The organism is Streptomyces sp. NPDC042336 (assembly GCF_055581985.1).
The window spans coordinates 1-163,044 of record NZ_JBVJEA010000017.1; the positions used below are offsets into that span (position 1 = coordinate 1).

Here is a 163,044-nt window from a genome sequence, read left to right on the forward strand (position 1 = left end):
CGGTTACATTTCGAACCCGGAAGCTAAGCCTTACAGCGCCGATGGTACTGCAGGGGGGACCCTGTGGGAGAGTAGGACGCCGCCGAACAATTATTGAAAGGGCTGGTCCCGGAACTTCGGTTCCCGGACCAGCCCTTTTTTGTTTTCCTTTACTTCGAGTTCACGTTGCGCCCCGACCATCCCACATATGGGTACTGCAGCAATGCTCAGGGCCGCCGGCGTGGGCGTCGGCGACGAGGTCGTCGTACCTGCCTTCGGGAACGTCGAGGTCGCCGAGGCCGTGTCCTTGGTGGGCGCGTTGCCGGTCTTCGCCGACATAGATCCGGCGACGTACTGTCTCGACGCCTCTCTGGTGGAGGCCGCGCTGACGCCCCGGACCGCCGCCATCGTCGTCGTGCACCGCTTCGGGCGGCCGGCGGACATGGGCGCGCTGCACCGGATCGGGCAGCGGCACGGGCTGCTCGTGCTGGAGCGAGCCGAGTCCGAGGCGCCGTACGACGAGATAGCGCGGCGCAGGCAGCGGGCGGCCTACCTCGACGGGAAGTTGAGGGGCGTGCGGACCCCCGACGGAGGTGACGGGCACACCTATCAGCAGTACGTCGTGCGGGTGCCGGGGAACGGGCGGCCGGATCGCGACGCGTTCGCCCGCGCGGTGCGGGGGAGGGGCGTCGAGTGCCGGGTGCCGGTGAAGACGCCCGTGCACCGGATGCCTGGATTCAGGCGGTGTGTGTCCCTGCCGGAGACGGAGCGGGCCGTCGACGAGACGCTCGCGCTGCCGGTCGAAGCCGCGCTGACCAAGCGGGACATGCAGCGGATCGTGTCCGCCTGCAATGCGCTCGGTGGGCTGCTGCAACCCGCGCTCTGAGGGGAAGTCCGTGGTTGGGAGCACCGGCTTGTTCGGGGTATGATCTATTCCGTTGCCGCGAGGGAAACCTCGAAAAGCGACAGGCCCCTATAGCTCAGTCGGTAGAGCGTCTCCATGGTAAGGAGAAGGTCAACGGTTCGATTCCGTTTGGGGGCTCCAGCACGAAGGCCCCGCCCGATTGGGCGGGGCCTTTCGCATGCCCTGGGCCGGACACCGGGCCAAGTCCCGGGGCCCGCGGGCTAGTCCGCGTGGGGCTCCGGGACACGCATCGCGAGAATCGCCATGTCGTCGGACGGGGCGTCGGAGGCGAAGCGCTCCACCGCCCGCATGATGCGGGCGGCCACCGCACCCGCCGTCAGGCCCGTGCAGCTGGTGAGGACGTCGGCGAGACCGTCGTCGCCCAGCATGCGCGTCCCTTCGCGGCGTTCGGTGACGCCGTCGGTGACACACAGCAGGACGTCGCCCGGGTCGAGGGTGACCGTCTGCTCGTACAGCTCCAGGTCCTCGATGACGCCGAGCAGGGGCTGCGGTTCGGCGGCGGGCTCGACCGTGCCGTCCTGGCGCAGGCGGAGCGGGAGCGGATGGCCGGCGCAGACCACCTTCAGCTCCGCGCTGCCGTCCTCCTGCGGGCGCATCTCGCCGTACAGCAGCGTGAGGAAGCGGCTGCGGGCGCCCTCGTCGAGGATGGCGGAGTTGAGGCGCTGCAGGACCTCCGGGCCACTGAGGCCCTCGCGGGCCAGCAGGCGCAGGGCGTGCCGGGCCAGGCCCGTGACGGCCGCCGCGTTGGGGCCCGTACCGCAGACGTCGCCGATGGCGAAACCGTAGGCGTCGTCGCTGATGGGGAAGAGGTCGTAGAAGTCGCCGCCGACCTCGTTGCCCTCGCCGGCCGCGCGGTAGATGACGTCGACCTCGACGCCTTCCACGACGGGCAGTTCCGGGGGCAGGAGGCTGCGCTGGAGGGACTGGCTGATGGCCGTGCGCTCCGAGTACAGGCGGGCGTTGTCCAGGGCCAGGGCGGCCCGGCGGGACAGGTCCTCGGCGAGTTCGAGGATCTCCTGGCGGAAGTGGTCGTCGGTGGGCTTGCCGAGCGTGAGCATGCCGATGACGCGGTTGCGGGCGACCAGCGGCAGGACGACGGTCTCGCCGCCGACCGCGGAGGCCGTGGCGAGGGTCGGGCCGATGCTCAGCGACTGTGTCGCGCCGCCGCTGAGGCCGAGGTCGCGCATGGAGGTGCGCAGCGCCGCCTGGTGGGCCATCTCGGCGGGGGCCGTCCACACGCGGGCACCCGGGGTGGGGACCGGGTCGGGCGGGGCGATCTTCGACAGCAGGGACTTGATGCCGTCGATCAGCTCCTCGTCCTCGTGCAGGACGTAGGAGAGGTACGGGTCCGAGGCCTGGTCGGCGATGGTGTAGACGGCGCACCAGGTGGCCAGCGTGGGGACCGTCATCTGAGCCATCAGGGCCAGCGTCTGGTCGCGGTCGAGGGTGCCGGCCAGGAGGTCCGAGGCTTCGACGAGGAAGCTGAGCGACCCGCGGCGCAGTCGCTCCAGCTCGCCCAGGCGCGCCGACTCGACGGCCAGTGCGATGCGGTCGGCCGCGAACTGGAGGCGCAGCGCCTCCTCGTTGGAGTACCGGCCGGGGGCCTCGGTGGCGACGCCGAGCGAGCCGGTGAGGCGGCCCTCGACCTTGAGGGGGACGGTGACGACCGAGCGCATGCCGGTGCTGTTGAGGAGCGGGACGGCGCCGGGGACGGACTCGAGGTCGTCGTGGACGGCGGGCATGCGCGCCGAGCCGTAGCGTCCGGGGCCGGCCTCGACGGGGACCCGGGCGAAACGCTGGCGGGCGGAAGGCAGGCCGGTGGAGGCGCGGACCTCCAACTCCGTTTCGTCGTCGGTCGCCAGGAGCAGGAAGGCGGCGTCGGCGTCGAGCATGTCGCGGGCGCGTTCGACCGTGCGCTGGAGGAGTCCGTCGAGGTCGTCCGGGGCGGGGGAGCCGATGAACACCTCGAAGGGGTCCGCGCTCTGGCCCTCGGAGGACGGGGAGTCGGAGGCCGGCACGCGCAACGGGGTCTGCAGTACCGCGCGTTCGTGGTCGCGGACGAGGAGGCAGACCGTGGAGGGCTCGCCGTCGGCGTCGCGGACGCGCAGATGGGAGGCGTAGACCGGGGTGACGCGGCCGTCGGCGCCCCTTATGCCGTAACTGCCCTCCCAGCGGGAGAGCTGGAGGGCCTCGGCGATGCCGGTGCTGGTGCCGGGGGTGTGCGGCCAGGCGGCGAGGTCGGTCAGCGGCTTGCCGGTGACCTGGTCGGCGGGGTAGCCGAACAGCTCCTCCGCGTCCTCGTTCCAGGACGTGACCGCGCCGGTGCGGTCGATCTGGACGACGGCGACGCGGACCCGGCCGTCGGCGAGCGGCAGCAGGGCGGCCGGGAGGGAGGGGCCGGCCGCGCGGGTGCCGACCGCACGCTCCGGCAGATGGAGGTGGAACCAGACGTTCTTCAGCGTGGGTGTGTACTCCACGCCCCAGCGATCGGCCAGGGCCGCGCACAGCTGGAGGCCGCGCCCGCCCTCGCGGTCGGGGCTGCCCATGGTGGCGGGGGAGCCCTGGAGCGGCACCTCGCGCTCCGGATAGTGGTCCGCGACCTCGATCCGTACGCCGTCGTCGCTGCGCAGGCACACGACGTCGGCGGTGGTGCCGGCGTGGACCACGGCATTGGTCACCAGCTCGCTGGTGAGCACCACGGCGTCGTCGACGATGTCGGCATGGCCCCACCCCTGGAGCGTGTCGCGGACGAAGGACCGGGCGCTCGCCACGGACCGTCCGACGGGCTCGAAGCTGGCGGCCGCGCGCGCGGTGATCACAGAACTCCTCGACCCTCTCTCCCCGTGCACGGCCTCATGGCCGACCGGCTCGCGCCGCTGCTGCGGCAGTCCACCCGTCGGCCCGGGATCCGGGGGCTGCTCCCCCGGGATCAGTCCGGTGGTCATTCCGGCCGCCCCTCCGATGCCCGCTCGTCTCCGTGCCACCGCCCAGACCGGACGGACCGGTTTGGCTGGACAGCCGTATGCAAGGTTACTTACCTCTGCCGTCCATCCGGATGCCGGTCTGCAGTGTTTCCGCCCAGAGGGTGTGCGGACGATGTGCGAAGCTGCCGAACTGTTATGGCCTGGTTCGGCCGGGGTGAAACACTGGGCAAGCTGCTTGTGAAGGTCCGGGCAGGTGAATGCGCGCCGAGTCGGGTGGGCAGCAGCCCTGGAAGCGGTCCGGCGCGCCGGACCGGATCGCCCGGCAGCACGGGAAACAAGCGGCAGAAACCGGTCCGCCGAGCATGGGCGGCCGGGCACAGCGGTATCGGTCGACCCCTGCGGGAGGGACACAGTGGAGTCTGGCGCAGCGACGCGGGCCACGAAGACGCGCGCGAAAGGCGGACAGTCCCTGAGTAACCAGGGCAAATCGCGGGGTGGCGGCGCGCGGAGCGGCAGTACGACGGTGGACACGGCCGCGCTTAACCGGCTGCTCGCGGCGCTGGTGTCCATGCGCGAGGGGAACTTCCGCCGGCGCCTCACGGTGTCCGGCGACGGCGTGATGTCGGAGATCGCGGCGGTCTTCAACGAGGTGGCCGACCGCAATCTCCACCTCACGGGTGAGCTGGCGCGGGTGCGGCGCGTGGTCGGGCGTGAGGGAAAGCTCACGGAACGGCTGGAGACCGGCGCCTGCGGGGGGTCCTGGGCGGCCGCGATCGACCACTCGAACGCGCTGGTGGACGACCTCGTACGGCCCGTCTCCGAGGTCAGCCGGGTGCTGTCGGCGGTGGCGGACGGTGATCTGTCGCCCCGTATGGAGCTGCGGACGCAGAACGACGAGGGCGCAGGGCAGCCGCTGCGCGGTGAGTTCCTGAAGGTCGGCCGGACCGTGAACAACCTGGTCGACCAGTTGTCGACGTTCACGGACGAGGTCACGCGGGTGGCCAGCGAGGTCGGCACCGAGGGCAAGCTGGGCGGTCAGGCCCGGGTGCGCGGAATGTCCGGTTCGTGGAAGGACCTGACGGACTCCGTCAACACGATGGCGTACCGGCTCACCGCGCAGGTGCGGGACATCGCGCTGGTGACGACGGCGGTGGCCAAGGGTGACCTGTCGCGGAAGGTCACGGTGCACGTGGCCGGCGAGATGCTGGAGCTGAAGAACACCGTCAACACGATGGTGGACCAGCTCTCCGCGTTCTCGTCCGAGGTGACGCGCGTCGCCCGTGAGGTGGGCACCGAGGGCGCCCTGGGCGGTCAGGCGCAGGTGCCGGGCGTGGCCGGGGTGTGGAAGGAGCTGACCGACTCCGTCAACACCATGGCCGGGAACCTGACGGCCCAGGTGCGGGAGATCTCGCACGTGACGACGGCGGTCGCCAACGGCGACCTGTCGAAGAAGGTGACGGTGCCGGCCCGCGGTGAGGTCGCGCAGCTCGCCGAGACGATCAACCAGATGACCGAGACGCTGCGGATCTTCGCGGACGAGGTCACGCGCGTGGCCAACGAGACCGGTGGCGAGGGGCAGCTCGGCGGCCAGGCGAACGTGCCGGGCGCGGCCGGCATCTGGAAGGACCTGACGGACTCGGTCAACACCGTCTTCCGGAACCTGACCACCCAGGTGCGGGACATCGCCGCGGTGACGACCGCCGTGGCCAGCGGTGACCTGTCGCAGAAGGTCACGGTGGACGTGGCCGGGGAGATGCTTGAGCTGAAGAACACCGTCAACACGATGGTGGACCAGCTGTCCGCCTTCGGTGCCGAGGTCACGCGGGTGGCCCGCGAGGTCGGTGTCGAGGGTGAGCTGGGCGGGCAGGCCCAGGTACCCGGGGCGGCGGGGACGTGGAAGGACCTGACGGACTCCGTCAACACCGCGTTCCGCAACCTCACCGGTCAGGTGCGGAACATCGCCCAGGTGACGACGGCGGTGGCCAACGGCGACCTGTCGCAGAAGGTCACCGTGGACGTCTCCGGTGAGATGCTCCAGCTGAAGAACACCGTGAACACGATGGTGGACCAGCTCTCCAGCTTCGCCGACCAGGTCACGCGGATGGCCCGGGACGTGGGCACGGAGGGGCGCCTCGGCGGTCAGGCCCGGGTCGACGGCGTCTCGGGGACCTGGAAGGAGCTGACCGACTCCGTCAACTCCATGGCCGGCAATCTGACCTCCCAGGTGCGCAACATCGCGCAGGTGACGACGGCGGTGGCGCGCGGTGACCTGTCGCAGAAGATCGACGTCGACGCGCGCGGCGAGATCCTGGAGCTGAAGAACACCATCAACACGATGGTCGACCAGCTCTCCAGCTTCGCCGAGCAGGTCACCCGGGTCGCCCGCGAGGTGGGCACGGAGGGCCGCCTCGGAGGTCAGGCGCAGGTGCCCGGCGTCGCCGGTGTGTGGCGGGACCTGACCGACTCGGTGAACGGCATGGCCGGCAACCTCACCGCGCAGGTGCGCAACATCGCGCAGGTCGCGACGGCGGTGGCGCGTGGTGACCTGTCCCAGAAGATCACCGTGGACGCGCGCGGGGAGATCCTGGAGCTGAAGAACACGCTGAACACGATGGTGGACCAGCTGTCGTCGTTCGCCCAGGAGGTCACGCGCGTCGCGCGCGAGGTGGGCACCGAGGGCATCCTCGGCGGCCAGGCCGAGGTGCAGGGCGTCTCCGGCACCTGGAAGGACCTCACGCAGTCCGTGAACGGCATGGCCAACAACCTGACCATGCAGGTGCGCAACATCGCCGAGGTGACGACCGCGGTCGCCAAGGGCGATCTGTCGAAGAAGATCACCGTCGACGCCAAGGGGGAGATCCTCGAACTCGTCACCACCGTCAACACGATGGTCGACCAGCTCTCCTCCTTCGCCGAGCAGGTCACGCGCGTGGCCCGTGAGGTGGGCACCGAGGGCATCCTGGGCGGCCAGGCGAGCGTGCCCGGCGTGGTGGGCATCTGGAAGGACCTCAACGACAACGTCAACCTGATGGCCAAGAACCTCACGGTCCAGGTGCGCAACATCTCCCAGGTGGCCGCGGCCGTCGCCAACGGTGACCTGACACGGACGGTGACGATCGAGGCGCGCGGCGAGGTCGCGCAGCTCGCCGACACCTTCAACACCATGGTGCGGACGCTGCGGTCCTTCGCCGACCAGGTGACCAAGGTGGCCCGCGAGGTGGGCACCGACGGCATCCTCGGCGGCCAGGCGCAGGTGCCGGGGGTGGCCGGCACCTGGAAGGACCTCACCGAGTCGGTGAACCAGATGGCGTCCAACCTGACCGGTCAGGTGCGCAACATCGCCATGGTCACCACGGCGATCGCCAAGGGCGACCTGACCAAGAAGATCGACATCGACGCGCGCGGCGAGATCCTGGAGCTGAAGACGACCATCAACACGATGGTCGACCAGCTCTCCTCCTTCGCCGAGGAGGTCACGCGCGTGGCCCGCGAGGTGGGCACCGAGGGCCAGCTCGGCGGTCAGGCACGCGTGCGGGACGTCGACGGCACCTGGCGCGACCTGACCGAGTCCGTGAACGAGATGGCCGGGAATCTCACCCGGCAGGTGCGCGCCATCGCGCGCGTGGCGACCGCGGTGACGCGCGGCGACCTGAACCTGAAGATCGATGTGGACGCCTCCGGCGAGATCTCGGAGTTGCAGGACTACATCAACAAGATGATCGCCAACCTGCGCGACACCACGATCGCCAACAAGGAGCAGGACTGGCTCAAGGGCAATCTGGCCCGGATCTCCGGACTCATGCAGGGCCGCCGCGACCTCCAGGACGTGGCCTCCCTGATCATGAGCGAGCTGACGCCCGTGGTCTCCGCGCAGCACGGGGCGTTCTTCCTCGCGATGCCCCTGGTCGACGGCCAGGAGCAGGCGGGTGCCGAGGGTGACGCGTACGAGCTGCGCATGCTCGGGTCGTACGGCTACTCGATGGGCTCCATGCCCACCTCGTTCCGGCCGGGTGAGGCGCTGGTCGGCACGGCCGCGCAGGAGAAGCGCACGATCCTCGTGGAGAACGCGCCGAGCGGCTACCTGAAGATCTCCTCCGGGCTCGGCGAGGCCCCGCCCGCGCAGGTGATCGTGCTGCCGGTGCTGTTCGAGGGGCAGGTGCTGGGCGTCATCGAGCTGGCGTCCTTCACCCCGTTCACGCAGATCCAGAAGGACTTCCTCAACCAGATCGCCGAGATGATCGCGACGAGCGTCAACACCATCTCCGTCAACACCAAGACGGAGGTGCTGCTGAGCCAGTCGCAGGAGCTGACCGAGCAACTGCGGGAGCGGTCGGAGGAGTTGGAGCAGCGGCAGAAGGCGCTCCAGTCGTCCAACGCCGAACTGGAGGAGAAGGCCGAGCTGCTGGCGCAGCAGAACCGGGACATCGAGGTGAAGAACACCGAGATCGAGGAGGCCCGGCAGGTCCTGGAGGAGCGCGCCGAGCAGCTCGCGGTCTCGATGCGCTACAAGAGCGAGTTCCTGGCCAACATGTCGCACGAGCTGCGTACGCCGCTCAACTCGCTGCTGATCCTGGCCAAGTTGCTCGCCGACAACGCAGACGCCAACCTCACCCCGAAGCAGGTCGAGTTCGCCGAGACGATCCACGGGGCAGGCTCCGACCTGCTCCAGCTGATCAACGACATCCTCGACCTGTCGAAGGTCGACGCGGGGAAGATGGACGTCTCCCCGACGCGCATCGCACTCGTCCAGCTCGTGGACTACGTGGAGGCCACCTTCCGGCCGCTGAGCGCGGAGAAGGGCCTGGACCTGTCGGTGCGGGTGTCGCCGGGGCTGCCCGCCACCATGCACACCGACGAGCAGCGGCTGCTCCAGGTGCTGCGCAACCTGCTGTCCAACGCGGTGAAGTTCACCGACTCGGGCTCCGTCGAGCTGGTCATCCGGCCTGCCCGCGAAGAGGTTCCGCGGGCCATCCGGGAGCAGTTGCTGGAGGCCGGGTCGGTGAGCGACCCGGACGCCGAGCTGATCGCGTTCTCCGTGAGCGACACCGGCATCGGGATCGCGGCCAGCAAGATGCAGGTGATCTTCGAGGCGTTCAAGCAGGCCGACGGCACCACCAGCCGCAAGTACGGCGGTACGGGCCTCGGGCTGTCGATCTCGCGGGAGATCGCGCAGCTGCTCGGGGGTGAGATCCACGCGCAGAGCGAGCCGGGCCGCGGGTCGACGTTCACGCTCTACCTGCCGCTGCACCCGAGCGAGCTGCCCCCGCACGGCTACCAGCAGCCGCTGCCCTCCGCGGAGGCCGGTGAGCTGCCGGCGTCCACGGGTGCCGCGGGCGAGCTGCCGGACGCGGAGTCCGAGGCGTCGGCCGAGGTGAAGCCGTACCAGGACGCGCGGAACGGCGCGGCGGCGCTGTTCCGGCGCCGGCGCAAGTCGGCCGCGGACACCGAGGACCGGCACGAGCAGCAGGCGGGCGCCGGGCAGGAGTCGGCACCGCACACGAACCGGGCGATCCGGTTCGGCGGGCAGAAGGTGCTGATCGTCGACGACGACATCCGCAACGTCTTCGCCCTCACCAGCGTCCTGGAGCAGCACGGCCTGTCCGTGCTGTACGCCGAGAACGGGCGCGAGGGCATCGAGGTCCTGGAGCAGCACGAGGACGTGGCGGTCGTCCTGATGGACATCATGATGCCGGAGATGGACGGGTACGCGACGACCACGGCGATCCGCCGGATGCCCCAGTTCGCCGGTCTGCCGATCATCGCGCTGACCGCGAAGGCGATGAAGGGCGACCGGGAGAAGGCGATCGAGTCCGGCGCGTCCGACTACGTGACGAAGCCGGTCGACCCGGACCACCTGCTGACGGTGATGCAGCAGTGGATGCGCGAGGAGTGAGCACGAGGAGCCGGGTCCGGCGGGAAGGACCGGTACGTTCGGCCCTCGGGCCCGTAGTACGTTCGGGCACGGTGTCCTCGTACGTACGGGCACCTTCCGTGCGGTCCGCTCGGACGGTGTGCGAACGTGGGGTGTGTGTGAACGGCGGGAAGCTCCGGAGTCCCGCGTCGAGTCGCTGACTCGGCGTGCCCGAAGCCGTGTACCGGTACGGGATTCGGGGAACCTTCTGGTCTCCCGCCGCGTTTCTGCTACGAGCACAGTGACATCACGGTGACAGGGTGTGGCGACAGGCGGGGTGCGGCTACGATGACCGGCACGAGGACGGACGGCGCAAGGGAGTCGTCCCCCGGGGCGGCACCCGCCGGTGCCGTGCCAAGTCCTGTGGACAGGGGAGGCCCCACGCCGGGGCGAGGAGGGCGGGCCATGGTGCAGAAGGCCAAGATCCTCCTGGTCGATGACCGGCCGGAGAATCTGCTTGCGCTGGAGGCGATCCTCTCGGCGCTCGATCAGACGCTGGTGCGGGCATCGTCCGGGGAGGAAGCGCTCAAAGCACTGCTCACGGACGACTTCGCGGTCATTCTGCTGGACGTCCAGATGCCGGGCATGGACGGTTTCGAGACCGCGGCGCACATCAAGCGACGGGAGCGGACCCGGGACATCCCGATCATCTTCCTCACCGCGATCAACCACGGGCCGCACCACACCTTCCGCGGGTACGCGGCGGGCGCGGTCGACTACATCTCCAAGCCGTTCGACCCCTGGGTGCTGCGCGCCAAGGTCTCGGTCTTCGTCGAGCTGTACATGAAGAACTGCCAGCTGCGCGAGCAGGCGGCGTTGCTGCGGCTCCAGTTGGAGGGCAACGGCAAGGCCGAGGCCGGCGAGGTCAAGGAGCCGGCGGGACTGCTCGCCGAGCTGTCGGCGCGGCTGGCGGCCGTGGAGGAGCAGGCGGAGGCGCTGTCCAAGCAGCTCGGCGACGAGTCGACGGACGCGGCCGCGGTGGCGACGGCCGCCCACCTGGAGCGCAAGCTCACCGGACTGCGGCGGGCGCTGGACGCCCTGGAGCCGGGCTCGTCCGGAGGCCAGGCCGCCGTCAACTGACGCCGTGCGCGCCCCTCGCCGCCCGCGTGGCTCGTCGCGGCGGCCGCGCACGCCCATGTCCGCGAAGGTGCTGCGGGACGGTCTGTGAGGACTTGTCAGAGGCTGTAGCGGAAGCGTCAGTTCCGCCCCCGCGCACGGACGACACGAACGGGTGAAGCGGTAGGCACACGTGTCGACCGCCGTCTCCCCCGGTAACCTCACACCCATGGCCTCACGTCCCTCCGCAGCCAAGAAGCAGCCCGCGAAGAAGGCGGCCGCTCCCGCGAAGGGTCCCGCCAAGAAGGCCGCCGCGAAGAAGGCGCCCGCGAAAAAGGCGCCCGCCAAGAAGGCCGCGGCGAAGAAGCCCGCGCCCAAACCGGCTCCGAACCCCACCGGAGGCGTCTACCGACTGGTGCGCGCGCTCTGGCTGGGCCTCGCGCACGCGGTGGGCGCCGTCTTCCGCGGCATAGGGCAGGGCGCCAAGAACCTCGACCCGGCTCACCGCAAGGACGGCGTCGCCCTGCTGCTGCTCGGCGTCGCGCTGATCGTCGCCGCGGGCACCTGGGCCGACCTCAAGGGCCCCGTCGGCGACCTCGTCGAGATCCTGGTGACCGGCGCCTTCGGCCGCCTCGACCTGCTCGTGCCGATCCTGCTCGGCGCCATCGCCGTACGCCTGATCCGGCACCCCGAGAAGCCCGAGGCCAACGGGCGGATCGTGATCGGCCTGTCCGCGCTCGTCATCGGCGTGCTCGGCCAGGTGCACATCGCCTGCGGCTCACCGGCCCGCAGCGAGGGCATGCAGGCCATAAGGGACGCCGGCGGCCTCATCGGCTGGGGCGCGGCGACCCCGCTGTCGTACACGATGACCGACGTGCTCGCCGTGCCGCTGCTCGTGCTGCTCACCGTCTTCGGGCTGCTCGTCGTCACGGCCACCCCGGTCAACGCGATCCCCCAGCGGCTGCGGCAGCTCGGGGTGCGGCTCGGCGTGGTCGGCGACCCGGAGGCGGACGCGTTCGCGGACGACGACGAGCGCTACGACGAGCAGTGGCGCGAGGCGCTGCCCGCCCGGACCCGCAAGCGCGGAGCACCGGCCGCCGCCGAACCCTACGACCCCGACGCGGCCGAGCAGGAGGCGCTCACCCGGCGCCGCGGCAGGCCCCGGCGGTCCGCCGTCCCGCAGCCCGACATGAACCGTCCGATGGACGCCGTGGACGTCGCCGCGGCGGCCGCCGCCGCGCTCGACGGCGCCGTCCTGCACGGGATGCCGCCCTCGCCGCTGGTCGCCGACCTCACCCAGGGCGTGAGCACGGGGGACCGCGAGTCCACCACCCCGACGCCCACGCCGGTGCCGGCCGCGCGGCCGCAGCCGGGGAAGCTCAGGAAGGACCCCGCCAAGGAGCCCGCTCGGGAACCGGCGGGCGGTGCGGTCCCCGACCTCACCAAGACGCCGCTGCCCAAGGAACGGGACCTGCCGCCGCGCGCCGAGCAGCTCCAGCTCTCCGGCGACATCACCTACGCGCTGCCCGCCCTCGACCTCCTCACGCGCGGCGGCCCCGGCAAGTCGCGCAGCGCCGCCAACGACGCCATAGTGGCCTCCCTGACCACCGTCTTCACCGAGTTCAAGGTCGACGCCGCCGTCACCGGCTTCACCCGCGGCCCGACGGTCACGCGGTACGAGGTCGAGCTGGGTCCCGCCGTGAAGGTCGAGCGGATCACCGCGCTGACCAAGAACATCGCGTACGCCGTCGCCAGCCCCGACGTGCGGATCATCAGCCCGATCCCGGGCAAGTCCGCGGTCGGCATCGAGATCCCCAACACCGACCGGGAGATGGTCAACCTCGGCGACGTGCTGCGCCTCGCCGAGTCCGCCGAGGACGACGACCCGATGCTGGTCGCCTTCGGCAAGGACGTCGAGGGCGGCTACGTCATGCACTCGCTGGCGAAGATGCCGCACATGCTGGTCGCCGGTGCCACCGGTTCCGGCAAGTCGTCCTGCATCAACTGCCTGATCACCTCGATCATGATGCGGGCGACCCCGGAGGACGTCCGGATGATCCTGGTCGACCCCAAGCGCGTCGAGCTGACCGCGTACGAGGGCATCCCGCACCTGATCACGCCGATCATCACCAACCCGAAGCGGGCCGCCGAGGCGCTCCAGTGGGTGGTGCGCGAGATGGACCTGCGCTACGACGACCTCGCCGCCTACGGCTACCGGCACATCGACGACTTCAACCGCGCGGTGCGCGAGGGCAAGGTCAAGCCGCCCGAGGGCAGTGAGCGCGAACTCCAGCCGTACCCGTACCTGCTGGTGATCGTGGACGAGCTGGCCGACCTGATGATGGTCGCGCCGCGCGACGTCGAGGACGCGATCGTGCGCATCACGCAGCTCGCGCGCGCGGCCGGCATCCACCTGGTGCTCGCCACCCAGCGGCCGTCCGTGGACGTCGTCACCGGCCTGATCAAGGCCAACGTGCCCTCGCGCCTCGCCTTCGCCACCTCCTCGCTCGCCGACTCCCGGGTCATCCTCGACCAGCCCGGCGCCGAGAAGCTGATCGGCAAGGGCGACGGCCTCTTCCTGCCGATGGGCGCGAACAAGCCGACCCGTATGCAGGGCGCGTTCGTGACCGAGGAGGAGGTCGCGGTCGTCGTCCAGCACTGCAAGGATCAGATGGCGCCGGTCTTCCGGGACGACGTCACGGTGGGCACCAAGCAGAAGAAGGAGATCGACGAGGACATCGGCGACGACCTCGACCTGCTGTGCCAGGCGGCCGAGCTGGTCGTCTCCACGCAGTTCGGGTCCACGTCGATGCTCCAGCGCAAGCTGCGCGTCGGCTTCGCGAAGGCCGGGCGGCTGATGGACCTCATGGAGTCGCGGAGCATCGTCGGGCCGAGCGAAGGCTCGAAGGCTCGTGACGTTCTTGTGAAGCCTGACGAGCTGGACGGCGTGCTCGCGCTGATCCGGGGGGAGTCTGAAGGGTAGGGATGGGTAAGCGGGGTGTTACGCCGACGGAGGGTCAGGACGGCCGGGCGGCCGATCGTGACTCACCCGTTAGGGATCATTGAGCAACCGTTTCCCCAGGCCCTACGTCAAGTTGAGGGAAGTGACAAAGAGGTAGTCCACCATCGGGGTGCCGGGCCATTCCGATGGCGTAAAGGTCGTACCGCCCGGTTGCCCCACCGGTTTGCACCACCCCTAGACTGAACGCCCAGCACAGGCGGCTAAACGCTCGAAAGGCGCCCCCGTGTCCAACGGCAACTCCCCCGAAGACGAGCGTCCGATCGAAGACGTGTCCCACGACGTCCCCGCGGGTGCTTCCGCGGAAGCCCGCCCCTCCGTGGGCCGCGCCCTGCAGCAGGCCCGGATCGCCGCCGGGCTGACCGTCGACGACATCACCACCGCCACCCGGGTCCGCATCGCCATCGTGCACGCCATCGAGGCGGACGACTTCGCGCCCTGCGGCGGCGACGTCTACGCGCGCGGTCACATCCGCACCCTGGCCAAGGCCGTCGGGCTGGACCCGGCCGAACTGCTCGCGCAGTTCGACGCCGAGCACGGGGGGCGCCCGGCGCCGACCCCCGCCGCGCCTCTCTTCGAGGCGGAACGCATCCGTCCCGAGCGGCGCGGACCCAACTGGACCGCCGCCATGGTCGCCGCGATCGTCGCGGTGATCGGTTTCGTGGGCTTCACCTTCGTCAAGGGCGGCGACGACGGCGGCAACGAGGCGAGCGTCGCCGAGGGAGCCCAGCCGTCGTCCGGCCAGTCCGCCTCGTCCGGCGCCAAGCCCGACAAGCCCGCCGACCCCAAGCCGGAACCGAGCGACAGCGCCATCGCCGCCGCGCCCGCGGACAAGGTGACCGTCAAGGTCAGCGCCACCGAGGGCCGCAGCTGGATCTCCGCCCAGGACCACAGCGGCCGACTGCTCTTCGACGGACTGCTCAAGCAGGGCGACTCCAAGACCTTCCAGGACGACGAGAAGGTCAAGCTCGTCCTCGGCGACGCCGGAGCCATCCAGCTCTACGTCAACGGCAAGAAGATCGAGGACGACTTCCAGCCCGGCGCCGTCGAGCGCCTCACGTACACGAAGGGCGACCCGCAGGTCGGATAGGGGACGCCGGGGACGAGTCGGGACGGGGTTGGCCGGGATCGGCCAACCCCTTCGACATGGGCTGTCGGCGGGACGAAGTAGTCTTGAGCCCATGCCTGAAAGCCGTACCGTCGCACTCGTCACCCTTGGCTGCGCCCGTAACGAGGTGGACTCGGAGGAGCTCGCAGGCCGTCTGGAGGCGGACGGCTGGAAGCTCGTCGACGACGCCGAGGAAGCGGACGTCGCCGTCGTGAACACGTGCGGCTTCGTCGAGGCCGCCAAGAAGGACTCCGTGGATGCCCTCCTGGAGGCCAACGACCTCAAGGGCCACGGAAGAACGCAGGCCGTCGTGGCGGTGGGCTGCATGGCCGAGCGGTACGGCAAGGAGCTGGCCGACGCCCTCCCGGAGGCCGACGGCGTCCTGGGCTTCGACGACTACGCCGACATCTCCGACCGCCTGCAGACCATCCTGAACGGCGGCATCCACGCCGCCCACACCCCGCGCGACCGGCGCAAGCTGCTGCCGATCAGCCCCGCCGAGCGGCAGGAGGCCAAGGCCGCCGTCGCCCTGCCCGGACACGGCCCGACCGACCTCCCCGAGGGCGTCGCCCCCGCCTCCGGGCCCCGCGCGCCCCTGCGCCGCCGCCTGGACGGCTCCCCGGTCGCCTCGGTGAAGCTCGCCTCCGGCTGCGACCGGCGCTGCTCCTTCTGCGCCATCCCGTCCTTCCGAGGCTCCTTCGTCTCGCGCCGCCCGAGCGACGTGCTGAACGAGACGCGGTGGCTGGCCGAGCAGGGCGTCAAGGAGATCATGCTGGTCTCCGAGAACAACACCTCCTACGGCAAGGACCTCGGCGACATCCGGCTCCTCGAGTCGCTGCTGCCGAACCTGGCCGACGTCGACGGCATCGAGCGGGTGCGGGTCAGCTACCTCCAGCCGGCCGAGATGCGCCCCGGTCTGATCGACGTGCTGACCTCCACCGAGAAGGTCGTGCCCTACTTCGACCTCTCCTTCCAGCACTCCGCGCCGAACGTGCTGCGCGCGATGCGCCGCTTCGGCGACACCGACCGCTTCCTGGAGCTCCTGGACACCATCCGGAGCAAGGCGCCCGAGGCGGGTGTGCGCTCCAACTTCATCGTCGGCTTCCCGGGCGAGTCCGAGGCCGACCTCGCCGAGCTGGAGCGGTTCCTGAACCACGCCCGGCTGGACGCCATCGGCGTCTTCGGATACTCCGACGAGGAGGGCACCGAGGCGGCGACCTACGGCGACAAGCTGGACGAGGACGTCGTCGCCGAGCGGCTGGCACGTGTCTCCCGCCTGGCCGAGGAACTGGTCTCGCAGCGAGCCGACGAGCGCGTCGGCGCGACCGTGCGGGTACTCGTCGAGTCCGTCGACCCCGCCGGCGAGGGCGACGGCGTCCGCGGCCGCGCGGAGCACCAGGCGCCGGAGACGGACGGCCAGGTGCTGCTCACGAGCGGCGAAGGCCTGAGTGTCGGTCGTATGGTCGACGCGAAGGTGGTCGGTACGGAGGGTGTCGACCTGGTGGCCGAACCGCTGCTGGGGTCGCCCGAGTGGAGTGAGGAGGCCGGCAGATGACCGGAGTCCCGGCGTCCGCGGCGGGCGGCTCCTCCAGTGCGCGCAGGGCCGGCCCGCGCGGCGCCTCGGGCGCGGCACAGGAGCCGGGCGAGTGTACGGGCCCGGGGGGCGCCGTGGACCGGGGCACGGCGGAGCGGGGCGCGACCGAGGGCGGTGCCGCCGGGCGCGGTGGCAAGATCACGGCCGCGGCCGTCAACCAGGCGAGTGTCTGGAACGTGGCCAATCTGCTGACGATGCTCCGGCTGCTCCTCGTGCCGGCCTTCGTCGCGCTGATGCTCGGCAACGGCGGGTACGACCCGGCCTGGCGCTCCTTCGCCTGGGCCGCCTTCGCCGTCGCCATGATCACCGACCTCTTCGACGGGCACCTGGCGCGCGCCTACGACCTCGTCACCGACTTCGGGAAGATCGCCGACCCCATCGCCGACAAGGCGATCATGGGCGCGGCGCTCATCTGTCTGTCCGCGCTGGGTGACCTGCCGTGGTGGGTGACGGCCGTCATCCTCGGCCGGGAACTCGGGATCACCGTCCTGCGTTTCGTGGTCATCCGGTACGGCGTCATCCCCGCGAGCCGGGGCGGCAAGCTCAAGACGCTCACCCAGGGCATCGCCGTCGGCATGTACGTCCTGGCGCTGACGGGGCCCCTGGCCACCCTGAGGTTCTGGGTGATGGCCGCGGCGGTCGTCCTGACCGTGGCGACCGGTCTGGACTATGTGAAGCAGGCCATTGTGCTGCGGCGCCGGGGAATCGCCGAGCGCAGAGCGGCGTTGGAGGAGAGGGAAGGTTGAGTTCCACGGCCGCCGACGTGGTGGGACTACTCACGGTCAAGGGCGAGACCCTCGCGGTCGCCGAGTCACTGACCGGTGGAATGGTCGCTGCGGCGCTCACGGCGGTCCCGGGAGCGTCCAAGGCCTTCCGGGGCTCCGTGACCGCCTACGCGACGCAACTGAAGCAGGAGCTGCTCGGCGTCGACGGGGAGCTGCTCGCGGCGCGCGGAGCCGTGGATCCGCAGGTCGCCGCCCAGATGGCGGCAGGCGTGCGCACGTCGCTGGGCGCCGACTGGGGCATCGCGACGACGGGCGTCGCCGGTCCGGATCCGCAGGACGGGCAGCCCGTGGGGACCGTCTTCGTGGCCGTGGCAGGGCCTTCCGGGGCCGGGCGGGGTTGCGCCGATGGCGGAAAAGTGGAGGCGCTGCGGTTGAACGGCGACCGCGCGGAAATTCGTATGGAGAGTGTACGGAGCGTACTCGCGCTTCTTCTGAGGGAGCTTGCGAGCGAACAGACCGGGAATGAGCGGGCACAGGATACGGAACGGAACGGGGGGTTTTGATGTTTGCAGCCCTGAGTGAACACGACATCGCTCCCCGCACGGCCGCGGCGCGAGGCGGTACGGTGGGGCGTGAAGGATGCGGTTACACGGTCCGAGGAGGGAGCCACCGATGATTCTGCTCCGTCGCCTGCTGGGTGACGTGCTGCGTCGGCAGCGCCAACGCCAGGGCCGTACTCTGCGCGAAGTCTCCTCGTCCGCCCGAGTCTCACTCGGCTATCTCTCCGAGGTGGAGCGGGGGCAGAAGGAGGCTTCTTCCGAGCTGCTCTCCGCCATCTGCGACGCGCTGGACGTACGGATGTCCGAGCTCATGCGGGAAGTGAGCGACGAACTCGCCCTCGCCGAGCTGGCCCAGTCCGCTGCGGCGACGCCCAGCGAGACCGTACCGGCACCGGTGCGCCCGATGCTGGGTTCCGTCTCGGTGACCGGCGTACCACCGGAACGGGTGACCATCAAGGCGCCCGCCGAGGCAGTGGACGTCGTCGCCGCCTGAGCGCCCGAGAACGTGTGCGTGTGAGACCCCGGCCGGGGTCGCTCCGGAGTACCGGAGGGACGACGCCGGGGTTTTCGCATGCCCGGGTGCGCCCCGGGTGGGTGGGGCGCGGGTGCCGTCGGCGGTGCGGCCGCCCGGTTTGCCGGTCCGTGGGGGTGCGGTCATCGTGGAGGGAGATGGCCGGGGGGCGAACCGACGGAGGCGTGGATGTACGTCGTGAAGAGCCCGTTGTCCGACGCGGACCTGAAGACCGTCTCGGAGGCGTTGCAGGGCGCCCTCGTCGACCTGGTCGACCTGGCACTGGTGGCGAAGCAGATCCACTGGAACGTGGTGGGCCCGCGCTTCCGCTCCGTACATCTCCAACTGGACGAACTGGTCGGCACCGCCCGCACCCACTCGGACACCGTGGCGGAACGTGCCTCGGCGCTCGGCGTCTCCCCGGACGGACGGGCCGCGACGGTCGCCGTCGGCAGCGGCATCGACGTGACCCCCGAGGGCTGGGTCGACGACACGACCGCCGTACAGACCATGGTGGACGCGCTGGGCGCGGTGATCGGGCGGATGCGCGAGCGGATCGCGGCGAGCGGTGATCCCGATCCCGTGAGCCAGGACATCTTCATCCAGATCACGGCCGATCTCGAGAAGCAGCATTGGATGTTCCAGGCCGAAAACGGATGACGCGGGATGGTCTCGGCGCGGACGGCTCGCCGGGCTGCCGCGCTGAGCCTCGGCGTGCTGTGGTGGTGGGCCGTGCTGCGTCTGGCGCTGGAGCCCGGCGCCGGGGTGTTCGAAGGGGCGGTCGCGGTCGGTGGCTGGGGGCTGAGTGTGCTGCCGGTGCACTGTGTGCCGGCCCGCCGGGCCGCGGGGGCGCTGAGCGCGGGGCGGTGGCGGCGTGCCCTGCGCGGGGCGGAGCGAGAACCGGCGCCGGCCCGCCCGGACGGGCACTGACCTCGGACGGGGACTGACCTTTGCCGCGGGGCACTGGCCTCGGACGGGGACTGACCTTTGCCGCGGGGTGCCCCGCGACACCCGAACGCACCGACCCACGGAAGGACAGAGCCGATGAGTGTCACCAGCCTGGACAAGGACCTCGACACCCTCACCCTCACCCTGGTCGCCGACTTCGCCGCCCCCGCGGAGCGGGTGTGGCGGCTGTGGTCCGACCCCCGGCAGCTGGAGCGCTGGTGGGGTCCGCCGGCCTACCCGGCGACGGTGGAGGAGCACGACCTGACCCCGGGCGGGGACGTCACGTACTTCATGACCGGCCCGGAAGGCGAGAAGTTCCGCGGCTGGTGGCGGGTGGCCACGGTCGACGCCCCACGGTCGCTGGAGTTCACCGACGGGTTCGCCGACGAGGACGGGGTGCCGAACGCCGCGATGCCGACGACCGCGAACCGGGTCACTCTCACCGAGCGCGACGGCGGCACCCGGATGGAGCTGCGCGCGGTCTTCGACACCAGGGAGCAGATGGACCAGCTCATGACGATGGGCATGGAGGATGGCCTGCGCGAGGCGGCCGGCCAGATGGACGCGCTGCTCGCCGCCGGCTGAGCCGCACCCGCGGCTTCCCGGCCTTCCTCAGCGCCGTGCTCGGGCACCGGCGACGCCGCCCGGGCGCGGGGCGGGCCCGCTCTGGCAGGCGGGGCACCAGTAGGTGGGGCGCTCGCGGGAGCCGTCGCCCTGGTCGGCCACCCGGACCGACGTGCCGCAGCGCATGCAGGGGCGGGACGCCCGGCCGTACACGAACAGGTCCTGGCCGCGCAGGCCCGTGGTGCGGCGGACCGGGCGGTCACGGTTGGCCTCCAGGAGCTTCTTCGCGAGCGTCGGCAGCAACGCGGCCCGGTCGGCGGGCAGCGCACCGACCGGCAGCCAGGGCGTGACGCCCAGCAGGAAGCACAGCTCGCTCTTGTAGACATTGCCGATACCGGCGAGATTGCGCTGGTCCAGCAGGGCCTCGCCGAGCGGGCGGGCGGGGTCCGCGCACAGGTTGTCCAGGGCCCGCGCCGGGTCCCAGTCGGGGCCGAGCAGGTCGGGGCCGAGATGGCCGACGGCGCGCTGCTCGTCACCGGTGCGCAGGATGTCCAGCACCGGGAGACGGTAGCCGACGGCCGTGCGGTCGGCGGTGCCGAGGACCACCCTGATCTGGTGCGCGGGGCCGCCGCTCCAGCGCCGGCCGGGCGCGAAGACCTTCCAGGAACCGTCCATCCGCAGGTGCGAGTGCACCGTCAGGCCGCCCTCGACACGGGTGAGCAGATGCTTGCCGCGCGGGGTGACGTCCAGGACGGCGCGGCCGGTGAGGTCGACCGTGGCGTACCGGGGCACGCGGAAGTCGCTGCGGGTCAGCACCTGCCCCGCGAGGGCGTCGTGCAGCCTTCGCGCCGCCTGCCAGACCGTGTCTCCTTCGGGCATGGCTCAAGGGTGACAGGGTCAGGCCCTGATGCGCAGACCGCGCGGGGTGGCGATGAACCCCGCTCCCTCCAGGAGGGGGCCGAAGGGCGAGGTCAGGGCCGCCGTGCCGTTGACGCGCTCCACCGTGACCGTGCCGAGGGAACCGGCGCGGGCAGCCTCCGCCAGGGCCTCGGCGGCGGCTCGCAGACGCGGGTCCTCCGTGGGCAGCCGGTCGGCGTCGGAGGGCCACAGCAGGAGCGTCTTGCCCCCGCGCTCCATGTAGAGCGCCGGTTCGCCCTCGACGAGCACCACCAGGGAGCCCGCCTTGCGGCCGGGCTTGTGCGTGGCGCCGGCCGGCGGCTCGGGCCAGCCGAGGGCCGCACCGTACGCGTTCGCCGGGTCGGCGGCGGCCAGGACGACGGCCCGCGGACCGTCAGCGCCGCGGGAGCGACGGCCGGGGAATCCGGCGTCGTACCGGCCACGCGGGCCTTCGAAGCCTCCGTGGGCGCCACCCCCGCGCGGGCCGCCGGCGCCCGGCTCGGCATGGTCGCGAGGGGAGATGTAGTCGCCCCGGGAGGGGGAACGACCCAGTCGGTCGGGGTCGGCGAAGACGTCGTCGAAGGGTGCCGGGCCTCCAGGGCCTTCCTGGCTTCCACGGCTCCCACGGCCTCCCGGGCCGCCGGGGGCGGCGAAGTCGGGGAAGTCGGTGTAGGGGGGCGGGGCGGCGGCGGGGTTCTTGGGGCTGCTGCTGGACGCGGGGTCGCCGAAGGGGTCCAGGGGGCCGAGCGGGCCGAAGGGGTCGAGGGAGGAGTCGCCGGTTCCTTCGGTGGAGCCGCCGGGTGCGGGCCGGTTCGCGAAGCCGCCGCGCGTGGCTTCCTCCGGCCCTGCCGGGCCGTCACCGCGCTCGCGCGCGTTCGCCACGGCACGCAGCCGGTCCACGGCGCCCTCCATGGCGAACTGCGCCGCCCCCAGCCCCTCCACCACGTAACCGCGCCGGGCCTGGCCGCTCTCCTCGAACGCGGCCAGGATCCGGTACACCGCCGAGAAGCCGCCCTCGACGCCCTCCGCGGCGACGGCGCCCCGGGTCACCACGCCGTGCCGGTCGAGCAGCGTGCGGGCCAGCGCGTGGGCCCGCACCGTGCCGTCGGCCTCGCGGGCCGGGAGCAGCGACCAGCGGCCCGCGACCGTCGGCGGGCCGGTGCGGGACGCCGGGCGGGCGGCGGCCGTCAGCGAGCCGTACCGCCCGCGGGGCACCGCGCGCTTGGCACGGTGGGCCGTGGAGCCCGCGGTGCGCCCGGAGCCCAGCAGGGAGCGCAGGGGCGCGAGCGTGTCGTTCGTCAGCCGTCCGGACCAGGCGAGGTCCCACAGGGCGTCGGCCAGCTGCGGATCGGTGGCCTCCGGGTGGGTGGTGGCGCGGACCTGGTCGGCGATCTGGCGGAAGAACAGGCCGTACCCGCCCGAGAGCGTGCTCAGCACGGATTCGTGCAGGGCGGTCGTCTCCAGGGGGTGCGGGGGCGGCAGGAGCAGCGGGGCCGCGTCCGCGAGGTAGAGGGAGACCCAGCCGTCCTTGCCGGGCAGCGAACCCGCTCCGGCCCACACCACCTCACCCGCTGCCGTCAGCTCGTCCAGCATCGCCGGGTTGTAGTGCGCCACGCGGGAGGGGAGGACCAGCTTCTCCAGGGCGGAGGCGGGCACGGAGGCCCCCTGCAACTGCTCGACGGCGCGCACCAGCCCGTCGATGCCGCGCAGCGTGTGTCCCTTGCCGACGTGCTGCCACTGCGGGAGGAACTGGCCGAGCGCGGCCGGCGCCACCGGCTCCAGCTCGTGCCGGAGCGCGGCCAGGGAACGGCGGCGCAGCCTGCGCAGGACGGTCGCGTCGCACCACTCCTGGCCGATGCCGGCCGGATGGAACTCGCCCTGCACGACCCGCCCCGTCCCCGCGAGCCGCTGCAGGGCGCCCTCGGTGACCGCCACGCCCAGACCGAAACGGGCCGCAGCGGTGACCGACGTGAAGGGGCCGTGGGTGCGGGCGTGGCGGGCGAGGAGGTCGCCGAGCGGGTCCTTGACCGGCTCCATGAAGGCCTCCGGCACACCGACGGGCAGCGCCGTGCCCAGGGCGTCGCGCAGTCGGCCCGCGTCCTCGATCGCCGCCCAGTGGTCGGCGCCGGCGATCCGCACCCTGATCGCGCGGCGGGCCGCGGCCAGCTCGGGCGCCCACTGCGGCTCGGCGCCCCGCTCGGCCAGCTCCGCGTCGGTCAGCGGACCGAGCACCCGCAGCAGGTCGGCGACGCCCTCGGGGTCCTTGACGCGGCGGTCCTCGGTGAGCCACTGCAGCTCGCGCTCAAGCTCGGTGAGCACCTCGGCGTCGAGCAGCTCGCGCAGTTCCGCCTGGCCGAGCAGCTCCGCCAGCAGCCGCGAGTCCAGGGACAGGGCGGCGGCCCGGCGCTCGGCGAGCGGCGAGTCGCCCTCGTACAGGAACTGGGCGACGTAGCCGAAGAGCAGGGAGCGGGCGAACGGGGACGGCTCGGGGGTGGTGACCTCGACCAGACGGACCTTGCGGGCCTCCAGGTCGCCCATCAGCTCGACCAGGCCGGGCACGTCGAAGACGTCCTGGAGGCACTCGCGGACGGCTTCCAGGACGATCGGGAACGAGCCGTACTCGCTCGCCACCTCCAGCAGCTGCGCGGCGCGCTGGCGCTGCTGCCACAACGGGGTGCGCTTGCCGGGGCTGCGGCGCGGCAGCAGCAGCGCGCGGGCGGCGCACTCGCGGAACCGGGAGGCGAACAGCGCCGAGCCGCCCACCTGGTCGGTGACGACCCGGTCGACCTCGCCCTTGTCGAAGACGACGTCGGCGGCGCCGACGGGAGCCTTCTCGGCGTCGTACTCGAGGCCCGGCTTCGCGGGGTCCTGGTCGAGGAAGTCCAGGCCCATCAGGTCGGCGTCCGGCAGGCGCAGCACGATGCCGTCGTCGGCGTGCATGACCTGCGCGTCCATGCCGTAGCGCTCGGAGAGGCGGGCGCCGAGGGCGAGCGCCCAGGGGGCGTGCACCTGGGCACCGAAGGGGGAGTGGACCACGACCCGCCAGTCGCCCAGCTCGTCGCGGAAACGCTCGACGACGATGGTGCGGTCGTCGGGGACGTGGCCGCAGGCCTCGCGCTGCTCGTCGAGATACGACAGCACGTTGTCCGCGGCCCAGGCGTCCAGGCCCGCGGTGACCAGGCGCAGCCGGGCGTCCTCCTTGGACAGGGAGCCGACCTCGCGCAGGAACGCGCCCAGCGCGCGGCCCAGCTCCAGGGGGCGGCCCAGCTGGTCGCCCTTCCAGAACGGCAGCCTGCCCGGCACGCCCGGCGCCGGGGAGACCAGGACCCGGTCGCGCGTGATGTCCTCGATCCGCCAGGAGCTGGTGCCGAGCGTGAAGACGTCCCCCACGCGGGACTCGTACACCATCTCCTCGTCCAGCTCGCCGACCCGGCCGCCGCCCTTCTTCGGGTCGGCACCGGCCAGGAACACCCCGAAGAGTCCGCGGTCGGGGATCGTGCCCCCGGACGTCACGGCGAGCCGCTGGGCCCCCGGGCGGCCGGTGACCGTGCCGGCGATGCGGTCCCACACCACGCGCGGGCGCAGCTCGGCGAAGGCGTCGGAGGGATAGCGGCCCGCCAGCATGTCCAGGACGGCGGTGAAGGCCGACTCCGGCAGTGAGGCGAAGGGCGCGGCGCGGCGGACGGTGGCCAGGAGGTCGTCGACCTGCCAGGTGTCCAGCGCGGTCATCGCCACCACCTGCTGGGCCAGCACGTCCAGCGGGTTGGCGGGGATCCGCAGGGCCTCGATGGCGCCGCTGCGCATCCGCTCGGTGACCACGGCCGACTGCACCAGGTCGCCGCGGTACTTCGGGAAGACCACGCCCGTGGAGACCGCGCCGACCTGGTGTCCGGCGCGGCCGACGCGCTGGAGGCCGGAGGCGACGGAGGGCGGCGACTCGACCTGGATCACGAGGTCGACGGCGCCCATGTCGATGCCCAGCTCCAGGCTGGAGGTGGCGACAACGGCGGGCAGACGGCCCGCCTTGAGGTCCTCCTCGACCAAGGCGCGCTGCTCCTTGGAGACCGAGCCGTGGTGGGCGCGGGCGATCACGGGCGGGGCGCCCTGGGCGGCGCCCGAGCCGCCCATCAGCTCCGCGGGGGAGTGGTGCTCGTCCAGGGGCTCGCCGGTCGCCCGTTCGTACGCGATCTCGTTGAGCCGGTTGCACAGGCGCTCGGCCAGCCGCCGGGAATTGGCGAAGACGATCGTGGAGCGGTGCGACTGGACCAGGTCGGTGATCCGCTCCTCGACGTGCGGCCAGATCGACGGGCGCTCCGCGCCTTCGTTGCCGTCCGCGACCGGGGAGCCGCCCAGCTCGCCGAGGTCCTCCACCGGGACGACGACGGACAGGTCGAACTCCTTGCCCGACTCCGGCTGGACGATCTCGACCCTGCCGCGCGGGGCGAGGAACCGGGCGACCTCGTCCACCGGGCGGACCGTCGCCGACAGACCGATGCGGCGGGCCGGCTTCGGCAGCAGCTCGTCCAGCCGCTCCAGGGTGAGCGCGAGATGCGCGCCGCGCTTGGTGCCCGCGACCGCGTGCACCTCGTCCAGGATCACCGTCTCGATGCCGGTCAGCGCGTCGCGCGTGGCCGACGTCAGCATCAGGAACAGGGACTCCGGGGTGGTGATCAGGATGTCCGGCGGCCGGGTGGACAGGGCCCGGCGCTCGGCGGCCGGGGTGTCGCCCGAGCGGATGCCGACCTTGACCTCGGGCTCGGGCAGACCGAGGCGCACGGACTCCTGCCGGATGCCGGTCAGCGGGCTGCGGAGGTTGCGCTCGACGTCGACGGCCAGGGCCTTGAGCGGGGAGACGTACAGGACGCGGCAGCGCTTCTTGGGGTCGGCGGGCGGGGGAGTCGAGGTCAACTGGTCCAGCGCGGCGAGGAAGGCGGCCAGCGTCTTGCCGGAGCCGGTGGGAGCGACCACCAGCACGTCCGAACCCTGCGAGATGGCCTGCCACGCGCCCGCCTGCGCGGAGGTGGGCGCGGAGAAGGCCCCCGTGAACCAGCCGCGGGTCGCGGGTGAGAAGCCGTCCAGGGCTCGGTGTGCGGAGCTGACCATGGATCCATCGTGCACCCGACCACTGACAATCGGCCCGAGCCGGACGTACGGACCGCCCCTCGGCGCTGCCGTGCGTCCGCCCGGCCGGACCGCCGGGACCGCAGGTACGAGCGGGCGTCGGGGGGGTGTGCGGGCCGAGGCCGGAGTCGGCGGCCGAGGCCGGGGCGGCACGTAGCGGGGAGTCATCCGTGTCGCCGGGGGCGGGGGCGTGTGCCTCCCGTGCTCCTCAGGCCCCTGTGGGTGCGGGGGCGGGCGGGCGTGCCGCGTCGGCCGTGCGCTGGCGTGCGGGCCGGGGCCGGGTGGCAGGTGATCCCGGGGGTCGGGGAGTCATCCGTGTCGCCGGGGGCGGGCTGTGGCTGTCCGGGCAGGGGGCGGGGGCGTGTGCCTCCCGTGCTCCTCAGGCCGCGTGAGCGCGGGGGGCGGGTGGCGTGCCGCGTCGGGGTGTGGTCGGGAGTCCCGAGCCCGTCGCCGGGACGGTGGCCGGAGCCGGGCACCGCCCCGGGCGTCGGTCGCTCCGGGCGTCCGGGGTGGCCGGCCCGTCGGCAGTCCGAGTCGGTCGTCGGGCCTGCCCCCGTCGACGGTCGTCCCGGCCGTCGGCGGGGGCGAGGGTGGCGGAGAATGGGGGCATGGCGGGATCGGGCGAGCGGGCGCGGCACTGGCGGTACGCGGAGCTGCCCGGCGTCGACCTGCTCCACGCCCAGTACATACGGAAGACCTTCGTGCGCCACACGCACGAGCACTTCGTCATCGCCGCCATCGCCGAGGGGGCGGAGGTCTTCCACCACGGTGGGAGCGACCAGTACGCCGGGGCCGGCTCGCTGGCCCTGGTCAACCCGGACACCCCGCACACCGGGCGGGCCGGGGTGCCGGAGGGATGGCGGTACGGGGCCGTCTACCCGGCGCCCGAACTGGTGGCGGGGATCGCGGCAGAGACGACGACGCTGCGCGGGACGCCGGGGTTCGTGCGGCCGGTGCTCGACGACCCGTACACCGTCGAGCTGGTGCACCGCGTGCTGCGGGCGGCCGACGACGGGAACGCGCTCGCCGCCGACACCCTGCTGCGGGTGGCCGTGACCCGGCTGCTGCGGCTGAACGGCGGCCCGCTGCCCCGGCGCCAGATACGTACGGCCGGGGCCACGACGGCCGCACGCGCGCGTGCCGTGCTGGAGGAGCGGATGGCCGACCCGCCGAGCCTGGAGCGGCTCGCCGGGGAGCTCGGGAGCAGCCCGTTCGCGTTGCTGCGGGCCTTCCGGGACGCCTACGGCATGCCGCCCCACACCTGGCTGACGGACGCCCGGGTGCGTCGGGCGCGGCGGCTGCTGGACACCGGGACCTCCCCGGCCGAGGCCGCCGTCGCCGTCGGATTCACCGACCAGCCGCACCTGAACCGGCACTTCGCGCGGATCGTCGGCGTGCCGCCCGGTGCCTACCAGCGCGAGCGCAAGAACGTACAAGACGCGCGGGGAGCGCCCCTCCTACCGTTCCAGGCGTGACAGAACAGACAGCCCTTCCCGGCACCCCCGGCACGGAGGTCGCCGGTGCCAAGCCGGACGCCGCCGTCGTACGGGACGCCCTCGGGGTCGGAGTCGCCGTCGGACTGTCCGGGTTCGCCTTCGGGGTGACCTCGGCCGGCAGCGGACTCACCCTGGCCCAGACCTGCGCCCTCAGCCTCCTGGTGTTCACCGGGGCGTCCCAGTTCGCGCTCGTCGGCGCCCTCGCGGCCGGCGGCAATCCGCTCACCGCGGCGGCCGGGGCCTTCTTCCTGGGCGTGCGCAACGCCTTCTACGGCCTGCGCCTGTCGCAGTTGCTGGCCCTCCCGCGCGCGGTGCGGCCGTTCGCCGCGCAGTGGGTCATCGACGAGACGACGGCCGTGGCGCTCGCCCAGCCCACGCGCCGCTCCGTCCGGATCGGCTTCACCGTCACCGGACTCACCCTGTACGTCCTGTGGAACCTCACCACACTGCTCGGCGCGCTGGGCGCGGAGGCCATCGGGGACACCGACGCATGGGGTCTCGACGCGGCCGGTCCTGCGGTCTTCCTCGCGCTGCTCGCGCCGATGCTGAAGAACACCACCGAGCGCGCGGTCGCCGCCCTGGCCGTCCTCCTGGGGCTCGGCCTGCTGCCCGTGCTGCCCGCGGGCGTGCCCGTCCTGGTGGCCGCGCTGGCGGCGCCGCTCGTCCTGTGGGCGCGCGGACGCCGCGCGGACGGTGCCGAGGAGAGCGCGGTCCGTGGGGCCGCCGAGGGGGAGGGCGAGCGATGAGCGTGTGGATCGCGATCGGCGTGACCGCGGTGGGCTGCTACGCGGCCAAGCTCCTCGGCCTGCTGGTGCCCGCGGGCGCCTTGGAGCGGCCCCTGGTCCGGCGGCTCGCCGCGCTGCTGCCCGTCGCCCTCCTCGCGGCGCTCACCGCCCAGCAGACCTTCGCCGACGGACAGCACCTCGTGCTGGACGCGCGGGCCGCCGGAGTCGCCGCGGCCGCCGTCGCGCTGCTGCTGCGCGCGCCGTTCCTGCTCGTCGTCGCGGCCGCCGTGGTGGTCACCGCGGGCGTACGGGCCCTGGGCGGCTGAGGCGGCGGGGCGGCCGACCGGCCGGTCAGCCGAGGGGACGGCCGTACGCCCCCAGGGTGCGCAGGGCCTCGAGCGTCACCCGGGCGCGGACCTCCAGGGTCGGGACGGGCGCCCACCGGCGCCGGCGCACCGGCCAGCCGCCGTCGTCCGCCTGCTCGGCCGCGAGGAAGTCGAGGGAGCGGGCCATCTCGTCGTCCGTGAACCACGCGCGGGCGAGCGAACGCGGATCCCGCGCGTAGTCGTGCGGGAAGTGGTGCTCCCCCGGGGCGTGGCCGGGAGGGACCGGATACGCGTCGAGGTCGCCCGGGTCCAGCACGGCGAGGCGCCGTTCGCGTACCAGACGACCCAGCCGGTCGGCGGCGGCCCGCGCGCGCGGCCGGTCCGGAGCGGCGTCCAGGAAGGCCACCGCGGCCGCGACCTCGTACGGCTGCGGGGACACCAGCGACTCGGCCGCCTGCCAGCAGAAATCCGTGGCCCGGAACAGCCAGGCGTGCCAGACCCCGTTGCGGTGCAGCAGCCCGACCACCGGACCGGTGACGAGCAGCTCACCGGGAGGGTCGGCCACGACCGGCACGAAGGGCGCGGCCGGATACCCGTCCCGGCTCGCCCGGGTCACCGGCAGAGCACCGTCGGGCGTGGACACGGAGGTCAGATAGCGGCAGACCCGCTCGGCCCGCTGCCCGCCGCAGCGGCCGACGGCGTCCAGGACGCGCAGGGCACACGCGGTGTGCAGCGGCTGGCTGACCGGGCCGCGCAGATCGGGCTCCAACGCGTGTCCGTACCCGCCGTCCTCGTTGCGGTAGGCCTCCAGCGCGGTCTCCACCGGGTCGGGGTCCCCGCCGCGGAAGTGGTAGGCGAACAGCCGCTGCTCCAGTACGCGCGCGGTGAGCCAGACGAAGTGCTCCGCGCGCGCGAGGGCTGAACGCGAGTCCGGGGTGCGCGGAGTCGCGGGCGGTGGGATCGCGGGGAGTGGGGACGCTCCGGTTTCGGCCATGGGACAGACCGTAGGCCGGAAAGCGGTTCCGGCAGGTGGTCCCGGCTCAGGGCCCACTCTCAGGGGCGGGATACTGGAGGCATGCGGTTGACGGTCTTCTGGGAGCGGATGACGGATCACTTCGGTCCGGGGTACGCCGACACCTTCGCGCGCGATCACGTGATGGCGGAGCTGGGCGGGCGCACGGTGCACGAGGCGCTGGACGCCGGCTGGGACGCCAAGGACGTGTGGCGGGTGGTGTGCACCGTCATGAACGTGCCGCGGGAACAGCGGTGACGGTGCGGGAAGATCGCCGGACGGGGTTCCGCTGTCCGTGGCGTGGGCGAGACTTGCTCCGTGGCATCCACTGACGAGACCGGGCAGGCCGCCCGGCACGCATCCCAGGCCGGCTCCACGCCGCCCTCCGGCCCCCCGTCCGACGGGACCGTCGCCGGGCCGGGCGCCCGCATGCCGCGCTGGCTGCCGCGGGCCATGGTGCTGGCCCTCGCGCTCATCGCCGGCTTCCAGCTGGGCAGCTGGGCCTTCCACCAGCTCACCGGGCTGCTGATCAACGTCCTCATCGCCTTCTTCCTGGCCCTGGCCATCGAACCGGCGGTGAGCTGGATGGCCGGGCGCGGCATGCGCCGGGGGTTCGCCACCTTCCTCGTCTTCCTCGCCGTGCTGATCGCCGCCGCGGGGTTCGTCACGCTGCTCGGCTCCATGCTCGCCGGGCAGATCGTCAAGATGGTCGAGGACTTCCCGGACTACCTCGACTCCGTCATCAACTGGGTCAACGGCCACTTCCACACCGAACTGCGACGGGTCGACATCCAGGAGGGCCTGCTCCGCTCCGACTGGCTGCGCAACTACGTGCAGAACAGCGCGACGGGCGTCCTGGACGTGTCGGCCCAGGTCCTCGGCGGCCTCTTCCAGCTGCTGACGATCGTGCTGTTCTCGTTCTACTTCGCCGCCGACGGCCCCCGGCTGCGGCGCGGACTCTGCTCCGTCCTGCCGCCCGCCCGCCAGGCCGAGGTCCTGCGCGCGTGGGAGATCGCCGTCGACAAGACCGGCGGCTACCTGTACTCACGCGGGTTGATGGCGCTGATCTCCGGCATCGCGCACTACATCCTCCTGGAGATCCTCGCGGTGCCCTACGCGCCCGCGCTCGCGGTGTGGGTGGGCCTGGTGTCGCAGTTCATCCCGACCATCGGCACCTATCTCGCGGGTGCCCTGCCGATGCTGATCGCGTTCACGGTCAATCCCTGGTACGCGCTGTGGGTGCTGGTCTTCGTGGTGATCTACCAGCAGTTCGAGAACTACGTGCTGCAGCCCAAGCTGACGTCCAAGACCGTGGACATCCACCCCGCGGTCGCCTTCGGCTCCGTCATCGCGGGCACCGCCCTGCTCGGCGCCGTCGGCGCGCTGATCGCCATCCCGGCAGTCGCCACGCTGCAGGCGTTCCTCGGGGCGTACGTCAAGCGCTACGACGTCACGGACGATCCGCGCGTCCAGGGACACCGGGTCCGCCGGGCGGTGTCCGGATCGTCCACGCGCCTGCGCAAACTGTGGGCCCGGCGCCCGCAACAGGGACGTCCGGGGCCGGAGGACACGGAGGGCACCGGGGACGGCGGCTCCTCGTGAGGCGCGGCGGGCCCTCCTGGCCCTGCGGCTCCTGGGGCTTGGCGTCGATCTCCCGCAGGCCGCGGTCCTTGGACCCGGTGCGGGTCTCGGTGCGGTGACCGCGGGCGATGTAGTCCCGCACCACCGCCTCGACGGCGTCCTGGGGTGAGCCGACACCGGCCAGGACCATCACTTCCACCACCAGTTCGGCGTCGAGACCGATGCTCACCTTGGCCACGCCGTCCCCCTCTCGTCCCCGCTCCCGGTGTCGCATCCGCATCCAACCACCTGGTTCGCCGACCCGGGGTCGTACGCTCGGGAGTGCCGCGTGGTGCGCTTGACACGAAAATCGAACATCCATTCTTATGGAGGCTCCGGCGGGGCTCGTGACTGGTGATTCGAGTGGGTTCGGGGGGAGATGCACCCGAGTTATCCACAGGCCGGACCCTCATCGGGGCCCATTGTCAGTGGCAGGCATTAGCGTCTTTGACGTGAAGCGATCGAATCAAGCAAACCGGGTGGAACCCATGGCAGGAACCGACCGCGAGAAGGCCCTGGACGCCGCGCTCGCACAGATTGAACGGCAGTTCGGCAAGGGCGCGGTCATGCGCATGGGCGAGCGGCCGAACGAGCCCATCGAGGTCATCCCGACCGGGTCGACCGCGCTCGACGTGGCCCTCGGCGTCGGCGGCCTCCCGCGCGGCCGAGTCGTGGAGGTCTACGGCCCCGAGTCCTCGGGCAAGACGACCCTGACTCTGCACGCGGTGGCGAACGCCCAGAAGGCCGGCGGCCAGGTCGCGTTCGTGGACGCCGAGCACGCCCTCGACCCCGAATACGCCAAGAAGCTCGGCGTCGACATCGACAACCTGATCCTCTCCCAGCCGGACAACGGCGAGCAGGCCCTGGAGATCGTGGACATGCTGGTCCGCTCCGGCGCCCTCGACCTCATCGTCATCGACTCCGTCGCCGCGCTCGTGCCGCGCGCGGAGATCGAGGGCGAGATGGGCGACAGCCACGTCGGTCTGCAGGCCCGGCTGATGAGCCAGGCCCTGCGGAAGATCACCAGTGCGCTCAACCAGTCCAAGACCACCGCGATCTTCATCAACCAGCTCCGCGAGAAGATCGGCGTGATGTTCGGCTCCCCGGAGACCACGACCGGTGGCCGGGCGCTGAAGTTCTACGCCTCCGTGCGCATCGACATCCGCCGCATCGAGACACTGAAGGACGGCACGGACGCGGTCGGCAACCGCACCCGCTGCAAGGTCGTCAAGAACAAGGTCGCGCCGCCCTTCAAGCAGGCCGAGTTCGACATCCTGTACGGCCACGGCATCAGCCGCGAGGGTGGTCTGATCGACATGGGCGTGGAGCACGGCTTCGTCCGCAAGGCCGGAGCCTGGTACACGTACGAGGGCGACCAGCTCGGCCAGGGCAAGGAGAACGCGCGCAACTTCCTGAAGGACAACCCCGACCTGGCCAACGAGATCGAGAAGAAGATCAAGGAGAAGCTGGGCGTCGGCGTGCGTCCCGAGGAACCGGTCACCGAGCCCGGCGCGGACGCCGCCTCCGCCGCCGTCACGGCCGACGCCGCCCCCGCGGTGCCCGCGCCGACGACCGCCAAGGCCACCAAGTCCAAGGCCGCGGCAGCCAAGAGCTGACCCGTGACCCGACGAACCGACTGGGCCGGGTACACGAGCGGCCCCGCTGGGCAGGGCGACGCCGCGTACGGGGCGGCTGCGGCCCCGTACGAGACGGACCCCTCCGCCGTGGGTCCCCGCGAGGACGGCGTGGCGCGTCACGGTGACGGCGAGGCGCGCCACGGCGGCGGGCGGGGCCGCGGGACGGGCGGCGCGCGCGGGCGGCGCAGACGCGAACGTGCGGAGCCGTCCGCCGGAGACGGAGGTGCCACTTCCTCGTCGAGGGCCGAGAAGGGGGAGCCTCCGCGGGACCCGGTCGAGCAGGCACGGGCGATCTGCCTGCGCCTGCTCACCGGGACCCCGCGCACCCGCAGTCAACTGGCCGACGCGCTGCGCGAGCGGGAGATCCCGGACGAGGCCGCGGAAGAGGTGCTGTCCAGGTTCGAGGAGGTCGGCCTGATCAACGACGGCGCCTTCGCGGAGGCCTGGGTGGAGTCACGGCATCACGGCCGCGGTCTGGCCAGGCGCGCCCTCGCCAGAGAGCTGCGCACCAAGGGCGTCGACGCCACGCTCATCGACGCGGCGGTGTCCCAACTGGACAGCGAGCAGGAGGAGGAGACCGCGCGCGACCTGGTCGCCCGCAAGCTGCGCGCCACCCGGGGCCTCGACCGCGACAAGAGGCTGCGCCGCCTCGCGGGCATGCTGGCCCGCAAGGGCTATCCCGAGGGCATGGCCCTGCGGGTGGTCCGCCAGGCGCTGGAGGAGGAGGGCGAGGACACGGAGTACCTCGGCGACGAGGGATTCTGAGCCGGCGTCCGACCCGGGCGCACTCGCGGCAGGCCCGGCAGGCGGGCCGGCGAAGACCGCACAGGGGACCCGCGCGGCCAGCCTCCAAAAGCACCCCGAAAACGGGCCGGGCCCCGCCGTGCGCGGGCCCACCCCCGATCCGGACCCCGCGGACGAAGAAGAGCGGCCCCACCCCGGTCCGCCGGGTCACCGAGGAGCGAGGCAGACACGGCACCCCCGTACTGCCCCGCCGACTACTGGGACGGTGCGGCGGCCACCGGCAGGCCTGCCGCGCGCCAGGCCTGGAAGCCGCCGATCAGATCGGTGGCCCGGTGCAGCCCCAGACGGTGCAGGGACTCCGCCGCCAGAGTGGAGGCGTAACCCTCGTCGCACACCACGACCACCCGCACGTCGTGGTCCGTGGCCTCGGGAAGCCGATGGCTGCCCTGCGGGTCCAGACGCCATTCCAGTTCGTTGCGCTCGACCACCAGGGCGCCGGGGATGAGGCCGTCCCGCTCGCGCAGAGCGGCGTACCGGATGTCGACCAGCAGCGCCGTGCCGGCCTCGGCGGCGTCGTACGCCTCATCCGGTGCGATCCGCAGGTATCCGGCCCGTACGCGCTCCAGCAGGGCGTCGATGCCCGTGGGCCCGCTCACTGCCAGTCCTGCGGGCGCTCGACCTGCTCCAGGCGCAGGATCTGCCCGCTGCGGCTGTAGCGGCGGATCTGCGGCAGGGGCGGATAGTAGGCGTGCACGGACACCGCGTGGTGGTCGGTCGACTCGTTGAGGACCTCGTGCACGTGGTGCCGGCCGAAGGCGCGCCCCTTGCCGACGGTCAGCCGGCGTTGCCGGTCCACACCTTCGCTGAGTTCGAGGGTCTTCCAGCCGTCGGTGGGCAGCCGGGCGGCGAGCGCGTTCTCCTTCAGCTCGCCCGCGGCCGTGACGAAGGCGCCCACGGAGTCGGCGTGGTCGTGCCAGCCGGTGCCCGTGCCGGGCGGCCAGCCGATCAGCCAGGCCTCGCTGCCGCTCGGCCCGGCCAGCCGCACCCAGGTGCGGCCCTCGGGGTCGAGCGGCAGGGAGGCGATCAGTTCGGCGTCGGCTGCGGCACGCCGTACGAAGTCGAGGAGCTCGGCCTGGGTCGGCGCGGCCGTGGGAGCCGGGTCGGTGGAGACGGGAGAAGAGGAGGGGAGGGACACGGGTACCGTCCTGGGAGTTCGCGAGGGAGCGCGCGGCGGCACGTCCGAGCGGCGGCGCGCGCGAAGAAGGGGGAAGGCGAATTCAGCAGGACGGACGACACACGCAGCCCGCATAGCGGACGAGGTCCATATGGACCCTCCGCCACAGGCGCACACAGGTGTCAGTCACGATCCGGAGTAGACCATGACGGTGCGAACCGGTCAACTCAGCGTCACCATGCGGACAGTGCACGCACCGCCGGTGACCGGAGGCAGGAGGCAGAAGGCCGGGGACCGACGGCGGTCGGCCGGGGAGAGGGGGCGGGCGCCCCGCTCAACGCGACCCGGCCGCCGCTCCCGCGCCCTCCTCGGCCTCCTCCGTCGCGGCCCCCGCCGTCGCCCCGCCCAGCGCGCTCTCCGCGGCCGCGTAGAGGTCGGCGGGACGTACCCCGTTCAGCGCCGTGACCAGGTGGCCGTCGGGTCGCACCAGCAGCACCGTGTGCGCCGCGGCACCGGGATAGCTCTCGGTGACCAGCAACTCGGCACGGTGGGGCAGCGCCGTCACCGCCGCCGCCAGCCGGGGCATGATCCCGGCCGTCACCCAGTGCTTGCGCTCCCACACCCCGGTCCCCGGCGCGATCAGCACCACCAGCAGCGCCCCGCGCCCCAGCCGGTCCCGCAGCCGTACGAAGGTGCCGTCCTCCGCCGTGACCCGCACATCGGTGACGGGCGTCCCGGGCGGCGTGCCCACGGACACCTCACCGGCGAGGTTCTCGGGCGCGAGGGGCGAGTCGGCGTAGGTCCCCGGCGCGCCCAGTGTCCCGCGCCCGAGGTGACCGTCCGTCAGCAGCACGTCGTTGCCGCGGGCCGCGCCGGGGACGTAGGAACGCAGTCCGCCGCCGCCGCGCAGCAGCGGGAGCAGCTGGTCGGCGGCGCGCAGCCGCGCGGAGATCGCCGCCCGCCGCTCCTCCTGGTAGCTGTCGAGCAGCGCCTCGCGCGGCCCGTGGTGCCAGGCCAGGGCCAGCTTCCAGGCGAGGTTGTCGGCGTCCAGCAGTCCCTCCTCCAGGCCCTGCGTGCCCAGCGCGCCCAGCAGGTGTGCCGCGTCCCCGGCGAGCAGCACGCGGCCCACCCGCCAGCGGCGGGCGAGGCGGTGGTGGACCGTGTGGACGCCGGTGTCGAGGAGTTCGTATGCCGGGGTCGAACCGTCGGCCGCCCATCCGGTGAGGGTCTCGCGGACCCGGTTCACCAGCAGTTCGGGGGTGACCAGGTCCTTGCCGGGCGGCAGCAGCCAGTCCAGGCGCCACACGCCGTCCGGCAGCGGGCGGCCGACCACCTCACCGGCCCACGGCCCGGTCGTCCGCCACGGCGGCATGCGGTGGAGCAGTGCCTCGTCGGTCCACGGGAGTTCGGTGCGCAGTGCGGCGACGGCGTATCGTTCCACCGCCGTACGGCCGGGGAAGCGGATGTCCTGGAGCTTGCGGACGGTGGAGCGGGGGCCGTCGCAGCCGACCAGGTAGCTGCCGCGCCACCAGGTGCCGGCGGGGCCGCGGGTGTGGGCCGTGACACCGGACTTCTCCTGCTCGATGCCGTCCAGTCGGCTGTCCACGGCGACCTTGACCAGACGCTCGTGGGCGAGGGCCGTGCGCAGGACTCCGGTCAGCTCGTGCTGGGCGATGTGCAGGGGCGCCGGTTCGGCGTCGCCGAAGACGACCTCACGCGTCACCTGCTTGCGCCGCATCGACCGCCATCCGGCCCAACGCGAACCCAGCCCCGTCAGCGGTGCGCCGGTCAGCCGCTCGACGAGTGCGACCGCCTCCTCGCGCAGGACGACGGTGCGCGCGGGGCGTGGTTCGTCCTTGCCCGGGCCCTCGTCGAGGACGACACAGGGCACCTCCTGCCGCGCCAGCGCCAGGGCGAGCGTGAGCCCGACGGGCCCCGCTCCGGTGATGATCACCGGGTCCACGGTGCGGCGCCCCCTGCCCGTGGCGGTGTCCCGGGGGACGTGGGTGAACAGGACATTGGAGCAGGGTGCACGGTCACAGAACGTATGCAACCTATTGCCGGTGCTTGCGTCAAGCGCGACGGAGGCCGTGGCGATCATGCCACGGCCTCCGTCGTTGGCCGGTCGTCGGTCATACGAGATGACCGGGTGTCAGCTGTGTCAGATCTTGCCGACCGTTCCGGCGTCGGCTGTCTCCACGTCGTCCGCGCTCAGTACCGCACCGGTCGACTTCTTCGCCCGCCGCAGCCGGCGCTCCAGCCAGCTCGCGAAGGTGGTGAGGGCGAAGTTGAGCGCGATGTAGATCACGGCGACCACGGTGTAGCTGGCGATCACGTTGGCGCCGTAGAAGCCGCTCATCGTGTTGGCCGACGCGAGCAGTTCGGGGAAGGTGAGGATGGCGCCGCCGAGCGCGGTGTCCTTGAGGATCACGACGAGCTGGCTGACGATGGCCGGCAGCATCGCCGTGACCGCCTGCGGCAGCAGGATCAGCCGCATGACCTGACCCTTGCGGAGTCCGATCGCCATCGCGCCCTCGCCCTGCCCCTTGGGGAGGGCCAGGATGCCGGACCGGACGATCTCGGCGAGGACCGAGGCGTTGTACAGCACCAGGCCGGTGACGACGGCGTACAGCGGGCGGTCGTCCGAGCTGACGTTCGTGTACTCGGCGAACAGCGCGAGGCCGAAGATCATCAGGACCAGCACGGGGATGGACCGGAAGAACTCGACCACGACCGCGGCCGGAACCCGGACCCAGGCATGGTCGGAGAGGCGGGCGATGCCCAGTGCCGCGCCGAGCGGCAGGGCGATGACCACCGCGAGGACCGCGGCCTTCAGGGTGTTCTGCAGACCCGGCCAGATGTACGTCGACCACGCCTCGGTGCTGGTGAAGAACGGCTTCCACAGGGCCCACTCCAGCTGGCCCTTGTCGTTGAGGGTGCTGAACACCCACCACAGCAGGGCGGCGAAGGCGACCAGGAAGACGACCGTGAAGAGGACGTTGCGACGCTTGGCACGGGGGCCCTGGGCGTCATAGAGGACCGAGCTCATCGCTTCACCGCCACCTTCTTGCCCACCCAGCCGAGGATCAGGCCGGTCGGCAGCGTCAACACCACGAATACGAGTGCGATGACCGCGGAGATGAGCAGCAGCTGCGCCTCGTTCTCGATCATCTCCTTCATCAGCAGCGCCGTCTCCGCCACACCGATGGCGGCGGCGACCGTGGTGTTCTTGATCAGCGCGATCAGCACGTTCGCCAGCGGAACGACGGACGAGCGGAACGCCTGTGGCAGAACAACCAGCCGGAGCACCTGGCCGAAGCTCAGGCCGAGGGCCCGGGCCGCCTCCGCCTGGCCGACCGGCACCGTGTTGATGCCGGAACGCAGCGCCTCGCACACGAACGACGACGTGTAGAGGATCAGGCCCAGGACCGCGAGCCGGAAGTTGATCGTCTCGAAGTCATTTCCTCCGCCGAGGGTGACCCCCAGCGTCTGGTTCAGTCCCAGCGACGCGAACAGAATGATCACCGTCAACGGGATGTTCCGCACGATGTTCACGTACGCGGTTCCGAAAGCGCGCATCAACGGAACCGGGCCGACCCGCATGGCGGCCAGCAAGGTGCCCCAGATCAGGGAGCCGATGGCCGAGAGCACAGCGAGCTGCACTGTCGTCCAGACGGCTCCCGCCAGGTCGTAATCCTGAAGAAAGTCGAACACGATCTCCCGCGCTTCCGCGTGTAGGGATGCCCGCCCCGGTGCGCCGCCCCTGTCGTGGGGCGGCGCACCTTGTCAGGCCCGGCCTCAGCTCTTGATGTCGCCGATCTTCGGCGCCGGCTCGTTCTTGTAGTTGGCCGGGCCGAAGTTGTCCTTGACGGCCTTGTCCCAGGCACCGTCGGCGACCATGGCCTCGAGCGCGTCGTTGATCTTGTTCTTGAGGTCGCTGCCCTTCTTGACGCCGATGCCGTAGTTCTCGTTCGTCAGCTTGAAGCCGCCGAGCTTGAACTTGCCCTTGAACTGCGACTGGGAGGCGTAACCCGCGAGGATCGAGTCGTCCGTGGTCAGCGCGTCGATGGCACCGTTCTGCAGGCCGGGCAGACAGGCCGAGTACGTCGGGTAGGGCTGGAGCTGGGCCTTGGGGGCCAGCTTGTCCTTGATGTTCTGCGCCGAGGTCGAACCGGTGACCGAGCAGAGCTTCGCCTTGTTCAGGTCCTCCGGCGACTTGATCTTGTCGTCGTCGGCGCGGAGCAGCACGTCCTGGTGGGCGAGCAGGTAGGGACCGGCGAAGTCGACCTTCTCCGAGCGCTCGGGGGTGATCGAGTACGTGGCGGCGATGAAGTCGACGTCACCGCGCTGCAGCATGGTCTCGCGGTCGGCGCTCTTCGACTCCTTCCACTCGATCTGGTCCTCGGTGTAGCCGAGCTTCTTGGCGACGTACGTGGCGACGTCCACGTCGAAGCCCGCGTAGCCGTCCGGGGTCTTCTGGCCGAGGCCCGGCTGGTCGAACTTGATACCGATGGTGATCTTCTTGCCGTCACCGCCGGAGGAACCGCTGTCCTTGTCGTCGCCGCCGCACGCGGTGGCGGTCAGAGCGAGGGCGAGCACGGCGGCCGAGGCGGCGGAGACCTTGCGAAGCTTCATGGTGAACATCCTTTGGCTGTGATCGAGCTGCGATCGGACGATCAGAGGATCAGGCGATCAGACGCGGCCGTCGACGGCGGGTCGCCACGGTGGGCGACGTGGGACGCCGGAGCCGCCCCGGGAAATCAGTGGTGCAGGATCTTCGACAGGAAGTCCTTGGCACGGTCGCTGCGCGGATTGCTGAAGAACTGGTCCGGCGTGGCCTCTTCGACGATGCGGCCGTCCGCCATGAACACGACGCGGTTGGCCGCCGAGCGGGCGAAGCCCATCTCGTGCGTGACCACGATCATGGTCATCCCGTCCTCGGCGAGCTGCTTCATGACCTCCAGGACCTCGTTGATCATCTCGGGGTCGAGAGCCGACGTCGGCTCGTCGAAGAGCATGACCTTCGGGTCCATGGCCAGCGCGCGCGCGATGGCCACGCGCTGCTGCTGACCGCCGGAGAGCTGCGCGGGGTACTTGTCCGCCTGGGCGCCCACGCCGACCCGGTCGAGCAGGGCGCGGGCCTTCTCCTCGGCCTTCTTGGCGTCGACCTTGCGGACCTTGACCTGGCCCAGGGTCACGTTCTCGAGCACCGTCTTGTGCGCGAAGAGGTTGAAGGACTGGAAGACCATGCCGACGTCGGCCCGCAGCCTCGCCAGCTCCTTGCCCTCGGCGGGCAGCGGCTTGCCGTCGATCGTGATCGAACCGTCGTCGATGGTCTCCAGACGGTTGATGGTGCGGCACAGGGTGGACTTACCGGACCCCGAGGGTCCGATGACCACGACGACCTCGCCGCGGTGGATCGTCAGGTCGATGTCCTGGAGCACGTGCAACGCGCCGAAGTGCTTGTTGACATTCTTCAGGACGACCAGTTCGCCGGTCGCAGCCTTGTCTTCCTTGGCCACCGATACTTCGGTCATCGCTCTCGGGCTCCGTCCTCCTGGGTTTCGCAGGACAGTAGTGACCCGGGACACGTCGCGTCTCTACATCTGAGCGAGATCTGAGCATCACGATCCGATAGCAATCGGACACGAGTCGTAGCACTTGTGAGCTGGGCGCATTTCAGCCGGATAACTTCGAGCGGCCGCGACCGGAAGACTCTTGACTCCGTCCCCCTCCATCGGCGTCACTGCACAGGACGCACGCGCGCGTGCCCGTCCCGACCCGTCCGATTTCTACCCGCCCCGAGCGTACGGCCGATGAACCGAAGGGAGCCCGGATGAGACTGCTGCTCGTCGAGGACGACAACCACGTGGCCGCCGCCCTGTCCGCGATCCTGGCACGGCACGGCTTCGACGTCACCCACGCGCGCAGCGGCGAGGAGGCGCTCCAGGCGCTCGTCCCCGAGGTCGACGGCTTCGGTGTCGTCCTGCTCGACCTGGGCCTGCCCGACCAGGACGGCTACGAGGTCTGCGGCAAGATCCGCAAGCGCACCAGCACCCCGGTCATCATGGTCACCGCGCGATCCGACGTGCGCTCCCGCATCCACGGCCTCAACCTCGGCGCCGACGACTACGTGGTCAAGCCGTACGACACCGGGGAACTGCTGGCCCGGATCCACGCCGTCAGCCGGCGGACCGTGCACGAGGAGGCAACCGGGAGCACCGAGACGGTCGTCCGCCTCGGCGCGGTCCGTATCGAGCTGCCGACACGCCAGGTGAGCGTGGACGGTTCGGTTGTCCAGCTCACGCGCAAGGAGTTCGATCTGCTCGCCCTGCTCGCCCAGCGCCCCGGTGTGGTCTTCCGCCGCGAGCAGATCATCAGCGAGGTCTGGCGCACCAGCTGGGAGGGGACCGGGCGCACCCTGGAGGTGCACGTCGCCTCCCTGCGCTCGAAGCTGCACATGCCGGCGCTGATCGAGACCGTCCGCGGCGTCGGCTACCGCCTCGTCGCCCCCACCGCCTAGCGGGCCCGGGTGAGCACACGCCTGCTCCCGCTGCTCATCGTCCTGATGGCGGCCGTACTGCTCGCGCTCGGCGTACCGCTCGGCGTCAGCGTCGCCCGCGCCGAGCAGCAGAAGGTCGTCATCGACCGCATAGACGACACGGCGCGCTTCGCCGCGCTCGCCCAGTTCGTCACCGAGGACGGGACGGGGGGCTCACGCCAGACGGACACGGACGAGCGCCTGGAGACCCTGCAGACCGAGCTGACCAGCTACAACGAGGTCTACGGCATCAAGGCGGGCGTCTTCTACCGCAACCACATCCCGATGGCCAACGCGCCCACGACGTGGTTCCTGCCGCAGACCGGAGAGGTCCGCGACTCCTTCGACGAGGCACTGCTCAGCCGCCGCAGCCACGACCCCGAGCAGGTGTGGCCGTGGCAGGACGGCAGGCTCGTGGTGGCCTCGCCGGTGATCCGGGACGGCGACGTGGTCGCGGTCGTCGTCACCGAGTCGCCGACCGACTCCATGCGCTCGGGGACCCTGCGCGGCTGGCTGGTCATCGGCGCCGGGGAGTTCGCCGCGATGCTGCTCGCCGTCGGCGCCGCGCTGCGGCTGACCGGCTGGGTGCTCCGGCCGGTGCGGGTGCTCGACGCCACCACCCACGACATCGCCACCGGCCGGCTCAAGTCCCGCGTCGCGCCGTCCGGGGGGCCGCCCGAGCTAAGACGCCTGGCCCGGTCGTTCAACGAGATGGCCGACCACGTGGAGGACGTGCTGGAGCAGCAGCGCGCCTTCGTCGCCGACGCCTCGCACCAACTGCGCAACCCGCTCGCCGCCCTCCTGCTGCGCATCGAGCTGCTCGCCCTGGAACTGCCCGAGGGCAACGAGGAGATCGCCTCCGTCCAGACCGAGGGCAAACGCCTCGCCCGGGTCCTGGACGACCTGCTCGACCTGGCGCTGGCCGAGCACAGCCAGGCCGACCTGAAGGTCACCGACATCGGCGCGCTGGCCGCCGAGCGGGTGGCCGCCTGGGCGCCGACCGCCGAGGCCAAGGGCGTACGCCTGGTCGGCGACTGCCCGCCGACCACGGGCTGGGCCGACCCGGTGAGCCTGTCGAGCGCCCTGGACGCGGTCATCGACAACGCCGTGAAGTTCACCCCGCGCGACGAGACCGTCCGGGTCCGGGTCTCCTCCACGGGGGACGCGGCCTCCGTCGTCGTCACCGACAACGGTCCCGGACTCACCGACGAGGAGCTCGCGCGCGTGGGCGACCGTTTCTGGCGCAGCGGCCGGCACCAGAACATCAAGGGCTCCGGCCTGGGCCTGTCCATCTGCCGGGCGCTGCTCGCGGCGGGCGACGGCTCGATTTCCTTCGGCCACCACCAGCCGCACGGGCTGGAGGTCACGGTCACGGTGCCCAGGACCGGCACGGCGGCCGCACAGCCCCGGCAACCGCGTAACTAGGGTTTGACCGACCGGTAGTAGCGCCGGGCGCCCTCGTGCAGCTCCAGGGGGTCGGTGTAGATCGCGGTGCGCAGGTCCACCAGCTGTGCGGAGTGCACGTGCGCGCCGATGCCGTCGCGGCTGTCGAGCACGGTCCGGGTCAGCCACTCGGTGAGCCGGGGATCGACGTCCGCGCGGGTCATCAACAGGTTGGACACCGCCATCGTCGGCACCACCGCGCCGTTCTGGACGGTGGGGTAGGCGGACTCCGGCATGTTGGTGGTGCGGTAGTAGCGGGTCGCGCCGCCCGACTCGTGCAGCTTGGCGACCAGGTCGTCGTCGATCGGTACGAACCGGAAGGCGGAGCTCTCCGCTATCTGCCTGAGGCCGTCGGTCGGCACCCCGCCGGACCAGAAGAACGCGTCCAGCTCGTCGCCGAGCCGCCCGGGGCCGGTGTCGATCCCGTCCGCCCGGGGCGTGATGTCCGTCTCCGGGTCGATGCCCACGGCCTTCAGCAGCCGGGTGGCGATCAGCCTCACCCCCGAGTTGGGCAGCCCGATGGCCACCCGCTTGCCACGCAGGTCGGACACCGACTGGATGTCCGAGTCGACCGGCACGACGAGCTGCACGTAGTCGTCGTAGAGCCGGGTGACCCCGCGCAGCTTCTCGGCTCCCGGACTGCCGGCCAGCTTGTACGTCTCGACGGCGTCGGCGGCGGCGATGGTGAAGTCGGCCTCCCCGGTCGCCACCCGCTCGACGTTCTCCTGCGAGCCCGCGCTGGTCGTCAGCCGTACGTCCAGGCCCGGCATGTCCTTGCGCAGCTCGGTGCGCAGCAGCTCGCCGTACTTCTGGTAGACGCCCGCGCGGGTGCCCGTGCTGAACGTGATCGTCCCGCTCGGCGGCTTCTCGCCCAGCGGCAGCAGCCACCACAGCAGCAGCCCGAGCACGACGGCACCGGCGACCGCGCCCTGGACGGCCCGGCGCCTGCCGATACGGGAGAGCAGCGTGGACATGGGGGCGATCCTGCCAGGCGGCACCCCCACTGACCAGGGCCGGGCTCACACCCGGCGCCGCGGCCCCGGCGCCACGGCCCCCGGGGCGCGGACGCGGGGGCCGGGCCGCGCTCCGCCGAGGGCTCCGTCCTTGCCAGGCCAGGCCACGCCCGGTCCCGGCCCGGTCCCCGTGCGCGACGACCCCGGCACCTGCGCGCCGGGGTCGTGCCGTGGCCGTGGCCGGGACGGGGGTCAGTCGCCGACCGACGCCTCCGCCTCCGTCGCCCGGGGCGCCTCCTGGGCGGGGGTGCCGGGCCGGTCGGGGTTGTCGCGGCGCTGGAAGAGGCGCATCGCCAGCGGCTCGGTGAAGCGCGCGGTGAGGGGGCCGAGGACGACCAGGATGAGGACGTACGCCGTGGCCAGCGGGCCCAGCGACGGCTCGATGCCGGCCGAGACCGCGAGGCCCGCGATGACGATGGAGAACTCGCCGCGGGCCACCAGCGCGCCGCCCGTCCGCCAGCGGCCCTTGACGGAGATTCCGGCCCGCCGCGCCGCCCAGTACCCGGTGGCGATCTTCGTCACGGCGGTCAGCAGCGCCAGCGCCAGCGCGGGCAGCAGGACCGGCGGAATGCTGGCCGGGTCCGTGTGCAGGCCGAAGAAGACGAAGAAGACCGCCGCGAACAGATCCCGCAGCGGGCTCAGCAGCGTGTGCGCGCCCTCCGCGACCTCCCCGGACAGCGCGATGCCCACCAGGAAGGCGCCCACCGCGGCCGAGACCTGGAGCTGCTGCGCGACACCGGCGACGAGGATGGTCAGACCCAGCACCACCAGGAGGAGCTTCTCGGGGTCGTCGCTGGACACGAAACGGGAGATGAGCCGGCCGTAGCGCACCGCCACGAACAGCACCAGGCCCGCCGCGGCGAGCGCGACCGCCAGCGTGATGCTCCCGGTCATCAGACCCGCACCGGCGACCAGGGCGGTGACGATCGGCAGGTAGACCGCCATCGCCAGGTCCTCCAGGACCAGCACGCTCAGGATCACCGGCGTCTCGCGGTTGCCGACCCGGCCCAGGTCGCCGAGGACCTTGGCGATCACCCCGGACGACGAGATCCACGTCACGCCGGCCAGGACCACGGCGGCCACCGGACCCCAGCCCATCAGCAGGGCGGCCACCGCGCCCGGCACGGCGTTGAGCGCGCAGTCGACGAGGCCGGCCGGATAGTGGGACTTGAGGTTGGTGACCAGGTCGCTGGCCGTGTACTCCAGGCCCAGCATCAGCAGCAGGAGGATGACACCGATCTCGGCACCGGTCGCGACGAACTCCTCGCTCGCGCCGAGCGGGAGCAGGCCGCCCTCGCCGAAGGCCAGACCGGCCAGCAGGTACAGCGGGATGGGGGAGAGGCGGTAACGGCCGGCGAACCGGCCGAGGAGCCCGAGCCCCAGGATGATGGAACCGAACTCGATCAGCAGAACCGCGGAGTGCACCGGCTCACTCCTGCCCGAGTATCGCCGCGGCGGCGTCGACGCCCTCACGGGTGCCGATGACGATCAAGGTGTCACCACCCACGAGCCGGAAGTCCGGTGCCGGCGAGGGGATCGCCTCGGCCCGCCGCAGCACCGCCACGATCGAGGCCCCCGTGTCGGTCCGCATCCGGGTGTCGCCCAGCAGCCGCCCGTTCCAGCGGGAGGTGGCGGCCACCTCGACCCGCTCGGCGACCAGCCCGAGATCGGTGGTGTAGAGCAGGCTCGCGCTGTGGTGGGAGGGCTTCAGCGCGTCGATCAGCGCGCCCGCCTCGGGGCCGGACAGCCGCAGCGAGTGGGCACAGGAATCGGGGTCGTCGGACCGGTACACGTTCACCGTGCGGGCGCCGTCGCGGTGGGCCACCACCGACAGGTGGCGGTGCTCGCGGGTCACCAGGTCGTACTGGACCCCGATACCCGGGAGCGGCGTCGCCCTCAGGCGTGGAGCTGACACGTGCTTTCCCCTCATTCGTCCTGCGTTGCCTGCCGCGACTGTTCGCTGCGTTTGCGCACGTGGGTGACGTGCTCGCGACCTCGCCATGCTGCCATCCGCACGTACGGTGGCGATATGGGTGTCGTGACGGATATACGCAGCCGGTCGCGGTCGGCGAAGCTGACCGAGGGGGCGTCGTGCGAGCAGGCCGGGAGGAGCGGGAAGAGGAACGTGTCGCTGTTCTGGCGGATCTTCTCGCTCAACGCCGCCGGTCTGGTCGTCGCCACCGCACTGCTGCTGGGACCGGTCACCGTGTCGACGCCCGTGCTGGCCGGGGAGGCCCTCGTCCTGCTGGCGGGCCTCGCGGCACTGCTGGCCGGCAACGCGGTCGTCCTGCGTATCGGACTCACCCCGCTGCACCGGCTGGGCCGGGCCATGTCCACCGCCGACCTGTTGGTGCCCGGGACCCGGCCCGAGGTCTCCGGACCGGCCGAGGCGGCACAGCTCATCGCGACGTACAACACGATGCTGGACCGCCTCCAGGCCGAACGCGCCGCCGGCGCCGGACGGGCGCTCCAGGCCCAGGAACGCGAACGGCACCGCATCGCCCGCGAGCTCCACGACGAGGTCGGACAGACCCTCACCGCCGTCCTCCTCCAGCTCAAGCGCGTCGCCGACCGCGTCCCCGGGGAACTGCGCGACGAGGTGACCCTGGCTCAGGAGGCCACCCGGGCCGGGCTCGACGAGATCCGCCGCATCGCGCGCCGTCTGCGCCCCGGCGTCCTGGAGGAACTCGGCCTGGCCAGCGCCCTGCGCTCGCTCGCCGCCGAGTTCACGCACCACGGGCTGACCGTCCAGCACCAGATCCCCGGCGACCTGCCCCCGCTCGCCCCGGAGGCCGAGCTCGTGCTCTACCGGGTCGCCCAGGAAGGTCTCACCAACACCGCCCGCCACGCCTCCGCCGCCCGAGCCGCGCTCACGCTGCGCCCGCTGCCGCCGTCCGAGGGCGGCGGTGTCGAACTGCTCGTCCGCGACGACGGCACCGGCCTCGGCACGGGCGTCGAGGGCGCCGGTATCCGCGGGATGCGGGAGCGGGCCCTGCTGATAGGAGCCGAGATCCACTTCGAACCCGCCCCCGGAGGGGGCACCGACGTACGCCTGCGCGTCCCCGCGCCGCCCGGGGACCGTTCCGCAGACCGAACCGGAGACAGCCCCTGATGTCCGCACGGCCCCCGATCCGCGTCCTGCTCGCCGACGACCACACCCTCGTACGCCGCGGAGTCCGCCTCATCCTGGACGGCGAACCCGATCTGACGGTGGTCGCCGAGGCCGGTGACGGTGCCGAAGCGGTCGCGGCCGCGCGGGCCACCGAGGTCGACCTGGCCGTCCTGGACGTCGCCATGCCCCGCATGACCGGCCTCCAGGCGGCCCGCGAACTCTCCCGCCGCATGCCCGAGCTGCGCATCCTGATCCTGACCATGTACGACAACGAGCAGTACTTCTTCGAGGCGCTCAAGGCGGGCGCCTGCGGATACGTCCTCAAGTCCGTCGCCGACCGCGACCTGGTCGAGGCGTGCCGGGCCGCCGTACGCGACGAGCCCTTCATCTACCCCGGTGCCGAGCGGGCCCTCGTCCGCTCCTACCTGGACCGCGTGCAGGGCGGCGGCGGCCTGCCCGAGCGGCCGATCACCGAGCGCGAGGAGGAGATCCTCAAGCTCGTCGCCGAGGGCCACACCTCCAAGGAGATCGGCGAGCTGCTGTTCATCAGCGCCAAGACCGTCGAACGCCACCGGGCCAACCTCCTCCAGAAGCTGGGCGTGCGCGACCGCCTGGAACTCACCCGGTACGCGATCCGCGCGGGGCTCATCGAGCCCTGAGCCGCGGCTCCGCGCAGGGCTGTGTCCCGTCGCGGCGCCCGCGCGGCTCTCGGGCCCTCGGCGCCGTTCCGCCACACCGCCGCACCGCCCGATGGGGCGAGCGGTGCGGCGCAGCCGGCCGAGCGGCGGGCCGCCGGCGTGCCCGGAGCGGTGGGCCCGCGGGCGGCCCGGGCCGGCGTCGACGCCGGCGGTCAGCAGCCGATCGGCGCGGAGCCCACGGCCACGTCGTCGAACCAGAGGGTGTCGTCGCCCGTCGCGTAGCTCTCCCAGCCCAGCCGCAGTGCAGTCGGCCGGGGTGCGGTACCGCGGGCGAGCCACTGCTGGTCGACGTCCTGCGTCGGCACCCCGTCGGCGTGCAGGCCGGGGACCTGCTCCTCGCCGAGCCAGGTGTCCAGGTGGCCGGCCGAGGTGTCGACCGCGTACCGCAGGCACTGCCAGCCGTCCGTCGGCAGCGGCCTGCTCAGCGCGACCCCGGCCGGGCTCTGCGCGGGCAAGGTGGCGTCGTCGCTCTCCCGGTTCCATTGCAGCGCGCCGTTCTGGCCGCCCACGCGGAGCGTCCGGCCGCTCTGCGCCGAGTCCGGCATCGACACGAAGGTGACGTGCGAGGTGGGCAGCGCGGTGGTGTGCCGGACCCACATGCGGGCGTACAGCACGGGGCCGACCGACGACAGATCCGCGGCATGGGCGACGAAGGCGTGGTTGCAGTAGCCGGCCCGGCCGTCCACCCGCAGCGACCTGCCGCCCCCGTGTGCCACCGCCGAGTCGACGGCGACCGTGCCCTGGCAGTCGGGGGCGGTGAACCGCCAGTCGCCGGCCGGCTCGGGGCCGGTCTGGTCCTCGAAGCCCGAGCAGATCACGGCGTCACCGCACTCGGCGGAGGGCGGCGGAGTGGTGGCGGGAGGCGTGGTCGGCGGCGTCGTGGGCGGGGTGCCGCCGTCACCGCCGCAGGAGGAGCCGTTGAGCGCGAAGTCGTCCGGCACGGGGTCGGCGGACCGCCAGATCCCCTGCACGCCGAACTCGGCGGTGCCGCCGGTGGACAGCGCGCCGTTCCAGCCCGCGTCGACGGCGACGACGGACGCGCCGCTCTGGGTGACGGTCGCGTTCCACGCCGACGTCACCTGCTGGTCGCCGGTGTAGGTCCAGGTCAGACGCCAGTCGTTCACCGCGGGACCCAGGTTGGTGACCCGCACCCGGGCGGTGTGGCCGCCCGCCCACGCGTCGACGGTGTAGTCGACCCGGCAGGCGGCCGCCGCCGCACCGCTCGCGGGCATGGCCACCAGGACCGACACCACCAGCGCCACGGCTGCCACCGCGGCGGTCCAGGGTCGGCGCAGTAATCGGAGAAGTCGGGTGCGCACAGGTGCCTCCAGTGCGGGAGAAGGGATGCGTGAGCGCCGTTGCATTGTGGGAGCGCTCCCATGACAGAACAACGGGCCTGACGGTGTACTGTCAATATGTGCGCGGCATCGAGCCCGATCGTGACCGCCTACCCTTGTTGCCATGAGCAGCATCGACCGGAGCCAGTCAGTGGGCGGCACGCGCACCTACGAAGTACGCACCTATGGGTGCCAGATGAACGTCCACGACTCCGAGCGATTGTCCGGTCTGCTGGAAGACGCGGGCTATGTCCGCGCCCCCGACGGTGCCGACGGCGACGCCGACGTCGTCGTCTTCAACACCTGCGCCGTACGGGAGAACGCCGACAACAAGCTGTACGGCAACCTCGGCCACCTCGCCCCGAAGAAGGCGAGCCGCCCCGGCATGCAGATCGCGGTCGGCGGCTGCCTGGCGCAGAAGGACCGCGACACCATCGTGAAGCGGGCCCCCTGGGTGGACGTCGTCTTCGGCACCCACAACATCGGCAAGCTCCCCGTGCTGCTGGAGCGCGCCCGTGTGCAGGAGGAGGCGCAGGTCGAGATCGCCGAGTCCCTGGAGGCGTTCCCGTCCACGCTGCCCACCCGGCGCGAGAGCGCGTACGCGGCTTGGGTCTCCATCTCCGTCGGCTGCAACAACACCTGCACCTTCTGCATCGTCCCCGCGCTGCGCGGCAAGGAGAAGGACCGCCGCCCCGGCGACATCCTCGCCGAGGTCGAGGCCCTGGTCGCCGAGGGCGTCAGCGAGATCACCCTGCTCGGGCAGAACGTCAACGCCTACGGCTCCGACATCGGCGACCGCGAGGCGTTCAGCAAGCTGCTGCGCGCCTGCGGGAACATCGACGGTCTGGAGCGCGTCCGCTTCACCTCCCCGCACCCGCGCGACTTCACCGACGACGTCATCGCCGCCATGGCCGAGACGCCCAACGCGATGCCCCAGCTGCACATGCCGCTCCAGTCCGGCTCCGACCCGGTACTCAAGGCGATGCGCCGCTCCTACCGCCAGGAGCGCTACCTCGGCATCATCGAGAAGGTGCGCGCCGCCATCCCGCACGCGGCGATCACCACCGACATCATCGTGGGCTTCCCCGGCGAGACCGAGGAGGACTTCCAGCAGACCCTGCACGTGGTGCGCGAGGCCCGTTTCGCCCAGGCCTTCACCTTCCAGTACTCCAAGCGGCCCGGGACACCGGCCGCCGAGATGGAGGGCCAGATCCCCAAGGCGGTCGTCCAGGAGCGCTACGAGCGCCTGGTCGCCCTCCAGGAGGAGATCTCCTGGGAGGAGAACAAGAAGCAGGTCGGCCGCACCCTGGAGCTGATGGTCGCCGAGGGCGAGGGCCGCAAGGACGGCACCACCCACCGCCTCTCCGGCCGCGCCCCCGACAACCGCCTGGTCCACTTCACCAAGCCCGACCAGGAGGTCCGCCCCGGTGACGTGGTGACGGTCGAGGTCACCTACGCCGCCCCGCACCACCTCCTCGCCGAGGGCGCGGTGCTCGACGTGCGCTGCACGCGCGCGGGCGACGCCTGGGAGAAGCGCAACACCGCGGAGCAGGCCAAGCCGGCCGGTGTGCTGCTGGGCCTGCCGAAGATCGGTGTTCCCGAGCCCCAGCCGGCCGTGGCGAGCGGCTGCGGCTGCGACTGACCGCCGGGGGTGCCGCAGGGGGCGGCGGCACGGCGATACGCTGCCGATCATGCTTGTCGCCGCCGCCGTCTGCCCCTGCCCACCGCTCCTCGTACCGGAGGTCGCCGCGGGTGCCGCACCCGAGCTGGACACCGCGCGCGCCGCGTGCACGGACGCGCTGGGGGTGCTCGCCGCGTCCCGGCCGGACCGGCTCGTGGTGGTCGGACCCGCGGACTCCGCCGGGCCCGAGGTCTACCCGCAGGGTGCGCGGGGCTCCTTCCGCGGCTTCGGCGTCGACTTGGACGTGTACCTGGGCGCCGACATCGGCGACGCGGACGGCCCCCAGCTGCCCTACGGGCTGGCCGTGGGCGCCTGGCTGCTCGGGCGGACCGGCTGGACCGGTGTCCCCGTCGAAGGCATCGGTGTGGGGGACGCGCTGTCCGCCGAGCGCTGCGCCGCCCTCGGCCGGGACATCGCCGGACGGGCCGGGCGGACGGCGCTGCTGGTGCTGGGCGACGCAAGCGCCTGCCGCACACTGAAGGCGCCGGGCTACCTCGACGAGCGGGCGGCGCCCTTCGACGCGGAGGCGGGCCGTGCCCTGGGTGCGGCGGACGCGGCCGCACTCGCCGCGCTGGACGTCGTACTGGCCCGCGAACTCAAGGTCTCCGGCCGGGCACCGTGGCAGGTCCTCGCGGGCGCGTCCCGCGGCACGGACCTCGCCGGCGCACTGCTGTACGAGGACGCGCCCTACGGGGTCGGGTACGTCACGGCCACCTGGTCGTAGCACCCAGGCGGCAACGCGCCCTCGGACGACCGCGGCCGACCCCGTCCCGCGGGCAACCGGAGTCGATCCACCGGTCCCGCTCCACGGACGGCGCGCTGGTCCACCGGCGCCGCTCGGCGGGCGGTGCGGCCTGATCCGTCGTCCGGATTTCGCGGACGGGACGGTGCCGGGTCCGCCGGTGCTGTTTCGCGGGGGGGCCCGGAGTCGGACCACCCTTCGGGTTTGCACGGACGGCCCGGGGGCCGGAAGACCGTTCCGGTCCCGGGCCGTCCGACGGTGTACCGAGGTCAGGACGCCGGGGGCGGTCCCGCCGGAGGGGGGCCGCCGTCCGCGTCCCTGCCCTTGTCGTCCTTGTGAGCGAGGCGGTCCATGGCGTCCTTGGCCTTGCCCGTGCCCGTCTGGATCCGGTCGCTGTACTTGCCCTTGGTCCGCTCGTCGACGGTCCGCGCCATCTTGTCGAGACCGCGGTCGATCTTGTCGCCGTGCTGCTGCGCGAGGTCGGAGACCTTGCCCTTCGCCGGTTCGAGTCTGGCCTTCAAGTTGTCCAGGAGACCCATGGTTCGCCTTCCCTCACGGGGCAGTCAGGTGCGGGCGCCCTTGTCGGCCTCGTTGTCGACGGCCTCCCCGGCGGACTGCTGCTTGGGGATGCCCACGCCCTCCGAGTCGTCGGCCTCGGCGGCGGCCCCGCCGGCCTCCGCCGTGTTGCGGGGGCCGGCGTCGGCCGTCTCCGCGGCCTCGGTCGCCTTCACCTCCGCCGCGCCCTCGCTGCCCGGGGTGTCGGCCCGCGCCTGCTCGCCCGACGCCTCCTCGGTGCTCTGCGACCTCCGAAAAAGCCGTGCAAAAACGCCCATATCAACTCCATACGTTACTCGTGCGGGCGAAATCCCGCGGCATCCGGTGCGTCCGTTTGCGTGGCCGGGGCCATGACCCGGTGGTCCGGGGAGCGGGAACCTCGCAACGGGCAACGACCCCGGACGCGGACCGTCACGTAACTCGTTCGAGGGTGAGGTGAGAGGTTTGCGAGACTGGTGCGGTGAGCAGCGCACCCCCCGCCCCCCGCGTCATCGCCGTAGTCGGACCCACCGCGGCCGGAAAGTCCGATCTGGGCGTCTTCCTGGCCGAGCGGCTCGGCGGCGAGGTCGTCAACGCCGACTCCATGCAGCTCTACCGTGGGATGGACATCGGCACCGCCAAGCTGACGCCCGAGGAACGCGGCGGCGTCCCCCACCATCTGCTGGACATCTGGGACGTGACGGTCACCGCGTCCGTCGCCGAGTACCAGCGTCTCGCCCGGGAGCGGATCGACGCGCTGCTCGGCCAGGGGCGCTGGCCGGTCCTGGTCGGCGGTTCCGGACTCTACGTCCGCGGGGCCGTCGACAACCTGGAGTTCCCCGGCACCGACCCCGAGATCAGGGCCCGCCTGGAGGAGGAGCTCGAACTGCGCGGCTCGGGCGCGCTGCACGCCCGCCTGGCCGTCGCCGACCCGGAGGCGGGGCGGGCCATCCTGCCCAGCAACGGGCGCCGGATCGTGCGCGCCCTGGAGGTGATCGAGATCACCGGCAGGCCCTTCACCGCCAACCTCCCCGGTCACGACTCCGTCTACGACACCGTGCAGATCGGCGTCGACGTGGCCCGCCCCGAGCTGGACGAGCGCATCGCCCTGCGCGTCGACCGGATGTGGGAGGCCGGTCTGGTCGACGAGGTCCGGGCACTGGAGGCGCAGGGGTTGCGCGAGGGGCGTACGGCGTCGCGCGCGCTCGGCTACCAGCAGGTCCTCGCGGCGCTCGCCGGCGAGTGCACGCTCGACGAGGCGCGTGCCGAGACCGTCCGTGCCACCAAGCGCTTCGCGCGCCGTCAGGATTCGTGGTTCAGGCGCGACCCGCGGGTGCATTGGCTGAGTGGGGGTGTGGCGGATCGCACGGAACTTCCGCAGCTCGCCCTGTCGTTGGTCGAACGACCGGTTACAGCCTGATCACGTGATGGCATCGGGACGCCCCGGCCGTCATCCGGGCCTCCGGCGGCGTGCCATCATCGAGCTTCGATCGACCGAGTGAGTCCTAGTTGGGAGGGCGCGTGGCGATGGAGGCCGGCCCTCGCGACACCGCACCGAGTACCGAGCACGGCACCGCCGACCCCGGCGGACCGGAGCCGGACGGCGGCGCCCTGAGCCCCGACGGCCCCGACGAGACGCCGGAGGGCGTCGCCGCCGACGGTCCCGCGCCCGACGAGATGTACGGGGACGAGGTCGAGGTCGAGCTGCGTCCCCAGCGCCGTCTGCGGATCTGGCAGCTCGCGCCCATCGTGTGCCTGGCCGCGCTCGGCTCGCTGATGTTCGCCTTCCCGCTCGCCTTCGACTTCGGCGACAGCGGCGCCGTGATCGCGATGCTGGGCCTGCTGATCTGCTCCTGCGCGGCCGGCTGGGGCATGATGGCCGCCCGCCGCGTCGGATACACCTGGCCGGGCCTGCCCCAGCGCGGGTCGGGCCGCCGCGCCGACTGGCGGACGATCCTCGTGTACGCCCTGGCGGTCGCCGCGGTCGTCGTCCTGGCCGTGTGGCGGGTCGCCCGCCTGCGGGGCTGACGAAGCCCGAGCGCCCTGGGCCGTCCTCCGCCCCTCGTCGTCGTGCCCCGCTCACCCCGTACGATCGAGGAATGAGCACGCGGATCGTCTTCCTCAAGGGTCACGGCACCGAGAACGACTTCGTGATCGTTCCCGACCCGGAGAACGCCGTCGACCTGCCTCCCGCCGCCGTCGCCGCCCTGTGCGACCGCCGCGCGGGGCTCGGCGGGGACGGACTGCTGCACGTGGTGCGGTCCGCGGCGCACCCCGAGGCCCGGGGCATGGCCGCGGAGGCGGAGTGGTTCATGGACTACCGCAACGGCGACGGCTCCGTCGCGGAGATGTGCGGCAATGGCGTGCGGGTCTTCGCGCGCTACCTCCAGCGTGCCGGGCACGCCGCCGAGGGCGACCTCGCCATCGCGACGCGCGGGGGAGTGAAGCGCGTGCACATCGCCAAGTCCGCCTCCGACGGCGGCGACGCCGCGGGCGACGTCACCGTCGGCATGGGCCGCGCGGTGCTGCCCGAGGGGGACGTCGAGGTGAGCGTGGGCGAGCGCAGCTGGCCCGCGCGGAACGTGAACATGGGCAACCCGCACGCGGTCGCCTTCGTCGCCGACCTCGCCCACGCCGGCGACCTGTACGCCCCGCCGTCCCACGCGCCCGCCGGCGCCTACCCCGACGGGGTCAACGTCGAGTTCGTGGTCGACCGGGGCCCCGGCCACGTCGCGATGCGCGTCCACGAGCGCGGCTCCGGTGAGACCCGTTCCTGCGGCACCGGCGCGTGTGCCGTCGCCGTCGCCGCCGCGCGCCGGGACGGTGCCGATCCGGCGGTCACCGGTGTCCCGGCGACGTACACCGTCGACGTGCCCGGCGGCACCCTGGTGATCACCGAGCGTCCGGACGGCGAGATCGAGATGACCGGGCCCGCCGTGATCGTCGCGGAGGGCGAGTTCGACTCCGCCTGGCTGGAGGGGGTACGCGCCTGAAAGAGGACCCGGTGTCCCCGGCCGAGGTGAACCACAGCCCGGTCCATGACACTCAGTGCGAAAACGTAAACCCTCGGACCATCGCTCGAATGGGTGATCCGTTTCACGCTCGGCGAGAGGCGGTCGGCCGCACGTGATGGGCTCGATAGCATCAAGCACCGGCCCGGACGGGGGACCGACAGCATCCCCTGAGCCGTGTCCGCCCTGGGATCACCCGTCCGCCGGTCCGCGCAGCCGGAGGTGCCCATGAACGCGGAGGCCGTGAATCCAGCGAGCCCGGGCCCCGTGCCGCCCGCGGCCACCGGTGCCGCCGCGCCGGCGCCCCGCAGAAAGGCCCGCCCCCGGATCGACCTGCGCCGGCTGGGCCGCGCCGCACTGCTCGGCTCCGCCACCCGCAGCCGGGGCCTCCCCGATGCCATCGGCCACGTCGTCGAGGCCCACCGCGCCCACCACCCCGACGCCGACCTCGACCCGCTGCGCCGCGCCTATGTCCTGGCCGAGTCCTCGCACCGCGGCCAGATGCGCAAGAGCGGCGAGCCGTACATCACCCACCCCCTCGCCGTCACCCTGATCCTCGCCGAACTCGGCGCGGAGACCACCACCCTGACCGCCTCGCTCCTGCACGACACCGTCGAGGACACCGAGGTGACGCTCGACCAGGTCGGCGAGGAGTTCGGCGCCGAGGTCCGCTACCTCGTCGACGGCGTCACCAAGCTGGAGAAGGTCGACTACGGCGCCGCCGCCGAACCCGAGACCTTCCGCAAGATGCTCGTCGCCACCGGCAACGACGTCCGCGTGATGTCGATCAAACTCGCCGACCGGCTGCACAACATGCGCACCCTCGGCGTCATGCGCCGCGAGAAGCAGGAACGCATCGCCAAGGTCACCCGCGACGTCCTCATCCCGCTCGCCGAACGGCTCGGCGTCCAGGCGCTCAAGTCCGAGCTGGAGGACCTCGTCTTCGCGGTCATGCACCCGGAGGAGTACGCGCACACGCGGGAGCTGGTCCAGGAGAACGCCGCGCGCGCGGACGACCCGCTCGCCGCCGTCGCCGACGAGGTGCGGGGAGTGCTGCGCGAGGCCGACATCCAGGCCGAAGTACTCATCCGCCCGCGTCACTTCGTCTCCGTGCACCGGGTCTCCCGCAAGCGCGGCACGCTCCGCGGCGCGGACTTCGGCCGCCTCCTGGTGCTGGTCCAGGAGGACGCCGACTGCTACGCCGTCCTCGGTGAACTGCACACCTGCATGACGCCCGTCGTCTCGGAGTTCAAGGACTTCATCGCCGTCCCCAAGTTCAACCTCTACCAGTCGCTGCACACGGCGGTGGCCCGCGCGGAGGACGGTCAGGTCGTCGAAGTCCTCATCCGCACCCACCAGATGCACAAGGTCGCCGAGGCCGGAGTGGTCGCGCTCGGCAACCCGTACGCCCCTCCGTCGGAGGAGCAGAGCGCGGGCGACGGCGAGCGCGCCGACCCGACCCGGCCCGGCTGGCTGTCCCGGCTGCTCGACTGGCAGCGCGGCGCCCCCGACCCCGACACCTTCTGGTCCACCCTCCGCGCGGACCTCGCCCAGGACCGCGAGATCACCGTGTTCCGCCCCGACGGCGGCACCCTCGGCCTCCCCGAGGGCGCGACCTGCGTCGACGCCGCCTACGCCCAGTACGGCGAGGACGCCCACGCGACCATCGGCGCCCGGGTCAACGGCCGCCTGGCCACCATGAGCACGGTGCTGCGGGACGGCGACACCGTGCAGCTCCTGATGGGGCAGGACCCCGCCTCCGAGCCGTCCAGGGAGTGGCTGGAGCACGCTCACACCCCCGCCGCGCGGATCGCCATCCAGCGCCGGCTCGCCGCCCACCCGGAGCCGGCGCCCGAGGCCGAGGAAGCGGCCCGCGGCCCCGTCGCACCCGAGGCCCACGCCCACCCCGACGCCCCGCGCCCGGCCGCGGGCGCCGCATCCACCCGCCCCGCCTCCGCCGACGTCCTCGTCGACCCGCCGGGCGCCACCGTGCGGCTGGCGGGCTGCTGCACCCCCGTACCGCCCGACGAGATCACCGGCTTCGCCGTGCGCGGGGGAGTGGTGACCGTGCACCGCGCCCAGTGCCCGGTGGTGGCGCGCATGAAGAGCGCCGGGCGCGCGGAGGTCGGGGTGCGCTGGGGCGAGAGCACCGGATGCCGGGTGACGCTCCTCGCCGAATCGTTCGGCCGCCCGCACCTCCTGGCCGACCTCACCGAGGCCATGGCCCTCGAAGGCGCCGAGATCGTCTCCGCGACCGTCGAGCCCCCCGACCAGCAGCGGGTCCGGCACAGCTACACCGTGGTGCTCCCGGACGCCGCCCGGCTGCCCGCCCTCATGCGGGCCATGCGCGACGTGGCCGGCGTGTACGACGTCAGCCGGGCCCAGCCGCAGCCGACCGGCGCCTGACCTCCGGCGCCTGCCTCCGGCCTCTGAAGCGGCACACCGCGCGGCCCGCCTGAGCCGGCACGCCGCGCGGCCCGCCTGAACCGGCACGCCGCGCGGGTACCCGTTCGGGTGCCCCGGGCGCGCGCCGTCGCCGCGGGGCGGGCGCGCGCTGATAGCCGTGAGGGATGCTGCACACCCCTCACCCCCCGACTCCGCGACCCCGCGCACGCTCCCGGCGCCGGCTCAGGGCCGCGGCGCTGCTCGCCTCCGCCGTCTCCGTCTGCCTGGTCGCCGCGAGCGCCCCGCCGACCCCGCTGGGTGTCGGCGACCGCCTCTTCCCGCAGCTGGGCAACCCCGGTTACGACGTGACGGCGTACGACCTCTCCTTCACCTACTCCGGCGACAACAGCAAGCCCCTGAAGGCCGTCACCACCATCGACGCCCGGACCACCGCCGACCTGGACCGGCTCAACCTGGACTTCGCCCACGGGAAGGTCGACTCCGTCGAGGTCGACGGCGAGCCGGCCGCCTTCGCCACCGCCGGTGAGGACCTCGTCGTGACGCCCGAGGACGCGCTCGACGAGGGCGACCGGACACGGATCACCGTGCGGCACAGCAGCGACCCCGTGTATCGCGAGGACCGCCAGGGCGGCTGGGTGCGCACCGCCGACGGCCTGGCGATGGCCAACCAGGCGGACGTCGCCCACCTGGTGTTCCCCTGCAACGACCACCCCTCCGACAAGGCGCTGTTCACGTTCCGCGTCACCGCCCCCGACGGGCTCACGGCCGTCGCGAACGGACTGCCGGCCCGCGTGGACCGCACCGGCGGCACGACCACCTGGACCTACCGCAGCGGGCACCCGATGGCCACCGAGCTGGCCCAGGTGTCCATCGGCCGCTCCACGGTGCTGCACCGCGCCGGTCCGCACGGACTGCCCGTCCGGGACGTCGTGCCCACCAAGCACCGCGCGGCGCTCGAACCCTGGCTGGAGAAGACCCCCGGCCAGATCGAATGGATGGAGCAGAAGGTCGGGCGCTACCCCTTCGAGACGTACGGCCTGCTCATGGCCGACGCCACCACCGGCTACGAACTCGAGACCCAGACGCTCTCCCTCTTCGAGCGGGAGCTGTTCACCGAGCCCGCCTACCCCAAGTGGTACGTCGAGTCGATCATGGTGCACGAGCTGGCCCACCAGTGGTTCGGCAACAGCGTCAGCCCGGGCACCTGGTCCGACCTGTGGCTCAACGAGGGGCACGCCACCTGGTACGAGGCGCTCTACGCGGAGGAGACCGCGGACAAGACCGTCGCGGCGCGCATGAAGGCCGCCTACGGGGCCTCCGACCGCTGGCGCACCGCGGGCGGGCCGCCCGCCGCCCCCAGGCCGCCGAAGAACGGCAGCAAGACCGGGATCTTCCGCTCCAACGTGTACGACGGCGCCGCGCTGGTGCTCTACGCCCTGCGCCAGGAGATCGGCCGCACCGCCTTCGAAGGACTCGAGCGCGCCTGGGTCGCCCGCAACCAGGACGGCACGGCGACGACCGCCGACTTCGTCCGGCTCGCCTCCGAGATCTCCGGCCGCGACCTGGGCGGCTTCTTCCAGGCCTGGCTGTACGGAGAGAAGACCCCACCGATGCCCGGGCACCCGGACTGGAAGCAGGCCCCGGCCGAGAAGGCGCCCGCCGAGGCTTCGCAGAAGGCACACGGGGAATAAGCCGGTGACGAGACGGCCCGTGCCGTGCGACCATCTTCCGGACGGCGCGGTACGGGCCCCGGGAATCTCCCCGGCGGCTCGCACGTTGTACAGAGTGCTGCGGGGCCTGCCGCGCCCACTCTCTTCCGAGCTACGTAAGGATCCAATGACCTCCTCTTCTTCCCCCTCCCAGGACACCAAGCGTCTCGCGCAGACCTATCCCGAGGGCCTCCGGGCCGATGCCCTGATGGAAGAGGACGTCGCCTGGAACCACGAAACCGACTCGCGGTGGGACGGCGAGCAGTTCGACCGCTCCGACCGCGCGGCCCTGCGCCGGGTGGCGGGCCTGTCCACCGAGCTCGAGGACGTCACCGAGGTCGAGTACCGCCAGCTGCGGCTGGAGCGGGTCGTCCTCGTCGGCGTCTGGACCTCGGGCACCGTGCAGGACGCGGAGAACTCCCTGGCCGAACTGGCCGCCCTGGCGGAGACGGCGGGCGCGCTCGTGCTCGACGGCGTCGTCCAGCGCCGCGACAAGCCCGACGCCGCCACCTACATCGGCTCCGGCAAGGCCGAGGAACTGCGCGACGTCGTCCTCGACACGGGCGCGGACACCGTCATCTGCGACGGTGAGCTGAGCCCGGGGCAGCTGATCCACCTCGAGGACGTCGTCAAGGTCAAGGTCATCGACCGCACGGCCCTGATCCTGGACATCTTCGCCCAGCACGCCAAGTCCCGAGAGGGCAAGGCGCAGGTCGCGCTCGCGCAGATGCAGTACATGCTGCCGAGGCTGCGCGGCTGGGGCCAGTCGCTGTCCCGGCAGATGGGCGGCGGCAAGGGCGGCGGCCTCGCCACCCGCGGCCCCGGTGAGACCAAGATCGAGACCGACCGGCGCCGGATCCGCGAGAAGATGGCGAAGATGCGCCGGGAGATCGCGGAGATGAAGACCGGCCGCGAGATCAAGCGCCAGGAGCGCAAGCGCCACAAGGTGCCCTCCGTCGCCATCGCGGGCTACACCAACGCCGGCAAGTCCTCGCTGCTCAACCGCCTCACGGGCGCGGGCGTGCTGGTGGAGAACGCGCTGTTCGCCACCCTCGACCCGACGGTGCGCCGCGCGGAGACGCCCAGCGGCCGTCTGTACACCCTGGCCGACACCGTCGGCTTCGTCCGGCACCTGCCGCACCACCTGGTCGAGGCGTTCCGCTCCACGATGGAGGAGGTCGGCGACTCCGACCTGATCCTGCACGTGGTCGACGGCTCGCACCCCGTCCCGGAGGAGCAGCTGGCCGCCGTGCGCGAGGTGATCAGGGACGTCGGCGCCACCGGCGTACCCGAGATCGTCGTGATCAACAAGGCCGACATGGCCGACCCGCTGGTGCTCCAGCGGCTGCTGCGGGTCGAGAAGCGGTCCATCGCGGTCTCGGCGCGCACCGGGCAGAACATCGACCAGCTGCTCGCGCTGATCGACAACGAGTTGCCGCGTCCCTCGGTCGAGATCGAGGCGCTCGTGCCGTACACCCACGGCAAGCTGGTGGCTCGCGCCCACGACGAGGGCGAGGTGATCTCCGAGGAGCACACCCCGGAGGGCACCCTGCTCAAGGTGCGGGTGCACGAGGAGCTGGCGGCGGAGTTCACGCCGTACGTTCCGGCGCCGCTCGCCTGAGACCCGCGCGGCCGTACGACAGGCCGACGACCGAGGGCCCGTCCCCTGCCTCGGCAGGGGACGGGCCCTCGTCACATCGTCACAGGCGGCTCACCGACCGCCGTACGTCTTGCTCATGCTCTGGTACATCGCCTCGGCCGCCCGGCCCAGCTGCGGACCCGCCAGCCAGGTGTTCTCCAGCGGGCCGATCGAGGTGTTGGAGACCAGCTTGGTCTCCCCGTCCACCACCCGGAACCAGCCGCCGCCCGACGAACCGCCGGTCATGGTGCAGCCGATGCGGTACATCGTCGGCAGCGCCGGGCTCAGCGACAGCCGGCCGGGCCGGTCGACGCACCTGAACATCTCCAGGCCGTTGTACGGCGGCGCCGCCGGGTAGCCCCAGGCGCCCATGCTGGACACCTCCGTCGCCGACGGGGCCGAGAAGTCCACCTCCAGCGCCGCGCCGACGGTCTCCTCCAGCGACTTGCTGCCCTGCTCCGGCTTCACGTGCAGCACCGAGTAGTCGTACGCGGCCCCGTCGCCACCGCTCTCCGAGCCACCCTTGATCCACTGGTCCGAGGTCGACGCCCAGTCGGCCCACCAGGGGCCGTACGGCGCCATCTCGGTGGTCGTCGCGTTCGCCAGCTCCGCCTCGGACTTGCCGTAGTCGTTGTACGACGGGACGAAGGCGATGTTGCGGTACCAGCCGCCGCTGCCGCCGGCGTGCGCACAGTGGCCCGCCGTCCACACCAGGTTGGACTTGCCCGGGTGGTTCACGTCCTTGACGACCGTGCCGGAGCAGACCATCGAGCCCTCGGGGGAGTCGAAGAAGACCTTGCCGACCGGGGCCGCGTTCTCGTGGTACGGCTTCTTCTCGGCCACGGCCTCGACGGGCGCGGGCTCCGGGTCAGTGGCGCCCTGGTCGGCGGACGCGTCCTTGGTCGTGACGGTCTTGTCGGCCTCCTTCGCGGACTTCATCCGGTCCGGCTTCCACAGGCCCTCGATCACCGGGTTGACGAAGTCCTTGGCCTCACTGAGCCACTTGTCCTTGTCCCAGTTCTTCCATCCGCCGTCCTTCCACCGGTCGACGTCGATGCCGTGCTCCTTGAGCCGGTCCGCGAGGCCGGCCGGCAGACCGCTCTCACCGCCTCCGGTGTCGTCGGTGCCGGCGGCCTGGGAGCTGCCACCACCGGGCTTGGCGTCGGCCTTGTCCTGCTCCGCCCCGCAGGCGGTGGCGGTGAGCGTGAGCGCGGCGACCAGACCGGCCGCGGCGAGTGCGGTGCGCCGTCCGCGCCGTGGCGCGGCGGACGCAGGTGTGGAACGCATGGTGCGAGAACCCCCGTTGAAACGTGTGAATGTCCGATGAGGCGCGTGAACGCCCGAATATGTCTGAATGTCTGCTGCTGCCTGCTGCCTGCTGCCTGCTGCCTGCTGCCCGCTGCCCGCTCAGTGCGGCGCGCGGCGCGTGATCACTGGCCGGTGAACTTCCCGCTCACCGCGTCGAACACGCCCTTGGCCTCCTTGCCCAGGCGCGGACCGGCCAGCCAGCCGGCCGTCACCGGGCCGATCGAGGTGTTGGAGACCAGCGCGGGCTTGCCGTCGGAACCGGCGGCGACCCAGCCGCCGCCGGACGAGCCGCCGGTCATGGTGCAGCCGATGCGGTACATCGTCGGGTCGGAGGCGTTGATCGACAGCCGTCCGGGCTTGTCCTGGCACTGGTACAGCTTCTGGCCGTCGTACGGCGGCGCTGCCGGGTAGCCGATCGCCTTCATGCTCTCGATGTCCGGCACGGCCGGGGCGTCGAAGTCCACCGGCAGCGCGGCGCCGACCGTCTCCTCCAGCGACTTGCCGCCGCTGCCCTTCTCCGGCGTCACATGGATCACGGCGAAGTCGTACGAGGCGCCGTCACCGCCGGTCGAACCGCCCTGCTCGATCCACTGGTCCGAGGTCTGCGCCCAGTCGCCCCACCAGACACCGTAGGGAGCGATCTCCTCCTTGGTGGCGGTCTGCAGTTCCTCGGCCGACATGTCCGCGTCGTTGTAGGACGGGACGAAGGCGATGTTGCGGTACCAGCCGCCGCTCTTGCCGGCGTGCACGCAGTGGCCGGCCGTCCACACCATGTCGGACTTGCCGGGGTGGGCCGGGTCCTTCACGACCGTGGCCGAGCACACCATCGAACCCTTGGGGGAGTCGAAGAGGAGCTTGCCGGCCGTGGCGGCGTTGTCGTGGTACTTGGCCGGTACGGCCTCCGCCTCGACGGGGGCGGGCTCCGGGTCGGTGACACCCTGGTCACCGGAGATGTCGTTCTCGTCGACCTCCTGGTCCGGCTCCTCGGCGTCCCGCATCCGGTCCGGGTCCCACAGGCCCTCGATGATCGGGTTGACGAAGTCCTGCGCCTCGCGCAGCCAGTCGTCCTTGTTCCAGTTCTTCCAGGCGCCGTTCTTCCAGTCGCCGACGTCGATCCCGTGTTCCTTGAGCTTGTCCTTGATGTGGTCCGGGATCCGGATCCCGCCGTTGCCGTCGTCCGCGGCGGACGCGGAGGCCGAGGCGTCGCCGGCCGCCTCGGGGTCGCCGTCCTCGCACGCGGTGGCGGTGAGCGCGAGCGCCGACACGAGCGCCACGGCGGCGGCCGCGGAGGAGGTTCCGCGCCGCCCGCGCCTGTGTCCGCGCACGGTGAACGACGGCCGTATGGATCGCATGGTGTTGACTCCCCCTGCTGTGAACGAACGTGGTGCCGCGGTCGAACCGCCGAGCGACGGCGACCGGGAACGGCACCACACACTATGCGGTGGCTGTGGGGGAGTTCCGACGGAACGGCAACGGTTCGGATACAGCCGCCTGACCAGGCACGCGCCGCCCACCGGTAGGCGAGGCCGGGCCGCGCGGCCGGAGCACACCGCGAAGACCCCACCCTCGCAACGATCTTCGGGCAGACCGTAACCCCGTGAACGGTCCTCGGTTGTAGCGGTGGGGGGCCCGCTGTCCGGACGGGGTCCCCCATGCCGGGAGCGCCCGGCACGTCGCATCGTGTCCGGCGGCGGGAGGTCGACAAGCCGTGGCGGGATCCCCGTACGGGAGCTGTGCGTCCGGAGGCGGGAAGGCCGGGCCGGTGGTGACGCGGGAGCCCGCGGGCGGGGCGTCCACGCGGGCGCACGCCGGACACGAGGGGGTCGGCCGCGGGAGCACTGCGGTACGGAGCGGCGCTTCGGGGCGCCGGCAGGCGCGTGAACCCGCCGCGCGTACCTACGCGCGCGCCCTCCCGGTCGTACCCGTCCGGGCCCGGGGACTCACCATCGAGGCCGCCGACGGCCGCCGTTACCTGGACTGCGTCTCCGGTGCGGGCACCCTGGCCCTCGGCCACAACCACCCGGTCGTCCTCGCGGCGATCCGCACGGTCCTCGAATCGGGCGCCCCCTTGCACGTCATGGACCTCACCACCCCCGTCGAGGACGCCTTCGTCACCGAACTGCTGCGCACGCTGCCGCCGGGACTCGCCGACCGCGCGCGGGTGCGGTTCTGCGGCCCGACCGGCACGGACCCGGTCGCCACCGCCGCCGCGCTGGTCCGCGCCGCCACCGGACGGACCCGGGTGGTCACCTTTGCCGACGGCCACGAGCCGGTTCTCGACGCCCTCGAGCCGGGGCAGGCGCCACCCGCCGGGCTCCTCCTGGAACCGGTCCGGAGCGAGGCCGGGGTGCACCCGACGCCGGACTCCCTGGTACGGCACGTGCGCGCCCGCGCCGCCGAACGGGCCGTCCCGCTCATCGTCGACGAGACCGGGACGGGCGTCGGCCGGACCGGTGCCTACTGGGCCTTCGAGCACAGCGGAGTCACACCCGACGTGCTGATCCTCGCCAAGGCGATCGGCGGCAGCCTGCCGCTGGCCGTGGTGGTCCACCGCGACGACCTGGGGGGCCCGGACCGGCACGATGGAGCCGGTGCGGGCGCCTTCCGCGGCAACCAACTCGCCCTGGCCGCGGGCGCCGCCACCCTCGCCCACGTCCGCGAACAGCGGCTCGCCGAACACGCCGCCGCGCTGGGCGGCCGGATGCTGATGCGACTGCGCGCCCTGGCCGCGGAGTTCGGGTGCGTGGGCGACGTGCGCGGGCGGGGCCTGATGGCCGGGATCGAGCTGGTGGCGCCGGACGGTGCGCCCGACAGCCCCGCCCACGGTGCCCGCCCCGGCGCCTCCGCCGAACTCGCCACCGCCGTCCGTCAGGAGTGCCTGCGCCGCGGGCTGATCGTGGACGTCACGGGCCCGCGCGCGAACGTCGTACGGCTGCTGCCGCCGCTCATCGTCACCGAGGGGCAGATGTCGGCCGTCCTGGACCGACTCGCCGACGCCGTACGGGCGGTGGACCGCCACCACCCCGGCGACCCTGCCCCGTTACGCGGGGAGCGCACCCCGAGATGAGACCCACCCCCAGGACACGGCCCGCCAGGAGGACCCGCGTTGCACACCGACTCCGCCCCCGAACCGGTCCCGGCGGCCGCCTCCGCACCCGGCGCCCCGGCCGCTCCCGGGTCTGCTGAACCTGCGCAGGGAGCCTTTCCCGGCCCGCGTTCCGCACCGCTCGCCCGCCACGGCACGGCCGACCCCTCGGCCCACCTCGAACCGTACGCCGTCGCGCAGGCCGCGGGCACGGAGAACCTGATCCGCTGCTGGGCCCGCGAGGCCGACGTGTCCGCCCCCGACGACGGCGTCCTCCGCGTGCCGCTCCCGGCCTCCGGTACGGCCCTCGTCGTTCCCGTGCACTACTGGTCCCCGACCGGCCGGCACCGCTTCGGCCCCCCGCGGCTGACCGGCGCCCCCGACGCGGCGCCGCCCGTGGACGCGGTCACGCTCGCCGCGCTGCTCGCGCGCGAGACGGCCGGTGCCCCGGGGCCCGACGGTCCCGACCTCGTCGCGCGCGTCGCCGACTCCGTCCGCCGCACCGCCGTATTCCTCCGGGACCGTGCGGAAGGAGCCGCTCCCGAAGGTCACCGCGACGGTCCGGGAGACCGCAGCGGACCCGACCGCTTCCTCGCCGCCGAGCAGGCGCTTCTCCTCGGACACCCGCTGCATCCCACCCCGAAGAGCCGTGAGGGCCTCACCGAGGCCGAGGCCCACCGGTACTCACCGGAACTGCGCGGGTCCTTCCCCCTGCACTGGCTGGCCGTCGCCCCCTCCGTGCTCGCCACCGACTCGGCCTGGACCGAACGCGGGCGCCCGGTCACCGCTCCCGCGCTCACCGCACGCCTCGCCGCTGACGGGCCGGCGTCGGCGGACGGTCCGGTGCCGCCGGACGGGTTCGCCCTCCTGCCCCTGCACCCCTGGCAGTTCCGCGCGGTGCTGCACCAGCCGGACCTCGCCGGTCTGCTGGACGCCGGTCTGGTCAGGGACCTCGGCGCCGGAGGCGCGGCATGGCACCCCACGTCCTCCGTGCGCACCGTCCACCGCAGCGGTGCCCCCGCCATGCTCAAGCTCTCGCTGGCCGTGCACATCACCAACTCCCGGCGGGAGAACCTCCGCAAGGAGTTGCACCGCGGCGTCGAGGTCCACCGGCTGCTGCGCCGCGGCCTGTCCCGGCAGTGGAGGGCGGCCCACCCGGACTTCGACATCGTCCGCGACCCGGCCTGGCTCGCCGTCGACGGACCGGACGGCACGCCCGTGCGGGGCCTCGACGTCGTGGTCCGGCACAACCCCTTCCGGCCCTCGGACGACGTCTGCTGCGTGGCCTCTCTCGTCGGGCCGAGGCCGCACACCCGCGCGGAGGACGAGGCCCCGGGGCACCGCGGAACCGGGAACGGCGGGTCCGGCACCGCCGCGCGCACCCGGCTGGCCGAGGTCGTCACGCGGCTCGCCGGACGGACCGGCCGCCCGCGCGAAGCCGTCGCCGTGGAGTGGTTCCTGCGCTACCTCCACCGCGTCGTACGTCCCGTCCTGTGGCTGGACGCCCGCGCGGGCATCGCCCTGGAGGCGCACCAGCAGAACACGCTCGTCCTGCTGGACGCCGACGGCTGGCCCGCGGGCGGCCGCTACCGCGACAACCAGGGCTACTACTTCCGCGAGTCCCGGCGCACGGAACTCGACGCCCGGCTGCCCGGGATCGGAGCGCGCAGCGACACGTTCGTGGCCGACGAGGTCACCGACGAGCGCTTCGCCTACTACCTCGCCGTCAACAACGTGTTCGGTCTCATCGGCGCCTTCGGTTCCGAGCGTCTCGCCGGGGAGGGAACGCTGCTGGCCGCCTTCCGCCGCTTCCTCGGCGAGCTGGCCTCGGGGCCCTCACCGCTGGGCGGCCCGCTCCCGGCGTACCTCCTCGACTCGCCGGTCCTGCGCTGCAAGGCGAACCTGCTGACCCGGCTGCACGGCCTCGACGAACTCGTCGGCCCGGTGGACACCCAGTCCGTCTACGTCACCATCGCCAACCCCCTGTACGCCTGAGCGGGCCGCCCTCCCGAAGGAGCGACACTGTGAATCCGACCGACGCGAGCGCCGAGGACACCCTGGACCTGCACCTGCCCGAGGAGTTCGTCGCCCTCTTCCGCACCGCGGGGAGCGACACCGCAGGGAACAGCCGGGTGGAGACGGAAGCGGCGACGGAAGCGGCGACCGCACGCGCGCGTGAGGACCTCCTGGACGGCCTCGCCGACTGGGGACCGAGCGACACCGCCGCGGGCGTCTTCCACCTGGTCCCCGTCGACGTCGACCGGGACGTGGCGCTCATCGCTCGCTGGATGAACGACCCCGCCGTCGCCGCGTACTGGGAGCTGACCGGACCGCGGAGCGTGACCGCCGACCACCTACGGGCCCAGCTGGCCGGGGACGGACGCAGCGTCCCGTGCCTCGGCATGCTGGACGGGGTGCCGATGAGCTACTGGGAGATCTACCGGGCCGACCTCGATCCGCTGGCCCGGTACTGCCCCCTCCGGCCGCACGACACCGGCGTCCACGTGCTGATCGGCGAGGACGCCGACCGCGGGCGGGGACTCGGGACCGAGCTGATCAGGGCCGTCGCCGACCTCGTCCTCGCGGGGCGCCCCGCCTGCACACGCGTGCTGGCCGAACCGGACGTGCGCAACCGGTCGTCCGTCGCGGCGTTCCTCGGCGCCGGGTTCCGGCTGGCGGCCGAGGTGGACCTGCCCGCCAAGCGCGCCGCCCTCGTGATCCGCGAACGGGCGGCGCGGGAGTCTCCGTGACCCGCCGAGTCCTTTCGCGCCTTGCCTCTGCGGTGCCGCCGGCCGCCTCTGCGGTCCCGTCTGCCGCCACTGCCGCCCCGCCACCGCCTCTGCCGCCCCAGCAGCCGCCCCGTTCAGCCGGGCACCCGCCCCAGGAGCCTCCCTTGCCCCGCCTGTCCCCACCGTCGCTCCCGCCCCACGCACCCGCCTTGCCGACCCGTTTGTCAGTCCCGGGCCGTAGGGTGGTCGCGCTATGACGAAGCCCTCACTCCCCGAACTCCTGCACGCCGCCGTCACCGCCGTCGGCGGTACGGAGCGTCCCGGCCAGGTGGCCATGGCCGAAGCCGTCGAGGAAGCCATCGACGGCGGCTCGCATCTGCTGGTCCAGGCCGGCACCGGCACCGGTAAGTCGTTGGGCTACCTGGTGCCCGCCCTGGCGCACGGGGAGCGGGTGGTCGTGGCCACGGCGACCCTGGCCCTGCAGCGCCAGCTGGTCGAGCGGGACCTGCCCCGCACGGTGGATGCGCTCCACCCGCAGCTGCGCCGCCGCCCGGAGTTCGCGATGCTCAAGGGCCGGTCGAACTACCTGTGCCTGCACCGGCTGCACGAGGGCGTCCCGCAGGACGAGGAGGACGGCCTCTTCGACCAGTTCGAGGCCGCCGCCCCCACCAGCAAGCTGGGCCAGGACCTGCTGCGGATGCGCGACTGGGCGGACGAGACGGAGACGGGCGACCGCGACGACCTGACGCCCGGCGTCTCCGACCGCGCCTGGGCGCAGGTGTCGGTGTCCTCCCGGGAGTGCCTGGGCGCCTCGAAGTGCGCCTACGGCGCCGAGTGCTTCGCCGAGACGGCCCGTGAGCGGGCCAAGCTCTCGGACGTCGTCGTGACCAACCACGCGCTGCTCGCGATCGACGCCATCGAGGGCGCGCCCGTCCTGCCGCAGCACGAGGTGCTGATCGTCGACGAGGCGCACGAGCTGGTCTCCCGGGTCACCGGGGTCGCCACCGGCGAGCTGACCCCCGGCCAGGTCAACCGCGCGGTCCGCCGCGCCGCCAAGCTGGTCAACGAGAAGGCCGCCGACCAGCTCCAGACCGCCGCCGAGGGCTTCGAGCGGCTGATGGAGCTGGCGCTGCCGGGCCGCCTGGAGGAGATCCCGGAGGACCTGGGCTACGCGCTGATGGCTCTGCGGGACGCCTGCCGTACGGTCATCTCGGCGATCGGCACCACCCGTGACAAGTCCGTGCAGGACGAGGACGCGGTCCGCAAGCAGGCGCTGGCCTCCGTGGAGTCCGTGCACGACGTCGCCGAGCGGATCACGAACGGTTCCGAGTGGGACGTCGTCTGGTACGAACGCCACGACCGGTTCGGCGCCTCGCTGCGGGTCGCTCCGATGTCCGTCTCCGGACTGCTGCGCGAGAAGCTCTTCACCGACCGCTCGGTGGTCCTGACCTCCGCGACCCTGAAGCTGGGCGGCGACTTCAACGGCATCGGGGCGTCGCTCGGCCTCGCTCCCGAGGGCACCGAGGGCGACGACGTGCCCCAGTGGAAGGGCGTCGACGTGGGCTCGCCCTTCGACTACCGCAAGCAGGGCATCCTCTACGTCGCCAAACACCTGGCCCGCCCCGCCCGGGACGGCGACCGCGGCGACATGCTCGACGAGCTCACCGAGCTGATCCAGGCGGCGGGCGGCCGCACCCTGGGCCTGTTCTCCTCGATGCGCGCGGCCCAGCTGGCCGCCGAGGAGCTGCGCTCGCGGATCCCCGAGTACCCGATCCTCCTCCAGGGCGAGGAGACCCTCGGCGAGCTGATCAAGAACTTCGCCGCCGACCCGCGGACCTGCCTCTTCGGCACGCTGTCACTGTGGCAGGGCGTCGACGTGCCAGGGCCGAGCTGCCAACTGGTCGTCATGGACAAGATCCCGTTCCCGCGTCCGGACGACCCCCTGATGAGCGCCCGCCAGAAGGCGGTGGAGGAGGCCGGGGGCAACGGCTTCATGGCGGTCGCCGCCACGCACGCCGCACTGCTCATGGCCCAGGGCGCGGGCCGGCTGGTCCGCGCGTCGGGCGACCGCGGGGTGGTCGCCGTACTGGACCAGCGGCTGGCGACGGCCCGGTACGGCAGCTATCTGAAGGCGTCGCTGCCCGACTTCTGGTTCACCACGGATCGCCACCAGGTCCGCAAGTCGCTGGCCGCGATCGACGCGAAGGCCAGGCAGACCGAGGACGCCGAGCAGGCCGAGGACGACTGAGCGCGGCCCACGCTCCGGGCAGCCGTCCCCCTCCGGGACCGTCCGACTCCGGACAGCGCTGGGCCCCGGGACCGGCGCAGAGGTCCCGGGGCCCGGTCGGATCGGCGGGGCGCTCTCGCGCGTACCCGCCCGCCGTGGCGCTCAGACGCGACGCAGTACGGCCACCACCTTGCCGAGGATGGTCGCGTCGTCACCGGGGATCGGCTCGTACGCCGAGTTGTGCGGGAGGAGCCAGACGTGGCCGTCCTCGCGCTTGAAGCGCTTGACGGTGGCCTCGCCGTCGAGCATGGCCGCCACGATGTCGCCGTTCTCGGCGACCGGCTGGCGGCGGACGGTGACCCAGTCGCCGTCGCAGATCGCGGCCTCGATCATCGAGTCGCCGACGACCTTCAGGACGAACAGCTCGCCGTCACCGACCAGCTGCCGGGGGAGCGGGAAGACGTCCTCGACGGACTCCTCGGCCAGGATCGGACCACCGGCGGCGATACGGCCGACCAGCGGGACGTACGAGGCGGCCGGCTTGCCGGCGGTGTCCGTGGGCTGCACCGAGGCGGCCTGGTCGGAACCGCGCACCTCGTAGGCGCGCGGGCGGTGCGGGTCCCGGCGCAGGAAGCCCTTGCGCTCCAGTGCCATCAGCTGGTGCGCCACCGACGAGGTGCTGGAAAGGCCGACGGCCTGGCCGATCTCCCGCATCGACGGCGGGTACCCGCGGCGCTGCACGGAGTCGCGGATGACCTCGATCACCCGGCGCTGGCGGTCGGTGAGTCCCGAGCTGTCCGCCCGGATGCCGGGAGGTCGCCCCGGCAGGGAGCGCTTGTGCCCCTCGGGATTCGCGGCGTCGCTCATCGCGTGCACCGGCTCAGGTCGGCCCTGGGGGCGTTCCTGGGCAGTGATGGTGGCACTGTCGGCGGTGGTGGTCACGTCGGCCCCTCTCGATGGTCTCCCTGCTGCACAACGGTAGTAGCTTTCGAAAGGTTGCGCCAAACACACGTTCGAGTGAAAAAACGCGAATCGCTCGCTCGTCTTGCATGTCTGGGTGTATGGCTACCGTGGCGCCTGGCGGACAAAAGGGCTCATTGCTGTACTCTTCACCGCCGTGGTGACAACCTCCGGGATGTCGCTCCAGTCTGCCATCCGGCATCCCGTTCGACGGCGCGGGTCTCCCATCTGTTGCGGTAGCCCCACGTCCCCTCCCCGCGGTGCCCACGGTATCTCCGCATGCCTCCGGGCGATACGGCCGCGACACGGCCGTGCGAGGCGTGGAGCGGCCAGGGTGGCCGCGCACGCACAGGCGCGACACGCGTGCAGGGCGTGTATGTATGGGCCAATCCCCACATCTAGTGGTTGGATAGCGAGAGCAGCCCACAAGTTGTGGTCCCCCGGGTCTTCGAGCCCGCCGCGATCGCCTATGCTGGGGGCTGCTTCGAGGGGCCTGAAGGGCCTTTCGAGGCTGTTGAGTCTGCTGTGAGGAGGGTTCGGAGTCCATGCACTGCCCCTTCTGCAGGCACCCCGACAGCCGTGTCGTCGACAGCCGTACGACCGACGACGGCACGTCGATCCGCAGGCGCCGCCAGTGCCCTGACTGCTCCCGTCGGTTCACGACCGTGGAGACGTGCTCGCTCATGGTGGTGAAGCGGTCCGGGGTCACCGAACCGTTCAGCCGGACCAAGGTGATCAACGGTGTGCGCAAGGCCTGCCAGGGCCGGCCCGTCACCGAGGACGCGCTCGCCCAGCTCGGCCAGCGGGTCGAGGAGGCGGTGCGGGCCACCGGAAGCGCCGAGCTGACCACCCACGACGTGGGGCTGGCCATCCTCGGACCGTTGCAGGAGCTCGACCTCGTCGCCTATCTGCGATTCGCCTCCGTCTATCGGGCGTTCGACTCGCTCGAGGACTTCGAGGCCGCGATCGCGGAACTGAGGGAGACGACGGGGCACCCCGGCGAAGACGACGACGCCGGCGCGGGGAGCCAGGAGAACGACCGCGGGTCCACGGGGGCAGGACAGGTCCCCGAGCCCGCAGGCGCCGCCGACTGATCGGCGGGCCGGACCCGGACTTCGGCGCCCGGGCCCGGCCGGACGGCGGCGAGTGAACAAGACCTGTTGCGGGCGGCGCGAGAGATGCCCGCAACACCAGACAGAACACCGTGCCCACGGGAACAATCGGGGCACTTCAGGGCGTTTTCGCCCGTACAGGGAGGCGGCATGACAGAGACGGCGAGCGGTCCGGCACGGAGTTCCCGCGCCAAGGGCACCAAGGCGGGCAAGGGACTCCGCGTCGAGCGCGTCCACACCACTCCCGGCGTCCACCCCTACGACGAGGTGGCCTGGGAACGCCGTGACGTCGTCATGACCAACTGGCGCGACGGCTCGGTCAACTTCGAGCAGCGTGGCGTCGAGTTCCCCGAGTTCTGGTCGGTGAACGCGGTCAACATCGTCACCAGCAAGTACTTCCGGGGCGCCGTCGGCACCCCGCAGCGCGAGGTGAGCCTGCGGCAGCTCATCGACCGCATCGTGAAGACGTACCGGAAGGCCGGTGAGGACAACAAGTACTTCGCCTCGCCCGCCGACGCCGAGATCTTCGAGCACGAGCTGGCCTACGCCCTCCTGCACCAGATCTTCAGCTTCAACAGCCCGGTGTGGTTCAACGTCGGCACGCCCCAGCCGCAGCAGGTCTCCGCCTGCTTCATCCTGTCCGTCGACGACTCCATGGAGTCGATCCTCGACTGGTACAAGGAAGAGGGCATGATCTTCAAGGGCGGCTCGGGCGCCGGCCTGAACCTCTCCCGGATCCGCAGCTCCAAGGAGCTGCTCTCCTCCGGCGGCAACGCCTCGGGACCGGTCTCCTTCATGCGCGGCGCCGACGCCTCCGCCGGCACCATCAAGTCCGGCGGCGCCACCCGCCGCGCGGCCAAGATGGTCATCCTCGACGTCGACCACCCCGACATCGAGGACTTCATCCAGACCAAGGTGAAGGAAGAGGAGAAGATCCGCGCCCTGCGCGACGCGGGCTTCGACATGGACCTGGGCGGCGACGACATCACGTCCGTCCAGTACCAGAACGCCAACAACTCGGTCCGGGTGAACGACACGTTCATGAAGGCCGTGCAGGACGGCGGCAAGTTCGGTCTGACGTCCCGCATGACGGGCGAGGTCATCGAGGAGGTCGACGCCAAGGCGCTCTTCCGCAAGATGGCCGAGGCCGCCTGGGCCTGTGCCGACCCCGGCATCCAGTACGACGACACCATCAACGCCTGGCACACCTGCCCGGAGTCCGGCCGCATCAACGGCTCGAACCCGTGCAGCGAGTACATGCACCTGGACAACACGTCCTGCAACCTCGCCTCGCTGAACCTGATGAAGTTCCTGAAGGACGACGGCAAGGGCAACCAGTCCTTCGACGCCGAGCGCTTCTCCAAGGTCGTCGAGCTCGTCATCACCGCGATGGACATCTCCATCTGCTTCGCGGACTTCCCGACCCAGAAGATCGGCGAGAACACCCGCGCCTTCCGCCAGCTCGGCATCGGCTACGCCAACCTCGGCGCCCTGCTGATGGCGACCGGCCACGCCTACGACTCCGACGGCGGCCGCGCCCTGGCCGGCGCCATCACCTCCCTGATGACCGGCACGTCGTACCGCCGCTCCGCCGAACTCGCCGCGATCGTCGGCCCGTACGACGGCTACGCCCGCAACGCCAAGCCGCACCTGCGGGTCATGAAGCAGCACTCCGACGAGAACGCCAAGGCCGTCCGCATGGACGACCTCGACACGCCGATCTGGGCCGCCGCCACCGAGGCCTGGCAGGACGTGCTGCGCCTCGGCGAGAAGAACGGCTTCCGCAACTCCCAGGCGTCCGTCATCGCCCCGACCGGCACCATCGGTCTCGCGATGTCCTGCGACACCACCGGCCTCGAGCCCGACCTCGCGCTGGTCAAGTTCAAGAAGCTGGTCGGCGGCGGCTCGATGCAGATCGTCAACGGCACCGTCCCGCAGGCCCTGCGCCGCCTGGGCTACCAGGAGGAGCAGATCGAGGCGATCGTCGCCCACATCGCCGAGCACGGCAACGTGATCGACGCCCCCGGTCTGGCGCACGAGCACTACGAGGTGTTCGACTGCGCGATGGGCGAGCGCTCCATCTCCGCGATGGGCCACGTCCGCATGATGGCCGCCATCCAGCCCTGGATCTCCGGCGCCCTCTCCAAGACGGTCAACCTGCCGGAGTCGGCGACCGTCGAGGACGTCGAGGAGGTCTACTTCGAGGCGTGGAAGATGGGCGTCAAGGCGCTCGCCATCTACCGCGACAACTGCAAGGTGGGCCAGCCCCTCTCCGCCAAGACCAAGACGGTCAAGGACACGGAGAAGGCGGAGATCACCGAGAAGACCGAGGCGGCGATCCGCGAGACGGTCGAGAAGGTCGTCGAGTACCGCCCGGTCCGCAAGCGCCTCCCGAAGGGACGCCCCGGCATCACCACGTCCTTCACCGTCGGCGGCGCCGAGGGCTACATGACCGCCAACTCCTACCCGGACGACGGTCTCGGCGAGGTCTTCCTCAAGATGTCCAAGCAGGGCTCGACCCTCGCGGGCATGATGGACGCCTTCTCCATCGCGGTCTCCGTCGGCCTCCAGTACGGCGTGCCGCTGGAGACGTACGTCTCGAAGTTCACCAACATGCGCTTCGAGCCGGCCGGCATGACGGACGACCCGGACGTGCGGATGGCGCAGTCGATCGTCGACTACATCTTCCGTCGCCTGGCGCTGGACTTCCTGCCCTTCGAGACGCGCTCCGCGCTCGGCATCCACTCCGCCGAGGAGCGTCAGCGCCACCTGGAGACCGGTTCGTACGAGCCGTCCGACGACGAGATGGACGTCGAGGGCCTTGCCCAGTCGGCGCCGCGGGCCCAGGAACTGAAGGCCGTCGCCACGCCGAAGGCCGAGGTCGAGGCCGCCAAGCCCGCTCCGCAGCAGGCGCACACCAGCGCCGAACTGGTGGAGATGCAGCTGGGCATCCAGGCCGACGCCCCGCTCTGCTTCTCCTGCGGCACGAAGATGCAGCGCGCCGGCTCCTGCTACATCTGCGAGGGCTGCGGCTCGACCAGCGGTTGCAGCTGATCTGTGGGTTGACCTGCGGGTGACCTGCGCGTGATCCGCGGGTCCAGAAGGGGGCCGGCCATCGGCCGGTCCCCTTCTGCGTGTGCCGGGGATCCGACCACACTCACCTCCGGCACACGGTTCACCCGTGAGCGATGACTTCGGGCGCCGGATCGGGTCTGCACTGTGACACACCCGACCCACGACACCTTCCGGGGTTCCGATGGCAACAGTCAGCGTCAATGAGATCGCCTTGGGCATCGAGTCGTTCGGTGACGACGACGCGCCACTCGTCCTGCTCGTCGGCGGGACGACGATGCTCTCGTGGCCCGACGCGCTCTGCGAGCGCCTCGCCGCCGGCGGGCGCCGCGTCGTCCGCTACGACCTGCGCGACAGCGGAGAGTCGACCACGGCGGACCCGGAGGCGCCCACCTACACCCTGCGCGACCTCGCCGCCGACGCGGCCGCCCTACCCGACGCGCTCGGCTCCGGGCCCGCGCACCTGGCCGGCATCGGCGTCGGAGGAATGGTCGCGCAGGTGGCCGCGCTCGACCACCCGGGCGCGTTCACGGCGCTCACGCTGGCCGGCACCCGCCCCGTCGCGCCCGGCCCGCCGGACGACGACCTTCCCGACCACGACCGGGCGACGATGAGGCGTCTGTTCGCGCGGCCGAAGCCCGACTGGACCCACCGCGAGGCGGTGGCCGAGTTCGCCGCCACCGGCGCCGAGGTCCTCGGCAACGACCCCGCCGCCGCGCGCGCGACCGCCGCGCGCGTCTGGGACCGCACGCCCGGCACCGCCGTCCCGGTCCAGACGGCCAACCAGCTGGGCATGGTGTTCTCCAGGCTCGACTGCGCACCCCGCTGGCGTGAGCGCCTGCCCGAGATCGAGATCCCCACGCTCGTCGTCCACGGTCGCCGCGACCCGTTCTTCCCCGTCGGCAACGGCGAGGCGATCGCGCGCGAGATTCCCCGGGCCCGGCTGCTCGTGCTGGAGGAGGCCGCCACCGCGATCCCCGAGGCGGCGGTCGGCGAGGTCGCCGAGGCGATGCTTGCGCTCGGCCGCGGGACGGGCGGAACGTGACGGGACGCCATCCCGGCGCACATGGGCTTGCACGAACGCGCGAGCGCATGTGTAAGGGGCGCTCGCCCTGGCGAGGCGCCCCTTACCTACGTCCGTGCGCCGTCACGGCCGGCGCGCCGTTCCCATCACCCTGGTGAACGTCGCCGGGTCTCCCTCGAAGCCGTGCACGCCGGCCCGGAACTCCCACGCCCCCGACTCGTCCCGGACGAACTCCGCGACCGTCGCCGCGGTGGCGCCCGGGACGCCGGCGAAGTCCTCCGCGGCCAGGTCGGTGTAACCCTCACGGATACGCAGGCCCGGGTTGACCACGTCGCCGAAGGACCGGTCCTCGGTGTGCTGCTGTATGGCGACGCCCACCACCACGCGCGAGTACCGGGCGTCCAGCCGCTCCAGCTCCAGTGTCATGACCTCGTCGAAACCGAAGCCCTTGCCGTCCTTGCTGTCCCGGTTGAGATAGATCGTGCCGTCCGGCGAGCGGCTGTCGAAGTGCACCACGTAGGCGGGGGCGCCGTGCGGATCGTCGGCCGGATAGGTCGCGGCGACGAGATCCAGGTCGGTGGGCGGCTGTCCCGCCGGACTCGGGTCCCACCGCAGCGCGACCTCGACCTTGCCCATGCCCTTGCTGAGGCCGTTCACAGACTTCCCCTTCCCAGGTCCCCCGCCCTGCCCGGCCTCCTGAACTGCCGGACGATGACGGCCGGTTGTCCATCCTGCCACGCACCGGGACGAGGGCGCGGGCAAGCGGTCCTCCGGAGAGCGACCGGCGCCGGGTTCCTGGCCTTACCATGGCGCGGTGCTGGTCAAGTGGATTCGCTGCACCGTGGTGGACCGCCGCGGTTTCGAGCGGGGGCAGCGGAAGTGGGCGGGGCTTCCGGGGGAGCCGGGTTTTCGGGGGCAGGGGGGTGGCTGGAGCCGGGGGCGGCCGGACGTGGCGCACGTCTTCGCCTTCTGGGAGAGCCGTGCCTTCTACGACTCCTTCATGGCCCGCTCCCACGACAGGCTGGCCTCCGCGCAGGCGGGCACCTTCAAGGACGCCCAGGTCAGGCTCTTCGACTACCGGTTCGACGTGAAGACCGGGTTCGAGCCGCGCTTCACCGACGCCGACCTGCTGCGGGTGGCGCTGTGCCGGGTCCACGAGGAAAGGGCCGAGCACTACGTCCTCATGCAGGAGAAGGTCTGGAACCCGGCGATGGCCGGCTCGCCCGGCATGATCCGCGGCCTGTTCGGCGAGGCACCGGGCAACGGGTACAACGAGTACCTCGTGCTGTCCATGTGGCTGTCGGCCGCCGAACACGGGAAATACCGCACCGAGCGGGTGGAGCGGCTCGCCCTGCGCGCCCAGACGGAGGCCGACATCTCGGCGCTGACGGGCGACATCGTGCAACTGGAACCCTCCTGGACCGTTTGAGACCCGGACCCGCCCCGACTCGCCCAGGTGTGGAAACTGTGTGACGTACGCCGTACGGGGCCCGTACGAGTGCTTGGTTCCGGCGGTCTCGATCTAGGGTTCTGGCATGGCACGACCACGGCGCATCGTTCTTGTCCGGCACGGCGAGTCGACCGGCAACGTCGATGACACCGTGTACGAGCGCGAACCCGACCACGCGCTCGCCCTCACCGACCGGGGCCGGGCGCAGGCCGAGGAGACCGGGAAGCGCCTGCGCGAGGTGTTCGGCCGCGACCGGATCAGCGTGTACGTCTCCCCGTACCGCCGCACCCACGAGACCCTCCGCGCCTTCCGCCTCGACCCGGATCTCATACGGATACGCGAGGAGCCCCGGCTGCGCGAGCAGGACTGGGGCAACTGGCAGGACCGCGACGACGTGCGCCTGCAGAAGGCCTACCGCGACGCCTACGGGCACTTCTTCTACCGCTTCGCCCAGGGAGAGTCCGGCGCCGACGTGTACGACCGGGTCGGCGGCTTCCTGGAGAGCCTGTTCCGCAGCTTCGAGGACCCCGACCACCCGCCGAACGTGCTGCTGGTGACGCACGGGCTCGCCATGCGGCTGTTCTGCATGAGGTGGTTCCACTGGACGGTCGCGGAGTTCGAGTCGCTGGCCAACCCGGGGAACGCCGAGATGCGGATGCTCGTTCTCGGTGAGGACGGCAGGTACACCCTTGACCGGCCCTTCGAACGCTGGCGAGATCCGGAACCGTACGGGATCACCGGATAGAGTGGCAGGGCGATGACCGCTCATTCTTCTCCTGACGGGCGCCTGGACCGGGCCCTGGCCAGCCTGCGCGGACTGTCGGTGGGGGACGCGCTGGGCTCGCAGTTCTTCGTTCCCGCGAACTATCCGCTGCTCATGCGCCGCGAGCTGCCGCCCGGCACCTGGCAGTGGACGGACGACACCGAAATGGCGTGTTCCGTGGTGTCCGTCCTGGCCGCCCACCACCGCATCGACCAGGACGCCCTGGCGCTCTCCTTCGCCCGGCACCACGACTTCGACCGGGGGTACGGTCCCGCGGTCAACCGGTTGCTCCGGCTGGTCCGGGAAGGCGGCGACTGGCGCGAGCTCGCCGCGGCGCTGTTCAACGGGCAGGGCTCCTGGGGCAACGGCGCCGCCATGCGCGTCGCGCCGCTCGGTGCCTGGTACGCGGACGATCCGGAGCAGGCGACGCACCAGGCGGAGATCTCGGCCTACCCGACCCACCAGCACCGTGAGGCGGTGGTCGGCGCCATGGCCGTCGCGGCGGCCGCGGCGCTGGCCGCCGATGCGGCCGGTCCGCCCTCCGCGCACGCGCTCCTCGACGGTGTGATCGCGTTGGTGCCGAAGAGCGCGGTGGGCGCCGGACTGCGCCGCGCCCGGGACATGCTCGACTACGGCGACGCGACGACCGTGGCGGCGGTCCTGGGCTGTGGCCGGCGTACGACCGCGCATGACACGGTCCCCTTCGCCCTCTGGTCCGCGGCCCGCGCCCTCGGGGACTACGAGACCGCGTTCTGGACGACCGCCCAGGTCGGCGGGGACGTGGACACGACCTGCGCCATCGTGGGCGGAGTGATCGCGGCCGGCAAGGCGGGGGCGCCCCCGGCCGAGTGGGCGGGGCGCGTCGAGGCGTGGCCCGCCTGGATGACGGCGTCGGCCTGACACGCCCCGCCAGGAAACTCTCCGTATGCGAAGGGAACTCTGCGTGACCGCTCGCGCGTTGTCGTGACAACCGCTGTGCGGGGCACGGGCCCCGGGCAGGTCCGGAAGGTCCGGTGGCCGTGGGGGTGGGTGGGACGTGGAAACGCTTTCGGTGTTCCTCGCGGTGCTGTCCGGCGCACTGCTGCGCCTCGTGCCGCCCCTGGCTCCGCACGCCCGGCTGACCGGCCGGGTGCCGCCGGACCGGCGGCGTGGACCCCGGCGGGCGTGTGGGACGCCCACCGGTGGCCCCACACGCCCGGCCCGGTGCCCCGAGGGGTCAGCCCATGCCCGGGCCGGCCGTGCCGGACAGGGCGTCCAGGTCGCTCTTGCGTACGCGTATCACCAGCCACGCCGTGGCCAGGGCGAGTACGGCCATGGCGGCGGCCGGGATGAAGGCGGCCGAGATGCCCTGTGCCAGCACGTCGTGCGACCAGGGCGCGGGCAGCTGATGGGTCTGGGCGAACTCCGCCTTCTGCTCCGGCGAACCCGTGGCGAGGAAGTCCGGCACCTGCTTCTCCGCCTCGTCCCTGCTGGCCGTGCCGAAGACCGTCGTCAGGATGGCGAGACCGATCGATCCGCCCACCTGCTGCATGGCGTTGAGCAGGCCCGACGCCGCACCCGCCTCGTGCTGGGCGACCCCGGAGACCGCGGTCAGCGTCAGCGTCACGAAGTTCAGCCCCATGCCGAAGCCGAAGATCAGCATCGGTCCGAGGATCCCGCCGACATAGGAGCTGTCGGAGCTGATGAGGGCCTGCCAGCCGAGCCCGAGCGCGGCGAGCGCCGAGCCTGCGATCATGAACGGCTTGGGGCCGAAGACGGGCAGGAAGCGCTGCGACAGACCCGCACCGAGCGCGATCACGACCGTGACCGGCAGGAAGGCCAGCCCGGCCTCGATGGGGGTGTAGCCGAGCACGTTCTGCACGAACAGCACGATGTAGAAGAACATGCCGAACATCGCCGCGGCCAGGCTCAGCATGATCACGTACGTGCCGGAGCGGTTGCGGTCGGCGAACATCTTGAGCGGCGTGATCGGTTCCTTGGCACGCTGCTCGACGAGGACGAAGCCCAGCAGCAGGACCGCGGCGGCCGCGAAGGAGCCGATGGTCAGGCTGTCCCGCCAGCCCTCGTCGGCGGCGCGGATGAAGCCGTAGACGAGAGACGCCATACCCGCCGTCGAGGTCACCGCACCGGCGATGTCGAAGCGGCCGGAGTGCCGTTCGGACTCGTTGATGTAGAGCGGCGCCAGCACGGCGATCAGCACACCGATCGGCACGTTGACGAAGAGCACCCAGCGCCAGTCGAGCCACTCGGTGAGCATGCCGCCCGCCAGCAGGCCGATGGCCCCGCCACCCGCGGAGACGGCGGCGAAGACGCCGAAGGCCCGGTTGCGCTCCGGCCCCTCCGGGAAGGTGGTGGTGATAAGGGCCAGCGACGTGGGCGACGCGATCGCGCCCCCCATGCCCTGCAGGACGCGCGCCGCGAGAAGCTGCCAGGGTTCCTGGGCGAAGCCGCCGAGCAGCGACGCGAAGGTGAAGAGCAGGATGCCGGTCATGAAGACCCGGCGCCTGCCGAGGATGTCACCGGCTCGGCCGCCGAGCAGGAGCAGGCCGCCGAAGGTGAGCGTGTAGGCGCTGACGACCCAGGTGAGGTCGGTGGTGCTGAAGTTGAGCGCGTTCTGGATGTGCGGAAGCGCGATGTTCACAATCGTCGCGTCGAGTACGACCATGAGTTGGCAGGCCGCGATGACGGCGAGTGCGATGCCGGGATGCCCCTCCCGGCGGGCTGCTCCCGGCTTCTGGTCTTTGAGCAGAGAAGAGGTTGTCACTATGTGTCCCCCACGAACGACTTAGTGAACGCTTGCGTTCACTGTTGCTTCAACGTTAGTGACACGGAGACAGTGAACGCAACCGTTCACTTGTCGTGTCGTCGCGCGTCCGGTCCCCCGTCGCGGTCGTGCGATGTACGCCTTGTCCCCGAATACCCGTTTTCATCGCTTTCTGGAGACCTCCGACATGGTTGCTTCGCACTGGGTGGCCGCCTCCGCCCAGACACCCTCCCGCCGGCGTGGCGCGGTCCTGGAGCGCGCCATCCTCGAAGCCGCGCTGGATCAGCTCGGCACCGTGGGCTGGAACGGCCTGACGATGGAGGGGGTGGCCGCGGGCGCGCAGACCGGCAAGGCGGCCGTCTACCGGCGCTGGCCGTCCAAGGAAGATCTCGTCGCGGACGCGCTGCGCTCCGGACTGCCGGACTTCGACACGGTCCCCGACCTCGGAAGCGTGCGCGAGGATCTGCTGGAACTCTGCCGCAGGGCGCGCGACGCGATGTACAGCCGCCCCGGGTTCGCCCTGCGTTCCGTGATTCACGAATGCGACACCATGCAGGCCGAGCGCTTCCATGCGGTGATCATCAAAGGCGTGGTCGAGCCGACCCTCAAGATGCTGTGCGAGGTCATCAAGCGCGGAATGGAGCGGGGAGAGGTCCGGCAGGACGCGGCCAACGGATACGTCTTCGACGCCATCCCGGCGATGATGATGTATCGCTCGAAGATTTGTGGAAGTGAATGGACGGACCGCGAGCTGGAGGAAATGATCGACCAGCTGATGGTCCCGCTGCTGCGGCCGGACGGCCCCTGAGCCCGGCCGGCGAGGAGCCCCGTTCCGTTCGGGCAACCGGGGTGTCGCCCGGGGATCGCGGCGGCGTAGGCTAGACGCGCCATGCCGTACGAACCACCTACTCACACCGTCGAGCGCTCTCTTCGCGCCACGACCGGAGCGAAGGTCATTGCCGGTGTCGACGAGGTGGGGCGCGGCGCGTGGGCCGGCCCGGTCACCGTCTGTGCGGCGATCACCGGACTGCGCCGACCCCCGGCCGGACTGACCGACTCCAAGCTGCTCACCATCAAGCGGCGCACCGAACTTGCCGTCGAGTTGCGGACGTGGGTCACGTCCTACGCCCTGGGACACGCCTCCCCGGAGGAGATCGACGCGCTGGGCATGACCGCCGCGCTGCGCCTGGCGGCGGTGCGTGCCCTGGAGACCCTGCCGGTCCGTCCCGACGCCGTCATCCTCGACGGCAAGCACGACTACCTCGGCGCCCCTTGGCGGGTCCGTACGGTGATCAAGGGCGATCAGTCCTGCGTCGCCGTCGCGGCGGCCTCGGTGCTCGCCAAGGTCCAGCGCGACAAAATGATGGCCGAACTGGGCGTCGACCATGCAGACTTCGGTTTTGCGGACAACGCCGGGTATCCGTCGCCCGTGCACAAGGCCGCACTGGCGGAGCGGGGCCCCACCCCGCACCACCGGTTGTCGTGGGCGTATCTTGATGTGCTGCCCCAGTGGCGGCACCTCAAGAAGGTCCGCAGTTGGGTGGACGGAAGCGTTCCGGAAATCGAGGGTCAGCTCGGATTCGATTTCTGACGGTTCCGCTCGCAGGTATGTGCCACCCGCCGACGCGAGCCGCACCAACGTTTGATAAATATCAGCTCATGCCTCTCATTCCCGAGGAGCCTCAGATTCACGAGAAGGCCCAGGGTCCCCGCGCCACTCCGGCCAGCGGCCGCACCGCGCCGACCCCCCGCCCCGTACCCGGCCCCCGTCCCGCGGCTCCGCCGCGCCCCGGCCGTCCCGGCCCGGTGCGGCCGGCACCGCCGGTGCAACGCGCGTCGCGCGACACGGCCGCGGCCCAACCCGGACCCTCGGGTCCGGCCACCCCGGCAGCCACCTCGGCCGCCCCGCAGATCCAGTTGATCCCGGCCACGCCCGACGGTGCGCTCGACGCCGCCGAAGAGGCCGTGGACCTGCTGCTGGACTCGGGTCGTACCCCCGGTGACGTGCTGGTGATCACCACCGGCGACCCCCACCCGTGGGCGGCCCACGAACTGTCCTTCGGCGATGCCGCCTACTGGGCGCAGCACGACGCGGGCGACGACGTCTTCTATGCCGACGCCGCCGTCGCGGACCGTGCCACCTCGCGGGCCGTGGTCGTGGTCGCGCTCAACGGCGGCCCCGAGGCCGCCGCTGTCACCGCCCTGACCGCGGCCCACTCGCGGGCCGGCGCCCTGCTGATCGTCTGCGGCGACCCGCAGCGGATCAACTCGGTGCTGGGCGCGGGCGTCTGAGTCCGTTCCGACGGTTGCGGCGCACGCCGGTACGACCCCGGGGCGTCTGTCCGGAGCCCCCGCCGCACGGAGGCGGCTTCGGCGTGCCCGGGTACGCCGACAACGTCGTGCCGTAGCGGATCGGGCCCGAAGGAGGGGCCGGTGGGTGCTCCGACCATAAGGACTCGGGCGAGGTGCGGCGGTACACGCGTCGCCGGATCCGGCGGGCCGGACCGGAAGGCCGGACCGGGGGGCCGGACCGGTGGCGCGCGCCGGTCGGGTCGCACCGAGTCGTCTCACCGTCCGGGTCACGGACGAGTCGGCACGCCGCGCGGGCGGGCCCGCCGTGGCCCAGTGCCGGGACCGGGATCACCGCTCGGGCAGGTCCGTCATGGCCGCCGAGCCGGGACCTCCGCGGTGCTCAGCGGGCCGCGGCGCGGCGCAGCACGTCCGAGGCGACCCCGCCGGTGCGTGGCGGCGGGGGCGGCGACTCCGCCGTGGCGAAGGGCTCCGGCTCGGACGCCGCGTTGGGCCGACGCCCGCCGCGGCCCTCGCCGAGGACCTGCCAGCCGTCCCGGGTCAGCGTGATGTACGCACCGCAGCGCAGTCCGTGCAGTGTGCAGGCGTCCCGCAGCCCCCACATCCACGCGCCGTCCTCCTGCGTCCAACGGGCGTCGCCCTCACGGCAGTAGAGCAGCACGGCGGTGCGCACCGGAGTGCGGCGTCGCAGATCGTGCGGGATGACCCGGCGCAGCTGGGAGAGCAGCGCGTTGCGGAACATCCATCCGTCGGCGGGGGAGCGACGGCTGGTGAACGAGGCGCTGGCGCGCAGTCGTTCGTCCGGGTCGAGCACGGCCACGACCGCCGTCGCCGGTTCGGGGCGGTGCCGCGAGTGCAGTCCGGTGACGACCTCGCGAGGATTGCGCAGCAGCGGTATCCCGGCGGCGGCCCACTCCGCCGGTTCGAGCATGCGAGTGGCGGAAACGGCGGACGACGAAAGCGAGGCCGCCGAGGACGGAGCGAATCCGAAGGTCACGTTCCTCCCTTCGGCTACGCGCCCACACTGCGGGCAGGGTCGGATTCGGGGAGCGCGCACCACAGCGAAGCCCTGCCGGGTCACGGAGGGGCCGTGCGGGGAGCGGACTTCAATTCTTCCTGTCGAACTGGGATGCGGCAACGAGCAATTGAGACCCGGGACCCATATCGGCTGATGTGCGCTCTATATCCCTACCCGGAGTGTCACCGGGCGACGCATGGGGCACGGCACGCGTCACGGTCCGTTCCGGATTCGCCGATTGTCAGTGGCATCGGGTTGCATGGGGGTATGGACCACGTGGAACTCCGGACCGAAGCCGACGCCGTCCTCGCCGAGCTCGTCGGTGATCGTGCCGGCTCGGCACGGCTGCGGGAGGATCAGTGGCAGGCGGTCGCGGCCCTGGTGGAGGAGCACCGGCGTGCTCTGGTGGTGCAGCGCACCGGCTGGGGCAAGTCGGCCGTGTACTTCGTCGCCACCGCCCTGCTGCGTCGGCGTGGCGCGGGGCCCACGGTGATCATCTCGCCCCTGCTGGCGCTGATGCGCAACCAGGTCGAGGCGGCCGCGCGGGCGGGGATCCGGGCGCGCACGATCAACTCGGCGAACCCGGAGGACTGGGAAGCGATCTACGGCGAGGTCGAGCGGGGTGAGACCGACGTCCTCCTGGTGAGTCCGGAGCGCCTCAATTCCGTGGACTTCCGCGATCAGGTACTGCCGAAGCTCGCGTCCACCACCGGCCTGCTCGTCGTCGACGAGGCGCACTGCATCTCCGACTGGGGCCACGACTTCCGCCCCGACTACCGCCGGCTGCGCACCATGCTGGCCGAGCTGCCGGCCGGAGTGCCGGTGCTGGCCACCACCGCGACCGCCAACGCGCGGGTCACGGCCGACGTGGCGGAGCAGGTGGGCACGGGGGGCGGGGACGCTCTGGTGCTGCGGGGGCCGCTCGACCGGGAGAGCCTGCGACTGGGGGTGCTGGAGCTCCCGGACGCGGCGCACCGGCTGGCGTGGCTGGGGGAGCGGCTGGGGGACCTGCCCGGTTCCGGGATCATCTACACGCTGACGGTCGCGGCGGCCGAGGAGGTCGCGGCGTTCCTGCGGCAGCGCGGATATCCGGTGGCCTCCTACACGGGGAAGACGGAGAACGCCGACCGGTTGCAGGCGGAGGAGGACCTGCTGGCGAACCGGGTGAAGGCGCTCGTGGCGACGTCGGCGCTGGGCATGGGCTTCGACAAGCCCGACCTGGGCTTCGTCGTGCACCTGGGGTCGCCCTCGTCCCCCATCGCGTACTACCAGCAGGTGGGGCGTGCGGGGCGTGGGGTGGACCACGCGGACGTCCTGCTGCTGCCCGGGCGGGAGGACGAGGCGATCTGGGCGTACTTCGCCTCGGTGGGCTTCCCGCCGGAGGAGCAGGTCCGGCGGACGCTGGCGGTGCTGGAGGAGGCGGGGCGGCCGATGTCGCTTCCGGCGCTCGAGCCGTTGGTGGAGCTTCGCCGTTCGCGGCTGGAGACGATGCTCAAGGTCCTGGACGTGGACGGCGCGGTCAAGCGCGTGAAGGGCGGCTGGACCGCCACGGGACAGGCCTGGGCGTACGACGCGGAGCGGTACGCGTGGGTGGCCCGACAGCGGCAGGCGGAGCAGCAGGCCATGCGGGACTACGTGGCGACCACGGGATGCCGGATGGAGTTCCTGCAGCGGCAGCTCGACGACGAGAAGGCCGCCCCCTGCGGTCGCTGCGACACCTGTGCCGGGCCCTGGCTGGACCCGGCCGTCTCCGCCGCGGCCCTCGCGGCGGCGAGGGGCGAGCTGGACCGCCCGGGCGTGGAGGTCGAGCCGCGCAAGATGTGGCCGACCGGGCTCGCCGCGGTCGGGATGGACCTCAAGGGCCGCATCCCCGCGGGTCAGCAGGCCCTCACCGGGCGGGCGCTGGGGAGGCTGTCGGACATCGGCTGGGGCAACCGTCTGCGGCCGCTCCTGACGGCGCAGGCGGCGGACGGCCCGGTTCCGGACGACGTGCTGCGCGCCGTCGTGACGGTGCTCGCCGACTGGGCCCGCTCACCGGGCGGCTGGGCCTGCGGCTCTCCCGACGCGGTGGCGCGGCCCGTGGGTGTCGTCGCCATGCCCTCCCGCACCCGCCCGCATCTGGTCGCCTCTCTGGCCGAGGGAGTGGCGCGGGTCGGCCGGCTCCCGCTGCTGGGCAGCCTCGCCCACACCCCGCACGCCGACGAGTACGCCGCCCACCGCAGCAACTCCGCCCAGCGGCTGCGCGCCCTGGCCGAGTCGTTCACCGTGCCCGGTGAACTCGCCGCGGCCCTGGCCGGCACCCCCGGCCCCGTCCTGCTCGTCGACGACTACAGCGACTCCGGCTGGACCCTGGCCGTGGGCGCACGTCTCCTGCGCCAGGCCGGTGCCGGCGAGGTGCTCCCGCTCGTCCTGGCGCTGGCCGGATAGGGCTTCGGGTCCCCGGAGTTGTCCCGGGATCGCCAAGGTGACGTGCCCCTGCCGACAGTTATCCACAGGGCAAAGCGGAACTTTCCGATCCGCGAGATCGTCGAGCCATGACGAACCACAGCGAAACGACCGGCCCCTCCGAGAACGGCGACATCTCGCAGGCCCCACGGCCGGGCCGGACTCCCCGCGCCCCGCACGAGAGCGCCGGAGACGAACACCAGGTCACCCTGCGGACCCCCGGCGAACTCGCCGACGCCCTGCCGTACCTGCTCGGATACCGCCCCGAGGACAGCATCGTCCTGGCCGCCCTGCGTGACAGGGACGGGCGGGGCCGGTTCGGCGGCCGCGCACGGCTCGGCATCCCGGCGAGCCCGGACGACTGGGCGGGAGCGGCCGGGCAACTGGTCCACGGGCTGGTGACCGGAAGCGAGCGGCGCGGAGTGCGGCCCGAGCAGATGGTCGCCTACCTCTGCCAGGAACCGGGCAGGGGTGAGACCGGCCGGGACGTGATGGAACGACTGCGGCCGCTGGCCCAGAAGCTGCGCGTCGAGTGCGGTGCCCTCGACATCCCCGTCGTCGAAGCACTGTGCATCTCGGACGGGCGCTTCTGGTCGTACTGCTGCGACGAAGAGGCCTGCTGCCCTGCCGAGGGCCTCTCCATGGGACTGCCGGGTACGTCCGTGCTGGCCGCGGCGGCCACCTACGCCGGTGTCCAGGTGCGCGGCTCCCTCAGCGAGCTGCGGGCCAGGATGCTGCCCAGGGAGGGCGCGGGCGTGATCGCGCAGGCGGCGGCCCTGGACGCGGCCGCCGTGCCGCTGGTCTCCCGGATCCTCGACGCCGAAGGCCGCGCGGAGGTGGCCGAGGAGACGCTGGAGGCGGCGGAGCGGATCATGCGACGCCTCGCCGAGGCCCCGCCCGTGTCCGGCGTTCCGGCCCAGGACCTGCGTGACGACCAGTTGCTGGGACACGACGAGGCGGCGGCGCTGATCCTGGGACTTCAGGACCGTACGACACGCGACCGCGCCGCCGCGTGGATGGAGGGCGACGCGGCCGCCCCCGCGATGCGCCTCTGGCGGGCCCTGGCCCGACGCTGCGTCGGCCCGTACGGCGAACACGCGGCCGCGCCCCTCACCCTCGCGGGCTGGGTCGCCTGGTCCACCGGTGACGAACTGGAGGCGCGGGAGGCGCTGGCCATGGCCCTCGGCGCGGATCCCGACTACCTCTTCGCCCGGCTCCTGCACCAGGCGTGCAACGAGGGCCTCGACCCCGAGTCGATCCGCCGCTGCCTGCGCGAGGGCGGGGAAGGCGGTGGAGGCGCGGGAGACGCCGCCGCGGACGACGACGCACACGGCGGCGGACCGTCCGGGGAGCCCGCCCGGGCCCCGGCGGCCTCACCGCCCGGCAGCCGGAGCCGCACTGCTTCGCTCGCCCCGCCGCCCCACGCCGTCCCCCGCCGCGTGCGGGCACAGGGCCGCGAGCCGGGCAACGGGGTCATGCGTCCCCGCACCCCTTCCGGTGCCCGCCACCCTGGGGCCGCACGGGCGGACCGGAGGCGCCCGCACACCTCGGGGACACCGGCCACGGGCCGGAGCACGGGCCGGAAGGGGACGCGTCCGGACGGGGCGGGTACGGCGGAGCACGGGAGCCAAGGAGGGAGCGAATGCCCCTGAGACGGGTGGCCGCGGCCTTGGGAAGGTACGCGGGTGCCACGGGGCGGCCACCTTGCCGACATCACCTGCCTGACCTGGTGCGACGCCCCCTCGCGCGGCCCGCGGGAACGAGCGGCGGGACGCAGGTCGGAGAGAAGCGGATCCGTCCCCCCGGTGGTTGGCGAAGGGAGTGTTTATCGTCAGGCAGACGACTATGATCGCCGCATGCCCTACGACCCGTCAGCCTTTCCCCCCTTTGCCGTCACTGTGGACCTGGTCGTGCTGACCGTGCGTCGCCACTCCCTGTGCGCGCTGGCGGTGCGCAGGGGTGAGCCTCCGTTCCAGGGCCGGTGGGCCCTGCCCGGCGGGTTCGTACGGGCCGACGAGGACCTGGCGCAGGCGGCGGCGCGGGAGCTGGCCGAGGAGACCGGGCTGTGCGTCCACGACCCGGCCGCGCCGAACCAGGACAACGGCGCCCACCTGGAGCAGCTCGCGACATACGGAGACCCAGGGCGCGACCCCCGCATGCGGGTGGTCAGCGTCGCGCACCTCGCGCTCGCCCCGGACCTCCCCGCACCGCGAGCGGGCGGTGACGCCAGCAACGCCCGCTGGGCCCCGGTCGAGGAACTGCTGGAACAGAGCGGCTACGGCCGTGCCGGCGAGGGGGCGGCCCCGCTCGCCTTCGACCACGCGCGGATTCTGGCCGACGGGGTGGAGCGAGCCCGCTCCAAGATCGAATACTCGTCCCTGGCCACCGCCTTCTGCCCGCCCGAGTTCACCGTGGGCGAGCTGCGCCGTGTCTACGAGGCGGTGTGGAGCGTGGCGCTCGATCCTCGCAACTTCCACCGGAAGGTGACGGGCACTCCGGGCTTCCTCGTCCCGACCGGCGGGACGACCACCCGCCAGGGCGGCCGTCCCGCCCAGCTCTTCCGTGCGGGCGGCGCGACCCTCCTCAACCCCCCGATGCTCCGCCCCGAGGTATGACGCCGGGCTGGTGCGATGCCCGAAAAAACGGATATCACACGCTATTCTGCTACAGGTGATCCAGGCCTTCGGACTGACCAGCAACCCTCGCAAGGAGCTTCCGCCCGCCGTCGACGACGTCTCGTTCGAGGCGCGCGCGGGCCGCGTCACCGCGCTGCTCGGAGCATCGGGCGCCGGCAAGACGACGGCACTCAGGCTCATGCTCGAACTCCAACAGGGCCGTGGTCTCACCTACTTCAGAGGCCGCCCCCTGCACCGCATCGCCCACCCCTCGCGCGAGGTGGGCGTGCTGCTGGGGGACGTGCCGGGCCACCCCGCCCGTACGGTGCGCGGCCATCTCCGCATGCTGTGCGCGGCGGCCGGCGTATCCGTCGGCCGGGCGGACGAGGTGCTGGAGTCGCTCGATCTCCTGAACCTGCGCGACGAACGCCTCGGCACCCTCTCCCGCGGCATGGACCGACGCCTCGGACTGGCCTGCGCGCTGGTCCCCGACCCGCACACCCTGATCCTCGACGACCCGGCCGGCGCACTCTCCGCCCAGGACGCCCGACGGCTGCACGGCGCCCTGCGCGCCCATGCCGCCCAGGGCGGCACGGTCCTGTTCAGCACGGCGGACCCCAAGGAGGCCGCGCGCAGCGCCGACCACGTCGTCACGCTGGAGCGGGGCAGAGTCGTCGCCGACCAGGAGGCGGCGGAGTACTCCCGTACCCGGCTGCGGCCCCGCGTCGCCGTACGCAGCCCGCACGCCGCCCGCCTCGCCGCGCTGGTGACGAAGGAGGCCCGCACGGCACGCCGCTCCGTCGAGGTGGTCCGCGAGGGCGGCAACCGGCTCGCGGTCTACGGCAGTACGTGTGCCGACATCGGTGAAACGGCTTTCCGGCACGGGATCCTCGTCCACCAACTGGCCGACGAGGTCGGTGACATGGGTCCCGGAGCCGGTGAGATCCCAGCGGCCCGGCAGCAGGAGCGACGCGAGCCGGACGGCGACCACGCTCAGGACACCGAGACGCTCAGTACGCCGCGTCCGTCGTCCGTGACGGAGCAAGGCCCAGCCGCGGACACGGCCGGGGACCCGGACGGCTCCGCACCCGGGACCGTCCTGCGCAGAACCCCCGGCCCCCGCCAAGCCCTCGTCCCCGTCCGCCACCCCGGGCCTTCCGGGCCTCCCGGGCCTCCCGGGCCCTCCGCGCCCGACGCCGCCCCGCACCCAGCACCGCGCCCGTCCAGCGGCCTCGCCTCCGGCAGGGCGACGGCCCGGGAAGCGGCCGCCACGCTTCCGCCCCCCATCTCCGTCCGCTCCGCTCCCAGCCCGCTCCGTCCACTGCGCTACGAACTCCGTCGCGCGACGGGTATCCGCACCGGGTTCGTCACCGGTGCGGTCGTGCTCCTCGTGTCCGCCGTCACCGCCGTGGTCCTCGCCCGTGTCGGACACACCCCGCAGCCGCGGCTCCTGGCCGCGTGGCCGCGGGAGCTCCCGCTGCCGCCCGCGGCGCTCGGCGCGGGGCTGCTCGGCGCCCTCGCCTTCGGTGACGAGTTCCGTCACCCCGCCCTGGCGGCGGACCGCGGCACCGTCCCCCGCCGCATGGGGCTGCTGACCGCCAAACTCCTCGTCTCCGCGGCGGCCGCACTCCTGCTGGCCGCCCTGACGGTGGGCTGCGACGCCGAGGTGCTCCGTCTCCTCTACGGTCCGGAGCTCGCGGAGGTCCCCGCGGACTGGCCCGCGCTGAGCGCCGGTTGGCTCGGGCTCGTCGTCGGGTGTGCCTGGTCCGGAGTGCTCGCCGCGGGTGTCTTCCGGTCCACCACCGCCGGGCTGGCGGCCGTGGTCGCCGTCCCGGTCGTCGTCGTACCGCTCGTACAGAAGGTCTGGGCGGGTCCGTCCGTACGGACGGCCGCCGGGTTCCCGATGCGGGTGCGCGAAGTCCTGCTGACCCAGTGGCCGTTCGGCGGTGAGCGGTACCTGGCCGAGGTTCTGCGCCTGATCGCCCAACCGGTCGGCGGTGCAATGACGTTGTCGCTGACCGCTCTGCTCTGCGCCTATCTGCTGATGACCCTGCGCAGCAGGGTTTGAGGGCGCCTGCCCCACCTTCCGTTCCGACCGTGTGCGCAACTCCCCGGGGAAAGCCCATTTCTTTCCGATAAGGCGTCAATTGCGACGGGGTGAGCGATCACCCTTTCGTGTGCTTTTCACCAAAGACCTCAAGGGAGTTGGGGCGAGCGCCGACAAAGGATGCGTGAGTACCCTTGCGCACACCATGATGACCGCCGCCCGTTCCGCCGACTCCGGCCTCGCGAACCCGGGCGAACTCGACCGCTACCCGTACGCGGAGACGCCCGCCGTCGACCGCGTCGGTGCGCCCTCCTGGGAAGGGGTGGAGCCCGAGCTGGGCCGCGTGGGCCGGCGCACCGCGGGCAACCGTGGCCGCGGACTGCACGGGCAACTCGTCCAGCAGCTTGGCCAGATGATCGTTTCCGGCGACCTGGGTGCAGACCGCCCACTGGTGCCCGAGGAGATCGGACAGCGCTTCGAGGTCTCCCGCACCGTAGTGCGTGAGTCCCTCCGCGTGCTGGAGGCGAAGGGGCTGGTCAGCGCCCGCCCCAATGTCGGTACCCGGGTGCGTCCCGTCAGTGACTGGAACCTCCTGGATCCGGACATCATCGAATGGCGTGCCTTCGGCCCGCAGCGCGACGACCAGCGCCGCGAGCTGAGCGAACTGCGCTGGACGATCGAGCCGCTCGCCGCGCGACTGGCCGCCGGGCACGGACGCGAGGACATCCAGCAGCGGCTCTCCGACATGGTCGGGATCATGGGCCACGCCATGGGGCAGGGCGACGCGCTCACCTTCTCGCGCGCCGATGCCGAGTTCCACTCCCTGCTCATCCAGATCGCGGGCAACCGCATGCTGGACCACCTCTCCGGGATCGTCTCCGCCGCCCTCCACGTCTCCGGCGGCCCGGTCACGGACTGTGACCGGCCGAACGACGTGTCGATCGCGCAGCACGGCAGGATCGTCGACGCCCTCGCCACCGGCGACGGCGCGGCGGCCGAGGCGGCCATGCGTCAACTTCTGACCGTCCACCCCGAGGTGGAACGCGTGGTGCCCGCCCCTCGCGAGCACTGAGCGCCTCCGCCGGAACGGCGCGGTCCGGGCACGCCAAACCCCTCCTGTGGCAGTGGCCGGACGCCGCCGTCACCGTCGGACCCCGCGGAACCGCTCATGGTTCCGCGGGGTCCGACGGTGTGATGAGAGGCTGAGCTCCTTGGCTGAGCTCCTTCCCGGTGTGGCCGGGACGCATGAACCGATGACCTTGTTCATCCATATTTGACCGATTTTGATCGTTTACGGGGTGTGACTCGGGCCACGCGGATTGGGCGTAACGCTCTTGGGAACAACACGATGACCTAAGAGGTGACAGCCGCGGAGGGAATACGGACGCCGTTCACGGCGCTGTGCATCTCCCGGCCCGCCCGCACCGTCGGCCCATTCCCAAGCCGGTGGTCGGCTCCTGTCCGCCGTGGACGGGGCCGGAAGCCGTTTTTCAACGTTCCGAGAGGTTGTTCGTGTCGGCCAGCACATCCCGTACGCTCCCGCCGGAGATCGCCGAGTCCGTCTCTGTCATGGCGCTCATTGAGCGGGGAAAGGCTGAGGGGCAGATCGCCGGCGATGACGTGCGTCGGGCCTTCGAAGCTGACCAGATTCCGGCCACTCAGTGGAAGAACGTACTGCGCAGCCTCAACCAGATCCTCGAGGAAGAGGGTGTGACGCTGATGGTCAGTGCCGCAGAGCCCAAGCGCACCCGCAAGAGCGTCGCAGCGAAGAGTCCCGCCAAGCGCACCGCCACGAAGACGGTCGCGGCCAAGACGGTGACCAGCAGGAAGGCGACCGCTCCCGCCGCCCCGGCGGCGCCCGCCACCGAGCCCGCCGCCGAGGAAGAAGAGACTCCCGTCAAGAAGGCGGCGGCCAAGAAGACGACCGCCAAGAAGGCGACGGCGAAGAAGGCGACCGCCAAGAAGACGGCGGCCAAGAAGACCACGGCCAAGAAGGAAGACGGCGAGCTTCTCGAGGAGGAGACGACCGAGGACCCGAAGGCCGCGACGGAGGAGCCCGAGGGCACCGAGAACGCGGGGTTCGTGCTCTCCGACGAGGACGAGGACGACGCTCCGGCCCAGCAGGTCGCCGCGGCCGGCGCCACCGCCGACCCGGTCAAGGACTACCTCAAGCAGATCGGCAAGGTCCCGCTGCTCAACGCCGAGCAGGAGGTCGAGCTCGCCAAGCGCATCGAGGCCGGTCTGTTCGCCGAGGACAAGCTGGCGAATGCCGACAAGCTCGCGCCCAAACTCAAGCGCGAGCTGGAGATCATCGCCGAGGACGGCCGCCGCGCCAAGAACCACCTGCTGGAGGCCAACCTCCGCCTGGTGGTCTCGCTGGCCAAGCGCTACACCGGCCGCGGCATGCTCTTCCTGGACCTCATCCAGGAGGGCAACCTCGGTCTGATCCGCGCCGTGGAGAAGTTCGACTACACCAAGGGCTACAAGTTCTCCACGTACGCCACCTGGTGGATCCGTCAGGCGATCACCCGCGCGATGGCCGACCAGGCCCGCACCATCCGTATCCCGGTGCACATGGTCGAGGTCATCAACAAGCTCGCGCGCGTGCAGCGCCAGATGCTCCAGGACCTGGGCCGCGAGCCCACCCCGGAGGAGCTGGCCAAGGAGCTCGACATGACCCCGGAGAAGGTCATCGAGGTCCAGAAGTACGGTCGCGAGCCCATCTCGCTGCACACCCCGCTGGGCGAGGACGGCGACAGCGAGTTCGGTGACCTCATCGAGGACTCCGAGGCGGTCGTCCCGGCCGACGCGGTCAGCTTCACCCTCCTGCAGGAGCAGCTGCACTCCGTGCTCGACACCCTGTCCGAGCGCGAGGCAGGCGTCGTCTCCATGCGCTTCGGCCTCACCGACGGTCAGCCGAAGACCCTCGACGAGATCGGCAAGGTGTACGGCGTCACGCGTGAGCGCATCCGCCAGATCGAGTCGAAGACCATGTCGAAGCTGCGGCACCCGTCGCGTTCCCAGGTGCTGCGCGACTACCTCGACTAGACCGCGGTAGTCGGTACGAGCGTCGTACGAGCGACGAGGCCCGGTTCCGCCAGGTGCGGAACCGGGCCTTCGCGCTGGGCAGCGGGTGCGCGACACGGCGTACTGGATCACTCTGGGTGTCCCATGACCACCTAGGAGTGAGGAGCCCGCATGCGTCGTCTCTTTGCCCGGACACTGGCCCGGCCGCTGGTGCTGGCGGCCGCGGCGACCGCGATACCGCTGGGGTCCGCCGCCCCCGCGGCCGCCGACAGCATCGTCGTCGGAGGATTCCCGGTAGAAGTGTCCGACAGCCCGTGGACCGTCGCCCTGTCCAGTCGTGACCGGTTCGGGGGTACGAGAGCGGGGCAGTTCTGCGGGGGAGTGGCCGTCGGCCGGACCACCGTTCTCACGGCGGCCCACTGCCTGGGGGAAGAGGTGCTCGGGTCGCCGCCGGACCAGGTGGGCGACCTGAAGATCATCGCCGGCCGCACCGACCTGCTGTCGGACCAGGGCCAGGAGATCCCCGTCCGCTCCGTGTGGGTGAATCCGGGGCACGACGACAACAGCAACGCCGGCGACTTCGCGGTGCTCACCCTCTCCGAAGCCCTTCCCGCCGGCTCGGTCGTAGGGATGGCGGCGGAAGGCGACCCCGCGTACGCGCCGGACACCGGGGCCCTGGTCTACGGCTGGGGCGACACCTCCGGAGCCGGTGACTACGCGAACGGCCTGCACGCGGCGCGTGTGCGCGTGCTCCCCGACGCGTCCTGCGAGCGGGCGTATCCGGGGAGCGACGACGGACGGTATCTCCGGAGCACCATGCTCTGCGCGGGGGAGGAGACCGGCGGCCGCGACGCCTGTCAGGGGGACAGCGGAGGACCGCTGGTCGGCCAGGGGAGGCTCATCGGCCTGGTGTCCTGGGGGAGTGGCTGCGGGCGCCCGGGCAGTCCAGGGGTCTACACGCGGGTCTCCTCGATACTGCGGACCCTGGGCTGGGACGGCGCGGCAACGGGGCAGCGCGGGGGCGTCTGACGGCCGCTGAGGGCCTCTGGAGCACGAGCACGGGCGGCCGCCTCCAAGTTCTGGAGGCGGCCGCCCGTTCATCGGCCTGTGCCGATTCGGCTCGTCGTCGGGCGCGTTGGGTCAGCGCTCTTCCTCGGCGGAAGAAGCCGGAACGGCGGTCAGCCGCTCCGTCTCGTCCTGTATCTCAGCGGCGATCTTCTTGAGTTCCGGCTCGAACTTGCGCCCGTGGTGGGCGCAGAAGAGCAGTTCTCCGCCGCTCAGCAGGACGACGCGCAGATATGCCTGGGCGCCGCAGCGGTCGCAGCGATCGGCGGCCGTCAGCGGGCTTGCGGAAGTCAGAACAGTAGTCACGTCGCCTCTTCTCTAGCTCGACGAGCTGTCGTACCAGGGTCAACATCCAACCAGCCCCAAAACGTTCCCGCTCGTGGCTTTTCCTCGAAAAAACTTTCCGAGGGGCCGGCTGTTGCCGATTGGCGGCGAATGTGCCGTATTGCGTGTCTGTGTGTCGTACGGGTTCGCGCAGTCGGTCAGTGTCGGTCCCGCCGGCTGGGTTGCCGGTTTGTTCATGAGGACGTGCCCGGAGCCTAAATGGTTCATGCCTCGAAGGGAACGTGATGTGTACTTCACCCCATCGAGGGATCGAACAGGCATGCGACCCTGGACTAGGGTGAGTGCGCGACGAGGGTGGCGTTACAACGGCTCTACCAGGCCTCGGTACCCTCTGACCGGTGAACCGAGCCACGCCCTTACCCAGCGGGGCCCCATCTGAAATTCAGCGAGGAGCGAACCGCGTGACCGCCGAGACATCCGTGCCGTCCACTGCGCTGCTGGCAGGAGCAGACCGGGACGGGTCCAACTACACCGCGCGGCACCTGCTCGTCCTCGAGGGGCTCGAGGCCGTGCGCAAGCGTCCGGGCATGTACATCGGATCCACCGACAGCCGCGGTCTGATGCACTGCCTGTGGGAGATCATCGACAACTCCGTCGACGAGGCCCTGGGCGGTTACTGCGACCACATCGAGGTGATCCTCCACGACGACGCCTCGGTGGAGGTCCGGGACAACGGCCGGGGCATCCCGGTCGACGTCGAGCCCAAGACCGGCCTGTCCGGCGTCGAGGTCGTCATGACCAAGCTGCACGCCGGCGGCAAGTTCGGCGGTGGCGCCTACGCCGCTTCCGGTGGTCTGCACGGTGTGGGCGCCTCCGTGGTGAACGCCCTGTCCGCCCGCCTGGACATCGAGGTCGACCTCGGTGGGCACACCCATGCCATCAGTTTCCGCCGGGGGGTCCCGGGCGCGTTCGCGGGAGCGGGCCCGGACGCCAAGTTCGACGCCGGGAGCGGGCTGCGCAAGACCAAGAAGATCCCCAAGAGCCGCCGCGGTACCCGTGTGCGGTACTGGGCGGACCGGCAGATCTTCCTCAGGGACGCGAAGCTCTCCCTGGACACCCTGCACCAGCGGGCCCGCCAGACCGCCTTCCTGGTGCCCGGGCTGACCATTGTGGTGCGGGACGAGTTCGGTCTCGGTGACGGCGGCAGCAAGGGCGAGGAGTCGTTCCGCTTCGACGGCGGCATCAGTGAGTTCTGCGAGTACCTGGCCAGTGACCGGCCCGTCTGCGACACCCTCCGCTTCAGCGGGCAGGGCAGCTTCAAGGAGACGGTCCCCGTGCTGGACGAGGACGGTCAGATGACACCGACGGAGGTCACCCGTGACCTGGGCGTCGACGTCGCGATGCGCTGGGGCACCGGTTACGACACCACGGTCAGGTCGTTCGTCAACATCATCGCCACGCCCAAGGGCGGCACCCACGTCGCCGGCTTCGAGCAGGCGGTGGCCAAGACGATGAACGAGGTGCTGCGCACCAAGAAGATGCTGCGCGTCGCCGAGGACGACATCGTCAAGGACGACGCCCTGGAGGGCCTGACGGCGGTCGTCACCGTCCGGCTCGCCGAGCCGCAGTTCGAGGGCCAGACCAAGGAGGTCCTCGGCACCTCGGCGGCCCGCCGGATCGTGAACAACGTGATCACCAAGGAACTGAAGGCGTTCCTGACCTCGACCAAGCGCGACGCGGCCCAGCAGGCGCGGGTGGTCATGGAGAAGGCCGTCGCCGCGGCCCGTACCCGTATCGCCGCACGCCAGCACAAGGACGCCCAGCGTCGCAAGACGGCCCTGGAGTCGTCGTCACTGCCCGCGAAGCTCGCGGACTGCCGCAGCGACGACGTCGACCGCAGTGAGCTGTTCATCGTCGAGGGCGACTCCGCGCTGGGCACGGCCAAGCTCGCCCGCAACTCCGAGTTCCAGGCGCTGCTGCCGATCCGGGGCAAGATCCTCAACGTCCAGAAGTCGTCCGTCACCGACATGCTGAAGAACGCCGAGTGCGGGGCGATCATCCAGGTCATAGGGGCGGGTTCGGGCCGCACCTTCGACATCGACGCGGCCCGCTACGGCAAGATCATCATGATGACCGACGCCGACGTGGACGGCTCCCACATCCGCACCCTGCTGCTGACCCTCTTCCACCGCTACATGCGGCCCATGGTCGAGGCCGGCCGGGTGTTCGCCGCGGTGCCCCCGCTGCACCGCATCGAGCTGGTCCAGCCGAAGAAGGGCCAGGACAAGTACGTCTACACGTACTCGGACCGTGAGCTTCGCGACAGGCTCATGGAGTTCCAGAGCAAGAACATCCGGTACAAGGACTCCATCCAGCGCTACAAGGGCCTGGGCGAGATGGACGCCGACCAGCTGGCGGAGACCACCATGGACCCGCGCCGCCGCACCCTGCGCCGGATCAACCTGACCGACCTGGACTCCGCCGAGCAGGTCTTCGACCTGCTGATGGGCAACGACGTCGCACCCCGCAAGGAGTTCATCTCCAGCTCGGCGGCGACGCTGGACCGGTCGCGCATCGACGCGTGACCACACTCAGTCGACGGACCGGGCCCGGGAGCGAGAACCGGGCCCGGTCCGCCGCATGTGCGGCCCGCGTCCCACGCCGCCGCCCGGGCCCGTCGCCGTCTCCACCCCTGGGTGGAGCGTCCCGCCGAGCGCGGCTCCACCCATGATCCACCCGGGCTCCGATCCCGTGACCTCGTACGTTCCGTAGCGTCGAAGTCGTCGGCGGGAGCGCCGCCGGCATCACCCTTCTTCCGCTCACGGAGGCATGATGTCCGGGCTCCTGGACGCGTTGGTCGTCACGGCGGTGATCGGCCTGGTGATCACCCGGCAGTTCCGCCCGAGCCGGATCGACACCGGCCGACGCTGGTGGGTGCTGCCCCTGGTACTGGGCATCGTCGCGCTGCGTGAACCGGGCATGATCGACGCCCATCACCGGACGGCCGCGGTGCTGCTGCTCGCCGCCGAGATGATCGTCGGCCTGGCCACCGGGGCCGGCTGGGCCTGGACCACCCGGATATGGGCCGAGGCGGACGGCGCCGTGTGGAGCAGGGGCACCCGGGCGAGCGTCGCGGTGTGGGTCGCCGGCATCGCGCTGCGCGTCGGCCTCTACGGGGTCGGTGCCGTCCTGGGGGTGCGGCAGGACGGCTCCGCCCTGCTGCTCGCCCTCGCGGCGACCCTGCTGGTCCGGTCCGGCGTCCTGGCCTGGCGCGTTCAGGCCCCGCGCCCTTCCCGAGCACCCGGTGCCGCGTACCGTGACGCCGTGGCCCGGCCCACCTGGAAGGAGCCCGCGTGACGGAGAACGTCTGGACGAGGTGGCCTTCCAGGGAGGCGCTCCTGCCCGAGAGCGTCTCGCGGCCCCGCCGGCTGCTCGCCCTGGCGGTGCGGCTGCTGGTGTTCGGGATGCTGCTGTGGGGCGCGTTCACGAGCAGCCGTCTGCACGGATGGGGCTCGGTCGCGGCGGCCGTCGGCCTGATGGGCGCCGTGTGCGCGGCTTGGGCCTTCTTCCGGACCACGCTCGCGCACCGGTTGTGGCCGTCCCTGGCACTCGTCGCCGTGCTGCTCGCGATCGCGGTGGCCGCCCGGTCCGTCGGCTTCACAGTCCCCGCACTGGTCATCTGGTGCGGCTGTGCCGTCGTGGCCCTCGAACGGCTGCCCGTCGCCGCCGCGCTGCCCGTGGCCTCGGTCGCGCTGGCCTCCTACGCCGCCGTCAGCGACGACGCATGGCGGACCACGGCGGCGACGGCGGGCGGACTGGCACTGGCCGGATACGTCCTGCGACTCGACGCCGAGGCACGGGGGAGCGCGCAGCGGCTGCTGGCTCAGGAGCGGGCCGCTCGGGCGGCCGAGGCGGAGTCCGCGGCACTCGCGGAGCGGGCCCGTATCGCCCGGGAGATCCACGACGTGCTGGCGCACAGCCTCTCGGCGCAGATGGTGCACCTGGAGGCGGCCCGGCTGCTGATCGAGCGGGGCGCGGACCGGCAGCAGATCCTGGACCGGGTGGTGGCGGCACGGGGGATGGCCCGCGACGGACTCGCCGAGACCCGGCAGGCGCTGTCCGCGCTGCGGGGCGACCTGACGCCGCTGGAGGACTTCCTGGCCCAGCTCGTCGAGACGGCGGAGGGCGCCGCGGAGGTCACCATTACGGGGGAACGCAGACCGCTGCCGGCCGAGGCGTCGCAGGCCGTGCGCAGAGTGGCCCAGGAGGCGCTGACGAACGCCCGCAGGCACGCCCCCGGCGCCGGTGTGCGGGTGCGGCTGGACTACGGCGCCCACGAAGTGACGCTGGACGTACGGGACTCGGGAGGCCCGTCCCGCGAAGTCACCGGCAGCGCAGGTGGGTACGGTCTGCTGGGCATGCGGGAGCGTGCCGAGTTGCTGGGCGGCTCGCTGCGGACAGGGCCGGGCGAGGAGGGGTTCGTGGTGACGTTGAAGGTGCCCGTATGACGCAGGAGCACGGGGAAAGGCCCGCGCGGGTGGTGGTCGTGGACGATCAGACCGTCGTGCGGGAGGGGATCGTGATGCTGCTCGGGCTCCTGCCCGGTGTCGAGGTCGTGGGCGCCGCCGGTGACGGCGAGGAGGCGGTCCGGCAGGTCGCCGAACTCGCGCCGGACGTGGTGCTGATGGATCTGCGCATGCCCAGGTGCGACGGGGTGGAGGCCACCCGCCGGATCCGGTCCGAACACCCGGGGACGCAGGTCGTCGTGCTCACGACGTACGCGGACGACGAGTCGGTGTTCCCCGCGTTGCGGGCGGGGGCGCGCGGCTACCTCACCAAGGACGCGGGCGGGGAGGAGATCGTCCGGGCGGTGCACGGCGTCCTGTCCGGAGACGCGGGGCTGGCCCCGAGCATCCAGCGGCGGCTGCTGGAGCGCCTGTCGGAGTCCGAGCCGCGGCACGCGGGACCGCCCGAACCACCGGACGGTCTCACCGCCCGGGAGACCGAGGTGCTGGTGCTCATCGCCGATGGGCTCACCAACCAGCAGATCGCGAGCCGGCTGCAGGTCTCCACGGCGACGGTGAAGACCCACATCAACAACCTGTTCGCCAAGACGGGCATCAAGGACCGTGCGCAGGCGGTGCGTTACGCCTACGGGAAGGGGCTGGTGCGGCCACCAGGGGGATGAATCACCTGATGGGGTGAAGTGCCTGGGGAAGGAGAGTCGGGGATCTTCCCGTTCTGTCCATCCTTGGGCATGCAGTCAAGCAACGATCGGTCCCGCGGTGCCGGGGGCGGTCCCGAAAGCGCGGCCAACCACCGCGCGGTGCCGGGCAGGGCCTACGTCGAGACGGCCCCCGGCGCACCGTACGAGGATCCGCGGTACGACGACCCCTGGTACGACGCCCTCGCCTCCGGCTGGGGCGAGTCGGCCGGTCCCGGAGCCACCGGGCCGGCGGTGCCGCCGATGCGCCGGGACGCCCCGACCGTGCCGTCCCGGGCCGCGGCCGACGTGTACCTGGAGGTGCAGCGCAGCGCGGCCTTCCAGGAGGTCCGCCGCCGGTACCGGCGGTTCGTGATGCCGGCCGTCGCCGCCTTCTTCCTCTGGTACGTCGCCTACGTGGTGACCGCCACGTCCGCACCCTCCCTGATGGCCCGACCGGTGGCCGGAGCGGTGAACGTGGCGATGGTCGCCGGGCTGGGTCAGTTCCTCACCACGTTCCTGCTCACCTGGGCCTACGCCCGGCACGCCCGGCTGCGCAGGGACCGGGCCGCGCTCGAACTGCGCTGGGACACCCAGGAGCTGACGCGCGGGGCACGGGGTGGTGCGTCGTGACCGGCGACCATCAGACGCTGGCCCTGCTGCTGTTCAGCACGTTCGTCGCGGTCACACTCGGGATCACCACCTGGGTGGGCCGCCACCGGCAGGGGTCCGCGGAGGAGTTCTACGCGGGCGGCCGCCTCTTCTCGCCGATGGAGAATGGTTTTGCCATCTCCGGCGACTACATGTCGGCCGCGTCCTTCCTCGGCATCTCGGGGCTCATCGCGCTCTACGGCTACGACGGCATGCTCTACTCGGTGGGTTTCCTGGTGGCGTGGCTCGTGGTCCTGTTCCTCGTCGCCGAACTGGTCCGCAACTGCGGGCGGTTCACCCTCGCCGACGTGGTCGCCGCCCGGATGAGGGAGCGGCCGGTCAGGATCGCCGCGGGCACCTCCTCGGTCACCGTCTCCGTCTTGTACCTGGTGGCGCAGATGGTGGGTGCGGGCAGCCTGGTCGCGCTGCTGCTGGGCGGGACGAGCGAGGCGGCGCGCACGTGGACGGTCATCGGCGTCGGTGCCCTCATGGTGATCTACGTGTCGCTGGGCGGGATGCGCGCCACCACCTGGATCCAGATCGTGAAGGCGGTGCTGCTGCTCGGCGGCACCGTGGCGCTGACCACGCTCGTCCTGGTGCGCTTCCACGGCGACGTCGACCGGCTGCTTCGCACGGCGGCCGAGCGCAGCGGCCACGGTGAGTCGTTCCTCGCGCCCGGCCTGGCGTACGGCGGGGACTGGGTCTCCCGCTTCGACTTCATCAGCCTGGGGCTCGCCCTGGTCCTGGGCACGGCCGGGCTGCCGCACATCCTGTCCCGCTTCTACACCGTGCCCACCGCCCGGGCGGCGAGGCGGTCCGTGGTGTGGTCGATCGGTCTCATCGGCGGCTTCTACCTGATGACGATCGTGCTCGGGTTCGGTGCCGCCGCCCTGGTCGGCCCGGACACCGTACGCGCGTCCAACGCGGCCGGGAACACGGCGGTGCCGCTGCTCGCCCTCGACCTGGGCGGCGGCGCGCAGTCCACCGGCGGTACGGTCCTGTTCGCGGTCGTCGCCGCCGTCGCGTTCGCCACCATCCTCGCGGTGGTGGCCGGCATCACCCTGGCGTCCTCGGCGTCCGTGGCCCACGACCTGTACGCGTCCTTGCGGCGCCGGCACTCCAAGCCGCGCAGCGAGGTCGCCGTGGCGCGGGTCGCCGCCGTCGGCATCGGCGCCGTCGCGATCGGCCTCGGTCTGCTCGCCCGCGACCTCAACGTCGCCTTCCTGGTGGGCCTCGCCTTCGCCGTGGCCGCCTCCGCCAACCTGCCGGTGCTGCTCTACTCGCTGTTCTGGCGCGGCTTCACCACGCGCGGCGCGGTGTGGGCGGTCTACGGCGGACTGGTGCCGTCCGTGGTGCTGGTGCTGCTGTCACCGGTCGTGTCCGGCAGCCCGCAATCCCTCTTCCCGGGCCTCGACTTCCGGTACTTCCCGCTGCAGAACCCGGGGCTCGTCTCGGTCCCGCTGGGCTTCCTCGCGGGCTGGCTGGGCACGGTCACCTCGCCGGAGGAACCGGACGAGGCCAAGCACGCCGAGACCGAGGTGCGGTCGCTGACCGGGGCGGGGGCAGTCTAGGCAGGGGGCCGGCCCCCGCCCGGGCCCCGGCGTCCGGTGGCCGTGTCAGGCTCGGGTCGCCCACGCGTAACGGTGCTCGGGGCGGCCGGCCTCGCCGTACTTGAGTGTCAGGACGGCCCGTCCGGTGCGTTCCAGCAGCTTCAGATAGCGCTGCGCGGTCTGGCGGCTCACACCGGTCCGTTCGGCGATCTCCTGGGCGGACAGCGGCCCGTCGGCCTTCAGCAGACACTGGCGTACCAACTCGGCGGTGGTGGGGGAGTGGCCCTTGGGCAGCCCGGGTTCGGAGGGGGCCGACAGGGCGCCGAAGATGCGGTCGACCTCGGCCTGTTCCGCCTCACCGCCCCCGTCGAGGGTGCGGCGCAGTTCGGCGTACGCCTCCAGTTTGGCGCGTAGACCGGCGAAGGCGAACGGTTTCACCAGGTACTGGAGCGCACCCTGGCGCATCGCCGCCTGCACGGTTGACACGTCCCGGGCGGCCGTCACCATGATCACGTCGGTCTGGCGTCCCCGTCGGCGCATCTCCTGGACGACCTCCAGACCGGTCCGGTCGGGCAGGTAGTGGTCCAGCAGGATCAGGTCGAGGCGGGGCAGCCTGTCCACCGCGTCCAGTGCCTCCAGCGCGCTGTGTGCCTCACCGGCGACGTGGAAGCCCGGCACCTTCTCGACGTACGCGGCGTTGACGCGCGCGACGCGCGTGTCGTCGTCCACGACCAGGACCTCGATCATCGGGACTCCTCCTCGGCGGCGGTGGTCACGGGGGCGGTGAGGGCGGGTTCGAGGGCCGGTTCGGCCAGTGCCTCCGGGAGGACGACGACGAACTCCGCGCCCCCGCCGTACGCCTCCGAGACGGTCGCGCTGCCGCCCTGCCGTTCGGCCAGGCGACGCACCAGCGACAGGCCGATGCCGCGCCCGCGGTGGGCCGGCGGCTCCTTGGTGGACCAGCCCGGGGTGAACACCAGTTCCCGGTGGTCCGCCGGAATCCCGGGGCCCGTGTCGCGCACGGTGAGCGTGGCGGCGCGCCCCTCGGCACGCAGTTCGACCTCCACGCGCGCGTGGGGCGTCCCCGCGGCGGCGTCGAGGGCGTTGTCGACCAGGTTGCCGACGATCGTCACGAGCCCTCGGGGATCGACCAGCCGGTCCGGCAGCCGGGTCCGGTCCGAGACCCACAGGGCGACTCCGCGCTCGGCCGCGACCGTGGCCTTGCCGACCAGCAGGGCGGCGAGAAGCGGGTCCTGGATCCGCTCCGTGATCTGCTCCGCGGTGACCCGGTGGTCGCCGACCACCTCGCCGACGAACTCCACGGCGTCGTCGTACATCTCCAGTTCGAGCAGCCCCAGCAGGGTGTGCATGCGGTTGGCGTGCTCGTGGTCCTGCGCGCGCAGCGCGTCGATCAGGCCCCGTGTGGAGTCCAGCTCCCGGCCGAGCTGCTCCAGCTCGGTGCGGTCGCGCAGCGTGGCGACGGCCCCGCCGTCGTCGGTGGGCATCCGGTTGGCGACCAGGACCCGCTGGCCGCGCACGGTCAGCAGGTCGGTGCCGGTCACCCGGCCGGCCAGGACGTCGGCCGTGCGCCCGGCCCCGAGCGCCTCGTCGGGGGAGCGGCCGACGGCCTCGCCGCCGATGCCCAGCAGGCGCTGCGCCTCGTCGTTGAGCAGGCGCACCCGGCCGCCGCGGTCGAGGGCGACGACGCCCTCCCGGATGCCGTGCAGCATGGCCTCGCGCTCCGCCAGCAGCCCCGCGATGTCCGAGAAGGCGAGGTCCCGGGTCTGCCGCTGCACCCGGCGCGAGATGATCCAGGAGGCCAGGGCGCCGACGGCCAGCGCGCCACCGGCGTACGCGAACAGGCCGGGGATGGCGTGGATCAGCCGCGCCCGGACGCTGTCGTACGCGATGCCCACCGAGACCGCACCGACGATCTCCCCGTCGCTGTCGCGCAACGGCACCTTGCCGCGGGCGGAACGGCCCAGGGTGCCGTTGTCGATCTCCATGACCTCGCGGCCGGACAGGGCCTGCCCGGGGTCGGTCGAGACGACCTGGCCGATCCGCCGCGGGTCGGTGTGCGACCAGCGCACGCCCTCGCGGTCCATCACGACGACGTACTCCGCCTGGGTGGCCTCGCGGACCCGTTCCGCCTCCCGCTGCACCGGGCCGGTCGCCGTCGGCCGGGTGGTCCGCAGGTCCCGTGCGACCTGCGGCTGCTGCGCGGTGGTCTGCGCGATCGCCAGCGCCCGGCGCATCGCCTGGTCGTCCAGCTGGTCGCCGAGCGGCGCCAGGAACAGCCCGGTCGCGAGCACGGCGACGCCCGCGGCGATCGCCAGCTGCATCAGCAGCACCTGTGAGAACACCCGCCGCGGCAGGCCCAGGCGCAGTCGGCGTACGGGGGGAGTGGAGCTCATGGCCATGACGGTACGTGGGGCCGGTGGCATGCCGTAGGGGGGTGTGGCGCGTATCTCCCGTGGGGTGGCGGGTGTCTCCCGTGGGGGTGGCGGGTGCCTCCCGCGGGGTGTCAGCTCGCCAGTGCCGCCGTCACCGGCAGGGCGCGCACCGCGGTGACCTCCATCCGCGCCGGCGAGCCCAGCACCGACGCCCCGCAGCTCTCCGGCCGGGGTGGCGCCGACGCCCCCTGTACGACGGTGACCCGCCAGCGCCGGCCGTCGCGGTGGGCCAGGGTCACCTCCCAGCGAGGGGCGACGCCCTCCGTCCGTACGACGGTCAGAGCCTGGGCAGTGTCCTCGCCGAGGGCCGAGCGCAGGGCCAGCTCGGCGGCCTGGCCCGGGCGCTCCCACGCGGAGTTCCCGCGGCAGTCCTCGACGACGATCCGGTTCTCCCGCGCGCTGTGCAGGATCTCCTTGACGGCATGGGCCTGGACCCGGCCGTAGACGTACCCGTGGGGCAGCACGAGCACGGTCGGTGAGAAGCGGTGACCGCCCAGGTGGGTGACTTCCCAGACGCCCTCGGCACCGGAGGCGGCGAGTTCGGCCGCGAGAGGTCTGCCGAGGAGGGCGCAGCACCGGTCGCGCTTTCCGTTGGTGCACACGAGGGCGAGCGGATCGCCCGTGTGGGGGCGGCCGTCCAGCACCGAGTCGAAGGTGTGGTGATCGCCCCGGCCGAGTGCCGCGAAGTCCAGGTCGAGCAGCCGACGGGGGTCCTTGATCGTGGTGCCGTGCAGCCACACGTTTCCCGGCACGGTGTGGGCCGCGTACACGGTGCGTTCGGCGGACGTGCCCGGGTCCGCGTGGCGGCCGGGGCGGCGCACGAGCGCGACGCGCACGCCCGTGCCCTTCACCGCCGCGTCGAGGGCGCGCCCCAGCGCGGAGTCCAGGTGGCTCGCGGTGAGCGCCTTGGCGCCCCACGGGCCGGGCTGTTCGAGCAGCAACCAGGTCCTCGCTACGGGCGCGGTGCCCGCAACGGGCTCGTCGAGGTCCCGGGAGACGGCTGAGCACGTACTCACAGAGGTGAGCCTAACCTGACTTGGCCCGTGACGACTTCCAGCCGCGCCTGAGCACTACTCCGGCAGGGGCTGCGGCGGCTTCGGGCCCGAGTACAGCCCACTCGGCCGCATCCGCAGCGGGCGCTCCCCGTACTCCTCCAGCGCGTGCGCGATCCAGCCGGCCGTGCGGGCCACCGCGAAGATCGTCTCGGCCGCGGTGGGGGCCATGCCGGAGGACACGGTGAGCACGGCGAGCGCCAGGTCGACGTTGGCGTGCAGCGGGGTGTGGCGGGCGGCGGTGGCCTGGACGTCCCGGGCCGCCGCGAGTGCGGGTGCCGCCCGCGGGATGTCCTCCAGGAGCGCGAACAGGGCACGCGCGCGTGGGTCCTCGCCCGGGTAGAGCCGGTGGCCGAGCCCGGGGATGCGCCGGCCGGCCCGCAACTCCTCCGCGACGACCGGCGCCGCGCTGCCCAGGTCGAGGACCTCCAGCAGCATCCGGTGCGCGAGTCCTCCGGCGGCGCCGTGCAGGGGCCCCTCGATCACGCCGAGTCCGGCGGACACGGCCGCGTAGGCGTGCGCCCGTGCCGACGCGGCGACGCGCACGGCGAGCGTGGAGGCCGCCAGGTCGTGGTCGACGAGGAGGCAGAGCGCCGTGTCGAGGGCGCGCAGGGACGGTTCGTCGGCGTCCTGCCCGCTGAGCCGGGTCCACAGCCGGCGGGCGATCGGGTCCCGGACGTCTCCGTCGCGCAGTACGGGCGGCAGCGCGGCGACGAGGGTGGGGATGAGGGAGCGCGCCGTGCCCAGTACCGCGTCCTCGGTGAGGTCGAAGCGGAGCGGGTCCGTGACCGCCGCGGCGATCGCGGCGACGCGGAGCCGGTCGGCGGGGCCGGCGTGTTCGGGCAGGGCGTCGACGGCGCGGCGGGCGACGGCCACGGCGGATTCGGGGGCCGGGAAGGCGGCGTCGGGACGCAGCTGCCCGGTCCACAGCCACTCCGCCACCTCCTCGTAGGTGTGGCGGGCGGCGAGCTCGACCGCGTCGACGCCCCGGTAGTAGTACCGGTCGCTCTCGATGAGTGTGAGGCGGGTGCGCACCGTCAGCTCCTGCCCGGCGGCCGGGGCCGTGCCGCCGTCGCGCCGGTTGCGCCGGGCGAGGGCCCGCACCTCGTCGGCGTCGAAGGTGCTGCCCCGGGAGCCGGGCGTGCGTCGGCTGGCGAGCTGGCCGCGGCTGACGTACGCGTACACGGTCTCGGGCTTCACCCCGAGCAGTTCGGCCGCTTCCCTGGTGGTCAGGCGCCGCTGGCGGTCGGCGGGGTGCTCGGGCTCTTGATCGCGCATGGGGTCACCGTATCGATCGGGGGCGGTTCGTGTTGAGTCCTTGCGGCGCGGTGTATTGATTCAATCAATATTGACAGATCTGTAATCAAGTATGGACAGTAGAGTCAAGTTCGAGGAGGTAATCATGTCCGTCAACAAAACCGCAGACGCTGCAACGCTCGTCCAGGTGCCGCGCGGTCTCGCCGGTGTGGTGGTGGCCGACACCGAGGTCGGCGACGTACGAGGGCTGGAGGGCTTCTACCACTACCGCCAGTACTCGGCCGTCGAACTCGCGCAGAGCCGTTGCTTCGAGGACGTCTGGCACCTCCTGGTCCACGGTGAACTCCCCGACGCGCGACGCGGGGCCGCCTTCGCCGCCGAGACCGCGGCGCTGCGGCGACTCCCCGACGCGGTGCGGGCCGCCCTGCCCGCCATCGCCGAGGCGGGCGGACGCTCCGGCCCGCTCGCCGGGATGCGCACGGGCCTGTCGCTGCTGGGCGCCGCCCTCGGCCTCCGGCCGGTGTTCGACCTCTCGGCCGACCAGCGCCGGCAGGACACCCTGGTGGCCGCCGCGGCCGTGCCGACGCTGCTGACCGCGCTGCACCGGTTGGGGAGGGGGCAGGAGCCGGTGGACCCCCGCGAGGACCTGTCGTACGCCGCGAACTACCTCTACATGCTGACCGGTGAGGAGCCGGACGAGGCTCGCACCCGGGCGATCGAGCAGTACCTGATCTCCACCATCGACCACGGGTTCAACGCGTCGACCTTCACCGCGCGGGTCATCGCGTCGACCGGTGCGGACGTCGCGGCCTGTCTGGCCGGTGCGGTCTCGGCGTTGTCCGGCCCGCTGCACGGCGGCGCGCCCAGCCGGGCACTGGACACCCTGGACGCGATCGGCACGCCCGACCGCATCGACGCGTGGATCCGCGAGCGGGTGCTCGCCGGTGACCGCATCATGGGCTTCGGCCACGCGGTCTACCGCACGGAGGATCCGCGCTCACGGATGCTGCGTGAGGTGGCGCAGCGGTTCGGCGGCCCGCGCGTGGAGTTCGCGGTCGAGGTGGAGCGGCAGGTCGAGGCGATCCTCGCGGAGCTGAAGCCGGGGCGCGAACTGCACACCAACGTCGAGTTCTACGCGGGTGTGGTCATGGAACTGTGCGGCCTGCCCCGTGAGATGTTCACGCCCACGTTCGCGGCGGCACGGGTGGTGGGCTGGAGCGCGAACATCCTGGAACAGGCACGCGACTCGAAGATCATCCGGCCGGCGGCGCGGTATGTCGGGCCGGGGGCCCCGGTGGGCGTACCGGCTCCGGCCTGAGAAGCACGAGCGGCCTGGTGCCGTTCGGGCGCCAGGCCTGGTCGGGGAGCGTCGAGCAAGGACGGGGTGCCGGGTTGCTCGCCGGGGGTGGGTCCGTGCGCCGTCGTCGGTGGGAACGGCCGGAGACACGGTGACGTCAGGCGTCCGGGATGTCCGCCTTGGCCCGGATGAGGGTCTCCCTGCTGACGACCACGATGCGCTCGTAGTCGGCACGGGAAGCATCGGCGGGAAGTTCACCCTCCAGGGTCTCGGTCGCTTCGGTGCCGATGACGGCGAAATTGCCGTCGCTCAGCTCGAAGAGGTCCGGACAGCTGGCTCCCGAGGTACTGCCGCGCGAGCTTGGAGGCACACCGATGCGGCGCACGATTTTCAAGGGGTACCGGTCCTTCTGGGTTGGCCATTGTGCTGGGAGCACGTTACTGGGATCCGCGGGCCCGGCGTGCCCCACAGGGCGAAGACACTCCCGGGAAGGGTGACCCGCGGACGGCTTCCCGGACGGAGCCTCAGCCGGACGCAACGGGGCCTCGGCCGGACGGAACGGAGCATCAGTCGGACGGAGGGGTGCCCACCACCCACCACTCGTCCGTGTCGGCTTCGTCCAGGTCCTTGAGGAGTCCGTCCACCATGGTGCCGACACGTGACTCGACGGACGTGGCCTTGAACGACGCCCGCTGCTCCCTCGACGCCTCCCAGTACTCCCGCATCAGGGGGGTCTGGAAAAGCTCGCGCAAGTGTCCGAACAACTCCTCCTGATCCAGGATCCCGGCCTGGTGGAGGTGGTACAGGTTGACGTACCAGGCGTTGGCGTAGAAGAACTGTCGTCGTTTCTGCGCCGGGATGTTCTTGTCGTAGGTGTCGATGACCTCCGCCAGCGAAGGGTCGTCGAGCGCCCTGTTCAGCAACTCCCAGTGCATGCGCTGCTGGTGCCGCAGCGCCTCGCGCCGGAGCGCCAGCTCCTCCAGCCGCAGCCGACGTTCGTGCAGAAGTGCCCTGTCCAGCCGTCGCTGTCGCGCGGCCAGCAGCATGCCGGCCGCGGCGGAGCCGAACCTCCCCGTGATGTTCTTCCGTATGACCATGTCAACCCCCGAATCAGGCGGCCGCCCGCCGGTCGTCGAGTGCGGGTCGGCTGACGGGGACCGGCGAGCGATGGGCGGCGCTTGCCGCCTCCAGAGTGCCGAGCGGCGCTGATCGACGGGGAGGCGGAGAGGAGGCGCACGGAGGGAAGCGAGGGTCGCACGGTCCGGCGCCTTGGAAAACGTCTGCCCCGCGCACGCTGCTAACAATCGTTCACTCCGTGCCGACCGCGGCGGACCGTATCCTGAGCAGGCAATTCCGCACGCGTGGGTGAGAGAGAGGTCGCACGGTGGGGCAGCGCCCGACTCCGCAGCAGATCCCGGTCGTCGTACTCGCCGGATTCCTCGGCTCCGGGAAGACCACGCTGCTGAACCACCTCCTCCACCGCAGCGGAGGCAGCCGGATCGGCGCCATCGTCAACGACTTCGGATCGATCGAGATCGACGCGATGGCCGTCGCGGGCGCCCTCGGCGACTCCACCGTGTCCCTCGGCAACGGCTGCCTGTGCTGTGCCGTCGACGCGAGTGAACTCGACGGGTACCTGGAACGGCTCGCCCGCCCCGAGGCCGGCATCGACGTGATCGTCATCGAGGCCAGCGGCCTGGCGGAACCGCAGGAACTGGTGCGCATGCTGCTCGCCAGCGAGCAACCGGGGGTCGTCTACGGCGGGCTCGTCGAGGTCGTCGACGCCGCCGAGTTCGACGACACCCGCGCCAAGCACCCCGAGGTCGACCGGCACCTGGCCCTGGCCGACCTGGTCGTGGTCAACAAGACCGACCGGGCCCCGGACGCCGAGCGCGTGCTCGCCCTCGTGCACTCGCTCGCCGACGGCGCCGCCGTCGTGCCCGCGACCTACGGCCGCATCGACCCCGAGTTCCTCTACGACTGCCGGCCCAGCGCGGAGCGGGTCGGGCAGTTGTCCTTCGACGACCTGCACGACCACGCGGAGGGCGGCGCGGGCTCCGGGCACCTGCACGCCGCCTACGACACGCTGTCGTTCGTCTCCGGCCTCCCGCTCGACCCGCGCCGGCTCATGCGCTTCCTCGACAGCAGACCCGAGGGCCTCTACCGGATCAAGGGGTACGTCGACTTCGGCCCGTACGACACGCGGAACCGGTACGCCGTCCACGCCGTCGGACGCTTCCTGCGCTTCTATCCGGAGCCCTGGGCGTCCGTTGACGCCGACGCCGACGCCGACGGTGCCCGCCGTACCCAGCTCGTCCTTATCGGCTCCGGCATCGACGCGGCGGCCCTCGGCGAGGAACTCGACGCGTGCCGCCGGGACGCCGACGCCCCGCCCGCCGACGAGCACGGCATGTGGGGCGTCCTGCGCTACGTACCCGACGGCGAGGACCCCGACGCCGACGACCCCCGGGGCCAAGGCGCTGACGCCGAGGAGCCGCCGCCCGTCTTCTAGGCCGGGCCCGCCACCACCGCCACCGTCTTCGGCAGCGACACGCCCGAGCCGTCGCGGCGCGGGTCGACGTCCGGGAGCTGGGCCGGCGCCCCGTTCTTCTGCGCGGCGAGGGCCGGGGTGGCGCCCGCCCAGGCGAAGGCCAGGCAGTCCTCGCCCTTCAGGAACCGCTGGCAGCGCACACCGCCCGTGGCACGGCCCTTGCGCGGATACTGGTCGAACGGCGTGAGCTTGGCCGTGGTCTGTACGGAGTCGTCCAGGGTGCCCCGCGATCCGGCCACCGTGAAGACCACCGCGTCCGCCGCCGGGTCCACCGCCGTGAAGGAGATGACCTTCGCGCCGTCGGCGAGCTTGATGCCCGCCACACCGCCCGCGGGACGGCCCTGCGGGCGGACCTGCGAAGCCTGGTAGCGCAGGAGCTGGGCGTCGTCCGTGATGAAGACCAGGTCCTCGTCACCGGTGCGCAACTCGGCCCCGCCGACGATGCGGTCGCCCTCCTTGAGCGTGATGACCTCCAACTCGTCCTTGTTGGACGGGTAGTCGGGCACCACCCGCTTGACGACGCCCTGTTCCGTGCCGATCGCGAGCCCCGGAGAGGACTCGTCCAGCGTGGTCAGGCAGACGACGTCCTCGTCGTCCTCCAGGGACACGAACTCCGCCAGCGGCGCGCCGCCCGCGAGGTTCGGCGTCGGCATGGACTCCGGGAGCTGGGGCAGGTCCACCACGTTCACCCGCAGCAGCCGCCCCGCGGACGTCACCACGCCCACCTCGCCGCGCGCGGTGGCCGGCACCGCCGAGACGATCAGGTCGTGCTTGATCCGCTTGGCGCCCGCCTCCGTGACGAGGGGCTCGTCGTTCGCGGTGCGGGCCAGCAGGCCCGTCGACGACAGCAGTACCCGGCACGGGTCGTCCGCCACCTGGAGCGGCACGGCGGCCACCGGCGCGCCGCCGGACTCCAGCAGCGTCGTACGGCGGTCGGTGCCGAACTTCTTCGCCACCGCCGCCAGTTCGGCCGAGACCAGCTTGCGCAGCTCCGCGTCCGAGTCGAGGATCCGGGTCAGCTCCTCGATCTCCGCGTTCAGCCGGTCCTTCTCGGACTCCAGCTCGATGCGGTCGAACTTGGTGAGCCGGCGCAGCGGCGTGTCCAGGATGTACTGCGTCTGGACGTCGCTCAGCGAGAAGCGCTCGATCAGACGCTGCTTGGCCTGCGCCGAGTTCTCGCTGGAGCGGATGAGACGGATGACCTCGTCGATGTCGACCAGGGCGGTGAGCAGGCCCTCCACCAGGTGCAGCCGGTCGCGCTTCTTGCTCCGGCGGAACTCGCTGCGGCGCCTGACGACGGTGAAGCGGTGGTCGAGATAGACCTCCAGCAGCTCCTTGAGGCCCAGGGTGAGGGGCTGGCCGTCCACCAGTGCGACGTTGTTGATGCCGAAGGACTCCTCCATGGCCGTCAGCTTGTAGAGCTGCTCCAGGACCGCCTCGGGCACGAAGCCGTTCTTGATCTCGATGACCAGGCGCAGTCCGTGCGCGCGGTCGGTCAGGTCCTTGACGTCCGCGATGCCCTGGAGCTTCTTCGAGCCGACCAGGTCCTTGATCTTCGAGATGACCTTCTCGGGTCCGACCGCGAAGGGCAGCTCGGTGACGACGAGGCCCTTGCGGCGGGCCGTCACCGTCTCCACGGACACCGTCGCGCGGATCTTGAACGTGCCGCGCCCCGTCTCGTACGCGTCCCGGATGCCGGGCAGGCCGACGATCCGGCCGCCGGTGGGCAGGTCCGGGCCCGGTACGTGCTTCATCAGCGCGTCCAGGTCGGCGTTCGGGTACCGGATCAGGTGCCGGGCCGCCGCGATCACCTCGCGCAGGTTGTGCGGCGGCATGTTCGTGGCCATGCCGACCGCGATGCCCGAGGCGCCGTTGACCAGCAGGTTCGGGAAGGCGGCGGGCAGTGCCACCGGCTCCTGCTCCTGGCCGTCGTAGTTCGGGGCGAAGTCGACGGTGTCCTCGTCGATGGACTCCGTCATCAGGCCGGCGGCCTCGGCCATCCGGCACTCGGTGTACCGCATGGCGGCCGGCGGGTCGTCGTTGCCCAGCGAGCCGAAGTTGCCGTGGCCGTCCACCAGGGGCACGCGCATCGAGAACGGCTGTGCCATGCGCACCAGCGCGTCGTAGATCGACGCGTCGCCGTGCGGGTGCAACTTGCCCATGACCTCGCCGACGACACGGGCGCACTTCACATAGCCGCGCTCGGGCCGCAGGCCCATCTCGTTCATCTGGTACACGATGCGCCGGTGCACAGGCTTGAGGCCGTCGCGGGCGTCCGGCAGCGCACGGGAGTAGATGACCGAGTACGCGTACTCGAGGAAGGAGCCCTGCATCTCGTCCACGACGTCGATGTCGAGGATCTTCTCCTCGTACGAGTCGTCGGGCGGCGGGGTCTTCGTACTACGGCGGGCCATCGCTGCCGGCTCCTTGCTGAAGCGTGAACGGTGATCTGACGCCGTCCATTGTGGACTGCGGCACTGACAGCGACCGACCAGGACCCGTCACGGGCTGCCCGGCCCGGCGCTGCCCGCAGAGTACGCCCTCGCCCGGCGTCGCCGTCCCCGGCGGCCCGTCAACCGCGTTCTCGCTCTCGGCGTACGGGGTCCGGGAACTCCACCGGTGGCCCGCACGCTTGCATACAGTGGCAGGATCGACGGAATTCCGCAGTTCCGCCCACTGATTCCACCAGGTGGTTCACCCCGTGACGCCACCAGGATCTCGCGATCGAAGGGACGTACATGCCCATGGGTCACACGGCCACAGCCCAGGCAGGCTCCGGCGGCCTGACAGCGACCGAGCACCGCCTGGCCAACGGCCTGCGCGTGGTGCTCTCCGAGGACCACCTGACCCCGGTCGCGGCGGTGTGCCTCTGGTACGACGTCGGCTCGCGCCACGAGGTCAAGGGGCGCACCGGCCTGGCTCACCTTTTCGAGCACCTCATGTTCCAGGGCTCCGCCCAGGTCAAGGGCAACGGTCACTTCGAGCTGGTGCAGGGCGCCGGCGGCTCGCTCAACGGCACCACCAGCTTCGAGCGGACCAACTACTTCGAGACCATGCCCGCCCACCAGCTGGAGCTCGCCCTCTGGCTGGAGGCCGACCGCATGGGCTCCCTGCTGGCCGCCCTGGACGAGGAGTCGATGGAGAACCAGCGGGACGTCGTCAAGAACGAACGCCGCCAGCGCTACGACAACGTCCCCTACGGCACGGCCTTCGAGAAGCTGACCGCCCTCGCCTACCCGGAGGGGCACCCCTACCACCACACGCCGATCGGTTCGATGGCGGACCTTGACGCGGCGACCCTGGAAGACGCGCGCGCGTTCTTCCGCACCTACTACGCACCGAACAACGCGGTGCTGTCGGTCGTCGGCGACATCGACCCGGAGCAGACGCTCGCCTGGATCGAGAAGTACTTCGGCTCCATCGCCTCGCACGACGGCAAGCAGCCTCCCCGGGACGGTTCGCTGCCCGACGTCATGGGCGGTCAGCTGCGCGAGATCGTCGAGGAGGAGGTCCCGGCCCGTGCCCTGATGGCGGCCTACCGCCTGCCGGAGGAAGGCACACGCGCGTGCGACGCGGCCGACCTGGCCCTGACCGTCCTGGGCGGCGGCGAGTCGTCCCGCCTGTACAACCGGCTCGTACGCCGCGACCGCACGGCCGTCGCCGCCGGGTTCGGTCTGCTGCGGCTCGCCGGGGCGCCTTCCCTGGGGTGGCTGGACGTGAAGACGTCCGGTGACGTGGAGGTGCCGGTCATCGAGACGGCCATCGACGAGGAGCTGGCCCGGTTCGCCGAAGAGGGGCCCACGGCCGAGGAGATGGAGCGCGCCCAGGCCCAGCTCGAGCGCGAGTGGCTGGACCGACTGGGCACGGTCGCGGGCCGCGCGGACGAACTGTGCCGGTACGCCGTCCTGTTCGGCGACCCGCAGCTCGCCCTCACCGCCGTGCAGCGGGTCCTGGAGGTGACCGCGCAGGAGGTCCAGGAGGTCGCCAAGGCCCGCCTGCGCCCCGACAACCGCGCGGTGCTCGTCTACGAGCCCACCACCCCCGCCGACGAGACCGACGCCACCGACGAGAACGAGGAGGCGGCCAAGTGACCGAGCTCGCCACCATGGAATTCCACGCCCAGCCGCAGGCCGGCGAGCCCAAGCCGTGGGCGTTCCCCGCCCCCGAGCGCGGCAGCCTCGGCAACGGCCTCACCGTGCTGCGCTGCCACCGCCCCGGCCAGCAGGTCGTCGCCGTCGAGGTGCTCCTCGACGCCCCCCTGGACGCCGAGCCCGCCGGTCTCGACGGCGTCGCCACCATCATGGCGCGCGCATTCTCCGAGGGCACCGACAAGCACTCCGCCGAGGAGTTCGCCGCCGAGCTGGAGCGCTGCGGCGCCACCCTGGACGCGCACGCCGACCACCCCGGCGTCCGGCTGAGCCTCGAGGTGCCCGCCTCGCGCCTCGCCAAGGCCCTCGGCCTGCTCGCCGACGCCCTCAGGGCGCCCGCGTTCGCGGACGGCGAGGTCGAACGGCTGGTGCGCAACCGGCTCGACGAGATCCCGCACGAGCTGGCCAACCCCTCCCGGCGCGCCGCGAAGGAACTCTCCAAGGAGTTGTTCCCGGCCGACTCCCGCATGTCGCGCCCGCGCCAGGGCACCGAGGAGACGGTCGCTGCCATCGACTCGGCGGCCGTCCGCGCCTTCTACGAGCGGCACGTCCGCCCCGCCACGGCCACCGCGGTGGTAGTCGGCGACCTCACCGGCATCGACCTGGACGCGCTGCTCGGCGACACCCTGGGCGCGTGGACCGGTTCGGCCGGCGAGCCGCGTCCCGTGCCTCCGGTGACCGCCGACGACCGGGGCCGTGTCGTCATCGTCGACCGTCCCGGCGCCGTCCAGACGCAGCTGCTGATCGGCCGCACCGGCGCCGACCGGCACGACCGCGTGTGGCCCGCGCAGGTGCTCGGCACCTACTGCCTCGGCGGCACCCTCACCTCGCGCCTGGACCGCGTCCTGCGCGAGGAGAAGGGCTACACCTACGGCGTACGGGCGTTCGGCCAGGTCCTGCGGTCCGCGCCGGACGGCACGGGCGCCGCGATGCTCGCCATCAGCGGGTCCGTCGACACGCCCAACACCGGTCCCGCCCTGGAGGACCTGTGGACGGTGCTGCGCAGGCTCGCAGCGGAGGGACTCACCGACGCCGAGCGCGACGTGGCCGTGCAGAACCTGGTGGGCGTGGCGCCGCTGAAGTACGAGACGGCGGCGGCCGTGGCGAGCACGCTGGCCGACCAGGTCGAGCAGCACCTGCCCGACGACTTCCAGGCCATGCTCTACCGTCAACTGGCCGCCACGGGCACCGTGGAGGCCACCGCGGCGGTCGTGAACGCCTTCCCGGTGGACCGCCTCGTGACTGTCCTCGTCGGCGACGCTGCGCAGATCAAGGAGTCCGTCGAGGCCCTCGGCATCGGCGAAGTCACCGTGGTGGCGGCCGAGTAGCGGCACGCGCGTGTGGTGGCCCTGGTGACCGGAGTGTCACCAGGGTCGCCGTTTGTCCGGATTGCGGGAGTGGTTGCCTGTCTGCCCTGTGGCGTGCGCTACAAAAAGCCTGTTGCGTTTGAGGATTGAACGCAGCCGCGTTTAGCGTCTTCCGGGCTGTTCGTCAGGCAGTGCGCCGCACCCGCGGCACCGGACAGTCATCGCCGAGTCCCCGTACGGCGCGAGCCAGGGGAGCCGGGGACCCAACGCAGTCCCTGGGGTGAATCGGACGCCCGCGCGCAGCGAGGGGGTCCGTAGGAGACCTTCCACCTCCGAACCCGTCAGCTAACCCGGTAGGCGAGAGGGAAGGAAAGGACAAGCCTCTACATGGCGTTCACGCGCGCCACCGGGAAGCACCGCCGTCCCAGCAGGGTGCACCGCACCACCGCCCGCGCGGCGGGAGTCGCGGCCCTCGCCACCACCGGCGTCGTCGGCACCCTCGCGGCTCCGGCGCTCGCCGCCGAGCCCGAGGTGGAGCAGAGCGGGCTCACCCCGGTCGTCACCATCGGTGACTCCATAGCCGACGAGATCGACGCCCAGGCCCTCGCCCAGCGGCAGGCGGCCGCGGACGCCGCCGCCCGCGAGGCGGCCCGGGAGGCGGCCCGCGAGCGGGCGGCCGAGGCGGCCAAGGAGGCACGCGAGGCCAAGGAGCGTGCCGCGCGGGAGGCGGAGCGCAAGCGCCTCAACACCTTCGTCGCGCCGATCACCGCCTCGTACGTCTCCACCGCGTACCAGGCCGGCAGCTCCCTGTGGTCCTCCGGCAGCCACACGGGCATCGACTTCCACGCCTCCAGCGGCACGACCGTGCACGCCGTGGGCGTCGGCACCGTCGTCGAGGCCGGCTGGGGCGGGGCGTACGGCAATCAAGTCGTGATCAAGATGCACGACGGCACGTACACGCAGTACGGGCACCTGTCGTCCATCGGCGTCTCGGTCGGCCAGTCGGTCGAGCCGGGCCAGCAGATCGGCCTCTCCGGCGCCACCGGCAACGTCACCGGGCCGCACCTGCACTTCGAGGCCCGTACGAGCCCCGAGTACGGCTCCGACATGGACCCCGTCGCCTACCTCCGCTCCCACGGCGTGAACGTCTGACACAGAGGCGTCCGAAAGCCCCGGCTTCCCGAGCCGGGGCTTTTCGCATTTAATATCGCTTGATTGGCCCGGGGTTGGGCAACGCACGTCAATCACCGGCGTTTCACGGGGGTCAAGGGGAGGTCGCTCATGCGTATTCCGGCGCATTCGGTGTGCACGGCGATCCGGGACGACATCGTCACCGGCGTACACGGCCGCGGGAGCCGGCTCACCGAGGAACTCCTCGCCCGCCGCTACGGCGTCTCCCGCGTCCCCGTCCGCGAGGCGCTGCGCACGCTGGAGGCCGAGGGCTTCGTGGTCACCCGGCGGCACGCGGGCGCGTGCGTGGCGGAGCCGACCGAGCGGGAGGCCGCCGACCTGCTGGAGACGCGCACGCTCCTGGAGCCGCTCGGGGCCTCCCGGGCCGCCCGGCGGCGCAGCGAAGCCCACCTGAAGGTGTTGCGCGGCCTGGTCCGGCTGGGGCAGGAGCGGGCCAGGCAGGGCACCGGTGAGGAGCTGCGCTCACTGGGCGGCTGGTTCCACGAGACCCTCGCCCGGGCGGCGGACAGCCCCTCCCTGGCAGCGCTGCTGACCCAGCTCCGCCACAAGATCGCGTGGATGTACGTCGTGGAAGCACCGGTCGGCCTGGTGGAGTACTGGGCGGAGCACGGCGCGATCACCGATGCCGTGGCCCGGGGCGACGGCGACCGCGCGCGGGCGCTCATGACCCTGCACATCGAGCGGTCGGCGTCCGCGCACCGGCTGCGCTTCGCCTCGGGCGGCGGATCGGCGGAGCGTGTGAGGAATGCGCAACATTCCGTAAACACGGCGGGACCCCGTCGGTAACGCGGAGGCCGTATACAAAGGACGGGGAATTCCGGCCGGTGTGTTTTCTCCTGCCCGTGAACGGATGTACCGACGGGCGGGCCGAAAAGGAGCGGGCGAGCCGAAAGGGCTGAAAGAAAAGAAACGAAAGGCCCGACCGGTGTCCCGGCGGGCCTTTCGGATGGTGCTGTCCGCCGGGGCTCAGACGGTCTCGGGAAGCTCCTCGAGCCCCTCGGCGACCAGCTTCGCCAGCCGGTCCAGAGCGGCCTCCGCGCCCTCGGCGTCGGAGGCGAGGACGATCTCCTCGCCGCCCTGGGCGCCGAGGCCGAGGACGGCCAGCATGGAGGCCGCGTTGACGGGGGACCCGTCGGCCTTGGCGATCGTCACCGGGACGCCTGTGGCCGTGGCGGCTCGGACGAAGATGGAGGCGGGACGGGCGTGGAGACCCTCGGCCCAGCCGACGTTGACGCGGCGCTCAGCCATGTGATGCTGCCCTTCAGGTGTTCAGAGGGTTGTCGTTGTCTAGACCAGTGTTGTCTAGACCAGTTTCCCACATCGTGAAGCACGCCGGGACGACCGTGTGCGCCGTCCCGTGCGGTGCTCGGACCGCGGCCTCGGTCCGAGCTGGTGTCCCACAGACTGCCCCGCGCCGTTGTCGTACGCGAGCCGTACTCTGGGGCGCATGCAGACCTCGTCGGACCGGCACGAGTATCCCGCCCACTGGGAAGCCGACGTGGTGCTGCGCGACGGCGGCACCGCGCGCGTCCGCCCCATCACCGTTGATGACGCCGAGCGCCTGGTCAGCTTCTACGAGCAGGTGTCCGACGAGTCGAAGTACTACCGCTTCTTCGCGCCGTACCCTCGCCTGTCCGCGAAGGACGTCCACCGCTTCACGCACCACGACTTTGTGGACCGGGTGGGACTCGCGGCCACCATCGGCGGCGAGTTCATCGCCACCGTACGCTACGACCGGATCGGGGCCGGCGGAACACCCGCCACCTCCCCGGCCGACGAGGCCGAGGTCGCCTTCCTCGTCCAGGACGCCCACCAGGGGCGGGGCGTCGCCTCGGCCCTCCTGGAGCACATCGCCGCCGTCGCCCGCGAGCGGGGCATCCGCCGCTTCGCCGCCGAGGTGCTGCCCGCCAACAACAAGATGATCAAAGTCTTCATGGACGCCGGGTACACCCAGAAGCGGAGCTTCGAGGACGGGGTGGTCCGCCTGGAGTTCGATCTCGAACCCACCGACCGCTCGCTCGCCGTGCAGTACGCGCGCGAGCACCGCGCGGAGGCCCGTTCCGTCCAGCGGCTGCTGCAGCCCGGCTCGGTCGCGGTCGTCGGCACCGGACGCACCCCGGGAGGGGTCGGCCGCAGCATCCTCGACAACATCCGGGACGCGGGGTACACAGGCCGCCTGTACGCCGTGAACAGGGCCTTCCCTCAGGACCAGAAGCAACTCGACGGCGTCCCCGCGTGCCGCTCCGTGCGCGACATCGAGGGGCCCGTGGACCTCGCCGTCGTCACCGTGCCCGCCGAGCACGTTCCCGACGTCGTCACCGAGTGCGGCGAGCACGGCGTGCAGGGGCTGGTGGTGATCTCCGCCGGTTACGCCGACAGCGGTCCCGACGGACGCGAGCGCCAGCGTGCCCTCGTGCGGCAGGCGCGCACGTACGGCATGCGCATCATCGGGCCCAACGCCTTCGGGATCATCAACACCTCCCCACAGGTGCGGCTCAACGCCTCCCTCGCCCCGGAGATGCCGCGCACCGGCCGGATCGGCCTGTTCGCCCAGTCCGGCGCCATCGGCATCGCCCTGCTCTCCCGGCTGCACCGGCGCGGCGGCGGGGTCACCGGCGTCACCGGCGTGTCCACCTTCGTCTCCTCCGGCAACCGCGCCGACGTCTCCGGCAACGACGTCCTCCAGTACTGGTACGACGACCCGGACACCGACGTCGCGCTGATGTACCTGGAGTCCATCGGCAACCCGCGCAAGTTCACCCGCCTGGCCCGGCGCACCGCGGCCGCCAAGCCCCTGGTCGTGGTCCAGGGCGCCCGGCACGGCGGCGTGGCACCCCAGGGGCACGCCGTACGGGCGACACGGCTGCCGCACGCGACGGTCTCCGCGCTGCTGCGGCAGGCCGGCGTGATCCGGGTCGACACCATCACCGACCTGGTCGACGCGGGGCTGCTCCTCGCCCGCCAGCCGCTGCCCGCCGGGCCGAGGGTGGCCATCCTGGGCAACTCGGAGTCGCTGGGACTGCTCACCTACGACGCGTGCCTCTCCGAGGGCCTGCGCCCGCAGCCCCCGCTGGACCTGACCACCGCCGCGTCGGCCGACGACTTCCACGCGGCCCTGGCCAGGGCCCTGGCCGACGACACGTGCGACGCGGTCGTGGTCACCGCCATCCCGACGGTGGGGGAGGGCGCGGCCGGGGACGCCGCGCTGGCGGAGGCGCTGCGCTCGGCGGCGGCCGCGGTCCCCACCAAGCCGGTCCTCGTGGTCCACGTCGAGCTGGGCGGCCTGGCGGAGGCCCTGTCCGCGGCGGCGAGTACCGCGCCACAGGCAGTCGCCGGCCCCGCGGAGGAGGCCCCGCCCGCCGCCCCGGCCCAGCCGCCGTCCGCCGCCCCGGCCCCGGACGGAGCCCACCTCATCCCCGCCTATCCCGCCGCCGAGCGCGCCGTCCGCGCCCTCGGCGAGGCCGTCGCCTACGCCCAGTGGCGGCGCGACGCCGCCGATCCCGGCAAGGTCCCGGAGTACGAGGACATCGACGAGAAGGGCGCCGCCCAGCAGATAGCGGGGTACCTCGCACGCGGTCAGGGGCTCACCCTCGGCCCCCAGGAGACCTGCGAGCTGCTGGGCAGGTACGGCGTCCACGTCCACCGCGCCCTGCCCGCCCCCACCCCGGACGACGCCGCGGCCGCCGCGCGGACCATCGGCTACCCCGTGGCCCTCAAGGCCACCGCCCCGCACCTGCGTCACCGCGCGGACCTGGGCGGCGTACGTCTCGACCTCGCCGACGAGGAGCAACTGCGACGGGCCTACGCCGAATTGACCGAGCTGTTCGGGGCGCCCGCGGAGCTGCGCCCGGTGGTGCAGGGCATGGCCCCGCGCGGCGTCGACACCGTCGTACGGGCGGTCATCGACCCGGCGGCCGGCGCGGTGCTCTCCTTCGGCCTCGCCGGCGCCGCCACCCAGCTGCTCGGCGACATGGCGCACCGGCTGATCCCGGTCACCGACCGGGACGCCACCTCGCTCATCCGCTCCATCCGCACGGCGCCCCTCCTCTTCGGCTGGCGCGGTTCCGCCCCCGTCGACGCCGCCGCCCTGGAGGAGCTGCTGCTGCGGGTCTCCCGGCTGGTCGACGACCACCCGGAGGTCGTCGCGGTCACCCTGGAACCGGTGGTGGTCGCTCCGCACGGCCTGAGCGTCCTCGGCGCCTCCGTCCGCCTCGCACCCCCTCCCGCCCGCGACGACCTGGGCCCGCGGACCCTGCCGGCGTACTGACCCGCCCGCCCCCGCCGTGCCCGCCCCGGCCCGTGCCGGGACAGCTCGGGGCGGGTACCGCGGGAGCGTCTCCCGCAGTCAGTGGGTCCCCGTAGGATGGACGGCATGGCCAAGACCAGTACGACGACCCAGGGGCTGCGAGCGGCGATCGAGCGCAGCGGCTACTACCCGGCCCTCGTGGCCGAGGCGGTGGAAGCCGCCGTGGGCGGCGAGCCCGTGCGGTCGTACCTGGTCCATCAGGAGACGACGTTCGACCAGAACGAGGTGCGCCGGCACGTGACCGTGCTGGTCCTCACCGGCAACCGGTTCATCGTCAGCCACACCGACGAGCAGGCCGCCGACGACACCTCCCCGACGCCGTACGCCACGACGTCCACGGAGTCCGTCAAGCTCGGCCGGATCTCGTCCATCGTCGTCAGCCGCGTCGTCGCCAACCCGGAGCAGTACAAGCCGGGCACACTGCCCCGCGAGATCGTGCTGACCATCGGCTGGGGCGCCGTCTCCCGGCTCGACCTGGAGCCCGCCGCCTGCGGTGACCCCAACTGCGAGGCCGACCACGGCTACACGGGCAGCTCGACGGCCGACGACCTCAGTCTGCGCGTCAGCGAGGCCGGGGACGGCCCCGAGACGGTGCGCCAGGCGCTCGCCTTCGCCCAGGCCCTCTCCGAGGCGACCGCGGACTCCGCCCGCTGATGGTGCAGCACACCGCCTGGGACACCCACCCGGAACCGCTCCCCGTCGACTCCGCCCCCGTACCCGAGTACGGCACGGGCTCCCTCGCCGATCTGCTGCCCACGCTGGCCGCCGGCCTCGGCGTCCCCGGCATGACCGCGGGGATCACCGAACTGACCCCCGCCGACCGCAACTGCGTCTTCCTGATCGACGGCCTCGGCTGGGAGCAACTGCGCGCGCATCCGGACGACGCCCCCTTCCTCAGCTCGCTGCTGGGCAGCTCGCGCGGCGGCACCGGACGCCCGATCACCGCCGGCTACCCGGCGACCACGGCGACCTCGCTCGCCTCCGTCGGCACCGGTCTGCCGCCGGGCGCCCACGGCCTGCCCGGTTACACGGTGCGCGATCCCGCGACCGGCGCCCTGATGAACCAGCTGCGCTGGCAGCCGTGGACCGCGCCGGGCCCCTGGCAGCCGTATCCGACCGTCTTCAGCCTCGCCCACGACGCCGGTGTGCACGCTGCCCAGGTCTCCTCGCCCACCTTCGCGAACACCCCGCTGACGAAGGTCGCGCTCAGCGGCGGCCAGTTCCACGGACGCCTGTCCGGCGAGGACCGGATGGACTGCGCCGCCGAGCAGCTGGCCGGCGCCGACCGCGCCCTCGTCTACACGTACTACGCCGAGGTCGACGGCGCGGGCCACCGCTTCGGCGTCGACTCCGACACCTGGCGCGGCCGGCTCGCGCACGTCGACCGGCTCGTCCAGCGCCTCGCCGAGCAGCTGCCGCCGCGCAGCGCGCTGTACGTCACCGCCGACCACGGCATGGTCGACGTGCCCTTCGACGAGGAGCACCGCATCGACTTCGACGAGGACTGGGAGCTGAAGGCGGGCGTCGCCCTCCTCGGCGGCGAGGGCCGCGCCCGCCACGTCTACGCCGTCCCCGGCGCCCACAACGACGTGCTGACCTGCTGGCGCGAGGTGCTCGGCGAGCAGTTCTGGGTCGCCTCGCGGGACGAGGCGATCGCGGCGGGCTGGTTCGGGCCCCGCGTCGACGACCGGGTCCACGGCCGCATCGGCGACGTGGTCGCCGCGGCGCGCGACGACGTGCTGCTCATCGCCTCCGAGCGCGAGCCCAAGGAGTCGGCGATGGTCGGCAACCACGGTTCGATGACCCCGGCCGAGCAGCTCGTCCCGCTGCTCGAAGTACGCTCCTGACCCTCCGCAAGCCCCTCCTCCGCCGAAAGGTGCCCAACCCCTCATGCCCGAGCTGGTGTTCTTCTCCGGAACGATGGACTGCGGGAAGTCGACACTGGCTCTCCAGATCGAGCACAACCGCTCGGCGCGCGGACTGGCAGGCATGATCTTCACCCGCGACGACCGCGCGGGCGAGGGCAAGCTCTCCTCCCGCCTCGGTCTCGTCACCGACGCTGTCGAGGTCGCGGACGGCCAGGACCTGTACGCCCACGTCGTCGACCACCTCTCGCAGGGCGGCCGGGTGGACTACGTGATCGCGGACGAGGCGCAGTTCCTCGCGCCGGACCAGATCGACCAACTCGCGCGCGTGGTCGACGACCTCGAGGTCGACGTGTACGCCTTCGGCATCACCACCGACTTCCGCTCCAAGCTCTTCCCCGGCTCCCAGCGGCTGGTGGAACTCGCCGACCGCGTCGAGGTGCTCCAGGTCGAGGCTCTGTGCTGGTGCGGCGCCCGCGCCACGCACAACGCCCGCACCGTCGGCGGCGTCATGGTCGTCGAGGGCGCCCAGGTGGTCGTCGGTGACGTCGCCCACTCTCCGGACGAGATCGGCTACGAGGTGCTGTGCCGCCGCCACCACCGCAGACGGATGACGAGCGCGACGTCGGGGGCGGCGGCGCTGTCGCCGGACGTCCTGCCGGTCACCGCCGACTGACCTGGGCGGTACGACCCTCGGGTGGAGTGTCGCCCCGGCCCGTCCTGCTCACCGTTCGCCGCGCAGCAGCGTGAACCGCGCCCCCTCCGGATCCGCCACCGTCGCCGCCCGGCCGTGGGGCGTGTCGTGGGCCGGGGTGAGGACGTGCCCGCCCAGATCGACGAGGCGTGCCACGGACTCGTCCGTGTCGGCCACTTCGAAGTACGTCACCCAGTGCGGCCCCCGCTCGCGCGGCAGGGCGTCGCCGACGCCGTGGATGCCGGCGACGGGGCGGCCGCCGAGGCACAGGGTGACGTAGTCGCGGCCGGTGGAGGGCTCCGGGACCAGTTCGAAGCCGAAGACGGTCTCGTAGAACTTGGCGACGCCCGCCGTCTCGTACGTCAGCAGCTCGTTCCACGCCGGTGTGCCGGGGACTCCGGCGATGGCCGTGCCCAGGTGCGCGGCAGCCTGCCAGACGCCGAAGACGGCACCGGTGGGGTCGGAGCCGAGGGCCATGCGGCCTGCCTCGCCCGCGTCCAGGGGGCCGACGCCGACCGTGCCACCGCACAGGCGCACCGTTTCGGCCGTCACGTTGACGTCGTCGGAGGCGAAGTAGGGCGTCCATGCGGTGGGCAGTTGCCGGTCCGGGGGCAGCTGCCCGATGCCGGCCACCTCCCGCCCGTCGAGCAGGGCCCGCGCGTAGGGGCCCAGTTGCTGGGGGCCGGGCCGGAACTCCCAGCCGAACAGGGCGCCGTAGAAGTCGTGGATGGCGGCCGGTCCGTGCACCATCAGACTCACCCAGCAGGGTGTGCCGGGCGCGCGCCGGGCGTTCGTCTCGCCGATCCGGCTGTCCGATCCCCGTGCGTCGGTCATCGTCACCCTCTTCTCGGCCCTCCGTGGGCCGTGCGTCCGCTTCCGCTCCGACGGGCCCCGGCACCGATACCGGCGCCGGGTTCCGGCGCGTGCTTCGGTGCGAGCTTCGGGCGTGGTGTCGCTCGTGGGGCAGTCCGCAGGCCCGGGCAGTACAGCATGTGCCCGAACCGGTACGCCTCGTGATCGGTACTGTCCGGCGGGCAGAGTAGCCCGACATCGACGCCTCGGCCACTCGGTACGCCAGGATGGGGCCATGAACGCCATCATCTCCGCATCCGGACTCGCCGACGAACTGGCCGGCGCCAGCCCGCCCGTTCTGCTCGACGTCCGCTGGCAACTGAGCACGGCGAAGGCGGCCGGGGCCCCGCCGTTCGACGGCCGCGCCGAGTACGCGGCCGGGCACCTTCCCGGCGCCGTCTATGTCGACCTGGACCGGGAGCTGGCCTCCGCGCCCGGTGTGAACGGTCGGCACCCGCTGCCCGACGTCGGGGAGTTCGGTGCGGCGATGCGCCGGGCGGGCGTGTCGCGGGAGCGGCCGGTCGTCGTCTACGACGGCGGGCAGGGGTGGGCGGCGGCCCGCGCCTGGTGGCTGCTGCGCTGGACGGGTCACCCGAACGTGCGGGTCCTCGACGGCGGATTGCCGGCCTGGGAGGCGCCGCTGTCGACGGACGTCCCGACGCCCGCGGAGGGCGACTTCACGCCGTCGCCGGACGCGCCGGGGCTGCTGGACGCGGACGGGGCCGCCGCGCTGGCCCGGTCCGGTGTGCTGTTCGACGCCCGCGCGGGGGAGCGTTACCGGGGCGAGGTCGAGCCGATCGATCCGGTCGGCGGCCACATCCCGGGCGCCGTGTCCGCGCCGACGGCCGACAACGTGGCCCCGGACGGGCGCTTCCTGCCCGCCGAGGAACTCCGGGCACGCTTCAAGGCGCTGGGCGCCACGGAGGACGGCGCGGTCGGTGTGTACTGCGGCTCGGGCGTGTCGGCTGCCCACGAGGTGCTCGCGCTGGCCGTGGCGGGGATTCCGGCGGCGTTGTACGTGGGTTCGTGGTCCGAGTGGTCCTCGGACCCGGCCCGGCCGGTCGCGGTGGGGCCCGACCCGCAGTAGCGCGCCGCGTGGGGCCCGTCCCGCAGTAGCGCGCCGCGTGGGGCCCGTCCCGCAACAGGGCGCCGCGTGGGGCCCGTCCCGCAACAGGGCGCCGCGCCGGGCGCGGGTGGCGGCTTCGCACGGGTTGGCCCGCGCCGCCGTGCTGAAAGGCCGCCCTGTGTGCGAAGGGCGGCCCCGCAAGAGGGCCGCGCCCGCGAGCAGGGCCGGTGCGGTGGCGAGGACCGGCCCGCACCCTCGCCGGGGCATCGCCGCACGCGGGCCGTTCCCGGGGCGGGCCGTGCCGCGGGCCGGACCCACCGTGGGCCGACGTGACGAGGGCGGGGCCGCACCCACCCGGGTGCGGCCCCGCCCTCGTCACGTCACTTCGGCGAGGCTCGGCTACTCCTGCTTCTTGCGCCGCGTGCCGAACACGATCTCATCCCAGCTCGGCACCGCCGCGCGGCGGCCCGGCCGGACGCCGTCCGCCTCGGCCTGACGGTCGGTGGAACCGGTCAGGCGGTCGCGGTGGCTGGCCACCGAGCGCGGCATGAGCACGTCGGCGTAGGCCGAACCGGCCGACGCCGCGGGGGCGGGAGGCTCCTCCACCTCGGGCTCCTCGACGGGCTCCTCCACCGGTTCCGGAGCGCGCTCGGGAACCACCAGGTCACCGCGGAAGCTCGGTACGGCCTCCAGCAGGCTGGTGAGCGAGTCGCGTTCGCGTTCGGACGAGGCGGTGGCCGCGGTGTCGTCGGCCGGCTCGGACGGCGGCGGGGGCAGGCTCGGCCGCTCCCGCTGTTCCCGGTCGAGGGTGCGGTCCAGCGGCCGGTCGCGCGGCAGCCGGGCGATGCGCGGCACGAACGGGAAGCTCGGCTCGGGCGCGGCGAGGTCGTCGGACTCGCCGATCAGCGCGCGTGCCTCCGCGTCCACGGCCTGGACGAGCCGCCGGGGCGGGTCGTACGTCCAGCTCGCCGAGTGCGGTTCACCCGCGACCAGGTAGACCAGCAGCACTTCCCAGGTGCCGTCGTCGCGGCGCCAGGAGTCCCACTGGACGGTGTCCTTGTCGGCGCCGCGCAGCAGCAGCCGCTCCTGGACGGCCTCGCCGAGGGGCGGACCGGAGTTCTCGCCGGGACGGCGGACGGGGGTCTTGCGAGCCCGCTCCGCCATGAAGGCGCGCTCGGCCAGCACGGGGCCCTCGAAGCGCCGTACGCGATCGACGGGGATGCCGGCCATCTGGGCGACCTCTTCCGCGGTCGCGCCGGCACGTATGCGCGCCTGGATGTCGCGGGGGCGGAGATGGCTCTCCACCTCGATCTCGATCTGGCCGAGGCGGGGACGGTCGCCGCGCACGGCGGCCCGGAGCCGCTCGTCGATCGGAAGCGTGTACTCCGTGCTGTCCGCAGCCTTCAGCACCAGCCGTGTGCCGTCATTCGAGACGGCCACGACACGCAGTTCGGGCATGGGGACCTCCCGGGTGGTGCCTGCCGACGTCACGTGCGTCGCTGCTTCCGCTCTGTCGAGTGTGGCCTGCCCGGGTGCAGCCTGCCACAACCTTGCCGAGTTGCCCGGCGTGTCGGGCACGGGCCCTGGATCGCCGTTATGGCACGGTTACCTATTCGCAACGCTAAGTGACCAACTCGGTCACCCTGTGCAACTAGCCCCCTCCCGGCGGTCCTTCAAGGTGCCGGACCCCCGCTCGGGAGACCAGCTCCAGGGCTCGCAACAGTACTCCATTCGGGCCACGTGCGTGGATTGGCACGCCGCCCAACTTCTGGCAAGAGGTGACGCTCGGCCGTCCCCGGTGCGATTTCCGCGATCTTGGACGTGGCGTACTTCACGCAATCACCAGAAACGGAACTAATGGTTTCGGCCGCACGTCCCTTTCTCGTGCAGTTGATCGATCCCGTACGGGAAAGGCAGGCAAGGTCCGACAATGCGTGAAAGGTCCGAGGGCACGGGTGAGGCGGACGTGGGTTCGAAGGGGGAGTCCAGGCGAATCGACCTGAGCGTGCCCCAGGTCGCGGGCAGCGCCCTGGCCGCGGTGGTGGCCGCCAAACTCGCCTCCTCCTTCGGTGTCTACGGCACGATCGCCGGTGCCGGTCTGATCAGCGTCGTCGCCACCTGCGGGGGCTCGGTGCTCCAGCACTTCTTCAAGCGCACCGGGGAGCAGATCCGGGTGAAGCGCACCGTCGCCGGCGTGCCGACCGCGTCGGTGCCGGCCACGCTCACCGGGGCCTCCGCCTCCGCCTCCGGTTCGGTTCCCGCGGCGGCGTCGGGTGCGGCTTCGGCTTCGGGCGAGTTCACCGCAGGCACCGTCTACCGCGCGCGGACCAGGGGCTGGCGCCGCCCGTTGGTCGCGGCGGCCCTCGTCTTCGGCGTCACCATGGCCGGGATCACCGTCTACGAGGTCGCCTCCGGCCAGAACCTGAGCGGCGGCCACAGCACCACCGTCGGCAGCGCCTTCACGGGGCACAACAAGTCCGCGGCCGATTCCGGGGAGCCGGGCGACTCCGACGACTCCGACGACTCCGGGAGCACGCGGGACGGCCGGGACCCGGGCGGCTCCGGTGACCCAGGTGACGCCAAGAACTCCGGTTCCGGGAACGACACCCCGTCCGCCACCCCTTCCGGAACCCCGGACGGAACCGGCGACGGCACCTCGCCCGACGGCGGCTCCACCGAGGACGGCGGTACGGCGTCCAGCCAGGCCCCCGCCCCGGACGCCACCGGTGATGACGGGGCCGGTGACACCGGGACCCCCGACCCGGACACCTCGGCTACGGCCCCAGAACCCGGCGCAAGTAGTCGTTCTGGAACAGACGCTCCGGGTCAAGACGGTCCCGCAGCGCCGTGAACTCGCCGAAGCGCGGATACACCCGGGAGAAGTACTCGGCGTCCCGGGTGTGCACCTTGCCCCAGTGCGGCCGGCCCTCGTGCGCCGTGAAGATGCGCTCGGCGGCGGTGAAGTACGCCTGGTAGGGCGTTCCCCGGAACATGTGCACGGCGATGTACGCGCTGTCGCGGCCCGACGCGGTGGACAGCGTGATGTCGTCGGCCGGGGCCGTGCGCACCTCGACCGGGAAGCTGATCCGCAGCCGTGACCGGTCGATCATCGCCCTCAACTCGCGCAGCGCCTCGACGACGGCCCCGCGTGGAACGGCGTACTCCATCTCCACGAACCGCACCCGGCGCGGGGATGTGAAGACCTTGTAGGGAGTGTCCGTGTACGTCCGCGCGGAGAGCGCCCTGCTGGAGACCCGGGCGATCGCCGGGATGGTGCCGGGCGCCGCTCGGCCGACCCAGTTGACCGCCTGGAAGAGGCCGTTGGAGAGGAACTCGTCGTCCAGCCAGCCCTGGAACCGGCCCACCGGCCGCTCGGGACCGGCGCTGCGGTTGTTGCGCTTGGTGTTGGTGCTGCCGGTGTGCGGGAACCAGTAGAACTCGAAGTGCTCGTTCTCCGACCACAGTTCGTCGAAGTCGGCCAGGACACGGTCGAACGGCATCGGCTCCTCGCGGGCCGTGAGCAGGAAGATCGGCTCCACGGCGAAGGTGATCGCGGTGACGACGCCCAGTGCCCCCAGGCCGATCCGGGCCGCGGCGAACACCTCGGGGTTCTCGTCCGCGGAGCAGGTCAGCACCGAGCCGTCCGCCGTGACCAGTTCCAGGCCCCGTATCTGGGCGGCGATCGAGGCCGAGTCGCGGCCCGTGCCGTGGGTGCCGGTGCTGGTGGCCCCGGCGACGGTCTGCTCCATGATGTCGCCCATGTTGGTCAGCGACAGGCCTTCACGTGCGAGCGCCATGTTGAGCCTCTTGAGCGGGGTGCCGGCCTCGACCGTGACCGTCATGGCGTCCCGGTCGATGCCGCGGATGCCCGTCAACAGTTGAGGGCGGATCAACACACCGTCCGTCGCGGCTATCGACGTGAACGAGTGCCCGGTGCCGACCGCCTTGACCCGCTGCCCGTCCTCGGCCGCCCGGCGGACGGCGCCGGCCAGTTCGTCGACGGAGGCGGGAGTGACCTCCCGCGCGGGACGCGACGAGACGTTGCCGCCCCAGTTACGCCATGTGCCGTTCCGGCCGCTCGTCCTGCCGCTCGCCGTGCGTGTGCTGCTCAACGGTCCCTCCCCGACGCGGTTCCGGCCGCTTGAGCCGGCGGTACCCGAGGAAACCGACCGCGACCGCGACGGCTCCGGCCACCGCCGGAACCCCGTATCCGGCACGCGCCCCGGAAGCGTCGATCACCCAGCCGCCCGCGGAGGAGCCGAGGGCGACTCCGACCGCGAGTCCGGTGCTCACCCAGGTCATGCCCTCGGTGAGCTGCGTGCGTGGTACGTGCTCTTCGATGAGGGACATCGTCGTGATCATCGTGGGAGCGATGGACAGACCCGCAACGAACAGCGCCGCGGCCAGAAACGGCAAGTTTCCGACCAGTAGGAGGGGGATCATACTCACGGCCATCGCACACACGCCCAGGAGCCAGCGGCGTTCCGGCGGTCCGGCGAAGCGCAGCAGCCCGAAGACCATGGCCGCCGTGCACGATCCCGCCGCGTAGAGGGCGAGGACGAGGCTGGCGGCGGCCTTGTGCCCCTCCTCCTCGGCGAACGCCACGGTGACGACGTCGATGGCCCCGAAGATCGTCCCCGTGGCCGCGAACGTGCCGACCAGGACCTGGAGCCCGCGCGAGCGCAGTGCCGTGCCGCCGTCCTTGCGCTCACGCGGGTGCGGTTCCGGCTCGGTGTCGCGCTGCGAGGTCAGCCAGAAGACGCCGGCCGCCAGGAAGCAGGCGGCGAGCAGCGGCCCGGCCTCCGGGAACCAGGCCGTGGACAGGCCGATGGAGATGATGGGGCCGAAGATGAAGCAGACCTCGTCGACCACGGACTCGAAGGAGTACGCGGTGTGCAGGTGCGGCGTGCCCCGGTACAGGGCCGCCCAGCGGGCCCGGACCATCGCCCCGAGGCTCGGCACACAGCCGATGCCGACGCAGGCCACGAACAGCACCCAGTCCGGCCACCCGTAGTGCGCGGCGGGCAGCAGCACCGCCGCCGCCGTCAGCGACACCAACGTCGCAGGGCGCAGCACCCGGCGCTGCCCGTACCGGTCCACCAGGCGGGAGACCTGCGGTCCGGCCACGGCGGCGGCGAGCGCGATGGTGGCCGACAGGGCCCCGGCCAGTCCGTACCGCCCGGTGAGCTGCGAGATCATCGTCACCACGCCGATGCCCATCATCGACAGCGGCATCCGGCCGAGAAAACCCGCGGCGGAGAAGCCCTTGGTGCCGGGGAGGGCGAACAGGGCGCGGTAGGGGCTGGCCAACGAGGTCTCCGGAAGCGGCTCGGTTACGGCGTCGTAAGGTGCGAATGCAGTCGATACAGATTACTCGCCCCCATGTTCGGAAACACCCCCTCGGACCTGGTGAAACGCACGGTCGGTACCCCACCGTTTCCTCGCTGTCAGTGCCGGATGGCAGGATCGAGGCATGCCAGACGTGCTCGATGCCAGCCCCTACGACGCCCTGCTCCTGCTCTCGTTCGGCGGCCCGGAGGGCCCGGACGACGTGGTCCCGTTCCTGGAGAACGTGACGCGGGGGCGCGGCATCCCCAAGGAACGCCTCAAGGAAGTCGGACAGCACTACTTCCTCTTCGGCGGCGTCAGCCCCATCAACGACCAGAACCGGGCGCTGCTGGACGCCCTGCGCAAGGACTTCGCCGAGCACGGCCTGGACCTGCCGGTCTACTGGGGCAACCGCAACTGGGCGCCGTACCTGACGGACACCCTGCGCGAGATGGCCGGCGACGGCCGCCGCCGCGTCCTGGTCCTCGCCACCAGCGCCTACGCCTCCTACTCGGGCTGCCGCCAGTACCGCGAGAACCTGGCGGACGCCCTCGCCGCCCTGGAGTCCGAGGGGCTGGAGCCGCCGCAGGTCGACAAGCTCCGGCACTACTTCAACCACCCGGGCTTCGTCGAGCCCATGGTCGACGGGGTCGTCCGGTCCCTCGCCGAGCTGCCCGAGGAGGTCCGGGACGGCGCGCACATCGCGTTCTGCACCCACTCGATCCCCGTCTCCGCCGCCGACACGTCCGGCCCGGCCGAGGAGCACGGTGACGGCGGGGCGTACGTGCGCCAGCACCTGGATGTGGCGCAGCTGATCGCCGACGCCGTGCGCGAGCGCACCGGCGTCGACCACCCCTGGCAGCTCGTCTACCAGTCGCGCTCCGGCGCCCCGCACATCCCGTGGCTCGAGCCCGACATCTGTGACCACCTGGAGGAGCGGCAGGCGGCCGGTGCCCCCGCGGTGGTGATGGCCCCCATCGGGTTCGTCTCCGACCACATGGAGGTCCTGTACGACCTCGACACGGAGGCCACCGCCAAGGCCGAGGAGCTGGGGCTGCCGGTGCGCCGCTCGGCCACCGTGGGCGCCGACCCGCGCTTCGCCGCGGCCGTCCGCGACCTGGTCCTGGAGCGGGCGGGCGTCGAGCGCGGGCAGGAGGTCACGCCCTGCGCGCTCGGCGCGCTCGGCGCGAGCCACAACCTGTGCCCGGTCGGCTGCTGCCCCGCCCGTGCCCCCCGGCCCGCCGCCGCGGGCGCCGACAGTCCCTACGCGTGAGGAGCCCCGTGACCGACGTGACGCCCGATCCGCTCCATGCCGGCCTGCTGAAGATCGCCCAGGAGGCCGCCCACCGCGCGGGCGAGCTGCTGCGGGACGGACGCCCGGCCGACCTCGCGGTCGCCGCCACCAAGTCCAGCCCGATCGACGTGGTCACCGAGATGGACATCGCGGCGGAGAAGCTGATCACCGGGCTGATCGCCGACCGCCGCCCCGACGACGGCTTCCTCGGCGAGGAGGGCGCCGCCACCGAGGGCACCAGTGGCATCCGCTGGGTCATCGACCCGCTGGACGGCACGGTGAACTACCTCTACGGCCTGCCCACCTGGGCGGTCTCCATCGCCGCCGAGCAGGACGGCGAGCGGGTGGCCGGCGTGGTCGTGGCCCCGATGCGGGGCGAGTCCTACCATGCGCTGCTGGGCGGCGGCGCCTGGGCGACGGGCGCCTGGGAGGGCGAACGCAGGCTCGCCTGCCGGTCCGCGGCCCCGCTGGACCAGGCGCTGGTCTCCACCGGCTTCAACTACGTCGCCGACGTCCGCGCGGAGCAGGCCGAGATCGCGCGGCGGCTGATCCCGCTGGTACGGGACATCCGGCGCGGCGGCTCGGCCGCGATCGACCTGTGCGACGTGGCCGCGGGGCGCCTCGACGGCTACTACGAGCGCGGGCTGCACCCCTGGGACCTCGCGGCGGGCGACCTGATCGCGCGTGAGGCGGGCGCCGTGACCGGTGGACGCCCCGGTGAGCGCCCCACCGGCGCCCTGACCATCGCCGCGACCCCGGCCGTCTTCGAACCCCTCCAGCGGCTCCTGACGGACTTCGGGGCGTAGGCCTCCGGCGGAGAACGGAGGGGGCGCCCGCGACACGGGGGAGTGCCGTCGGTGCCGCTCCCCAGGGGCGGTGAGTCGGCCACTCACGCCGCTGCGGGCGGCTCGGCGGCAGGCGCACGACGAAGCCCCGGTGCTGGATCCCACCGGGGCCTCGTTCTTCGCGGGCCGATCAGGCGTTGGTCGCGCTGACCTCCACACCGTGCTCGGCAGCGAGACGGCGCAGATCGTCGAGCTCGCCCAGCTCCACCTCGACAAGGAACTCGTCGCCCTCGTCGCGGGCCCGGGACAGGTCGGACTCGGTCGTCTTTATGCGCTGCAGAAGTCCTGCGGTGAAAGCGTCCATGCTGCGCCCCCTCGTCCTGGGTCGTGGGTCGTTGGCACGGGGGTGTGCCGGTCGGAAGGGACGATCACGTCTCCGGTGGAGTGCCCAGCGCAGCCCCACCGGGCGGCGACGGTGCCGGACACCCACGCCCGCTCTGCGGAAGCGGACCGCGGCGTACCGCGCGGTAACGCGGTACAGGCAGAGCGTGATCGCGGGGTGTAAAGCCGTCCTCCCCCAGCTCCCCTCCGCGGAAACCTCAACCTCGCCAGAAAATCTCGCATTCCCGCTTCCGCGACCTTTCGTCGGCGTTTCCGCGGCCTTCTCCGTCACCGGCCCCTCACCCGGCTTACAGCCGACTTATGGCCGAAAAGGGCAGGATGGAGGCAACACACCCACCAGCCCCCTGCCCTCGTGCGTCCGAGAAGCGCTACGCGGGTGGACACAGGAAGGACAGCGACGTGCGCGTACTCGTCGTCGAGGACGAGCAGCTGCTCGCCGATGCGGTGGCCACCGGACTGCGCCGGGAGGCCATGGCCGTCGACGTCGTGTACGACGGTGCGGCCGCTCTGGAACGCATCGGCGTCAACGACTACGACGTGGTCGTCCTCGACCGCGACCTCCCCCTCGTGCACGGCGACGACGTCTGCCGCAAGATCGTCGAGCTGGGCATGCCCACGCGCGTGCTCATGCTCACGGCCTCCGGCGACGTCAGTGACCGGGTCGAGGGCCTGGAGATCGGCGCCGACGACTATCTGCCCAAGCCCTTCGCGTTCAGCGAGCTGATCGCCCGCGTGCGCGCCCTGGGCCGGCGGACCAGCGTGCCCCTGCCGCCCGTCCTGGAGCGCGCCGGGATCAAGCTCGACCCCAACCGCCGCGAGGTCTTCCGTGACGGCAAGGAGGTGCAGCTCGCCCCCAAGGAGTTCGCCGTCCTCGAGGTCCTCATGCGCAGCGAGGGTGCCGTGGTCTCCGCCGAGCAGCTGCTGGAGAAGGCCTGGGACGAGAACACCGACCCGTTCACCAACGTCGTGCGCGTGACCGTCATGACCCTGCGCCGCAAGCTGGGCGAGCCGCCCGTCATCGTCACCGTCCCCGGCTCCGGGTACCGGATCTGACCGGCCGTGGCGACGACACCCGCGCCTCCCGGGGCGCCACCCAAGCCCACGTGGGACCCCCGCTCGGCCACGCCGCTGCCGTGGCTGCGCCCCACCATCCGGATAAGGCTCACGCTGCTGTACGGCGGCATGTTCCTGATCGCCGGCATCCTGCTGCTGTCGATCATCTACCTGCTCGCCGCCCAGGCGGTGCGCACCGGCAACGAACCGCTGTACAAGATCGTCGACTTCACCGACCTCAAGGTCTCCAGCAGCGACTGTCCCGTCGTCGACAACGGCAACCTGTCGCTGTCCGACTTCAACGCGGCGATCAGCGAATGCATGGACCACCAGCGCAAGGTCGCCCTGGACAACCTGCTGAGCCGTTCGCTGCTGGCGCTGCTCGGCCTCGCCGTGATCGCCTTCGCCTTCGGCTACGCCATGGCCGGACGCGTCCTGTCGCCGCTGGGCCGGATCACCCGCACCGCGCGCGCGGTGGCCGGCTCCGACCTCTCCCGCCGTATCGAGCTGGACGGCCCGGACGACGAACTGAAGGAGCTGGCGGACACCTTCGACGACATGCTGGAGCGGCTGCAACGGGCCTTCACCGCACAGCAGCGCTTCGTCGGCAACGCCTCCCACGAGCTGCGCACGCCGCTGGCGATCAACCGCACCCTCCTGGAAGTGCATCTGTCCGATCCCAACGCGCCGGTGGAGCTCCAGCAGCTCGGCAAGACGCTGCTGGCGACCAACGAACGCAGCGAGCAGCTGGTCGAGGGCCTGCTGCTGCTGGCCCGCAGTGACAACCAGATCGTCGAGCGCAAACCGGTGGACCTCGCCGAGGTGGCCGGCCAGGCCATCGACCAGGTGCACGCCGAGGCCGAGGCCAAGGGCGTGGAGATCCGCGGTACCCGTGAGGCCGCGGTGGTCCAGGGCAACGGCGTCCTGCTGGAGCGGATCGCCCTGAACCTGGTCCAGAACGCCGTGCGCTACAACGTGGCCGAACAGGGCTGGGTGGAGGTCACCACGGCCGTGGAGAACGGCCAGGCGGTCCTGGTGGTCACCAACACGGGTCCGGTCGTACCGGCGTACGAGGTGGACAACCTCTTCGAGCCGTTCCGGCGGCTGCGCACCGAGCGGACGGGCAGCGACAAGGGTGTCGGGCTCGGGCTGTCCATCGCGCGGTCCGTGGCCCGGGCGCACGGCGGGCACATCTACGCCCAGCCGCGCGAGGGCGGAGGGCTCGTGATGCGGGTGACGCTGCCCGTCTGAGATCATGACCCCGACATCGCACCGAGACCCGAGGATGTTCGCTTTGAGCGGAATTTCCAGGCCACTGGCCCCGGAGTCGCGTGTGTGATCGATCACAGCGGCGGCTTTCCCGCCCTCTACTCTCCGTGATCATGCACCCTGTCGGAAAGCCGGGAAAATCCCGGTTTTCAGGGGCCCTGATCACGGGAAGTACACGGTGAGACGCCTTTGAAGTGCGGCATTCGGACCGTGTACGGTCCCCATCGCCATCCAAGCCGATCACTCATGAGGAGTCCGGTTGGGTGTCGATTGAGTAACAGACCTTGATGTGAGGCAAAATCTCCGCCTCAGGTCGGGCACAAGTCCGGCCTCTCACGCGTTACGTGCGCTGAAGACACCGCAGACACCCAGAGGGGGAGAGCGACCATGGCAACCGATTACGACACTCCACGCAAGACCGACGACGACGTCGACTCGGACAGCCTCGAAGAGCTGAAGGCCAGGCGGAACGACAAGTCCGCCTCCGCCGTCGACGTCGACGAGTTCGAGGCCGCGGAAGGCCTCGAACTTCCCGGCGCCGACCTCTCGAACGAGGAACTGGCCGTCCGTGTACTGCCGAAGCAGCAGGACGAGTTCACCTGCATGAGCTGCTTCCTGGTACACCACCGCAGCCAGCTGGCCCGGGAGAAGAACGGCCAGCCGATCTGCCGCGACTGCGACTGAGGAGGGGTCGGCCGTGACCGGCTCGACCCCTCCCTGGAAGCGCCGTTTCTCCCGACGAGGAGCGGACCAAGGGCCGTCCGACGGCCCCTACAGCGCGCGTGACGAGCGGGGCCCGACCGATACGGGGAAGGCCCCGCTCGAGCCCGTGGCCGGCCGGAGTGACCTCCCGGCGACCACGCGGCCGCCGGTGCCCGCTGCCCGGCGCCGGGCAGCGGCGTTCCGGGAGAAGGCGGGACAGGGTGTCCGCAACGGCGGCGCCCGCGCCAGGGCCGCCCTGGCACACCTCGCCGACCGGGTCATCGACCTGGCGCCCCGGGTGCCCGTACGGGACCTGGCGACGCTGCGCAGGCAGTTCCCCGGCCTCGGCCCCGAAGAGCTCGCCGACCGGCTCGTGGCCGGCGCCGCCAAGGGCACGGCGACCGTGGGAGCGGGCATCGGAGCGGCGGCGATGCTGCCCGTGCCACCCGCGATGCCCACGGAACTGGCCGCCGAGATCACCGGCGTCGCGGCGATCGAGCTCAAGCTGATCGCCGAACTCCACGAGGTCTACGGCGTGCGCCCGCCCGGCAGCCTCGCGCAGCGCAGCACCGCGTACCTGAACTCGTGGTCGGACGAACGCGGCGTCGACGTGTCCAAGCCGTCGACCCTCGGCTCGGCGATGAACGGCCCCATGAAGCGCCAGCTGCGCCAGCAGATCATGAAGCGAATGGTGCGCGACCTGCCGAACCTGATGCCGTTCATGGTGGGTGCGGCCGTAGGCGCCGTCATGAACCGCCGGGACACCAGAAAGCTGGCCGCCAGGATCCGCACCGACCTGCGCAAGAGCCAGGTCGCCTGGAGTGCCCTGGACGACCTCCCCGCCCTGGAACGCCCGCAGGACGCCCTGGACATGGGCGAGATCACCAAGGGCATCGGCCCCGGCCACCTCGGCCGCGGGGAAAACTTCGGCAAAGACGCCCGCTGACCGCGGCCGCCCCGCGAGGTCGCACAGGTCGCACGGGCCGGTGCCGCAACGGCCAGCTCCGGCTCCGGCTCAGCTCCGGAGCCGACGACGAGCGGCCCTGGCGCGACCCCGGCCGGCCGGGCAGGCGCTACGCGGCCGCGGCCTTCGCCGCCTTCAGGGCCTCGATCAGCCGCTCCGGCTCGCGCGTCGACAGGTACAGGTACGGAGTCGGGTCCTGCGGGTCCGTGACCAGCACCCGCACGGCCCGCGGGATGTAGGCGCGCAGCAGCAGGAACGCCCGGGTGTCGGCCTTGTACGTGCGCCAGGCGCGGGCCTCCTCAGGGTCGAGGATCTCCGCCTCGCCCAGTGCCGAGAGCGGCACCTTCGCCTCGCCCGCGATCAGCGAGTCGCCCACGATCCGGATGCGGACCGCGCCGTACGAACTGGCCGCCACCGCCGCCACCGCAATCCCGCCCACCAGGCCGCCCAGCATCGGCAGCGTGCCGAAGGGCAGCAGGATCAGCGCGAACGCCAGCCCCACCAGGAAGGAGACCAGCCACCAGGTGCGGGGCGCGGTGAGTCGTTCTTCGTACGGGGCCGTGGAGAGCTGCATGAAGCAAGCTTGGCACGGTATCGGTGTTCGGCCGACGCGCGGGTAAGGTCTGCGCCTGTGAGTGGTACTTCCCCAGGTCTTGAGCCCCCCGCCGACGCCGTGAAACCCGTACGGCACCCCGACGCGCCCGCCCCCGGCGAGCTGCTCGGCGCCCACTACGGCCAGTGCTTCGGCTGCGGCGGCGACCAGCCCCACGGGCTGCACCTCCAGGCGCGGGCGGGTGAAGGCGTGTCGATCACCGCCGAGTTCACCGTTCGCCCCGCCCACCAGGGCGCTCCCGGCCTGGCGCACGGCGGCGTGCTGGCCAGCGCCCTGGACGAGACGCTGGGCTCGCTCAACTGGCTGCTGCGCACGATCGCGGTGACCGGACGGCTGGAGACCGACTTCCGGCGTCCGGTGCCCGTGGACACGACGCTGTATCTGGAGGCCGAGGTCACCGCGGTGGCGGGCCGGAAGATCTACTCCACCGCCACCGGCCGGATCGGCGGGCCCGACGGCCCCGTGGCGGTCCGCGCCGACGCCCTCTTCATTGAGGTCAAGGTCGAGCACTTCGTCCACAACGGCCGCGAGGAGGAGATCCGCGCCGCCATGGACGACCCCGACCAGCTCCGCCGAGCCCGCGCCTTCGAGGTGAACCCGTGAGCCGTGCCGACCTCGAGGTGCTGATCCGGCGCGTCGACCCCGACGTGCCGCTGCCGGCGTACGCGCAGCCCGGAGACGCGGGTGCCGACCTGCGCACCACCGTCGACTGCGAGCTGGCGCCGGGTGAACGCGCCGTTCTGCCCACCGGCGTGTCTGTGGCGCTCCCCGAGGGGTACGCGGCCTTCGTGCACCCACGTTCCGGACTGGCCGCCCGCTGCGGTGTCGCCCTCGTGAATGCCCCGGGGACGATTGATGCCGGGTACCGTGGGGAGATCAAGGTGATCGTGGTGAATCTCGACCCGCGCGAGAGCGTGCGGTTCGAGCGCTTCGACCGGATTGCCCAACTGGTCGTCCAGCAGGTCGAGAGGGTCCGCTTCCGTCAGGTCGCGGAGCTTCCCGACTCGGCGCGGGCCGAGGGGGGCTTCGGGTCCACCGGCGGCCACGCCGGGTTGGACCGTGCAAGCGGCACAAGCGGTCAGGTCGCCGAAGGCGGCCCGACGGGTGGGAATCGATACGCTTCGGTCGTATCCGACCGGGAAGGACAGTGACGTGTTCGGACGTCGCAAGAAGAGGGATGCCGCCGAGGACGCGGCCGGCGAGACCGAGCAGGTCGTCGACAGCGTCGACACCGAGGCGGACGAAGAGCGCGAACGCGTGCGGCTCGAGCCCGAGCCGCGCCCCGACGGGCCCTGGGACAGCACCGAGGTCCGCGACCCGGGCGAGGGCCGGGTCGACCTGGGCGGCCTGTTCATCCCCGGGGTCGACGGCATGGAACTGCGGGTGGAGGTCGCGGGCGACGCGATCGTCGCCGCGACCGTGGTCCTGCGTGACAGCGCCATCCAGCTCCAGGGCTTCGCCGCGCCCAAGCGCGAGGGCATCTGGGGCGAGGTGCGCGAGGAGATCGGCTCCGGCATCACCCAGCAGGGCGGCATCGTCGACGAGGTCGAGGGTCCGCTGGGCTGGGAGCTGCGGGCCCAGGTCCCGGTGCAGCTGCCGGACGGCACGGGCGGCTTCCAGGTCGTGCGGTTCGTCGGTGTGGACGGGCCCCGCTGGTTCCTGCGCGGCGTGATCTCGGGCCAGGGCGCGGTGCAGCCGCAGGCCGCCGGTCTGCTGGAGCAGATCTTCCGGGACACGGTCGTGGTCCGCGGCGAGGGCCCGATGGCCCCGCGTGACCCCATCGTCCTGAAGCTGCCGAACGACGCGCAGATGGTCCCCGAGGGTGTCCAGCAGGAGGAGGGCTCCCGCTTCGCCGGCGGCATGGGCCAGCTCCAGCGCGGGCCGGAGATCACCGAGGTTCGCTAGGCGGGTTCGGTACGGCTGTTCGCCGTACGTGCGCCACGAGGGCCGCGTCGCCAGGGCGACGTGGCCCTTTCGCGGTACAGACCGGGGCGCTCGCGCCGGACGGTCGGGCCGCGGCCGTTGAATCCGTCCGCCCGCGGTGGTGATACTGGCGCCCGGTTGACGGGGCACGACGGGGGAGGGCACAACATGAGCCGGGTGGTCACGCAGACCATGGTGCGCGTCCAGGACGTGCGGAAGTCGTACGGCAGGGACAGCGCCGCCGTACACGCACTGCGCGGCGTCTCCTTCGACGTGCCGTGCGGGGAGCTGGTCGCCCTCAAGGGACGGTCGGGGTCCGGGAAGACCACCCTGCTCAACATCGTCGGCGGCCTCGACACCCCGGACGCCGGGCGGGTCGAGGTCGACGGCCGGGACCTCGCGGAGCTGGACGAGGACGGGCTGCTCGCCCTGCGCCGGGACCGGGTCGGCTTCGTCTTCCAGTCCTTCGGGCTCATCCCGATCCTCACCGCCGCCGAGAACGTCGGCGTACCGATGCGGCTGCGCCGGGCCGCCCCGCGCGAACGCGAGGAACGCGTCGAGCTGCTGCTCTCCCTGGTCGGCCTCGCCGACCACGCCGCCCAGCGCCCCGGTGAGATGTCCGGCGGGCAGCAGCAGCGGGTCGCCATCGCCCGCGCCCTCGCCAACGACCCGGCGCTGCTGATCGCCGACGAGCCCACCGGCCAGCTGGACGCGGAGACCGGTCACTCCGTGATGGAGCTGCTGCGGGCCGTCGTACGCAGCGAACGGGTCACCGCCCTGGTCGCCACCCACGACGCCACCCTGCTCGACCTCGCCGACCGGGTGCTGGAGCTGCGGGACGGGGAGATCGTCGAGCAGTGACGCCCCGGCGTCAGAGTTCCGTCAAGGACGACCGGCATCCCCGCCCCCGCCCCTTTTGCCGCGATCGCGGGTCGTAGGGTCGACGCTGCGCAATCAGCGGTGACCGGAAGACAATGAGGCCATGGGACGCGGCAAGCTTCGGATCTACCTCGGTGCGGCACCCGGCGTCGGCAAGACGTACGCGATGCTGTCCGAGGCACACCGGCGCGTCGAACGGGGCACGGACTGCGTGGTGGCCTTCGTCGAGCACCACGGCAGGGCACGCACCGAGGTGATGCTCCGCGGCCTGGAAGAGGTGCCGCGCCGGGAGGTCCAGTACCGCGGCGCGGCCTTCACCGAGCTGGACCTGGACGCGGTCCTGGCCCGCCGCCCCCGGGTGGCACTGGTGGACGAGCTGGCCCACACCAACGTCCCCGGCGTGCGCAACGCCAAGCGCTGGCAGGACGTCGAGGAACTCCTCGCCGCCGGCATCGACGTCGTCTCGACCGTCAACATCCAGCACCTGGAGTCGCTCGGCGACGTCGTGGAGTCCATCACCGGCGTACGGCAGCGCGAGACGGTGCCGGACGAGGTGGTGCGGCGCGCGGACCAGATCGAACTGGTCGACATGTCGCCGCAGGCGCTGCGCCGGCGCATGGCCCACGGCAACATCTACCAGCCGGACAAGGTCGACGCGGCCCTGTCCAACTACTTCCGCCCCGGCAACCTCACCGCCCTGCGCGAGCTGGCGCTGCTGTGGGTCGCGGACCGGGCCGACGAGTACCTCCAGCAGTACCGCAGCGAGCACCGGGTCTCCAGGATCTGGGGCTCGCGCGAACGCATCGTGGTCGGCCTGACCGGCGGCCCCGAGGGCCGGACGCTGATACGGCGGGCCGCGCGCCTCGCCGAGAAGGGCGCCGGCGGCGAGGTGCTGGCGGTGTACATAGCCCGCAGCGACGGGCTGACCTCCGCCTCCCCGAAGGAGCTGGCGGTGCAGCGCACCCTGGTGGAGGACCTCGGCGGCACCTTCCACCACGTGCTCGGCGAGGACATACCGGCCGCACTGCTCGACTTCGCCCGCGGCGTCAACGCCACCCAGATCGTCCTCGGCTCCTCACGCCGCAAGACCTGGCAGTACGTCTTCGGCCCCGGCGTGGGCGCCACCGTCGCCCGCGAGTCCGGCGCCGACCTGGACGTTCACATCGTGACCCACGAGGAGGTCGCCAAGGGGCGCGGGCTGCCGGTGGCCAGGGGCGCGCGGCTCGGCCGGTCCCGGAGCGTCTGGGGCTGGTTCGCGGGCCTGGGCGGTCCGGTGCTGCTGTCGCTGCTGCTCAGCACCGTCCACCTCGGGCTCGCCAACGACGTGCTGCTCTACCTGGCGCTGACCGTCGCGGCGGCCCTGCTCGGCGGGCTGTACCCGGCGCTCGCCTCGGCCGCGGTCGGGTCCGTGCTGCTGAACTGGTTCTTCACGCCCCCGGTCAACCGGATCACCATCGCCGACCCGAAGAACATCCTTGCGCTCGCCATATTCGTCGGCGTCGCGCTCTCCGTCGCCTCGGTGGTCGACGTCGCGGCCCGCCGCACCCACCAGGCCGCCCGGCTGCGGGCCGAGTCGGAGATCCTGTCCTTCCTGGCCGGTGACGTGCTGCGCGGCGAGACCAGCCTGGAGACGCTCCTGGAGCGGGTGCGCGAGACCTTCGGCATGGAGTCGGCCGCCCTCCTGGAGCGGGAGGGCGACGTGGCGCCCTGGACCTGCGCGGGGCGCGCCGGGTCGGGACCGCCGATTGACCGCCCGGAGGACGCGGACGTGGACATGCCCGTCGGCGACCACATGGCCCTCGCGCTGACCGGCCGGGTCCTGCCCGCGGAGGACCGCCGGGTGCTGGCCGCCTTCGCCGCCCAGGCCGCCGTCGTCCTGGACCGGCGTCGCCTGCGCGAGGAGGCCGACCAGGCCCGCGCGCTGGCCGAGGGCAACCGCATCCGCACGGCGCTGCTGGCCGCCGTCAGCCACGACCTGCGCACCCCGCTCGCCGGGATCAAGGCGGCCGTGACCAGCCTCAGATCCGACGACGTGGCCTGGTCCCAGGAGGACCAGGCGGAGCTGCTCGAAGGCATCGAGGAGGGCGCCGACCGCCTCGACCACCTGGTGGGCAACCTGCTCGACATGTCCCGCCTGCAGACCGGCACCGTCACCCCGCTGATCCGCGAGATCGACGTGGACGAGGTGGCGCCGATGGCGCTCGGCGGGGTGCCCGAGGGCAGCGCCGAACTGGACATCCCCGAGACGCTGCCCATGGTCGCCGTGGACGCCGGGCTCCTGGAGCGGGCGCTGGCGAACCTGGTGGAGAACGCCGTCAAGTACAGTCCGGACGACCGCACCGTCCTGGTCGCCGCCAGCGCCCTCGCCGACCGCGTCGAGGTACGGGTCGTGGACCGGGGGCCGGGCGTGCCGGACGAGGCCAAGGACCGCATCTTCGAGCCCTTCCAGCGCTACGGCGACGCCCCGCGCGGGGCCGGGGTGGGACTCGGTCTGGCCGTGGCCCGCGGTTTCGCCGAGGCGATGGGCGGCACCCTGAACGCCGAGGACACCCCCGGCGGCGGCCTCACCATGGTCCTCACCCTCCGCGCGGTGGGCTCCTCCGGTGCGTCCGGGCCGGCCCACCACCTGGCCACGGCAGAAAGGCAGGCCGCCCGATGACCCGGGTGCTCGTGATCGACGACGAACCGCAGATCGTGCGGGCCCTCGTGATCAACCTCAAGGCACGGCACTACGAGGTCGACGCCGCCCACGACGGAGCCACCGCACTCCAGCTCGCCGCCGCCCGTCACCCCGACGTGGTGGTGCTGGACCTGGGCCTGCCCGACATGGACGGCGTCGACGTGATCAGGGGACTGCGCGGCTGGACCCGGGTGCCGATCCTGGTGCTGTCCGCCCGGCACTCCTCCGACGAGAAGGTCGAGGCGCTCGACGCGGGCGCCGACGACTACGTCACCAAGCCCTTCGGCATGGACGAGCTGCTGGCCCGGCTGCGGGCCGCCGTCCGCCGGTCCGAACCCGTCCCGGGCGGCGAGGACGAGGTCGTCGTGGACACCGCCGAGTTCACCGTCGACCTGGCCGCCAAGAAGGTCAACAGGGACGGCAGGGACGTACGCCTGACACCCACCGAGTGGCACCTGCTGGAGGTGCTGGTGCGCAACACGGGGCGCCTGGTCAGCCAGAAGCAGCTGCTGCAGGAGGTGTGGGGGCCGTCGTACGGGACGGAGACGAACTACCTGCGGGTCTACATGGCCCAGCTGCGCCGCAAGCTGGAGGCGGACCCCGCGCACCCGCGGCACTTCATCACGGAGCCGGGCATGGGCTACCGCTTCGAGAAGTGAGCGGGGGCGCACGGGAAGTGAGGGGGACGTGAGCCTCGCCATCCCGCCCCGACAGGGGTGCATGGCTGTCGGCGTGCCCCGGTACGCTTCAGATATGAGTGCTGCTCCGCGTTCCGACAAGCCGGTGGGCCGGTTCCGGCGCATGTTCGACCGGCTCTCCTCGTCACAGGAGGACCTGGAGTCGGAGGAACTGCGCGAGGACGCCGACACCGCCGGCTGCACGCGCATCGGAGACTGTCAGGACCGGCAGGTCGTGTCGGTTACTGGTACCTTGCGCACGGTCACCCTGCGACCGCGTGCGGGTGTTCCGGCCCTGGAGGCCGAGCTGTTCGACGGTTCCGCCGCCCTGGACGTGGTGTGGCTGGGCAGACGCTCCATCGTGGGCATAGAGCCGGGGCGCAAGCTCATCGCATCGGGCCGGATCTCCATGAGCCACGGCCGCCGGGTGCTCTTCAACCCGAAATACGAACTGAGACCCCTCGGACGGGAGTAGCCGGTGACGTCGCTCGACAAGCCGACCGAAGAGACGACAGAGGCCGACGACGCCCGGGCGGTGACGGAGGCCGCGCTGTTCGAGGCGTTCGGCGGCGTGCGGGGCATGATCGAGACGGTGCTGCCGGGCCTGCTCTTCGTCACCATCTTCACCCTCAACAACGACCTGCACATGTCGGCGATCGCGGCACTGGCCGTGTCGGTGGTGCTGGTCGTCGTCCGGCTCGTGATGAAGGACACCGTCAAGCACGCGTTCAGCGGGGTCTTCGGCGTCGCCTTCGGCGTGGTCTTCGCGATGATGACCGACAACGCCAAGAACTTCTATCTGCCGGGCATGCTCTACACCCTGGGCCTGGCGCTGGCGTACATCGTCACCTCGCTGGCCGGGGTGCCGCTGATCGGCCTGATCCTCGGCCCGGTCTTCAAGGAGAACCTCTCCTGGCGCACCCGCAACCCCGGCCGCAAGAAGGCGTACACCAAGGCCAGCTACGCGTGGGGCTTCATCCTGCTCGCCAAGTCCGCGATCCTCTTCCCGCTGTACTGGTGGGCGGACACCGAGCAGCTCGGCTGGGTCCTGGTCACCCTGAAGATCCCGCCCTTCCTGCTCGCCGTCTGGCTGACCTGGGTCTTCCTGGCCAAGGCGCCGGCGCCCATCGACGTCTTCGCGGAGATGGAGGCGGCGGAGGAGGCCGAGAAGGCCGAGCGGGACCGGCGTGAAGGCGAGCAGGCGGGGGCCGACGGCGCCCTGCCGGGGCCGGCGTCGTCCGAGGCCGGCGGGGAGGCCGCGGACCTGCGCGGTGGCAGGCACCGCAAGGCCTGACCGGCGAGACGGAGCAGTAAGGCGGTGGGGCGCCCGGATCTTCCGGGCGTCCCACCGCCTTGGACGTGTCTTCGTCCGTCTTCGTCCGTCGTCGGTCAGACCACGCCGTCGGGCCCTCGGCGGGCCGACAGCAGGTCCTCCAGCTGCTCCTCACGGGCCTGCGCGGCGACGAAGAGCAGTTCGTCGCCCGCCTCCAGGGAGTCCTCCCGGGACGGCGTCAGCACCCGGGTGCCGCGGATGATCGTCACCAGCGAGGTGTCCTCGGGCCACTGGACGTCGCCGACCTGGGTACCGGCCAGAGCCGACTCCTCCGGCAGCGTCAGCTCCACGAGGTTGGCGTCGCCGTGGCTGAAGCGCAGCAGCCGGACCAGGTCGCCGACGCTCACCGCCTCCTCGACCAGGGCCGACATCAGCCGCGGAGTGGAGACGGCCACGTCCACGCCCCAGGACTCGTTGAAGAGCCACTCGTTCTTCGGGTTGTTCACCCGGGCGACGACACGCGGAACGCCGTACTCCGTCTTGGCCAGCAGGGAGACGACGAGGTTGACCTTGTCGTCGCCCGTCGCGGCGATCACGACGTTGCAGCGCTGGAGCGCCGCCTCGTCCAGGGACGTGATCTCGCACGCGTCGGCGAGCAGCCACTCCGCCATCGGGACGCGCTCGACCGAGATGGCGGTCGGCGCCTTGTCGATGAGCAGGACCTCGTGGCCGTTCTCCAGCAGCTCGCCCGCGATCGAACGGCCGACCGCGCCGGCTCCGGCAATGGCGACCCTCATCAGTGACCGCCCTCCTCTTCGGGACCCTTGGCGAACGCCGCCTCGACCTTGTGGACCTCGTCGGTGCGCATCATCACGTGCACGAGGTCACCCTCCTGCAACACCGTCTGCGAGGTCGGCAGTATGGCCTCCCCGAGCCGGGTGAGGAACGCCACCCGCACGCCGGTCTCCTCCTGGAGCCGGCTGATCTTGTGACCCACCCAGGCCGAGGAGGTGTGCACCTCGGCGAGCTGGACACCGCCGGTGGGGTCGCGCCACAGCGGCTCGGCTCCCGAGGGCAGCAGCCGGCGCAGCATCTGGTCGGCCGTCCAGCGGACGGTGGCCACGGTGGGGATGCCCAGGCGCTGGTAGACCTCGGCGCGGCGCGGGTCGTAGATGCGGGCGGCGACGTTCTCCACGCCGAACATCTCGCGCGCCACGCGGGCGGCGATGATGTTCGAGTTGTCGCCGCTGGAGACGGCCGCGAAGGCGCCGGCCTCCTCGATGCCCGCCTCGCGCAGGGTGTCCTGGTCGAAGCCGATGCCGGTGACCCGGCGGCCGCCGAACGAGGAACCGAGGCGTCGGAAGGAGGTGGGGTCCCGGTCGATCACCGCGACCGTGTGCCCCTGCTGCTCCAGGGTCTGGGCGAGCGCGGAGCCCACGCGGCCGCAGCCCATGATGACAATGTGCACGACTTACACCACTCTTCTTCTCTGCCCTCTGACCGCGGTGAACATCCCGTTCATCTTCCTCTTTCGGCTCGACGGGCAAACATCTGCGGCCCCCCACCGAGGGCCGCAGCCACCATCATGCCGGTCCACCGCCGTCGCACCCCGGCGGGGTGGTTCGTTCGCCGTCGTTCGGCCGCCTCGACGACGCCACCGGCTCCGGCGCCGACCGCGGGCGTACGGACGTCGTCGTGGGCACCTGCCCCGGCCTGGACCGGCGGTACGCCAACGCCCTGCGCGTCGACGGCGCCCGGTACGCCCGGGACCTGACGGAGGTCCTCGCGGACGGCGCCCGGTGCGACACCGGCATCGACGCGCGGGCCGCCGGGCGGGAACGCCGTGGACAGCCTGTGCCGCGGGGACGCTCCCGTCCTCGCGGAAGAGGCGGAAGAGGCGGAAGTCACGGGGGACGGACAAGAGAGAGCGAGAGTGAGAGGCGTACGGCGGGTACGACGCGTCGACCGGCCCCAAGACCCTGGTGACGGCCTTCGACCGGCCTTCCCGCTGCTGCTCGGCGTGCTGGGCCCCCGGTTCGTCTCGGGCCCGCGGCTCCCCGTCCGTCCCGTCCGGGGCGGCCCCGCGTCAGCTCCCCGCCGACGATCCCCGGCGGCAGATGCTGCGAATGCTGGCGAAGGCCAGGACGGCGAGGCCGACGAGCGTGACGCCGCCGCCGACCAGCTCCGCGGACAGATGCATGGGATCTCCCTCAGGGGACGACGGGCGGTGATGGTCATATAGCCATGCAAGCCCGGCCGCCAGCCCCATCCGCAGCCGTTCCGCCCCGTGAATTCACCCGTAGAGCAGACCGGGGCGGCCGGGGAGGGGTGGCGGTTGGGCGGTCGCCCGTTCGAACGCTTACGATCCTCTGTTGTGTCCAAACTGACCGACGTGCCCAAGCGGATCCTCATCGGGCGCGCACTGCGCAGCGACCGGCTGGGCGAAACGCTCCTGCCCAAGCGCATCGCCCTGCCGGTGTTCGCGTCCGACCCGCTGTCCTCCGTGGCGTACGCGCCCGGCGAGGTGCTGCTCGTCCTGTCCATCGCGGGCGTGTCGGCGTACCACTTCAGCCCGTGGATCGCGGTCGCGGTCGTGGTCCTGATGTTCACCGTGGTCGCCTCCTACCGGCAGAACGTGCACGCCTACCCGAGCGGCGGCGGCGACTACGAGGTGGCCACCACCAACCTCGGACCCAAGGCCGGTCTGACCGTCGCCAGCGCCCTGCTGGTCGACTACGTCCTGACCGTCGCGGTCTCCATCTCCTCCGGCATCGAGAACCTCGGCTCGGCGATCCCCTTCGTCGTCGAGCACAAGGTCCTGTGCGCGGTCGCCGTGATCCTGCTGCTCACCCTGATGAACCTGCGCGGGGTCAGGGAGTCGGGCACCCTGTTCGCGATCCCGACGTACGTCTTCGTCGCGGGCGTCTTCATCATGATCGTGTGGGGCGCCTTCCGCGGCCTGGTCCTGGACGACACCATGCGCGCCCCGACGGCGGACTACGAGATCAAACCGGAGCACGGCGGCCTGGCCGGTTTCGCCCTGGTCTTCCTCCTGCTGCGGGCCTTCTCCTCGGGCTGTGCCGCGCTCACCGGCGTCGAGGCGATCTCCAACGGCGTCCCGGCCTTCCGCAAGCCGAAGTCGAAGAACGCGGGGAACACCCTTGCGATGATGGGCCTGCTCGCCGTCACCATGTTCTGCGGCATCATCGCGCTGGCCGCCGCGACCGACGTGCGCATGTCGGAGAACCCGGCCACCGACCTCTTCCACAACGGTGTCGCCGTCGGCTCCGACTACGTCCAGCACCCGGTGATCTCGCAGGTCGCCGAGGCGGTCTTCGGCGAGGGAAGCTTCCTGTTCATCGTGCTGGCCGCCGCTACCGCGCTGGTCCTCTTCCTCGCCGCCAACACCGCCTACAACGGCTTCCCGCTGCTCGGCTCGATCCTCGCCCAGGACCGCTACCTGCCGCGCCAGCTGCACACCCGCGGCGACCGGCTGGCCTTCTCCAACGGCATCGTGCTCCTCGCCGGCGCCGCCATGCTCCTGGTCGTGGTCTACGGCGCCGACTCGACGCGTCTGATCCAGCTCTACATCGTCGGCGTCTTCGTGTCCTTCACGCTCAGCCAGATCGGCATGGTCCGGCACTGGAACCGCAACCTGGCCACCGAGCGGGACCAGTCCAAGCGCCGCCACATGATGCGCTCCCGCGCGATCAACGCCTTCGGCGCCTTCTTCACCGGCCTGGTCCTGGTGGTGGTCCTGGCGACCAAGTTCACCCACGGCGCCTGGGTCGCGCTCCTCGGCATGTGCATCTTCTTCGCGACCATGACGGCGATCCGCAAGCACTACGACCGCGTCGCCGAGGAGATCGCGGCCCCGGAGGACCCCGAGGAGGCACAGAGCGACGACATGGTGCGCCCCTCCCGCGTCCACTCGGTGGTCCTGATCTCCAAGATCCACCGCCCCACGCTCCGCGCCCTCGCCTACGCCAAGCTCATGCGCTCCGACAGCCTGGAGGCGCTCAGCGTCAACGTCGACCCGGTCGAGACGAAGGCCCTGCGCGAGGAGTGGGAGCGCCGCGGCATCGCCGTGCCCCTGAAGGTCCTCGACTCGCCGTACCGCGAGATCACGCGGCCGGTCATCGAGTACGTCAAGAGCCTGCGCAAGGAGTCCCCGCGCGACGCGGTCTCGGTCATCATCCCCGAGTACGTGGTCGGCCACTGGTACGAGCACCTGCTGCACAACCAGAGCGCCCTGCGCCTCAAGGGCCGCCTGCTGTTCACACCCGGCGTCATGGTCACCTCCGTCCCGTACCAGCTGGAGTCCTCCGAGGCCGCCAAACGCCGGGCCCGCAAGCGCCAGAACTGGAGCGCGCCCGGCGCGGTCCGGCGAGGCCCGGCCCAGCACCAGCACCCGGACCGTGACCGTACGAAGGACTCCTCCTCGTCCACGTAGACTGGACGGCTGTTGTCCTTTGTCGTCCCCCGTTCTCTGGAGTCACCCCGCCATGCAGGCAGAACCGAAGAAGTCGCAGGCGGAGTCCCGGGCGAAGCCCCAGGCGGTCTCGCTGGTGGGGGAGGAGTACGAGGTCGAGGTCGGCCCCGTCGCCCACGGCGGCCACTGCATCGCCCGCACGTCCGAGGGGCAGGTGCTGTTCGTCCGGCACACGCTGCCCGGTGAGCGGGTCGTCGCCCGGGTGACGGAGGGCGAGGAGGGCGCCCGCTTCCTGCGCGCGGACGCGGTCGAGATCCTGGACCCCTCCAAGGACCGCATCGAGGCACCCTGCCCCTTCTCGGGCCCCGGCCGCTGCGGTGGCTGCGACTGGCAGCACGCCAAGCCGGGCGCCCAGCGCCGCCTGAAGGGCGAGGTCGTCGCCGAACAGTTGCAGCGCCTGGCGGGCCTGACCCCCGAGGAGGCCGGCTGGGACGGCACGGTGATGCCGGCCGAGGGCGACAAGGTGCCCGCCGGCCAGGTCCCGTCGTGGCGCACGCGCGTGCAGTACGCGGTGGACGCGGAGGGCCGCGCGGGCCTGCGCAAGCACCGCTCCCACGAGGTCGAGCCGGTCGACCACTGCATGATCGCGGCGGAGGGCGTCAGCGAGCTGGGCATCGAGGCGCGGGACTGGACGGGCATGGAGTCCGTCGAGGCGATCGCGGCCACCGGCTCCCAGGACCGCCAGGTCATCCTGACACCGCGCCCCGGCGCCCGCCTGCCGATCGTCGAACTGGACCGCCCGGTCTCGGTCATGCGCGTCGGCGAGAAGGACGGCGGAGTCCACCGCGTCCACGGCCGCCCCTTCGTCCGCGAGCGCGCCGACGGCCGCACCTACCGGGTCGGCTCCGGCGGCTTCTGGCAGGTCCACCCGAAGGCGGCCGACACCCTGGTGACCGCGGTCATGCAGGGCCTGCTGCCCCGCAAGGGCGACATGGCCCTGGACCTCTACTGCGGCGTCGGCCTCTTCGCGGGCGCCCTGGCCGACCGCGTCGGCGACCAGGGCGCGGTCCTCGGTATCGAGTCCGGCAAGCGTGCCGTCGAGGACGCCCGCCACAACCTCGCCGCCTTCGACCGGGTGCGGATCGAGCAGGGCAAGGTCGAGGCCGTCCTGCCCCGCACCGGCATCGACGAGGTCGACCTCATCGTCCTCGACCCGCCCCGCGCGGGCGCCGGCCGCAAGACGGTCCAGCACCTGTCCTCGCTGGGCGCCCGCCGTATCGCATACGTGGCCTGCGACCCGGCCGCGCTGGCCCGGGACCTGGGGTACTTCCGGGACGGGGGGTACCGGGTGCGGATGCTGCGGGTGTTCGACCTGTTTCCGATGACGCACCATGTGGAGTGCGTCGCGATCCTTGAGCCTGCCGATAAGGGCCGTTGACCTGCGGCTTTACTCGGTGTGCGGGATGTGCGCTATGCGCGTTACGGGCGAAATCTTGACGCTCATTTGACGCTCGTTCTGATGGCGCGTCAGGTGCATTTCGGGATGCCGTGACCTGGGCTGCAGCGTGGGCTGAGGACGTGCGTGGGCGGCCACGGTCCTGCCCGAGGGGTAGCGCGCCTCGGATCGTCGGGTGGGTTCGCTTGTCGGCGCGTACGGTGTGTGCCACGTCTGACCGTGCACCTGCGCCGTTCGAGAGGGTGGCGATGCCGCCGTGCCGAGCGATTCACCGTCGCCTTAAGCCGCCCGCCGTCGTCCCCCTCGTCTGCACGCTCATTCGCAGGCGTCGCCTCAAGACGGCGCGCTCTTGATCCTTTACGAGCTCCAAAGGGCGCAGCTCGCCGGCCTTCCGGGCGGCATTCGCTGTACCGCGACATGGCACGCACGCTGCCAGCCCTTTAGGGAAGCCGCAGGTCCCGCAGCTGTCGCCGGGAGGTGATGCCCAGCTTGCGGAAGATGCTGCGGAGGTGGGCCTCAATGGTGCGCGGGCTCAAGAACAGCTGTGCGCCGACCTCCCGGGAGGTCGCCCCGGTAGCTACCAGCCGGGCGATCGTCAGCTCCTGTGCGGTGAGCGCGTCCGAGGGCTGGGCGGACCGGCTGCGTGGGTGCTCGCCGGTGGCGCGCAGCTCGCGGGCGGCGCGCGCGGCGAACGCTTCCGCACCCATGTCCGACAGCATCTGGTGGGCGGTGCGGAGCTGCTGGCGGGCGCCTTGACGGCGGCCCTGGCGGCGTAGCCACTCGCCATAGACGAGATGAGTCCGGGCCAGCTGGGTGGCCACTCGGCAGTTTCGTAGCTGCTCGATCGCCTCGCGGTAGTACTCCTCGGCGGCCGGGCCGGTGCTGACCAATGCCCGTGAGCGCGCTGCCAGCCCGAGCCCCCACGGGGTGCCGCTGGCCAGCGCCCGTGAGCTGAGCTGGTCCAGCGCAGCGGTCGCATGCTCCGGCCGGCCGCTACGGCATGCCGCTTCAATGAGCTCGGAGTGTGCCAGGTTGCTGTGGGTCAGCTCGTCGGACTCGAAAGCCCGCGTCGCAGCGACCAGAGCCGCCGGGTAGTCGCCCAGACCGTTGTGCAGCACCGCCATGGCGTACTGCGCCAGGAAGTCCTCAGTTCGGCGCCCACGTCCAGCCGCTTCCCGGACCATGGTCGCGTGGATCTCGGTGGTCTCGTCCGAGCGGCCGCGCCAGGCAGCCAGGATGAGCTGGCCGTGGAGCACGGGCACAGTTCTGGTCGCGGCCGCGATCGCGGTCTGTTCGGCGGCCCGGGAGAAGTCACCAGAGAGCACCAGCATGACGGACTGGACGAGCAGTGCTGCCGGGAGCGTGGCCAGCGCGCCGGCTTCCCTGACCAGCCGGACATGACGAGCGGCCAGCGCGTGCACCATCTGGTCGTCGAAGAGCGACATCGCGGTCCGGCCGGCCAGCCACAGCCAGCGGCGGTCGTCGCTGTCGTTCACGGCATGATCGTCCCGCTCGTGACGATTGAAGGCGTCCAACGCCCGCCGCAGGCCGGGCACTCCTGCCGCGTAGCCCTGCGTGAACGTCGTCACCAGCCCGTCGAGCAACAGATCCACGGGCCTCGGCGTCTTCGGTGGTGCGGGCGCGGCCCGGGCTGCGTCGGCCACCGTACGCACGCCGCCGGGTCCGCGGTCGCCGGTAACGATCGCCGCATCGAGCGCGTCCAGGTAGGTCTCCCGGGACAGCGCCGGGTCCAGCGGGGCGAGGGTCTTGGCGGCGTCCAGCAGCATCCGTGGCCCCTCGCCGCCCCTTGCCCCGTGGAACGCGATCCGAGCATTCAGCAGCTGTAGGCGGGCCTGCGCCACGGCGTCCAACGGCCCGGCCGCGGCGACTGTCAGCAGCTCCAGGGCTTCGGACGCACCTGCCTCGTGCTTGGCGTGCGCAGCTTCCAGGGCCCGTTCCGCCCGGACGGCCGGCCTGGGGGTCAGCTCGGCCGCACGCTTCAGGAACGCCGCCGCGGCGGCCAGCCCGCCGCGGGCGCGGGCCCGTCCGGCCGAACGCTCCAGCTCCGCGGCGGCGTCCTCATCAGTGCCCACCACCGCCTGCGCGCGGTGCCAGGCACGCCGGTCCGGATCGACCTGCTGGTCGGTGACGGCGGCCAGCGCGCCGTGCGCACGGCGCCGGTCGGTCGGTGTGGCCGCCCGGTAGACCGCCGAGCGCACCAGCGGGTGCCGGAACCGCACACGGAAGTCGAACTCCAGCAGCCCGGCGGCCTCCGCGGGCGCAGCCGCCTCGCGGGCGATCCCCAGCTCCGCGGCCGCGCGCCACAGCAACGCCGCGTCCCCGGTCGGCTCGGCCGCGGCAACCACCAGCAGCATCCGCGCGTCGGCAGGCAGGCTGTTCGCGCGGCGCCGAAAGCCGTCCTCGATCCGGCGCGGAACGCTCACCACATCCGGCAGCTCGAACCCGCCCGCGAACTGCACCGCCGGAGCACCCCGGGGTAGCTCCAACAACGCCAGCGGATTGCCGCGCGCCTCGGCTACGATCCGGTCGCGCACCACATCGTCCAGTGGTGCGCGGACCGCGGTAGCCAGCAGCGTCTGGGCATCGGAGGCCCCCAGCCCCGCCAGGCGCAGTTCCGGCAACCCGCTGAACGCCTCGACGTCGGTCACACCGGGATCGCGCAGCGCAAACACCATCACCACCCGCTCGGCCCCCACTCGCCGGGCCACGAAAGCCAGAACCTGCGCAGACGCCTGATCGAGCCACTGCGCATCATCGACCACACACAGCAACGGCCCGTTCTCGGCCAACAGGCTCAGCACCGCCAACCCCACCAGGAACCGGTCCGGCGCAGCACCCTCGCGCAGCCCGAACGCCACCCCGAGCGCGGCCTGCTGCGGCTCGGGCAGCTCGACCGCCCGCGCCAGGAACGGGGCGCACAACTGGTGCAGGCCCGCGAACGCGAACTCTGCCTCCGCCTCCACCCCGGCCGCGTCGTGAACCCCGAATCCCGCCGCCACGGCGGTCTCCCGCATGTGCTGCAGGAGGGCGGACTTGCCGATGCCGGCTTCCCCGCGCACCACCAACACTCCGCTGTCGCCGCCCTGCGCCTGAGCCAGCAGCTGCTCGAGCGCCGCCTGCTCGGCGCGCCGTCCCACGAGCATCGCCTGGTCCTCCCCTGGCGCCGACACGGCGTCTATCCGGTAATTGTCACCGACGCGAAGCGCGCGGGCAGCACCGGGTCGTCAAGATGCCAGCCCTCCCCGCGCCAGGGTCGGTGACGGGGTAAGGGATTCTTACCGACGCGGACCAGGCGCCTTTCCCGCGACTCTGAGAGCCCTCAGCAGAGCGACCGGGAAGGGAGCGACCACCGTGATCAGCACCGAGGTGTTCTTCCCCGCCGACGAGGAGTCCTCCCGCTACGGCAGCATCGCGAGCGGGTCGCCGTCCACGCCCTGGCCCACCGGGAGCTGCACGGCGGTGGGGCGGGCTGTCGGAGGCCGATCGCCGGCGCCGGCTCACGCACCCCTGACCACGCCGAAGACATCTGGGCCGACGACACGTCGGTCGACGACACCTGAAGGGAACAGCCGTGGCCTGGAGACCCCGCCAACTCGCCGAACTCGCCGGCACCACTGTGGGTGCGGTGCGGCACTACCACGACGTCGGCCTGCTGGAAGAGCCGCCGCGGCGCGCCAACGCCACAACACGGCGAGGAACCTGCCCCTCGACCTCCTCGGCGGACCGACCGCCGTGACCGCGTTCGCCCCCGGCCTGGATGACGCGACCACCCGTTTCGACCGCAACGAGCCACAGCTCAACGTCTCCACCGGCCCGGACGACGAGCGCGACACCACCACACCGACCGCCATCGTCGAGAGCATGCGGGCGGTGCCCCTCGGTGGCGGCCTGCAGCCGGCCGGCCGCGAGCGGCTCACCACCTCGCTCGTCGCGAACACCACCGGCGACGCCACCCTCTGGGCCGGCGTGCCAGCCGGGTGGCTGATCGGGGACAGGACCGGGACCGGAGCACAGGGCGAGCGCAACGACGTCGGGATCGTGCTGCCCCCGGACCGCGCGCCGCTGGTCTCGCCGTCTACGCCGACCCGGAGTCCACGGCCGGCAACGCCACCATCGCGGAGGCGACAACGATCGCGGTACGGCGGCTCGTCGGTCAATAGCAGGCAGACCACCCTCGGAAAGGAAAGATCATGGGACACGTAACCATCGGGAACGAGAACAGCACGCCGGTCGAGCTCTACTACGAGGACCAAGGCGCGGGTCAGTCCGTCGTCCTCATCCACGGCTACCCGCTCAACGGCCACAGCTGGGAGCGTCAGACACGCGAGCTGCTCTCCGCCGGCTACCGCGTCATCACCTACGACCGCCGCGGCTTCGGCCGCTCGTCGAAGGTCGGCACCGGCTACGACTACGACACCTTCGCCGCCGACCTGAATGCCCTGCTGGAGACCCTGGACCTGCGCGATGTCGTGCTCGTCGGGTTCTCGATGGGCACCGGCGAACTCGCCCGCTACATCGCTCGATACGGCCACCAGCGGGTCGCGAGGCTCGCCTTCCTGGCCTCCCTGGAGCCCTTCCTCGTCGCTCGGGACGACAACCCGGACGGCGTGCCCCAGGACGTCTTCGACGGCATCGAGGCCGCGGCCAAGGGCGACCGCTACGCCTGGTACGAGCAGTTCTTCTCCAACTTCTACAACCTCGACGAGAACCTGGGCAACCGCATCGGCCAGGAGGCGGTCACAGCCAGCTGGAACGTCGCCATCTCCAGCGCCCCCGTGGCCGCCCACGCCGTCGTCTCCTCGTGGATCGAGGACTTTCGCGCCGACGTCGAGGCCGTCCGGGCCAGCGGCACGCCGACCCTGATCCTGCACGGCACCGCCGATCGGATCCTCCCCATCGAAGTCACGGCCCACCGCTTCCGCCGGGCCCTGCCCGACGCGCAGTACGTGGAGATCGACGGCGCCCCGCACGGACTGCTGTGGACTCACGCCGACGAGGTCAACGCCGCCCTGCTCGCCTTCCTGGGAGACCCCCTCCCTACGGGCGTCCGCCCCGGTTCGGAGGAGTCGCCATGACCACGGCCACCGGCGCCTCGCCGCGCGGCGCCGACCTCGGCGTGCGCCCGCGGCGAGCGCCTCGTCCATACGCTGCCCGTGCCGTGGCAGCGGTTCGGCGTGCTCGATGGGCAAGCTCGTCGTCGGCGATCGACGAACGGGTCCCGACCCTACCCGCGGCAGCGGGGCCATCGGTCAAGGTACTCGGGCCCGTGGTCTGCGGGCCTAGAAGCACCTGCGGCAGGCCGCTGAGCATGCGCACACCATTCACGGTCAGGTCGGCACCACCGAACGGGACCCGGCTCGGTGGGGTGGCACTGCCGCAGCAGGGGCCCGAGGATGCGCTCATCAGGATCCGAGCGGGGCTCACCGGCATCGCGCTCGTGCACGGGGTCGGCGTCCTCGTCGGGGCGTCGGACGATCCCGCCGGCCTCGGACGGTACGGCACGGACTTCTGGGGCCGGAAGATGGTCACGGCTGAGGGGACGCGATGAGGGCAACCGGTGCTCCGGCCCCGCTCGTCGGACGACAGGCAGAGATCGCTGCCGTGACCGAGGTGCTCGACCGAGCCCGCCGTGGCACGGGTGGCGCCCTGGTGCTCTGGGGTGAGCCGGGCATCGGCAAGACCGCACTTCTCGACCACGTCACCGCGGCGTCTCCCGATTTCGCCCCGCTGGCGGTACAGCCCGCACGGTGCGAGTCCGGGACCCCCTTCGCCGGCCTGGACACGCTGCTCCGGCCGGTCGAGCACCTGATCGCGACTCTTCCGGTGTCCCAGGCGGCAGCGTTGCGAGGCGTGCTCGCGGGCGAGGTCACCGGAGCGGGCCGGTCACTCACCGCCGTGGCGGTCCTGTCCCTGTTGGCGACGCTGGCAGTCGACCGCCCGCTCCTGATCGTCGTGGACGACGCACATCGGCTCGACGCGGAGACCGCGTTCGTGCTCGGATTCGTCGCCCGGCGGGTGGGGACCGATCCGGTGGTGGTCCTCGTCGCCGGCCACGACGCGCCTGTCGGCGGATCGTGGGAGGGGGTCGATCCGCTCGCGGTGAGTCCTCTCGCTGACGACCACGCCGCCCAACTGGTCGCCGCCGCTCACCCCGGCCTCGACGGCCCCGAGGTCACCCGCGCGGTGCAAGCAGGTGGGGGCAACCCGCTGGCACTGCACGAGCTGCCTGTACCAATCGACGATCTTGCCGCCGGCACGGTGCCCGTGGGGCCCCGGCTGCGTACGGCCTTCGCCGAGCGCCTGCAGACCATGCCGACCCCGGCACGCGAGTTCGTCGTGCTCATGGCCGCGGCTCGTGCCGACGGTGATCAGCTCACGCTCGCACGGTCAGCACGTTCCCGCGCCGCCGAGGAGCCGGTCTGGGAGGAGACGATCCGGTCGGGTCTGCTCGCCGGGACGCCCGACCGGCCTGCGCTACGGCACCCGGTGGTCCGGGCCGCTGTCTACGCGAGCGCCTCCCCGTCTGAGCGCAGGAACGCCCACCGGACCCTGGCCGCCGCGCTTCCCCCGGGCAGTCGCGGGCATGTCTGGCACCGGGCCGCGACCGTTCACGACGTCGACGAGGAGATCGCCGGGCTGCTCGAGCAGACGGTGCCCTCGGGCGCCGGCGCGGTACCGATTCTGCGGCGGGCCGCCGAGCTGTCCGCCGACCCGGCCGCTGCGACCCGCAGGCTCGCCGGCGCGGCCGTGGCCGCCTGGCACGGCGGCGACGCCACGATGGCGCGTCGGTTGCTGGCCGATGCCCGGAGCCTGACCGACGAGGTTCTGGCCACCCGCGCCAGCCGCGGCCTGCGCGGGGTACTCGAACTCGCCGAGGGGTCTCTGGAACGAGCCCACCGATCGATCAGTCGCGACATCGCCGCGTTCGATGATCCGCGCATGAGAGTGGAGCTCGGCGCCGCTGCCCTGCACGCGGGATGGTCCGCGGCCCGCGACGACCTCGTCGGCGAGACCCTCACTCGTCTCGCGGGGCTGACGACCCCTGGGCTGCCCGAGGTCCTCCCGATCGTCCGGACGTGGTGGGGGCCAGCGACGGACCCGGCACGGGCAGCGTCGTCGGCAGAACTCGGTGACGTCATGGCGCACATCTCCCGGGTGGAGTCGCAGCTGCTCCCGGCGTCGCCGCTCGGACTGGTGTGGGGCCTCGACGAGCCACTCGCCGATGCCGTGCACGCCCTTGTCCGCAGGCACCGCCGTCACGCCGATGGCACCTCGCTTGCTGCGGCGCTGGCTCGGATCGCGCGACTCGACATCGCCGCGGGCCGGTGGGGCGCTGCGGAGGACGCCGCGGCCGAGGGGCTCGCGTCGGCCGAGCGGATCGGTGCCGAGCACATCGCTGCGGAGTGCCGGAACTGCCTCGGATGGCTCGCCGCCGCCCGCGGTGACGGCCGCAGCGTCGACCATCTGACCGTTCGGACCCTGCAGCTGGCCGGGCCGCGCCGCGACCGTGCGGTCAGCGCCTCGGCCCACTGGAACCGTGGAATGGCCGCTCTGGCGGCCGGTCGCGCCGATGCTGCACTCGACCTGCTCGCCCGCTTGGACGAGCACGGGCACGAGGCAGCACATCCGATCGTCGCTCTGCTGGCAAGCCTGGACACGATCGAGGCCGCCGTGCACGCGCGGCGGCCGGAGATCGGCCGGCGCCGCGCCGAGGCGCTCGACGCCTGGGTACGGCGCACCGGCGCGCACTGGGCGAGATTCACAGCACACCTGGCACGCGCACTGCTGGACGAACCGGCCGCCGAACGGTCCTACCGGGCGGCGCTGGACGTGCCCGGTGCGTCCCGGCGCCCGTTCGACCACGCACGGGCCCGGCTGCTCTACGGCGAGTGGTTGCGGCGACAGCGGCGGCGCCGAGACGCCCGCCAGCAGCTCGACGCCGCTGCCGAGACGTTCCACGCACTGGGAGCGCGCCCGATGCTCGAGCGGGCCCGGCGTGAGCAGCGTCTGATCATGGCGCCCGCACGCCGTGACACTGCCGTCGGCACGGGCATGGCAACGCTGACGGCACAGGAACGCCGAGTGGCCCAGCTTGCCGCCGGCGAACTGACCAACCGGGAGATCGGGGCCCGTCTGCGGATCAGCGACCGCACCGTCGGGCATCACCTGTCCAACGTGTTCGCCAAGCTGGGGCTCTGCTCACGGCGCGACTTGGCGGCCACCGGCATCGCAGGACGGAGATGATTCCGGCTCGGTCGCGACGCCTCACCGCCTACCGTGCACAAGCTCGTTAGAGGGCATCTGATCTATGTAGTTGGTAGTTGGGGAGGATCTTGTGACTACCGGTGTCGGCGGTCTTGGGCGGAGCGTGAGTGGCCGAGACCAGTCAGGGCATCGAAGCCGGCAAGAAGATCAAAGGACGCAAGCGGCACGTCATCACCGACACCCTCGGCCTGGTCCTGGCCGTCCTGGTCACCGCCGCGTCCGTGCACGACACCACCGGCGGCAAGCTCCTGCTCGACGACCTGGCCGCGGCCCACCCCACCGTGTCGAAGGTCTGGGCCGACGGCGGCTACCCTTCAGAAGGCCGACGGCCCCGACTGGTTCCTGGCCGCGGCGGCCGTCATCCCGGTTCCGGCAGACGAGGACGACGGTGTGGTGCGGCTGGTGGACGACGACGAACTCGGCAAGCACCCCGACCCCGCGGCCGTCCTGCAGTCCTGGCTCGACTTCCCCGCCACCGGGGAGATCCTCTCCCGCTCCGAGGTCTACCGCGCCGTCGCGAAGTCCCGCTACCGCACCCTGGAGCACCTACGCCAGATCCCCGCCGACGAGGTCCTCGCCAACCACGAACCCGACGTCGCCCTGACGATCCTGCTGGACCGCTGCGGGCGCAGCACCGACCGGTGGGGCACTCGCCGCTGCCATGACCTTCGACTACGACGACGAGAAGATCACCTTCGGGGAACTCCTCGACTCCTTGGACCCGACGCCCGCAGAGGCGCAGACATCCTGACCGTCGGGAGAACTGTAGGTTCTCGCGATTCGTGTCATACGACGCTGCTGTGACCTCGGGCTCGGCGGGTGTCTCAAGCCATGTCTGAGGCGGTCAGTCTCATGGTCGTGTCGGAATCCTCTCCATCGCCGGACGCAGCCACGGCTCATCACCGTCTGTAGTGCAACGAAGCGCCGCGAGCTCACAAAACTGTTCCTGAACCCCACAAGATCAACGTGCAGTTCAGCGCGAACAGGTGAGAGCTGCCACTGCCCGCAGGAATACGACGGCAACGGAATAGGTGCTCTGCGCCGGTACGGCGTCCGTCGCCGTCGCCGTAGTGGACCGGGACCGGTCGGCAATGGCGTACCGCATTGACGATGGTGAGCAGGACCTCGGAATCCGGATAGTCCGGTTCACGGGGCTCATCTCTGAGGGTGAGTTCGGAGATCCGTTCCACGTACGGTTTGCCGGAGCGCTGAGGTTCACTCTGCGCACGGCTCCAGGCCCGCGTCGCGGGCCAGGAGCGCCGCTTGGACCCGGTTGTCGCAGTCGAGCTTGGTCAGGACGCGGCTGACGTAGGTCTTCACCGTCGCCTCGCTCATATGCAGGCGGGCGCCGGCGGCCGCGTTGGACAGTCCTTCGCCGAGCAGGGCCAGAACCTCGCGTTCGCGACCAGTCAGCCCGGCCAGGCGGCGGCGCGCCTCCTCGCCACGCACGGTGGCGGCGGGGGAAGCGAGGGTGTCCACTACGTGGCGGGTGGCGGCCGGGGACAGGTAAGCGTTGCCGGCCGCCGCCGCGCGGACTGCGTGGATCAGCTCCTGCGGGGCGGTGTCCTTCAGCAGGAAGCCCGCACTGCCGTGGCCGAGCGCCCGCAGGACGTTGTCGCGTTCCCCGAACGTCGTCAGGATCAGCACCCGTACCCCCGGCGCGGCACGGCCCAGTTCGGCCAGCGCGGTCAGCCCGTCCATCACGGGCATCTGGATGTCCAGCAGGGCCACGTCGACCGCGGTGCTCCGGGCGGTGTCCACCGCCTCCCGGCCGTCCCGTGCTTCGGCGACGACCTCGATGTCGCCGGCGGAGGTGAGGATCATTCTGATGCCTGCT

Annotated in this window: 135 protein-coding genes, 1 tRNA gene, 1 rRNA gene, 2 pseudogenes and 1 riboswitch; of the genes and pseudogenes, 94 read left to right on the top strand and 45 right to left on the bottom strand. The window is 72.1% G+C overall.

What is annotated here, in order from left to right; genetic code table 11:
* The 3 genes from rrf to ACZ6IM_RS29430 form a co-directional block, all read left to right on the top strand.
* Window positions 1-88, top strand: a 5S ribosomal RNA gene (rrf, locus tag ACZ6IM_RS29420); the annotation flags it as partial.
* 114 nt (window positions 89-202) lie between these two features.
* Window positions 203-865, top strand: a complete 663-nt coding sequence (locus tag ACZ6IM_RS29425) for a DegT/DnrJ/EryC1/StrS family aminotransferase (protein ID WP_052840230.1) — start codon at window positions 203-205, stop codon at window positions 863-865.
* An 83-nt stretch (window positions 866-948) separates the two neighbouring features.
* Window positions 949-1,024 (top strand) — tRNA-Thr (locus ACZ6IM_RS29430).
* Window positions 1,025-1,104: 80 nt separating this feature from the next.
* On the opposite strand, the gene ACZ6IM_RS29435 is transcribed toward ACZ6IM_RS29430, so the two are convergent.
* The gene (locus ACZ6IM_RS29435) at window positions 1,105-3,849 is read right to left on the bottom strand and encodes a SpoIIE family protein phosphatase (protein WP_469560519.1); all 2,745 of its coding nucleotides are present in this window, start codon (window positions 3,847-3,849) and stop codon (window positions 1,105-1,107) included.
* A gap of 391 nt (window positions 3,850-4,240) precedes the next feature.
* Between ACZ6IM_RS29435 and ACZ6IM_RS29440 the strand changes: the two genes are divergently transcribed.
* The 11 genes from ACZ6IM_RS29440 (at window position 4,241) to ACZ6IM_RS29490 (ending at window position 19,845) form a co-directional block, all read left to right on the top strand.
* Complete coding sequence (locus ACZ6IM_RS29440) at window positions 4,241-9,721, top strand: HAMP domain-containing protein (protein ID WP_469560521.1); 5,481 nt, start codon at window positions 4,241-4,243, stop codon at window positions 9,719-9,721.
* A 423-nt stretch (window positions 9,722-10,144) separates the two neighbouring features.
* Window positions 10,145-10,819: a response regulator gene (locus tag ACZ6IM_RS29445; protein ID WP_052840224.1), complete on the top strand. Its 675-nt coding sequence runs from the start codon at window positions 10,145-10,147 to the stop codon at window positions 10,817-10,819.
* Window positions 10,820-11,024: 205 nt separating this feature from the next.
* Window positions 11,025-13,778: a DNA translocase FtsK gene (locus ACZ6IM_RS29450; protein WP_469560524.1), complete on the top strand. Its 2,754-nt coding sequence runs from the start codon at window positions 11,025-11,027 to the stop codon at window positions 13,776-13,778.
* A 262-nt stretch (window positions 13,779-14,040) separates the two neighbouring features.
* On the top strand, window positions 14,041-14,904 hold the full coding sequence (locus ACZ6IM_RS29455; RefSeq protein WP_052840219.1) for a helix-turn-helix domain-containing protein: 864 nt from the start codon (window positions 14,041-14,043) through the stop codon (window positions 14,902-14,904).
* Between the two features lie 91 nt (window positions 14,905-14,995).
* The gene (gene rimO / locus ACZ6IM_RS29460) at window positions 14,996-16,477 is read left to right on the top strand and encodes a 30S ribosomal protein S12 methylthiotransferase RimO (protein ID WP_469560526.1); all 1,482 of its coding nucleotides are present in this window, start codon (window positions 14,996-14,998) and stop codon (window positions 16,475-16,477) included.
* Window positions 16,474-17,262: a CDP-diacylglycerol--glycerol-3-phosphate 3-phosphatidyltransferase gene (gene pgsA / locus ACZ6IM_RS29465; protein WP_469560529.1), complete on the top strand. Its 789-nt coding sequence runs from the start codon at window positions 16,474-16,476 to the stop codon at window positions 17,260-17,262. The genes rimO and pgsA overlap by 4 nt, the downstream gene beginning before the upstream one ends.
* Window positions 17,259-17,804 carry a CinA family protein gene (locus ACZ6IM_RS29470; RefSeq protein ID WP_469560531.1) on the top strand — a complete coding sequence of 182 codons (546 nt, stop codon included), beginning with the start codon at window positions 17,259-17,261 and terminating at the stop codon, window positions 17,802-17,804. The genes pgsA and ACZ6IM_RS29470 overlap by 4 nt, the downstream gene beginning before the upstream one ends.
* A gap of 109 nt (window positions 17,805-17,913) precedes the next feature.
* Window positions 17,914-18,294, top strand: a complete 381-nt coding sequence (locus tag ACZ6IM_RS29475) for a helix-turn-helix domain-containing protein (RefSeq protein WP_007387871.1) — start codon at window positions 17,914-17,916, stop codon at window positions 18,292-18,294.
* A gap of 207 nt (window positions 18,295-18,501) precedes the next feature.
* Complete coding sequence (locus tag ACZ6IM_RS29480; protein WP_052840210.1) at window positions 18,502-18,972, top strand: Dps family protein; 471 nt, start codon at window positions 18,502-18,504, stop codon at window positions 18,970-18,972.
* Window positions 18,973-18,978: 6 nt separating this feature from the next.
* Complete coding sequence (locus ACZ6IM_RS29485) at window positions 18,979-19,242, top strand: hypothetical protein (protein ID WP_052840208.1); 264 nt, start codon at window positions 18,979-18,981, stop codon at window positions 19,240-19,242.
* Between the two features lie 114 nt (window positions 19,243-19,356).
* Entirely contained in the window at window positions 19,357-19,845 is a 489-nt protein-coding gene (locus ACZ6IM_RS29490; RefSeq protein WP_052840206.1) for an SRPBCC family protein, read from the top strand.
* A 27-nt stretch (window positions 19,846-19,872) separates the two neighbouring features.
* Here the strand turns inward: ACZ6IM_RS29490 and ACZ6IM_RS29495 are convergent, their stop codons facing one another.
* Both ACZ6IM_RS29495 and ACZ6IM_RS29500 read right to left on the bottom strand, forming a co-directional pair.
* On the bottom strand, window positions 19,873-20,703 hold the full coding sequence (locus ACZ6IM_RS29495; protein ID WP_469560536.1) for an Fpg/Nei family DNA glycosylase: 831 nt from the start codon (window positions 20,701-20,703) through the stop codon (window positions 19,873-19,875).
* Between the two features lie 18 nt (window positions 20,704-20,721).
* A complete protein-coding gene (locus ACZ6IM_RS29500) occupies window positions 20,722-25,824 on the bottom strand; it encodes an ATP-dependent helicase (protein ID WP_469560538.1) in 5,103 nt (1,700 codons plus the stop codon).
* Window positions 25,825-26,450: 626 nt separating this feature from the next.
* On the opposite strand from ACZ6IM_RS29500, the gene ACZ6IM_RS29505 reads away from it, so the two are divergent.
* From ACZ6IM_RS29505 to ACZ6IM_RS29515, 3 genes are read left to right on the top strand one after another with little or no spacing between them, the layout of a single operon-like run.
* Complete coding sequence (locus ACZ6IM_RS29505; RefSeq protein ID WP_469560540.1) at window positions 26,451-27,317, top strand: AraC family transcriptional regulator; 867 nt, start codon at window positions 26,451-26,453, stop codon at window positions 27,315-27,317.
* Window positions 27,314-28,084, top strand: a complete 771-nt coding sequence (locus ACZ6IM_RS29510) for an AzlC family ABC transporter permease (protein WP_469560543.1) — start codon at window positions 27,314-27,316, stop codon at window positions 28,082-28,084. The genes ACZ6IM_RS29505 and ACZ6IM_RS29510 overlap by 4 nt, the downstream gene beginning before the upstream one ends.
* Window positions 28,081-28,389 (top strand): AzlD domain-containing protein, encoded by a 309-nt coding sequence (locus ACZ6IM_RS29515; protein ID WP_469560546.1) that lies wholly within the window; start codon window positions 28,081-28,083, stop codon window positions 28,387-28,389. The genes ACZ6IM_RS29510 and ACZ6IM_RS29515 overlap by 4 nt, the downstream gene beginning before the upstream one ends.
* Before the next feature lie 25 nt (window positions 28,390-28,414).
* Here ACZ6IM_RS29515 and ACZ6IM_RS29520 read toward each other — a convergent pair whose 3' ends face one another.
* Window positions 28,415-29,383, bottom strand: a complete 969-nt coding sequence (locus ACZ6IM_RS29520; protein ID WP_052840193.1) for a hypothetical protein — start codon at window positions 29,381-29,383, stop codon at window positions 28,415-28,417.
* 81 nt (window positions 29,384-29,464) lie between these two features.
* Between ACZ6IM_RS29520 and ACZ6IM_RS29525 the strand changes: the two genes are divergently transcribed.
* Both ACZ6IM_RS29525 and ACZ6IM_RS29530 read left to right on the top strand, forming a co-directional pair.
* The gene (locus tag ACZ6IM_RS29525) at window positions 29,465-29,659 is read left to right on the top strand and encodes a DUF3046 domain-containing protein (protein ID WP_007445009.1); all 195 of its coding nucleotides are present in this window, start codon (window positions 29,465-29,467) and stop codon (window positions 29,657-29,659) included.
* Window positions 29,660-29,830: 171 nt separating this feature from the next.
* A complete protein-coding gene (locus ACZ6IM_RS29530) occupies window positions 29,831-31,003 on the top strand; it encodes an AI-2E family transporter (RefSeq protein ID WP_052840255.1) in 1,173 nt (390 codons plus the stop codon).
* Window positions 31,004-31,022: 19 nt separating this feature from the next.
* Here ACZ6IM_RS29530 and ACZ6IM_RS29535 read toward each other — a convergent pair.
* Window positions 31,023-31,220, bottom strand: a pseudogene (locus tag ACZ6IM_RS29535) (DUF2191 domain-containing protein); the annotation flags it as partial.
* A gap of 289 nt (window positions 31,221-31,509) precedes the next feature.
* Here ACZ6IM_RS29535 and recA point away from each other — a divergent pair.
* The gene (gene recA / locus ACZ6IM_RS29540; RefSeq protein WP_052840188.1) at window positions 31,510-32,637 is read left to right on the top strand and encodes a recombinase RecA; all 1,128 of its coding nucleotides are present in this window, start codon (window positions 31,510-31,512) and stop codon (window positions 32,635-32,637) included.
* 3 nt (window positions 32,638-32,640) lie between these two features.
* Window positions 32,641-33,423, top strand: coding sequence for a recombination regulator RecX (gene recX, locus ACZ6IM_RS29545; protein ID WP_469560550.1), 783 nt, complete (start codon window positions 32,641-32,643; stop codon window positions 33,421-33,423).
* A gap of 233 nt (window positions 33,424-33,656) precedes the next feature.
* Here the strand turns inward: recX and ACZ6IM_RS29550 are convergent, their stop codons facing one another.
* The 8 genes from ACZ6IM_RS29550 to ACZ6IM_RS29585 form a co-directional block, all read right to left on the bottom strand.
* Window positions 33,657-34,058, bottom strand: coding sequence for a rhodanese-like domain-containing protein (locus ACZ6IM_RS29550; RefSeq protein WP_052840184.1), 402 nt, complete (start codon window positions 34,056-34,058; stop codon window positions 33,657-33,659).
* Window positions 34,055-34,597, bottom strand: coding sequence for a cupin domain-containing protein (locus tag ACZ6IM_RS29555; RefSeq protein WP_469560553.1), 543 nt, complete (start codon window positions 34,595-34,597; stop codon window positions 34,055-34,057). Before ACZ6IM_RS29555 ends, ACZ6IM_RS29550 begins: the two co-directional genes overlap by 4 nt.
* Before the next feature lie 82 nt (window positions 34,598-34,679).
* Entirely contained in the window at window positions 34,680-34,829 is a 150-nt protein-coding gene (locus tag ACZ6IM_RS29560; protein WP_469560556.1) for a putative leader peptide, read from the bottom strand.
* Between the two features lie 81 nt (window positions 34,830-34,910).
* A complete protein-coding gene (locus ACZ6IM_RS29565) occupies window positions 34,911-36,539 on the bottom strand; it encodes an FAD-dependent monooxygenase (RefSeq protein ID WP_052840180.1) in 1,629 nt (542 codons plus the stop codon).
* 198 nt (window positions 36,540-36,737) lie between these two features.
* On the bottom strand, window positions 36,738-37,625 hold the full coding sequence (locus tag ACZ6IM_RS29570) for an amino acid ABC transporter permease (protein ID WP_052840178.1): 888 nt from the start codon (window positions 37,623-37,625) through the stop codon (window positions 36,738-36,740).
* Window positions 37,622-38,290, bottom strand: a complete 669-nt coding sequence (locus ACZ6IM_RS29575) for an amino acid ABC transporter permease (protein ID WP_052840176.1) — start codon at window positions 38,288-38,290, stop codon at window positions 37,622-37,624. Before ACZ6IM_RS29575 ends, ACZ6IM_RS29570 begins: the two co-directional genes overlap by 4 nt.
* An 84-nt stretch (window positions 38,291-38,374) precedes the next feature.
* A complete protein-coding gene (locus tag ACZ6IM_RS29580) occupies window positions 38,375-39,211 on the bottom strand; it encodes a glutamate ABC transporter substrate-binding protein (RefSeq protein WP_052840174.1) in 837 nt (278 codons plus the stop codon).
* A gap of 125 nt (window positions 39,212-39,336) precedes the next feature.
* Complete coding sequence (locus tag ACZ6IM_RS29585) at window positions 39,337-40,113, bottom strand: amino acid ABC transporter ATP-binding protein (protein WP_052840172.1); 777 nt, start codon at window positions 40,111-40,113, stop codon at window positions 39,337-39,339.
* A 299-nt stretch (window positions 40,114-40,412) separates the two neighbouring features.
* Here ACZ6IM_RS29585 and ACZ6IM_RS29590 point away from each other — a divergent pair, with 299 nt between their 5' ends.
* Both ACZ6IM_RS29590 and ACZ6IM_RS29595 read left to right on the top strand, forming a co-directional pair.
* A complete protein-coding gene (locus ACZ6IM_RS29590) occupies window positions 40,413-41,099 on the top strand; it encodes a response regulator transcription factor (protein ID WP_052840170.1) in 687 nt (228 codons plus the stop codon).
* A gap of 9 nt (window positions 41,100-41,108) precedes the next feature.
* A complete protein-coding gene (locus tag ACZ6IM_RS29595) occupies window positions 41,109-42,542 on the top strand; it encodes a HAMP domain-containing sensor histidine kinase (protein WP_469560564.1) in 1,434 nt (477 codons plus the stop codon).
* Here ACZ6IM_RS29595 and ACZ6IM_RS29600 read toward each other — a convergent pair.
* The 4 genes from ACZ6IM_RS29600 to ACZ6IM_RS29615 all read right to left on the bottom strand — a co-directional run bounded on the left by ACZ6IM_RS29600 (window position 42,539) and on the right by ACZ6IM_RS29615 (window position 45,730).
* Window positions 42,539-43,534, bottom strand: a complete 996-nt coding sequence (locus ACZ6IM_RS29600; RefSeq protein WP_052840166.1) for a TAXI family TRAP transporter solute-binding subunit — start codon at window positions 43,532-43,534, stop codon at window positions 42,539-42,541. The two genes, ACZ6IM_RS29595 and ACZ6IM_RS29600, sit on opposite strands and share 4 nt — an antisense overlap.
* Window positions 43,535-43,765: 231 nt before the next feature.
* On the bottom strand, window positions 43,766-44,998 hold the full coding sequence (locus ACZ6IM_RS29605; protein ID WP_469560568.1) for a cation:proton antiporter: 1,233 nt from the start codon (window positions 44,996-44,998) through the stop codon (window positions 43,766-43,768).
* 4 nt (window positions 44,999-45,002) lie between these two features.
* Window positions 45,003-45,488, bottom strand: a complete 486-nt coding sequence (locus ACZ6IM_RS29610) for a cation:proton antiporter regulatory subunit (RefSeq protein ID WP_052840162.1) — start codon at window positions 45,486-45,488, stop codon at window positions 45,003-45,005.
* A gap of 11 nt (window positions 45,489-45,499) precedes the next feature.
* Window positions 45,500-45,730, bottom strand: coding sequence for a hypothetical protein (locus ACZ6IM_RS29615; RefSeq protein WP_469560571.1), 231 nt, complete (start codon window positions 45,728-45,730; stop codon window positions 45,500-45,502).
* On the opposite strand from ACZ6IM_RS29615, the gene ACZ6IM_RS29620 reads away from it, so the two are divergent.
* Window positions 45,699-46,685 (top strand): HAMP domain-containing sensor histidine kinase, encoded by a 987-nt coding sequence (locus ACZ6IM_RS29620; RefSeq protein ID WP_469560575.1) that lies wholly within the window; start codon window positions 45,699-45,701, stop codon window positions 46,683-46,685. The genes ACZ6IM_RS29615 and ACZ6IM_RS29620 overlap by 32 nt on opposite strands.
* A complete protein-coding gene (locus tag ACZ6IM_RS29625; RefSeq protein WP_052840158.1) occupies window positions 46,685-47,344 on the top strand; it encodes a response regulator in 660 nt (219 codons plus the stop codon). Before ACZ6IM_RS29620 ends, ACZ6IM_RS29625 begins: the two co-directional genes overlap by 1 nt.
* 191 nt (window positions 47,345-47,535) lie before the next feature.
* Here the strand turns inward: ACZ6IM_RS29625 and ACZ6IM_RS29630 are convergent, their stop codons facing one another.
* Complete coding sequence (locus tag ACZ6IM_RS29630) at window positions 47,536-48,702, bottom strand: cellulose-binding domain-containing protein (RefSeq protein WP_469560578.1); 1,167 nt, start codon at window positions 48,700-48,702, stop codon at window positions 47,536-47,538.
* Window positions 48,703-48,844: 142 nt separating this feature from the next.
* Between ACZ6IM_RS29630 and miaB the strand changes: the two genes are divergently transcribed.
* Window positions 48,845-50,362, top strand: coding sequence for a tRNA (N6-isopentenyl adenosine(37)-C2)-methylthiotransferase MiaB (miaB, locus tag ACZ6IM_RS29635; protein ID WP_469560581.1), 1,518 nt, complete (start codon window positions 48,845-48,847; stop codon window positions 50,360-50,362).
* A gap of 49 nt (window positions 50,363-50,411) precedes the next feature.
* Window positions 50,412-51,125 (top strand): class III extradiol dioxygenase subunit B-like domain-containing protein, encoded by a 714-nt coding sequence (locus ACZ6IM_RS29640; RefSeq protein WP_052840151.1) that lies wholly within the window; start codon window positions 50,412-50,414, stop codon window positions 51,123-51,125.
* Window positions 51,126-51,412: 287 nt separating this feature from the next.
* Here ACZ6IM_RS29640 and ACZ6IM_RS29645 read toward each other — a convergent pair whose 3' ends face one another.
* Window positions 51,413-51,682, bottom strand: coding sequence for an antitoxin (locus tag ACZ6IM_RS29645; RefSeq protein ID WP_052840148.1), 270 nt, complete (start codon window positions 51,680-51,682; stop codon window positions 51,413-51,415).
* A gap of 24 nt (window positions 51,683-51,706) precedes the next feature.
* Window positions 51,707-51,976, bottom strand: coding sequence for a hypothetical protein (locus tag ACZ6IM_RS29650; protein WP_052840146.1), 270 nt, complete (start codon window positions 51,974-51,976; stop codon window positions 51,707-51,709).
* A 182-nt stretch (window positions 51,977-52,158) separates the two neighbouring features.
* Here ACZ6IM_RS29650 and miaA point away from each other — a divergent pair, with 182 nt between their 5' ends.
* The 6 genes from miaA (at window position 52,159) to hflX (ending at window position 60,424) form a co-directional block, all read left to right on the top strand.
* Entirely contained in the window at window positions 52,159-53,097 is a 939-nt protein-coding gene (miaA, locus tag ACZ6IM_RS29655) for a tRNA (adenosine(37)-N6)-dimethylallyltransferase MiaA (RefSeq protein WP_052840142.1), read from the top strand.
* A gap of 107 nt (window positions 53,098-53,204) precedes the next feature.
* On the top strand, window positions 53,205-53,705 hold the full coding sequence (locus ACZ6IM_RS29660) for a hypothetical protein (protein WP_052840140.1): 501 nt from the start codon (window positions 53,205-53,207) through the stop codon (window positions 53,703-53,705).
* 71 nt (window positions 53,706-53,776) lie between these two features.
* The gene (dapF, locus tag ACZ6IM_RS29665) at window positions 53,777-54,670 is read left to right on the top strand and encodes a diaminopimelate epimerase (RefSeq protein WP_052840138.1); all 894 of its coding nucleotides are present in this window, start codon (window positions 53,777-53,779) and stop codon (window positions 54,668-54,670) included.
* A 246-nt stretch (window positions 54,671-54,916) separates the two neighbouring features.
* Complete coding sequence (locus ACZ6IM_RS29670; protein ID WP_469560586.1) at window positions 54,917-57,094, top strand: RelA/SpoT family protein; 2,178 nt, start codon at window positions 54,917-54,919, stop codon at window positions 57,092-57,094.
* A 164-nt stretch (window positions 57,095-57,258) separates the two neighbouring features.
* On the top strand, window positions 57,259-58,785 hold the full coding sequence (locus tag ACZ6IM_RS29675; protein ID WP_052840136.1) for a M1 family metallopeptidase: 1,527 nt from the start codon (window positions 57,259-57,261) through the stop codon (window positions 58,783-58,785).
* A 145-nt stretch (window positions 58,786-58,930) separates the two neighbouring features.
* A complete protein-coding gene (gene hflX / locus ACZ6IM_RS29680) occupies window positions 58,931-60,424 on the top strand; it encodes a GTPase HflX (RefSeq protein WP_052840135.1) in 1,494 nt (497 codons plus the stop codon).
* Between the two features lie 90 nt (window positions 60,425-60,514).
* On the opposite strand, the gene ACZ6IM_RS29685 is transcribed toward hflX, so the two are convergent.
* Window positions 60,515-61,729, bottom strand: a complete 1,215-nt coding sequence (locus ACZ6IM_RS29685) for a trypsin-like serine peptidase (RefSeq protein WP_469560591.1) — start codon at window positions 61,727-61,729, stop codon at window positions 60,515-60,517.
* Window positions 61,730-61,872: 143 nt separating this feature from the next.
* On the bottom strand, window positions 61,873-63,102 hold the full coding sequence (locus ACZ6IM_RS29690) for a trypsin-like serine peptidase (RefSeq protein WP_469560594.1): 1,230 nt from the start codon (window positions 63,100-63,102) through the stop codon (window positions 61,873-61,875).
* 413 nt (window positions 63,103-63,515) lie between these two features.
* On the opposite strand from ACZ6IM_RS29690, the gene ACZ6IM_RS29695 reads away from it, so the two are divergent.
* The 4 genes from ACZ6IM_RS29695 to ACZ6IM_RS29710 all read left to right on the top strand — a co-directional run bounded on the left by ACZ6IM_RS29695 (window position 63,516) and on the right by ACZ6IM_RS29710 (window position 69,812).
* Window positions 63,516-64,817: an aminotransferase class III-fold pyridoxal phosphate-dependent enzyme gene (locus ACZ6IM_RS29695; RefSeq protein WP_469560597.1), complete on the top strand. Its 1,302-nt coding sequence runs from the start codon at window positions 63,516-63,518 to the stop codon at window positions 64,815-64,817.
* A gap of 39 nt (window positions 64,818-64,856) precedes the next feature.
* Window positions 64,857-66,830: an IucA/IucC family protein gene (locus ACZ6IM_RS29700; protein ID WP_469560600.1), complete on the top strand. Its 1,974-nt coding sequence runs from the start codon at window positions 64,857-64,859 to the stop codon at window positions 66,828-66,830.
* Between the two features lie 29 nt (window positions 66,831-66,859).
* Window positions 66,860-67,585 (top strand): GNAT family N-acetyltransferase, encoded by a 726-nt coding sequence (locus ACZ6IM_RS29705; protein ID WP_469560602.1) that lies wholly within the window; start codon window positions 66,860-66,862, stop codon window positions 67,583-67,585.
* Window positions 67,586-67,817: 232 nt separating this feature from the next.
* Window positions 67,818-69,812 carry an ATP-dependent DNA helicase gene (locus tag ACZ6IM_RS29710; RefSeq protein ID WP_052840123.1) on the top strand — a complete coding sequence of 665 codons (1,995 nt, stop codon included), beginning with the start codon at window positions 67,818-67,820 and terminating at the stop codon, window positions 69,810-69,812.
* A gap of 141 nt (window positions 69,813-69,953) precedes the next feature.
* Here ACZ6IM_RS29710 and lexA read toward each other — a convergent pair whose 3' ends face one another.
* Window positions 69,954-70,733, bottom strand: a complete 780-nt coding sequence (gene lexA, locus ACZ6IM_RS29715; protein ID WP_003973219.1) for a transcriptional repressor LexA — start codon at window positions 70,731-70,733, stop codon at window positions 69,954-69,956.
* A 563-nt stretch (window positions 70,734-71,296) separates the two neighbouring features.
* Here lexA and nrdR point away from each other — a divergent pair.
* The 3 genes from nrdR to ACZ6IM_RS29730 all read left to right on the top strand — a co-directional run bounded on the left by nrdR (window position 71,297) and on the right by ACZ6IM_RS29730 (window position 75,980).
* Window positions 71,297-71,845 carry a transcriptional regulator NrdR gene (nrdR, locus tag ACZ6IM_RS29720; protein ID WP_052840120.1) on the top strand — a complete coding sequence of 183 codons (549 nt, stop codon included), beginning with the start codon at window positions 71,297-71,299 and terminating at the stop codon, window positions 71,843-71,845.
* 168 nt (window positions 71,846-72,013) lie between these two features.
* On the top strand, window positions 72,014-74,917 hold the full coding sequence (locus ACZ6IM_RS29725) for a vitamin B12-dependent ribonucleotide reductase (protein WP_052840118.1): 2,904 nt from the start codon (window positions 72,014-72,016) through the stop codon (window positions 74,915-74,917).
* 202 nt (window positions 74,918-75,119) lie between these two features.
* Window positions 75,120-75,980, top strand: coding sequence for an alpha/beta fold hydrolase (locus ACZ6IM_RS29730; RefSeq protein WP_052840116.1), 861 nt, complete (start codon window positions 75,120-75,122; stop codon window positions 75,978-75,980).
* 102 nt (window positions 75,981-76,082) lie between these two features.
* Here ACZ6IM_RS29730 and ACZ6IM_RS29735 read toward each other — a convergent pair whose 3' ends face one another.
* Entirely contained in the window at window positions 76,083-76,616 is a 534-nt protein-coding gene (locus ACZ6IM_RS29735; RefSeq protein WP_052840112.1) for a TerD family protein, read from the bottom strand.
* Between the two features lie 157 nt (window positions 76,617-76,773).
* Here ACZ6IM_RS29735 and ACZ6IM_RS29740 point away from each other — a divergent pair, with 157 nt between their 5' ends.
* The 3 genes from ACZ6IM_RS29740 (at window position 76,774) to ACZ6IM_RS29750 (ending at window position 79,072) form a co-directional block, all read left to right on the top strand.
* Window positions 76,774-77,388 carry a YdbC family protein gene (locus ACZ6IM_RS29740; RefSeq protein ID WP_052840110.1) on the top strand — a complete coding sequence of 205 codons (615 nt, stop codon included), beginning with the start codon at window positions 76,774-76,776 and terminating at the stop codon, window positions 77,386-77,388.
* Window positions 77,389-77,494: 106 nt separating this feature from the next.
* Complete coding sequence (locus tag ACZ6IM_RS29745) at window positions 77,495-78,154, top strand: histidine phosphatase family protein (RefSeq protein ID WP_052840108.1); 660 nt, start codon at window positions 77,495-77,497, stop codon at window positions 78,152-78,154.
* A 12-nt stretch (window positions 78,155-78,166) separates the two neighbouring features.
* Entirely contained in the window at window positions 78,167-79,072 is a 906-nt protein-coding gene (locus ACZ6IM_RS29750) for an ADP-ribosylglycohydrolase family protein (protein WP_052840106.1), read from the top strand.
* 316 nt (window positions 79,073-79,388) lie between these two features.
* Here ACZ6IM_RS29750 and ACZ6IM_RS29755 read toward each other — a convergent pair whose 3' ends face one another.
* The gene (locus tag ACZ6IM_RS29755) at window positions 79,389-80,936 is read right to left on the bottom strand and encodes an MFS transporter (RefSeq protein WP_052840104.1); all 1,548 of its coding nucleotides are present in this window, start codon (window positions 80,934-80,936) and stop codon (window positions 79,389-79,391) included.
* 187 nt (window positions 80,937-81,123) lie between these two features.
* On the opposite strand from ACZ6IM_RS29755, the gene ACZ6IM_RS29760 reads away from it, so the two are divergent.
* The 3 genes from ACZ6IM_RS29760 (at window position 81,124) to ACZ6IM_RS29770 (ending at window position 83,228) form a co-directional block, all read left to right on the top strand.
* Window positions 81,124-81,744, top strand: coding sequence for a TetR/AcrR family transcriptional regulator (locus tag ACZ6IM_RS29760; RefSeq protein WP_052840101.1), 621 nt, complete (start codon window positions 81,124-81,126; stop codon window positions 81,742-81,744).
* A gap of 81 nt (window positions 81,745-81,825) precedes the next feature.
* Entirely contained in the window at window positions 81,826-82,527 is a 702-nt protein-coding gene (locus ACZ6IM_RS29765) for a ribonuclease HII (protein WP_469560611.1), read from the top strand.
* A gap of 68 nt (window positions 82,528-82,595) precedes the next feature.
* Window positions 82,596-83,228 carry a hypothetical protein gene (locus ACZ6IM_RS29770; RefSeq protein ID WP_469560614.1) on the top strand — a complete coding sequence of 211 codons (633 nt, stop codon included), beginning with the start codon at window positions 82,596-82,598 and terminating at the stop codon, window positions 83,226-83,228.
* A gap of 400 nt (window positions 83,229-83,628) precedes the next feature.
* On the opposite strand, the gene ACZ6IM_RS29775 is transcribed toward ACZ6IM_RS29770, so the two are convergent.
* Window positions 83,629-84,243, bottom strand: coding sequence for a hypothetical protein (locus tag ACZ6IM_RS29775; RefSeq protein WP_052840097.1), 615 nt, complete (start codon window positions 84,241-84,243; stop codon window positions 83,629-83,631).
* Window positions 84,244-84,531: 288 nt separating this feature from the next.
* Here ACZ6IM_RS29775 and ACZ6IM_RS29780 point away from each other — a divergent pair, with 288 nt between their 5' ends.
* The 7 genes from ACZ6IM_RS29780 (at window position 84,532) to ACZ6IM_RS29810 (ending at window position 95,427) form a co-directional block, all read left to right on the top strand.
* Window positions 84,532-86,691: a RecQ family ATP-dependent DNA helicase gene (locus ACZ6IM_RS29780; protein ID WP_052840096.1), complete on the top strand. Its 2,160-nt coding sequence runs from the start codon at window positions 84,532-84,534 to the stop codon at window positions 86,689-86,691.
* Window positions 86,692-86,798: 107 nt separating this feature from the next.
* Window positions 86,799-88,361: a DUF4192 domain-containing protein gene (locus ACZ6IM_RS29785; protein WP_052840095.1), complete on the top strand. Its 1,563-nt coding sequence runs from the start codon at window positions 86,799-86,801 to the stop codon at window positions 88,359-88,361.
* Window positions 88,362-88,565: 204 nt separating this feature from the next.
* Window positions 88,566-89,324, top strand: coding sequence for an NUDIX hydrolase (locus tag ACZ6IM_RS29790; RefSeq protein WP_052840094.1), 759 nt, complete (start codon window positions 88,566-88,568; stop codon window positions 89,322-89,324).
* Window positions 89,325-89,379: 55 nt separating this feature from the next.
* A complete protein-coding gene (locus ACZ6IM_RS29795; protein ID WP_052840093.1) occupies window positions 89,380-91,392 on the top strand; it encodes an ABC transporter ATP-binding protein in 2,013 nt (670 codons plus the stop codon).
* A gap of 163 nt (window positions 91,393-91,555) precedes the next feature.
* The gene (gene whiH, locus ACZ6IM_RS29800; protein WP_052840092.1) at window positions 91,556-92,443 is read left to right on the top strand and encodes a sporulation transcriptional regulator WhiH; all 888 of its coding nucleotides are present in this window, start codon (window positions 91,556-91,558) and stop codon (window positions 92,441-92,443) included.
* Between the two features lie 440 nt (window positions 92,444-92,883).
* Window positions 92,884-94,419, top strand: coding sequence for an RNA polymerase sigma factor (locus ACZ6IM_RS29805; protein ID WP_052840254.1), 1,536 nt, complete (start codon window positions 92,884-92,886; stop codon window positions 94,417-94,419).
* A gap of 150 nt (window positions 94,420-94,569) precedes the next feature.
* Window positions 94,570-95,427 (top strand): S1 family peptidase, encoded by an 858-nt coding sequence (locus ACZ6IM_RS29810; RefSeq protein WP_052840091.1) that lies wholly within the window; start codon window positions 94,570-94,572, stop codon window positions 95,425-95,427.
* A 111-nt stretch (window positions 95,428-95,538) separates the two neighbouring features.
* Here ACZ6IM_RS29810 and ACZ6IM_RS29815 read toward each other — a convergent pair whose 3' ends face one another.
* A complete protein-coding gene (locus ACZ6IM_RS29815) occupies window positions 95,539-95,769 on the bottom strand; it encodes a DUF7455 domain-containing protein (RefSeq protein ID WP_007445070.1) in 231 nt (76 codons plus the stop codon).
* A 440-nt stretch (window positions 95,770-96,209) separates the two neighbouring features.
* On the opposite strand from ACZ6IM_RS29815, the gene ACZ6IM_RS29820 reads away from it, so the two are divergent.
* From ACZ6IM_RS29820 to ACZ6IM_RS29845, 6 genes are all read left to right on the top strand, one after another.
* A complete protein-coding gene (locus tag ACZ6IM_RS29820; protein ID WP_052840090.1) occupies window positions 96,210-98,333 on the top strand; it encodes a DNA gyrase/topoisomerase IV subunit B in 2,124 nt (707 codons plus the stop codon).
* A gap of 247 nt (window positions 98,334-98,580) precedes the next feature.
* Window positions 98,581-99,105: a hypothetical protein gene (locus tag ACZ6IM_RS29825; protein WP_052840089.1), complete on the top strand. Its 525-nt coding sequence runs from the start codon at window positions 98,581-98,583 to the stop codon at window positions 99,103-99,105.
* The gene (locus tag ACZ6IM_RS29830) at window positions 99,102-100,256 is read left to right on the top strand and encodes a sensor histidine kinase (RefSeq protein WP_469560625.1); all 1,155 of its coding nucleotides are present in this window, start codon (window positions 99,102-99,104) and stop codon (window positions 100,254-100,256) included. The genes ACZ6IM_RS29825 and ACZ6IM_RS29830 overlap by 4 nt, the downstream gene beginning before the upstream one ends.
* A complete protein-coding gene (locus ACZ6IM_RS29835) occupies window positions 100,253-100,936 on the top strand; it encodes a response regulator (protein WP_052840087.1) in 684 nt (227 codons plus the stop codon). The genes ACZ6IM_RS29830 and ACZ6IM_RS29835 overlap by 4 nt, the downstream gene beginning before the upstream one ends.
* Before the next feature lie 69 nt (window positions 100,937-101,005).
* Window positions 101,006-101,584, top strand: coding sequence for a DUF485 domain-containing protein (locus ACZ6IM_RS29840; RefSeq protein WP_469560628.1), 579 nt, complete (start codon window positions 101,006-101,008; stop codon window positions 101,582-101,584).
* Window positions 101,581-103,173, top strand: coding sequence for a solute symporter family protein (locus ACZ6IM_RS29845; protein WP_469560631.1), 1,593 nt, complete (start codon window positions 101,581-101,583; stop codon window positions 103,171-103,173). Before ACZ6IM_RS29840 ends, ACZ6IM_RS29845 begins: the two co-directional genes overlap by 4 nt.
* A 45-nt stretch (window positions 103,174-103,218) precedes the next feature.
* Here ACZ6IM_RS29845 and ACZ6IM_RS29850 read toward each other — a convergent pair whose 3' ends face one another.
* From ACZ6IM_RS29850 to ACZ6IM_RS29865, 4 genes are all read right to left on the bottom strand, one after another.
* A complete protein-coding gene (locus tag ACZ6IM_RS29850; protein WP_469560634.1) occupies window positions 103,219-103,899 on the bottom strand; it encodes a response regulator in 681 nt (226 codons plus the stop codon).
* Entirely contained in the window at window positions 103,896-105,566 is a 1,671-nt protein-coding gene (locus tag ACZ6IM_RS29855; protein ID WP_469560637.1) for an ATP-binding protein, read from the bottom strand. The genes ACZ6IM_RS29850 and ACZ6IM_RS29855 overlap by 4 nt, the downstream gene beginning before the upstream one ends.
* Window positions 105,567-105,676: 110 nt before the next feature.
* Complete coding sequence (locus tag ACZ6IM_RS29860; RefSeq protein ID WP_052840084.1) at window positions 105,677-106,621, bottom strand: sucrase ferredoxin; 945 nt, start codon at window positions 106,619-106,621, stop codon at window positions 105,677-105,679.
* Window positions 106,622-106,675: 54 nt separating this feature from the next.
* The gene (locus ACZ6IM_RS29865) at window positions 106,676-107,935 is read right to left on the bottom strand and encodes a citrate synthase (protein ID WP_469560641.1); all 1,260 of its coding nucleotides are present in this window, start codon (window positions 107,933-107,935) and stop codon (window positions 106,676-106,678) included.
* Between the two features lie 124 nt (window positions 107,936-108,059).
* Here ACZ6IM_RS29865 and ACZ6IM_RS29870 point away from each other — a divergent pair, with 124 nt between their 5' ends.
* Window positions 108,060-109,232 carry a citrate synthase/methylcitrate synthase gene (locus ACZ6IM_RS29870; RefSeq protein ID WP_469560643.1) on the top strand — a complete coding sequence of 391 codons (1,173 nt, stop codon included), beginning with the start codon at window positions 108,060-108,062 and terminating at the stop codon, window positions 109,230-109,232.
* A 136-nt stretch (window positions 109,233-109,368) separates the two neighbouring features.
* On the opposite strand, the gene ACZ6IM_RS29875 is transcribed toward ACZ6IM_RS29870, so the two are convergent.
* Together ACZ6IM_RS29875 and ACZ6IM_RS29880 are read right to left on the bottom strand one after the other, a co-directional pair.
* Window positions 109,369-109,605 (bottom strand): hypothetical protein, encoded by a 237-nt coding sequence (locus ACZ6IM_RS29875; RefSeq protein ID WP_115744584.1) that lies wholly within the window; start codon window positions 109,603-109,605, stop codon window positions 109,369-109,371.
* Between the two features lie 172 nt (window positions 109,606-109,777).
* Window positions 109,778-110,308, bottom strand: coding sequence for a DUF6082 family protein (locus ACZ6IM_RS29880; protein WP_052840080.1), 531 nt, complete (start codon window positions 110,306-110,308; stop codon window positions 109,778-109,780).
* Window positions 110,309-110,595: 287 nt separating this feature from the next.
* Between ACZ6IM_RS29880 and ACZ6IM_RS29885 the strand changes: the two genes are divergently transcribed.
* On the top strand, window positions 110,596-111,723 hold the full coding sequence (locus tag ACZ6IM_RS29885) for a CobW family GTP-binding protein (RefSeq protein ID WP_052840079.1): 1,128 nt from the start codon (window positions 110,596-110,598) through the stop codon (window positions 111,721-111,723).
* Here the strand turns inward: ACZ6IM_RS29885 and ACZ6IM_RS29890 are convergent.
* On the bottom strand, window positions 111,720-114,176 hold the full coding sequence (locus tag ACZ6IM_RS29890) for a DNA gyrase/topoisomerase IV subunit A (protein WP_052840078.1): 2,457 nt from the start codon (window positions 114,174-114,176) through the stop codon (window positions 111,720-111,722). The genes ACZ6IM_RS29885 and ACZ6IM_RS29890 overlap by 4 nt on opposite strands.
* 324 nt (window positions 114,177-114,500) lie before the next feature.
* On the opposite strand from ACZ6IM_RS29890, the gene ACZ6IM_RS29895 reads away from it, so the two are divergent.
* From ACZ6IM_RS29895 to ACZ6IM_RS29910, 4 genes are all read left to right on the top strand, one after another.
* Entirely contained in the window at window positions 114,501-115,853 is a 1,353-nt protein-coding gene (locus tag ACZ6IM_RS29895; RefSeq protein ID WP_469560650.1) for a M16 family metallopeptidase, read from the top strand.
* Window positions 115,850-117,238 (top strand): M16 family metallopeptidase, encoded by a 1,389-nt coding sequence (locus tag ACZ6IM_RS29900; RefSeq protein WP_052840076.1) that lies wholly within the window; start codon window positions 115,850-115,852, stop codon window positions 117,236-117,238. The genes ACZ6IM_RS29895 and ACZ6IM_RS29900 overlap by 4 nt, the downstream gene beginning before the upstream one ends.
* A 191-nt stretch (window positions 117,239-117,429) precedes the next feature.
* Window positions 117,430-117,592: riboswitch (cyclic di-AMP (ydaO/yuaA leader) on the top strand.
* Between the two features lie 12 nt (window positions 117,593-117,604).
* Window positions 117,605-118,369, top strand: coding sequence for a M23 family metallopeptidase (locus ACZ6IM_RS29905; RefSeq protein WP_052840075.1), 765 nt, complete (start codon window positions 117,605-117,607; stop codon window positions 118,367-118,369).
* A gap of 129 nt (window positions 118,370-118,498) precedes the next feature.
* A complete protein-coding gene (locus tag ACZ6IM_RS29910; protein ID WP_469560653.1) occupies window positions 118,499-119,194 on the top strand; it encodes a GntR family transcriptional regulator in 696 nt (231 codons plus the stop codon).
* A 180-nt stretch (window positions 119,195-119,374) separates the two neighbouring features.
* On the opposite strand, the gene ACZ6IM_RS29915 is transcribed toward ACZ6IM_RS29910, so the two are convergent.
* A complete protein-coding gene (locus tag ACZ6IM_RS29915; protein ID WP_007445064.1) occupies window positions 119,375-119,656 on the bottom strand; it encodes an HPr family phosphocarrier protein in 282 nt (93 codons plus the stop codon).
* A 199-nt stretch (window positions 119,657-119,855) separates the two neighbouring features.
* On the opposite strand from ACZ6IM_RS29915, the gene ACZ6IM_RS29920 reads away from it, so the two are divergent.
* From ACZ6IM_RS29920 to ACZ6IM_RS29935, 4 genes are all read left to right on the top strand, one after another.
* Complete coding sequence (locus ACZ6IM_RS29920; protein ID WP_469560657.1) at window positions 119,856-122,675, top strand: bifunctional acetate--CoA ligase family protein/GNAT family N-acetyltransferase; 2,820 nt, start codon at window positions 119,856-119,858, stop codon at window positions 122,673-122,675.
* Between the two features lie 96 nt (window positions 122,676-122,771).
* Window positions 122,772-123,368 (top strand): DUF5998 family protein, encoded by a 597-nt coding sequence (locus ACZ6IM_RS29925; protein ID WP_042825364.1) that lies wholly within the window; start codon window positions 122,772-122,774, stop codon window positions 123,366-123,368.
* The gene (locus tag ACZ6IM_RS29930; RefSeq protein WP_052840072.1) at window positions 123,368-124,561 is read left to right on the top strand and encodes an alkaline phosphatase family protein; all 1,194 of its coding nucleotides are present in this window, start codon (window positions 123,368-123,370) and stop codon (window positions 124,559-124,561) included. The genes ACZ6IM_RS29925 and ACZ6IM_RS29930 overlap by 1 nt, the downstream gene beginning before the upstream one ends.
* Window positions 124,562-124,604: 43 nt before the next feature.
* Window positions 124,605-125,255 carry a thymidine kinase gene (locus ACZ6IM_RS29935; RefSeq protein ID WP_052840071.1) on the top strand — a complete coding sequence of 217 codons (651 nt, stop codon included), beginning with the start codon at window positions 124,605-124,607 and terminating at the stop codon, window positions 125,253-125,255.
* Between the two features lie 48 nt (window positions 125,256-125,303).
* On the opposite strand, the gene ACZ6IM_RS29940 is transcribed toward ACZ6IM_RS29935, so the two are convergent.
* Window positions 125,304-126,107: a VOC family protein gene (locus ACZ6IM_RS29940; protein ID WP_052840070.1), complete on the bottom strand. Its 804-nt coding sequence runs from the start codon at window positions 126,105-126,107 to the stop codon at window positions 125,304-125,306.
* Window positions 126,108-126,360: 253 nt separating this feature from the next.
* Here ACZ6IM_RS29940 and ACZ6IM_RS29945 point away from each other — a divergent pair, with 253 nt between their 5' ends.
* Window positions 126,361-127,212, top strand: coding sequence for a sulfurtransferase (locus ACZ6IM_RS29945; protein WP_052840069.1), 852 nt, complete (start codon window positions 126,361-126,363; stop codon window positions 127,210-127,212).
* Between the two features lie 378 nt (window positions 127,213-127,590).
* Here ACZ6IM_RS29945 and sepH read toward each other — a convergent pair whose 3' ends face one another.
* Complete coding sequence (gene sepH, locus ACZ6IM_RS29950; RefSeq protein WP_469560662.1) at window positions 127,591-128,649, bottom strand: septation protein SepH; 1,059 nt, start codon at window positions 128,647-128,649, stop codon at window positions 127,591-127,593.
* A 472-nt stretch (window positions 128,650-129,121) separates the two neighbouring features.
* Between sepH and ACZ6IM_RS29955 the strand changes: the two genes are divergently transcribed.
* Window positions 129,122-130,042, top strand: a complete 921-nt coding sequence (locus tag ACZ6IM_RS29955; RefSeq protein ID WP_052840067.1) for a hypothetical protein — start codon at window positions 129,122-129,124, stop codon at window positions 130,040-130,042.
* Here ACZ6IM_RS29955 and ACZ6IM_RS29960 read toward each other — a convergent pair.
* Entirely contained in the window at window positions 129,966-131,303 is a 1,338-nt protein-coding gene (locus ACZ6IM_RS29960) for a D-arabinono-1,4-lactone oxidase (RefSeq protein ID WP_052840066.1), read from the bottom strand. The two genes, ACZ6IM_RS29955 and ACZ6IM_RS29960, sit on opposite strands and share 77 nt — an antisense overlap.
* Entirely contained in the window at window positions 131,245-132,501 is a 1,257-nt protein-coding gene (locus tag ACZ6IM_RS29965) for an MFS transporter (protein ID WP_469560666.1), read from the bottom strand. Before ACZ6IM_RS29965 ends, ACZ6IM_RS29960 begins: the two co-directional genes overlap by 59 nt.
* Before the next feature lie 163 nt (window positions 132,502-132,664).
* On the opposite strand from ACZ6IM_RS29965, the gene ACZ6IM_RS29970 reads away from it, so the two are divergent.
* Together ACZ6IM_RS29970 and ACZ6IM_RS29975 are read left to right on the top strand one after the other, a co-directional pair.
* Window positions 132,665-133,792, top strand: coding sequence for a ferrochelatase (locus tag ACZ6IM_RS29970; protein ID WP_052840064.1), 1,128 nt, complete (start codon window positions 132,665-132,667; stop codon window positions 133,790-133,792).
* Between the two features lie 8 nt (window positions 133,793-133,800).
* Window positions 133,801-134,619, top strand: a complete 819-nt coding sequence (locus tag ACZ6IM_RS29975) for an inositol monophosphatase family protein (protein WP_469560669.1) — start codon at window positions 133,801-133,803, stop codon at window positions 134,617-134,619.
* Between the two features lie 169 nt (window positions 134,620-134,788).
* On the opposite strand, the gene ACZ6IM_RS29980 is transcribed toward ACZ6IM_RS29975, so the two are convergent.
* Window positions 134,789-134,962, bottom strand: coding sequence for a hypothetical protein (locus ACZ6IM_RS29980; RefSeq protein WP_007387792.1), 174 nt, complete (start codon window positions 134,960-134,962; stop codon window positions 134,789-134,791).
* A 437-nt stretch (window positions 134,963-135,399) separates the two neighbouring features.
* On the opposite strand from ACZ6IM_RS29980, the gene ACZ6IM_RS29985 reads away from it, so the two are divergent.
* The 4 genes from ACZ6IM_RS29985 (at window position 135,400) to ACZ6IM_RS30000 (ending at window position 138,970) form a co-directional block, all read left to right on the top strand.
* On the top strand, window positions 135,400-136,053 hold the full coding sequence (locus ACZ6IM_RS29985; RefSeq protein ID WP_003993508.1) for a response regulator transcription factor: 654 nt from the start codon (window positions 135,400-135,402) through the stop codon (window positions 136,051-136,053).
* Window positions 136,054-136,059: 6 nt separating this feature from the next.
* Window positions 136,060-137,304: a sensor histidine kinase gene (locus ACZ6IM_RS29990; protein ID WP_052840062.1), complete on the top strand. Its 1,245-nt coding sequence runs from the start codon at window positions 136,060-136,062 to the stop codon at window positions 137,302-137,304.
* Between the two features lie 405 nt (window positions 137,305-137,709).
* Window positions 137,710-138,006, top strand: coding sequence for a DUF4193 domain-containing protein (locus ACZ6IM_RS29995; protein WP_003993510.1), 297 nt, complete (start codon window positions 137,710-137,712; stop codon window positions 138,004-138,006).
* Between the two features lie 13 nt (window positions 138,007-138,019).
* Complete coding sequence (locus tag ACZ6IM_RS30000; protein ID WP_052840061.1) at window positions 138,020-138,970, top strand: hypothetical protein; 951 nt, start codon at window positions 138,020-138,022, stop codon at window positions 138,968-138,970.
* A 127-nt stretch (window positions 138,971-139,097) separates the two neighbouring features.
* Here ACZ6IM_RS30000 and ACZ6IM_RS30005 read toward each other — a convergent pair whose 3' ends face one another.
* Complete coding sequence (locus tag ACZ6IM_RS30005) at window positions 139,098-139,562, bottom strand: DUF3093 domain-containing protein (RefSeq protein ID WP_052840060.1); 465 nt, start codon at window positions 139,560-139,562, stop codon at window positions 139,098-139,100.
* Between the two features lie 57 nt (window positions 139,563-139,619).
* Here ACZ6IM_RS30005 and ACZ6IM_RS30010 point away from each other — a divergent pair, with 57 nt between their 5' ends.
* The 8 genes from ACZ6IM_RS30010 (at window position 139,620) to ACZ6IM_RS30045 (ending at window position 147,054) form a co-directional block, all read left to right on the top strand.
* Window positions 139,620-140,204, top strand: a complete 585-nt coding sequence (locus ACZ6IM_RS30010) for a PaaI family thioesterase (RefSeq protein ID WP_052840059.1) — start codon at window positions 139,620-139,622, stop codon at window positions 140,202-140,204.
* Window positions 140,201-140,752, top strand: coding sequence for a dUTP diphosphatase (gene dut / locus ACZ6IM_RS30015; RefSeq protein WP_052840058.1), 552 nt, complete (start codon window positions 140,201-140,203; stop codon window positions 140,750-140,752). Before ACZ6IM_RS30010 ends, dut begins: the two co-directional genes overlap by 4 nt.
* Window position 140,753: 1 nt before the next feature.
* Window positions 140,754-141,506, top strand: a complete 753-nt coding sequence (locus ACZ6IM_RS30020; protein WP_052840057.1) for a DUF3710 domain-containing protein — start codon at window positions 140,754-140,756, stop codon at window positions 141,504-141,506.
* Window positions 141,507-141,692: 186 nt separating this feature from the next.
* Window positions 141,693-142,385 (top strand): ABC transporter ATP-binding protein, encoded by a 693-nt coding sequence (locus tag ACZ6IM_RS30025; protein ID WP_052840056.1) that lies wholly within the window; start codon window positions 141,693-141,695, stop codon window positions 142,383-142,385.
* Between the two features lie 121 nt (window positions 142,386-142,506).
* Complete coding sequence (locus ACZ6IM_RS30030; RefSeq protein ID WP_052840055.1) at window positions 142,507-145,062, top strand: ATP-binding protein; 2,556 nt, start codon at window positions 142,507-142,509, stop codon at window positions 145,060-145,062.
* A complete protein-coding gene (locus ACZ6IM_RS30035; protein WP_052840054.1) occupies window positions 145,059-145,742 on the top strand; it encodes a response regulator in 684 nt (227 codons plus the stop codon). Before ACZ6IM_RS30030 ends, ACZ6IM_RS30035 begins: the two co-directional genes overlap by 4 nt.
* A 94-nt stretch (window positions 145,743-145,836) precedes the next feature.
* The gene (locus ACZ6IM_RS30040; protein ID WP_076976707.1) at window positions 145,837-146,235 is read left to right on the top strand and encodes an OB-fold nucleic acid binding domain-containing protein; all 399 of its coding nucleotides are present in this window, start codon (window positions 145,837-145,839) and stop codon (window positions 146,233-146,235) included.
* A gap of 3 nt (window positions 146,236-146,238) precedes the next feature.
* Window positions 146,239-147,054, top strand: coding sequence for a DUF3159 domain-containing protein (locus ACZ6IM_RS30045; protein WP_052840053.1), 816 nt, complete (start codon window positions 146,239-146,241; stop codon window positions 147,052-147,054).
* 95 nt (window positions 147,055-147,149) lie between these two features.
* On the opposite strand, the gene ACZ6IM_RS30050 is transcribed toward ACZ6IM_RS30045, so the two are convergent.
* Window positions 147,150-147,830 (bottom strand): potassium channel family protein, encoded by a 681-nt coding sequence (locus ACZ6IM_RS30050; RefSeq protein WP_052840052.1) that lies wholly within the window; start codon window positions 147,828-147,830, stop codon window positions 147,150-147,152.
* Window positions 147,830-148,501, bottom strand: coding sequence for a potassium channel family protein (locus tag ACZ6IM_RS30055; RefSeq protein ID WP_052840051.1), 672 nt, complete (start codon window positions 148,499-148,501; stop codon window positions 147,830-147,832). The genes ACZ6IM_RS30050 and ACZ6IM_RS30055 overlap by 1 nt, the downstream gene beginning before the upstream one ends.
* A 906-nt stretch (window positions 148,502-149,407) precedes the next feature.
* On the opposite strand from ACZ6IM_RS30055, the gene ACZ6IM_RS30060 reads away from it, so the two are divergent.
* Both ACZ6IM_RS30060 and ACZ6IM_RS30065 read left to right on the top strand, forming a co-directional pair.
* Window positions 149,408-151,486 (top strand): APC family permease, encoded by a 2,079-nt coding sequence (locus ACZ6IM_RS30060; protein WP_052840050.1) that lies wholly within the window; start codon window positions 149,408-149,410, stop codon window positions 151,484-151,486.
* 52 nt (window positions 151,487-151,538) lie between these two features.
* Entirely contained in the window at window positions 151,539-152,903 is a 1,365-nt protein-coding gene (locus ACZ6IM_RS30065) for a class I SAM-dependent RNA methyltransferase (protein ID WP_052840049.1), read from the top strand.
* A gap of 458 nt (window positions 152,904-153,361) precedes the next feature.
* Here ACZ6IM_RS30065 and ACZ6IM_RS30070 read toward each other — a convergent pair whose 3' ends face one another.
* A complete protein-coding gene (locus tag ACZ6IM_RS30070) occupies window positions 153,362-156,085 on the bottom strand; it encodes an AAA family ATPase (protein ID WP_052840048.1) in 2,724 nt (907 codons plus the stop codon).
* 428 nt (window positions 156,086-156,513) lie between these two features.
* Between ACZ6IM_RS30070 and ACZ6IM_RS30075 the strand changes: the two genes are divergently transcribed.
* The 7 genes and pseudogenes from ACZ6IM_RS30075 to ACZ6IM_RS30105 all read left to right on the top strand — a co-directional run bounded on the left by ACZ6IM_RS30075 (window position 156,514) and on the right by ACZ6IM_RS30105 (window position 162,011).
* The gene (locus ACZ6IM_RS30075) at window positions 156,514-156,678 is read left to right on the top strand and encodes a MerR family DNA-binding transcriptional regulator (RefSeq protein ID WP_469560682.1); all 165 of its coding nucleotides are present in this window, start codon (window positions 156,514-156,516) and stop codon (window positions 156,676-156,678) included.
* Window positions 156,675-157,145, top strand: a complete 471-nt coding sequence (locus tag ACZ6IM_RS30080) for a serine hydrolase (RefSeq protein WP_052840047.1) — start codon at window positions 156,675-156,677, stop codon at window positions 157,143-157,145. Before ACZ6IM_RS30075 ends, ACZ6IM_RS30080 begins: the two co-directional genes overlap by 4 nt.
* Window positions 157,133-158,017 (top strand): alpha/beta fold hydrolase, encoded by an 885-nt coding sequence (locus tag ACZ6IM_RS30085; protein ID WP_052840046.1) that lies wholly within the window; start codon window positions 157,133-157,135, stop codon window positions 158,015-158,017. The genes ACZ6IM_RS30080 and ACZ6IM_RS30085 overlap by 13 nt, the downstream gene beginning before the upstream one ends.
* Window positions 158,018-158,250: 233 nt before the next feature.
* Window positions 158,251-158,490 carry a hypothetical protein gene (locus ACZ6IM_RS30090; protein WP_206341261.1) on the top strand — a complete coding sequence of 80 codons (240 nt, stop codon included), beginning with the start codon at window positions 158,251-158,253 and terminating at the stop codon, window positions 158,488-158,490.
* Window positions 158,487-161,186, top strand: a complete 2,700-nt coding sequence (locus ACZ6IM_RS30095; RefSeq protein WP_469560687.1) for an AAA family ATPase — start codon at window positions 158,487-158,489, stop codon at window positions 161,184-161,186. Before ACZ6IM_RS30090 ends, ACZ6IM_RS30095 begins: the two co-directional genes overlap by 4 nt.
* 128 nt (window positions 161,187-161,314) lie before the next feature.
* Window positions 161,315-161,581 (top strand): annotated as a pseudogene (locus ACZ6IM_RS30100) (transposase); the annotation flags it as partial.
* 16 nt (window positions 161,582-161,597) lie between these two features.
* A complete protein-coding gene (locus ACZ6IM_RS30105; RefSeq protein WP_469560695.1) occupies window positions 161,598-162,011 on the top strand; it encodes a hypothetical protein in 414 nt (137 codons plus the stop codon).
* Window positions 162,012-162,422: 411 nt separating this feature from the next.
* On the opposite strand, the gene ACZ6IM_RS30110 is transcribed toward ACZ6IM_RS30105, so the two are convergent.
* A partial coding sequence (locus tag ACZ6IM_RS30110; RefSeq protein WP_469560689.1) for a response regulator occupies window positions 162,423-163,044 on the bottom strand: 622 nt, incomplete at its 5' end.

Coding starts and splice junctions, on each gene's coding strand:
- ACZ6IM_RS29425 (WP_052840230.1), top strand. CDS start 203: ATGCTCAGGGCCGCCGGCGTGGGCGTCGGCGACGAGGTCGTCGTACCT.
- ACZ6IM_RS29435 (WP_469560519.1), bottom strand. CDS start 3,849: ATGACCACCGGACTGATCCCGGGGGAGCAGCCCCCGGATCCCGGGCCG.
- ACZ6IM_RS29445 (WP_052840224.1), top strand. CDS start 10,145: ATGGTGCAGAAGGCCAAGATCCTCCTGGTCGATGACCGGCCGGAGAAT.
- ACZ6IM_RS29450 (WP_469560524.1), top strand. CDS start 11,025: ATGGCCTCACGTCCCTCCGCAGCCAAGAAGCAGCCCGCGAAGAAGGCG.
- rimO (WP_469560526.1), top strand. CDS start 14,996: ATGCCTGAAAGCCGTACCGTCGCACTCGTCACCCTTGGCTGCGCCCGT.
- pgsA (WP_469560529.1), top strand. CDS start 16,474: ATGACCGGAGTCCCGGCGTCCGCGGCGGGCGGCTCCTCCAGTGCGCGC.
- ACZ6IM_RS29475 (WP_007387871.1), top strand. CDS start 17,914: ATGATTCTGCTCCGTCGCCTGCTGGGTGACGTGCTGCGTCGGCAGCGC.
- ACZ6IM_RS29480 (WP_052840210.1), top strand. CDS start 18,502: ATGTACGTCGTGAAGAGCCCGTTGTCCGACGCGGACCTGAAGACCGTC.
- ACZ6IM_RS29485 (WP_052840208.1), top strand. CDS start 18,979: ATGGTCTCGGCGCGGACGGCTCGCCGGGCTGCCGCGCTGAGCCTCGGC.
- ACZ6IM_RS29490 (WP_052840206.1), top strand. CDS start 19,357: ATGAGTGTCACCAGCCTGGACAAGGACCTCGACACCCTCACCCTCACC.
- ACZ6IM_RS29495 (WP_469560536.1), bottom strand. CDS start 20,703: ATGCCCGAAGGAGACACGGTCTGGCAGGCGGCGCGAAGGCTGCACGAC.
- ACZ6IM_RS29500 (WP_469560538.1), bottom strand. CDS start 25,824: ATGGTCAGCTCCGCACACCGAGCCCTGGACGGCTTCTCACCCGCGACC.
- ACZ6IM_RS29505 (WP_469560540.1), top strand. CDS start 26,451: ATGGCGGGATCGGGCGAGCGGGCGCGGCACTGGCGGTACGCGGAGCTG.
- ACZ6IM_RS29515 (WP_469560546.1), top strand. CDS start 28,081: ATGAGCGTGTGGATCGCGATCGGCGTGACCGCGGTGGGCTGCTACGCG.
- ACZ6IM_RS29520 (WP_052840193.1), bottom strand. CDS start 29,383: ATGGCCGAAACCGGAGCGTCCCCACTCCCCGCGATCCCACCGCCCGCG.
- ACZ6IM_RS29525 (WP_007445009.1), top strand. CDS start 29,465: ATGCGGTTGACGGTCTTCTGGGAGCGGATGACGGATCACTTCGGTCCG.
- ACZ6IM_RS29530 (WP_052840255.1), top strand. CDS start 29,831: ATGCCGCGCTGGCTGCCGCGGGCCATGGTGCTGGCCCTCGCGCTCATC.
- recA (WP_052840188.1), top strand. CDS start 31,510: ATGGCAGGAACCGACCGCGAGAAGGCCCTGGACGCCGCGCTCGCACAG.
- ACZ6IM_RS29570 (WP_052840178.1), bottom strand. CDS start 37,625: ATGAGCTCGGTCCTCTATGACGCCCAGGGCCCCCGTGCCAAGCGTCGC.
- ACZ6IM_RS29580 (WP_052840174.1), bottom strand. CDS start 39,211: ATGAAGCTTCGCAAGGTCTCCGCCGCCTCGGCCGCCGTGCTCGCCCTC.
- ACZ6IM_RS29585 (WP_052840172.1), bottom strand. CDS start 40,113: ATGACCGAAGTATCGGTGGCCAAGGAAGACAAGGCTGCGACCGGCGAA.
- ACZ6IM_RS29590 (WP_052840170.1), top strand. CDS start 40,413: ATGAGACTGCTGCTCGTCGAGGACGACAACCACGTGGCCGCCGCCCTG.
- ACZ6IM_RS29600 (WP_052840166.1), bottom strand. CDS start 43,534: ATGTCCACGCTGCTCTCCCGTATCGGCAGGCGCCGGGCCGTCCAGGGC.
- ACZ6IM_RS29625 (WP_052840158.1), top strand. CDS start 46,685: ATGTCCGCACGGCCCCCGATCCGCGTCCTGCTCGCCGACGACCACACC.
- miaB (WP_469560581.1), top strand. CDS start 48,845: ATGAGCAGCATCGACCGGAGCCAGTCAGTGGGCGGCACGCGCACCTAC.
- ACZ6IM_RS29640 (WP_052840151.1), top strand. CDS start 50,412: ATGCTTGTCGCCGCCGCCGTCTGCCCCTGCCCACCGCTCCTCGTACCG.
- ACZ6IM_RS29645 (WP_052840148.1), bottom strand. CDS start 51,682: ATGGGTCTCCTGGACAACTTGAAGGCCAGACTCGAACCGGCGAAGGGC.
- ACZ6IM_RS29650 (WP_052840146.1), bottom strand. CDS start 51,976: ATGGGCGTTTTTGCACGGCTTTTTCGGAGGTCGCAGAGCACCGAGGAG.
- ACZ6IM_RS29660 (WP_052840140.1), top strand. CDS start 53,205: ATGGAGGCCGGCCCTCGCGACACCGCACCGAGTACCGAGCACGGCACC.
- dapF (WP_052840138.1), top strand. CDS start 53,777: ATGAGCACGCGGATCGTCTTCCTCAAGGGTCACGGCACCGAGAACGAC.
- ACZ6IM_RS29670 (WP_469560586.1), top strand. CDS start 54,917: ATGAACGCGGAGGCCGTGAATCCAGCGAGCCCGGGCCCCGTGCCGCCC.
- ACZ6IM_RS29675 (WP_052840136.1), top strand. CDS start 57,259: ATGCTGCACACCCCTCACCCCCCGACTCCGCGACCCCGCGCACGCTCC.
- hflX (WP_052840135.1), top strand. CDS start 58,931: ATGACCTCCTCTTCTTCCCCCTCCCAGGACACCAAGCGTCTCGCGCAG.
- ACZ6IM_RS29685 (WP_469560591.1), bottom strand. CDS start 61,729: ATGCGTTCCACACCTGCGTCCGCCGCGCCACGGCGCGGACGGCGCACC.
- ACZ6IM_RS29690 (WP_469560594.1), bottom strand. CDS start 63,102: ATGCGATCCATACGGCCGTCGTTCACCGTGCGCGGACACAGGCGCGGG.
- ACZ6IM_RS29710 (WP_052840123.1), top strand. CDS start 67,818: ATGACGAAGCCCTCACTCCCCGAACTCCTGCACGCCGCCGTCACCGCC.
- nrdR (WP_052840120.1), top strand. CDS start 71,297: ATGCACTGCCCCTTCTGCAGGCACCCCGACAGCCGTGTCGTCGACAGC.
- ACZ6IM_RS29725 (WP_052840118.1), top strand. CDS start 72,014: ATGACAGAGACGGCGAGCGGTCCGGCACGGAGTTCCCGCGCCAAGGGC.
- ACZ6IM_RS29730 (WP_052840116.1), top strand. CDS start 75,120: ATGGCAACAGTCAGCGTCAATGAGATCGCCTTGGGCATCGAGTCGTTC.
- ACZ6IM_RS29745 (WP_052840108.1), top strand. CDS start 77,495: ATGGCACGACCACGGCGCATCGTTCTTGTCCGGCACGGCGAGTCGACC.
- ACZ6IM_RS29750 (WP_052840106.1), top strand. CDS start 78,167: ATGACCGCTCATTCTTCTCCTGACGGGCGCCTGGACCGGGCCCTGGCC.
- ACZ6IM_RS29760 (WP_052840101.1), top strand. CDS start 81,124: ATGGTTGCTTCGCACTGGGTGGCCGCCTCCGCCCAGACACCCTCCCGC.
- ACZ6IM_RS29765 (WP_469560611.1), top strand. CDS start 81,826: ATGCCGTACGAACCACCTACTCACACCGTCGAGCGCTCTCTTCGCGCC.
- ACZ6IM_RS29770 (WP_469560614.1), top strand. CDS start 82,596: ATGCCTCTCATTCCCGAGGAGCCTCAGATTCACGAGAAGGCCCAGGGT.
- ACZ6IM_RS29780 (WP_052840096.1), top strand. CDS start 84,532: ATGGACCACGTGGAACTCCGGACCGAAGCCGACGCCGTCCTCGCCGAG.
- ACZ6IM_RS29785 (WP_052840095.1), top strand. CDS start 86,799: ATGACGAACCACAGCGAAACGACCGGCCCCTCCGAGAACGGCGACATC.
- ACZ6IM_RS29790 (WP_052840094.1), top strand. CDS start 88,566: ATGCCCTACGACCCGTCAGCCTTTCCCCCCTTTGCCGTCACTGTGGAC.
- ACZ6IM_RS29810 (WP_052840091.1), top strand. CDS start 94,570: ATGCGTCGTCTCTTTGCCCGGACACTGGCCCGGCCGCTGGTGCTGGCG.
- ACZ6IM_RS29825 (WP_052840089.1), top strand. CDS start 98,581: ATGTCCGGGCTCCTGGACGCGTTGGTCGTCACGGCGGTGATCGGCCTG.
- ACZ6IM_RS29835 (WP_052840087.1), top strand. CDS start 100,253: ATGACGCAGGAGCACGGGGAAAGGCCCGCGCGGGTGGTGGTCGTGGAC.
- ACZ6IM_RS29840 (WP_469560628.1), top strand. CDS start 101,006: ATGCAGTCAAGCAACGATCGGTCCCGCGGTGCCGGGGGCGGTCCCGAA.
- ACZ6IM_RS29850 (WP_469560634.1), bottom strand. CDS start 103,899: ATGATCGAGGTCCTGGTCGTGGACGACGACACGCGCGTCGCGCGCGTC.
- ACZ6IM_RS29855 (WP_469560637.1), bottom strand. CDS start 105,566: ATGAGCTCCACTCCCCCCGTACGCCGACTGCGCCTGGGCCTGCCGCGG.
- ACZ6IM_RS29865 (WP_469560641.1), bottom strand. CDS start 107,935: ATGCGCGATCAAGAGCCCGAGCACCCCGCCGACCGCCAGCGGCGCCTG.
- ACZ6IM_RS29870 (WP_469560643.1), top strand. CDS start 108,060: ATGTCCGTCAACAAAACCGCAGACGCTGCAACGCTCGTCCAGGTGCCG.
- ACZ6IM_RS29880 (WP_052840080.1), bottom strand. CDS start 110,308: ATGGTCATACGGAAGAACATCACGGGGAGGTTCGGCTCCGCCGCGGCC.
- ACZ6IM_RS29890 (WP_052840078.1), bottom strand. CDS start 114,176: ATGGCCCGCCGTAGTACGAAGACCCCGCCGCCCGACGACTCGTACGAG.
- ACZ6IM_RS29895 (WP_469560650.1), top strand. CDS start 114,501: ATGCCCATGGGTCACACGGCCACAGCCCAGGCAGGCTCCGGCGGCCTG.
- ACZ6IM_RS29905 (WP_052840075.1), top strand. CDS start 117,605: ATGGCGTTCACGCGCGCCACCGGGAAGCACCGCCGTCCCAGCAGGGTG.
- ACZ6IM_RS29910 (WP_469560653.1), top strand. CDS start 118,499: ATGCGTATTCCGGCGCATTCGGTGTGCACGGCGATCCGGGACGACATC.
- ACZ6IM_RS29915 (WP_007445064.1), bottom strand. CDS start 119,656: ATGGCTGAGCGCCGCGTCAACGTCGGCTGGGCCGAGGGTCTCCACGCC.
- ACZ6IM_RS29920 (WP_469560657.1), top strand. CDS start 119,856: ATGCAGACCTCGTCGGACCGGCACGAGTATCCCGCCCACTGGGAAGCC.
- ACZ6IM_RS29925 (WP_042825364.1), top strand. CDS start 122,772: ATGGACGGCATGGCCAAGACCAGTACGACGACCCAGGGGCTGCGAGCG.
- ACZ6IM_RS29930 (WP_052840072.1), top strand. CDS start 123,368: ATGGTGCAGCACACCGCCTGGGACACCCACCCGGAACCGCTCCCCGTC.
- ACZ6IM_RS29935 (WP_052840071.1), top strand. CDS start 124,605: ATGCCCGAGCTGGTGTTCTTCTCCGGAACGATGGACTGCGGGAAGTCG.
- ACZ6IM_RS29940 (WP_052840070.1), bottom strand. CDS start 126,107: ATGACCGACGCACGGGGATCGGACAGCCGGATCGGCGAGACGAACGCC.
- ACZ6IM_RS29945 (WP_052840069.1), top strand. CDS start 126,361: ATGAACGCCATCATCTCCGCATCCGGACTCGCCGACGAACTGGCCGGC.
- sepH (WP_469560662.1), bottom strand. CDS start 128,649: ATGCCCGAACTGCGTGTCGTGGCCGTCTCGAATGACGGCACACGGCTG.
- ACZ6IM_RS29955 (WP_052840067.1), top strand. CDS start 129,122: ATGCGTGAAAGGTCCGAGGGCACGGGTGAGGCGGACGTGGGTTCGAAG.
- ACZ6IM_RS29970 (WP_052840064.1), top strand. CDS start 132,665: ATGCCAGACGTGCTCGATGCCAGCCCCTACGACGCCCTGCTCCTGCTC.
- ACZ6IM_RS29980 (WP_007387792.1), bottom strand. CDS start 134,962: ATGGACGCTTTCACCGCAGGACTTCTGCAGCGCATAAAGACGACCGAG.
- ACZ6IM_RS29995 (WP_003993510.1), top strand. CDS start 137,710: ATGGCAACCGATTACGACACTCCACGCAAGACCGACGACGACGTCGAC.
- ACZ6IM_RS30005 (WP_052840060.1), bottom strand. CDS start 139,562: ATGCAGCTCTCCACGGCCCCGTACGAAGAACGACTCACCGCGCCCCGC.
- ACZ6IM_RS30025 (WP_052840056.1), top strand. CDS start 141,693: ATGAGCCGGGTGGTCACGCAGACCATGGTGCGCGTCCAGGACGTGCGG.
- ACZ6IM_RS30030 (WP_052840055.1), top strand. CDS start 142,507: ATGGGACGCGGCAAGCTTCGGATCTACCTCGGTGCGGCACCCGGCGTC.
- ACZ6IM_RS30035 (WP_052840054.1), top strand. CDS start 145,059: ATGACCCGGGTGCTCGTGATCGACGACGAACCGCAGATCGTGCGGGCC.
- ACZ6IM_RS30040 (WP_076976707.1), top strand. CDS start 145,837: ATGAGTGCTGCTCCGCGTTCCGACAAGCCGGTGGGCCGGTTCCGGCGC.
- ACZ6IM_RS30050 (WP_052840052.1), bottom strand. CDS start 147,830: ATGAGGGTCGCCATTGCCGGAGCCGGCGCGGTCGGCCGTTCGATCGCG.
- ACZ6IM_RS30065 (WP_052840049.1), top strand. CDS start 151,539: ATGCAGGCAGAACCGAAGAAGTCGCAGGCGGAGTCCCGGGCGAAGCCC.
- ACZ6IM_RS30070 (WP_052840048.1), bottom strand. CDS start 156,085: ATGCTCGTGGGACGGCGCGCCGAGCAGGCGGCGCTCGAGCAGCTGCTG.
- ACZ6IM_RS30085 (WP_052840046.1), top strand. CDS start 157,133: ATGGGACACGTAACCATCGGGAACGAGAACAGCACGCCGGTCGAGCTC.
- ACZ6IM_RS30090 (WP_206341261.1), top strand. CDS start 158,251: ATGCGCACACCATTCACGGTCAGGTCGGCACCACCGAACGGGACCCGG.
- ACZ6IM_RS30095 (WP_469560687.1), top strand. CDS start 158,487: ATGAGGGCAACCGGTGCTCCGGCCCCGCTCGTCGGACGACAGGCAGAG.